A 173,964-nucleotide genomic window follows, 5' to 3' on the forward strand; every position below is an offset into this window, starting at 1 on the left:
TCTTCGTGCAACGGATCAAGGGCCTGCTGGAACACCCGGCGACGCTGTGGATGGGCGTGTGATGGACGCCATCTTAGTCGTATTTCTAGGCTGCCTGCTCGACCCGGTCCGTCTCATTCCCAGCTTTTTTGCGGGCGCGATGGTCCAATCTTGGAAGGGCGTCTGGATCGCCACGACCATCATCGCGGCTTTGATGATCGGGCTTGCATTCGGCCTCGGCGCTAATCCGAACCTCATTCTCGGGCCGCTCGCAACACTCGCCACTATCGCCGGCATTTTTGCAGTCAAGACGCGCGTCAAGAGGTCGAAGAACCCCCAACGTGATGTAGCCCAATGACCACCCAATCTCTCACCACCAAAGTCCTCATCATCGGCGCCGGGACCGGCGGCTATGTCGCGGGCATCCGTTGCGGCCAGCTGGGGCTGGAGACCGTGCTGGTCGATGCGTCCGAGGGGCTGGGCGGGACCTGCCTGAACGTCGGCTGCATTCCGTCCAAGGCGGTGATCCACGCGGCCAACAAGTTCGAGACCGTGGCCAAGGCGGCGAACGGCGGGACGCTGGGCATCACGGCGTCCAAGCCGTCGGTTGATCTGAAACAGACGGTCGAGTGGAAGAACGGGATCGTCAAAAAGCTGAACGCCGGGGTCGCGGGCCTGCTGAAGAAGGCCAAGGTCAAGGTCATCAAGGGCTGGGCGACCTTCTCGGACGCCAAGACCTGCACCGTCAAAACCGATGACGGCGAGATCACGATAAGCGCCGAACACGTCATCCTGGCCACGGGGTCGGAGCCGGTCGAACTGCCCTTCCTGCCGTTCGGCGGCGACGTCATCTCCTCGACCGAGGCCCTGTCGCTCGACAAGGTTCCTGGGAAACTCGTGGTCGTCGGCGGCGGCTATATCGGGCTGGAGCTGGGCATCGCCTACCGCAAGCTGGGCGCCGAGGTCACGGTGGTCGAAATGGCCGAGCGCATCCTGCCGCTCTACGACAAGGCCCTGACCGATCCCGTCGCCAAATGGATGGAGAAGCATGGCGTCACCCTGATGCTGGGCGCCAAGGCCGGCGGCTTCGAAAAGGGCCAACTGAACGTCACCGACAAGGACGGCCAGGCCGTCAAGCTCAAGGCCGACAAGGTTCTGGTCACCGTCGGCCGCCGTCCGCGCACCAAGGGCTGGGGACTGGAGAACATGGGCGTGGCCATGGCCGGGCCGTTCGTGAAGATCGACGACCTCTGCGCCACCAGCATGAAGAACGTCTGGGCCATCGGCGACCTGACCGGCGAACCCATGCTGGCCCACAAGGGTTCGGCCCAGGGCGAGGTGGTGGCCGAAATCATCGCCGGCCATGACCGCCGGTTCGATCCGGTGACCATCGCGGCCGTCTGTTTCACCGAGCCGGAGATCGTCTCGTCCGGCCTGGGTCCGAACGATGTCGAGGGCCGCGACGACGTGATCCAGGCGGTCTTTCCCCTGATGGCCATCGGCCGCGCCCTGGCCATCGAGGCGGGCGACGACGGCGGCTTCGTGCGGGTGATCGCGTCCAAGACCGACCACCGCCTGCTGGGCGTCCAGGCCGTGGGCCAGCACGTGTCGGAACTGTCCAACAGCTTCGCCCAGATGCTGGAGATGGGGGCGGTGCTGGAGGATGTGGCCGGCGTCATCCACGTCCACCCGACCCTGGGCGAGGCCTTCCACGAGGCGTCCCTGCGCGCCCTGGGCCACGCCATCCACATCTGACCAAACGGCAATTGCCGTCGGGTATCTTAAGGCGATTTAAGATGATCCCGGCGCGGAAAGCCGCTTCCCTTACGGCAATGTCGAGGGGGAGAAACGGGCATGACGAAGCGCGCATGGGGCTTGGCGGCTCTTATGCTGGGATTGAGCCTGGGCCAGGCCCAGGCCCAGGTTCAGGATCCTGACCGACCGTTCGACCCGCGCGAGTACCAGTCGCGGCTGCATGGCGAGAAGACGCAGATCCTGGTCCTGGGGTCGCCACACCTGTCAAACGCCGCCGAAGGGTTCGATCCGGCGGTGCTGGAGCCGGTGCTTGAACGGCTGGCGGCCTATGCGCCCGACGTCATCGTGATCGAGAATCTGTCGGGGGAATCGGTTCACGCCTTGCGGGCGTGGCGCGCCCTTTATCCCGGCGCGGCTGACATGTTCGGGCGGCATCTGCTGGTGGCCGCGGCCCTGGGCCAGTCCGGCACTGGGCTGGAGGTACCCGAGGCCGAGGCCGAGGCCCGGCGCCTTCTGCGCGAAGACTGGCCGCAAGCGCCGACCCCGGCCCAGCGCCGACGCCTGGCGGCCGTGCTGGCCTCGGCCGGCGACCTGTATTCGGCCTTGATCCAATGGTGGCGTCTGGACGCCAGCGAGCGCAAGCCGGGCGACGGCCTGGGGCGCGGCCTGGCCGACTATCTGGATCGCGTGGGGTCGGGGCGGAACGAATCGCACCTGATCGGCGCCCGGCTGGCGGCCCGATTGGGGCATGACCGCGTGCACGCCAGCGACGACCAGGCCTATGGCGATGTGGTCCAGCCCCGCGTCCAACTGCTGATGGACTTCATCGAACAGCCCGAGTTGCAGGCCGTGTTCAACGCCCCGGCCTTCCGCGATCCGGCGTCCTCGGCCCAGCGGATGACCACGGCCCAGGCGACGCTGGACATCTATCGCATGGTCAACAGCCCGCGCATCGGCCGGCTGGACGCCGACACCCAATGGCTGACGATGATGGATCGTCCGTCACCGGAGAATATCGGCCGGTCCCAGGTCGCCGCCTGGGAGGCGCGCAATCTGCGCCAGGCGGGCAATATCCGCGAAGTCACGGCCCACCATCCCGGCGCGCGGGTTCTGGTCATCGTCGGCTATTCGCACAAGCCGTGGTTCGACGCCTATCTGTCCATGATGTCGGACGTGCAGATGGTGGACGCCGAAACCGTACTGCGTTGACCGATCAGGCGGGGCGCAGGTCCGGCGGGGTGGCCTCCAGCGTCAGGACGGCGATGGCCTCTTCGACGGTCAGCAGTTCCTGCGCCTGGCTGCCCAGACGGCGGATGGCGACCTTGCCTTCGGCGGCCTCGTTGCGGCCGACCACGGCGATGACCGGAACCTTGGCCACCGAGTGTTCGCGCACCTTGTAGCCGACCTTCTCGTTGCGCAGGTCGGTCTCGACCCGCAGGCCGGCGGCGCGGAACCTGGCGGCCACGTCCTCCGCATACGGATCGGCGTCCGAAGTGATGGTCGCCACCACGGCCTGCACCGGAGACAGCCACAGCGGGAAGGCCCCGGCGTAGTTCTCGATCATGATGCCGATGAACCGCTCGAAGCTGCCCAGGATGGCCCGGTGCAGCATGACCGGCCGGTGCTTCTGGCCGTCTTCGGCGATGTATTCGGCGCCCAGGCGGTCGGGCAGCACATAGTCCAGCTGGATGGTGCCGCAGGTCCATTCGCGGCCGATGGCGTCCTTGACCACAAAGTCCAGCTTGGGCGCATAGAAGGCGCCGTCGCCCTCGGCGATCACCGGTTCGACGCCCGCCGCGCGGGCCGCTTCGGCCATCTGGGCCTCGGCCTTGTCCCAGAATTCGTCTGAACCGGCGCGGGTCTCGGGCCGGGTGGCCAGGTTGATGTAGGCCGTCTCCATGCCCAGGTCGGCGTGGACCGACCGGGCCAGTTCGATGAACCGCGCCGTCTCCTCGACGATCTGGTCCTCGCGGCAGAAGATGTGGGCGTCGTCCTGGGTGAAGCCGCGCACCCGCATCAGGCCGTGCAGGGCGCCCGACGGCTCATAGCGGTGGCAGGCGCCGAACTCGGCCATGCGCAACGGCAGTTCGCGATACGACCGCTGGCCCTGATCGAAGATCTGGACGTGGCCGGGGCAGTTCATGGGCTTCAGGCTGAGGGTTTCGCCCTCGACCGTCTCGCACACGAACATATTGGGCCGGTATTTGTCCCAGTGGCCCGAGGCCTCCCAGAACTTCCGGTCCAGCACCTGGGGCGTCTTGACCTCGACATAGCCGGCGGCCGTCAGGCGGCGGCGCATATAGGCCTCGATCACCTGCCACAGCACCCAGCCCTTGGGGTGCCAGAAGACCATGCCGCGGCCTTCCTCCTGCATGTGGAACAGCTCCATGGCGCGGCCCAGCTTGCGGTGGTCGCGCTTCTCGGCCTCTTCCAGGCGGTGCAGATAGGCGTCCAGGTCCGCCTGATTGGCCCAGGCGGTCGCATAGATGCGCTGAAGCTGGGGATTGCGGGCGTCGCCGCGCCAATAGGCCCCGGCCAGCTTGGTCAGCTTGAAGGCCTTGCCGACGAATTTCGTCGTCGGGAAATGCGGCCCGCGGCACAGGTCCAGCCAGTTCCCGGTGCGATAGACGGTGATGGTCTCGCTCTCGGGCAGGTCGCGGATCAGCTCGGCCTTGAAGCTTTCGCCGATGGTTTCGAAATGGGCGATCGCCTCGTTCCGCTCCCAGACCTCGCGGACCAGCTTCTCGTCGCGGTCGACGATCTCGGCCATCCGCTTTTCGATGGCGGTGAAGTCGTCGGTCGAAAACGGCTCGTCGCGGGCGAAGTCGTAATAGAAGCCGTCTTCGATGGCCGGGCCGATGGTGACCTGGGTTCCGGGGAACAGCTCCTGCACCGCCTGGGCCAGGATGTGGGCCGCGTCGTGGCGGATGGTCTCCAGCGCGTCAGGGTCTTCGCGGGTCAGCAGGCGGAAGTCGCCGCCGGTCTCCAGCGGCCGGTCCAGGTCGCGCTGCTGGCCGTTCAGTTCGACCAGGGCCACACGCTTGGCCAGGCTGGGCGAGATGGAGGCCGCCACGTCGCGGCCCGTGGCCGTGGCCGGGAACTGGCGCACGGCGCCGTCGGGAAACTTCAGGTCGATCATCAGTCTGTCTTCACGGAGGGCGGCGGAACGGGATCATAGCCCGACCCGCCCCAGGGGTGGCATTTACAGAGGCGCCGCACCGTCAGCCATCCCCCCCGCGCCGCGCCGTGCTGGATCAGCGCATCACGCGCATAGTCCGAACAGGTCGGCAGGAATCGGCACGACTGGCCGATCAGGGGCGACAGCGTCAGCTTATAGGCCCGGTGGGCCGTGCGGACGCCGCGTTCATAGAGAGAGCCGGTGCGGGCCATGTCGCCGGGCTTATCCCCCGCCGGGCCGGCCGGGGCAACCATCCGGGATCACGCCGCGCCGGCGAGACTAGTTCGCGTGTCCGGCGCGCGGCGCGCCATCGCCTGCTCCACGGCTTCAAGTGTCGCCTCCACCGCCACCAGGGTGGAGGCGTGGCGGGCGGGATAGTCGGCGACCTGTTTCAGGGCGCGCAGGCCCTCGAACCGGCCGCTGGGGCCGTCGCCGCCGGATTTCAGCATGTCGATCATGGCGTCGCGGGCGGCGCGGATTTCCGCGACATCGGCGCCGATCACCGCCTGGCCCAGCACCCCCGCCGCTGCCTGGCCCAGGGCGCAGGCCTTGACCTCCTGGGCGAAGGTTTCGATCTGCCCGGCGCCGTCCAGGGTCACATCGACTACGGCGCGCGATCCGCACAGCTTGGCCACGCGCTCGCCCGTGCCGTGCGGGGCGGCAAGGCGGCCCGCATGCGGCATGTTGGCCGCCAGCGCCAGGATGCGCGCGCTGTACAGGTCGTCGATCATGGCCGGAACATAGGCGATGGCGCCCCGAAACGGGAGGCCCCTATTGCAGGGAAGCCCCCTACTGCAGAGAGGCCCAGGTGCGGGCCGTGTCGGCGACGGGCGCCGCGCGCGCTTCCTGCAGCCGCGCGTTCAGCCATTGCAGGTTGCGGTCGGCCGCCTCGGGCGGCAGGTCGCGGCGCAGCATCTGTTCCGCCTCGGCCGTCTTGCCCTGCAGGCCCAGCACCATGGCCAGGTTCAGCCGGGTCTTCAGCGTCGCCTCGGGGCGGGCGACGGCCCGGCGCAGCAGGGTCTCGGCCGACGCCGCCTCGCCCGAGGCGGCCAGAGCCATGGCGGCGTTGGTCAGGATGGAGGGATTGTCGGGCGACAGGCGCAGGCCCTCGTTCCAGGCGGCGCGGGCGTCGTCGGTGCGACGCACCTGCTGATAGGCCACGCCCAGCAGCGACAGGGGCCGCCAGTCGTCTGGCGCCAGGCCACGCGCCTTCTCCAGCGCGGCGATGCCATAGAAGGCCTGGCCCCGCGCGATATGGGCGCGCCCGGCCAGCATCAGGGCGTCGACATTGTCGGGCTGCAGCACCAGCATCCGCTGGGCCGCATCGACCGCCTGGTCGTTGGCCCCCATCTCCAGCAGAGCCTGGGTCAGCTTGACCCCCGCCTCGGCGTCGGCGGGATTGATCTCATGCTGCGCGGCCCAGAAGACCGAGCGCGACAGCGGGTCCATGCGGTCATAGGCGGCCCGCTCCTGGGCGCCGGCCGGCGCGCGCGGCGCGGGCGCGGGCTGGGCGGCAGGCTGGGCGGCCGCAGGCGGCTGCTGGGCCAGGGCCGGGGCGGCGATCATCATCAGCCCGGCGACGGTTGCGAGATGAAGGGCGGTGCGCGACATGGGGGGATGATCCTGACGATCCGGCGGTCGCGTTAAGAATCGCCCGCCCGCGTCAATCACTGGTTAACGACCGACCGGTCCGAAAGGCTGTCTGCATGAGCGCCCACGCCCCCGTCCTGATCCCCGCCGATGCCGCCGAAGCGGCCGACGCCACACCCGTCCGTTTCCTGGGCGCCCAGGCGCCGATCCCGGCCGATGTCGCCGCCTGGGCCGGGCTGAACGCCTTTGCCGGCAAGGCCGGGCAGATGCTGCTGGTCCCCGGCGCGGGCGGCGGGTTGGATCAGGTGCTGGTCGGAACGGGCAAGGCGTTCGACCCCCAGGCCGTGCGCGCCCTGGCCGGAAAACTGCCGACCGGCCTTTATCGGCTGGAACTGGCGGGCGATGAGGCCGCGCCCGCCGCCCTGGCCTTCGCCCTGGGGGCCTATGTGTTCGATCGCTACAAGGACCGGTCCGAGCGTCCGCGTCCGCGTCTGGTCGCGCCGCCGGAACTGGATGTGGCCGAGGCCCTGCGCATCGTCGCCGCCTGCGATCTGGCGCGCGAGATGATCGACACCCCGGCCGCCGACATGGGGCCGCTGCAGATCGAGACCATCGCCCGCGAGATCGCCGAGGCGCACGGGGCGGCCTTCACCGTCGTCACCGGCGACGACCTGCTGGAGCAGAACTATCCGGCCGTCCACGCCGTGGGCCGCGCCGCCGCCCCGCACCGGGCGCCGCGCCTGATCGAGATCGGCTGGAACCTGGATCGGACCGACGCCCCCCTGGTGGCCCTGGTGGGCAAGGGGGTGGTGTTCGACACCGGCGGTCTAGACCTGAAGGCCGCCGCGGGCATGCGGTTCATGAAGAAGGACATGGGCGGGTCGGCGCACGTCCTGGCCCTGGCGCGGCTGGTGATGCAGGCGGACCTGCCGGTGCGGCTGGTGGTGCTGGTCGCTGCGGTCGAGAATGCGGTGTCGGGCGACGCCTTCCGCCCCGGCGACATCCTGTCGAGCCGCAAGGGCCTGACGATCGAGGTCGGCAACACCGACGCCGAGGGGCGTCTGATCCTGGCCGACGCCCTGACGCGGGCGGCCGAGCATGGGCCGGACCTGACGCTGGACTACGCCACCCTGACCGGGGCGGCGCGCATCGCCCTGGGGCCGGAGCTGCCGCCCCTGTTCACCGACGACGAAGCCCTGGCGCGCGACTTGCTGGCGGCGGCGGGGCGGGTGGGCGATCCCCTGTGGCGCATGCCGCTGTGGCCCGGCTATCGCGCCGCCCTGGACAGCGAGATCGCCGACACCAAGAACGATTCCGCCGCCTGGGCCCAGGCGGGCTGCGTCACCGCCGCCCTGTTCCTGCAGAAATTCGCGCCGACGACCGGCGCCTGGGCGCACCTGGACGTGTTCGGCTGGAACCCCAAGGCCGGGCCGGGCCGCCCCGAGGGGGCCGAGGTCTATGGCGTGCGCGCCGCCTACGCCATGCTGAAGGCGAGGTACGCGAAGGCGTGACGCTTTTCTTCTCCCTCCCCACAAGGGGGAGGGAGAATCGGCGCCCGTTCTCGTTTTGCTGTTAACGGGACTCTAGGGCCTGGCATGTCACGGTGCCGTCTCAACCGGACGAGCCTTTCGTTTGACCGACGTTTCCGCCCTGATCCCTGCGCGCCCTCTGGCGCGGCCCGACCTGGCCGAACAGGCGGTCGAAGGGCTGGTGCGCGCCACCGCCTATCGGCCCACGACCGGCTTCCAGATCGTCACGCCCCAGGCCGAGGTGCGCGACGGGTCGGATCCCGACGCCGCCCGGATCAGCGAAATCGTGTTCGGCGAAGCCTTCGACGTGCTGGAAAGCCGCGGGCCGCGCGCCTGGGGCCGCGCCCGCCGCGACGGGGCCGTGGGCTGGATCGACCGCGCGGCCCTGGGGCCGGTGGCGGCGCCCGACGCCCGCATCAACGCCCCGCGCACCCCGGTGCGCCGCACCGCATCGCCCGAAGCCGAGGTGGTGCTGACCCTGCCGTGGAACGCCCTGGTGCAGACGCGCGCCCGGCGTGACGGCTTCATCGAAATCGTCGGCGCGGGCTGGGTCGAAGAGGCGGTCGTGGCGTCATTCGGCGTGTTCGACGCCGATCCCGCCACGGCGGCCGAGCGCCTGCTGGGAACGCCGCATGTTCTGGGCGGGCGCACGGATCGCGCAACCGACTGTTCCGGCCTGGTTCAGCAGGCCCTGACCGCCTGCGGCCTGCCGGGCGCCCGCTATACGCCCGATCAGGCCCTGTTGGGCCGCGCGGTGGATGCGGACCAGGCACGGCGCGGCGATCTGGTGCTGTGGCTCAAGCCGGGCCTGGCGACCTGGGGCGGCCATTCGGCCCTTCTGTACGACGCCGACCATGTGATCCACGCCACGGGCCATGCCGGCGCGGTGGTTGTCGAACCGCTGGTCCAGGCCAGGGCTCGTTACGCCGACGACGGCTTCTCTTCACCGATGTGCCGCCGGGTCTGACCCGGCATCACGTTGTTTTGCATCGTTTTCACTGGCGTTCGACGGGGCGTCGCGCTAGGGTTGAGGCATCGCAAGCACGAGACTCTCCGGGCGCCTGCGGCTGGAAGAGATCGGTAGCGCACGCCGCACACTCCCGCCTTTTGAGGTTCTGGGAGAGGCCTGTGACCTATTTCTGCTTTATCGAATCCGACATTCTGAGCGTCCCGCATATGGAGCCTCTGGTGGCCCAGACGGCGGACGAGGCGCGCCTGGAGGCCGAGGCTTTGTTGCGCCAGCACGCCAGCGGCGTCGCCGCCCATGTCTTTGCGGGCGAGGAGCGGATTCACAGCATCCGCGCCGACGAACAGGCCGCCTGACGAAAAAAGGGCGGCCCGAAGACCGCCCTTCAAATCCTCAGTCGTGACCGGGCGTCAGGCGGCGGGGGCCGCCGGCGTGGCCTGGGTCGTGGCCGGGGCGGCCGCAGCGGGGGCCGCGCCGCCGTCCGCTTCCGTCGCGGCGGCGCCCTCGGCGGCCGGGGCCTCGCCTTCGGCCGGGGCGGCGGCGCCCGGCTGGCGGGCCGGATCGGGCGCGGGCACGCCCAGCGACGAACCCTGGCTGCGCAGATAAGCGATCAGATTGATGCGGGTCTGCTCGTCCCGGATGCCGGCGAACGACATCTTGGTGCCCGGCACATAGCGGCCCGGCGCCGTCAGGAAATGATCCATCTCGTCATAGCCCCAGCTCGGGGCTTCGGCCTTGTGCTTGGCCATGGCGTCCGAATAGGCGAAACCGGCGGCGTGCATCACCGGCCCGCCCAGAACGGCCCACAGATTCGGGCCGATGCCGTTGGGGCCGCCGGTGTTGACCGTGTGACAGGCCTTGCAGCGCGCAAAGGCCGCCTCGCCCGCCGCCACGTCGGCGGTCGGCAGGACGGTGCCCCAGTCGATCGGCAGGGCCGCCGCCTCGGCGCCGGCGGACTCTTCCGGCGCATCGACGAAATAGCCCATCTTTTCAGGCTTCTTGGTGTGATACACCGCGCCCGTGACCTGTTGCAGGCCGACGATGGCGAAGGCGGTCGCCAGACCGGCGCCGAAAATCTTGTTCCACTTCAGATCGCCGCTCATCGCGTCGTCGCATCCCTGATCAGTGCCCGGCCGCACGTTCGGCGCGGGCGTATCCTTGCGTGGGCGTCTCTGACACGCTAGCGCCGCCTTCGCAACCGGGCCGAAGGCAGCAACCGCCCGCGCGACGCCTAAAGGAGCGATCCCCCCATGGCCGCAACGCCCAATCCGCTGGTCCTGATCCCCGCCCGCATGGCCGCGACGCGCCTGCCGGGCAAGCCGCTGGCCGACATCGGCGGCAAGCCGATGATCGTGCGCGCCTATGAAGCCGCCGCCGCCTCGGGCCTGCCGGTCGCGGTGGCGGCGGGCGACGCTGAGATCGTCGATGCGGTCCAGGCGGCGGGCGGTCGCGCCGTCCTGACCGATCCGGCCCTGCCCAGCGGTTCGGACCGCATCATGGCGGCGCTGGAGGCGATCGACCCGGACGGGCGGCACGACGCCGTCATCAATCTGCAGGGCGACATGCCGTTCGCCCCGCCGTCCATCGCGGCCACCTGCGCCCGGCTGCTGGCCGATCAGCCGTCGTGCGACATCGCCACCCTGGTGGCGGCCGAGGCGGACGCTTCGGATCGGTCAAACCCCGACGTCGTCAAGGCGGTGCTGGCCCTGGCGCCGGGCGCGGTGACCGGCCGGGCGCTGTATTTCACGCGCTCGACCCTGTACGGCGACGGCCCCGTCTGGCGGCACATAGGCGTCTATGGCTATCGCCGCGAGGCGCTGAAACGGTTCTGCGCCGCCCCGCCATCGCCGCTGGAGACGCGCGAGAAGCTGGAGCAGCTGCGGGCGCTGGAGATGGGCCTGTCGATCTGGGGCGCGGTGATCGATGCGGCGCCCCTGTCGGTCGACAATCCGGCCGATCTGGAGGCGGCGCGGGCGCTGGTTTGAGGGACTGGGGATTAGGGACTAGGGATTAGGGGGCGTGATGGGGGTGCAGTCCTACAGGGATCTGACGGTCTGGAAGAAAAGCGTCGATCTGGCCTGTGATATCTACGCGCTGACACGCCTGATGCCCAAGGAGGAGACTTATCGTCTTTCGGGCCAGATCATTCGCGCGTCCACATCGATCGCTGCCAATATCGCCGAGGGCAACGGGCGCGCGACACGTCGCGACTATGCCCATTTCATCAGCATCGCCCGGGGATCGGCGGCGGAGCTGGAAACCTTCCTGATCGTCATCGGCCGACTGAATCTGGCGCCGACCGATCACCTGGATGCTCTGCTGAGCCGAACGGAAGAGATCGCACGCATGTTGAACGCCCTACGATCCAAACTCTCCGATCCCACCTAGCCCCTAGTCCCTAATCCCTAGTCCCCACTTCGAACCCCTCCACCCAGGCCCGGATCAGGGTGCGAGCGATGGCTACGGGCGGGGGCGGCTTGATGGGATGGGCGCCCGCCAGACAGGCGGCGGCCTCGTCGCGGGTCAGCCAGGCGACGGATTCCAGCTCGGTCTGGTCCGGCCGCGCCTGGTCCGAATCGACCGTGCAGATCAGGCCGATCATCAGTTGCGACGGAAATGGCCACGGCTGGCTGGAGTGATAGCGCACGGCGGTGACGGTCAGGCCCGCCTCTTCGGCGATCTCGCGGGCGCAGGCCTCTTCGATGCTTTCGCCCGGCTCCAGAAAGCCGGCCAGGGCCGACATCCGCCCGGCGGGCCAGGCGGCCTGACGGCCCAGCAGGCAGCGCGGCCCTTCGGGGCCGTCATGGATGGCCAGCATGATGACCACCGGATCGACGCGCGGGAAATGTTCGGTCCCGCAGGCCTCGCAGGCGCGTTTCCAGCCTCCGGCGGCGTCGCGGGTAGCCCGGCCGCAGGCGGCGCAGAAGCCATGACGCCGGCGCCAGTCGAACAGGCTCTTGGCCCCGCCCGCCATGGCCGCATCCGGTCCCGACAACATCGCCGCCGCCGCGCGCATCTCGTGAAAATCGCCCAGGCCCTGAACCGGTCCCTGCGCGGGATCGACCGAACCTTCGATCTCGACCGCGAACACCGGCGCGTCCTTCCACAGGCCCAGGAAGATCTCCCGGTCCGGGACCAGGTCGCGCGCATGGTCCAGCGGCAGCCACGCCAGGCGCGGGCCTTCGGCGTGATCCTCGATCAGCGGCCGGCCTTCCCACAGCACCAGGGCCAGGGCCTCGGGATTGGCCTCCTGCTGGGCCAGCCAGTCGGGGTCGCTACGGCGATCGCCGGCGCGGTCCAGCGGGTTTCCGGCGAAGGTGTTGGTGGCGGTCAGGGTCATGAGGAGATTGTAGCTAGAGGATTCCGACGCCGTGCGACATGGCCTCAGCCCTTATGGAAGAAATCGTGGATGCGCTGGGCCAGGGCCTGGCTGACGCCGTCCACCTTGACCAGATCGGCGATACTGGCGCGCGACACCCCCTTGGCCGAGCCGAAGGCGTGCAGCAGGGCCTTCTTGCGCCCCGGCCCCACGCCCTCGATCTCGTCCAGCGGATTGCGCGTGATGTCCATCGACCGGCGCTTGGCGTGGGCGCCGTTGGCGAAGCGGTGCGCCTCGTCCCGCAGCCGTTGCAGGTAATAAAGGGCCGGCGACTTCAGCGGCAGCATGAAGGGCGGCTTGCCGGGCATGAAGAATTTCTCCATCCCCGCGTCCCGATCCGGCCCCTTGGCCACCCCGACCACGGCGATGTCATCGACGCCCAGATCGGCCATGACCTTCAGCACCTCGGCCAGCTGTCCCGCCCCGCCGTCGATCAGCAGCAGGTCCGGCCGCTCGACCGCCTCGCCCTCGTCCTCGTCCTTGACCAGTCGGCTGAACCGGCGGCGCATCACCTCGCGCATCATGCCGTAGTCGTCGCCCGGGGTCAGGTCGGCGCCCTTGATGTTGAACTTGCGGTACTGGCTTTTCCTGAAACCCTCTGGCCCCGCCACCACCATGCCGCCGACCGCATTGGTCCCCTGGATGTGGGCGTTGTCGTAGATCTCGATCCGCTCGGGCCGGGCGTCCAGGCCGAAGGCCTCGCACACCTCGTCCAGAATCTTGCCCTGGGCCGAACTCTCGGCCAGGCGCCGCCCCAGGGCCTCTTTGGCGTTGGTCAGGGCGTGGTCCACCAGGGCCTTGCGGTCGCCGCGCCGGGGCTGTTCGATCGAGACCACGCGTCGGCCGTCGTCCTGCTTGGCCTTCAGCGAGAACGCCTCTTCCAGCAGCGCCTGCTCCAGCGGCAGGACATTGGCCAGGATCAGGCGCGGGACCGGCTTGTCCTCATAGAACTGGCCCAGGAAGGCCGACAGGATGGCGGCGTCGGCGTCGCTCTTGTCCACGCGCGGGAAATAGGCCCGGCCGCCCCAGTTCTGGCCCCCGCGATAGAAGAAGACCTGGACGCAGGCCTGTCCCCCCTCGGCGTGCAGGGCGAAGACGTCGGCCTCGGCCAGGCCCTCGGCGCTGACGGAATTCTCCATGCTGATGGCCGAAAGCGCCCGGATACGGTCGCGCACCCGGGCGGCGCGTTCGAAATCCATATCGTCGGACGCCGCCTGCATCTCGGCCGACAGTCGGCCGATCACCGCCCGCGACTTGCCGCGCAGAAAGGCCTCGGCCTCGTCCACCAGCGCCCCGTATTCGTCCAGCCCGATCAGGCCGGTGCAGGGCGCCGAGCATCGCTTGATCTGATGCAGCATGCAGGGGCGGGTGCGGGTCTCGTAGACGCTGTCCGAACACGAGCGCAGCAGAAAGGCCTTCTGCAGGGTGTTCAGCGTCCGGTTCACCGCCCAGGTCGAGGCGAAGGGGCCGAAATAGTCGCCCTTGATCGTGTGGGCGCCGCGATGTTTGCGCACCTGGGGCGCGCGATGGTCCTTGCGGATCATCAGCTCGGCGAACGACTTGTCGTCGCGCAGCACCACATTGAAGCGCGGCTTCAGCTGTTTGATGAAGTTGGATTCCAGCAGCAGGGCCTCGGTCTCGGTCGCCGTGACCACCAGTTGCATCGACCGGGTCTGCGACACCATCAGGCCGATGCGCTGGGTGTGGAACCGCCCCTGGGCGTATTGCAGGATGCGCTTCTTCAGGCTGCGCGCCTTGCCGACGTACAGGCACGACCCGTCCTCGCCATACATGCGATAGACGCCCGGCTTGTCCGGCGCGCGGCGCGCCTCGTCGCGGATCAGATCGGCCGCCTTCAGGGTAGATTCGGTTTCGGGCGTCGCCTCGGTCATCGCCGCCAATATAGGCCCAGCCGCGCCGCCGTGCAGCGGGTCAGAACCGGCGCACCATCACCACCCCGGCGATGACCAGGGCGACGCCGGCGATCCGGCCCAGGTTCAGCGGCTGCACCGGCTGGCCGAAGGCGCCGAAATGGTCCAGCACCAGTCCGACCAGCAACTGCCCAGCCACCATCAGGGTGATGGTCAGGGCCACGCCCAGGCGCGGCACGCCCCAGGTCGCCGCCACCACGAAGATCGCCCCATACAGCCCCCCGATCCAGGCATACCAGGGCAGGGCGCGCGCCGCCGTCATGTCCGGCCGCGCCTGCATCATCAGCGCCAGCACGCCCAGCGCCACAGTCCCCACGGCGAAGGAGACGAAGGCGGCGTTCACCGGCGATCCGACGGCCGTCATCAGCTTGGCGTTGGTCGGCGCCTGCAGGGCCGTGGCGCCGCCCGCCAGCACGACAGCGATCAGGGAGAAGATCATGGGATTCATGGGGGCAGGATTAGCCCAATGCGGCGCGTGAGAGTAGCGCCCATACCCTCTCCATCGTCATCCTCGGGCTTGACCCGAGGATCAGACCATCCGCGCGCTGGGCGGCGCCCGTTTGCCCCGCCGGCGCCACTCCTCCTTCACTGCGTTGGCAGCCGCCTCTGATCCTCGGGGCAAGCCCGAGGATGACGGAGCCGGGAGCATCCCTCTGCTTGAACCCCCGCGTCCGCCGCTTTATTGCGGGCGAAAGACAGGAGTGCTTCCCATGCTGGCCATCGCCGTCATCCTCGGCTTCGTCGCCGTTCTGGCCCTGATCAACTTCGTCGAGTTCGGCCGGGTTGACTGAGGCCGCCGTCCGTCGCGGCTCTGCGCTCGTCACGGGCGGGGCGCGGCGCATCGGCCGTTCGATCGTCCTGACCCTGGCGCGCGCCGGGTGGGACGTCGCCGTTCATCATCACCAGTCGCAAGCCGAGGCCGAACAGACGGCCGACGACGCCCGCGCTCTGGGCGTGCGCGCCGCCGTGCTGCGCGCCGACCTGGCGGACGAGACGCAGGCGCGCGATCTGGTTCCCCAGGCGGTCCAGGCGCTGGGGCCGCTGTCGGCCCTGGTCAACAACGCCTCGGTGTTCCGCGACGACCGCGTCGGCGCCCTGGATCGCGCCACCTGGGATGCGCATCTTCAGACCAATCTGCGCGCGCCGGTGGTCCTAGCCGAGGCCTTTGCAGCCCAGGCCCCGGACGGATCGGCCATCGTCAATCTGCTGGACCAGCGCGTTCTCAAGCCGGATCCGCGCTTCTTCTCCTACGCCCTGTCGCGCAATGGCCTGTGGTGGGTGACGCGAACCCTGGCCCAGGCCCTGGCGCCGCGCATCCGCGTCAATGGCGTCGGCCCCGGCCCGACACTGCCGTCCGTGTATCAGACGCCCGAAGAGTTCGCCGCCGAGGCCGCCGGCGCCCTGTTGCAGCGCCCGGTCGATCCCGAGGCGGTGGCGCGGGCGGTGTCGTGGCTGATTGACGCCGAACACGTCACCGGCCAGATGATCGCCGTCGATGGGGGCCAGCACCTGGCCTGGCGCACCCCCGACATCCTGGACCCGGAGTGACCCGCGCGTGAGCCAGCCCGTCGCCGCCTTTCCCGCCCCGGACAGCCCGCGCGCCGAAGCCTTGACCGTGCATGTGCGCGGCCTGCGGATCGAGGCGGGCATCGGCGTCTATGACCACGAACAGGGGCGGCTTCAGACCCTGGTGGTGTCGGCCGTCCTGACCCTGGCGCCGGGGCGGGTCGAACGCCTGTCCGACACCGTCAACTATGAGGCCGTGGCCGCCGCCGCCCGCGCCATCGCCGCCGAAGGCCATGTCGGCCTGGTCGAGACCTTCGCCCAAAGGCTGGCCCTGGCCTGCCTGGACGATCCGCGCGTCCAGCGGGTCGAGGTGGTCATCGACAAGCCCGGCGCCCTGGACGGCGCCGAGGCGGCGGGCTGTACGGTCGCCTTCGCCCGCTGAACGGTTGCGCCCGGCGCGCGCGGCCGCCATTGTCGGCTGTGTCGCGTGGCGATGTGTTTGAGGACCATGATGGCCGAACCCGGCGATCCGAACCGACCCGCCTCCACGGCGGCCCCCGACTGGGACGACGACCAGATCGGTTTCTGCACGCCCGCCAGTCTGAAGGCGGCGGCCGTTCCCGAGCCGGAACCCGAACCCGAGCCTGACGCCGCGCCTGAAGCCGAGCCTGAGCCTGAGCCCGCGGCGCCCGTCATCGCGGCCGAGCCGGAGCCTGATCTGTTCGACCCGGCGCCCCGGCCCGCCATCGACCCGGCCCCCGCCGCCATGGCCGCCGCGACGCCGGCATGGGCGGTCGAAACGCCCGCGCCCGATCGCCGGCCGGTCCAGCCGCAGGGCGTGCTGGGCCTGTACAGCATCTATGTGCTGATCCTGTTCGCGGTGCCGACCCTGGGCGTGTCGGCGGCTATCGGCCTGCTGGCGGTGACGGGGCGCGAGCCGCCAGCCGATCCGGTGGCCCGCAGCCATTTCATCTATCAGCAGCGCACCCTGTGGGCGGCGGCGCTGGCGGCCCTGCTGGGCGCCATACTGATCGTGGTCAATATCGGCGTCTTCGTGCTGTTCGTGCTGGCGCTGTGGATGATGGCGCGCGGCGCGGTCGGCGTGATGCGCCTGAAGGCCGGACAGGCCATCGCCGATCCCCGCCACTGGCTGTTCTGAACGCGAAAGGCCCCGCCATGACCGACCAACCCCGGTTCCAGTCCGGCCACGACAGCGAAGGCAAGGCCGCCGCCCTGGTGGCCTGGGCGCTGTACATCCTATCGATTCCCAGCGCCAACATCCTGGTGCTGGTGGGCCTGGTGGTCGCCTATGCGGCGCGCGGCCAGGCGGTCGGCGTCGCCCGCGCCCACATGGACGCCCAGATCCAGCTGTTCTGGTCGGTCTTCTGGTGGACCGTGGCCCTGTGGATCCTGATCCTGATCAGCGGCGTGCTGTCGCTGGTGCTGATCGGCATTCCCTTCCTGCTGCTCTTCATCGCGCTGTGGTTCCTGGTCAGCGTCTGGTTCACGGTGAAGAGCGTGCTGGGCCTGCTGGCGCTGTTGAACGACCGGGCGCCCTGATCGGACGGACGCCCGGCCTCGGTCGTCGTCAGGTCGCCGGCTTGGGCGGGGCCATCTTGGCCGCCATGTCGGCCATTTCCAGCATGTTGAACTTCATGCCGCCGGGAATGACTATGTCGCCCGGCTTCATGTCGGCCGGACAGGCGCCTTCATAGGTTCCTTCGCCCACCACGGTGATCGTGCCGTTCATGTGCGCCACCGAAGCGCCGGTGGTGGTGACGGTCGAGCGGCTGGTGTAGCGGGTTTTCATGTCGCCGGTCATGACGCCTTCGCTGACGCTGACGCCGCCGCCGCTGGCCGAATAGTCGCAGGTGGTGCGATAGCGCCAGCCGCCGCCGGGGTTCGGAATCAGGGTGGTCTTGTCGCACGATCCGCCGGCGGCTTGGGCGCCGAAGACGCTCATCCGTTCCTGCACATCGTCGTTCAGGCACATGCGGGTGGCGCCGGTCTGGCCCTCGCCGGTGACCGAGACGCTCCACACCCCGGCGCGCAGCTTGGGCGTCTGGGCCGTGGCGGGGGCCTGATCGCCGCGGGCGGCGGCGTCGCCGGCCTTGTCCGCCTCGTCCTTCTTGCTGCAGCTAATCACGGCCAGGGCGGCCGTCATGGCCACGGCTCCGGCGATCATCTTGCGTTTCGGCATTCTTCCCTCCAGTTCGCGGTTTCGTCAGACGCCGTCATGGAACGCCCGCGCGGCCACTCTGTTCGATAGTGCAGACTAACCCAGGACCCTGCCATGACCACACAGTTCCGCGATGTGCCCGCCGCCCAGAGGTTCGAGCAGGGTTTCACCGACGCCCAGGGCCAGACCCGCGCCGTCTTCGCCGACTATGCCGTCCAGGGACAGACGCGGCTGATCCTGCATGTCGAGGCCGATCCGGCCCTGCGCGGCGGCGGCGCCTCGGGCCGGTTCATGCAGGCCCTGGCCGAGCATGCGCGCGCCGAGGGGCTGAAGCTGCACCCTGTCTGCGGTTATGCCGTCGCCTGGTTGAAGCGCCACCCCGAGTACGGCGACGTCATGGCCTGAGGCGGTTTCGACCTAGCCGCCGCCATAGCCGCCGATGATCGGCAGCACCTCGCCGGTGATGTAGCTGGAGCATTGCGGGGAGGCCAGGAAGACGAAGGCCGGGGCGATCTCTTCGGGCTGGGCGGGGCGCTTCATCACCGTCTGCGATCCGAAGTGAGCCGTCTTCTCCGCATCCTTGTCGGCGGGGTTCAGTGGCGTCCAGACCGGGCCGGGCGCGACCACGTTCACGCGGATTCCACGCGGCGCCAGATGGGTTCCCAGTGAACGGGCGAAGGCGTGGATGCCGCCCTTGGTCAGGGAATAGTCCAGCAGATCCTTGTTGCCGTCGATGCCGGTGATCGAGCCGGTCATGACGATGGCCGCCCCCGTCTTCAGGTGCGGGACCGCCGCCTTCACCAGGTTGAAATAGCCATAGAGATTGGTCTTCAGCGTCCGGTCGAAATGCTCGTAGGTCAGGTCTTCCAGCGCGGGCACATGCTCCTGGAAGGCGGCGTTGGGAACCACGACGTCAAGCCGGCCGAACGCTTGCACCGTCGCCTCCACCGCAGTCTGGCAGAAGGCGGGATCGGACACGTCGCCCTTCAGAACGATCGCCGTGCGTCCCTCGGCCTCGACCGCCGCCCGGGTCGTTTCGGCGTCGCGGTCTTCGTCCAGATGACAGATGGCGACGTCACAGCCTTCGCGCGCGAACAGCACAGCCACCGCCCGGCCGATGCCGCTGTCTGCGCCGGTGATGAGGGCGGCCATCCCCTCCAGCTTGCCCGACCCCTTCCAGAAGGGGGCGTCGTACATCGGAGCGGGGTCCAGCTGCCATTCCTGGCCCGGTTTTTTCTGGTGCTGTTTGGGGAAGGGCGGTTCGGGATATCTGCGCGCGCCGGCCTGAACGGCGCCGTCGTTCTTTTCTTCCTCTTCGGACTTCGCGTCCTTGGCGTCGATGGGCGCTTGAATGGCGCGCTGGCGTTCAGCGATGTCTTCGGCGCGGTCGGCGTGGCGGTCGTCCATAGTCGGGTCTCCTGAAGGGCTTGCCGGAACAAGCGGCTGGAGCCGAACCGGGTTCCGGCGCATTGTGCGGGCATGGATGCGATCCCGACGGCGTTTCTGACCACCTGGGTTCTGCCCGTTCTGCTGGGGCTGGGCCTGGCCTCGGCGACGGGGCTGCGCACCTTTCTGCCGCTCTTGATGCTGGCGCTGGCGGCCAAGTTCGAGTTCGCGGGCGTCCGTCTGAACGACCAGATGGCCTGGCTGGCGGGATGGCCGACCATCGCCGCCCTGGCCATCGCCGCCACGGTCGAGTTCGCGGGCGACAAGATTCCGGCCGTCGATCATGCGCTGAACGCCCTGGGCTTCGTCACCCGGCCGGTCGCGGGCGCGGTGGCGGCCGGCAGCGTGCTGTGGAGCATGGACCCCACGGTCGCCGCCGTCGCCGGGGTGATCGTGGGCGCCCCGGCCGCCCTGGCCTTCAATGCGGCCCAGGGCGGAATGCGCGCGGCCTCGACCGCCACGACCGGCGGCCTGGGCAATCCGGTGGTCAGTCTGGTCGAGGACGTGCTGGCCTTCTTCACCGCCATCCTGGCCCTGCTGGCGCCGATCCTGGTGCCGGTGCTTCTGGTGCTGCTGATGATCGTGGTGTTCCGCATCGGCCGGCGTCTCAGGATGGCCAGCGGCGGGGCCGCGCCCGTTTCGGACGGCTGAAGACGGTGTCGCACTTGCATTGCGCGAAGGCGCGCCAATCTGTAACGGTGTCGATTACGTTATCGCCTTTTCCCCTCAACACCCAGAAAGCCACACCATGCATTCCATGATCCGTTCCACCGCCCTGGCGCTGGCCCTGACCGTCTCGGGCGGCGTGCTGCTGACGGCCGGCGGCGTCGTCGCCCGCGCTGAACTGACCCGCACTCCGGCCGAGGTGCGCGCCGGCGCCTACAAGCTGGATTCCGACCACGGCAAGATCACCTGGGGCGTCAGCCACCTGGGCTTCTCGACCTATTTCGGCCAGTTCGTGAACGTGCAGGCCGAACTGGTGCTGGACCCGGCCAATCCGTCGGCCAGCCGCCTGACCGCCACCATCCCGCTGACCGATGTGGACTCCAACTCGGACGGTCTGGACGGCCACCTGCAGACGGCGGACTTCTTCGACACCGCCAACCATCCGACCGCCACCTTCGTCTCGCGCTCGATCACCGTGGACGCCGATGATCCGACCGAGGCGACCGTGGTCGGCGACCTGACCCTGCGCGGGGTCACCAGGCCGGTGACCATGGAGGTCCAGTTCAACCAGGCCGGCCCGTCGATGGGCGGGGTCTACAAGGCCGGCTTCGACGGCGAGGCGGTGATCAAGCGGTCGGACTTCGGCATCTCCTACGCCCTGCCGGTGCTGGGCGACGAGGTGAAGCTGCATATCGAAGGCGAGTTCGTGCTTCAGCCTTCGGCCTGATCCACGGGCAGATAAAGGGCGCGCGCCTCGCTGGCGGGGCCGCGCCTTTCGCCCAGGGCTAGAACCCGCACCTGGGTCAAACGTCCGCCCAGGACGATCAGCACCTGGTCGCCGATGTGGACGCTGCGGCTGGGCTTGTCGACGCGGCCCTGGCGGCCCTGGTGGGTCAGGCGCACGGCCCCGCCCTCGACCAGGGCGGCGGCCAGGCTGCGGCTCTTGGCGAAGCGGGCGCGCCACAGCCAGACGTCGATGCGGCAGGACGCGGCCTCGGTCATGAAGGCTTAGCGTAGGCGGCCGACAGCCTGCGATACTGGGGCGAGTTGAAGGCGATCACGGTGGCGATCAGACCCACCAGGCCCGCCACGGTGAAGACCAGGGCCATGCCGCGCGCCGGCCCCGTCCCGAACCAGCCGCCGATAGCCTGGGCGCCCCAGCCGTCGGTCATGAAGGGGATGACGATGAACTGGGTCAGCGGCCCGATCAGAAACGCCGTCAGGGGCGAGGCCGCCTGCTCGACCGACTGAGCAAAGCCGAACACCCGGCCCTGACGCTCATAGGGCACGACCTTCTGCAAGGTCGTCTGTTCCGCCGCCTCGGCGAATGGCCCCAGGAACATCCAGACCACTAGGCCGGCGGTCATCAGCAGGATCGACGGCTGGATCGTGAAGACGCAGGCCACCGACCAGGCGATCAGATTGGCCACCATCAGGGTGCGCAGGGGCCGTGACCCCAGGCCGGTGCGCGCGATCACGACGCCGCTGACGATGAAGGACATCGAGACGAAGCCCCACAGCATGCCCCAGTGCTGAACCTTCATCAGTGACAGGCCATAGGGGTCCATCAGCGCCATGAAGACCCCGCCCAGCAGATTGTTGAAGGTGGCGAAGAAGATTAAGGCGAACAGGCCCGGCACCCCGGCGATGACGGCGATGGTGCCGCGCAGATCGACCTTGCGTTTCGGCGCCCGCTGGTCGTCCGACGTCGGATGCGGCTCCGGCTCGTCCAGCGGCGTGAACCGCAGATGCAGGAAGACCAGGACCGTCAGAGCCATCGACACCGACAGGGCCGCCGTCATCCCGCCCCAGGCGACCAGGAATCCCGAAATGACCGAGGTGGTCAGAAAGCCGATGCCGGTGACCATGCCCACCAGGCCGTTAGCCTTGTCGCGCGCATCCTCAGGCACCAGCAGGGTGACCAGGGTCGGCAGGGCGATGGCGCGGACATTGCCGGCGATGACCCCCAGCATGACCAGTCCGATCAGCAGCCACAGCCATGGGCTGGCGACGCCGCTCAGACCGTCGGGCGGCGCGGCCCTCAGCACGGCGAAGGACAGGACATAGAAGGTCAGGGACACCAGGCTGGAGCCCAGCATCACCCGCTTCTTCCTGTGGTGATCGACCAGGCTGCCGAACCAGAAGGCCAGGCCCGCCGTCAGCACCAGATAGAGGCCCGCGATCACCCCGGTGGCGAAGACCGAGCGCGTCTCCAGATAGACCCAGAAGGTCAGGGCGAACCACACCGTGAAATTGGTGATGTTGGCGACCAGATTATTGGCCAGCAGGTGATGAAAGACGCGCATGTCCGCATCAATGCAGGCGCGTCGCGTTTGGCAAGGGTATCGTCGACCGGATGGCCTTTAGCGGACGGGATTGAACGTCCAGGCCTCGTTCGGTTCGTCGCTGCATCGCCAGGCGATCACGCGGGTTCCGCGCGTCTGGCGTTGTCCCTCGATGTTGATGCAGAACCCATAGGCGCCGCGAATGGCAAAGGGTTCGCGACCCGTGAACCGCCAGGTCTGGGCGGGCGAGCCGGACTGACAGCGCGCCAGACGCAACTGCTGACCCTGCTGCCACGGCGTATCGACGCAGAACAGGCCGTCGCGGCCGGCGATGGTCAGCCGCATGTCGCCGTCGGGTCCGACCCGTTCGGCGCGAAACCGCTCATTGTCGGTGCCGACGCAGTCCCAGGTGATCAGGACCGCGCCTTCATGTATGCGACCGCCCGAGACGTTCAGGCACAGGTCGTTCATCCGGCTGATGATCTGATAGTCGCCGCCATAGAAGCCCCGCTCATGCGACCCCATTTCCTGGGCCGAAGACGGCGTGGCGAGTGCGGCCAGCAGCAGGCTGGGCAGGATGGCGCGGATCATGTGGAAGCCCCCTGTGGTCGCGGGGCAGGTTAAGCCTGATTGCGGAACAGCGATAGGCGTAACGTCGCCGACGCCGGTCGTCATCCGCCTGGGGCGCGGGCGGCCGGCTTGCGTTTCGGGCGTCGGCGTCGCGGCGGCGCCGGCGCGGCCGTCAGTTCGGCCAGCCTGGCGAATGGAGAGTCCCTGACCACGGCCGGCCGCCCCTCGCGGTCGGGCATCTGGGCGCGGACGGTCTTCAGCGCCGCCCAGATCGCCTTGGCCTCACTGGCGGTCCAGCCCAGGGACGTCAGGGCCGCGTCCGACAGCGTTCCCTTGCCTTCGCGACGCAGGTCGGCGGCGCGCTCCAGATCCTCGACGGGCACGGCCCACCGCCCGGCGGCCCGCATCCCGAAGGCCGACAGCGCCCCCATCGACGGCGCGGGGTCCGGCAGCGGCGTCAGCCCGACCGATGTCGCCCGGAACGGCTCGGCGGCGCGGAAGGCCTGGGCCATCATGCGGGCGCGGGGCTTCAGCACCCCCGGCAGCCAGACCGAATGGGTTCCGACGCGCACGGCGAAGGCCTTCAGGGTGCGCCGCTCGACCTGGCTCAGGGCATGCAGGTCGCGCTCGACCTCGCGTCGGTCGATGACGCCGCCGGCTTCCAGCAGTCGGAAGGCGATACCCCGCGGCAGGCCCTTCAGCGTGCCGCTCTCGACCGCCTGTTTCAGCCGCCGCAGATCACGCAGGGCGCGCCCGGCCTCGGCCGCCAGCCAGGCCTCGATGCGCCGCCGCGCCCGCTCGCGCGCCGGTTCCGGCCCCAGGTCGCCTAGCAGGCGTATGCGCGGTGAAAACGGATCGCCGCCCGTGATCTGGGCCGCCAGGGCGCCGCGCCACATCACCGCGCCGTCGGGCGCCACCGAAAAGGCCGCGTCCTCATCCCCCGCCAGCCGGCCCAGACGCCGCGCGATCTCTGGCCCCACGGCGTGGCGGGCGGCGGCGCGCAGGGCCCTGTCGGCCAAGACCGATCCCCCCGTGGCCGGGGCGAACCGCACCCCGTCCAGCCGCCCCACCGACTGGCCCTCGACCAGAACCTCGCCGTCGTCGGCGATCTCGGTCCCCATGTCGGCCCGGTCGTTCAGGGCGCGCATCAGGGCGGTGGTCTTGCGATCCACGAAGCGGGCGGTCAGCCGCTCGTGCAGCACGTCCGACAGACGGTCCTCCAGCGCGCGGGCCGCCTCGCGCCATTCCTGCGGTCGATCCAGCCAGTCGGGGCGGGCGGCGATATAGGCCAGGGTCCGAACGCCGGACAGCCGGGCCGACAGCTGGTCGATCTGACCGTCGTCGCGGTCCAGATCCTTGAACCGGGCGCCGAACCAGTCGTGGGTCAGGCGGCCGCGCTTGCCCGTCAGGGCCTGGAAGATGTCGCGCGCCAGCCGGGCGTGTTCGTCGGGCGTGGTCTTCTGGAAGTCCGGCAGCTGGCAGGTCTCCCACAGACGCATGACGGCCCCGCGCGAACGGGCGATCTTCTGGATATCCGGGTCGGCGGCGGCGCGGCGCAGCAGGGTCTCGTCCAGCGCCTGGGCCGTCAGGGTCAGGCCGGGCACGCCGGACAGGACCGTCAGCGACCGCAACAGGTCCGGCAGGGTGTCGAAATCCAGCCGGGCGTTGCGCCATTGCGCGGCCTCCAGCGGATCGAACCGGTGCTCGACCACCTGTTCGACCAGATCGGGGTCCAGATCCTCCGCCTCGCCCGTCACGCCGAAGGTGCCGTCACGCAGATGCCGCCCGGCCCGCCCGGCGATCTGGCCGATCTCATGCGCGTGCAGCCAGCGGGTGCGGCGGCCGTCGAACTTCCTCAGGCCCGCGAAGGCGACATGGTCCACGTCCATGTTCAGCCCCATGCCGATGGCGTCGGTGGCGACCAGGAAGTCCACCTCGCCCGACTGGAACAGGGCCACCTGGGCGTTGCGGGTGCGGGGGCTGAGCGACCCCATGACCACGGCGGCCCCGCCCCTCTGGCGCCGGATCAGTTCGGCGATGGCGTAGACCTGCTCGGCGCTGAAGGCGACGATGGCGCTGCGGCGGGGCAGGCGGGTGATCTTCTTGGACCCGGCATAGCTCAGGTTCGACAGCCGCTCGCGCGACACCACCTCCACATCCGGGACCAGACGCCGGATCAGCGGCGCGGCCGTCCCGGCGCCCAGGAACATGGTCTCGAACCGACCGCGCGCATGCAGCAATCTCTGCGTGAAGACATGGCCGCGCTCGGGGTCGGCGATCAGCTGGATCTCGTCGATGGCCAGGAAGTCGACCGACCGCTCCATCGGCATGGCCTCGACGGTCGAGACGACATAGGCCGGGCGCGGCGGAACGATTTTCTCCTCGCCGGTGATCAGGGCGACGGCGGCCGCGCCGCGCCGCGCCACGATCCGTTCATAGACCTCGCGCGCCAGCAGACGCAGCGGCAGGCCGATCATGCCCGAGGCGTGACCCAGCATCCGCTCGACCGCCAGATGGGTCTTGCCGGTGTTGGTGGGCCCCAGGACGGCGGTGACGCGCGACGGGGCCATGCCTGCGGAACGGTCGCTCATGACCCCTGGAAGGTGGCGATTCCCGGCGGCTTCCTCAAGCGTCGCCGCGCCCGGTTAATGCGGCCGTTCATGGCGGCGGAACAGGCGCGAAACGAATCAGGACCGAATCGCTGACACGGCCCGATTCGGGATTTGTTCCCTACAAGGTATTGTATCTTAAAGCGCATTAACCACAACTGAGGACGTGCGTCGCGATGTTGGGGCTAGGCGGCGGCGGCAACAGCCGCTACGTCGGCGCCCGTGGCCCCGTAGCTCAGCTGCATAGAGCAAGGCTTTCCTAAAGCCGAGGTCGCAGGTTGGAGTCCTGCCGGGGTCGCCACCCCTCCTTTATGCAAGGCTGACCCGCAGCGCAGCGCTCTTGCGCCGGTCAGCCCGGCTGCAGCGGCCCCAGGCCCGTGTCCGTGCGCGGCACGGTGTAGCGGGCGACGGTGCTCACCTCGAACGGCTTGGCGCGGATGGTCGAGACGGCGCGCAGTTCGGCGGTGGCGTGGTCGGGGGTGAGCGTCAGCAGGATGAAGCCCTTGGACGCCTGGTCGCAGAAGCGGACCTCTTCCGGGTTGGCCATCATCAGGGCCGGGCCCAGCGGCAGGCCGCCGACCTGATCGCCGGGCGAGGGGCTGGAGATGGCGCTGGTCCCGAACTCGACGGCGGCGCGGCGGCCGCTGTCGTCGTGCAGTTCATTGACCCAGAAGGCGTGGCTGTCGCCGGCCAGCATGATGGGTTCGACCCCCGCCTCCTGGAAGGTCTGGTACAGGCGCTCGCGCCCGGCCGGATAGCCGTCCCAGCTGTCCAGGTTGAACGGCAGGCCCAGGCGGAACAGGCCGATGGCGGCCTCCACCTGGCCGCGCACATCGTCGGGCAGGGTGGTCAGCAGGGCCGAGATCTGTTCGGCCGGCAGCATCTTGGTGACGTCGGGGCCGCGCACGCGGGCGGTGACGACCTGATTGCCCAGCACCTGCCACGGGCGGCCCGCCTGACGCGAGGCGGCCAGTTCGGCGCCCAGCCAGCGGCGCTGATCCTCGCCCAGCAGGTCGCGCGACGGTTCGGCGCGGCGGGCCAGGAAGGCGGCCACATCGGGCGCGCCGTCGGGCTGGAGCGTCAGTTGCCCATAGCTGAGGGCCTCGGTGCGGCCCAGAAGCCGCGTCTCGACCATGATCAGCGACACCAGGTCGCCGAAGTGGAAGGACCGGTTGATCGCCTCCTTCAGCCGGCCGGGCGCGGCCTCGCGGATCGGCATCCATTCGTAATAGGCGCGCAGGGCCGCCGCCTTGCGTTGGGCGAAGTCGCCTTCGGTCTCGGGCTGGTGGTTCTGGGCGCCGCCCATCCAGGTGTCATTGGCGACCTCATGGTCGTCCCAGACGCAGATGAAGGCCGCGCGCGCGTGGGCGGCCTGAAGGTCCGGGTCCGATTTGTAGAGGGCGTGGCGCGTCCGATAGTCGGCCAGGGTGACGATCTCGTGCGGCGGCTGGGGAATGCGGCCCAGGGCGGCGCCGGTGGTCATGCCGTAGTCGTCGGCCTCGGCCCCGTATTCGTAGATGTAGTCGCCCAGGTGGACCACGGCGTCCAGCCGCTCCAGCCCGGCCATGGCCTCATAGGCGTTGAACAGGCCGCCGGGATAAAGCTGGCACGAGGCGACGGCCAGAACGACATCGGCCGTCGCGCCCTCCGGCAGGGTCCGCACCTGCCCGACCGGCGAGGTCACGCCCGCGGCCGTGAAGCGATAGTGATAGGTCAGGCCCGGCTGCAGGCCGCGCCCGTCCAGGTCGGTCTTGACCGTGAAATCCCGTTCCGCCGAGGCGATCAGGTCGTCGCGGCGCACGACGATGTCGGCAAAGCCGGGATCGCGCGCCACCTCCAGCCCCACGACGATGTCGCCGGCGTCGGGGGCCGAGGGCGTGACGCGCGTCCAGAAGACGGCCGAGGTCTGGTCCGGATCGCCGCTGGCCACCCCGTGAGAAAAGGCGACGGTGGCGTCGGCGGCCTGGGTCGGCGTCGTGGCGCAGGCGCCGCCGGCGCTGGCGCCCAGAAGACCCAGAAGACTGCGGCGATCCAGTTTCATATCAGGCCTCAGTACCGGACCGTGAAGCCGACGCCCCAGGTGGCGCCCCGGCCGGCGATGAAGGTCGGCATGGCCAGGTTGTCGCCCGTATTGCCGGCGTCCTTGATGTATTCCTCGTCCAGGATGTTGTCGCCGAAGGCTTCCACGGCCCAGGCGCCCGACTGGGGCCGATAGCGGACCCGCAGGTTCAGCAGGCCATAGCTGTCCTGATATTCGTCGACGATCAAGTCGGCGACCAGGTTGCCGGCCTGCAGGTCGATGCGGTCGTTGTCGTCGTCGAAGAAGACCTTGGACTGCCAGGTGTAGGTCGGCTGGATCTCGATCTGGCCGCCCGGCGCCGTGACGCGCCACATCGCGCCGACCGAGGCCATGTGATCCGGCGACAGGCGGAAGCTGTTGCCGTCACGCGCGCCGGTGGTGAAGCGCGAGTGGTTGTAGCCATAGGCGCCGAACAGTTCGAAGTCCGGGGTCACGTCGAAGGCGAACTGCGCTTCCAGACCATAGGCCTGGGCCTCGCCGGCGTTGATCGTGTCCAGCTTGGCGCCGTTCCATTGGGTGGTCTGGAAATTGTCGTAGGCGTAATAGAAGACCGCGCCGTCCAGCCGCAGACGGCCGTCCATGCGCACCGACTTGCCGCCGATCTCGAAGCTGTCGACGGTTTCGGCTTCGACCACCTTGAACTCGGGGGCGCCGAACGGCGTGCGGGGGCTGCTGGCGTTCAGGACCTCGGGACGGCGACCGCGCGCATAGTTGGCGTACAGATTGGTGTCGTCCGACAGGGCGTAGCGCGCCGTCAGACGCCAGGTCAGGCCGTCATCCTCGTGGTCGGCATAGACGAAGTCGCCATTGTTGATCGTCGGCTGGGCGCTGGGGTTCAGGCCGAACAGCGGCAGGCCGGCGCGGGTGGCGTAGCCGGGCTGGACCAGCACGCCCGGAACGCCCAGGGGGCTGAGGATGAAGTCGGTCGGAACCAGGCCTTCCTGCAACGCCAGCAGGGTGCCCAGGGCCGAACGGCCGTTGACGACGCGGCCCGAATAGCCGGTGGTCTTGTCGTCGCGGGTCCAGCGCAGGCCGGCGGCGAACTCCCACTGATCGTTCGGGCGGAAGTTCACGTCGCCGAACAGGTCGTAGGACGTCAGCTCGCTGCTGTTGGTGTATTCCTCGATGTGGGCCGACTTCAGGTTGCCGGCCATGCCGGCCGCCAGCGTGGGGGCCATCGGCCGGGCCGGGGCCGGCAGCAGGCTTTGCAGAATGCCCGTCAGCACGGTGGTGGCGACGCCCGGATAGGCGGCCAGCGGCAGGGTGTTGCGACCGACCACGCCCGGTTGACCGTCCAGCAGGCTGCCGACGGCCGGATTGATCCGCGCCATCAGGTGGGCCAGGGCGATGCGCTCGTCATACTGGCTGATGAAGCGTTGCGAGCCTTCTTCGCGGAACCAACCCGCGCCGACGAAGGCCGAGATGGCGCCGCCGTTGTCGTAGTTCAGGCGGAACTCCTGGCTCCACTGTTCGCCGCGGGCGTCTTCGCCACCCATCATGATCGGCAGGGAGACGCCGTCCGGGTCGAAGGTCTCGAAGGACGAGAACTCGCGGTAGGCGGTGGTCGAGTTCAGCGTCAGCGCGTCCGACAGATCGATGCGGGCCAGGCCGGTCACGCCCCAGACTTCGCGGTCCAGGCCCAGGCTCTTGCCGCCGTCGAATTCGGCGCTCGGCGTCAGGGCCGCGCCGTCCCAGGGCGCGCGACCGCCCAGAACGGCCCCGGTGGCGGGATCGGCGGGATCAAAGGCGATGGACTTGAACGAAGTGCCCGAAGCGTCGTCCTGCTGATAGTTGGCGATCAGGTCGAACCGCATGGCGTCCGACGGCGCCCAGGCCCCCGACAGGCGCAAGGCGTTGGTCTCGATGGCGTTGTAGTCCTCGCCGCCCAGCAGGTTCTCGACCGAGCCGTCACGGGTCTTCAGGCGACCGGCCAGACGCAGGCCCGCCGTGTCGCCCAGCGACAGGTTCAGCGATCCGTCGGCCATGACATAGCCCAGGCTGCCGGCCTCGATGCGGGCTTCGGCCGAGGTCTGGCCCGGACGCGCGCGGTTCTGCACCAGATTGACCGCGCCGATCAGGGCTCCTCGACCGTAAAGCGTCGATTGCGGCCCCTTGGCCACCTCGATGCGCTCCATGTCGAACAGCTCGACATAGGAGCCGCGCGACTTGGAGATCGACACGCCGTCCTGGAACACCGAAACGCGCGGCTCGGTCGTGGCCTCGCCGGAATCCGAAGTGATGCCGCGCATCACGAAGCCCGGATTGTTCGGCGACTGGTTCTGAACCAGGAAGCCGGGCGTGAAGGCCGACAGCTGGTCGAACTCCTGAATGCCCAGGGCGTCCAGCTGCTCGCCCGAGAAGGCGCTCAGGGCGAACGGCACTTCGATGGCGCGCTGTTCGCGCAGCTGGGCGGTGACGATGATTTCGTCGACCTGGATCGGCTGCTGGGGGTCCTGCGCCTGGGCAGGGCCGGCCGTCAGGCCCAGGGCGGCGGCCGTGGCGGCGCCAGCGAGAAGGTGCAGTCGGAAGTCGGCCATGATCGTATCCCCAGTCAGGCGTTTTGAAGTCCTGCCTAGGCGGTGACGAAGACGCTGCTGCGAAGCTTGAAAGGCGCGCAAACGACGGAATCGGCGCAGTCCCGTGACGTTTCGTCCGAACACGACGCGCCGATCTTTGATCCTTGTCTTGAGGCGGCCGGCCATGCAGAAACTGGCCCTGCATCATGTGCGTGGGGGGACGCCGTTGAAGAAGTTTCTGGCCAATCCGGGCGTCCGGTATCTGCTGACGTTCGCGATCGTGGCGCTGGCCCTGTTCAGCGTGCTGTCGACCCCCTGGGCCGACAAGGGATTCACCCAGCCCTTCACCCGCATGTTGGTCGATCTGTGCGCGGCGCTGATCGGTCCGTTCGATAGCCGGGTGCTGGCCGAGGGCGACATCCTGCGGTTCAGCGACGGTCGCGGCGCGGTGCAGGTTCTGGCCGGCTGCAATGCGGTGGAGGTGTGCGCCCTGCTGGTCGCCGCCATTCTGGCCTTCCCGGGTCGGCTGCAGGACGGGCTGATCGGGGCGGCGGCCGGGGTGGTGGCGCTTCAGGTCGTCAATCTGGGCCGGATCATCAGCCTGCTTTATCTGTCGCGCGGCTCGGAACACTTGTTCGAGTTCTTCCACGCCTATGTCTGGGACGCGATGATCGGGCTGGAGGGCCTGCTGATCTTCTTCTTCTGGACCCGCTGGCAGGAGCGTCAGGGGCGCAAGGCGGCCGCGGCCAAGGCCGCCGCCGAAGGCGGTGCGGCATGAACCGGCTGGCCCAGGCGCTGAAAGCCCGGACGCCCGAGGAACAGGCGCGCCGGCGGTTCGGTCTGTGGGCGCTGGTCGCCCTGGTGGTTCTGTTGCCGGCCTGGTGGTGGATCGGGGCCGATCTGGCGGCGGCGGTTCTGAAGCCTGTGGCGGCCCTGTTCCTGCGGCTGTTCGGCCTGAACGGTCAGATCGGCGCGCTGGAAGACGGGGGCTGGGCCATCGGCACCGATCTGACCCATGCCGACGGGCGGCCCTATGTCTTCGGCATGCCGCACGAGATGGTGAAGCGGCTGCTGTTCGGCGTGCCCCTGTTCGCCGCCTTCATGATCGCGCCGCCGCGCACCGACCGTCCCGTGCGGGCCGTTCTGATCGGCGCCGGTGTGATCCTTGTGGTCTTCCTGCTGTCGGTGGCGGGCGTCGTGTGGGGTGAAACCGCCCCGATGCTGAACCCCGCCCTGGCGGGTCAGGCGGGCGCCGGCGGGCGTCTGAGCGGCGAGCCGCTGCATCCGCTGGCGGCGCAGGTCGCCATCCTGGGCCGGTATCTGGCGCTGTCAGTGGCGCCGCTGATCCTGGCGGTGGTGACCTGGGCGGCGGTCAATCCGGCGGGGCGCGAAACCCTGCTGGGCGGCCTGGGTGATGACCAGGGTGAGGATCCGGCGGACGCCGAAACCTAACGCGGGTCGCGGCTCTTCCAAGGCGAGCCTTCGCCGTGGGCGCCGACGCTGGTGAACTCCGGCTCGGCGGCCTTGTGCACATATTGCTCGGACACCAACCAGCCCTTCAAGGGGCGCAACACGGCCAGACACGCCACCGCCAGCAGCGGCAGGGTGACGACCATATGCACCCAGATCGGCGGGTGGACCGTGAACTCGAACCACATGAACAGGGCCATGCCCACCACGCCGACCAGGCTCATGCCGAAGAAGGCCGGGCCGTCGGCCGGATCGGCGAAACCATAATCCAGCCCGCACTCGGTGCAGGCCTCGCGGATGGTCAAAAAGCCCTTCAGCAGCGGCCCCTGGCCACAGCGGGGGCAGCGACAGGCCAGGCCCGTCTTCAGGGTGTTCAGCGGCGGCCAGGCGGGATCGGACATGATCCGCATGTCGGCCCCTGGCGACGTTTGCGCAAGCGTCGCCTTTTGTCGCAGCCGTTTGGCCGCTCGCCGGCAAAACAATGAATCGGCGTTAACCGCGATGAAAGGCCCACGCGCGAGCATGCGCGCGCATGTCCGGGGCCAGACCGACCCAGCGAATCCTGAAGTCGACCGTGGCCGTGGCCGCGGCGAGCGCTGTCGTGCTGTCGCCGATGACCCCGCTGGCCCAGGAGCCGGGCGGCTCGGGCGATCCGATCGAGATCCGCGTCGGGGCTAATGACGCCTTCACCCGCGTGGAGTTCGCCGGGGTGATCGGCGCCCGCTCGCGCATCCGCCGCGAAGGCCAGGCGGTGATCGTGCGCCTGGGATCGACCGCCGCGCCGGACGTGTCGCGCCTGCGGGTCGATCCGCCCAAGGGGGTGGCCTCGGTCGAGACGCGCGCCGTCCAGGGGGCGACCGAACTGGTCCTGACTCTGGCCGAAGGGTCCGACATCCGCACCGGTACGGCAGACGGCGCGGTGTGGCTGAACCTCTATTCCGCCGAACAGGCGCCGGCCGCGCCCGCTCCCGCCGCCGAGGTGGCGCGCGTGGCGCCGGTCAAGGCCGTGGCGGCCGACGACCGGGTGACGCTGAGTTTCGACTGGACCACGCCGGTGGGCGCGGCCGTGTTCCGGCGCGGCGAGGCGGTGTGGATCGTCTTCGACGCCGCCGCCCGCATGGACCTGAGCGGGGCCAAGGCCCTGGGGCCTGCGCGCGAGGCGCGCTGGGCGGCCGGGCCGGACTATACGGTCGTGCGGGTCGCGGCGCCCGAGAATCTGTCGGTCTCGGCCGTGGCCGAAGGCTCGACCTGGAAGGTGCAGATCGGCGGCGTGGCCCAGACGGCGGGCGGCGTTCAGGTGGTGCGCGACGACACCGGTTCGGACGCCCTTGTGGCGCGGATGGCGGGCGCGACGCGGGCCATCTGGCTGACCGATCCCATGGTCGGCGACCGGTTCGCCGTCGTCACCGCCCGAGCGCCGGGCAAGGGATTCGCCGGGCGGCGCGAGACGGTGGACCTGACCCTTCTGCCCACGGCCCAGGGCCTGGCTATCGAAAGCCGGGTCGGCGACCTGACCCTGACGGCCGAGACGGATCGGGTGACCATGGCGCGGCCCAAGGGCCTGACGCTGTCGGCGCCCTCGGCGGCGTTGGAGATCGCGCCGGCCGACCAGACGGCGCCGCAGAAGGCTGCTCATCCGGCGCTGATCCTGACCCAATGGGCGGATGTGGGGGCGGACGGCTTTTCGGCCCGTTATCACGCCCTGCAGACCGCGGCGTCCGAGGAAACCATACACGCGGGCGACGATCCGCGCGCGCCGGTCGAGGCGCGGCTGGCGCTGGCGCGGTTTCTGGTCGGATCGGGCCTGGCCTATGAAGCCATCGGCGTCCTGAACGCCTTGACGACCAAGACCCCCAACATGCTGGGCGAACCGGAGGTTCGCGGCCTGCGCGGCGCCGCCCGCGCCCAGATCGGACGACTGGAGGAAGCCCAGGCCGACTTCTCGGCCGCCGCCGTGGCGGGCGATCCGGCGACCAAGGTCTGGCTGGGCTATATCGCCGCCGAACAGGGCGACTGGGCCGGCGCGCGCCAGGCGTTCGCCGCCGGCGCCAGCGTCATCGACAGCTTCCCGGCCGAATGGCGCGCCCGGTTCGGCGCCGCCCACGCCCTGGCGGCGCTGGAGACCGGGGACATGGCGGCGGCGGCCTCGCTGCTGGAGTACGGCTTCAGCCAGAACGCCCCGGCCGCCGACCAGCTGGCGGCGCGGTTGGTCCAGGCGCGGATGTTCGAGGTGCAGGGCCAGACCGAAAGGGCCGCGCGCATCTATCAGGCCGTGGGCCGGGCGCCGCTGGACGCCGTGGCCACGCCGGCGAAACTGGGCCTGGTGCGTCTGGGCCTGGCCAATGGCACGATGAAGCCGGACGTGGCGGCGGCCGAGCTGGAATCGCTGAAATGGCGCTGGCGCGGCGATGCGACCGAACTGGCGGTGATCCGCACCCTGGGCGAGCTTTATCTGTCGCAGGGCCGCTATCGCGAGGCGCTGGACGCCCTGCGCGGCGCGGGCAAGCGCATGGGCCAGATGCCGGGCGCCGCCCAGATCCAGACCGATCTGAACGAGGCGTTCAAGAGCCTGTTCCTGGACGGGGCGGCCGATGGGCTGCAGCCGATCCAGGCCCTGGCGCTGTTCTATGATTTCCGCGACCTGACGCCGGTGGGGGCCGATGGCGACGAAATGGTGCGGCGCCTGGCGCGGCGCCTGATCGATGTGGACCTGCTGAAACAGGCGGCGGAACTGCTGAAATACCAGGCCGACAACCGGCTGGAAGGCGTGGCCAAGGCCCAGGTCTCGACCGATCTGGCCACCGTCTATCTGATGGATCGCCAGCCCGAGGCGGCATTGCAGGCCCTGTGGAACTCGCGCACCACCCTGTTGCCCGCCGCCATGACGGCCGAGCGCCGGGCGCTGGAAGCGCGGGCCCTGATGACGCTGGGCCGTTACGATCACGCGCTGGATCTGCTGGAGCGCGACAATGGTCCGGCCGCGCGCGAAGTGCGGGCCGACGTCTTCTGGAAGCAGGAGAAATGGGCCCAGGCCGCGGCCCTGTACGAAGCGCGGCTGGGCGAACGCTATCGCGATGCGGCCACGCCGCTGACGCCGGATGAAGAGGCGCGGCTGCTGCGGGCGGGGGTCGGCTATTCGCTGGGCCGCGACGCGGGCGCCCTGGCGCGGCTGTCGCGGAACTATCGCCCGTTCGTCGCCGGGGCGCGCAACGCCGATGGCCTGCGCATCGCCCTGGACGGGCTGGACGGCATGGGCGGCACGGCCGACGCCGGCGACTTCGCGGCCCTGGCGGCCGGGGTGGACACCTTCAACGGCTGGGTCGCCGGCATGAAGGCCCAGATCAGACAGAAAACGGGCGGGAACCGACCTGCGGCCCCCGCCCGTCCTGCATCGTCGGCGCCGGCCCCTGCGAGGCCGGCGGCCTGATCCGTCTTACTTGTTGACGGCGTCCTTCAGCGGCTTGGAGACGCGGAAGCGGACGGCCTTCGAAGCCGGGATCTTGATGGTGGCGCCGGTGGCCGGGTTGCGGCCTTCGCGCGCGGCGCGGGCCGCGGTGTCGAACACGCCCAGGTTCGAGATGCGGACGTCGCCGCCCGACTTCAGCGAGGCGTGGATGTTCTCGACGATGGCGGTCAGAACCTTGCCGGCGTCGGCTTGGCTGACGCCCGCGTCCTTGGCGACGGCGGCGATGAGTTCAGCTTGAGTGGTCATGTTGGCGTTTCCAGTTGGTCGCCCGATTCAGGGCGAAGACCGGAGGATCAACACGCTTTTCGGGCGACTTGGCAAGCGCCCTTGCGACGGAAAGCCTTTGAGGCTGGGGATTCAGCCCCCGCCGGCCGCCCTCTGGAAGCTCTCGACCAGGCTGCCGGCGACCAGTCTCCAGCCGTCCACCAGCACGAAGAAGATCAGCTTGAACGGCAGGGAAACCACCACCGGCGGCAGCATCATCATGCCCATGGACATCAGCACGCTGGCGACCACCAGATCGATCACAAGGAACGGAAGAAAAAGCATAAATCCGATCGAGAAGGCGGTCTTCAGCTCACTGATCATGAAGGCCGGGGTGATGACCCGCAGCGGCAGTTCGGCCAGGGGGGTGTCGGCCTCGACCCGCGACAGCCGGGTGAACAGCGCCAGGTCCGATCGGTCCACCTGGGACAGCATGAAGGTCTTGACCGGTTCGGAGGCCGCATCGAACGCCTGGGGCAGCTCCATCTGCTGGTCCATCAGGGGTCTGATCCCCGAATCATAGGCGTCCTGCCAGGTCGGGGCCATGACGATGGCCGACAGGAACAGGGCCAGGGACACCAGAACGGCGTTGGGCGGCGACTGCTGCATGCCCAGGGCGGTGCGCAGCAGCGACAGCACCACCACGATGCGCACGAAGCTGGTGGTCATGATCACGATCGACGGCGCCAGCGACAGCACGGTCATCAGGCCGACCAGCTGCACCACCCGTTCCGACAGGCCGGCGCCCGAGCCCAGGTCGATGTTGATCGCGCTGCCGGTCGCCGCCGTCTCCTGGGCCAGGGCCGCCAGCGGGAAGACCAGGCAGGCCAGGGTGGCGACCAGCGACAGCAAGGCCGCGCGCTTCAGCTCCGCGCGCGTGGGGATGGCGAACAGGGCCTTCATTTCAGCGGTCCCGGCTGGCGCGGCTCGATCAGTTCGCGGCCTTCGCCCAGCAGGATCAGCCGCTCCTCGTCGTCGACGCGGACCAGGACCAGCCGTCGGGCGGGGTCCAGCACCAGGGTCTCGACCACCTGAAGCCGCCGCTCGCCCCGTTCGGCGCCCATGCGGGCCATCAGTTGCGGCGCATAGCGGCGCGCGGCCCAGGCGCACAGGCCGATGATCCCCACGGTGAAGGCCAGGCCGAAGACGGCGCGGGCGAGGTCGAGGAAATTCATGCGCGGCCCCGATTTGGCGCGCAGGTGACGGCGCCGGTCGCGGGCGACTGTTAACCGCCAGGGTTAACGGCCGGTTTAGGGAAACCACTCCTTAACCATGAAGGCGGCATTTTTCGCCGGGTGTTGGATGGGCGCACGGCTGCGCCCGCACGGGAAACGGGCCATGGGCGTCGCCGACCTGCCGCTGCTGAACCAGATCAAGGGCCGCCTGGGCTGGCTGGACGAACGCCAGCGGGTGATCGCCCAGAACGTGGCCAATTCGGACACGCCCGGTTACGCCGCGCGCGACCTGGCCCAACCGCGCGACTTCGCCGCCGCCCTGCGTGGCCAGGGCGGGCCGCTGCAGATGACGCGCACGGCGCCGAATCACATCGCCCCGGCCGGGCCGGTGGCGCGGTATGCCTCGAACGACGCGCCGGATTCGGAAACCACGCTGGACGGCAATTCGGTCGTGGTCGAAGAGCAGATGCTGAAGATGGCCGAGAGCCGCATGGCCTATGACGCCGCCATCGGCTTCTACCAGAAATCCATGCAGATGATCCGGCTGGCGGCCAAGCCGCCGGGCCGCTGAAGGGGGCTGAGCCATGCCTGATCCCATCCCGCCCCGGAACCCGGCCATGGCCGCGGCCGCCTCGGCCCTGAAGGCCCAGCAGTCGCGCATGCGGGTGATCGCGGAAAACATCGCCAACGCCGAATCGACCGCGACCACGGCGGGCGGCCAGCCCTATCGCCGCCAGCTGCCGGTGTTTCAGGCGCGCGAGATCGACGGCGCCACCGGGGTCGCCCTGGCCCAGGTGCGGCCCGACATGAGCGACTTCCGCACCGAATACGACCCCAGCCACCCGGCCGCCAACGCCGAGGGCTATGTCACCCGGCCCAATGTCGACACCCTGATCGAGGCCATGGACATGCGCGAGGCGCAGCGGGCCTATGAGGCGAACCTAAACGTGATCGAGACGGCGCGCGCCATGGAGACGCGCACTCTCGACCTGCTGAAGAAATAGGGGCTGAGCGATGAATCCCTTGATGGCGGCGCGGGCCTATCAGGCGGTGCAGGGCGGCGGCGCTGCGGCGCCCGGCGCGGCGGGCGAAGCCGGGGCGGCCACCGGCCCGGGCTTCGGCGAACTGTTGCAGAACGTCATGGACGGGGCGGTCGGCCAGACCCGCGCAGCCGAGACTCAGATGGCCCAGGTGGTCCAGGGCCAGGGCAGTCTGATCGACGTGGTCACGGCCGTCAGCTCGGCCGAGGCGTCGCTGGAAACCGTCATGGCCGTGCGGGATCAGGTGATCCAGGCGTACCAGGAAATCATGCGCATGCCCATCTGACGGCGGCGCCGGCGGATCAGCCTTCCAGCGACACCACCGGCTGGGTCGGCGCCGCGACGGGGCGGCGGGCGCGGCCCTTCATCCAGCGACGCAGGCGCGCCTGGATCGGCTCGTCGATCCACTGGTGGAAGGCGAAGGCGAAGCCGATGGCCGCCGCCATGCCCAGGGTCCACAGGCCCCATTGCGCGGTCTCCGACAGGTTCAGGCGCGGCGCGGCGACATTGACGGCGCCGAACCAGGCGATGCGCACGACTTCGTTGGAAATGAAGATGGCGAACGAGACGACGGCCGCCTTTTCCACCAGGCGCGACGGGCGGATCACCGGCACGGCCCCGGCCGCCACGATGATGACGGCGATCAGCGCCACCGAGGCCAGGCCGAACTTGCCCGCCAGCTGAAGCCCGAAGAAACCGACGGACGACGCCAGCAGGCTCCATCCCGCCAGGCGCGGATCGATCCGCACGCCTTCCGCAAACCGGGCCAGGCACATCCCCAGGAAGAACAGCGGCAGGGCGCGGAAGAAGCCGTACTTCATCGGCATCTGCCACACCGGCAGATCCAGCAGCAGCCAGGCGGCCTGATTGGCCAGCAGATAGACGCCGACGCCCCAGGCCAGGGCCGTCACCGGATGGGCGCGGCTGAGCCGGCGCACGATCCACGGGAAGGCCAGGTAACAGCCGATCAGGGCCGAGATCGACCAGGTGGGCGCATTCCAGCCCAGGCCGCCATGCAGGCCGAACGACTGGACCAGCAGGGCCTGGGCCGGCAGCTGGTCCCAGGCGAACCATTCGGGATTGCGCGGCGCGGCGCCCAGGCTGCTGGCCACCAGCACCAGTGCGACCAGGCCGGTCAGCATGATCAGATGCGCCGGCACGACGCGCAGCACGCGCTTCAGCACGAAATCGCCGGCCGACATCGACCCCTTGCGCACCTGCTCGCCATAGACCCGCATCAGCACATAGCCGGAGTCCATCAGGAAGAAGTTGGTCAGCAGGAAGCCCGACACCTCGAACATCGGGTGCACGGTCTCGGCCAGGGCGTGCGGACCGGCGGCCTGGAAATGATGCACCACGATCAGGCAGGCCACGATGAAACGCAGCGCGTCCAGCCAACCGCCACGGGCGATGGGCGTTGTGCCGTTCTGGGTCGAAATCGCGGTCCAAGCCATGTCACAGCCCCTTTCAGGGCCGCAGGCCGCAAGGATCAGGCCGTGTGGGCGCTCAATCTCAGCCGCGAACCAGGCGCAGGAATTCTTCCCGCGTGCGGGCGTCGTCGCGCACCACGCCGATCAGGTGGCTGGTGGTCAGACTGGCGCCCGGGGCATTGACGCCGCGCAGGGTCATGCAGCTGTGTTCCGCCTCGATGACCACGCCGACGCCCTGAGGCTTCAGCACCTCGTTGATGGCGGTGGCGATCTCGGACGTCATCTTTTCCTGGATCTGCAGCCGGCGGGCGTAACCGCGCACCACCCGCGCCAGCTTCGAGATGCCCACCACCCGGTCGGTCGGCAGATAGGCGACGTGCGCCTTGCCCACGACCGGCAGCATGTGATGCTCGCAGAAGCTGACGAAGCGGATGTCCTTCAGCACCACCAGCTGGTTGTAGCCGCCGACCTCTTCGAAGGTCTTTTCCAGATAGGCGCGCGGATCGCTCTCATAGCCTTCGAACAGCTCGCGATAGCTGCGGGCGACGCGGGCGGGGGTTTCCAGCAGGCCCTCGCGATCGGGGTTGTCGCCGGCCCAGCGGATCAGGGTGCGGACGGCGGCTTCGGCCTCGGACTGGGAAACGGGGGTGTCGGTCATGCAGGGGCATATAGACCCGACCTTCGTCAAAGGGGAGGGCGGCCGCGTTCGTTATCGCGGCGTTAACCATGCACCCGGCAAATTCGGCCCAGTACCCGGGAGCGAGTCTTAATGAACGGCGCCGAAGTTCTGGACGTGGGGCGTGACGCCCTGTGGCTGACCATCCAGCTGTGTCTGCCGGCGCTGGTGGTGGCGCTGGTGGTCGGCGTGGTGATCGGCCTGTTCCAGGCCCTGACCCAGATCCAGGAACAGACCCTGGTCTATGCGCCCAAGATCATCGCCATCTTCATGTCCCTGCTGTTGTTCCTGCCGCTGATGGGCGCCCTGCTGGGCGGCTTCATGCAGCAGATCGCCGCCCGCATCGCGGGCATGTAGGGGCGCCGCCGGGTGGAGCCCTGGGCCACAGCCGATCAGGTCTGGTCCGCCGGCCTGATCTTCGCGCGGATCGGCGCGATCATCCTGATGCTGCCCGGCATCGGCGAAAGCTATGTGCCGCCGCGCGTGCGCCTGTCGCTGGCGCTGGTCGTAACCCTGGCGTTGTGGCCGATGCTGGCGGGCGTTCTGCCGGCCCTGCCGGCGACCCTGGGCGGGGTGGTCGGCTGGGTGCTGCGCGAGGTGATCGTGGGCCTGGCCATCGGCGCGGTGCTGCGGTCCTTCATGACCGCCCTGGGAACGGCGGGCGAGATCGTGTCGCTGCAGACCACCCTGGGCTTCTCGCAGACCGCCAACCCCTTGCAGGCCCAGCCGGGCACGACCCTGTCGGCCTTTCTGGCCCTGCTGGGCGTGACGCTGGTGTTCGCCACCAACACCCATCATCTGTTCGTGGCCGGCATGGTGGGGTCGTATGAGCTGATCGCCCCGGCGCGGCCGCTGGTCACCGGCGATTTCGTGACCCTGGCGGTGCGCACCCTGGGCGATTCCTTCATGCTGGGGGTGCAGCTGGCCGGACCGGTCCTGGTCTTCGCCCTGGTGTTCAACATCGCCACGGGCCTGATCGGCCGGGTGATGCCGCAGTTTCAGGTCTTCTTCGCCGCCGCCCCGCTCAGCGTGATCCTGGGGCTGTCGGTGTTCGCGCTCAGCCTCGGGGTGGCCGGGACGGTCTTCATCGACCGCTATCGCCGCCTGGCCGAGGTGTTCGCGTCGGGTTCGGGAGGCGTCCTTGGCTGAAGGCGCCGATCCCGAATCCAAAACAGAAGAGGCGACCCCGCGAAAACTTGAGGACGCCCGCAAGAAGGGCGATGTCGCCAAGTCGCCCGATGTCGGCTCGGCCCTGGCTCTGATGGGGGCCTCGGGGGTGATCCTGATGGGCGGCAGCTGGTTCGCCAGCAGCCTGGCGGAACAGCTGGTCCCCTTCATCGCCGCGCCGCACGCCATGCTGGGCGCGTTGGAAGGCGACGGCGGCATGGCCCTGGGCGCCCAGGTCCTGTGGGCGGCGGCGCCCCTGTTCGCGGCGGTGATGTTCGCGGTGATCCTGGGCGGGGCGGGCGGCAATCTGGCCCAGTCGGGCCTGGTGTTCAGCGCCGAGAAGATGAAGCCCAAATGGGACAAGGTCAGCCCCATGGCCGGCTTCAAGCGCATCTTCGGCCCCGACGGCCTGATGCAGTTCGTCAAGACCTTCGCCAAGCTGATCGCCATCGCCGCCGTCTGCTGGTGGGTGCTGAAGCCGCATGCGGGCGAGATCCAGATGCTGGCGGCGCTCAGTCCCGTCAGCCTGCTGCCGCTGGCGCGCGATCTGGTGGCGGCGCTGCTGGCGGCGGCGCTGGTGTTCCTGGGGCTGACGGCGGGCGCCGACTATCTGTGGCAGCGGATGCGCTTCGCCAAGCGGATGCGCATGACCAAGGAAGAGCTGAAGGAAGACTACAAGCAGTCCGAGGGCGATCCCCACGTCAAGGCGCGGCTGAAGCAGATCCGCATGCAGCGCAGCCGCAAGCGGATGATGCAGGCGGTGCCCACCGCCACCGTCATCGTCACCAACCCGACCCACTATTCGGTCGCCCTGCGCTATGAGCCGGACAAGGGCGACGCCGCGCCCGTGTGCGTGGCCAAGGGGGTCGACGCCCTGGCCATGAAGATCCGCGAGGTGGCGCGCGAACATTCGGTGCCGATCGTCGAGAACGTGCCCCTGGCCCGCGCCCTGTACGCCGCGGTCGAGGTGGACGAGATCATCCCGCGCGAACATTTCGAGGCTGCGGCCAAGGTGATCGGCTTCGTCATGCAGAAGCGGAAACGCCGCTGAAACAGGGTATCATCGCCCGAATCATTCGCGCGCGAGGCGAAATGGAAGCGCACAGCCCCCGACGCTCATTCGACCTGCTGGCGGGGCTGATGGTGGTCGGCTTCATCGTGGCGGTGGCGGCCCTGGCCTATCCGGCCTTCCGGTCCGATCCCTGGTCGGCGCCGGGACTGATGCTGATCGGCACGGCGGGGGCGGTGGCGCTGATCGGCCTGTTCGCCTTTGGTCGCGGCCTGACGCCGCGCCGGCCCAGCGGCGATGCGGCGGTCGAGATGCTGGACGCCCTCAGCGAACCGGCGGCCCTGGTCTGGGCCTCGGGCCAGGTGCTGGCCTTCAACGCGGCCTGGGTCGAGGCGAACGGCGCCACCACCGCCCTGCCGCGCGGCCGTCTGGGCCAGGCGCTGTACATGGCCTTCGCCCAGGCGAAACAGGGGCACGAGGGCCGCGCCATCGTCACCATCGGCGCGCGCGAGGTCGAGGTGGCCATCGGCCGCGCCGGACCCGATCGCTTCCTGGTGCGCCAGGCGCCCGATCTGCATCCCGCCGCGCCCGCGCCGGCCGCCGCCCCGGTCGCACAGACCGGCGACGCGCGCGCCATGGCCGCCGGGGCGCCGTTCGGTTCGGCCGTGATCGAGGGCGAGGATCTGTTCGCCGGCCGCGCCCAGGAGGCCAATGCCGCGCTGGCGGTTCTGACCGGTCCGGCGGCGGCGCGCGATGCGGCCTTCGGCCATCTGTTCGAACCGACGGGCGTGGCCGAGGCGCGGGCGCGTCTGGCGGCCGGATCGTCGGGCCCGATCGAACTGGTGGCCCGCGCCTATCCCGACCGGATGCTGCATCTGTACGTCGCGCCCGAAGGGCAGGCGCGTCGCGTCTGGCTGTTCGACGTCTCGGCCCAGAAGTCGATGGAGCTGCAGCTGTCGCAGGCCCAGAAAATGCAGGCCGTGGGCCAGCTGGCCGGCGGGGTGGCGCACGACTTCAACAATCTGCTGACGGCGATCCAGCTGCAGCTGTCGGGCCTGCTGGAACGGCACCCGGTCGGCGACCCGTCGTACGAGGGGCTGAACGAGATCCGCCAGACGGCCATTCGCGCCGCCGACCTGGTGCGCAAGCTGCTGGCCTTCTCGCGCAAGTCCACGGTGCGGCGCGAGCGGCTGGACCTGGGCGAACTGGTGGGCGAATTCGCCGTCCTGCTGCGCCGCCTGCTGCGCGAGGATGTGCGGCTGGAGACCGACTATGGCCGCGATCTGCCGGTGGTGGTGGCCGACAAGAGCCAGCTGGAGACGGCGGTGATGAACCTGGCCGTCAACGCCCGCGACGCCATGCGCGGCGTGACGCCCCCCGGCGACGCCGTGGTCACCATCCGCACCGCCCGCCTGACCCGCGACCAGGCGCGCGAGATGGGCTGGCTGGAGGCGCCGACCGAGGATGTGGCCCTGATCGAGGTGTCGGACACCGGGCCTGGGGTTCCGGCCGAACTGGTCGACAAGATCTTCGAACCCTTCTTCACCACCAAGGCGGTGAACGAGGGCACGGGCATGGGTCTGGCCACCGTCTATGGCATCGTCCAGCAGGCGGGCGGGCATATCGCCGTGGCCAACATCGACGGCGCGGGCGCGGCCTTCCGCATCTTCCTGCCGGCCGCCGGCGAGGCCGAACTGGCCGAGGCCGCCCCGGTCGAGGTCAAGACGGTGCGCCAGCCGCGCGACCTGTCGGGCGCCGGCCGCATCCTGTTCGTCGAGGACGAGGCCGCCGTGCGCGGCATCGCCGCCCGTCTGCTGCGCCAGCGCGGCTATGAGGTGATCGAGGCGGCCGACGGCGAGGAAGCCCTGGTCTTGGCCGAGGAATGGGCGGGTCAGATCGACATGCTGATCTCGGACGTCATCATGCCGGGGCTGGACGGGCCGTCGCTGCTGAAGAAGGCGCGCAAATATCTGGGCGATGCGCCGGTGATGTTCATCTCGGGCTATGCCGAGAGCGACTTCTCGGACCTGCTGGCCGACGAGGTGGGGGTGTCCTTCCTGCCCAAGCCGCTGGACATCAAGACCCTGGCCGAACGGGTGAAACAGGAACTGCACGCGGCCTGACGCGGCCTCTCAGCCTTGCAATCGTCGGCCTCGCGGGCGACGGTCCGGCTCCTCGGAGTTCAGGGTGCAAGGGTGATGATGATGCGACGGATGCGTGCGGCGGCGATGGCGGCGTTTCTGGTGCTGGCGGCCGGTCCGGCCCTGTCGCAGAGCCGAGGCGCGACGGCGGCCCCCGTGGCGCCCGCACCCGTCGAATACGATCTGCGCTTCGACAACGCCGTGCACCATGAAGCGCGGATCGCCGTCACCTATCGCGGGCTGGAGCCGGGGCCGGTGCGGTTTCAGATGTCGCGGTCGTCACCGGGCCGCTATGCGATCCACGAGTTCGCCAAGAACGTCTATTCCGTCGCCGCCGCCGATGGGGCCGGTCGGCCGCTGACCGTCCGGCGCGACGACCCCTATGGCTGGACGGTCGAGGGGCACGACGGGGCGATCACCGTCACCTACACCCTGTTCGCCGACCGGGGCGACGGCACATACGCCCAGATCGACGCCACCCACGCCCATCTGAACATGCCCGCGACCCTGATGTGGGCCAGCGGTTATGACGACCGGCCGGTGCGCCTGAGATTCAACCGCCTGACCCCCGACTGGCGCATCGCCACCCAGTTGGCGCCGACGTCGGACGCCGATGTCTTCACCGCGCCGAACCTGCAGTATCTGATGGACAGCCCGGTGGAGATCAGCGCCCACGTCGTGCGCGAATGGCAGGTGGACGATGCGGGCACGCCGCGCACCATCCGCATCGCCCTGCATCACGCCGGAACCGACGCCGAGGCCGACGAATTCGCCGCGCGCGCCCGTCGTGTGGTGGACGCCCAGATCGCCGTCTTCGGCGACGTGCCGGATTTCGAGAACGGCGCCTACACCTTCCTGGCCGACTATCTGCCGCACGTCAGCGGCGACGGCATGGAGCATCGCAACTCGACCATCATCACCTCGACACGGGGTCTGGCCGAGGCGAACTATGGCCAGATCGGCACCCTGAGCCACGAATTCTTCCACGCCTGGAACGTCGAGCGGTTGCGCCCGGCCGAGTTGGAGCCGTTCGACTACACCCGCGCCAATCCCACGCCGTCGCTGTGGCTGGCCGAGGGGTTCACCAGCTATTACGGGCCGCTGACCATCCGTCGGGCGGGGGTGTCGACCACGGATGCCTTCCTGCGCGAAATGGGCGCCCAGGTGAATTTCGTGCTGAACAGCCCGGCCCGCGCCTATGGCTCGCCGCAAGAAATGAGCCTGCGGGCGCCCTTCGTCGATGCGGCGGCGGCGATCGACCCGACCAATCCGAACATCTTCGTCTCCTACTACACCCATGGCGCCGTGCTGGGACTGGCGCTGGACCTGACGCTGCGCCAGCGGTTCCCCGGCGTGACGCTGGACGACTACATGCGGCGGTTGTGGCGCGATCATGGGGTGACGGAACGCCCCTATACGCCCGACGACCTGCGGGCGGCCCTGGCGGCGGTGACGGGAGACGAGGCGTTCGCGGCCGATTTCTTTGCTCGCAGCGTTCAGGACAGCCAGCTGCCGGACTTCGCCCCCCTGTTCGCCCAGGCCGGCCTGGTGCTGAAACGCAGCGCGCCGCAACGCGCCTGGGCCGGGCCGGTGCGGCTGGAGTTCGCCGGAACCACCGCGCGCCTGGCCGGGGCCACGGCGCCGGGCACGGCCCTTTATGACGCGGGCATGGACCGGGGCGACGAGATCGTGGCCGTCGGCGACATCCAGATCGACGCCCAGGCCGACTGGGACCGGGTGATCGAGCGGGCCCGCCCCGGCGACGAGGTGGTGGTGCGCTTTCTTCAGCGCGGCCGCGAAGGCCGGGCGCGCATCCGCTTCGCCGGCGATCCCTCGGTCGAACTGGTCCGCATCGAGACCGACGGCGGCGAGGTGACGGCCGAGCAGATGGCCTTCCGCGCCGCCTGGCTGGGCGCCGAACCCGCCGCCGACTGATCTTGCGAAAGGCGCCGACGCAGGCCTAGCGTGGCGGCCTGAAAATCGGAGCGCCCCCATGATCGACCGTCGCCGCCTGCTGATGACCGCCGCCGCCGCCGGGGCGGCCGCCACCGGCGCCTGCGCCGCCATGCCCAGGGGCGCGCAAGGGGCCGCGCCGGTCGCCGGGCCGGCGGCTTCGGACCCGGCGACCAAGGCCTTGCTGGACGCCTATATGGATCGGGTGTTCGAGCGCACCCTGGATGAATCGCCCGAAACGGTCACCGCCTTCGGCCTGGACACCGGCGCCCGCGCCGCCGCCAAGTCGCAACTGGTCGCCCCCACCCGCGAAGAGGAGGAGAAGGGCCGCGCCCTGATCCGCGGCTTCCGCGCCGAACTGGCCGCCATCGACCGGTCGAAACTGAGCGGCGTGGACGCCATCCGCTATGATTCCATCGCCGCCAACTATGATGCGGTGATCGCCACCTTCGACATCCCCTATGGCCAGGGCGGCTGGCCTCAGATCTATCGCGTCAGCCAGCAGTCGGGCGCCTGGCAGACCACGCCCGACTTCCTGAACACCCAGCACACCATCGAGACGGCCGCCGACGCCGAGGCCTATGTGGCGCGCATCGACGCCTTCGCCGACGTGCTGAACGCCGAGACCGACCGGATGCTGGAAGACTACGCCCTGGGCGTGGTTCCGCCGGACTTCATCCTGTCGAACGTGATCGGGTCGCAGCGCGGCATGTTGCGCACCGCCCCGGCGGACTCGTCGATGGTCGCCTCGGTCGTCAATCGGGCCCAGGCCAAGGGGCTGAGCGGCGACTGGGGCGCCCGCGTCGCGCGCCTGATCGAGACGCGCATCTATCCGGCCCTGACCCGTCAGGTCGAGGCGATGGAGGCCCGGCTGCCCACCGCCGGGCACGCGGCCGGCGTCTCGCGCCTGCCCCAGGGCGAGGCCTATTACGCCAACAGCCTGCACTACATCACCACCACGCGGCTGAGCGCCGACGAGATCCACCGCATCGGCCGCCAGCAGGTGGCCGAACTGACGGCCCAGGCGGATGGCCTGTTGAAGGCCCAGGGTCTGACCCAGGGCACGGTGGCCCAGCGCATCTCGGCCCTGGGCGACGACGCCCGCTATCTGTACGCCAACACTGACGAGGGCCGGACCCAGCTGCTGGCCGATCTGAACCGCCAGATGCAGGACATGCAGGCCCGCCTGCCCCAGTATTTCGGCCACCTGCCGCGCTCGCCGGTCGAAATCCGCCGCGTGCCGGTCGAGATCGAGGCGGGCGCCGCCCTGGGCTACTACAACAGCCCCAGCCTGGATGGGACGCGGCCGGGCATCTACTACATCAACCTGCGCGACACCTCCGAATGGCCGCGCTGGACCCTGCCGACCCTGACCTATCACGAGGCGGCGCCGGGCCATCACCTGCAGATCGCCCTGCAGCAGGAAAGCGCGGCGGCGCCCAAGCTGATGAACCTGCTGTTCTTCTCCAGCTATGTCGAAGGCTGGGGCCTGTACGCCGAACAGCTGGCGGACGAGATGGGCGTCTATGCCGACGATGCCGCCGGGCGCATCGGCTATCTGCAGTCGATGATGTTCCGCGCCGCCCGCCTGGTGGTGGACACCGGCCTGCATTCCAAGGGCTGGAGCCGCGAACAGGCCATCCGCTACATGGTCGAGACCCTGGGCGATCAGGAAAGCGCCTCGACGTCCGAGGTGGACCGCTACTGCGGCTGGCCGGGCCAGGCCTGCGCCTACATGGTGGGTAAGCTGGAGTGGGTGCGCCTGCGCGAAAAGGCGCGTGCGGCCCTGGGCGACCGGTTCGACATCAAGGGCTTCCACGATGCCGGTCTGGCGGGCGGGGGCGTGCCTCTGACCGTGCTGGAACGGGTGATCGACGACTGGACCGCCGGGGTGCGCCGGGGCTGAGGCCGCGGGTCAGTCCGTCCGGCTGCGCCAGCGGGTCGGCCACAGTTCGCTGGGCACGCCCCAGCATTCGCCCATCGCCGCCTCGTGGCTGAGGACAAAGCCGTGCGCCGTCCAGGTCCAGGTCTGGAAGACGCCGCAGTCGCCGATGCCGCGCCCCTTGGCGAACTGGCTCAGGGTACGGGCGACGGGATCGTAGGCGGCGTTGGTCAGCTCGGCCTGGGCTTCGCCGTCCAGCCCCCGGAAGGCCGCCGCGCGGGGATTGGCGCCGTTGGGTCCGGTGATCCAGTACAGCATGGTCAGATTATAGGCGCCCGCATCGCACGGCACGCCCCACAGCTCGGACCTCGCATCCAGCCGGTAGCGGGTGACGGCGCCGGACAGGCCGGGGTTCCAACTCAGATTGGCCGCGCACTGTTTGACCTCGGCCAGGCCGGCCAGAGCGGCGGGCAGGGCGGGCGCGGCGCCATCCGGTCCGGGCATGCCGGTCTGATCGACCGCAACGGCGGGCCGGATACGCGGCAGGACGGGCGCGGCGGGAACGCCATCTGTCGCGCGTTCGCCACGTCGGATCAGGGCGGTCGGCGTGTCCAGGCGCCCCTGGCGTTCGTCGATCCACAACAGGGCGGCCGAGGCGCCGTTGGGCGACAGATCGACGCTGTCCGACCCCTTGACCAGTTTCAGCGACCGCGCCGCCGCCAGGGCGGCCAGGGCCGCGCGCGCCTGATCGGCCGCCAGGACGCCGACACCCGCCTCGCCCAGTTCGCCATGCGGCGTCAGCCCGAAGCTCCGGCCGTCGATCTGGATCGTCAGGGGCGCGGCGGCGTTCTCGGGGCCATTGGACCACAGGCCGGCCATGATCGCGGGGCGGGCGTCCGGCCCGGCGCCCAGGGCCACCCGCAGCCAGCCGGCGCTGCCGTCCACCGGGCCGGCGATGGCCACGCAGTCGTCGCCGTTGTCGCAACCGACCATCCAGTCGCGGAAGCTGCGCGAGGCGGGCTGAACCGTGCGTTCAGTCCCTGCGCGGTCGCCAGCCGCCGCTTCGCCGCCGTTCGCCGGCGCCTGAGACCCGCAGGCCGCCAGCAGGGCCGTGCCGGCCAGGATCATCTTGCGCATCGTGCCGTCTCCGTCTGTCCGTGCGGCCATAGTCTCCATTCGGGGGCGTCGGGCAAGGGCGCGGTCGGCGGCGCCCTTTGCGTGGCGGGCGTCGGCTCGCTATACCCGCCGCCGAACCCGAACCTCCCCTCGCTGACAGAGAGACACCATGGCCAAGATCAAGGTCGACAACCCCATCGTCGACATCGACGGCGACGAGATGACCCGCATCATCTGGCAGATGATCAAGGACAAGCTGGTCTTCCCGTTCCTGGACCTGGAGCTGGACTATTACGACCTGGGCATGGAACACCGCGACGCCACCGACGATCAGGTGACGATCGACGCCGCCCACGCGATCCAGAAGCACGGCGTCGGCGTGAAATGCGCCACCATCACCCCCGACGAAGCCCGCGTGGCCGAGTTCGGCCTGAAGAAGATGTGGAAGTCGCCCAACGGCACCATCCGCAACATCCTGGGCGGCGTGGTTTTCCGCGAGCCGATCATCTGCTCGAACGTGCCGCGCCTGGTGCCGGGCTGGACCCAGCCCATCGTCGTCGGCCGCCACGCCTTCGGCGACCAGTACAAGGCCACCGACTTCCTGATGCCGGGCGCCGGAACCCTGTCGATCAAATTCGTCGGTGAAGACGGCGCCGTGATCGAGCACGAGGTGTTCAAGTCGCCGGGCGCCGGCGTGGCCATGGGCATGTACAACCTGGACGACTCGATCCGCGACTTCGCCCACGCCTCGTTCAGCTATGGCCTGAACCGCGGCTATCCGGTCTATCTGTCGACCAAGAACACCATCCTGAAAGCCTATGACGGCCGCTTCAAGGACATCTTCCAGGAGGTGTTCGACGCCGAATACGCCGACAAGTTCAAGGCGGCGGGCCTGACCTATGAGCACCGCCTGATCGACGACATGGTGGCGGCCGCCATCAAATGGTCCGGCGGCTTCGTCTGGGCGTGCAAGAACTACGACGGCGACGTTCAGTCGGACGTGGTGGCGCAAGGCTTCGGCTCGCTGGGCCTGATGACCTCGGTGCTGATGACGCCCGACGGCAAGGTGATGGAGACCGAGGCCGCCCACGGCACCGTGACCCGCCACTATCGCCAGCATCAGAAGGGCGAGGCCACCTCGACCAACTCCATCGCCTCGATCTTCGCCTGGACCCGCGGCTTCAAGCACCGCGCCAAGCTGGATGGCAACGCCGCCCTGGGGACGTTCGCGGACACCCTGGAAAAGGTGGTGGTCGACACCGTCGAGGCCGGCTTCATGACCAAGGATCTGGCCCTGCTGGTCGGCGATCAGCAGTCGTGGCTGACCACCGAAGGCTTCATCGACAAGGTGGCCGAGAATCTGAAGGCGGCGATGGCCTGATTAAATCCTCCCCCATCGGGGGAGGTGGATCGGCGGCGCGGCCGTCGAGACGGAGGGGGCCAGTGCGCGCCAGCCCCCTCCACCGCTGCGCGGTCCCCCTCCCCCGATGGGGGAGGATCGCTTTCGTCCGGCCTTGGTTCGTGCATTGATGGCGGCCTGACGCGGAGGGACGCATGGGCAAGCTGCTGTTCAATCTGGTGCTGACGGCCATCGTGGTGGCGGTGGTCTGCTTCTTCGCGGCGCCGGGCGTGGCCTTCTTCGCCATCCGTTCGGCGGGGGACGCCAATGACGCGGCAGCCCTGTCGCGGCTGGTCGATTTCGGGGCGGTGCGCCAGTCGTTGAGGCCCCAGATGGGCGGCGATCCGCGCGCGCTGCAACCCGCCCCGTCCTTTCTGGAAGACCCCATCGGCGCCGTGCGGCATCAACTGGAACAGGCGCCGACCGTGCGCGCGCCCGACGTGGACGCTTATTTGACCCCGCGCGCCCTGTCGGCCCTGACGCGCGGCGAGGGGCGGCTGGCCTCGCAACGCAGCGCCCAGGGGGCCGCGCCCTCGACCGGCGATCCCATTCCCAGTCCCGTCTATTGGGGGATCAACAGCGCCCGCATGGCCGTGGCTGACCAGGGCGGATCGCGCACCGTCTTCACCTTCGCCCGCAAGGGGGTGTTCGAGTGGAAACTGGTCCATGTCGGCCTGCCCGACGGGGTGGCCCCGGCCACAGCTTCCATGCCGTCGGCGCCCGCCAAGGCCGACTGACGACCGAATCCCTCTGGCGGGACGCCGCGAGTCACCGCTACCGTCGTCACGGGTAGGGTTGAGTAGGCGGGAGTCGCGTATATGAGGCGCAAGCTGTGGGTCGGTGCGGCCGTGGCGGCCGTCGCCGTCTTCGTCGGGGCCTATGCCCTGTCGCCGGTGTTCGCGGCCCAGGCCCTGATCCGGGCCGGCAAGGCGGGGGATGCGGCGGCGCTGGAGCGGCTGGTCGATTTTCCCGCCTTTCGCGCCAGTCTGAAGGACGAACTGAACCAGGCCCTGGCCGACGAAATGCGTGACCAGGCGGGCGAGGCCGGCGATGTGCTGGCGGGACTGGGCATGTTGCTGGCGCCCGCGCTGGTGTCCGGCGCCGTGGACGCCCTGATCACGCCCGAGGCCGTCGGTGAAATGGTCCGCACCGGCCAGGCGCCGAACCCTGCGGACCCGGAGACGGCGCCTGCGTCAGCCGATGACGGCGGCGACGACATCCATCAGGCATGGGGCTATCGCAACCTGGACACCTTCGCCGTCACCCTGACGCGGAAGGATAAGCCGGACCGTCGCCTGGCCCTGGTCATGAGCCGGCGCGGCCTGTTCGACTGGAAACTGACCGGCGTGGATTTCCAGCGGGACCGGCGCTGAACCGGCCCCGCCGAAGGTCCTAGTTCAGAGCCGCGCGGATCGCCGCCAGTCCGGCCTCGGCCTTCGACCCGTCCGGCGCTCCGCCCTGGGCGAAGTCGGGCTTGCCGCCCGCGCCCTGGCCGCCCATGGCGAGGACCGCCGCGCGCGCCAGATCGGCGGCGTTGACACGGCCCGCCATGTCCGACGTCACAGCCACGGTGACCGCCGCCTTGCCGTCCGTCACGCCGATCAGGGCCACGACGCCCGAGCCGACCTGTTTGCGGAAGTCCTCGGCCACGCCGCGCAGGCCCTTGCCGTCCACTCCGTCCAGGACGCGGGCGATCAGCTTGACGCCGTTGATCTCTTCCGGGGCCGCATCGGCGCCCGAGCCGCCGCCCAGCGCCAGTTGCTTCTTCAGCTCGGCGACCTGTTTCTCCAGCGCCTTGACCGAGGTCTGCAGGCCCTCGACGCGCGCGGGCACGTCGGCGGGCTGGACCTTGAAATCGCGGGCCAGGTTGCGGGCGACGCGGGCCTGGCCTTCGACATACAGGCGCGCGGCCTCGCCGGTCAGGGCCTCGATGCGGCGCACCCCAGCGGCGACGCCGCCCTCGGACACGATCTTGAACAGGCCGATGTCGCCGGTGCGCGACACATGGGTGCCGCCGCACAGTTCGACCGAATAGGGCTTGTTGTCGGTGGTCAGAGACCGACCGAGCGTCAGCACCCGCACCTCGTCGCCGTATTTCTCGCCGAACAGGGCGATGGCGCCGGCCTCGATGGCGGCCTGGGGCGCCATCAGCCGGGTCTCGGCCGGGACGTTCTGGCGGATCACGGCGTTGACCTCGGCCTCCATGGCCGCCAGTTCGTCCTCGGTCACGGGGGCGTTGTGGCTGAAGTCGAAACGGGCGCGTTCGGCGTCGACCAGCTGGCCCTTCTGGGCCACGTGATCGCCCAGCACATTCTTCAGCGCCGTGTGCAGCAGGTGGGCGGCCGAATGGTTGGCGCGCGTGGTCTGGCGCTTGGCCGGATCGACCGACTGGGCCGCGCGGTCGCCGATCTTCAGGGCGCCGGCGGTGATCTCGGCCGACAGGACGTGCAGGTCGCCCGCCTGTTTGCGCACATCGATGACCTCGGCCGCGCCGCCGGGCCATTCCAGCGTGCCGTGATCGCCCGCCTGGCCGCCGCTTTCGGCATAGAAGGGGGTGGTGTCGAACAGCACTTCGACGATGGCGCCGGTCTCAGCCGCATCGACCGCCTGGCCGTCCTTCATGATGGCCAGGACTTCGCCCGAGCCGTCGACGGCGTCATAGCCGCTGAACACCGTCGGCCCCAGCCGGTCGCGCACGGCCAGCCATTCGCCGGCGTTGGCGGTCTGGCCCGAGCCCTTCCAGTGTTCGCGCGACCGGGCGCGTTGCTGGGCCATGGCGTCCTGGAAACCCTCGACATTGACGCCGAAGCCGCGCCGGCGCGCCTCGTCCTGGGTCAGGTCCAGCGGGAAGCCGTAGGTGTCGTAAAGGGTGAAGGCCGTCTGGCCGTCCAGCATCTCGCCGGGGCGGAAGCCCTGAACCGCCGTGTCGAACAGGCTCATCCCCTTGGACAGGGTGGTGCGGAAACGGATTTCTTCCTGCTTCAGCGTGTCCTCGACAAAGGCCTGGGCGCGTTTCAACTCGGGGAAGGCGTCGCCCATTTCCGAGATCAGGGTCGGGACCAGACGGTGCATCAGGGGTTCGGAGGCGCCCAGCAGGTGGGCGTGGCGCATGGCCCGACGCATGATGCGGCGCAGCACATAGCCGCGTCCCTCGTTCGACGGGGTGACGCCGTCGGCGATCAGGAAGGCGGACGAGCGCAGGTGGTCGGCGATGACGCGGTGACTGGGCGCGCGATCACCCTCGGCCTTGGTGTTCGTGGCGTCTTCGGACGCGGCGATCAGGGTCTGGAACAGGTCGGTGTCGAAGACCGAGTTCTTGCCCTGCAGCACCGAGGCGATCCGCTCCAGCCCCATGCCGGTGTCGACGCTGGGTTTGGGCAGGGAACGGACGATCTCGTCGTTCTCCTTCTCGAACTGCATGAAGACGTTGTTCCAGATCTCCACGAACCGGTCGCCGTCCTCGTCGGGCGAACCCGGGGGGCCGCCGGGGACGTGGTCGCCGTAATCCCAGAAGATCTCGGTGCAGGGACCGCACGGACCGCTGTCGCCCATGGCCCAGAAATTGTCGCTGCCGGCGATGCGGATGATCTTGTCGTCGCCGAAACCGGTGACCTTCTTCCAGATCGCGGCGGCCTCATCGTCGTCGATATAGACGGTGACCAGCAGGCGTTTGGGGTCCAGGCCGAAATCCTGGGTGACCAGCTGCCAGGCCCGTTCGATGGCGTGGTCCTTGAAATAGTCGCCGAAGCTGAAATTCCCCAGCATTTCGAAGAAGGTCAGGTGGCGGGCGGTGTAGCCGACATTGTCCAGGTCGTTGTGCTTGCCGCCGGCGCGGACGCATTTCTGACTGCTGGTCGCACGCGGATAGGGGGGCGTGGCGGCGCCGGTGAAATAGTCCTTGAACGGCACCATGCCGGCGTTGACGAACATCAGCGTCGGATCGTTCTGCGGCACCAGGGGGGCCGAATGCACCCGCTCGTGGCCATCGGCCGCGAAGAAGTCGAGGAAGGTGGAGCGGATCTGCTTCAGGCTGGTCATGGGCGCCGGTCGGTCGGGGGAGAAACGGGGAAGGGGCGTCATATAGGGTTTTCGCGCCCGGCGCATCACCCGGTCGTGATCGGCGCGGAAGGGCCGATCCACGAAAAAGGCCGCCCGACGCGAACGTCAGGCGGCCGCTCGGCCCAGGCCGATCCCGGCGGGGTCGGATGGCGGGTCGCAGGGACCAGCCGGGCGGAGTTTCGGGGAGGGTGTGGGGGGGCGGATCAGCCCTCCAGGTCCTGACCCTCGTCGGGTTCGGGCGTGCCCAGCAGTTCGTCGGCGATCTTGTTGGTCGAGGCGCGCACGGCCTTTTCGATGCCGTCGGCGATGTCGGGATTGGCCTTGAGGAAGGCGCGCACATTCTCGCGCCCCTGGCCGATGCGCTGGCTGTCATAGGAGAACCAGCTGCCGGACTTCTCGATGATCCCGGCCTTGACGCCCAGGTCGATGACCTCGCCCAGCTTGGAGATGCCTTCGCCGTACATAATGTCGAAGATGACCTCGCGGAACGGCGGGGCGACCTTGTTCTTGACCACCTTCACCCGCGTGGTGTTGCCCACCACTTCGTCGCGGTCCTTGATCGCGCCGGTGCGGCGGATGTCCAGGCGGACCGAGGCGTAGAATTTCAGCGCATTGCCGCCCGTGGTCGTCTCGGGCGAACCGTACATCACCCCGATCTTGTGGCGGATCTGGTTGATGAACAGCACGATGCATTTGGACTTGTTGATCGAGGCGGTCAGCTTGCGCAGCGCCTGGCTCATCAACCGCGCCTGAAGGCCCGGCAGGCTGTCGCCCATCTCGCCCTCGATCTCGGCGCGCGGCGTCAGGGCGGCGACGGAATCGACCACCACAATGTCCACGGCGCCCGAACGCACCAGGGTGTCGACGATCTCCAGCGCCTGCTCGCCATGGTCGGGCTGCGACACCAGAAGGTCGTCCAGATTGACCCCCAGCTTGCCGGCGTAGACCGGGTCCAGCGCGTGTTCGGCGTCGACGAAGGCGGCGACCCCGCCCTTCTTCTGCACCTCGGCCACGGTGTGCAGGGCCAGGGTGGTCTTGCCCGAGCTTTCCGGGCCGAACACCTCGATCACCCGCCCGACCGGCAGACCGCCGATGCCCAGGGCCATGTCCAGGCCCAGCGAGCCGGTCGAGACGCTCTCGATCTCGGCCACGACGCCGGCCTTGCCCAGCTTCATCACCGAGCCCTTGCCGAAGGCGCGGTCGATCTGGGCGATCGCCGCCTCCAGCGCGCGCTGCTTGTCGCCGTCTTCCTTGCCCACCAGTTTCAATGCCGCCTGTGCCACTGCCTTCGTCTCCCTTGCCATGATTCCCATCTGGTTTCGGGAGAGACCCGCCATGGACCCGCTCCCTGTGTGAGACGGACTATGTGCACGGTTTGTTCCGGTTGCCAATATGTTCTTTTCGTCGCGACCGATACCGTGGTGGCGGCCACGTCCGTTTCTGACGTTCGGTTCTCGGGGCGCAGAAGGCCGATCAGACGACGAACACCCTGACTTCGGCGGTGCGGGTGTCGGAACAGGTGCGTTGGCTGACGCGAATGCGGTTCGCCGACAGTCCCATGTTCGTCAGGCTGCGGACCACAGATTCCGCATTTCGGCGGACATTGGTCGCCGCCAGGGCTTGCGCGCCCGGGGTGCTGGCCTCGGGGCTACAGGCCACGACGTCGAACGAGGCGTTCGGCTGTCTATCCAGGGCACCTTTCGCGGCGGCGTAGAGCGCGCCTTCATAGTTCACATTCGCTCTGTCGAAACGGATCGTGACCAGGGGCATGGCCAGGGCCGGCGTCGTCACGCACAGGGCCGCAACAGCGCCGGCCAGGAACAGGGATGCGTTTTTCATCGTCATTGCCTTTCTGAAATCGAAACCGGGCGCCGTCCGTCTTTCAGTGGCGGGATCAGGGAACCGTGGGGTTGCGAACCGCGATAACCGACTTGGTCAGCGGCCCCACCTTCTCGTCGTGGTGGGTCGCGTCGGGATACAGGAAGCGGAACTGGGTCTTGTCCAGCAGGCGCGCGTGCTGGACGTCGCGCATGGCCGCGCCGACGTCGGGCGCCTTTTGCGAAAAACCGTGGGCGCGGCGCATCAGGGCGCGGGCGCGGCTCTGTTCGCTGCGCCAATGGAAGAAGGGGGCCGAGAAGTGCGGCTCGATCGGGAACCAGAAATAGGGCGTCTGGACATAGTAGCGCGGGGCCAGGCGGCGGCATTCGGCGGCGAAGGCCTCCATCCGCACCCAGTCGCCGACGTGCTCGATGACCGAGTTGGAATGCACCAGGTCGAAGCTGTTGTCGGCGTATTGCGGCAGGGAACAGGCGTCGGCGTCGATCTCGTCGAACAGGTCCGTATCCCAGACGTCGCCGGTTCCGCCGGGATTTATCAGGGTGATGTGCACCCGGTGCGACGTCAGCAGGTCCAGATCGAACAGACGCCAGTAATTGGCCTCACCCCCCAGGTCGATGATCCGCACCGCGCCCTTTTCGGCGTGGATCGCCTGGATCAGTTCGACGACGCGGCGGCTGCGGGCGCGGCGGAAGCGCGACACCAGCGAGTTGGGATTGTCGTTGTCCTGAAGGGCGTGGATCAGTTTCATGCGGCCTGACCTAACGGACGGGACTTCCGATCCGGTTAAGCCGGCGCGACCGGGGCGGGCGGGGCCGGTTCGGCCATGCGCGCCCAGCCGGATACGGCGCAGCCCAGCACCAGACAGGCCGCCGCCGCGATCAGCAGCGGCCGCGACAGGCTGAGCCGCGGAGCCAGCGGCCGCATCAGCATCAGGATCAGCAGCGCCATCAGCGCCAGGGCGCCGGGCATGTCCATGCCGACGCCCAGCCAGATCTGGTGCGACAGGGCCATCAGCCAGCCGCCGCCGAAGACCGCCGCCACGCCGACGGGAACCAGCGCCCGCGCATGGAACAGGCCGGACCCCAGTCCCGCCGCCAGCGCCGCCGCCAGCGCCGCCAGCAACACCGGCCAGACCAGGATCAGCGCCGCCTGGGGCGCCGCCGCCTGGACGGCGCAGCCCATCACGAACACCAGGGCGATGAGGCCCAGCCAGCCGCCCCAGACCGAGGCAGGCTCGCGCCGGATCATCCAACTCAGCGCAATGGCCGCCGCCGCGGCGCCCAGCACCACCGGATTGAAACCGCCCAGGATCAGGCTGACCGCCAGGGCCGCGCCCAGCACGCCGGTGACGATGCGCCGCCCGGCCCGATCCCGCCCGGCCATCAGCGTCAGACAGGCGCCCAGCAGCGCCAGCGCCACCCCGGCCTCCATCCACGGCAGGCGCTTCAGCAGGGTGTAATAGACGTCGGGCGAGTCCACTCGCGCCGTCATCGGCCCGCCTAGAACGCGCACGGCCGACGCCAGCACCAGACCCGAGGCGACCAGCCACAGACCGTCCAGCATACCGCGCCCGACGTCGGGCAGGGTCAGGTCGGCGCGCCGTCGCACCGTCCAGGCCGCATAGCCGCCCAGCAGGCCCGCCAGCCCTAGCAGCACCCAGCCCATGAAGGGCGGATGCCGGATCGTCAGCCGCCCGAACACGTCGGAATAGACGGCGTTGACCGTGGCGCGCGGCAGGTCGGGCGCGCGCAGCCAGGCGTCGGCCGATTCCAGCGCCTGTCCGCCCAGATGCTGCAGGCTGCCGATCTCCAGCGCTTCGGGGGTGGAGCCATGGGCGTGATACTGGTCCGGGCGGCCGATGAAGGCGAAGTTCAGACCGCCGATCCCGCGCCGCTTGGGAATGGTGAAGTCGGTGCCGTTGGGCATCATCTCATAGACGAAGACGGCCAGGGAGCTGGACGCCGCCCCGCCCGGCGCGCGGGACGCCGCATCGGCGAAACGGGCCACGGTTTCGGCGTTGCCGGGTCCGGTCTCGAACATGAAGGCCCGGCCGCCGCCGCCGCGCGCCTCCAGATTGATGACCGCGCCGACCCGGTCGCGCAGCGGATGGTCGCCGAAGAAGGCGCGCGCGCCGTCCAGGTTCAGTTCTTCGGCGTCTGTGATCAGCACCACCAGATCCCGCTCGGCCAGGCCGCGGGCGCGGATGGCGCGCACCGATTCCAGAATGGCGGCCACCCCCGCTGCATCGTCGGCGGCGCCGGGCGAACCGGGCACGGAATCATAGTGGGCCATCATCACGATGGGTTGCAGCGAGCGGTCGCGGCCGGGCAGGACGCCGACAAGATTGCGCACCTGATGGCCGGCGGCGGCCGGGTCGATGTCCCAGCGTTCCAGCCGACGCACTGCTTCGGGCGACAGGGGGCCGGTCTGGACCTGGGGCGACAGACCCAGCTGCGCCATGCGGGCGTTCAGATAGGCGCGGACGCGGTCATGTTCGGCTGAACCCAGCGGATGGGGCGCGCGGGCGATCTGGCGCAAGTCAGCCATGGCGCGCTGGGCCGAAAATTCGGTCGCCGGGGCGTCTGCCGGAAGCGGCGCGGGCGTGCGCAGCGACACGGCCGCCAGGGCCAGGGCGACCAGAAGCACGCCGAACAGCAGTCCAAGCCGCATGAGCATCCCCTCCCGAACCTTGGCGATTATAGGCCGCCGGGGGTGGGGCGGGGCAAGGGCGGATCGGCGACGATGGCGCCCAATCAGGCCGCGCGCCGCACGAAGGCGGGCGATTTCACATAAAGACCGGGCCGCCCGGCCACGGCGCGGAAGGCGACGCTGTCGTCTTCCAGGCGTTCGTCCTGGCCCAGGAACAGGCAACCGTCATCGACCAGGCGCTGTTCCAGAAGCTCCAGCGCCTGCTGACGCTGGGCCGGAACCATGTCGTCCATCACATGGCGGCAGAAGATGATGTCGAAACGCCCCTCGTCGGCGGGCGGGTCCAGCAGGTTGACGGCGTCGAAGCGGACACGCTGGCGCAACTCGGCGCGCGCGCGCCACTGGTCCTCGACCTGATCGAACCAGCGCAGCATGGCCGCCGCCGACAGTCCGCGCTGAATCTCGAAGCTGGTGTAGAGGCCGCTGCGGGCCTTCTCGATGGCGCGGGGGTTCAGGTCGATGGCCGACAGCTCGAACTCGGCGCCCGCCTCCAGCGCGGCCATGGCCACGGAATAGGCTTCCTGCCCGGTCGAGCAGCCCGCCGACAGGATGCGCACCCGGCGGCCGTCGCGGGCCTTGGACAGGGCCGGCAGAAGATCGCGCGTCAGGGTCTGGAACGGCGCCCGGTCGCGGTTGAACCAGGTTTCGGGGTTCAGCAGGCTTTCGATCACCGACCACCCCAGGGAAGCGACCGGCCGCGCCCACAGGGACTGCAGCATGGCCGCCACCGTCTCGAAGCCTTCGCGGCGCGCCACCGGGCCCAGCCGATGCTCGGCCAGGGACAGGCGTTCGCGCGACAGACGATAACCCGCGCGCGAGGCCATCAGGGCCTGAAGTCTGTCGAAATCCTCGTCGGTCATGGCGGTCACAGCACCCCCGCCCCGGACAGTTTGGATTCCAGGATCTGGCCGTCGAACGGCTTCATCACATAGTCGTCGGCCCCGGCGGTCAGGGCCTCGGCGATACGGTCCGCGCGGGTTTCGATGGTGCAGAACAGCACCTTGGGCGCATCGCCGCCGGGCAGGGCCCGCAGCCGCCGCAGAAAGGTCAGGCCGTCCATGACCGGCATGTTCCAGTCGACCAGAACCAGTTCCGGCAGGGTGGCGGCGCAATAGGCCAGGGCCTCGGACCCGTCGGCGGCCTCGTCGACCTCGAACCCCAGACCCTCGACGATGCGACGGGCCACCTTGCGGATGATCCGGCTGTCATCGACGATGAGGCAGGTTCTGACGGTCAAGTCCGGGTTCCGGCGCCTGGCGAAATCATGGCGAATCGAGCGGCATGGCTCTGCGCGTCAGTGTGACCGGGGCGGGTTAACGAGCCGTTGGTGAACCGCCTTAAAGCGGCATGCGCGCCGTCAGGACCACACGGCCTCCCTCGGCCACGACCGTCAGGTCGCCGCCCGCCTCCTTGACCGTCAGCCACAGCCAGTAGGGCTGGATCCACTGGCCTTGCAGGCCCTCGCTCAGCGGGCGACCGGCCAGACCCTCGGCGGCTTCGGGTTTCAGGCGCGCGCGGGCGCCCTCGGCCACGCCTTCCAGCACCAGGGCGCCGTCGTCTTCGCGCCCCGTGACCACGGCGATCCCGCCGGCGGGCAGGGCGGCGGCGGTCAGATAGGCCAGATTGACCAGGGCGCGGGCCTGGGGTTTGGAGAACGACCGATCATCGACCTGCCAGTCCACGGTCGAGCGGCCGCCCTCGGTCATGCCGGCGACCAGGCCCTGAAGCTCGCGCCCGTCGAACCGTTCGCTGGTGGTGGCGGCGCCGAAGGCCACGCGGGCGAAATGCACCAGGGCCACCATCTTGCGCGCGCTCTGGTCGATCAGGCCGATGGCGTCGTCGCGCATGTCCTGGGCCGACGGGTCGTTCAGCAGGTCCAGCCCGGAAACGATGGCGCCCGCGGGGCTGATGAAATCGTGGCACAGCTTGGCGGCGACCAGGGTGGCCAGGTCGGTGGAGGATGCGGTCTCGGTCATGGGGCGGCAAGCTGACGTGATTTGCCGGTTCTTGAAACCGGGGGAACGGTTTAAGGCAGCGTCGATGACGACCGAATTGATCCGCGACCTGGACAGCAGCGCCCTGGGCCCGGCCATCGCCGACATCGCCGAGGCGGCCGCACGGGTGATCCTGCCCTATTGGCGCACCGGCGTGGCGGCCGAAACCAAGGCCGACGCCAGCCCCGTGACCTGCGCCGACCGCGAGGCCGAGGCCCTGATCCTGACCGCCCTGGCCGACCGCTGGCCCGGCGTGCAGGCGGTGGGCGAAGAACAGGTCGAGGCCGGCGGCAAGCCCGGATCGCTGGCGTCCCTGTTCTGGCTGATCGATCCGCTGGACGGCACGCGCGGCTTCGTCCAGGGGCGCGAGGCCTATACGGTCAACATCGCCCTGATCCGCGACGGCGCGCCGGTGGCCGGGGTGGTGTCGGCGCCGGCCCTGGGCCTGACCTGGGCCACCACGCGGCCGGGCGAAGGCGCGGTCATGCGCGGCTATGGAGAGGACTGGCGGCCGATCAGCGTACGTGCCCGGCCCGAGCGCGCGGTCGCCCTGGTCAGTCACAGCATGGACGATGCGGCGGCCGAGCGACTGGCGACCCAGCATGGCTGTGTCGGCTGGCAGGGGATGGATAGTTCGCTGAAATTCTGCCTGGTCGCCGAAGGCCGCTTCGACGCCTATCCGCGCACCGGACCCACGTCGGAATGGGACACGGCGGCTGGCCAGGCGGTGCTGGAGGCGGCGGGCGGGCGCGTGCTGGCGCCGGACGGCCAACCCCTGCGCTATGGCAAGCCGGCCCTGCTGAACGGGCCGTTCACCGCCCTGGGCGGCTGATCCCGACAGGCGTCATCAGGGCCTCCGCCCGGCGGGCCAGGGTCGGGGCGCCCAGTTCGCCGGCGATGGCGGCGGCCTCGGCCAGGGCCAGTGCGACGCCCGGCGGGGCGTGGCCGCTGAGCCGCTCCACCGCGCGGCCGACGCGAGCCAGGGCGATCTGGTCGGCGGCCCAGTCCAGCGGCGCCTTGGCCGCATCCTCGGTCTGAAGCCGCAGACGAACGCGCGCGGCGATGGCCGCCAGGGCCGCCAGGTCGCCCTGATCCTCGGCCTCGCGCACCCGCTGTTCGGCGCAGGCGTCGCGCGCCAGGGCGCCCAGGATCAGGCCGCCGCCGGCCGTCAGGGTCTCGGCCTGGGCCAGCGCCTTTTGCGGGGTGCGCGGATCGCCAGCTTGCAGGATCTGGATGGCGACCCAGTCCAGCGGGCTGTGGTCGGGGGTGAACTGGTCCACCGCGGCGTCGAACAGGGCCTGGCCCTGAAGGCGCGCGGCCTCGTCTTCGGCGATGGTCGCCAGGGCGCACAGGCCCGCCCCGCACAGGGCCAGGGCGCGGGCGCGGGTCAGGGGGCGATAGTCGGGCGAGGCGCCCTCCACCAGGGCGGTCAGGTCGCGGCCGGCCTGATCCAGCAGACGCGGATCGCGGCGCACGACCCCGGCCTCCAGCGCCAGGGCGGCGCGGTCCAGCCGCACATCCTCGACATGATCCGCCGGGGCGGATTGCAGGCCGTGCAGGGCGGCGTCCAACAGGGCGGCGGCGTCCAGCAGGGCCGCCGGATCGCCGCTCAGCCGCGCCTGGCGCGCGCTCAGCCGGGCATGCAGGGCGGCGGCGGCCGAGGCGTCCTGTTCCCGACGCGGACGACCCAGGTCGGCGATGACGCCCAGGGCGCGCTCCAGCAGATCGGGGCCGCCGCACAGGTCGAACCGCAGCATGTCGATGCGCACGGCTTCCATATGCGCCTCGATCCCCTGATGACCATTGGCGCGGGCGCGGGCCTCATCGACGGCGGCGGCGGCGCGATCCAGGCTGGCCGTTGCGCCCCGGCGCCGCGCATGTTCGCGCCACAGGGCCGAGGCCCGCAGCGACGCCTCGAACGGGTGGCGGCAAGAGACGCGGCCGGCGTCGATCGCCTGTTGCCGGGCCTCGACCTCGACCAGATCGACGCCGATCAGCTCCAGCCAGCTCAGGTCGTCGCTTTCGCGCGCCTGGGCGAAAATCTTTCGCAGATCCTTGCCGAACTCGAACATCGAACGCAGGCCCTTACGTCCCGTAACGGGACCGTTTGCACGCACTGAGCCTCCCTGTTGCAAGGGCAACGCCGTGCGGGGCCGGAAGTTCGATCAGCCCAGGTCGGGCACGCGCTGACGGCAGGTCTGAAGGGCGGCGCGGGCCTCGGGCGCGCCGCTGCTGAGCAGGCGCACCGACTGGATGCGGGCGCGGGTCTGGTCGGCTTCGGCGACGGTGGGCGATTTGCCGGCGGCGGTCGCGGCTTGAAGCGCCGTCAGCGACCAGTAAAGCGCCGCATCCATCAGGGCTTTGGCCTCGGCCCCTTCGCCGCCCGCCAGTTCGGACGCCGCCTGGGTCAGGCCGGCGCAGCGCACCATCTCCTCGTAAGAGGTCAGGGCCGGCGCCTGTTGCGCCGCCAGAACCAGGGCCAGGCCGAGGCCGAGCATCATCGCCATTCTCCACGACGCCCCAGAAAACGCCCCCGAAGACGTTCCCAGCGTCGATCACGCCATCAGATCATGACGCGGTGACGGAGGGAAGACGGCGAAAGCGGGGTTATCCCCGTTCCTTGGTCTTGGTGAAGGCCACCTTGGGGAAGCGTTCCATGACATAGCCGGTCTCCCAGCTGGACTTGGCCAGGAAGACCGGGGCCTGGTCGATGTCGACGGCCATCTGGGGGCGGTATTTGCCCGCGAAATCCTCCAGGTCGGCCCGATCGCCGCCGATCCAGCGCGCCTCGGCGTAGGGGGATGGCTCGAAGATGACGTCCAGGCCGTATTCCTCGCCCAGACGGTCGGCCATGACCTCGAACTGCAGCTGGCCCACGGCGCCGACGATGAAGTCGGAGCCCAGTTCGGGGCGGAACAGCTGGGTCACGCCTTCCTCGGCCAGGCCTTCCAGCGCCTTCTTCAGATGCTTGGCCTTCAGCGGATCCTTGACCCGGACGCGTTGCAGGATCTCCGGCGCGAAATTGGGCAGGCCGGCGAAGCGGATCATGCCGCTTTCCGACAGGCTGTCGCCGACGCGCAGGACGCCGTGGTTGGGAATGCCGATGACGTCGCCGGCATAGGCGTCTTCGGCCAGCTCGCGGTCGCTGGCGAAGAACATGATGGGCGCGTTCACCGACAGCTGTTTGCCCGTGTTCTGGACCTTCAGCTTCATGCCGCGCTGGAACCGGCCCGAGGCCATGCGGAACATGGCGATGCGGTCGCGGTGGTTGGGGTCCATATTGGCCTGGACCTTGAAGACGAAGCCGGTGACTTCGCTGGCGCCCGGATCGACGGTCATTTCGACCGAGGCGGGGGCGTTGCGGGTCTCGGGCGGGGCTTCCTTCTTCGCCGGCATGACCCTGGGCGGCGGGGCCCATTCGCCGATGGCGGCCAGAAGCTCGTCGATGCCGAAATGGCGCAGCGCCGACCCCCACAGCACTGGCGTCATATGGCCTTCCAGGAAGGACTGGCGGTCGAAGGTCGGATAGCCCGCCGCGACCAATTCCTGAGCCTCGATCAGCGCCTCATGCTCGCCCGCCTCGAAATACTGGCCGGCCTCGGCCAGCGACAGGGCCTCGGGGTGGCCGGGGTCCTCGGCGGCGCCCGAGGGTTTCTTGGCATAGGGCTGGAAGCGGCCGGTCGTGACCTCGACCATGCCGCGCAGACGATTGCCGCTTTCGGCCGGCCACCAGATCGGGGCGGGGTCCAGTTGCAGGCGGCTGGCGATCTCGTCCAGCAGCGCCATGGGGTCCTGGGCCTCGCGGTCCAGCTTGTTGATGAAGGTGATGATCGGGATGTCGCGCAGGCGGCAGACCTCGAACAGCTTCAGCGTCTGCGGCTCGATACCCTTGGCGGCGTCCAGCACCATGATGGCGCAGTCGGCGGCTGTCAGGGTGCGATAGGTGTCTTCCGAAAAGTCCTCGTGGCCCGGCGTGTCCAAGAGGTTGAACATCTTGCCGTCGTGCTCGAACGTCATGACGGAGGCGCTGACGGAAATGCCGCGCTCCTTCTCGATCTTCATCCAGTCGGACTGGGTGCGCCGGTTCTCGCCGCGCGCCCGCACGGCCCCGGCCGCGCGGATGGCGCCGCCCGCCAGCAGGATATGCTCGGTCAGGGTGGTCTTGCCCGCGTCGGGGTGGGCGATGATGGCGAAGGTCCGGCGACGGCCGGCTTCTTCGTTCAGGGTCAGTTTCGACATGCAGGATCCTTGGCGCGCGCGGACCTAGCGCGCCAAGGCCTGAAAGTCACGACCGCCCCCGATCCGGGACGTCAGGAGTCCTCGTCCTCTTCGCCATCTTCCTCGGCCGGGGGTTCGGGCTCCCCGCGGGCGCGCGCGATCAGAACCCGCGCCGCATGGGCGTTTTTGCGATCATGCGGATTGTTGGCCAGGGGTTGCAGCAGGTCCACCGCCTGGTCCTTCTGATCGACGGCGATCAGGGCGCTGGCATAACCCAGACGCGCGCTGGGCAGCTGGGGCGCCAACTGCTGGGCCAATTCCCAGGTCGCCAGGTCGTTCTCGTTCGGATAGCCCTCGGCGCCTTCGCGCGACCGGGCCAGCATCAGGAAGGTGGTGTAGTTGGCGTCGTCCAGCCGATAAGCACGGCCCAGATACGCGCGGGCCTGACCCATCAAGGCGGGCTTGTCGGCGCCCTCTTCGGCGGCCTTGGCCATGCGTATGGACGCCAGCAGCTGAAGCGCCCGCACATTGCCCGGTTCGATCTCCAGCAGTCGGTTCAAGGCGGTTTCGGCGGCCGCCTTGTCACCATAGTCCGCTTCGACGTGACCCAGGGTCAGCAGCGCCAGACCGTCATCGGGATATTTGGCCGCCAGACGGCGCACCTGAGCCAGGGTGTCGGCGGCCTGGGCCTCGGGCAGCTTGTCCCGCGCCAGGCGCTGGCCCAGCAGCAACAGGTCGTCGGCCGATTCCGGCATGCGAGTGATGCTGATCTGCGCCTCGGGCCAGCGGATCGGCAGGCCCGTATAGTTCAAGGCGCCGCGCGAATAGCTGCGCAGCTGGGCCTGAAGCTGTTGCGGGGTCAGGCCCGTGGCCTGTTGCATGGCCTCGACCGAACCCATGCCGTCGCCATAGAGACGCAGATATTCGGCCAGCTGGGCCGTGCGAGCGGTGTCGCTCATGAACCAGTGGGTCAGAAGCCAGGCGATCGGATAGTAGGTGCCGGCGCGATAGCGGTTCACCTTCCACATCGGGTTCGCCAGGAATTCCTCCATGTCGATCCACGACCCTTCGCGCAACCAGGCCATGCGGTTGTTCGAGTGGCGCCCGATGTAGGTGATCTCGGCCTCGATGTCGGTGTTGCCGTAGAAGTCGGCGAAGCCTTCGATGAACCAGGCCGGATAAAGACGTCCGAAATTGCCCAGCATGAAATGGTGGGCGTATTCGTGCAGCAGTATGGTTTCACCGCTCAACGCCTGGGGCGAACGGCCCCGCGCCGTCGTCGTCTCGTTCACCGCGATGGCGTAGATGTCTTCGTCGCTGGGGGTGTAGAAGCCGCCCACGCCGTCGCCGATGCCCGGCGCCACGCGGCTGAGCCCGCGCCGATCGCGCACCAGATAGATGGGCAGCTTGCGGTCCGGCGCCGCCTCTGGATCCAGCCCCGAGCGGAAGCGCAGCAGGCGGTCATAGCTTTCCAGCTTCTGCACGAAGTCGCGCAGCGGACGTTCGGAACCGTCGGAATAGACGATGAACCGCTGGCTTTCGGCGCGCAGCCATCCGGCGTCGGCCGGTCCGGCCATGGCCAGAAGCCCCCCCGCCATAGCCAGCGTCGCAGCCATGCCGCGCAGGGTTTTACCGATTGTCATCCTGGTCGTCCCGAAATCCCGTCAGCCCCAGCCCAAAGCTAAGCGCAGGATCGGTGTGGCTTCAAGCGTCGCCTGCCGGCCTCAGGCCGCCATGCGGTTCCACACGGCCTTGTCGCAGGTCGTGGCGTCCAGGCGGCCGCGGCGGGCCTTGGTCGACAGCTGTTCGATCACGGCGGTCGGCAGGGCGCAGAAGCGCGGCTCGACCAGTTCAGGCGCACAGCCGGCGGCGTCGGCGGCGAACAGGGCGGCGTTGATCTCGGGCGCGCGGTCGGCGATCAGCCAGGCCAGGCGGCGCGCCCGGCCCGGATCGTTGACGTGCAGCATGGGGTCTTCGGCGAACAGTTCGCAGCCCAGCTCCAGCACATAGTCGAAGCCCAGCCGTTCGAACCGGCGCGCGTCGGCGGGCGTGACCGGGCAGGCCTCGTCCAGATCGAACACGACGTCGTTCAGAAGAAACAGCATGAAGCAAACCTGGCTGGCGCGGACGTTTCTTCGTCCGTGATCAGACCCTAGGCCCGGTCCGCTTGCGGTCCCGTTCACGAACGCGGTTAAGCCTTTACGACCGGCCGCCGGGGGCGTTCACACGGTGGAAGCCATGCTCTGGCGCGGGCCGGCGATGCGGTCCAGTCTGGCGGTTCGGAGGATGCGATGGCGGGCGACGACTGGCGCGGCTGGGTTCTGTACCAGATCTATCCGCGCAGCTTTCAGGACACGGACGGCGACGGCGTCGGCGATCTGAAGGGGATCACGGCCCGGCTGGATCATGTCGCATCCCTGGGCGTGGACGGGGTGTGGCTGTCGCCCTTCTATCCGTCGCCGATGGCCGACTTCGGCTATGACGTGGCCGATTATTGCGGCGTCGATCCGATGTTCGGGACGCTGGACGATTTCGACGCCCTGGTGGCCCGCGCCCACGCCCTGGGGCTGAAGGTCGTGATCGATCAGGTCTGGTGCCACACCTCGGACCGGCATCCGTGGTTCCAGGCCAGTCGTGAAGACCGCACGGGCGACCGCGCCGGCTGGTACGTCTGGGCCGACGCCAAGGCCGATGGATCGCCGCCCAGCAACTGGCAGTCCGTGTTCGGCGGCCCGGCCTGGACCTGGGACGCGCGGCGCGGCCAGTATTACATGCATAACTTCCTGTCGGCCCAGCCGCAGCTGAACCTGCACCACCGGCCGGTGCGGGACGCCCTGCTGGATGTGGCGCGCTTCTGGCTGGATCGGGGGGTGGACGGGTTCCGGCTGGACGCCCTGAATTTCGCCATGCACGATCCGGCCCTGACCGACAATCCGGCCCAGCCGCCGGGCACGGGGGTGTGGCCGCGCACCCGGCCGTTCGATTTCCAGCAACATCTGCATAATCAGTCCCAGCCCCAGATGCTGGATTTCCTGGCGCGGGTGCGCGCCCTGACCGATGCCTATGGAGGCCGGTTCACCGTGGCCGAGATTCCCGGCGCAGACTCGGGGGCCGAGCGGCGGGCCTATGTGACGCCGGGGCGGCTTAGCACCGCCTATGGCTTCGACTTCCTGTATGCGCCGGACCTGAGCGCCGCGCGGGTGCATGCGGCGATGGCTGAGTGGCCGGAAGACGCGGGTTGGCCGGCCTGGGCCTTCTCCAACCACGACGCGCCGCGCGCGGTGTCGCGCTGGGCGCCCGGCGCGGATCGGGAGGCGGCCGCTTGCATGGCCCTGTTGCTTCTGCTGTGCCTGCGCGGGGTGGTGTTCCTGTATCAGGGCGAGGAACTGGGTCTGCCCCAGGCGGATGTGCCCTTTGATCGGCTGATGGACCCCGAGGCCATCGCCAACTGGCCCCGCACCCTGGGGCGCGACGGCGCCCGCACCCCCATGCCCTGGACGATGCAGCCGCCCTGGGCCGGGTTTTCGACGGCCGAGCCATGGCTGCCGGTCGATGCGCGCCATCCGTCGCTGTCGGTCGCCACGCAGGATGCGGATGCGGGGTCGATGCTGAGCCTGACCCGCCGTCTGGTGGCCCTGCGCAAGGCCCATGAGGCGCTGCGGACCGGCGCCTATCGGCCGGTGGAGGCGCCCGAGCCCCTGATCGTCTTCCAGCGGGGGCAGGGGGCGGGGGCCCTGCTGTGTGCGTTCAACCCGACGGGGGAGGCCGTGGACTGGCGCCTGCCGGACGGCTGGCGCGCAATCCAGGCGGTGAACGGCGGCGAAAAGGGTTTCGGCCCCTACGCCGCCGTCGTGGCCGAACGCCTTATTTGAACACCGACGGCAGCCACAGCGACATCGCCGGCACGAAGGTCACCAGCATCAGCACCGCCAGACAGGTCAGCCAGAAGGGCCAGATGGTGCGCAGCGACGCCGTCATCGGAATCTTGGCGATGGCCGAGCCGACGAACAGCACGCTGCCGACCGGCGGCGTGATCAGCCCCATGCCGCAGTTCAGCAGCAGGATGACCCCGAACTGCACCGGATCGACCCCGAACGCCTTGGCCACCGGCAGGAAGATGGGCGTGCAGATGATGATCAGCGGCGCCATGTCCATGAAGGTGCCCAGCAGCAGCAGCACGATGTTGATCAACAGCAGCACCAGGATCGGATTGTCGGTGATGGCGCGCAGCAGATCGACCATGGCGGCCGGGATCTGCAGATAGGCCATCAGCCAGCCGAAGGCGCCGGCGCAGCCGATGATGAACAGCACCATGCCCGAGGTGCGGGCCGCGCCCATGCAGGCGTCCTTGAAGGCGCTCCATTTCAAGTGGCGATAGACCACGCCCGTCACGATCAGGGCGTAGATGACCGCGACAGCGGCGCTTTCCACGGCGGTGAAGATGCCCGCCCGGATGCCGCCGAAGATGATGACGACCAGCAGCAGGCCGGGAATGGCGGCGACCAGGCGGCTGGCCACGGCCGGGAAGCCGGGGAAGGCCTCGGCCGCATAGCCGCGACGACGCGCCACGATATAGGCGGTGATCATCAGGCCGACCGCCAGGGTCAGGGCCGGGATCATGCCGGCGGCGAACAGGTCCGAGATCGACACCCCGCCCCCGGCCGAGGCCGAATACAGGATCATGTTGTGCGACGGCGGAACCAGCAGGGCCACCAGGGCGGCCGAGATGGTGACATTGACGGCGTAGTCGCTGTCATAGCCGCGCTTCTGCATCTGGGGGATCATGGTGCCGCCGATGGCCGAGACGTCGGCGATGGCCGAGCCGGACACGCCGCCGAACAGGGTCGATCCGGTCACCGTCACCTGGCCCAGGCCGCCGCGCACATGGCCGACCATGGAGGACGCCAGGGCGATCATCCGGTCCGACAGCCCGCCCTTCATCATCAGTTCGCCGGTGAAGATGAACAGTGGAATGGCCAGAAGGGCGACCGAGGTGATGTCGGACCCCATCTGCTGGAACACCACGATGGGCGGCAGGGCCAGATACAGAACCGTCGCCAGGGTGGCCGACAGCAGGCAGAAGGCCACGGGAACGCCGATGGCCAGCAGGACCAAAAGGGTGCCGAAAAGGATGATGTATTCCATGGTCAGCCTTCCCCCTCGGCCTTGAAGTCGCCGAACGCCAGCCGTTCCAGCGAGAAGATCAGGATCAGCGCGCCCCCGACGCACAGGGCCGCGAACTTCAGCCCCGACGGCAGCGGCGCCCCGGCCATGGCCACGCTCCAGTCATCGATCATCAGCCGCCCGCCCAGCACCATCAGGCCGAAGCCCGAGGCGGCGGCGATCAGCCGGCTGACGGTCTTCAGCACCGTCTGGCGCATCGGCGACAGGGCGTGCAGCAGGGTCTGGAAGGCGAAGTGGGCCTCGCGCCGCACGGCCACCGAAGCGCCCAGCATGACGGTGAAGCTCATCAGCAACAGGGCCACCGGCTCGGTCCAGCCGGGGCTGTCGTTCAGCACATAGCGCGCGAACACCTGCCAGGCCTGGATCAGGCTCATGAAGAACAGCGCCGCCGCCGCCAAGATCATGGCGCTGGCGGACACCCTGTCCAGCGTGCGCCGCACGCCGAGTTGCAAGGATGACATCGGACCCCTCCTCTGAAGGTCGGTCGAAGGTTGGTCGGCCGCGCCGGTCAGGCGGCCGCGATGCGATCGTGCAGGCCGCGCAGACGCGGCTCGGACAGGTGACGGTCCAGCATGGGCTTCACGCTGGCGGCGAAGGCGGCCTTGTCGACGGCGTTGACCTGGACCCCCGCGGCAGTGACGGCGGCGCGCGCCTCGGCCGAGCGCTGGTCCCAGCCCTGGCGCATCACCTGAACCGAACGGCGGGCCACGTCGCGCACCAGGTCGCGGTCGGCGGGCGTCAGCCGGTCCAGGCTGGCCTTGGAGATCAGCAGGGCGTCGGGCGAGAAGGAGTGGTCGGTCTCGGACCAGTAGCGGGCCACCTCGAACTGGCGGCTGGACTGATAGGCGGGCCAGTTGTTCTCGGCCCCATCGATCAGATGGGTCTGCAACGACGAGAACACGGCCCCGAACGTCAGCGGCGTGGGGTTGGCGCCCATGGCGCGCAGGGTCTCGATGAAGATGTCCGACTGGGGCGCGCGGATCTTCAGCCCGTGCATCTGGCCCGGCTCGGACACCGGATGGCGCACATTGTACAGGCAGCGCGGCGCGGCGTCGTAATAGGCCAGTCCGACCAGGCCGTGATGCTCGAACACGTTCAGCAGTTCGCTGCCGACCGGGCCGTCGACCACCGCGCGCATGTGCGCCACGTCGCGGAAAACATAGGGCAGCGACAGGATGCGCGTCTCGGGAAAGGCGTTGTTCAGGGCGGCGGTGGCCACCCGGCAGATGTCGATGGCGCCATAGCGGGCCAGGCCGATGGAATCGTCCTCATTGCCCAGCTGGCCCGACGGAAACTGGCGCATGCCCAGCCGCCCGCCGGTCAGGCGACCCAGCTCCTCGCCCATCCACTGCACGGCCATGACGGTGGGGAAGTCGCCGGGGTGCACGTCCACCGCCTTGAAGGTGACAGAGCCGTCCGACGCGGCCGGGCGTGTGCAGCCCGCCAACGTCAGGCCGGTCAGCGTCAGGCCGGCCAGGGCCAGGCTTCGACGGGTGGTCATCAGTGTTTCCCTTCCTCCCGGCGGCGGACGCTCTGACGGCGACCTGACCGCGCGCCCTTGCGGGCGATGTTTCAGTCCAGCGGCCGCGCCTCCACGGCCATACAGTCTATGGCGCCGTCCGGGCCGAAGTCGGCGCGGGCCGACTGTCCGGCGCGAATGGCGTGGACGCCGGTGGCGGCGCCCGTCGAAATCAGCTGTCCCGCCTCCAGCCGACGACCGCGCCGCGTCAGCAGGTTCAGCAGGAAGACCAGGGAGTCCAGCGGCCCGTTGGGAATGGACGCCGCCCCGCCGCGCCCGATCTCGGCCCCGTCGATCTGCATGGCGCAGGTCAGGCCGTCCAGCCGCGCACGCCAGTCATCGATCGGCTGGCCCAGGATCAGGCCGGCGTTGTTGCCGAAGTCCGAGGCCGTCACCGCCGGCCCATGGTCGTTGATGCCGGCGAAGGGGCTGCCCGCGATCTCGACCCCGATCCAGCAGCGGGCCACCAGATCGGCGGCGGCCTGGGCGGTCCAGTCGTCGCGGACGGGCGCGTCCTGGCCCAGCTCCAGCACATACTCCGCCTCGACCGCCGCGAAGCCGCCGTCGATGACGCCGAAGCGGGTGGGGGCGGCGCCGGCCTGCCAGATGTTGCGCGCGAAGATCGGCCCGGCCAGGCGCCCCGCGCCATAGGTCGTGTCGTGCGGCGGGTTGATGCGGCCCAGCTTCCAGCCCGCGACCCGGTCGGGCCAGGCGGCGATGGCCGCGTCCTGAATGGCGTACGCGGCGGCCATGTCGGCCGGCGTCGGGCCGGGATAGGCCGTCACCGCGCGGGCGCCGCGCCGGGCGGTCACAAAGACGTCCGCGACCGCGACGGCCGTGGGTGCGCCGGTGTCCGGTGCGGGCACGCTCATGCCGATGCGCTCCGTTGCGACGCCGTGCGCCCGGCCGTGGCTGGACCCTGAATTCTGACGATTGCGTGTTTCACGCTTCCTCCCGTTGCGGGAGACATTGCGCAGGAAGGAAACCGGTGTCAATTTCATTTGCGTCGAACCCTCGCGTTCGGCTTCACGCAGAACGTCGCGGCCTTAAGGCGACGGTGCGATAGGAAGGACGCCATGACCCGATTCCGTTTTCCCGCCCTTGCTGCGGGCCTCGCGGCCGTGATCGGCCTGATGCTGACGCCCCAGGGACCGGCCCTGGCCCGGCAGGCGACGCCGGCGACGGCCGAGGCGGCGCTGCCGGCCTTCCCCGGCGCCCTGGGCTGGGCGGCCCAGACGCCCGGCGGGCGGGGCGGGCGCATCATTCGCGTGACCAATCTGGACAGCGAGGGGCCGGGCTCCCTGCGCGCGGCGATCGAGGCCGAGGGGCCGCGCATTGTGGTGTTCGAGGTCGGGGGTGTGATCGACCTGGGCAAGAAGACGCTGGTGCTGCGCAACCCCTTCATCACCATCGCAGGCCAGACGGCGCCTTCGCCGGGGATCACCCTGATCCGGGGCGGCATGGACATCCGCGGCCACGACGTGATCGTGCAGCATATCCGCATCCGCCCCGGCTCGGCCGGCGGCGGCTGGATGAGCGGCTGGGACGAAGACGGCATCGCCACGGTCGGCGCCTATAATGTCATCATCGACCATTGCAGCCTGACCTGGGCCACCGACGAGAACCTGTCGGCGTCCGGCCCGCGCTTCACCGGCTCGACGCCCGAGGAATGGCGTCGCGGCACCAGCCACAACATCACCTTTTCGAACAATCTGATCGGCGAAAGCCTGGCCCACTCGACCCATTCCAAGGGCGAGCATTCCAAGGGGTCGCTGATCCACGACAATGTCGCCGGCCTGCTGATCGTCGGCAATCTGTACGCCCACAACTATGAGCGCAGCCCCCTGTTCAAGGGCGGGGTGCACGGGGTGATCGTCAACAACCTGATCTACAATCCCGGCCCGCGCGCCATCCATTACAACCTGGCGCCCGAGGAATGGGGCGACGTCCCGTTCGAGGTCGGCAAGATGAGCGTGGTCGGCAACGTGCTGCGCGCCGGGCCGTCGACCCCGACCGACCGTCTGGCCTTCATGATGATCGGCGGGGCGGGCGACGTGGAATACTATGGCCGCGACAACATCGCCGTGGACCAGGTGGGCGAGCCGATCCGCATGTTCGGCCGCTACACCACCGCCCCGGCCCGCATCATCGAGACCCGCCGCCCGCCGGTGTGGTGGGACGGCCTGACGCCCATGCCGGCCGAACAGGTGCAGGTGGCGGTGCTGCGCAACGTCGGCGCCCGGCCGTGGGACCGCGACATGCGCGACGTGCTGCTGATCGCCGAGGTGGCCGAGGGGCGCGGCGAGATCATCGATCACGAAGACCGGGTCGGCGGTTATCCGGCCGTGACCGAGGCGACGCGCAAGGCCTTCAACCCCGACGACTGGGATCTGCGCTTCATGACGCCTATGCGCGACGAGGTGCTGGATCGGCCGGCCCAGCGCCGCGGAACCTGATGGGGGCCTGACAGCCGCCGCAACCGAGGCTAGATTCATCGTTCGATGAAAAGGACGACCGCTTGAACGACCCCCGCCGCCCCGGCAAGCCCGCGACCATCAATGATGTGGCGCGCCTGGCGGGCGTCTCGAAAAAGACCGTCAGCCGGGTCATCAACAACTCGCCCTTCGTGCGCGAGGAGACCCGCGCCAAGGTCGAGGCGGTGATCGCGGAATCCGGCTTCAGTCCCGACCCTCAGGCGCGGGGCCTGGCCTTCCGGCGGTCGTTCCTGGTGGGGATGATCTACGACAATCCCAGCCCCAACTATGTGGTGAACATGCAGCAGGGGGTGCTGGACGCCGTGCGCGGCTCGGGCCTGGAGCTGGTGGTCCACCCCTGCAACCGCGCCGCCGACAGCTTCCTGGCCGATGTCGAAGGCTTTGTGGTGCGGCAAAAGCTGTTCGGCGTGGTCATGCCGCCGTCGGTGTCGGAGGACGAACGGGTCGTGGCCCTGCTGCGTCAGGCGGACTGTCCCTATGTGCGGATCGCCTCGGTGTCGCTGGACGAACCGGCGCGCATGGTGGTGACGAACGACAGTCGCGGCGCCGCCGAGGCCGCGCGCCACCTGGCCCAGCTGGGTCACACGCGGGTAGCCTTCATCTCGGGCCCCGACAGCTTCCGCTCGTCACACGAACGGGGCAGGGGGTTTTCCGAAGGTCTGGCGGAATACGGCCTGACGCTTGACCCGGCCTATGTGCGGCGCGGGGCCTATACGTTCGAATCCGGCGCCGAGGCGGCGGCCGATCTGCTGGCCCTGCCGGACCCGCCCACCGCCATCTTCGCCGGCAATGACGAAATGGCCATCGGGGTGATGAAGGCGGCGCGCGACCGGGGCCTGGACGTGCCGTTCGACCTGTCCATCGTCGGCTTCGACGACCTGCCGATGGCGTCGCGCGTTTGGCCAAACCTGACGACCGTGCGCCTGCCGGTGCGCGACATGGGGCGGATGGCGGCCGAAAAGCTGACGGCCCGCAGCCGGGGCCTGGACCCCGCCGCCCTGGACCAGCCGGAGATCATTCCGTCGCTGGTGGTCCGGGATTCCGCGGCCCCGCCTCGATCTTGAGTTTCGCCTGATCACGTAACGGCGATCTGTGGCGCATCGGGGTCTTGCATGATAACCCCGTCCGTGCGCGGAAGGTCGCCGGCCCACGGCTTGGGCATGGCTTTTCGCCTTCGGACAACGCCCTCAACCCTCTTGATCGAACGGTCCGCGCCATGGCGTCCGTCCCGCCACCCCGATCGGCGCTTGAAGCCGACACGACCGCAGCCTTTCCCTATTCTATCCCGCCCGGTTTCGACGCCGCCGTGCGCCACTCGATCCGGGGGGCGCTGGCGATTCTGGACGCGGATCCGGGCTTCTATCGCTGCATGGACGACATACCGACCTATGCGCTGGGGGTGCTGGCGCTTTATCTGCATGCGACGGACCGGCTGTATCACCGGGGTCTTCAGGAGGCGGCCCGCGACCTGTTCAGCGCCGGGCGCGCCACGGCCGTTCTGGCGCGGATGCAGTCGGCCGGCCTGATCGTTCCGCGCGATGATTTCCGCAGCGGCCGCCAGCGCCGATATGCGCCCGAACCGGCCATGATCGAGGCCTATCGCACCTGCTATCGGATCGAGTTGGAAAGCCTGAGCCTGATCGATCCCAGGGTGGGTCGGCTGGTTCAGACCTATGACGACCCGGCGGTGTTCGAGGACATCGTCGGCTTCCTGGCGCGACGGCATCTGGCGGCGGCGACGCTGGATCAGGAGCTGATCGACCCCCTGGGCGGGATCGGAGCGCACTCGATGGGGCTGATGCTGGCCTATGCCCTGGCAGAGGCGGCGTTTCAGGCGGGTTTCGACCGTCCCGAGGGCGAGGTGTCGGTCAACATCACCCATCTGGCCCGGCGTCTGGGCGTATCGCGAACCCACGCGCGTCGGCTGTTGAAGAGGCTGCACGACGCCGGCCTGACGACCGTGGGCGACAAGACGGGCGTGTTGGTTCTGAACCCGGCCTTCGCGGACGGGTTTGCGCTTTATTTTCTGGGCATGTTCACCACGCTGATGGCGGCGGTCGAACATCGGATTTCCTGAGGCGACACCCGTTCCGCTTCGCAGATCGGTGATCGCGAGCGTCTCAAAAATGTCCACTATCGAAGGGTTTGCGACGCGATTAAGCTTGATGCGCCGACAAGGTCGGGGGGAAAAATGATCTCGAAATTCTGGTGCAACAGCATGGCCGCCGGCCTGTTGTCGCTTGTGGCCCTGTGCGGTTCTGCCGGGGTCGCCTCGGCGCAGACCGCGTCGCCCTATTCATCCGTCGTCGGCCAGCCGACCGACCTTATCGTGCTGGCGCCCGGCGGGGCGGCCTATGTGGCCTCCAACACGGGCCTCTATTATCTGCCCACGCCGGCTGGTGCGCCGGTGCTGATCAGTGGCGCGCGTCAATATCGGGAACTGGCGATGCTGCCGGACGGCAGTCTTCTGGGCGGCTCCACTAACGGCGGCGTCTATCGGTACAACGCCGGCTGCACGACCCTGGCCGGCTGCGGCGAAACCCTGTTCGTGGCGCTGGGAACCGGTGGCGGCGTTTATGGCGTCGCGGTCGATCCGGTCAATTCGTATGTCTTCATCAGCGGCTACGATGGCGACATCGTGCGCCGGACGGACCTGACCGGCGCGGGCATCACGACGTTCGCGACCGCGGCGGCGGCGGTGAATCTGAACGGACCTTCGGGTCTGGAGGTCGGGACGGACGGCTTTCTGTATGTTGGCGATTCCGACAATCTGCGGATCGTGCGCTATCCCACCAACTGCGTTGCGCCCTGCGCCAGCGGGACGGTGTTCGCCAGCGGCGGCGGCATGACCTCGACGCGGGGGCTGGCGCGTTCGCCGACCAGCAACATCATGTTCATTTCCGACGGCGGCGCCCTGGGGTCGGGCAAGGTTTATACGGTCGGTCCGGCCGGCGGCACGCCGGTCCAGTATTCGGCCCTGGCGGTCAACGGCATCGAGAGCATCTATCTGGATGACGCCACCACCACCCTTTACGTCTCGGGCGGCGTCGGCAGCGGGTCGCCCAACACCTATGAAATCTCGGTGGCGGCCGCGCCGTCCTTCCTGGTTCCGACGGTGCCGACCCTGACGGAATGGGCGATGATCCTGCTGGCGTTGCTGCTGGCGGGCGGCGGCGGCTTGATGCTGTGGCGCCGTCAGGGCGAACCGGCCTGAGCCAAGCCGCCCAGGCTGCGGCGGGCCTCATCATCCGCCGCAGCCGAGGGGTCTCAGCGGCGGGTCAGCCGACCAGGCCCTTCACATAGTCGCGGATAGCGTCGTCGGTGGCGTTGGCGAAGAAATATTCGCCGAACCGTTCGCCGGCCACGGCGGCCTTCAGCAGGTCCTGATCGACGGACTTCAGCACCGTCAGCATGTCATGGCAGGTGACGGACTTCAGCGCTTTCAGGATGCCGCGATTGCGCGCCATGATCTCGGCCCGCTCCTTGGGATAGCCCAGGCCGCGCTCGCCGTCGAACAGCTTGCGATAGACGTCCTGCAGGTTCAGCTCGGCCGCCCAGCCGAAGCCCTTGGCGTAGGGCATGGAGATGGCGTTGCCATCGTTGATCTGGGCGAACAGGAAGGCGTCGGTCGGGTCGATCACCAGGCCGCAGAACACGCCCGGCATGCTGTTGCAGGCCAGCATGGACCCCATGCCGGTGCCGCAGCCGGTGACCACGAAATCCGCCGCGCCCGAGTTCAGCAGGACGCCGGTCAGCAGGCCGTTCATGACATAGGTCAGCGACGCCTTATCCTCGGCCGTGTACATGCCGTAGTTGAACACCTGATGGCCCAGCGGCTCGGCCACCGAGGTCAGGGCCTCGTGGATGATCCCGTTCTTGGCGGCCTGGCTGTTTTCGGTGATGAGGGCGATCTTCATGGGGTGTCTCCAGGCGAAGTCTGCGGGCGAGCGAACGTCCAGGGGTTTGCATAGGCTTATGACACCGGTTACCTATCGAAGCAATTCGCAGCCCGCCTGGACGGTCCCGACATGAGCGTTTCCTTTGATCTGACCGGCCGCAGCGCCTTGGTGACCGGCGCCAACACCGGCCTGGGCCAGGCTATCGCCGTGGGTCTGGCCCAGGCGGGGGCCGACATCGTGGCCGTGGGCCGTTCGGCGCCGACCGAGACCGAGGCCGCCGTCCGCGCCCTGGGTCGGGGCTTCAAGGCCATCGCGGCCGACCTGTCGTCGACGGCGCCCATCGCGGATGTGGCGGCCCAGGCCGGGCCGGTGGACATTCTGGTCAACAACGCCGGCATTATCCGCCGCGCCGACAGCCTGGACTTCACCGAGGAAGACTGGGACGCGGTGATCGACACCAATCTGAAGACCGCCTTCTTCCTGTCCCAGGCCGTGGCCCGCACCTGGGTCGCGGGCGGGTGCGGCGGCAAGATCATCAACATCTGCTCGATGCTGTCGTTCCAGGGCGGCATCCGCGTGCCGTCCTATACGGCGTCCAAGAGCGGCCTGGCGGGGATCACGCGCCTTCTGGCCTGCGAATGGGCGGGGCGAGGGATCAACGTCAACGGCATCGCGCCGGGCTATTTCGCCACCAACAACACCGAGGCCCTGCGCGCCGACGAGACACGCAACCGCGACATCCTGGGCCGCATTCCGGCCGGGCGCTGGGGCGATCCGGCGGATCTGGCGGGTGCGGCGGTCTTCCTGGCCAGCGACGCGGCCGCCTATGTGCACGGGACCATACTGCCGGTCGATGGCGGCTGGCTGGCGCGCTAGTCCGCCAGACTGTTCAGCCAGTCTTCCAGATTGGTGAAGCCGTCGCCGTTGCGATCGGCCGGGCCGTCGGTCGGATCGGCGGGGTTCAGGCCGTTGGCCATTTCCCAGGCGTCGGGCATGCCGTCGCCGTCGCCATCGATCCAGGGTTCCCCCGGCGCCAGATCGGGCCAGCCGCCGACCTGGGCCTGGCTGTCGATGATGCGGCCGGTGCGGTCGCGCACGCCGGCGATGATGCGGGCGTCCGCCGCGTCGCGCACTGGGCCGGCGCCGGCGCGGGCCATTACGGCGTCGGCGGCCTCTTGCGCCGTGTGGGTCGCCGCATCGGCCCAGTCGGGGCGGGCGGGCAGGCGATAGCCGGGGCGGTCGCCGTCGCGCACCAGGCGCCACGGATCGTCGGGAACGGCGCCGTCCATGCTGTTGGCCTCGAACCAGGCGCGGGCCAGGGGATTGCTCTCATGGAACGCCCAGCGCCCGCGCGAATCCGGCCCCGGCACATAGGCGTTGGCGATGAAGGCGTAGGCGGCGTGGCTGTCGGTGTCGGCGTTATAGCCTGCATGCGACCCGCCCCAGTTGTAGAAGACGTTGTTGCGGAACTCGAAGCGCGGCCCTTCGGCATCGACGGCGGGCGGATTATAGTTGCCCGGACGCGGCATGCGCGCCTGATGGTTGGCCCACAGATTGTGATGGAAGGTCATGCGCGCGCCGTGGCCGCCGCGCAGCAGCGAGCCATAGCCGTGGGCCCCCTTGTCGTGGCCCGAGGCGTTCAGGGATTCGGCGATCAGGCTCCATTGAACGGTGACGTCATAGATGCCGCGTTCGGGCGCATCATAGCGGCTGCCGGCGGACAGGGTCTCGTCCACCGACCACGAGGCGGAGATGTGGTCCAGGATGATGCGGCGCCCGCGCGTTATGGATACGGCGTCCTCCTGACTGCCGCCTTCGTCGCCCAGGCGGACACGGAGGTGACGCACCACCACATCGTCGGCGGCGATGATCAGGGGCTGGCCACGCAGCGCGATCCCCCCGCCCGGCGCCGTCTGTCCCGCCAGGGTGAGGCGCCCCTGCCGGATGGTCAGCGGCGACTGCAGAACGATGGTCCCGCCGATGTCGAAGACGATGGTCCGCGCGCCGCGCGTCTCGATCGCGGCGCGCAGACTGCCGGGGCCGGAATCGTTCAGATTCGTGACCCGCGCGACCACGCCCCCGCGTCCGCCCAGGGAGAATCGGCCCGCCCCTTCGGCGCCGGGAAAGGCCAGGGCGCCGTCCTGGGCCAGGACGGAATCCGCCAGCCCCGCACACAGGGCCAGTCCGATGCAGACGGCGCGGCCCGTCACTCGACTGTGCAGACGCAGGGTTGCCAGATCGACGATCATCGGGTTAGGGTCCGTTTTGATACCGGTGTCAGGAGCCATAGCGCCCCATCATGACACCGGTGTCAACAAGGGGCGCCGCCAAAGGGGGACGCTTCCACTAAAAGACAGACCGGGGCAAATCCCGGCGTCCGTGCCCTATGGGAGGAGGCATATGTCGCAAGTTCATACGCGGGGCCGCGCCCTGCGCCGCTCGCTGATCGCCGGGACTTCGGGTCTCGCCATCGCCATGACGCTGGGGGCCGTCTCGGCCTCGGCGCAATCCACGCCGCAACAGGCCACGGAAGTCGAAGAGGTGATCGTCACCGGCTTCCGCGCCAGCCTGAACAATGCGCTGAACATCAAGCGCAATGAAACCGACATGGTCGACGCCATCTCGGCCGAGGACATCGCCGACTTCCCGGACCTGAACCTGGCCGAGTCGATCCAGCGCATCCCCGGCGTGTCGATCGACCGCGACGCCGGTGAAGGCCGCAGCCTGACGGTGCGCGGCCTGTCGGCCGACTTCACCCGCACCCGCATCAACGGCATGGAGGCCCAGGCCACCACCGGCGGCACCGATTCCTCGGGCGGCGCCAACCGCGGCCGGGGTTTCGACTTCAACATCTTCGCCTCGGAGCTGTTCAACAACATCCGGGTGCGCAAGACCCAGGCGGCCATGATCGAGGAAGGTTCGCTGGGCGCGACCATCGATCTGCAGACGACGCGGCCGTTCGACTACAACGGCTTCCGCGCCGCCGCCTCGGTCCAGTACGGCTACAACGACCTGTCCGAAAGCTGGAACCCGCGCTTCGCCGGCCTGATCAGCAACACCTTCGCCGACGGCATGATCGGTGTGCTGGTCTCGGTCGCCTACAGCGAGCGCAGCCTGTTCGAAGAGGGTTTCAGCACGGTCCGCTGGGATCGCGCCACGGCCCAGAACGGCGGCTTCTGCAGCCCCGTGGGCGTCACGCCGGTCACCCCGGGCAACAGCTCGGGCATCGGCTCGAACGCCGCCAACTGCGTGACCGGCATTCCGCGCCCGGCCAACAACCCGGCCAATGTGTCGGCCTATCAGACGGCGAACAACGCCAATGTCTTCATCCCCCGCCTGCCGCGCTACGGCCGGCTGGTGCACGAGCAGGAGCGCACCGGTTTCACCGGCGCCATCCAGTTCCGCCCGCGCGAAGGCACGACGATCAGCTATGATCTCCTGTACTCGAACCTCGATTCGACCCGGCAGGAGAATTTCCTGCAGGCCCTGTCGTTCAGCCGCAACCGCGACAACGGCGGCCAGCCGCAGATCCACGTTCTGGAAGCGGTGGTCGAAAACGGCGCCCTGGTCTATGGCCGTTTCAACAACGTCGATGTGCGCGCCGAACAGCGGTTCGACACCCTGAGCACCGAATACGTCCAGCACAGCCTGACGCTGGACCATCAGTTCAGCGACAATTTCAGCATGCGCGCCTACCTGGGCCGCGCCACGTCGGACTTCAAGAACGACCAGCAGACCACCGTCACCCTGGACCGCCAGAACGCCCAGGGCTTCAGCTGGGACTTCCGCGGCAATCCGAACAGCCCGCTGATCAACTGGGGCTTCGACGTCGCCGACCCGAACGCCTGGCAATGGCGCGACGTGTCCCTGGGCACTGCGGCCAACTCGATGTCGGCGCCGCGTTCGGAAATCCGCATCCGTCCGCAAGGGGTGGAGAACACCTTCGACGCGGCCCAGCTGGACTTCACCTACGACGTCAACGACCAGTGGACGCTGCGCTTCGGCGGCAACTGGAAGACCTATGAATCCGACGCCTATGAGTATCGGCGCGGGACGGGCAGCGACGGCGAGCTTCTGGTGCCGCGCCTGCCGACGGGCACCACGGTGGCCGACATCTCGACCCTGCTGACCGGCTTCGGCAGCGGCCTGACCCCGTCGGGTTCGGCGACGTCCTGGGTCATTCCGAACCTGGGCGCCATCGCCAGCCTGTTCAACATCTACTGCAACTGCGACACCGGCGTGCCGGGCGGCGACTTCCGCCTGTACACCATCGAGAACGGCAGCTCGCGCGGCGGCAACCGCCTGGTCCGCGAAGAGGACACGGCCTATTACATCCAGGCCGACTTCGACCTGGACGTGCTGGGCTTCCGCACCCGCGGCAACATCGGCGTGCGTCAGGTGAAGACCGAACTCTATGCCGAGGGCTACAGCTCGGTAGGCGGCGGCACCCTGGTTTCCGGGACCAATGAGTACGATGACACCCTGCCGTCGCTGAACCTGGCGGTGGACCTGACCGACCAGCTGATCTTCCGCCTGGGCGCCGCCAAGGTGATGGCGCGTCCGTCGATCAACAGCTCGCTGTCGGGGGCCAACTTCCTGGTGCCGACGACGTCGCTGGCCTTCGCCGCCTCGGGCCACACCGCCTCGATCGGCAATGTCGAGCTGGAGCCGTACCGCGCCAACACCCTGGACCTGAGCCTAGAGTGGTATTTCGCGCCGGAATCCCTGCTGTCGTTCGCCTGGTTCACCAAGGACATCAACACCTACGTCCAGCTGCGCCGGCAGTATTATGACTACGCCGCCCTGACGGCGATGAACCCCATCGCCTTCGCGCCGGAGCTGTGCACCAACAACGCCCTGTGTTCCGGCCCGACCGATCAGGTCCAACTGACCCAGGCGGTGAACACCCCCGGCGGCGACCTGACCGGGTTCGAGATCAGCTATCAGCAGCCCTTCAGCTTCCTGCCGGGCTTCTGGAGCGACTTCGGCATCCAGCTGAACTACACCCGCGTGTCGTCGGACATCTCCTACTGCCTCAGCGTCGATTGCGACCCGACCAATCCGGCGGGCTTCATCGTCAACGAGATGGTCGGCCTGTCGCCCGAGGCCTACAACGCCACCCTGTATTACGAGAACGACCGTTTCTCGGCGCGGATCTCGGCGGCCTATCGCGACGCCTATCTGCAGCAGGTGCCGGGGCGCAACAACAACGCCCTGGAAGGCAAGGTCGAGACCATGACCGTCGACGCCGCCGCCAGCTACAACCTCAGCGACAGCATCGTGCTGACGTTCGAGGCGCTGAACCTGACCGACGAGGAAAACCACCAGTGGGTCGGCGACGACGACCGCCAGTCCACCTCGGTCTATCACCACACCGGCCGCCAGATCTTCGTCGGCGCCCGGTACCGCTTCTGAGGATCGTTCTCTCCTGAACGCCGACTGGGCCGGGGCGGCTTGCTGCTCCGGCCCCTTTTCTTTGCAGGGATCTGGCCTCAGGCTCGGCTCATGACGCGACCGTTGAACATCCCCTCCGCCGTTGACCGCCGCTGGGACATCGCCGCCCTGGGCGAGGTGATGCTGAGGTTCGATCCCGGCGAACGGCGCGTGCGCAACGCCCGGTCGTTCGACGTCTGGGAAGGCGGGGGCGAATACAATGTCGCCCGCGCCCTTGCCAAGGGGTTCGGCCTGCGCGCCACGGCGATCACGGCCCTGCCGGGTAACGATCTGGGCCTGTTGGCCGACGATCTGATCGCGCAAGGGGGCGTGGATCGGTCGCACATCCTGTGGCGCGATCACGACGGCGTGGGCCGCAACACCCGGCTGGGCCTGAACTTCACCGAGCGGGGCTTCGGCCTGCGCCCGGCGCTGGGGGTTTCGGACCGCGCCAACTCCGCCGCCGCCCAGATGCGGCCGGGCGAGATCGACTGGGACCGGCTGTTCGGCGACGAAGGCGTGCGCTGGCTGCACACCGGCGGCATCTTCGCGGCCCTGTCGTCTTCGACGGCCGAAACGGCGGTCGAGGCGGTGGAGGCGGCTAAACGCCACGGCGTGATCGTGTCCTATGACCTGAACTATCGCGCCAGCCTGTGGAACGCCCATCCCGACCCGGACGCCGCCCGCCGCGTGAACCGCCGCATCGCCCAGAGCGTCGATGTGATGATCGGCGACGAGCACGGCTTCTCCACCTGCCTGGGCCTGGATTTCGACGCGGGGGCGCGGTCCTCGGGCCTGGATGCGGGGCCGTTCCGCGCCGCTGCCCCGGCCTTCGCCGCCGCCTATCCCAATGTGAAGATCGTCGCCGCCACCCTGCGTGAACCGACCACCGCCGGGCGCAACGACTGGGGCGCCGTCGCCTGGGCCGAGGGGCAGGTGGTCGAGGCGCAGGTCCGGCGAGACCTGGACATCTTCGATCGTGTCGGCGGCGGCGACGGCTTCGTCTCGGGCCTGGCCTGGGCCCTGATGGACGGGCGCGATCTTCAGGCGGCGGTCGACTGGGGCGCGGCCCACGGCGCCCTGGCCATGACCACCCCGGGCGACAGCGCCATGGTGTCGCGCGCGGAAGTCGAAGCCCTGCTGAACGGCGCGGGCGCGCGGACGGTGCGCTAGGTTCCGGGCTGGACGTAAGGCACGCGGGCGAACAGCCGTCTTTCGGCCCCGCGCGGGTCGTCCTGCATCCGGCAGGCGTTGTCCAGCAGCATCGTCTGGCGCCGGGGCAGGGTATAGGGCGCCCAGGCGGGCAGACCGTCATGGTTCGGGTCGCCCGTGGCGGCGAAGGCGGCGAAGGCCCCGCTGATCCGGTCGGCCATGGCCTGGGCCGTCGGCCCCACGGCCCGCGATCCGGCGGCGGCGACAGTGTCGAAGGCCAGGGGAATGTCCGATCCGTGCGGCGCGCCCCGCCGCCCGTCCGCCAGGGTCGAGGGCCAGTCCAGCTGATAGACGAAGGCGGGCGATCCCTGTTCGGCGCGCAGCTCGGCCTCGATGATCGCGGCGCGCCACGACCTGGCGGCCGTGGTGGCGGCGATGAAGACCTGGCCGGGGCTGTAGTCGGGATAAAGCCGCCGGTATTCGGCGATCACCGGCTCGGGCGCGATGTCCACCCGCATCTGGGCCAGGGTCATGCGGCCGGGCAGGTCGTCCCAGCCCAGGGTCGCCACATCGGCGCCGGTGAAGGCCAGGGTCTCTTCGCGCGTATTGCCGATCATCATCGGCACGCCCGCCGACTGGGCCGGGGCGTCGGGATAGAAGGGGTGGCGGTCCAGCGTCCGCCCGTCCACCACCGGCCCGAAATACAGGCCGCCATAGGGCAGGACCGGATCGCGGATCTCGGCCGCTTTCAACAGACGATCGACCGGCAGGCGCGCCGCTTCGTCGGCCCGTTCCGGCGGGAGGTCCAGCGCGTCCAGCCAGGCGCGGGCGCGGGTCATGGCGTTGATGGGGCCGGAGGCCGTCACCTGTTGTCCGCTCATGGTCGCGGCGCGATGAAACAGACCCGATGCGGCGGGGGTGGCCATCAGCGCAGCGATCTTGGCCCCGCCGCCCGACTGTCCGAACACCATGACGCAGGCCGGGTCGCCGCCGAAGGCCGCGATGCTGTCGCGCACCCATTGCAGGGCCAGGATCAGATCCAGCTGGCCGACATTGCCGCTGTCGGGAAAGACGCCGAACCGGCCCAGCGAAGCATAGCCGAACAGGTTCAGCCGGTGGTTCACCGTCACCACCACCACGTCGCGTCGCCGCGCCAGCCGCGCCCCGTCTGTCAGCGGGCTGGACCCCGATCCGGTCGCATAGGCGCCGCCGTGGACATAGACCATCACCGGCCGCCGCCGGTCGTCCAGGCCCGGCGTCCAGACGTTCAGGAACAGGCAGTCCTCGCTCTGGTTCGGCTCCGACCCCGGCTGGGGGCTGGCGGCGCCATGGGCGAAGGCGTCCAGGGGGCGGGTCCAGGGCGTGGGTCGGACCGGCGGCCGGAACCGGCGCGGACCGGTGTCGGCGCCGTAGCGCACGCCCTTGAAGATCAGCATGCCATCCTGGCGTACGCCCCGAACCGGGCCGTTGACCGTGGCCGCCACCGGATGGGCGTCATTGGCGCGGGCCGAACGTGAAGCGAACAGGATCGCAGGAGCCGCAATCAATAGAGAACGTCGTTGCAGCCCCCTTCCCCCTTGAGGGGGGAAGGGTCGGGGATGGGGGTGTGGGCACGGTGGATCGAAATTGAGCCGTCGAGTCTCACGCGCTTCGTTGGTGACGACGGAGCGAACACCCCCACTCCCAACCTCTCCCCCCTCGAGGGGGAGAGGAGTCGATTTGCGGCTGGTCATGGGAAGAGCCTAACCCCATCTGTCACCGGTGTCATTCATTCGAGGCTTGCCGCACGCGGGCCGGAATGGTCAGATCACGCATTGTTACAGGTGCGCCCTCCCCACGTCGCGCGCCGGGGGAGACGCCATGACCTATTCCGACCGTGCCGGCCTATCGGTCGCCGCCCCGGTGATCGATCTGATCGAGGGCGAGGTGCTGGCCGGCCTGGGTCTGGCGGCCGACGCCTTCTGGGCTGGGGTAGCGGACATTCTGGCCCGGTTCGCGCCCGAGAACCGGCGCCTGCTGGCGATACGCGACGACATTCAGGCGCAGATGGATGCGTGGCATGCGGCGCGGCGGGGCCAGCTGCACGACGCGGCGGAGACCGAGCGGTTCCTGCGCCAGATCGGTTATCTGGTCGATGAGCCGGCGCCCTTCGTCATCGGCACGCAGAATGTGGACGTCGAGGTCGCCCGCATGGCGGGGCCGCAGCTGGTGGTTCCGGCGCTGAACGCCCGGTTCGTTCTGAACGCCGCCAACGCCCGCTGGGGCAGTCTGTATGACGCGTTTTATGGAACGGACGCCTTGGGCGATCCGCCGCCCTCCGGCCCCTATGACGTCGCGCGCGGGGCGCGGGTGGTGGCGCGGGCCAAGGCCTTTCTGGACCAGGCCCTGCCGCTGGACAGCGGCGCGTGGGCCGATGTCGCCGCTGTCGACACCGTCGCCCTGCGCGATCCCGAGGCCCGGATCGGCCGCAGCGACCGCGGCTGGATGTTCCGCCACCACGGCCTGCATATAGAGGTGGTGATCGACCGCGCCCATCCGGTCGGGGCGACCGATCCGGCGGGGATCGCCGATGTGGTGCTGGAAGCGGCGCTCAGCACCATCGTCGATCTGGAGGACTCCATCGCCGCCGTCGATGCCGCCGACAAGGCCGCCGCCTGGCGCAATTGGCTGGGCCTGATGCGCGGCGACCTGACCGAGACCTTCGACAAGGGCGGGCGGGCGATGACCCGGTCGCTGGCGGCCGATCGCCAGATCACGGCGCCGGACGGATCGCCCATCGTTCTGAAAGGGCGCAGCCTGCTGTTCGTGCGCAACGTCGGCCATCTGATGACCACCCCGGCCGTCCTTCTGCCCGACGGGTCAGAGGCGCCCGAGGGGGTGCTGGACGCCATCGTCACCAGCCTGATCGCCCTTTACGACCTGCGCGGCCTGGGCCGGTTCGGCAACAGCGCGACCGGATCGGTCTATATCGTCAAGCCCAAGATGCATGGGCCGGCCGAATGCGCCTTCACCGACCGGCTGTTCGATGCGGTCGAGGATCTGCTGGCTCTGCCGCGCCATACGATCAAGGTGGGCGTGATGGACGAGGAGCGTCGCACCAGCGCCAATCTGGCCGCCTGCATTCACGCGGTGCGTGACCGGATCGTCTTCATCAACACCGGCTTCCTGGACCGCACCGGCGACGAGATTCACACCGCCATGCAGGCCGGGCCGGTGGTGCGAAAGGCCGAGATGAAATCCGCCGAATGGATCGCCGCCTATGAGGCGCGCAATGTCGCCATCGGCCTGACATGCGGCCTTTCGGGCAAGGCCCAGATCGGCAAGGGCATGTGGGCGGCGCCGGACCGCATGGCTGAGATGCTGGACCAGAAGGCGGCCCATCCGATGACCGGCGCCAACACCGCCTGGGTGCCCAGCCCGACGGCGGCGACCCTGCACACCCTGCATTATCACGCGGTCGATGTCTTCGCCCGCCGGGCCGAAGTGGCCCAGGCGCCGACGCCGGGCCTGGAACCCCTGCTGATCCCGCCCCTGGCCCTTGGCCGCAACTGGAGCGAGGCCGAGATCGAGGCCGAGCTGGACAACAACGCCCAGGGGCTGCTGGGCTATGTCGTACGCTGGATCGACCAGGGCGTCGGCTGTTCTAAGGTGCCTGACATCCACGACATCGGCCTGATGGAGGACCGGGCCACCCTGCGCATCAGTTCCCAGCACATGGCCAACTGGCTGCTGCACGGTGTCTGCACCGCCGATCAGGTCGAGGCGGCCCTGCGCCGCATGGCGGCCAAGGTCGACGCCCAGAACGCGGGGGATCCGGCCTATCGTCCCATGGCGCCTGGCTTCGACGGCCTGGCCTTCCAGGCGGCGCGCGCGCTGGTGTTCGAAGGGACGGCGCAACCGAACGGCTATACCGAGCCGCTGCTGCACGCCTTTCGGCGGCGGGTGAAGGGCGAAAATATTCCTCCCCCATCGGGGGAGGGGGACCATGCGCAGCATGGTGGAGGGGGCTGATCTGGGTGCGATGTGTGGGGCTGGCCCCCTCCACCGCTTCGCGGTTCCCCTCCCCCGGTGGGGGAGGATTGACAGCTACTGCTCCCCGCCCGAGCGCCACAGGCTCTGGACCAGGGGTTCGAACAGATAGGACAGGGCGGTGCGGCGGCGCAGCTGCACCTGCACCTCGACCGGCATGCCGGGGCGGATGTCGCCGGCGGCGGCGCCCAGGCGGGCCAGTTCGGCCTCGGGCACCACGATCTCGGCGCGGTAATGGCTCTGGCCCGAGGCTTCGTCGGTGAAGCTGTCGGCCGAGACGCGGGTCACGCGGCCATGCAGCACCGGCGGGGCCTTTTCGCGCAGGCCCGGAAAACGGACCTCCGACTGCATGCCGATGCGGACATTGTCGATGTCGGCAGGATTGATGCGCGCCACCACGACCTGAGAGGCGTCGGCCGGCACGATCTCCATCAGCAGCTGGCCGGCCTGGACCACCCCGCCGGCGGTGAAGACGCTCAGGCCCACGACCTGGCCGGTGGCGGGGGCGGCGATACGGGTGCGGGCCAGCTGGGCGCGAGCCTCGGCCAGGCGCGGGCGCAGCTCGTTCAACTGCACCTCGACCTGACGCAGCTGTTCGGCCACATCCTCGTTCAGCTTGGTGGTGACGCCCGACGACTGCAGCCGCGTCTCGCCGATCTGTTCGTCGGTGCGGGCCGACTGGGCGCGCAGCGACCCCAGCTCTCCGTCCAGCCGCGCCGCCTCGCGTTCCAGCGCCCGCACGCGAGTCAGGGGGGCGTAGCCCTTCTCCGCCAGCGACCGGATGCCGGTCAGCTCCTCCTCGATCAGGCGGCGTTGTTCGATGCTGGCCTCGATCTGGCGGGCCAATCCAGCCTTCTGCTGTTCCAGCTGCTGCACCCGCTGGCCCAGCACGCCCTGTTCGGTGGACCGTCCGGTGCGGCGGGCGCCGAACTGCATCCGCTGAAGCCGCAGCGCCTCGGTCGCCAGCGCCAGATCGGGGCCGGTCAGGGCGGTGAACTCGGGCGGGGTCGGCACGGCGCCCAGGCGGTCGCGCTCGGCGATCATGCGGCTGCGCTGGGCCAGCAGGGCGTAGACCTGGCCGGTCAGGCCGCGCTCCTCGGCTTGAAGCTCGCCGGCCGACAGTTCGATCAGGATCTGGCCGCGCGTGACCCGGTCGCCCTCGGCCACCCTCAGGGCGCTGACCGTGCCGCCGTCGCGGTGCTGGACCGCCTGTCGGTTGCCCGAGACCATCACCTGTCCGGGCGCGAAGGCGGCGGCGTCCAGCCGATAGAAGGCGGCGAAGCCCATGAACAGCACGAAGAACAACCCCGCTACGGCGGCGCCGATCATCAGTTCGCGGTTGGGCGAATCCACGGCCGGGGGCGAAGCGGAGGCGGCGTCGGTCATCGGGCGGCGGCGCCTTCGGCCGCCGGTTCGCGCAATTTGGCCAGAACTTCTTCGCGCGGCCCCTCCATCTGGACCACGCCGTCCTTGAGCATCAGCAGCCGGTCGACCCGCGCCAGCACCCCGGCGCGATGGGCCACGATGACCACGGCCGCGCCGCGCGCCGCCGCCGCCAGCACCGCCGCCATCAGGGCGCTTTCGCCCTCCTGATCCAGGTTGGAGTTCGGCTCGTCCAGCACCAGCAGGGCCGGATCGCCATAAAGGGCGCGGGCCAGGGCGATGCGCTGGGCCTGCCCGGCCGAAACGCCCGAGCCATAGGGGCCCAGCACGGTGTCATAGCCCCGGGGCAGGCGCTGGATCATCTCATGCGCGCCCGCCGCCTGGGCCGCGCGCACGGCGGCCTGATCGACGGCGGCGCGGTCCAGCCCCAGCTCGGCCGAGAAGCGGGCGATATTGTCCCGGACCGACCCGGCGAACAGGCTGGGATGCTGGGGCAGATAGCCCAGGTGCCGCGCCAGGTCGTCGCCGGTGCGCGCGTCATAGTCGGCCCCGTCCAGTCGCACCAGGCCGGTGGTCGGGCGGATGGCCCCGGCCAGCACCTTGGCCAGGGTGGACTTGCCCGAGCCCGAGGCGCCGATGACGCCCAGGGTCTGGCCCGGCTCCAGGACGAAGGCGACGCCGCGCAACTGGGGCGCCTCGGTGTCTGGATAGCGGACGCTGACCGTCTCGACCTTCAGCCGGCCGGCGGGGGGCGGCAACTGGGTGCGCGGGCGCTCCTGACCGCCGGTGGCGGCGAACAGATCGATCAGGGCGCGCCAGCTGCTGCGTCCCTGGACCAGGGCGGGCCACGACCCGACCAGGGCCTCGATCGGGGCCACGGCGCGGCTGAGCAGGACGGACGAGGCGATGATGGCGCCGGGCGAGATCTGGCCCTTGACCGCCAGCCAGGCCGCCAGGCCCAGGGCCGCCGACTGCAGGGTCATGCGCACGAATTTGATCGCCCCGGTGTATTTGCCGCCGGTCAGCTGGGCGTCCGCCTGCTGGGCGGTGGCGGCCTGACGCTGGGCCATCTGCTTGGCCACGCTGGCGCCGCGCATGCCCAGGGCGCGGATGACCTCGGCCTGGCCCGCCACCTGCTCCTGGGCGGCGTAGGCGGCGTTGGAGGCGTCGATGGAGCGTTTCAGCCGCGCTCGGCTGTCGCGCTCGTTCATCAGGGCCAGGACGAACAGGACGGCCCCGCCCAGCAGGGTCAGAACCCCGACCCACGGGTGCAGCAGGAAGCAGAAGGCCAGGTAAAGCGGCGTCCACGGCGCATCGAACAGGGCCATGGCCCCCGGCCCGGAAACGGCGGCGCGCACATTGTCGAACTCGCGCAGGGCCTGGGTGTTGGGCGCCTTGGCCTGGATGTCCATGACCCGGCCCAGCACCCGTCCGGCCAGCAGCCGGTCCAGCCGCAGTCCGGCCCGCAGCAGCAGCCGCGCCCGCATGGCGTCCAGCAGCGCCAGGCTGGCCAGGGCGAAGATGGTCACCGCACTGATGGCGACCAGGGTGGTGATCCCGCCGGTCGGCACGACGCGGTCATAGACCTGCATCATGTAGATTGTGGGGGTCAGATACAGCAGATTGACCAGGGCGCTGAACGCCGCCGCCCAGACGAAATGCGTCCGGCAGGCGCCGAAGGCCTGGGCCAGAGGCTCGGTTCCGGGCTGGGTGGGCGTCAGCGACTTGAACAAGGTCGAACCGGGCGGCGTCGCGGGATTGCGGCCAGGCAGAATACAGCGCCCCGGCGGCGGGTGATAGACGCCGCATCGGCGCCGCTTGCATGCGGCGCGGGGACGGGGCGATAGTCCCGGCAAGGGGCAGGCAGGAGACATTGCATGATCACGGCCGCCATCGCCTTCGCCGCCCTGCTGGCGGGGTCCGCCACCCCCATCGCCGAGGAGGGTGTCATGAGCCCGGATGATCCCGCCGCCGCGAACCCGGCCGCCGGCCTGTGGCGCATCGAAGGCGCGCGCGACCGGTGCCGCATCTCGCTGATGAAGACCCCGGCCGCCGCCGGAACCCTGGGCGTTCTGGTCGAGGGGTGCGACGGCCATCGCCTGGCGGCCGCCGCGCGCTGGCGCATGGCGCGGGGCGGGGTCGAGATTCAGGACTCCCAGGGGCGCGCATTGATGCGTCTGGCGGCCCAGGGACCGGACGCCCTGGCCGGGCCGGACGGCCTGCGTCTGACGCGGGCGCCGGAAGCCTGAGGACGGCGTACCGCCGGGGGCGTGACGATTTCCTGACTGAAGCGTAACTTGATGCGGTCGGGCCGCGTCGCGCAGTGTGCCGCCGAACCGGCCCAGGGGAACCGCGCGATGCTGTCGATCAAGAATCTTGTCCACGTCTATCCGAACGGCGTGCGCGCGCTGGACGATGTCAGCCTGGAGATTCCCACCGGCATGTACGGCCTTCTGGGGCCGAACGGGGCGGGCAAGTCGACGCTGATGCGATCCATCGCCACCCTGCAGACGCCGACGTCCGGCGCGATCCAGTTCGGCGACATCGACGTGGTCAAGGAGCCGGAGCTTCTGCGTCAGACCCTGGGTTATCTGCCCCAGGATTTCGGCGTCTATCCGCGCGTCTCGGCCTACGACATGCTGGATCACATGGCGGTGCTGAAAGGGATCGCCGGCGGCAAGGAACGCAAGGAGACGGTCGAGGGCCTGCTGAACCAGGTCAATCTGTGGACCGTGCGCAAGAAGGCGCTGGCGGGCTTTTCCGGCGGCATGCGCCAAAGGTTCGGCATCGCCCAGGCCCTGATCGGCAACCCCCGCCTGATCATCGTCGATGAGCCGACGGCGGGCCTGGACCCGCAAGAGCGCAACCGCTTCCTGAACCTGCTGGCCGAGATCGGCGAGAATGTGGTGGTCATCCTGTCGACCCACATCGTCGAGGACGTGGCCGACCTGTGCCCGCGCATGGCGGTGCTGGCGGGCGGTCGCATCCAGCTGGAAGGCGCGCCGACGGACCTGATGCAGGCCATGCAGGGCCGCGTCTGGCGCAAGACCATCGCCAAGGAAGATCTGGCCGATCATGAGGCCCGCCATCAGGTCATCTCGACCCGTCTGTTCGCCGGTCGCACCGTGATCCACGTCCTGGCCGACCAGCGCCCCGACGGCTTCGAGCCGGCGCCCGGCGGGCTGGAAGACGTCTATTTCTCGACGCTGGCCGCGTCGCGCAAAGCCGCCTGAGGACCGCACCGATGTTCTGGAACGTCGCGGGCTTCGAGTTCCGCTATCAACTGCGCCAACCCGCCTTCTGGGTGATTTCGCTTCTGTTCGCCCTGATGGGCTATGGCCTGATCGCCGCCAGCGAGAACATCAGCATCGGCGGCGGCGGGGCCGTGCACGCCAATGCGCCGTTCACCATCATCGCGGCGCACATCATCTTCAACGTCTTCTACATGCTGGCCACCGCCTCGATCGTGGCCAATGTGGTGGTGCGCGACGTCCAGTCGGGGTTCGGCCCGATGATCCAGGCCACGCGCCTGGGCAAGTTCGACTATCTGTACGGCCGGTTCCTGGGCGCCTTCGGGGCAGTGGCGCTCAGCTATCTGAGCATCGGCCTGGGCATGGCGTTCGGAACCCTGATGCCGTGGGTGGACGCCGAAACGCTGGGGGCGTTCCAGCCGCTGCATTATCTGTACGCCTATGGGGTGTTCGGCCTGACGGGCCTGCTGCTCAGTTCGGCGCTGTTCTTCGCCCTGGCCACGGTGACGCGGTCGATGATGGCCACCTATGTCGGGGTGGTCGCCGTCTTCATGATCTATCTGGTGGGCACCTCGTCCCTGGCCAGCAAGCCCGAGTTCGAGACCCTGCTGGCCTGGGTCGAGCCGTTTGGTTCGGGCGCCTTCAGCACGGTGACCGAATACTGGACCGCCTCGGAACGCAATACGCGCCTGCCGGAGCTGGCGGGGGTGTTGCTGTACAACCGGTTGCTGTGGGTGGCCGTCAGCCTGTGCGTTCTGGCCCTGGCCTATGCGCTGTACCGGCCCGCCGCGCGCGGGGCCAAGCTGAAGAAGCAGGACCGACTGCGCGCCATCGTCGAGGCCGAGGCGCCCGCCGAACAGCCGCTGGGCGCCCTGCCGGCGGCGCGTCATGGCTGGGCCAGCGGCTGGTCGCAGCTGGTGTCGCGCACCCGTCTTGAGATGGGCATGGTGTTCAAGAGCCCGGCCTATGCTGTGCTGATGCTGCTGGGCTTCGCCTTCTCCATCGCCAACCTGTGGTTCGCGGGCGAGATGTTCGGCACGCCGATCCTGCTGGTGACGCGCGTGGCCATCGAGACGCTGACCGGCGCCTTCGGCCTGATCTCGATCATCATCGCCATCTACTATTCCGGCGAACTGGTCTGGCGCGACCGCGAGCGGCGGATGCACGAGATCATCGACGCCTCGCCGACGCCGGACTGGACCTTCGTGGTTCCCAAGACCCTGGCCCTGCTGCTGGTGCTGGTCTCGACCCTGTTCGTGTCGATCGGCGCGGGCCTGATCGTTCAGGCGATCAAGGGGGTGACGGATTTCGAACTGGGCAAATACCTGGCCTGGTATCTGGCGCCCCAGGCGATCGGGTTCGGCCTGCTGGCGGTGTTGGCCATCTTCGTCCAGGCCCTGTCGCCCAACAAATTCGTCGGCTGGGCGGTGATGGTTCTGTACATCATCGCCGGGATCGTCATGGGCAATCTGGGCCTGGATCACCTGCTTTACCGGTTCGGCGATGCGCCCAGCGTGCCCCTGTCCGACATGAACGGCACGGGCGATTTCGGAACCTTCCAGGGCTGGCTGAACGCCTATTGGACCGCCTGCGGGGTCGTGCTTCTGGTGCTGGCCTATGGGCTGTGGCGGCGCGGGACCGAGACGCGCCTGGCGCCGCGCCTGCGTCGCCTGCCGCGCCGCCTGGCGGGACCGGCGGGGGCCATCGGCTTCGTCGCCCTGGCGGCCTTCGTCGGACTGGGCGCCTATGTCTATGTCAACACCAACGTCTGGAACGAATACACCGGCCGCGATGCGCGCGAGCGCAATCTGGCCGCCTATGAAAAGACGCTGCTGCCTTTCGAGAACACGCCCCAGCCGTCGGCCGTCAGCGTGCGGCTGGTGCTGGACCTGCACCCGACCACGCCGCGCCTGTCGACCCAGGGCGAACTGGTGGTCGAGAACAAGACCGACGCCCCGCTGAACGAAATCCACCTGCGCTGGGAAGAAGACCTGCAGATGCAGACCCTGAGCGTCCAGGGCGCGCGGCTGGCCCGCGAATGGAAGGATTTCGACTATCGCATCTATCGCTTCGACACGCCGATGCAGCCGGGCGAACGTCGCACCGTGCGCTTCACCTCGGTGCTGGAGCAGCGCGGCTTCCGCAACAGCGGCAACACCACCCGCCTGGTCGACAATGGGACCTTCGTGAACAACATGGAGTTCGCGCCCATGATCGGCATGAACCGTGACGGCCTGCTGGGCGACCGGTCCAAGCGCCGCCGTCTGGGCCTGCCGGCCGAGTTGCGCATGGCCAAGCTGGAGGACGAGAGCGCCCGCGTGCGCAACTATGTCGGCGCCGACTGGGTGACGGCCGACATCACCGTGACCACCGATGCGGACCAGACCCCCGTGGCTCCCGGCTATGAGGTGTCGGACGTCATCCGCGACGGGCGCCGCACGGTGCGGTTCGTGACCGAAAGCCCGGTGCTGAACTTCTTCTCGGTGCAGTCGGCCCGCTATGTCGAGGCGCGGCGGATGCACAAGGGGGTCGAGCTGGTGGTCTATCACCACCCCGGCCACGCCCGGAACGTGCCGACCATGCTGGACGCCCTGGCGGCCACCCTGGACTATGCCGGGACCGAGCTGAGCCCCTATCAGTTCCGCCAGGCGCGGATCGTCGAATTCCCGGACTACGCCAGCTACGCCCAGTCCATGCCCAACACCTTCGCCTGGTCCGAAGGCCTGGGCTTCATCGCCGACCTGTCGAACCCGGATAAGATCGACTTCGTCACCTACATCGCCGCGCACGAGTTCGCGCACCAGTGGTGGGCGCACCAGGTGGTCGGTTCGGACCAGCAGGGATCGACCCTGCTGTCGGAATCCCTGGCCCAGTACACGGCCCTGATGGTGATGGAGCGCAAATACGGCCAGGACCAGATCCGGCGCTTCCTGAAGCGGGAGCTGGACGGTTATCTGAGCGCGCGGGGCGGCCAGAGGCTTGAGGAGATGCCGCTGATCCGGGTCGAGAACCAGCCCTACATCCATTACGAAAAGGGCGGGCTGATCCTGTATCTGCTGCGCGACCAGATCGGCGAAGAGGCGGTGAACCGCGCCCTGCGCCGGGTGCTGAACCAGTATGCGTTCAAGGGTGCGCCCTATCCGCGCTCGCTGGACCTGATCGCCGCCATCCGCGCCGAGGCGCCGGCCGACAAGCAGGAGCTGATCACCGACCTGTTCGAGAAGATCGCCCTGTATGACGTCAAGACCACCGGCTCGACCGCGCGTCGTCGCGCCGACGGCCGCTGGGACGTGACCGTCACCGTCAGCGCCCGCAAGCTGTACGCCGACGGCAAGGGGGTCGAGACCGAGGCGCCGCTGGACGAAACCTTCGACATCGGCCTGTTCGCCGCCAGGCCCGGCGACACGGGGTTCGATCAGAAGGACGTGGTGCTGATGGAGCGCCGGGCCCTGCGCAGCGGGGTTCAGACCTTCCGCTTCGTCACGGCCCGCAAGCCCGCCTTCGCCGGGGCCGATCCCTACAATCGCTGGATCGACCGCGATTCCGACGACAACATCACGGCGGTGCAGGGGTAGGCGTTAGCGGCTAAAGCGCCGACAGCGCCGTCTCCAGCGCGGCCATCTCGGCGGGCAGGGCCGTCTCGAACCGCAGCGTCTGGCCGGTGACGGGGTGCACGAAGCCCAGCACGGCGGCGTGCAGCGCCTGGCGCGTCAGGCCCGCCTGGGCCATGGCGGCCCGTACCGGCGCGGTGGGCGCGCCCGAGCCATAGACGGCGTCGCCCAGGATGGGCGCGCCCCTGGACGCCAGGTGCACGCGGATCTGGTGGGTGCGGCCGGTGTGCAAGGTGCAGGCGACGCGCGCCGCCTGGGGCGCGGCGCCGGCCTTCGCCGGGGTTCCGAACGCCTGCTGGACCACATAGTCGGTGGTCGCCTCGCGCCCGCCGGCCTTCAGCACCGCCATCTTCTTGCGGTCGGCGTTCGAGCGGCCGATGCGGGTGACGATGCGGTCGCGGGCGGGCGACGGCGCCCCGCGCGTCAGGGCGATATAGGTGCGCTCGATATCGTGGGCGGCGAACAGGGCCGACAGGCCCGCATGGGCCCGGTCGCTCTTGGCCGCCACCATGACGCCCGAGGTGTCCTTGTCCAGCCGATGCACGATGCCCGGCCGCGCCACCCCGCCGATGCCCGACAGCGACGCGCCGCAGTGATGCAGCAGGGCGTTGACCAGGGTGCCGGTCTCATTGCCCGGCGCCGGATGGGCGGCCATGCCCGCCGGCTTGTCGATCACAATCAGGTCGGCGTCTTCGTAGAGCACGTTCAAGGCGATGGCCTCGGCCTGCGGATCGGCGGGCGCAACCGGCGGCAGGGCGATGATGTAGTCGCCGGGAACCGCCTTGCTCTTGGCCGACACCGCCGCGCCGCCGAACGACACGGCCCCGGCGTCCATCAGCGCCTGGATGCGCGCCCGCGACAGGGTCGGCGCCGCCTCGGCCAGGGCCTTGTCCAGTCGCAGCGCCCGCGCGCCGTCGTCCAGCGAAACCATCAGGGTCTCGCCTTCGGTGTCGATATCGTCGGAATCGTCGGGGGCGGTCACGGCGGACAGACTAGCCCGCCGTCGGTCCCCTGCCCAAGCGGCTTCAGGCGGCCCTGGCGCCCGCGCCAAAGTTCGGGTCCAGTTCGCCGGCCGCATAGCGTTTGGCCATCTGGGCGGTGGACATGGGTTTGATCTTCGACGCCTGACCTTCGCAGCCGAACTGCTGATACCGCTCGATGCACAGCTTGCGCATCGCTTCCTTGGCGGGCTTCAGATAGGCGCGCGGGTCGAACTCGCCCGGCTTTTCGGCCAGCACTTTTCGGATGGCGCCGGTGATGGCCATGCGGTTGTCGGTGTCGATGTTGATCTTGCGCACGCCGTGCTTGATGCCGCGCTGGATCTCTTCGACCGGCACGCCCCAGGTCTGGGGCATCTGACCGCCGTACTGGTTGATGATGTCCTGCAGGTCCTGGGGCACGGACGAGCTGCCATGCATCACCAGATGGGTGTTGGGCAGGCGGCGATGGATTTCCTCGATCACATTCATGGCCAGGACTTCGCCGTCCGGCTGGCGGCTGAACTTATAGGCGCCGTGGCTGGTCCCCATCGCAATGGCCAGGGCGTCCACCCGCGTCTCGCGCACGAAATCGACCGCCTGGTCCGGGTCGGTCAGCAGGGCCGAATGATCCAGCTTGCCTTCGAAGCCATGGCCGTCCTCGGCCTCGCCCATTCCGGTCTCCAGGCTGCCCAGAACGCCCAGTTCGCCCTCGACCGACACGCCGCACGAATGGGCCATCTGGACGACGCGGCGGGTGACGTCGACGTTGTATTCGTAGCTGGCGGGCGTCTTGGCGTCCTCTTCCAGCGAGCCATCCATCATCACGCTGGTGAAGCCGTACTGGATGGCGGTGGCGCATGTGGCCGGGCCGTTGCCGTGGTCCTGGTGCATGCACACCGGGATGTGGGGATACAGTTCCGCCAGCCCGTCGATCAGCTTGGCCAGGATGACGTCGTTGGCGTAGCTGCGGGCGCCGCGGCTGGCCTGGATGATGACCGGGGCGTTCACGGCCTCGGCGGCCTCCATGATGGCCAGGCCCTGCTCCATGTTGTTGATGTTGTAGGCCGGCAGGCCGTAGTCGTTCTCGGCCGCGTGGTCGAGCAACTGTCGCAGGGTGATCCGCGCCATGGGTGTAGCCTCCTGAGCCGCTTCTTTTGCCGGTGATTAGCCCGGCGGGCGCGGGAAGTCACGCTTTGTTACATGGGCGTTTTCAGGGCCGGGCTCAGGCTCTCAGCGCCTCGACGCCGGGCAGGGCCTTGCCCTCCATCCACTCCAGGAAGGCGCCGCCGGCGGTGGAGACGAAGGTCATGTCGGCGGCCGTACCGGCGTGGTTCAGGGCCGCCACCGTGTCGCCGCCACCGGCCACGGCGACCAGAGCGCCCGTCCTGGCCAGGGCCGCGGCATGGCGCGCGGCGGCGACCGTCGCGGCGTCGAAGGGCGGAACCTCGAACACGCCCAGCGGCCCGTTCCAGATCAGGGTCCGCGAGGCGTCCATGGCGGCCGTCAGGCGCGCGACGGTTTCAGGCCCGGCGTCCAGAATCTTGTCCTCGGCCGACAGGGCGTCGCCGGCGCTGACCGCGCGCGACTGGGCGCCCGGCTTGACCTCGGTCGCCACGACGAAATCGACCGGCAGCAGAAGCTCGCAGCCCTTGTCCGCCGCCTCGGCCATGATCGCGCGCGCCGTGTCGGCCATGTCGCGTTCGGCCAGGGAGCCGCCGATGTCGATCCCTTGGGCGTAAAGGAAGGTGTTGGCCATGCCGCCGCCGATGGCCAGCCGGTCCAGCCGCCCGACCAGATTCTTCAGCAGGTCCAGCTTGGTCGAGACCTTGGCCCCGCCGACGATGCCGATCACCGGCCGCTGGGGCTGGCCCAGGGCGGCGTCCAGCGCCTGCAGCTCGCGCCGCATGGATTCGCCGGCATAGGCGGGCAACAGGCGCGCCAGTCCCTCGGTCGAGGCGTGGGCGCGGTGAGCGGCGGAAAAGGCGTCGTTGACATACAGGTCGCCGATGGCGGCCAGTTCGGCGGCGAAGGCCGGATCGTTCGTCTCCTCGCCCGCATGGAAGCGGACGTTCTCCAGCAGGATCACCCCCCCGGCGTCCAGATCGGCGATGGCGGCCCGGGCCACGTCGCCCACGCAGTCGTCGGCGAACCGCACTGGCGCGCCCAGCAGGGTCTCCAGCTCATCGACCACGGGCTGCAGGCTCATGGACGGCACGCGCTGGCCCTTGGGCCGGTCGAAATGGGCCAGCAGCGCCACCTTGGCCCCAGCGTCGCGCAGCCGCTGGATCGTCGGCAGGGCGGCCTTCAGGCGGGTGTCGTCGGTGACCCGCCCCCCGTCCATCGGTACGTTGAAATCCACCCGCACCAGGGCGGTCTTGCCGGCGATGTCGTGCGCGTCGTCGAGGGTGCGGAAGGTCATGATCTCACCTTGCGATAAGGTAGGGTGGCGTTGTTCCTTCTCCCCTCGTGGGAGAAGGTGTCATGCGTGAGCATGACGGATGAGGGGGATGGCGAACCAGTCAAAGCATTTGCGTGGCAAAATGACGCTTGCGGAAGCGGCGATGTGGCGGCTGCTGCGCAGTCGCGGTTTCGAGAACTGGAAGTTTCGTCGTCAAACCCGGATCGGGCCCTGGATTGCAGATTTTTGTTGCTACCCGTTGCGGCTGGTCATCGAACTTGATGGCGGCGTTCACAGACTGCATGAGGCTCGAGACGCCGCGCGCGATGCCGATTTGAACCGCAGGGGCTTTACCGTTCTTCGGTTCAGCAACGAAACCACCATGACCAATCCGAACACTGTGCTGGAAGCCATCCGTCGTCACGCGTCGGGACACCCCCCTCATCCGACCCGCTGACGCGGGCCACCTTCTCCCACGAGGGGAGAAGGCGCGCGGTGGTTTTCAGCCTCAGAGAAACTTCGCCATGGCCAGGGCGGTGTCGCTCATGCGCGTGGCGAAGCCCCATTCGTTGTCGTACCAGCTCAGCACCCGCACCAGCGTTCCGTCGATGACCTGGGTCTGGGGCAGGGCGGCGGTGCTGGACGCGGCGATGTGGTTCATGTCGCTGGAGACGACCGGGTCGGTGGTGGTGAACAGCACCCCCTTCATCGGGCCGTCTGCGGCGGCCTTCAGCGCGGCGTTGACCTCTTCCACCGTGGTGGCGCGGCCGGCGACGATCTTCAGGTCCACGACCGAGACGTTTGGGGTCGGCACGCGGATGGACGATCCGTCCAGCTTGCCCTTCAGCTCCGGCAGGACCAGGCCCACGGCCTTGGCCGCGCCGGTCGAGGTCGGGATCATCGACAGGCCGGCGCCGCGCGCGCGATACAGATCCTTGTGCATCGTATCCAGCGTCGGCTGGTCGCCGGTGTAGGCGTGGATGGTGGTCATATAGCCGCGCTCGACCCCGACCAGGTCGTGCAGCACCTTGGCCACCGGGGCCAGGCAGTTGGTGGTGCAGCTGGCGTTCGACACCACGATGTCATCGGCCGTCAGCACGTCGTGGTTGACGCCATAGACGATGGTCTTGTCGGCGTTGTCGGCCGGGGCCGAGACCAGCACCCGCTTGGCGCCGGCGGTCAGGTGGGCGGACGCCTTGTCCTTGGACGCGAAGATGCCGGTGCATTCCAGGGCGATGTCCACGCCCAGATCCTTGTGCGGCAGGTTGGCGGGGTCGCGCTCGGCCGTGACGCGGATCTTGCCCAGGCCCACGTCGATCCAGTCGTCACCATGCTCGACCGTGCCGGGGAAACGGCCGTGCACGGAATCATACTTCAGCAGGTGGGCGTTGGTGGCCACCGGCCCCAGGTCGTTGATCGCCACCACCTCGATGTCGCGGCGGCCATGCTCGACGATCGAGCGCAGGACCAGGCGGCCGATGCGGCCGAACCCATTGATGGCGACACGAACGGTCATGATGGCGATCTCCCATGTGTGTGTTTGTTCGGCGCCTCAATGGAACCGCACGGCCGGGGATTCAACCCCGGCGATGTAACAAGCCGTGATCGACTGTAACGCGCCCAGGCGTCTATTTCGCGCCGGACGCCAGCGGCAGATGCAGGCGCGCGGTCAGCCCGCCGCCGTCGCGCCGCAGCAGAACCACGTCCCCATCGGCTGCCCGCGCGGCCGTGCGTGCGACGGTCAGTCCCAGGCCCGCGCCGCCGGTTTCGCGGTTGCGGCTGCGTTCGCCGCGCTGGAACGGCTCGAACATCAGCTCCAGCTCGTCGTTCGCCAGGCCGGGGCCGTCGTCCTCGACGGTGATCACGGCCGCGCCGTCGTGAGCCAGGGCGGTGACCCGCGCGCCGCCGCCGAACTTGACCGCATTGCCGATCAGATTGGTCAGCGCCCGGCGCAAGGCGCCGGCGTCGGCCATGACGGGCAGCGCGCCCTGACCTTGGAAGACCACATCGGCCCCCGTCTCGGCGAAACCCTGAACGCAGTCGGCCGCCAGCTCGGCCAGGTCGAAGGCTTCACGCAGGTCAGGCGCCGTCTCGCCGCGCACAAAGGCCATGGCCTGGGCGATCAGGTGATCCATCTCCTCGATATCGGCGGCCATGCGGTCGCGCACCGCCTCGGGCGCCTGTTCGGCGCGGAAGCGCAGGCGGGTCAGCGGCGTGCGCAGGTCGTGGGCGATGGCGGCGATGGTCTGGGTGCGCTGGCGCATATGCACGCGGATCGACGCCTGCATGTCGTTGAAGGCAGTCACCGCCGTGCGCACCTCGGCCGGTCCGCCCAGGTCCAGCGGCGGCGCCTCGGGGTTGTCGCCCAGGCGTTCGGCGGCCTGGGCGAAGGCGCGGATGGGCCGGGTCAGGCGCCGCGCCATCCACCAGACCAGCGGCGCCAGGATCAGCACGCTGAGCCCCAGGGTCAGCAGCAACCTCTGTTGCCAGGGCGACAGCAGACCGCGCGGCGGTTCGACCACCGCCCACCGCCCGTCGTCCAGCCGATAGGCGGCCGTGAACGGCCCGAACGCCAAATCGCGCGTGTGCAGGGTCAGCGACTGCTGCGGGCGTATCCGCAGCGGCGGGCGGCCCGTCGTCACCACGCCGCCGGGGGTGACCGTGACGACGGGCGCGTCGGCGTCGGTGGCGGCGCTCTGTTCGTCTGAGCCTTGTCCCGGTCCGATCAACACCTGAGGCAGGGTCTCGCCCGCGCGGCGGGTGATGATCACCGGCGGGCGTTCCCGACCGTCGCCTTCGACGCGTCGCAGGATCATGCGGTCCGGCGCGGCCTCGCCGCGGGTGTCGGAGGGCCGTCGTCTGGGGCCGGACGACACCACCCGCACCCGCTCGGGCGTCGCGCCCAGTTCGCGCGCCAGCAGGGCCGAGATGACGCGGCTCATCGGATTGTCGTCGCGCGCGTTGGGCGGACGATCAACCAGCCGGCGGGTCAGAGGGCGGCCATCCTGGGTCTGGGCCGGTTCGCCCTTCAGGGCCGCCGCCGCCGCGCCGACGCTGAAGCCGTCAGGCCGGGGGTCGGGCCCCAGCACCACGACGGCGAAGGTCACCGCCTGGGTGGCGATCACCGCCGCCGCGACCAGGGCGCCGACCTGAACCAGCACGGGCAGGGAGGACGGGCGTTTCACCGCTTTTCGACCTTGGCGTCGAACATGTAGCCTTCGCCGCGCAGGGTGACGATCAGCTCCAGACCTGAGCCGTCGTCCAGCTTCTTCCTCAGCCGGCTGATCTGGACGTCCATGGCGCGGTCGAAGACGTCGGCGTCGGCGCCACGCGCGCGCTCCAGCAACTGGTCGCGGGTCAGCACCCGTCCGGGCCGCTCGACAAAGGCGCGCAGCAGGGCGAACTCGCCCGCCGACAGGATCACCGCCAGACCGTCGGGCCGGGTCAGTTCGCGTCGCACCAGATCCAGCCGCCAGCCGGCGAAACTGAGCGCCGGCGTCGAGGCCGTGGCCGTCTCGCGCGGGCGACGCAGCACGGCGCGGATGCGCGCCAGCAGTTCACGCGGATTGCACGGCTTGGCCAGATAATCGTCGGCGCCCAGCTCCAGCCCGACGATGCGGTCGGTATCCTCGCCCATGGCGCTGAGCATGATGACCGGCGGCCCCTTGCCCGCCAGCCGCCGCACGACCGACAGACCGTCCTCGCCCGGCATCATGACGTCCAGCACCATCACATCGGGCGTTCCGGCGGCCAGGGCCTGGTCCATCTCGGCGGCGGAGGCGACGCCCGTGGCGACATAGCCGTGCTGGGCCAGATAGTCGCACAGCACCTCGCGGATGCCGGGGTCGTCATCGACGACCAGGATGCGGGCGGACGGTTCGGCGCTCATCCTCCCATGATGCGCCATCTTCGCTGCGCCGTCATTTCAACGGTGAAACACGAAAAGGCGGCGGGGTGGCGTTCTCAGACCCAGCTGTAGGCCGTCTTGGTCTGGGTGTAGAAGTCGATGGCCGCGAAGCCCTGCTCGCGCGGGCCGAAGCTGGACTTCTTCGAACCCCCGAACGGCACGTGATAGTCCACCCCGGCGGTCGGCAGATTGACCATCACCATCCCCGCCCGCACCCGACGCTGGAAATCGCGGGCGTGTTTCAGCGAGGTGGTGACGATGCCCGATGACAGGCCGAACTCGGTGCCGTTGGCGACGGACAAGGCCTCTTCATAGTCACGCACCCGCACGGTGGAGACGACGGGGCCGAACACCTCCTCCCGGTTGATCCGCATGGCCGAGTCGGTGTCGGCGATCAGGGTCGGCTGGACGTACCAGCCGGGCGTGGCGGCGGTGATGCGCTCGCCACCGGCGGCGATGCGGCCGCCCGCCTCGCGCGCGATGTCGATGTAGGCGTAGTCGTTCTCCTGCTGGCCCTGGCTGACGGCGGGACCGACCTGGGTGTCGGGCGCCAGGGCGTGACCGACCTTCAGCGCGGCGACCCTTTCCGCCAAGGCGGCGACGAAGCGGTCGTGGATGCCATCGGTCACGATCAGGCGGCTGGACGCGGTGCAGCGCTGGCCGGTCGAGAAGAAGCCGCCGTCCAGGGCCACCATCACCGCTCGCTCCAGATCGGCATCGTCCAGCACCACCAGCGGGTTCTTGCCGCCCATCTCCAGCTGCACCCGCGCCTGACGTTTGGCGGCGCCCAGGGCCACGCCCGCGCCCACGCCCTGAGACCCCGTGAAGGACAGGCCGTCCACCTCGGGATGGTCGACGATGGCCTGGCCAACATCACCGCGGCCGATGACCAGGTTGAACACCCCCTCAGGCAGGCCCGCCTCCATCAGGACGTCGGCCAGGGCGCTGGCGGTCGCCGGCGTCGGGCCGGCGGGCTTCATCACCACCGTATTGCCGAAGGCAAGGGCCGGGGCCGCCTTCCACGCCGGAATGGCGATGGGGAAGTTCCAGGGGGTGATCAGGCCAAAGACCCCCACCGCCTCGCGCCGGGTCTGCACCTCCACGCCCGGCCGCACGCTGTCCAGGTTCAGCCCATGACGACGCAGGGCCTCGCCCGCGAAATATTTGAAGATGCGCCCGGCGCGCATGGTCTCGCCGATCCCTTCGGCCAGGGTCTTGCCCTCTTCGCGCGACAGCAGCCGCCCGATCGCCTCGCGTCGTTCCATCAGCAGGGTTCCGGCGCGGTCCAGCACGTCGCTGCGCGCCTCGGGCGTGGCTTCGGACCAGGCGGGGAAGGCGGCGCGCGCGGCGGTGACGGCGGCGTCCACCTCGGCCGGGCCGCCCTGGGGCGTCAGGGCCACCACCTCGTCGGTGTCGGACGGGTTGCGGATTTCGGCGCCGCGCGGGCCGCCGACGCGGCGTCCGCCGATCAGATGGTCAAGGTGCAGGGTGTCGTCCATGGCGCGCGTCCTCTATCGCAGAGGCCGCTTTACGACGCCCGACGCCGCTTGTCAGGCGAAGGCGAACAGCAGCCGGCCCTCGCCCATCCGCTCGCGCAGCATCGGCAGGTCGGCATGGGCGGTCGAGAAACAGCCGTAGCTGCGGCCCAGCTTGCCTTCGCGAGCCAGGAAGTCCGGGTCGGCGTAGTCGGCGCCATGCACGATGATGGCCCGCTCGCGCGCTCGGTCGTTGGAGTACTCCAGCCCGTCCAGCAGCACGTTCGGCCCCTGCTGCGGGCCCCAGTTGGCCCCGGCGGTCACGAAGCTGCCGACCGAGGACATGTGGCTGTCCGGGCGGTTCGAGAAGTCGCGGGCGAACCCCGAATGCGCCGGGTCCGAGCCGCGGCCGTGACTGGTGCGGAAGGCCGCGACATGGCCGGTGACCAGATCGACCTCATACAGACGCTCTTCGCCCGAGAAGCGCTGGAAATCGACCAGATACATCCGGTCGCGCAGGGGGATGCGGCGGTGGTGCACGTCCAGGGCGGCCAGGGCGCGGTCCATCAGATCCTTGCGCACGCGGTTGGCGGGATCCAGGGGCGGGGGCGTGACGGGCTGCTGGGCCGCCATGACCACGCGCGGCGCAGGATCGACCGCCGGGGCCGACGGCGCCAGGCTGGCGGCCGATGGCGCAAGCTGGGTCGACGCCGCCGAGGAACACCCGGCCAGAAGGGCGGAGCCGCCCAGGATCAGTCCACGTCTCGAAAGCCGCATGCGACGCCCCTCGCATGTTCACAGGAAGTGACGGGTTGTTTCAAAACCGGGCGGTGGTTTCAACCTGAGCCTTGGCGGATGCGACCCTGTGTCTATGGTGCAGGACCGTTCCTTAAGGGGGAGCCCATGAAATCCGTCATCCTGGCCCTGACCGCCGCCATCGCTGTTTCCGCGCCCGCACAGGCGCGCCAAGGCCCGGAATCGCAGGGCATTCCCGCAGGGGGCGAAACCGTGTTCGTCCAGGCTGGACGCCTGCTGGCCGACCCGGCGGAAGGTTCCGTCCAGCGGGATAAAACTCTCGTGATCCGGGACGGCCGGGTGGTCGAAATCCGCGACGGCTTCGTGGGCGAAGGCCGGGTGGTCGATCTGCGCGACGCCTTCGTCCTGCCGGGCCTGATCGACAGCCATGTGCATCTGACCGGCGAAACCAGCGCCAGTTCGCGCCTGGACGGGGTGACCCAGTCGGAATCGGACCAGGCCCTGATCGGCGCCCGGCACGCGCGTTCGACCCTGATGGCAGGCTTCACCACCGTGGCCGACCTGGGCGCGTCCAATGAATCCATCTTCGCCCTGCGCGACGCCATCCGGCGCGGCGACGTGCCGGGGCCGCGCATCCTGGCCTCGGGCGCGGCGGTGTCGGTCCATGGCGGCCATGGCGACATCAACGGCTATCGCGAAGACATCATGCATATGTTCACCGGCGAGAACATCTGTTCGGGACCGGAGGACTGCATGCGCGCGGTGCGGCTTCAGGTGCGGGCCGGGGCCGACATCATCAAGATCACGGCCACGGGCGGGGTGCTGTCCAACACCGCCGCGGGCCTGGCCCAGCAGTTTTCGGACGCCGAGCTGGCCGGCATCATCGAGGCCGGACACCGGATGGGCCGCCGCGTCACCGCCCACGCCCACGGCGCCGACGGGGTCAACGCCTTCCTGCGCGCCGGCGGGGATTCGATCGAACACGGCACCTATGTCGACGCCGACTCCATCCGCCTGTTCCGCCAGAACGGCGCCTGGCTGGTGCCCACTCTGATGGCCGGGGATTTCGTCACCCGCATCGCCTCAGGTCCGGACAATTTCTTCACCCCGGCCCAGACGGCTAAGGCGCTTCAGGCCGGGCCGCTGATGCTGAACATGGTGCGCCGCGCCCATGCGGGCGGGGTGCGGATCGCCTTCGGCACCGATTCCGGCGTCTCGGCCCACGGCGACAACGCCGGCGAGTTCGCCCTGCTGGTCCGGGCGGGCCTGACGCCGATCGAGGCCATCCGCACCGCCACGGTCAACGCGGCCGAACATCTGGGTCTGGCGGCCGAGGCGGGCCGGATCGCGCCGGGCATGCCGGCCGACCTGGTGGCCGTGGCGGGCGATCCGCTGAGCGATGTCACCGAGCTGGAGCGGATGCGTTTCGTGATGAAGGGCGGCGTCGTCTATCGCGACGACGAATAGGCGGCGATCCGTTCGGCCAGGAAGGCGGTGAAGCCCGCCTGATCCTCGAACCGGGCCGCCACGGGCCAGGCGTGCACGCGCTCGCGCCATTCGGGCGGCAGACGCACCCAGTCCTTTTCCGTGGTCACCAGGCCCGCGCCCATCACCGCGGCCCGCTCGGCCAGGAAGGCCAGGTCTTTGGGGCCGAAGGCGGCGTGGTCGGGGAAGGGGACGAAGTCCACCAGGTCGCATCCGGCGGCGATCAGCGACCGCTCGACCTTCCACGGCTTGGCCACCCCCGCGAACCCGACCTGAGGCCCGCCAGGTGGCGGCTCGGCGGGGACCAGTCGCGCGGCGAACACCGGCAGGGGCCGGAACAGGGCGACCAGTTCGCCGTCAATGGTGTCGGCGTCGCCGGGCGCCAGGATGACCACGGCGTCGGCCCGCGCCAGCCCGGCCTTCAGCGGCTCGCGCATCGGGCCGGACGGAAACACCGATCCGTCGCCGAACGGCCATTCGCCGTCGCGTGTCTCGCCGTCCACCACGATCAGGCTGACGGTCTTGTTCAGCGCCGGGTTCTGGTGCCCGTCGTCCAGCACCAGGGCCTGTGCGCGCCCCGCGACTGCGGCCTGCGCCCCCGACACGCGATCCCGCGCGGCCCAGGCCGGGGCGTCGCGCGCCAGCATCAGCGGCTCATCCCCCACATCGGCGGCCGTATGGGTGGCCGGATCGACCCGCGTCGGCCCCGCCAGCCGCCCGCCATAGCCGCGCGACAGGGCCTGGGCCTCGATCCCCTGGGCCCGCAGCAGCCTTAGGATCTCGCGAGACACCGGCGTCTTGCCCGATCCCCCCACCGTCAGGTTTCCGACCGAGATCACCGCCGCGCCGGGATCGACCGGAACCGCCCGCGCGATGCGCCGCGCCGTCACCCCCGCCCAGACCCACGACAGAGGCTTCAGCAGGAAACGGGTCACCGGCGCATGGCTGCGGTCGCGGCGATACCACCAGCGGGGGGTCGACAGGCTCATCGACGCCTCCGGCCCGGCGCGGGCGGCAGGATCGGCTCCAGCGCGGTCCACAGGCGGTCCAGGTCCGATGACGCCTCGGCCGCCGCGCGTCGCGCCCGCTCGCCCATGGCGCGGGCGTCGTCCGGCTGGGCCAGCAATGGGCCGACCACGCCCGGCAGGTCCGAAGGCATGGCCACGACCGTCAGGCCCCCTGCGTCCGCCAGCCCCTGCGTCACCGCGGCCCAGTTGGCGGCGTCCGGCCCGGCGACCACCGGCTTGCTCAGCCGCGCCGGTTCCAAAGGATTGTGCCCGCCAACCGGCGCCAGCCCCAGGGCCGGTGCGAACGAGCCGCCCATGACCACCACATCCGCCAACCGCAGCACCAGCCCCATCTCGTTCAGCGTATCGACCACATAGATGTCGGTCTCGCCCGTCACCGGCTGGCCCTGGGATCGCAGGGCGAAGCGATAGCCGTCGCGCGCCAGGGCCTGGGCGACCTCTGGCCCTCGCTCGGGGTGGCGGGGCGTCACGATCAGGAACAGCCGTTCGGCCAGGCGATCCAGGGCGCGGACGATGGCGATCTCCTCGCCCTCATGGGTGCTGACGGCGGCGACCACGGGCCGGTCGCCGATGGCGGCCGACAGGCGGCTGAAGATGCTGGCGTCATGGGGCAGGGGGCCGCCCGCCAGCTTCAGATTGGCGTGGCCGTCGATGCGCGCGCCCAGGGACGCCAGCCGCTCGGCCGAGGCCGTGTCCTGGGGCATGACCAGGTCGAACCCGCCCAGCAGCTCGCGCGCCGTCCCTGCGAACCGGCGCCAGCCCGCCACCGTCTTTTCCGTCACCCGCGCGCTGACCAGGGCGGTCCGCACGCCGCGCGCCCGCGCCTGGGTCAGAAGATTGGGCCACAACTCGCTTTCCACAAACACCGCCAGCGACGGGCGCCAGTGATCCAGAAACCGGCCGACCACGCCCGGCGCATCGACCGGCGCATACTGGTGGATCACGCCGTCGGGCAGGCGCTCGGCCATCACGCCCGCCGCCGTCACCGTGCCGGTGGTGACCAGTATGGCCAGATCCGGGCGCGCCTTTCGGAACCGTTCGACCAGCGGCAGCAGGGACACCGCCTCGCCCACGCTGACGCCATGCAGCCAGACCAGGGCGCCGTCCGGCCGTGCGGCCCCGGCATAGCCCAGCCGTTCGTCAACGCGATCATCGTCTTCCTTGCCGCGCCGTACGCGGGCGTCCAGCAGGCGCGGGGCCAGCGGCTCGACCAGGCCGGTCAGCCAGCGGTAAAGGGCCAGCGCCAGGCTCATCTCAGTCGCGCCCCGCCCCGACTAGGGCGTCGGCCCGCGCCTCGGCGGCGTTCAGCCGTTCGGTCCAGTCGGCCAGGACGGCGGCCGTTTCGCCGCCCTCGGGCCAGGCGACCACATCCCAGACGATGGCGGCGCGGCCGAACGGCAGGGGCAGTATGGCCCGGTCCCACGAGTTCAGCCGGATGGCCGGGCTGCACGACAGGCCCATCAGCACCACCGGCGCCCCCGACATCCGCGCCAGGGCGCCCAATCCCTCGGCCATGACGCCGGCCGGGCCGCGCGGGCCGTCGGGGGTGATGGCCAGGCCGCCGACCTTCAGCTGGCGCAGGCCGTCGCGCAGGGCCTGCGAGCCGCCCTTGGCCTGGGCCGCCTTGTCCTTGTTGGCCGACGATCCGCGCACGGCGGGAAAGCCGACCCGCGCCATGGCCTTGGCCAGGAATTCGCCGTCCGCCGACAGGGAGATCAGACCCTTGACCGGCTGGGCGCGGTCCAGCGGCCAGGCGCCGGGCGCCAGCGACAGACGCGAATGCCAGAAGACGCACAGCACCCCGCCGCCCTGGGCCCAGACCGCCTGGGCCGCCGCCTCGTTCTCGCGCGACCAGCGCATGGTGACGAAACACAGCTGCATCCATGACGCCAGAACCCAGGCCAGGCTGGCCTGGACCCAGGGAATCCGCAGCGGCCTCACGCCACGTCTCCCACCATCGGGCCGCCGTCCAGCGACTGCTGCCGCGCCAGCCGGGCGTAGAGACCGCCCAAGGCCAGCAGATCGGCGTGCGATCCTTCTTCGACCACCCGCCCGGCCTCGATCACATAGATGCGGTCGGCGCCCCGCACGGTCGACAGGCGGTGGGCGATCATCAGGGTGGCCCGCCCCTGCATCAGCCGCTCCAGCGCCGCCTGGACCAGGGCCTCGCTCTCGGTGTCCAGGGCGCTGGTCGCCTCGTCCAGCAGCAGGATGGGCGCATCCTTCAGAAAGGCGCGGGCGATGGCGATCCGTTGCCTCTGGCCGCCCGACAGCCGCAGGCCGCCTTCGCCGCCACGCGTCTGATAGCCGTCGGGCAGGGCGGTGATGAAGTCGTGCGCCGCCGCCGCCCGGGCCGCTTCCTCGATCTGACCTTGCGTCGCGCCGGGGCGGCCATAGGCGATGTTGGCGGCGATGGTGTCGTCGAACAGAAAGGGCTCCTGCGTCACCAGGGCGATATGGTCGCGCAGGTCGTGCAGCTTTAGCCCCCGCACGTCCCGGCCGTTGATCGTCACCGCGCCCCCGGTCACGTCATAGAAGCGCGGCAGCAGGCTCAGGATCGTCGACTTGCCCCCGCCCGACGGGCCGACCAGGGCCACGGTCTCGCCCGGCCGTACGGTGATCGACACGTCGCGCAGGGTCGGGGCGCCGGTTCCATAGGCGAAGGACACGCCGTCCAGCCGCACCTCGGCCGGGCCGCGCGGCAGGGAGGCGGCGTCGGCCGCCTCGCGGATCTCGGGCTGGATGTCCAGGGCGTCGAACAGGCGCCGCGCGGCCGTCAGCCCCTCGGTCATCACCGTCTGAAGATTGGTCACCTGGCGCAGCGACTGGCCCGCCGCCATCAGCAGGCCGATGAAGGCGGCGAAGGCGCCCACCGTCATGGCGCCCTGCTGCGCCCGCCATCCGGCATAGGCCATCACGGCCGCGACCACGATCATGGCCACCAGATTGCTGGTCGGGCCGGCGAAGGCGCGGGCGTCGGCGGACTTGATGACATGGCGCTGGCGCCGGCCCACCACCTCGCCCACGCGGGCCTCTTCGGCCGCTTCGCGGTTCTCGATCTTGATCAGCCGCACCCCGTCCAGATTCTCCATCAGGGCGGTGGACAGAACCTCGGTCTCCTTCATCGCCCCGGTCGTGGCCTTGCGCGTCCGGCGCGAGAAGCGGCGCAGCACCAGGCTGATCATCGGCGCGCCCAAGAGCACGATCAGCGTCAGCCGCCAGTCGATGAAGGCCATGGCCCCCATCACGGCGACCAGGGTCAGGCCGTGCTGGGTGTAGTTGACCACGCCGTTGGTGAAGGCCTCGCGCACCAGATTGGCGTCGAACAGCACGCTGGAGACGAAGGCGCCCGAATGCTGGCTGCGCAGGCGGGCCAGATCGGCGCGGATCATGGCCCCGAACAGTCGGATCTGGATGTCGCCGACGATGCCGTGACCCAGCCGGTTGACCAGGGCCGCCTGGCCCAGGGCCGCCGCCGTCCACACCAGGGCCACGCCGATGATCAGGGCGGGGATGTAATGCAGCGCCCGCCCGGCCGGAACCTGGACCAGGCCCCACACCTTGACCGGCGCGCCCTGGAACAGGCCGTCGATGGCCGGCTCCAGCAGTTGCAGCACGGTGGCCGACATGATGCCGGCCACGCCGGCGCAGGCCATGGCCGCGGCCAGGGCGCCGACATGATGCGAAAGATAGTCGCGCCAGATGCGCGCCATCAGCGGGCGCAGGGGCTGGGGTTCGGACGGGACGGTCGTCTCGGTCATCGGCCCTCGGTCGGACGGCTGGGCGGTCAAGTCAAGCCGGGCGGATGACGCCCGGCGCGCAAGGCCCTAAAGAGCAGGCCATGACCGGCGCGGACCTGAGCACGCGATGGGGCCGATTCAAGGCCCATTGGCGCTATTTCTGGGGGGATCACGCCTTCCTGCGCACGGCGTTTTCCAACGCCCACTGGCTGGGGCCGGACCTGGTGCGCACCAACCAGCCGTCGCCGGGACAGCTGGCCTATTGGAAACGGCGTGGCGTGCGCACCGTGGTCAATCTGCGCGGGGCGCGGAACGAACCCTATTACTGGCTGGAGGCCGACGCCTGTCGCCGCCTGGGCCTGACGCTGATCGACGCGCCGCTGGATTCGCGTGACGCGCCTGGCGCTGACAGGGTGCGCCGGGCGCGCGACCTGTTCCGCACGATCGACTATCCCGCCCTGATCCACTGCAAGTCCGGGGCGGACCGGGCCGGACTGATGGCGGTGATGTACCGGCATTTCCATCTGGGCCAGCCGGTGTCGGTCGCCATGGCCGAACTGGGCAAGCGCACCCTGCATCATCGCGAAGGCCAGACCGGGGTGCTGGATTATGTGCTGGAACGCTATGTCGCCGAGGGCGAACCTGAGGGCCTGGACCTGCTGCAATGGGTCGAGCGGCCGGACTATGACCCCAAGGCCATCCGCGCCGACTTCAAGGCGTCGTGGTGGGGAACCCTGCTGACCGAACGGCTGCTGCGGCGCGAATAGGCGGCGGTTTCAGCCCCAGGGGCCGCGACGATCCCGGGGGGCGGCCTGATCGGCCTCACGCGCCAGTTCGGCGTCGCGGCGGGCCTTGCGGTCGGCCTCCCACTGTTTGAACCAACGGGCGTAGCCGCGCTCGCCCCGCAGGACGAAGAGCCACAGCACCAGCAGGCTCAGCAGGCTGACCAGGCCGAAGATCTGCTGGGCGTCGAAGGTCTGGCCGAACAGGGTCATGGGCGCGGCTCCTGACCGTGGGAATCCGGGCGCGACGGGGCGCCGGCGAAGGGGTCCGGCGCGACGGCATTGTCGATGTCAGCCGGCGCGGCGTCGACGGGGGTGATCGGGTCGTTCCAGGCCGTGTCCTGCTCCAGCCGCTGTTGATAGGGGCGGGCGGGCCTGCGGCGCGTGGCCCAGACCACAATGCCCACCGCCAGCGCCAGAAGGGCCAGGACGATCAGAAAGCTGGTCATGGTCGATCTCCGTCTTCAAGCCTGGCGCTTCAGCGCGCAGGCGGTGGCCGGGGTTCCGCCTCAGTCGTCGGCGCGCGGGTCGATCAGCTTGTGCGCATGCAGGATGAAATAGCGCATGTGGGCGTTGTCCACCGTGGCCTGGGCGCGGGCCTTCCAGGCCTTCTTGGCCTCGTCATAGCTGCCGAAGGCGCCGACGAATTCGACCTGGGACAGGTCGCGGAACACCGGGGCGTCCAGGTGACGCAACTCGCCGCCGATGACGAGGTGCAGCAGTTGCGGGGTGTCGGCTTGGGTCGAAGGCATGACGGCTCCTGGGGAGGAAGGATAACGGGCAGGTTATGGCGCCAGCGGGATAGTCGCACATCGCGCCACGATCAACGGGTGCAAAGCCGGCGCGGCGCAGACCAGGCTGGCCTGGCGCGGATCGGGGCGGTTGAAACGCCAGGCCTCGCCATGGTGATCGGTCACCCGTGCGCCCGCTTCGGCGGCGATCAGGGCCCCAGCGGCCACGTCCCAGTCCCATTTTGGCGTCAGCGCCACGGCGGCGTCGAACGCCCCGGCGGCGACCAGCGCCATGCGATAGGCGATGGCGTTTCGCTTTTCGAACCGCATCGGAGGCCACGGCTCGGGCCACAGGGGGCCTTCCATCAGCCGCGCGTCGGCCAGCATGGCCGCGTCATCCAGCGTCTCGACGTCCGAGGCGTGCAGGGTCCGGCCGTTCATTCGCGCGCCATCGCCCAGCACGGCCTCATAGGTCTCGTTCAACGCCGGGGCGTGGATGACGGCGGCGACGGGGCGGCCATCCTCGATCACGGCGATGGGCACACACCACCAGGGCCGGTTCTTCATATAGGCCACGGTGCCGTCGATCGGATCGACCACGAAGATGCGGCGCCGATCCAGCCGCTCGGGCGAATCCGCCGTCTCTTCCGACAGCCAGCCATAGTCGGGCCGGACGGACAGCAGGGTGTCGCGCAACAGGCGGTCCACGGCCATGTCGGCGCTGGTGACCGGCGACCCGCCCGATTTGGACCAGACCTTCAGCCCCGCCTCGCGTTCGCTTAAGGCCAGGTCGCCCGCCGCCTGGGCCGCCTGACGGATCAGGGCCAGATCCTCGCGCCAATCGGGGTCTGCGCCGGTCATTTGCCCGCGATCGCCACCGCGTCGAACAGCAGCGACGGACTGTTGAAGGCGCCGCGGAACTGCAGGTCCGATCCGCGTTGCAGGCGCGCGTAAAGGTCGGTCAGCTTGCCCGCCACGGTGACCTCGCTGACCGGATAGGCGATGGCGCCGTTCTCGAACCAGAAGCCCGACACCCCCGCCGACCAGTCGCCGGTGTTGGGGTTCAGCGACGGCCCGAACATGGATGCGACCAGCAGGCCCGTCCCCGCCTGGGCGATCAGGCCGTCCAGGTCCGCATCGCCGGGCGCCAGGTGCAGATTGTGCGTCGAAACCCCGGGCGGCCCCGCCAGCCCGCGCGAGGCGTGGCCGGTCGATTCCAGGCCCAACTGCGCCGCCGCCGAACTGTTCAGCAGCCAGGTGGTCAGGACGCCGTCCTGAACCAGCGCCCGGCGTGTGACCGCCACGCCCTCGTCATCGAAGGGGGTCGAGCCCAGGCCGCGCGGGCGGAACGGATCATCGATCAGATCGATGCCTTGGGGCAGCAGCCGCTGGTCCAGACTGTCCTTCAGGAAGGACACGCCGCGCGCCACCGCCGGCCCGGCGATGGCCTGGATCAGGGGCGACAGCACCTGGGTCGCGATGCGGTTTTCGAAGATCACCGGCGCGGTGGTCGAGGCGATCTTGCGCGGGCCGGTGCGGGCCACCGCGCGCTTGCCCGCCTCGGCGCCAATGCTTTCGGCGTCGGGCAGATCCGACAGATGGCGGGTCGTGCGGCTTTCGCCGCCGCGTTCCATGGCGCCGTCCTTTTCGGCGATGACGCCGACGCCCAGGGAATGACCGCTGCCGCGATAGGCGCCTTCGAATCCATGGCTGGTGACCAGGCGCCATTCGCTTTCGGACCAGCCGGCGTGGCCGCCCTCGGATTTTGAAACGCCCGGCACGGCCAGAGCCGCAGCCTCGGCCTGGGCCGCCGCCTGTTCCAGCGCCTGGGCCGTGCGGGGCGTGGCGTCGTACAGGTCCAGGTCGGCCAGGGGGCCTTGCGCCAGCCGGTCCTGGGGCGCCAGGCCGGCATAGGGGTCTTCGGGCGCCAGCCGGGCCATGGCCACGGCCCGTTCGACCAGGCGTCCCTGCGTCTGGGGCGACAGGTCAGAGGCCGACACGGTCGCCTGGCGCCGCCCGATGAAGACCCGCAGGCCCAGGTCGCGGCTTTCCTCGCGCTCGACATCCTCCAGGGCGCCGTTGCGCACCCCGACGGACAGGGCGCTGCGATGGGCGCTGACGGCCTCGGCCGCGTCGGCCCCGCCCTTCATGGCGGCGGCGACCAGATCATGCAGGATTTCGGCTGAGCTATCGGGGGAGCTTTGGGGGGAGGCGGCCATGCCCCGATATGGCGGACCGTCCGCCCCGCCGCAACGGCCTTACAGGAAGGCCAGCACGATCAGGCCGCCCGCCGAGACGATCAGCGCCAGATAGGTCAGAACCATCCCCAGCACCCGGCCCAGCGACGGGCCGCGCTGGAACAGCAGGCCCAGGGCGTGCACCACCCGGCCGACGAACAGGGTGGCGCCGATGGCGTGAACGGCGATCTCGGGCGCGCCCAGCAGGGCCAGCAGGATCAGGGCGGCGATGCCGACGGGGGCATATTCGCTGGCGTTGCCGAAGGCGCGGCTGGCGGCGGCCAGATCGTCATGCCCGCCGTCGCCGAACGACACCAGCCGCCGCCGCCGTCGCGACACCACCATGGTCGACAGCACCACCATCAGAAGGATCAGCAGCCCGGCCCACAGGCCCGCCGCATGCAAGGCGTCGGTCATCAGCGCACCTCCCGCGCGATCGGATACAGACGGAAGCGGTCGTCATAGAAGGGCGTCCGCTCATAGAACCATGCCAGGCGCGCATCGCCATCGGCGGCGAAGGCGGCGTCGGCGGCCAGTTTCGCCTCGAACGCGGCCTTCAGCGCCGGATCGGCCGCCAGCATCCGCTCGGCCAGGGGCGCGATGGCGTAGGCCTCGATATACTCCACCCGGCCCAGAACCTCGGGGAACAGGCCCCAGGCGAACAGGCTTTCGGCCGATTGCGGCTCCAGCAACAGCACCGCGATGTCGCCCAGATCCTGATCGGTCGGCACGCGCACCGAGCCGGGCGGGAAGGTCCAGTCGCGGTCTTCGGGCGTCACCTGGGTGACGCGGATCGGCACATGGCCTTCGCTGGCGCGGGGCGACACCTGGGGATCGACCAGCCGCAGCATCTGCACCGTGACGGTGCGCGGCTGGTCCAGCACCTCCATCTCGATCCCATGGGCGCGCAGGCGCTCGATCACGTCGGGGCGGTGGGCGGGCACCCAATAAGCCTCGGGCCGCGCCAGGGTCAGCGTCGGGCGCGAGCCGTAGAAGGGCAGGCTCCAGACCTCGGGGTCCGCCTGGCCCAGCCAGCGGATCTCCTCGCGGCCCGAGGCCGGGCTGAAATAGGTCTCGTAGCGGATGCCCTTGAAGGCGCGGGTATAGGCGGGCGTCGGGTCCGCTTCGAAATTGGTCGGGATCTCGGCCGGGCGCAGGGCGCGGTCGGCGTCGACAGCCGCGCGCAGGTCGCCGCCCCGATCCGCCAGCAGACGCATCGCCGCTTCCAGGAAGACATAGGTTCCCAGCACCCGCTGTTCGTGCGGCTTCAGACTGTGGTTTTCGATCAGGATCGTCGGCACATGGGCGGCCGAGCCCCAGCCGTTCGAGAACCGTTCCCCCAGGCCGCCGTCCGACAGCCCCTTCTTCGGATCGGCGTCATCGACGCCGAACACCAGTTCGCCGGGGATATGGCCTTGCGCCTCCAGCGCCGCATAGACGCCGGGCTTGAAGGCGTCGTCCAGCCAGCGGGCGGTGGCGGGGCTGCGGCTCCAGACGCCGTTCTCGCCATTGTAGCCGAAGGTGACGTCATACTGATAATCCATGCCGTCGGTGACGTGGATGTCCACATACAGGTCGGGCCGGTATTTCAGGATCAGGCCACGCACGGCGCGCATCTCGGCCTGGTCCATCTTCATATAGTCGCGGTTCAGGTTCTGGTTGGTGGCGGTGTTGCGCCAGCCCTGGGTGCGCGGCCCGCGCTGGTTCGGGCGCGAATAGGGGCCGGACCGCTCATGCCCGTCCACCGACAGGATGGGGATCAGGATCAGGTTGACCCGGTCCAGCAACTCGGACTTTCCATAGAAGGCGATGTCGCGCAGCAGCATCATGCCCGCGTCCTTGCCGTCGATCTCGCCAGGATGGATGCCCGCCTGGGCCAGCAGAATCGGCTTGGCCGGATCGAAGGCCGCGCCGTCCTTGGATGCGATGACGGCATAGATGGGCCGGCCCTCGGGCGAGACGCCGAACTGTTCTATGCGGATCAGGTCCGACGCCGCGTCCAGCCGGTCGAACCAGGCGCGGGTGTCGGCATAGTCGGGCGAGAAGTCATGCTCGGGGTCACGCTCGAAATCCGTGGCCCAGCGGTCGCCCGCATCTCGCAGCAGGACGCGGCTGGCGCCGTCCCATTCCGGCGGCGGCGGCAGGAAGGGCTGGTCCCAGGCGGGGGTGTTGGGGACGGACTGGCTCATGGCGGCGCTCGGTACAATCAGCAACAGGGCGGCCAGGGCGGCGAGACGCTTCATGACGATCGGGCCTCGGACTGGCGACGAAAACGCGACCTTAGCCCGCTTCGCCGTCATTTCCAGATCGGCGCGGCGTCTCCGGGCAGGCCCAGGCGATCCCAGATGTCGGTCACCCGCTGGATCACCGCCTCGTCCATGCGGATTTCCCCGCCCCATTCGCGCTTGGTCTCGGGCGGCCATTTGTCGGTGGCGTCCAGGCCGATCTTGGAGCCCAGGCCGCTCTCGGGCGATGCGAAGTCCAGATAGTCGATCGGCGTGTTCTCGATCAGGGTGATGTCGCGCGCCGGGTCCATCTTGGTCGAGACGGCCCACATGACGTCTTTCCAGTCGCGGGCGTCGATGTCGTCGTCCACGACGATGACCCATTTCGTGTACATGAACTGGCGAAGGTAACTCCAGACGCCCAGCATCACCCGCTTGGCGTGGCCCGGATAGGCCTTCTTCATCGACACCACGGCGATGCGATAGCTGCACCCCTCGGGCGGCAGCCAGAAGTCGGTGATCTCGGGGAACTGGGCGCGCAACAGGGGGATGAACACCTCGTTCAGCGCCTCGCCCAGCACGCTGGGTTCGTCCGGCGGACGGCCGGTGAAGGTGGTCAGATATATGGGGTCGCGCCGCATGGTGATGGCCGTGACCTGGAACACCGGGAAGGTCTCGACCGAGTTGTAATAGCCGGTGTGGTCGCCATAGGGGCCTTCGTCCGCATGCTCGTCCAGCAGCACGTGGCCCTCCAGCACGATCTCGGCCTGGGCCGGGACCATCAGCGGCACGGTCTTGCAGGGGACCAGCTCGGCCTTGGCGCCGCGCAGCAGGCCCGCGAACTGATATTCCGACAAGGTGTCCGGCACCGGCGTCACGGCGGCCAGAATGGTGCCCGGATCGGCCCCCAGCACCACGGCGGCGGGCAGGGGCTCGCGCTTTCCGGCCTGTTTGTGCCGGGCGTAATGCTGGGCGCCGCCCCGGTGGGCCAGCCAGCGCATGATGGCCTTGTCCTTGCCCAGCACCTGCATCCGATAGATGCCCAGGTTGAAATCGTCCTCGGCCGCGTCCGACGGCCCCTTGGTCACCACCAGGCCCCAGGTGATCAGCGGCGCCGGCTCGCCGGGCCAGCAGCCCTGGATCGGCAAGGCCGTCAGATCGATCTGGTCGCCCTTCAGCACCACCTGCTGCACCGGGGCGGTCTTCACCGTCTTGGGCCGCATCGACATCACGGTCTGGGCCAGGGGCAGCATCTCCATGGCGTCGCCAAGGCCGCGCGGCGGGGTGGGGTTACGTAGAAAGGCCAGCAGTTCGCCGACTTCGCGCAGTTCTCCCGGCGTGCTGCGGCGCTTCTTGTCCAGCGTCACCCCCATGGCCACCCGCTTCACCGTGCCGAACAGATTGGCCAGGCAGGGGATGGGGCTGATCGAGCCGTCGGGCATCATGGGCTTTTCGAACAGCACCGCCGGGCCGCCGTTGCGCAGCAGGCGGGTCTGGATCTCGGTCATCTCCAGATGGGTCGAAACCGGCTCGGCGACGCGCACCAGCTCGCCCTCGGCTTCCAGAATGTCGATGAAGTCGCGCAGGGACTTGTAGGCCATGCCGCTGGCTTAGGCGGCGCGGCGGCGTCTGTCACCTGTTCCCCAGTTGGCGCGACGCACGAAAAAGGCCGCGTCCCGAAGGGCGCGGCCTGATCCGGTCGAAAGGGCGATCCGCCTATTCGATGTCTTCGTTCAGCAGGCCGACCTTGAAGAAGCCTTTTTCCTGCATCTCGTTCATGACTTCCATGAACTGATTGTAGCGGACTTCCGGCTGGGCGCGGACGAAGACGCGCTCTTCGCGGCAGTCGGTGGTCACTTCCTGGGCGGCGCAGACATCGGCGGCCAGGGTCGCGATGGTGGTCGGCACGGTCGCGATGAACAGTTCACCCGTTTCCTGGATGGTGATGTACACCGGTTCCTTGGGGTTGGGGTCGGTGCTCGGAACCGCCGGGGGCAGGTCCAGGCGGATCGAGACGGTGGCCAGCGGCGCCGCCACCATGAAGATGATCAGCAGAACCAGCATCACGTCGACGAACGGCGTGACGTTGATGTCGCTGTTCTGTTCGATGGTCCTGCCGCCTTGGCCGCCCGGGCCGGAAAGTTTGGCGCCCATGCGCTGTCGTCTCCATCTTGGGCCGGCGCGAGGCGCGCGGGCCGAGCTTGTGCTTTCGGATACGTCTCTTGGCGTCCCGCGCCGCGCTTGTAAAGCGGTCTCGGACGCCTGGCGGTTCCCCGTGCGAAAATACCCGCGTCAGGCGAAACCGGTCAGCCGCGGCCCGCCAGCTTCAGGAACCGGTCCATCAGGGCCGGATCGGTCTTGAACACGCCGGTGAAACGGGTCGTCAGGGTCGAGACGTGGCGGTGGTGCACCCCGCGCGTGGTCATGCACTGGTGCGCCGCATCGATCAGAACGGCGACGCCGGCGGGCGCCAGATGCGATTCGAGGGCGGCGGCGACCTCCTGGGTCAGGGTCTCCTGGGTCTGTAGCCGGCGCGAGAAGATCTCGACCACCCGCGCGATCTTGGAGATGCCCACCACCTTGTCGGTCGGCACATAGGCGACATAGGCCCGGCCCAGGAAGGGGGCCATGTGATGCTCGCAGTGGCTCTCCACCTCGATGTCGCGCAGCATGACCATGTCGTCATAGCCCTGGACGTCCTCGAAGGTGCGGCTCAGTTCCTTGGCCACATCGGCGTCATAACCCTGGAACCAGTCGCCATAGGCGTCGACCACGCGGCGGGGGGTGTCGACCAGGCCCTCGCGTTCGGGATCGTCGCCGGCCCAGGCGATCAGGGTGCGCACCGCCTCCATCGCCGCCTCGCGCGACGGACGCTGTTTGGGGGCGCCGACCAGAACGGGCTTGGCGGAGGGTGCGCTCATTTCGGTGTCTGTCTTTCTGCGCGCGGGGTTTATCCGCGCCTTCGCCCGGCTATATGGACCTTCCCTTGCGTCCTGCAAGAAAACTTGGGCGACCCTGAGACGATGCCGCTGCATATCCACGACACCCTGCGCCGTGAAAAGCGCCTGTTCGAACCGCGCGATCCGAGCCGGGTGACCCTCTATGTCTGCGGCCCCACCGTCTATGATTACGCCCACATCGGCAATGCGCGGCCGCCGGTGGTGTTCGACGTTCTGGTGCGGCTGCTGCGCCGGACCTATGGGGCGGACAAGGTGATCTACGCCCGCAACGTCACTGACGTGGACGACAAGATCAACGCCAAGGCGGCCAAGGAAGGCGCGCCCATCGGCACGATCACGGCGCGGTACGAGGCGGCGTACCTCGATGACATGGCCCGGCTGAACGTCAGCCCGCCGGACATCGCCCCGCACGTCACCGACCATATGGACGCCATCGTCGCCCAGATCGGCGCCATCGTCGACGCCGGCTGCGCCTATGCGGCGCAAGGCCATGTGCTGTTCGACGTCGCCGCCTATCCGGCCTATGGCGCGCTGTCGGGGCGCAATCTGGACGACATGATCGCCGGGGCGCGGGTCGAGGTGGCCCCCTACAAGAGGAACCCGCACGACTTCGTGCTGTGGAAACCGTCCAAGCCGGGCGAGCCGTCCTGGCCGTCGCCGTGGGGCGACGGGCGGCCCGGCTGGCACATCGAATGCTCGGCCATGATCGAGGAAAACCTGGGCCTGCCAATCGACATCCACGGCGGCGGCATCGATCTGGTTTTTCCGCACCATGAGAATGAGATCGCCCAGGGCGTCTGCGCCCACGGTCACGCCCACGGCGCCGCCGCGCACGACGAATACGCCCGCTACTGGATGCACAACGGCTTCCTGACCGTCGATGCGGAAAAGATGTCCAAGTCGATCGGCAATGTCCTGCTGCTGCACGATCTGGTGCAGTCGATGCCGGGCGAGGTGGTGCGCTGGGCCCTGTTGAGCGCCCATTACCGCCAGCCGCTGGACTGGAACCAGGCGCTGCTGGACCAGTCGAAGAAGAACCTGGACCGGCTGTATGGCGCCCTGCACCGCGCGGCGGCGGTCCCGGCCGCGACCGATGAGGCGCCGGCCGACTTCCTGAAGTCGATCGAGGACGACCTGAACACCCCCGGCGCCATGGCGACCCTGTTCGCCCTGTCCAGCGAGATCGAGCGGGCCATGACGGCGGGCGACACGGCCGCCGCCGGCCTGGCCAAGGGACGGCTGATCGCCTGCGCCGACATTCTGGGCGTGCTGCAATCCGATCCGGCCGCCTGGCTGGAAGGCGAGGTGGACGACGCCCTGCGCGCCGAGGTCGAAGCCCTGCTGGACCAGCGCATGGCCGCCCGCGCCGCCAAGGACTGGCCCGCCGCCGACCGCATCCGCGACCGGCTGACCGAACTGAATGTCGTGGTGATGGACGGGCCCCGGGGCGCGACCTGGCGGCTGAAAAACTGACGGCTTGGAGCGGGTAGCGAGAATCGAACTCGCGACATTCAGCTTGGGAAGCTGACGTTCTACCTCTGAACTATACCCGCGCCGGGCCGTGTCGGCAGGGCGCGGACCATAGACGGGCAGGCGCAAAAGAAAAGGCCCGGCGCGACGGCCGGGCCTTTGACGTCGCGGAAAACGCGGGCGTCTATTCGACGCGGGTGGCGGTGATGCCGCGCTGGGCCAGCTGGGCCTGGACGCTGTCGGAACCGACCAGGTGGCCCGCGCCGACGATGACCATGGTCACGCCGGACCCCTTCAGACGCTCTTGGATCTGATTGGCCCAGTCGATGTTGCGCTGGGTCAGCAGGGCGTCATAGACGGCCGGGAAATCCGCCTTCCATTCGGTGTGCATGACGCGGTCCAGGCCATCGGTATCGCCTGTGCGCCAGGCCAGAACCATGCCGTCCACGATCTGGTCGGCGTGTTCGAAACCGTCGAGCGAATACTGCAGCATCGACATCTCGGTGGCTTCGTCCAGGCCGGCGAAGATGCCCAGCTGCTGGTCCATCGTCTCGAAGCCATGGATGTCCTTGCCCTCTTCGCGGGCGCGTTTGAGCATGATCAGGTCCACGCCCGTGCCGGGCTGGAAACCGGCCTGGATCAGTTGCGACATGGTCAGGTTCATGGCGGCGAACCAGGGACGCATCGGGTCCATCTGGGCGGCGCTGGCGCCGATGGCGCGGGCGGCGACATCCAGGCGACCGAAGTCCTCGGCGCTCAGGCGGCTGGACAGGGGACGGTCACGGGACACGCCATGCCGCTGGATGAAGGGAACGGCGGCCGCCGCGTCGTCGGGATTGGTGAGTTCGAACCAGACGTCCTGGGCCGCGGCGAAGGCCTGGTCCACGCGATCGGTGCGCCAGTCGGTGCCGGGCTTCAGCACATGGACCGAGCCGAACAGATACAGGGTGGAATCCGCGTCGCGCACCACCCACAGGGCCGGGGCCGCTTCGGGAGCCGCGTCCGGGGCCGCGTTCTGGGCCGCCGCAGGGGTCGGCGTCAGGGCGGGCAGGGCGACCGTCGCGGTCAGCAGCAGGCCAAGCGCGCCCCCGGCGACGGCGCGACTCAGGCGACCGGCGGTGGAGACGATGGCGGGGATGAAGGTCATGGGTATTGATCCTGTGTACGGAAATGGGGCGGCGGATTCAGGCCGAGAAGATGGATTCGATCGGCTGGTCGAAGACCGCGGCGATCTTGAAAGCCAGGGGCAGCGACGGATCGTAGCGGCCGGTTTCCAGCGCATTGATGGTCTGGCGCGAGACGCCCAGCTGATGCGCCAGGTCGGCCTGGCTCCAGTCGCGCTCGGCGCGAAGGACTTTGAGGCGGTTGTTCATGTCATGATCCTCCATCACCGGCGCCGCAGCCACCACAGGCCCCAGGCGACCAGATAACCGACCAGCATCAGGCCCAGCATGCCCATCGCGCCCGTGGCGGCATAGGCGACCGGATCGCCTTCATGGCCGGGAGCGACCGGCACGGTCCAATGTTGCGAAGCGGGCGTCGTGGCCAGGATCAGCAGCACGCCGCCGATGGCCATGCCGATGCTGCCGCCCCAGTACCAGGACCATTTGTGGGCTTCCTGGGCGGCCTCGTCGACCGATCCCATCCAGGCGGCGCCGATCCAGATGGCGGCGATCATAGCCAGGATGGCGGACGCCCAGCTGGCCCACAGCCCCGATGCGAAGATGGCGACGCCGACGGCGATGGCCAGCAGGCCGAACCCGATGCCCCAGGTCGCCACGAAATTCTTGCGGCCTGTGTTCATGTTGGAAAGCTCCTCTGTCGTTTTGACAAGGGTGCTTTACGCGTGGCGGCGGCGAGTGTCAAGCGTGTTTGTCAAAAGGGAAAGGATGCGCTGCCAAAAGACGCGCTCGCTTTCCCCGGTGATCAGTTTTCGGCGGGCGGCTGCAGCAGTTCGGGGCGGCTGACGGCGCGCGGCCCCTGTTCGACCGGCGGCAGTTCGGGAAGGGTCTTGCCCTCATGGTTGACCTGCAAGTCCTCGAACCGGCGCGCGGCGACCATGACCTGGCTCTCCAGCGAGCCGACGAACTGGTTGTATTTGCCCACGGCGCTGTCCAGCGCCCGGCCCACCGCCGCCGCATGGCCGCCCATGACCGACAGACGCTTGTAAAGATCGCGGCCCAGGGTGGCGACGGCCTCGGCGTTCTTGGCCTGCTCCTCGGCGCGCCAGCCATAGGCGACCGCCTTGCACAGGGCGAACAGGGTGGTGGGCGTCACGATCACCACGCGCGAGGCCATGGCCTGGGTCATCAGCTCCGGCTCGTGATCCAGGGCGGCGGCCAGGAAGGCGTCGCCGGGCACGAACATGACGACGAAGTCGGGACTGGGCTTGAACTGGTCCTGATAGGCCTTGGACGCCAGCTGGCGCATGTGGGTCTTCATGCTGGCGGCGGTGCGCATGGCCGCCGCGCTGGCCTGGGCCTCGGCGTCGCCGTCGGTCTCGTCCAGAAAGGCCAGCGACACCTTGGCGTCGATCACGAACATGCCGCCGCCCGGCAGTCTGACGATGAAATCGGGCCGCGACTGCCGCCCTTCCTCGTTCGCCGCCGAGGTCTGTTCCTCGAAGTCGAAACGCCCGGCCATGCCCGCCGCCTCCAGCACATTGCGGCACGTCTGTTCGCCCCAGCGACCGCGCCGGCCGGTGTTGCCGCGCAGGGCCTCGGTCAGGCGCCGCGCCTCGTCGCGGGTGGCGGTCGAGGCGGTCATCAGCAGGGCCAGCTGTTCCTTCAGCCCGCCGGTCTCTTCGGCCCGCGTCTTCTCCAGCGCATCGACGTGCGCCTGGAATTTGGCCAGGGTCTCGGCCACCGGCTTCAGCTGGGCCTCCATCCGTTCACGCGCCAGACGGTCCTGAGCCTGGAAGGTCTCGGTGGCGCGGGTGACCAGCTGGCCGGCCACGGTCTCGGCCGATTCCCGCGCCTGGGCCTTCAGATAGGCGGCCATGGCCCCCTGGCTGTCCTCGGCCGCTTCCAGCCGGGCATGAGCGGCGCGCAGGTCGCCGCGCGCGCCCTGCCAGCCCATGAAGGCCCACAGGAAACCGCCGCCGGCGACGACGGCGAGGGTCAGCAGGATGATCTCTAGCGTGTTCATGCTCCGTTCCTAGCGGGAGTCGGGCGCCATCGCCAGATCGTTCGCCTTGGGGTAAGAGGCCCGCCCCATGACCGACCTGCCCCGCCGCCTGTCGGTGGCCCCCATGATGGACTGGACCGACCGGCATTGCCGGGCGTTTCACCGCGCCCTGACGGCGCGGACGCTGCTGTACACCGAAATGGTCACGGCGCCGGCGGTGATCCATGGCGACCGCGACCGGCTGCTGGCCTTCGACGCGGTCGAACATCCGGTGGCGCTGCAACTGGGCGGATCGGACCCGCAGCAGCTGGCCCAGGCCGCCCGGATCGGCGCCGACTATGGCTATGACGAGATCAATCTGAACGTCGGCTGCCCGTCCGACCGGGTGCAGTCCGGCCGCTTCGGCGCCTGTCTGATGCGCGAGCCGGAACTGGTCGCCGACTGCATGGCCGCCATCCGCGAGGCCGTGGACGTGCCCGCCACCGTCAAATGCCGCATCGGCGTGGACGATCAAGACCCGCAGGTCAGCCTGTTCGCCACGGTCGACGCCTGCGCCGCCGTGGGGATCACGGTCTTTGTGGTCCATGCGCGCAAGGCCTGGCTGAAGGGCCTGTCGCCCAAGGAGAACCGCGACGTGCCGCCGCTGGATTACGCCCTGGTGCGGCGGCTGAAGCGCGAGCGGCCGCATCTGACCGTCTGCATCAATGGCGGCGTCGGTTCGCTGGATGAGGCCGTGGCCCATCTGGACGATGCGGACGGCGTGGCGCTGGATGGGGTCATGCTGGGCCGGGCAGCCTATCACGAGCCGGCCATTCTGGGGGCGGCGGACTGGCGCCTGTTCGGCATGGAGGGGGCGGATGTCGATGTCTGGACCGCCCTGGACCGTTATCGCCCCTATGTCGCGGCGCGGCTGGAGGAGGGGGCGTCCCTGACGTCGATCACCCGGCACATGCTGGGGCTGATGCACGGCCGGCCCGGGGCCCGCGCCTTCCGGCGCATTCTGACGGTCGAGGCGATCCGCCCCGGCGCGGGGCTGGAGGTTCTGGACCGCGCGGCCGAAGCGGTGCGCGAGGCCGAGGCCCGCCGCGCGGCCTGAAGGGCCTTTCGCCTGACGGGAGAAGGTCTGGGCGCAACCGTCATCTCGTGGTGATATGGACTCTGCCGCCGCGTATCGGGCGGTTGGGGGTTCAAGATGATGCGCGCGACCCTTGCCGGTCTGCTGATGTGGGGCGTCTGTTGCGACGGGGCGTCGGCCCAGGACCGGGATCGCAATACGGCCGGGTCGATCCATGGCGGGACCATGGGCCTGGGCATGGAGATCCAGCAGAGGCTCAGCGACACCCTGGTGGTGCGTGGCGGGGTCGATCGGCTGCGGCACGATTTCGAGCGGCGCTATGGCGGCGTGGATTATGAGGCCGGGCTGGATTTCGACACGGTCGGCGTCTTTCTGGACCTGCATCCGTTCAGCAACGCCCTGTTCGTTTCCGGCGGCGGCTATATGGGCGCGCGCGAACTGCGCCTGACGGCCGAACCGGATGCGCCGGTCGAGATCGGCGGCGCCGTTTTCACCCCGGCCCAGGTCGGGCGTCTGAGCGGCGAGGCGACCCTGACGGCGGTGTCGCCGTTTGTCGGCGTGGGTTTCGACACCACCTTCACCAGCCGCCGCCGTGTGGGCCTGAGGGCGCTGTTCGGCGTGGCGGTGGGCGAAGACCCGGAGGTGGCCCTGACGTCGGCGGGCGGGACGCTGTCGAACCATCCGGCCTTTCGCGCCCGGCTGGATATCGAGGCGCGCCGTATCGAGCAGGAGGCGGAATACAGCCTCTATCCGGTCGCCCAGATCGGCCTGACCTATCGCTTCTGACCTGTCGCGTCTGGCCTGTCGCGTCTGACTGGGCGTTTCGGAGACGAAAAGGCCCCGCCGCGGGTCGCGACGGGGCCGGATTGATTCAGCGTCGGTCAGGCTTACTGAGCCGCCTTCTTCTCGGCCTCGGTCATGCTGGGCGAGGTGTTGGGCGTGTTGGCGGTGGTCATGCCGCCGTCGGCGTTGCCGGCCTGCTGCTCGATGCGGTCGGCCTCGGCGTTCAGGGCGCGTTCCTGGGCCTCGGTCGGGGCCTGGGCGGCCTGGGCCTCCAGGGCGTCAGCCTGTTGCTCGGCGGCCTTGTCGGCGGCGCTTTCACCACAGGCGGCCAGACCGGCGACGGCGAAGGCGGCGAGCGAGGCGATGGCGATCTTCTTCATGGGGGCGTTCCTTCCAAAAGCGTGGGGAGCCGTAACAACGCCCCCGCGCCCGGCCGGTTCACGCGCCCGTGATCTTTTCGCCGAGGGCCACCCGTGCGGCGCCCAGCAGGGCGGCATGGCGGTGGGTGACGACCCAGGTCGGAATCTCGGCCAGATAGGGCTGGAACCGGCCCTTGCGCTGGAACCGTTCGCGGAAGGGGCTGGCCTTCAGGAAGGGCAGGATGCGCGGGGCGATGCCGCCGGCGATATAGACCCCGCCGCGCGCGCCCAGCGTCAGGGCGATATCCCCCGCCACCGACCCCAGAATGGCGCAGAACCGCGCCAGGGTGGCGCCGCACGGGCTGTTGGGTTCGGCCAGGGCCTGTTTCGTGATCTCGGCCGGGTCGTCGATATGGGTGTCGCGCCCGTCGATCTCGGCCAGGGCGCGGTGCAGATTGACCAGGCCGGGTCCGCAGATCAGCCGCTCGATCGACACCCGCTCATAGCGCCGGCGCAGGATGCGCAGCACCTCGTCCTCGACGACGTCATTGGGGGCGAAACAGGCGTGGCCGCCTTCGGAGGGCAGGGCGATCTCGCGCCCGTCCCGGTCACGCGCCAGGGCCGAGACGCCGAAGCCCGTGCCTGGCCCCAGCACCGCCAGCGTGGCGTGCGGATCGCCCGCCTCGGGTCCGCCCAGGTGCGCCAGGTCGGCGCCGGGCACGATGGGCGCCCCCCAGGCCTGGGCCTCGAAATCATTGATCAGGCGGATGGGGTTAAGGCCCAGGGTCGCCAGTTCCCCCTCGGACACCCGCCAGGGCGAGTTGGTCAGGTCGATGGCCCCGTCCGTCACCGGCCCGGCCACGGCGATGACGCCGCCGCTGGGCGTGACCTCGCAGCCGTCGATGAAGGCGCGCACGCCACCGAGAAATGTCGGATGTTCGGACGCCGGGAAGCTCTCATGATGCTCCAGCACCGGGCCGTGTTCGGTCCAGCGGGCCACGGCGAACCGGGCGTTGGTGCCGCCTACGTCGCCGACCAAAAGGGTGCGCGGATCGTGCGGCGCCGTCATGCGTCCACCGCCCGGTCGACGATGTTGGGATCGGGCGGCGTGTCCTTGTGCTGGGCCGCCCCGACCGGCGGCAGGAAGCAGACCGAGGCCCCGGCCTCGGCCACGCCCACGGCCTGGCGGAAGGCGGCGAACAGTTCGCGGCCGAAGCCCCAGCCCGCCCCCTCGGCGTGTTCGGGCGCCCACTGGGCCGCGGGGCGGGACGCCAGTTCGCCCGCGCCGATGGTGGTCAGGACGCCCGCATCGGGGTCCAGCCGGATGATGTCGCCATCGCGGATATGGGCCAGGGGGCCGCCGGCCAGGGCCTCGGGCGAGACGTGGATGGCGGCGGGGGTCTTGCCGCTGGCGCCCGACATGCGGCCGTCGGTGACGAAGGCGACCTTGAACCCCTTGTCCTGAAGCACGCTGAGCGCGGGCGACAGGCTGTGCAGTTCGGGCATGCCGTTGGCGCGCGGCCCCTGGAAGCGCAGCACCACCACCACGTCCCGGTCCAGTTCGCCGGCCTTGAAGGCCTCCAGCGCCGCCTCCTGGGTCTCGAACACGGCGGCGGGCGCCTGGACGATGCGGTTCTCGGGCTTGACCGCGCTGACCTTGATCACCGCCCGACCCAGGTCGCCCTGGACCAGCCGCAGGCCGCCGTCGCTCTGGAACGGGTCCGACGCGGGGCGCAGGATGTCGGTGTTCAGGCTTTCAGTCAGACCCTCGGCCCAGACCAGTTCGCCGTCCTGCATCATCGGTTCGCGGAAATAGGGTTCGATCCCTCGGCCCATGATGGTGGTCACGTCCGAATGGATGTGTCCCGACAGAGCCAGTTCGCGGGTGACGAAGGCGGTGCCGCCCGCGGCCTGGAAGGCGTTCACATCGGCCGTGCCGTTCGGATAGACCCGCGCCAGCAGAGGCGTGACGGAACTGAGCCGGTCCATGTCGGTCCAGTCGATGATGACGCCCGCCGCCCGCGCCATGGCTACCAGATGGATGGCGTGGTTGGTCGATCCGCCGGTGGCCAGCAGGGCCACGATCATGTTGACCACGGCCTTTTCGTCGATGACGTCGGCCATGCGGCCTTCGCCGCCCAGCGCCAGTTCCACCGCCCGTTTCGCCGCCGCCGCCGTCAGGGCGTCGCGCAGGCCCGTCTCGGGATGGACGAAGGCGGTGGACGGCAGGTGCAGGCCGCCGATCTCCATCATCATCTGGTTGGAATTGGCCGTGCCGTAGAAGGTGCAGGTGCCGGGCGAATGATAGCTGGCGACCTCGCTGGCCAGCAGGGTTTGGCGGTCCACCTGGCCTTGCGCATAAAGGGCGCGGACGCGGGCCTTTTCGGCGTTGGGAAGGCCCGACGGCATCGGCCCGGCCGGGGCGAAGACCACCGGCAGATGGCCAAACGCCAGGGTTCCCATCACCAGGCCCGGCACGATCTTGTCGCAGACGCCCAGGGCCATGACGGCGTCGAAGGCGTCGTGGCTCAGCGCCACCCCCGTGGACATGGCGATGACGTCGCGGCTGAACAGCGACAGCTCCATGCCCGGCCGACCTTGGGTGACGCCGTCGCACATGGCCGGGACGCCGCCCGCCACCTGGGCCGTGGCGCCCATGTCGCGCGCGGTCTGGCGGATGATCTCGGGGAAGCGCTCGAACGGCTGATGCGCCGACAGCATGTCGTTATAGGCGGTGACGACGCCGACATTGGGCGCCCGGCCGCCCATCATGGTCAGCTTGTCGCCCGGTGTCTGGCCGGCGAAGGCGTGGGCCCAGTTGGCGCAGGACAGTTTGGCCCGGCCGACGCCGCGGTCGCGGGCGGCGTTCATGCGGCGCAGATAGTCTTCGCGCGTCGGCCCGCTGCGTTCGACGATGCGGTTGGTCACCTCGGCGACCACGGGATGCAGGGTCATGGCGCGGCCTCCGTCCACAGCACCTCCAGCGGGACGTTATGCGCGACCAGGGCGGCGATAGGCGTCACGGCCGGATCGCCCCGCAGCTGATCCTCGAACACCCGGCGCTTGGCGGCCCCGGTCAGGGCCAGAACGACACGGCCCGCGTGGACCAGATAGGGCAGATTGATCGTCAGACGCTCCAGGGACGGCGCCATCCCCTCGCGCCCCATCGGCACGCCCAGGACGGCGGGCGCCAGTTCGGGGGTCAGCAGGGTGCGCAGGGTCGGGCTGTCGGGGAACATCGAACAGATGTGGCCGTCCTCGCCCATGCCCAGCAGCACGGCGTCCAGCCGGCCTTCGGGCGCCAGCGCCCGCGTCGCCAGGGCCGCCGCCCGGTCCACCGTCACGGCGGGGTGATAAAGGGGCACGAAGCGCGCCTGCGCCGCCGCGCCGGTCAGCAGGGTCTGTTTCAGCAGCCGGGCGTTCGACTGATCGTCGCTTTCAGGGACATAGCGTTCGTCGATCAGGGTGACGGCGATGCGCGACCAGTCCAGCGGCGCCTGGGCCATCACGCGATAGATGGGCGTCGGCGTCGATCCGCCCGACCCGGCGAAGACGGCGCGGCCGTTGGCGGCCACGGCGTCCGACAGCGCGTCGGTCAGGCGCAAGGCGCAGGCGGCGGCCCAGTCGGCGCTCGAAAACTCCTGAACCAACATCCTCACACCCTCCCGTCATCCTCGGGCTTGACCCGAGGATCAGGGGCGACCTCGACCTGGCGGCCAGACGGGAGGCGTCCAGCGGGCGCAAAGTCTGATCCTCGGGTCAAGCCCGAGGATGACGGTGTAGGGGGCAGGGTTTCAGCCTTCATCTGTGTTCCACGTCCGGCCGGTGCGGGCCAACAGGGCGCCGGACGCCTCTGGCCCCCAGGTTCCGGCGACATAGGGCAGGGGCCGGATATGGGCGCCGGCCCAGGCTTCGGAAACCTCGTCCACCCATTTCCAGGCCTGCTCGGCCTCGTCGCGGCGCACGAACAGGGTGGAATCTCCGGCCATGGCGTCCAGCAGCAGCCGCTCATAGGCGATGCGGCGGCGCGGCGCCTGCTCACCCTTGCCGTCAACGCCCCACGACAGGCTCATCTTGATCGGCTGCAGCTGCATCCTCTGGTCCAGGCCCGGCCGTTTGTTCATGACCGTCAGGCTGATGTCTTCCTCGGGCTGCAGCTCGATGACCAGCCGGTTGTCGCTCAGTTCGCCGCGATCGCCGCGATCAAAGATGGAATGGGGCACCGGCTTGAACTGGATCACGATCTCGGTGCGTTTTTCCGCCAGTCGCTTGCCCGTGCGCATGAAGAAGGGGACGCCCGCCCAGCGCCAGTTGTCGATGTCGGCGCGGATGGCGACGAAGGTTTCGGTGTCCGACGCCTGGCCGCGTTCGGTCTCATAGCTTTCGACCGTCTGGCCCTCGATCTCGCCGGCCTGATACTGGCCGCGTACGGTGACGCGCTGGACCTCCTCGGGCGTCACGGCGCGCAGCGAACGCAGAACCTTGACCTTCTCATTGCGCACCGAGTCCGGGTCCAGGTCGCTGGGCGGCTCCATGGCCACCAGGCACAGCAGCTGCAGCATGTGGTTCTGCAGCATGTCGCGCAGGGCGCCGTACTCATCATAATAGGGCCAGCGGTCGCCCACCCCCACCGTCTCGCCCACCGTGATCTGGACGTGGTCGATGGTCAGATTGTTCCACAGCGGCTCGAAGATGGTGTTGCCGAACCTGAGGGCGATCAGGTTCTGGACCGTCTCCTTGCCCAGATAGTGGTCGATGCGGAACACCTGCCGCTCATCAAAGGCGTCGGCCACCGCGTCGTCGATGGCGCGAAAACTGTCCAGATCGCGGCCGACCGGCTTTTCCAGAACCACGCGGTCTTTCGGCCCGGCCAGACCCGCCGTCTTCATCGCCGTGACGATGCGGGCGTACAGCGACGGCGACACGGCCAGGAAACTGGTCGCGCCGTCATCGCCGACCTTGGCCTTCAGCGGCTTCAGGCTGTCCGCGTTGGTGGCGTCGACGGCCAGATAGTCCAGCCGCGCCTCCAGCCGGGACCAGGCGTCGGCGTCCCAGGCCTTGTCGGCGGCGGCGCGCGCCTGCACCGCCTCGCGCACCTTGGCGACATAGGCGTCGCGGCTGTCGTCGGACCGGGCCGCGCCGATGATCTTCAGGCCGTCGGGCAGCAGGCGGTCATGTTCGAGGAAATACAGCGACGGCAGAAGCATCCGCATCGCCAGATCGCCGCCGCCGCCGAAGAGCACCAGAGCCGCCATCCGCTCCCTTTCCCGCCGCGCGGCCCCAATGGCGGCGCTTGTTTTCGGTGTTAGGCGTTTCCCGGTCTTTGCGCCAACCGCCCAGGGCCGGATGAAACACCATGTGACGCCGCCCCAGGCAGGAAAACCGCCGTCGGGCCGGTCCGTTCCGGCGGCTATGGCGAAGCGGCCGGCTTCGCTCTATCTGCGACGCATGAGCAGGATCGTCATCATCGGGGCCGGGCACGCGGGCGGAACGGCGGCGGCCCTGCTGCGCCAATATGGGCACGAGGGGCCGATCCTTCTGGCGGGCGAAGAGACGGCGCCGCCGTATCAGCGGCCGCCCCTGTCCAAGGCCTGGCTGAAGGGCGAGGCGGGTCTGGAGGACCTGCTGCTGCGGCCCGAGAGCTTCTATGCGGAAAAGGACATCCAGCTGCGCACCGGCGTGACGGCCACGGCCATCGACCGGGCCGGCCGGACCGTGACCTTCGCCGACGGGACGGTCGAACCCTATGACGCCCTGATCCTGGCGCTGGGATCGACGGCGCGACGGTTGCCGATACCGGGGGCGGACCGGCCCGACCTCTTGGAACTGCGGACCCTGACCGACGCCGAACGGCTGAAGGCCGCGCTGGGGCCGGGCCGGCGGCTGGCGGTGGTCGGCGGCGGCTATGTGGGGCTGGAGGCGGCGGCGTCCGCCCGCGCCCTGGGCGCCGAGGCGGTGGTGATCGAACGGATGGACCGGGTGCTGGCCCGCGTGGCGTCGGCGACCCTGTCGGCCTTCTTCACCGCCTGGCATCGGGCGAACGGGGTCGAGATCCTGACCGACGCCGAGGTGACGGGGTTCGAGGAGGCGGGCGTGAGGCTGGCGGACGGGCGGCTGATTTCCGCCGATGCGATCCTGGTCGGGGTCGGCGCCCTGGCCTGCGACGGCTTGGCGGCGGCGGCGGGCCTGGCCTGCGACAATGGCGTGGTGGTGGACGAACAGGCCCGCACCAGCGACCCGGCCATCTACGCCATCGGCGACATGACCCATCGGCCGGTGCCGGTGCATGACGGCGTCTTCCGCCTGGAAAGCGTGCCCAACGCTCTGGAGCAGGCCAAACAGGCGGCGTCAGCCATCACCGGCCGCCCGGCCCCGGCGCCCGAGGTTCCGTGGTTCTGGTCCGACCAGTTTGAGCTGAAGCTGCAGATCGCGGGCCTGCCCGGCGGCGCGGACCGTCAGATCGTGCGCGGCGATGCGACCGCGCCGGGCTTTGCGGTCTTCCATCTGGCGGGCGATCGCATCGTCTGTGTCGAGGCGGTGAACGCCCCGGCCGAGTTCATGGCCGGCAAGCAGTTCATCGGCCGCCGCACCCCGGTGGATGCGGCGAAACTGGCCGATCCGGCCGTGTCGATGAAGGCGGTGGCGCAGGCTTAGACCGGCGCGTCGTCGCTCTGTTCGTCCAGCATGGCGGCGAAGGCGGCGGTCATCCGCTCGACCGGGCCATCGGGCGTGCGTTCCACGATGTGGGCCGCCAGTCCGATCAGGGCGGCGTAGTCGGCGGCCTCGGCCGCGCCCATGACCGTCAGGGCGGTGGCGTAGGCGTCGGCCTTCATCGCGCTGTCGTGCAGCACGGTGACCGAGGTGACGTGGTTGGCGATGGGCCGCCCGGTCCAGCCGTCGATCGTGTGGGGGTACAGGGTCTCGCCCACCTGCATGGCCCGGCGATAGTCGCCCGAGGTGGCCATGGCGATATCGACCATGGCGGCGACGGTGCGGGGCTGGTCCGGGTGGTCGGGCGAGCGTTCGATCTCGACCCACCAGGGCATGCCGTCGGGCTTGACGCCCCGGCCCTTCACCTCGCCGCCGATCTCGACCAGATGCGAGGTCAGGCCCAGGGCCGTCAGCCGGTCCGAGACGCGGTCCACCGCATGACCCTTGGCGATGCCCGACAGGTCCAGCTTCATGCCGCCCATTTGCATCAGGCCGCGTCCGTCGCGATGCATGCGCAGCTTCTGCCAGCCGCTGACGGCCATGGCGGCGGCGATCTCGTCATCGCTGGGCAGGGGCGGGCCGTCTTCGGGGCGCAGACCGGGCGGGCCGAAACCCCACAGATCGACCAGGGCGCCCAGGGTCGGATCGACCGCGCCATTGGTTTCGTCGGCCAGATCCATCGCCTGATCGACCAGGCTCCAGAAGTCGGGCGACACGGCCCACAGGCCGGCCGGCGCCGTGTTGAAGCGGCTGATCTCGCTGGTCCGCACCCAGGGGCTGAACAGGGCGACCACGGCGTCCAGTTCGGCCTGGATGGCGGCCGTGGTCGCGCCCTGGTCGGCGCCGGGCGGCGGCACGGCCAGGGCCAGCCATTCGGTGCCCATGGTCTGGCCCGTCAGCGTCCAGACGATGTCGCTGGGCGGCCGTTGCGGCGCCGTCGCGGTCGGCGGGATCAGGACGCGGTTCGACGCCCGCGGCTCCGCCTCGCCCAGGGTGACGGTCGGCGGCGCGGCCTTGGAGCCTCTCCAGGTCGGATCGAAACTGCTCAGAGCAAAACCCCTTGGGGCAACACCCCTTAGGGCAACACTTCCACCACGCCGTTATACTGGGCGTTGACGGTGACGCCATCCGTCCCGGCCACATCGCGCACGGCGGCGTTCAGCCAGTACAGACCCGCCTGGGGCCAGGTCACGCTGAACCCGCCGTCGGCCCCGGTGGTCACGGTCGTCTCTTCGGGGTTGTCGCGATAGCGCAGACCCGAGCGCGCGATGGTGATGGTCTGGTTCGCCGCCGGCTTGCCGTCCAGCATCAGGGTGAAGGTCGCCGCCTCGCCCGCCACCAGATCGTTGGGGTGGGTGACGGGAACCAGCTCCAGGCCCTGGCCGGTCGGGGCGAACACCGTCTCGGTCGGCTGGCCCAGAGTGACGAAGGTCTCGACCCGCATCAGGGTGCGCGACCGGGTCACGTCGGTGGCGTCGGCGGGGATGCCGGCGGCCATTTCGGCGGCCGTGCCGCGCCAGCGCTTCTCTTCGCCGCCCTGTTTGTAGACGGCGTTGTAGAAGTCCAGGACATTGGCGACCTTCCAGGTGCCCGGCTTGTCCAGGTGCAGGTCGAAGGTCTGGCGCAGGCGGCCGCGCGACAGGTTCTGGGCCTCGGCGGGCGAACCGTCGGGCGCCAGGATGGTCAGGCTTTCGACCCGCATGGCCGCGTGGTCGGGAATGAAGACGCCGTTGGACATGGCCAGGTCGAACGAGACCCACCCCTCGGCGCCCGACAGCACGGTCGAGCTGGGCTGGATCCAGCCGCGATGGGCCTGGGCGCTCATGGGGGCGGCCAGCAGGGCGGCGACGGCGGCCAGGGCGAAGACGGTCTTCTTCATGATGCGATCCTTCAGCGGGTGACGGCGACGGAGACCGCGCCCAGTTCGGTGGTTCCGGCCGCGCGGCCGGTGTTGGCGGCGCCCCAGCGGAAGGGCACGCGCACGGCCTCGCGTCCGCCCAGTTCGCGGGCGGCCTCGACGACCAGATTATACTGCCCGGCCGGCAGGTTGCGCAGGCGGGCGGCGGGGATGGTCACCGTCTGTCGGCCCGGGGCGCGGGTGGCGCCCGAGACGCCGTCGGCGGGCAGGGTCATGGCCCGCCCGCCCTTGCGCCACCAGGTGCGCAGGTCCTTCAGCCAGTCCTTGCCTTCGCCGTTCGGCAGTTTGGTGTCGTACCAGACCGCCAGGGTCTGAACCGCCGTCTGGTCCGCCTGTTCGATCCACATGGCCACATAGGGGCGGTGATAGCTGGCCGAGGAAATGCGCGGGATTTCGACCGTCACCGTCAGGTCGGCCGCGTGGACGGCGCCGGCGACAAGACCGGCGGCCAGGGTGGTGGAGAAGGCGAGGGTCAGGCGACGCATGCGGGCGTTCTTCTCTAATGGATGAAGACGATGGCGAGGATGATGGGGATCAGCAGTCCCAGCCCGACCAGGGGCCAGGTCCAGCGGCGGCCGGTCGAAAGCAGATACAGCAGAGCCAGGCCGGTGATGGCCGAGACGATGCAGATGACGGCGAAGATGTCGATGAACCAGGCCCAGACCGGCCCGGCGTTCCGGCCCTTGTGCAGGTCGTTCAGATAGGCGACCCAGCCGTTCCTGGTGACCTCGGCCACCGCCTGGCCCGAGGCGCGATCGATGGTCAGGGCGCCGTCGCCGCCGGGGCGGGGCAGGGCGACATAGACTTCATCGGCGGTGGTTTCGGTGGGCCGTCCGGCGATGTCGGCCTTCAGTTCGGCCTTGGCCCAGCGCGCGATCTCGACCGGGACCGGATCGGTCGTTTCTTCCGGCACGGCGGCCAGGGCCGTGCGGGCGGCGTCCGACAGGGTGGCGGTCGCCTCGGTGGTGACCGGCTCGGACCCGATCAGGGCCGCCCGGTTCAGGGTGATGCCGGTGAAAGAGAACAGGATCAGGCCGATCAGGCTGATCGCCGCGCTGATCCAGTGCCATTGCCGCAGCTGGCGCAGCCAGAAGGGCCGCGTCTTCCACTGGGGCGGGCGCGGGGGTTTGGGCGCGGCTTTCGGCGCGGTCGTGGGCTTGGCGGCGGCGTCGGTCACACCGGCGCTCTGCCACTATTGAGAACCGTTTGCAAGTGCGGCGGGCCGCCGCCCCCGGCGCCTCAGAACCGCGCCAGAAGCTCTGCCGCAAAGCTCGACAGGGTGTCGTCTCGCGCGCCCATGACGATGACTCGATCCCCGGCCCGGGCCAGTTCGACGATGCGGTCGCCGCAGGCCGCGCGGTCGGCCAGGGCCTGGGCCTGCCGCCCGGCCGCCCGCACCCCGGCGGCGATGTCTTCGGATCCCACCGACCGATCCGTCGTGCCGCCATAATAGACCGGCTCGGGCATCAACAGGATGTCGTCGGGCCGCATCAGGCCGGCGAAGCCCTCGATGAATTCGGACTGCATCAGTTTCAGCGGGCCGAACCCGTGCGGCTGGAACAGGATCAGCAGACGGCCGTCAAAGGCGTGCAGGGTCTTCAGGCTGGCGGCGATCTTGTCGGGATTGTGGGCGAAGTCGTCGATGACGGTGACGCCGTTGCGCATCCCGACCACCTCCATCCGGCGCTTGATCCCGGCGAATGTCTCCAGCGACGCCGCCGCCTGATCCAGATCGACGCCCAGCGCCCGCACGGCGCCCAGGGCCGCCAGGGCGTTGGCGACATTGTGCGCGCCGGGGACATTCAGGGTCACGGCGCGCCGGTCGCCGGTCGCGCGTTCGACCAGATCGAAGGTCATGCCGGTCGGCGTCGGCTTCAGGTCGTGCGCGGCCAGGTCGGCGTCGCTGTTGCCCAGGGCGAAGGTGATCACGTCCGCCCCCCGCCCCTCGGCGACCAGGGCCTGGGCCAGGGCCGCGGTTTCGGGATTGTCCAGATTCAGCACCGCCTTGGACGCCCGCCGCACGAAGCCGCCGAACAGGTCGCGCAGCTCCTCCATCGACTTGTGGTCCAGGCTGATGTTCGACACCACCGCCACCGTCGGATCATAGCGGGCGATGGACCCGTCGGATTCATCCACCTCTGCCGCGAACAGGTCGGGGCCGCCGATCACCGCGCTGGCGAAGGGATGATCGGCGTCGGCGAAATTCTTCATCACCGCCCCGTTCATGACCGTGGGCGCGCGACCCGCCGAATGCAGCATCCAGGCGACCATGCCGGTGATGGTGGACTTGCCGCTGGTGCCCGCCACGCCGACCGAGGTCGGCGCCGCGTTGAACAGTTCGCTAAGCAGTTGCGGCCGGGTCTTGATGGTCGCGCCCACGCGCCGGGCCGCGCCGATGTCGGGCACCGTATCCTCTACCGCACCGGTGGCCACGATGATCTGGTCCGGCCGGGTGACGCCCGATCCGTCCTGGGGGTGCAGGGTCACGCCGTGCGCGCGCAGCCAGGCGAACTTGTCTGGTGTGCGGCCCTGGTCCAGGGCGCGATCCGACCCCTCGATCCGGGCGCCGGACGCCTGGACGATCATGGCCAGGGGCAGCATGCCCGAGCCGCCGATGCCGCAGAAGAAATAGGAGGCGTCTTGATTCATGTCGGCGAAACCGGGAAGGCTGAGGTTCGCCTGACTAGCACGCGCCGCGCCGGACGCCAGATGACCTTCAAGATCGGAATCGTCGCCGCCTCGTCGCGGTTCAGCCGCGAAAGCGCCGACCGCGTGTCCGCCTTCATGGCCGAACGCTATCCGTCGGGCGAGGTCTCGGCGGTGTTCCACGAGGCCAGCTTCCTGACCCATGGCCATTTCGCGGGCGACGACGAAAGCCGGGCGCGGGCCTTTGTCGACTTCGCCAATGATCCGCGCATCGATGCGGTCTGGTTCGCGCGCGGGGGCTATGGCTCGTGCCGCATCGCCGAGGCGGCGGTGGCGGCCCTGACGCCGGCGGCGGCGAAGAAGCGGTATCTGGGCTATTCCGACGCCGGGTCGATTCTGGCGGCGCTGTACAAGGCCGGGATCGGCCAAGTCGCGCACGGGCCGATGGCGTCCGACGTCAACCGCCGGGGCGGCGATCAGACGGTGCAGCGGTCGATCGACTGGCTGGTCAAGGGCCGGACCGGGGGGCTGGAGCCGTCTCTGGCCGCCGATCCGCGACCCGCCGTCGCCTTCAACCTGACCATCATCGACCAGTTGGTCGGCACGGCCATCGAGCCGGATCTGACGGGCCACGTCCTGATGCTGGAAGAGGTGTCGGAGGCCATGTACCGGATCGACCGGATGATGTTCCACCTGACCGGCCAGGCCTCGATCCGGCGCGTGGCGGGCATCCGCCTGGGCCGGGTGTCGGACGTGACGCCCAACGACCCGGACTTCGGCATGACGGCCGAGGAGATCGCCCGCTACTGGTGCGCGCGGGCGGGCATCGCCTATTTGGGCGCCGCCGACATCGGCCATGACGCGGCCAACACCGTCGTGCCCTTCGGTCCCAGAAGCTAGGCCGCCTGGCGCAGGCTGGCGGCGTCCAGGGCCGACAGCAGATCGGCGATCAGGTCGCCTTCGTGCTCCAGCCCGATCGACAGGCGGATCAGGCCGTCGCCGATCCCCGCCAGGGCGCGCTGATCCGGGGTCATGGCCGCGTGGGTCATGGTGGCCGGATGGGCGACCAGGCTTTCGACCCCGCCCAGCGATTCCGCCAGGGTGAAGACCGACAGGCCTTCGCACAGCACCCGCGCCGCCTCGACGCCGCCGGCCAGATCAAAGCTCAGCATGGCGCCGAAGCCCGCCTGCTGCCGCGCCGCCAGGGCGTGGCCCGGATGGTCGGCCAGGCCCGGATAGTGCACCCGCGCCACGGCCGGATGGGCGGCCAGGGCCTGGGCGACTTGTCCCGCCGTCGCCTGGGCCCGCTGGATGCGCACCGACAGGGTGCGCAGGCCCCGCAGCGTCAGCCAGGCGTCGAACGGCGCCCCGGTCACGCCGGTGGCGTTGGCCCACCAGGCCAGTTCGTCATACAGGGCGCGGGTGGCGGCGATGACCGCCCCGCCGACCACGTCGGAATGGCCGTTGATGTATTTGGTCGTGGAATGCACCACGATGTCGGCGCCCAGGGCGATGGGCCGTTGCAGCACCGGCGACAGGAAGGTGTTGTCCGCCACCACCACGGCGCCGGCCGCCTTGGCCCGCCGCGCCACCTCGGCCACATCGGTGATCCGCAGCAGGGGATTGGACGGGGTCTCGATCAGGATCATGGCCGCGCCTGCGGCCAGGGCGGCGTCCAGGGCGTCGAAATCGGTCTGGTCCACGAAGACCAGGTCGAACCGGCCTTGGCGCGCGCGGGCGTTCAGCAGGCGACAGGTGCCGCCGTAACAGTCATGCGGCGCGATCAGGCGCTGGCCCGGCTTCAGCAGGTTCAGCGGCAGGTCCACCGCCGCCATGCCGGTGGCGGTGACCACGGCGTCCGCGCCGCCTTCCAGCCCGGCCAGAGCCTCGCCCAGCACGTCGCGGGTCGGATTGCCCGAGCGGGTGTAGTCATAGGGCCGCTTCTGGTCGAAGCCGTCGAAGGCGTAGTTGGACGACAGATAAAGCGGCGGCATCACCGCCCGGTGCGTCGGGTCGGCGTCGACCCCGGCGCGGGCCAGAAGGGTGTCAAAACAGGGGATGTCCGAACAGGGGGCGTCGCTCATTGGGTGATCTCCTTCAGCGCTTGGCGCAGCACCTGGCCGATCAGGGCCTCTTCTTTCAGGAAGGCGTCGTGGCCATAGATCGACGGCGCCTCGACGAAGCGCCACAGGGCGGGCAGGCGCGCGGCCAGTTCGCGCAGGTCGTCGATGGGCGTCAGCCGGTCGGTGGTGAAGCCGACCAGGGTCGTGGGCGTGGTGATCGCCTCGGGCGTCACCTGGTGCCGGTCGATGGAGTCCGACAGGCTGATCCAACGTTCCGGCGTCATGCGGTTGCGATAGGCCCGGCCCCGCGCAGTCAGATAATCGCACACCGGATAGGCGCCGCCGGCCTGGTCGGGGGCCTGGGTCGGGAAGCGTTCGGCGAATTCCTCGCCGGTGCGATAGGTGGTCATGGCCAGTTCGCGGGCCAGGGCCACGCCGTCCTGGGGCCGGCCCGCCTCGGCCGCCAGCTTCAGGATGCGACGCTGCACCCCGCGCCAGGCCGTGCCCTGGGGGTGGGCGCGGTGGGCGGCCGAGATGACCACCAGACTGTCGATCCGCTCGGGGAACAGTTCGGCGAAGGCCAGGCCGACCATCCCGCCATAAGAGGCGCCGACGAAGGCGCGGATGCTGTCGATCCCGGCCTGATCCAGTACCAGGGCCAGAAGGCGCGCCTGATCGTGGGTCGAAATGGTCACCGACCGGCCGTCCGCCTGGGGCGCATAGTCGAAGGCCAGGACGCGATGGCGGTTCAGGTCGATCGGGCCGCGCACGCCCACGGCGCCCGACCACCAGCCGCGTCCGCCGGTGGCGGTGCGATGCACGAAGCGGTCGGCCGAGATGCCGCCGGCGACCACGACGACCGGCGCGTTGGCGGGCCCCTGGATGCGGCCGGTGATGGAGCGCTGGCTCAGGCGCTGGCCCGAGGCCAGGCGAAAATCGGCGGGGATGGAGGCGACCACGTCATGGGCGCCGCGCCCGGTCGCATGGGACCGCACGACGTCGGGCGCGCGACGACAGAAGGCGTCTTCGGTTTGGTCGGAAAGGGCCAGCAGGGTCATCGGTCGGTCGCATCCTCGGCCCATCAAGCCCTCTGGATGCGGTGACAGATCGTGGCGCGCCGCCTGACCGGCGCTCCACTCATCTCTCGCGGATCGCCGAAGCGACCCCCGCAGGAGTTGGCACCGTTTCGGGCGGAACCCGATGGTTGCCCCGGCGTCAAAGGGCCTATCCCTCAGCCGGTCTTGATGAGTGCGCTTACGGTGCGATTGCGAAGTTCGCGGGTCAAGAGAAAAAATATTGCGCAACGTTCGCGAAAATCATCCCGCCGTCGCCTGTGTGGCCGATTTGCACAGGGCGTTCGCAAAAAACGTGCGAGCCGCTTGACGCGCCGCCACAGGCTGCGTCAGTCTGGGTTCAAGATTGAACGAGGCCTTTGCGTGACCCATCGCGCCTTCATCTCCGGCCGGACGACCGTCGCCACCGCGACGCGCTTCGGCATGGGCGCGACCATGATGGGCATGACCTCGATGACCACCACCACCACCACCATGCCCTCGCGGGCGGGAACGGACTAGCGCGGTCGAACCAGACCCCACGCAGACCCCGAACCCCGCCCGGCCCCGCCCGGCGGGGTTTTTCCATTCCGCCTTTCTCCCCAAAGATCTTTCAGCCCACGGACCCCGCCATGTCTTCCCAAGCCGCCCTCGCCCTGGTCGCCGACGCCGAAAACCCCGCCGCCTGTCCCGAGGTGGAGGCGCCGGTGGTGGTGCTGAAATTCGGATCGTCCATCCTGCGTTCGCCCGCCGATGCGCCCGCCGTGGCCTCGGCCATCTACGCCCAGGTGCGGGCTGGGCGCCGGGTGGTGGCGGTGGTTTCGGCCTTCGGCGGCGCGACCGACAGGCTGCTGGCCGAGGCGCGGGGCCTGGGCCTTGCGCATGAGAACGACCTGCTGCCCGGCTATGTCGCCCTGGGCGAGGAGAAGGCGGCGGCCCTGGTGGCGATCGCCTGCGACCGCATCGGCCTGGACGCCGCCGCCCTGTCGGTGCGCGAACTGGGCATTGCGGCCGACGGCCCGGCTGAGCATGCGCGACCCTCGGCCCTGCGCGGCGAGGCGTTGAAGAACGCCCTGGCGCGGCATCAGGCGGTGATCGCCCCCGGCTTCGGCGCGGTGCGGGCCGATGGGCGGCTGGCGCTGCTGGGGCGGGGCGGGTCGGACCTGACGGCGGTCTTCCTGGCGGCTGAACTGGGGCTGGATCGGGTGCGGCTGGTCAAAGATGTGGACGGCCTCTACGACCGCGACCCCAACGCCACGGCCTCGGTCCCGCTGCGTTACCGCCGCATCGACTGGGAGGGCGCGCGACGCCTTGGCGGCCAGCTGGTCCAGCGCGACGCCATCGACCTGGGCCAGGACCGGGCGGTCGAGATCGAGGTGGCGGCCATCGACCGGGCCGAGGGCACGGTGATCGGCGACCGTTCGGCGCCCCCCGGCCCGGCCCCGGCGCGGCGGCCGGTGCGGGTGGCCGTGGCCGGTTGCGGCGTGGTGGGCGGCGGCGCCGTCAGCCGCCTGCTGGTCGATCCGAAATTCGAGGTGGTGGGCGTGCTGGTGCGCGACCCGAGCAAGCCGCGCGACATCGATTGTCCGGCCGAACTGTTCACCGCCGATGCGGACGAGCTGCTGGCGCGTGGGCCGGACGTGGTGCTGGAGGCCCTGTCGGACGGGGCGGCGGGCCACGCCCTGATCCGTCGCGCGCTGGAGGCCGGCTGCGATGTGGCCAGCGCCAACAAACAGGCGGTGGCGGCTGATCCTGAGGGGCTGCTGGCCCTGGCGGACCAGAAGGCGCGACAGCTATTCTGGTCGGCCTCGGTCGGGGGCGGATCGCCGATGATCGAGACGGTGCGAGCCGCCCGCGCGGCCGGACCCATCGCCGCCTTCGAGGCGGTTCTGAACGGCACATGCAACTTCATGCTGGAGCGGCTGGGCCAGGGCGCGGCCTTCGACGAGGCCCTGGCCGACGCGCGCGCCGCGGGCTTCGCCGAGGAAGACCCGTCCGCCGATCTGGAAGGCCACGATTCGGCGGCCAAGGTGCGGCTGCTGGCGTTCGAGGCGTTCGGCCGGGCGCCTGAGGCGGTGTCGCTGGAGGTGCTGTCGCCCGCCACCCACGTCGCGCCGGGTCTGCGCCAGATCGGCGCCTGCCGGGCCGATGATGACGGTCTGGCGGCCTCGGTCAGCCTGGACGCCGACAACGACCAGCCGCTGTTCGCGGCCCTGCGCGGCGAACGCAACGCCCTGCGGGTCGTCGGCGCGGACGGCCGGGTCTGGACCTGTCGCGGGCGTGGGGCGGGGCGCTGGGCCACGACGGAAAGCCTGCTGGCGGACCTGGCCGAGATCGCGCGGGCGCGCCACGAGGAGGCGTGACGCCGGGCCGCAACGCAAGCTAGGGGAAGGCCATGGCCGTCTTCACCCCCGTCAGCGACGACGATGCGCGCGGGTTTCTGCGCGCCTATGACCTGGGCGAGCTGACCGCCCTGACGCCCATCGCCGAGGGGGTTGAGAACACCAACTATGCGCTTGAGACCACACATGGCCGCTTCGTCCTGACCCTGTTCGAGGGCCGGACGCAGGCGGCGGCCCTGCCGTTCTGCCTGGGCCTGACCGACCATCTGGCGCAGGCGCGCCTGCCGATGGCGCGGCCGGTGCGGGATCGGTCGGGCGACTTGCTGGGGTCGCTGAACGGGCGTTCGGCGGCGATTGTCGAATGGCTGGACGGCGCCTGGCTGCGGGCGCCCCAGGCGGATCAGCGGGTCCAGGCCGGGGCCATGCTGGCGCGGATGCATGGGGCGGCGGCCGGCTTTGCGATGCGGCGCGACAATCCGGTGGGACCGGCCGCCTGGCGCGCCCTGGCTGACCGCATCGCTGCGCGGGCGCAAGGGGCGGATCGGGCGATGCTGGACCGGATCGAGGCTGAACTGGCGGACCTGGGGCCTGATCCGTTCGGCGGCGATCTGCCGACCGGGGCCATCCACGCGGACTATTTCCCCGACAATGTGCTGTTCGCGGACGGCGTCCTGTCGGGGGTGATCGACTTCTATTTCGCCTGCACCGGGCCGCTGGCCTATGACCTGGCCATCGCCATGACGGCCTGGGGGTTCGATGGCGAAGGGCGGCCTCTGGACGGCGCCATGGCGGCCCTGCGGGACGGCTATGAGACGGTGCGGTCGTTGACGGAGGCCGAGGCGGCGGCCCTGCCGCGACTGGGCCGGGCGGCCTGTCTGCGGTTCAGCCTGACGCGGCTGCATGACCGTGTGTTCCACGACCCGACCCACCTGGTCACGCCCAAGGACCCGGCCGCCTTCCTGGTGCGTCTGGACGGCTGGGTTTAGGCGGAAAAGGCGCGCACGGCGTCCAGGGCGGCAGCCTCGGTGGCGTCGATGACGGTCAGGCGTTCGGGCTTGTCGCCCAAGGCGCGGATCACCGGCGCGGGTTCCGGCTCGACGCCCAGCACATCGGAAACGAAGCCGCCGAATTTCGACGGATGGGCGGTCGACAGGGCCACCACCGGCCCGGCCGAGCGGTCGATCCCGCGCGCGGCGGCCAGGGCCACGGCCGTGTGCGGACAGACGATGCGGCCCCAGTCGGCGTGCGCGCGGGCGATCTGGTCGCGCGTGGTCGCCTCGTTCACCGAGACGGCCGAGACCTGGCGCCGCAGGGCCGCCAGCAGGTCGTCGGGCAGGGTGATGCGCCCCTCGCGGGCGAAGGTTTCGAACACCGCGCGGGTCGTCTCGGCGTCACGGCCGGACGCCTCGAACACCAGCCGCTCGAAGTTGGACGGCGCCTGGACGTCCATGCTGACGCTGGCGGTCTGGACGGCGGCGCGGCGTTCATAGACGCCGTCGTTGATGGCGCGGGCCAGGGCGTCGTTGGCGTTGACGGCCGCGACGAAGCCCAGGGCGGGCAGGCCCATCTTCGCCGCCGCGATTCCGGCGAAGGCGTCGCCGAAATTGCCGGTGGGCACGACCCAGGTCGCGGGGCGGCCCCCCAGTTGCGACGCGGCCGAGACATAATAGGGAATCTGGCCCGCCAGCCGCGCCCAGTTGATCGAATTGACCGAACTGAGCCGCCCCTCCTGACGCAGGGATTCGGTCGCCAGCAGGGCCTTCACCAGACGCTGGCAGTCGTCGAAATCGCCGCGCACGGCCAGGTTCAGCACATTGTCGGCGCCGCAGGTGGTCATCTGGCGCCGCTGCACCGGCGAGACGCGATCCAGCGGATGCAGCACGATCAGGCGGATGCGCTCTGCCCCGGCGAAGGCGGCCACCGCCGCCGCGCCCGTATCGCCGCTGGTCGCCGTCAGCAGGGTCAGCCGCTCGCCCGAGGCGGCCAGGGCCGCGTCCGACAGGCTGGCGGCCAGCTGCATGGCCAGATCCTTGAACGCCGCCGTCGGGCCGTGGAACAGCTCCAGCACGAACAGCCCGTCCTCCACCTCGACCAGGGGCGTCACCGCCGGATGGTCGAAGCCGGCGACCAGGCGCGCAATGGCCGCATCCAGGGCGGCGGGCGGCAGGGCGTCGCCGATGAAGGGCGCCAGCACCTCGCGCGCGATGTCGGCATAGGTGCGACCCGGCCGCGCCGCATCGGGCGCCAGCGTGGGCCAGGCCTGCGGCATGTACAGGCCCCCGTCCGGCGCCATGCCGCGCAGCAGGGCCTGGGCGAAGTCGGCGACGGGCGCGGCGCCGCGGGTCGAGACATAACGGTCGGGGCGAGGGTGCATGGCGTCTTGGTATCGGGCCGGACGCGCCCCGTCATCCGTAAACGCCCGGCTCTGGCGCATCGGCGCGCGACAGGCCATCTGTGACGGCGATGGATCGCCGCCTGTTTCTGAGACTGGGGCTAGGCGCCGCCGCCGTGGGCGGGGTGGTGCTGCTGCGCGACCGGGTGCTGTGGGCGCCGCCCAGCGCCGAATTCATCGGTCAGGTCCAGACGACAGGCTGGCTGACCTGGGCGCAGCCGCGCGTGCTGGCGCCGACGGTCGCGGTGGATGTGGGCGGGCGCACCGTCCACGCCCTGATCGACAGCGGCGCCCAGTTTTCGGTGATCGACCGCGCCCTGGCCGACCAGATCGCCGTGCGTTCGGCCTTCGACCTGCCGGTGATGGCCCATGGGGTCGGCGGCGAGGGCCAGATGGGGCGCGGCGCCCGGATGGATGTGGGGCTGGGTCCGCTGCGGATCGAAGGGCTGCGTGCGGCGGTGCTGAACCTGGGGCCTCTGGCGGGGCCGGACGGGCTGAACACGCCGCTGATCCTGGGCCACGACATGCTGAGTCGGCTGGTGCTGGACCTGGACACGGACCGGCGTCGGCTGTCGCTGACCCTGCCGGGCGCCTATGCGCCGCCTGCGGGCCTGGCGCCGGTCGCGACCCTGCGACGCGGCCGCGCCCTGGTCGCGCCGGTGACCGTCGAAGGTCATGAGATCGAGGCGGTGATCGACACCGGCGCATCCAGCCTGCTGTCGCTGAAACGGTCGGCGGCCGAGGCGGCGAGCCTGCTGGACGGACGGCCGGTTCACGAGGGAAGCAGCCTGGTTCTGGGCGGGGTGGTGGCGGCCCGGATCGTCAGGACACGCAGCGTCGTCTTCGCGGACCAGACCTATCGCGGGCGGCCGGTGTCGATCTTCGCCGACGCCGTGGCGCCCGGCGTGCCCGACGCCCTGGTGGGCATGGCGGCCTTCATCGGGCGCCGCGTCGCGATCGATGCGGGCGAAGGGCGGATGTGGGCGTCACGCCCGCTGGATCTGACCGTGGGTTAGACGGAACCGAAGGTGTCGCACACCGCCGGATCGCCTGAATCATAGCCGCGCCGCAGCCATTCCATCCGCTGGGCCGAGGTGCCGTGGGTGAAGCCTTCCGGCGTCACACGACCGCCCGAGCGGCGTTGCAGGGTGTCGTCGCCGATGGCGTTGGCGGTCTTCATGCCCTCTTCCAGGTCGCCCGGATCCAGCGCCACCTGACCATTGGAGGCGGCCGAGGCGTTGCGGGCCCAGACCCCGGCATAGCAGTCGGCCTGAAGCTCCAGCGCCACGGAATAGCGGTTGGCCTCGGCCTGGCCCGAGGCGCGCTGTTGGGCCTGCTGCACCTGCTGGCTGGTTCCGGTCAGGGTCTGGATGTGGTGGCCGAACTCGTGGGCGATGACATAGGCGCGGGCGAAATCGGCGCCCGAGGCGCCCAGCTGCTGCTCCATCTGGGACCAGAAGCTGAGGTCCAGATAAACCGTCTTGTCGGCCGGGCAGTAGAAGGGCCCCATGGCCGCCTGGCCATAGCCGCACTGGGTGCCGGTACCGCTTTCGTACAGGACCACACGCGGCGGCTGATAGCCGTTCAGCTTGGTCTGCCAGACGTCGTTGATATTGGCGCCGACCACATCGACGAACTGGCCCGCCTGATCCTGGGGCGTGCCCTCGACCCCCTTTTCCGAGGCGCCGACGCCGCCGAACTGGCTGGCGACCTGCTGTGTTGTGGACGGGTCGATGCCGAAGACGAAATAGCCGATGGCCGCCAGGATCAGCACGCCGATCCCGCCGCCCGCCGCCGCTCCGCCGCCCATGCCGCGCCGGTCCTCGATCCCGCCGCCGCGCCGTCCGCCCTGCCACCGCATGACCCGTTCCTCCGTTGGTCGTCGCCCTAAGCTATGCCGCAACGCCAGGCGAAGGGAAGGGATGCACGAAAGCTGTTGATCCGGGCGGGGCCAGACCCCATTTCCCGGTCACGGTCTTTGCGTCCGCCCATCCGGGGGGCGCAGCGGCCGGGTCGCTTGACGAAGGACCGACGACGATGACGACGCGCACCATCCTGTTCGACAGCCCCTTTCTGCTGGGCTTCGACCATACCCGCGCCCTGATCGACCGCGCCGCCAAGGCCGCGGCCGAAAGCTATCCCCCCTATAATGTCGAACAGCGGGGCGACCATGCGGTGCGCATCACCCTGGCGGTCGCGGGCTTTTCGCCCGAAGAACTGGCCATCACCCTGGAAGGGCGCCAGCTGACCATCGCCGGCAAGCGCGAGGACGGGCCCAAGGGCGCCGAACCGGCCTTCCTGCACCGGGGCATCGCCGCGCGCGGCTTCGTGCGCAGCTTTGTTCTGGCCGACGGGCTGGAGGTGCAGGGCGCGCAACTGGAGCATGGCCTGCTGCATGTCGATCTGATGCGGCCCGAGCAGGAACGCACCGTGCGGCGCATCCCCATTACGGCGGGCTGAACGACAGCCGCCGAACGGCCCGGCGATCCGGGCGTTAGTAAAAGTTGAAGGAGGCGGTCTGATGACGCCGATGAGGATGACCAAGGAAGAATTCGCCGGTCTGGGCGCCCCGGACCTGGTCTATGTGCGCGAGATTCCGGCGGCCGAGGTTCTGGCCGATACGCCGGTGCTGGCCAGCGAGGCGTTGGCCATTGATCCGGACCAGATGCTGTATGCGGTGCATGGCGCGGACGGCGAACGGCTGGCCGTTATGATCGACCGCGACACCGCCTTCGCCGCCGCCGTGGCGCACGAGCTGGAGCCGGTGTCGGTTCACTGACGCGCTCAAGCAGCGAGCGACTGCGTCGCGAGCAAATTCAGGCGGCGGTCTTTTCCGTATCTCGCACGAACAGGGCGTGGATGGCGTCGGGCGTGCGGGCCTGGCGCAGGCGTTCGCGCAGTTCGGCCCCGCGCAGGGCGCGCGACACGGCCGCCAGGGCGCGCAGATGTTCGGCGCCGGCGTCGGGTGACGCGAACAGGGCGAACAGCAGATCGACCGGCCGGTCGTCCAGAGCCTCGAACGCCACCGGCTGGTCCAGTCGCACGAAGACGGCGGCGACCCGGTCCAGGCCCGGCAGTCGGGCATGTGGCACGGCGACGCCGCCGCCCAGGCCGGTCGAGCCCAGCGCCTCGCGCTCCATCAGCGCCGAAAAGACCTGTTGAACGTCGCGGCCCAGCATCTGGGCCGCCGCCTCGGCCGCGATATGCAGCGCCTGGCGTTTGGACGACGCGCCGCCGCGCAGGACAATGCCCTCGCGCGTCAGCATCTCACCGATGTCCATGAAAACCCCGACTCGTACCCATCATCCCGATGGGCGGGCGCCCTTTAGACGCTCCGCCCCGTTTGGGGAAGACCTACCACTAAGCCTTTACCGAACCATGTCCGTTGGACGACCCGTTCTTGGCGGTGCGCTCGGGGTCGATCCAGCCGACGTTGCCGTCAGGGCGGCGATAGACCACCGACACCCCGCCGTGGGCGGCGTTGCGGAAGATCACGACCGGATAGCCGGTCATGTCCAGCTCCAGAACCGCACGGCCGACCGTGATGGTGCGCAGCTCGTGTTCCGTCTCGGCGATGACCATGCCGACCGGGGGCGGTTCGTCGGGACGGCCCGCCTCGCCGAAGGTTTCGTCCTCGACCTCGTCCGGGTTGCGCAGAACGATGCTGCGGGCCACGTCGCGGGCCGCGTTCTCAGTCTTTTCGGGCGACAGAGCCTTGGGACCGATGTGGTGATCCTTCAGTCGGCGCTTGTAGCGGCGAACCCGCTTCTCCAGCTTGTCCAGACTGTCGGAAAAGGCCGAATGGGCGTCGCCGCCGAAGCCGGATGTCACCAGGGATTGGCCCGAGGCCAGGCGGACCCAGCAGTCCACCTTGAAGCCATGGCCATCCTTGGACACCACCACCTCGGCGTCCTGACCGCCGCGTTCGAAATATTTTCCGACGCCGTCTTCGAGTTCCTGGGAGATGCGCGAGCCTAACGCTTCGCCGACATCCACATGCTTGCCGCTGACTTGCACTTGCATGCCGATACAACGCGCCCGACCGTGAATGGTGTCAACGCCGATCACCTATTTGTGGTCAAGCTGTCGGGGCGGTGCGGGCGTGCGGCGAAGCGGCGCGCTTGAACGACTTAGGCACCGAAAAAGTCAGGCGAAATTCAGCATCCGCTTGCGCTGGATCGACGACGGAATGCGCAAGGCCTCGCGGTATTTCGCCACGGTGCGGCGGGCGATGTCGATGCCCGCCTCGTTCAGGATTTCAACGATGCGATCGTCGCTCAAGACGTCGCCGTCGGCGGCCTCAGCGTCGATCATGGCCTTGATGCGACTGCGGACCGATTCCGCCGAATGGGCGGCGCCGCCATCGGTGGCCTGGATGGCGGCGGTGAAGAAGAATTTCAGCTCGAACACGCCGCGCGGGGTGGCGACATATTTGTTCGAGGTGACGCGGCTGACGGTGGATTCGTGCATGCCGATGGCCTCGGCCACCGTCTTCAGGTTCAGGGGACGCAGAAACTCGACCCCGAAGGCCAGGAAGGCGTCCTGCTGGCGCACGATCTCCGACGCGACCTTCAGGATCGTCTTGGCCCGCTGGTCCAGCGATTTGACCAGCCAGTTGGCCTGGGCCGCGAAGTCGGCGACGAAGGCCTTGTCCGTCTCGTTGCGCGCGCCGGCCGCCACCACGCCGTGATAGCGTTTGTCGACCAGGAGGCGGGGCAGGGTGTCGCTGTTCAGTTCGACGCGCCAGCCGCCGGCCGGGTCGGGCCGCACATGGACGTCGGGGATGACCGTCTGGGCCGTCTCGCCGCCGAAACCGGCGCCGGGGCGCGGCGTCAGGGCCTTCAGCTCGGCGATCATCTCGGCCATGTCCTCGGCGTCGACGCCGCAGGCCTTGCGAAGGCCCGGCAGGTCGCGCTTGGCCAGAAGGTCGAGGTTGTTCAGCAGGCAATCCATGGCCGGATCGAAGCGGTTGCGCTCGATCAACTGCAGCTTCAGGCATTCCGGCACCGAGCGGGCCATGACGCCGGTCGGCTCAAAGCCGTGACAGACGGCCAAAACCGCCTCGACCCGCTCCAGGCCGCAGCCCAGGCGGTCGGCGATCTCGGCCAGTTCGCCGCGCAGGTAGCCGCCCTCGTCCACCGCGTCGATCAGGGTCAGGGCGATGGCGTGGTCGGACGCCGACAGGCCGGCGGACGACGCCTGGGCCTGCAGATGCTCCCACAGGGTGATCTCGCGCTGCTCGTTGCGTTCGCCCTCGCCTTCGGGCGCCACGCCACCCTGGCGGGTGCGGGACCAGTCGGACAGGCCCGGCTGCTCGATGGCGGCGTCCGTCGCGCGGTCGCCGGTGCGTTCGCCGGGGGCGGCGTCGCCGTACAGATCGTCGTCGCGGGCGTCCATGGCCTGGGCGGCCTCGCCGGCGCGGTCGTCGGAGAAGCTGAGTTCGGATTCGGCGGTGGATTCGGCGGTGGATTCAGGGCGTTCGGCGGGTTCGGGGGCGTCCCCTTCCGCCTCGTCTCGCGACAAGAGGGGATTGCGCTCCAGCTCGGCTTCGACGAAGGCGTCCAGCTCCAGGTTCGACAGTTGCAGCAGCTTGATGGCCTGCTGCAGCTGGGGCGTGATGACCAGCCCCTGACCCTGCCTGACCTCAAGCCTCTGACCCAGCACGTCCTGCCCCCGGCGAACCGGGTCTGGCCCGGAATTTGCTGGGGCCACTTTCGGCCCAAGGGGTTAACGGGGGGCGAACGCCTGATAGGTTGATCGGATGAGCCTCGCCTGTTCCCGTGTTCTCGCCGTGGCCTGTATGGCGGCGATACTCCATGGGTGTGGCCCCGGATCAGATCGGAGCGAAGACGCCAGCAGCCTGACGGACGTCGACCTGACCCCTGTTCAGAAGAAAGCGCTCACGGCCGAAGCCCTGGCCGGAAACGCAGAAGCCGCTTTTCGGCTATCCGAATTCTATACCTTAGCGGGCGGTGACGGTGACCCGAACGTCATCGACGCTCACGACAGGGCCGAGGAACTTCGCTGGCTATCCCTGGCTGCAGCAGGCGGACACAAGGTGGCGGCCTTCAATCTCGCCGTGTCCATGGCGGATGTGGATTGCCCAAGGGCACGACGGATGATGACGCAGATTTCGCTGGATACTCTGGATGGCGAGAGAGCGCGATCCGCACGATACTGGCTTGAAGACTCGCGCTTCGACTGCGCTGCGAAGTCGCCCTAGCCGTACATCTCACCCAGATAGACACGCCGCACTTCGGGGTCGGCGATGACCTCGGCGGCGGTGCCTTCGAACAAGACGGCACCGCCCGAGATGATCGAGGCGCGGTCGATGATGTCCAGCGTCTCGCGGACATTGTGGTCGGTGATCAGCACGCCGATGCCTTCGTCCGCCAGATAGCGGATGACCTGGCGGATGTCGGCAATGGCCAGGGGGTCGATGCCGGCGAAGGGTTCGTCCAGCAGCATGAAGCTGGGCCGGCCAGCCAGGGCGCGGGCGATCTCGCAGCGGCGCCGCTCGCCGCCCGACAGGGCCGAGGCTGGGGCGTGGCGCAGATGCTCGATCCGCAGTTCGTCCAAAAGGCGGGTGGTCTCGGCCTCCACGCGCTCGCGCGGGTGATGCAGTTCGACCACCGCCTTGATGTTCTGTTCCACCGTCATGCCGCGGAAGATGGAGGCTTCCTGGGCCAGATAGCCCAGACCCATGCGGGCGCGCTGGTACATGGGCTGGCTGGTGATGTCCTCGCCGTCCAGCCAGATGGAGCCGCTGTCGGCCGGGATCAGGCCGGTGATCATGTAGAAACAGGTGGTCTTGCCCGCGCCATTGGGGCCCAGCAGGCCCGCCACCTCGCCGCGCTGGACCGTCAGGGAGACGTCGCGCACCACTTGACGCTGGCCGAAGCTGCGGGCGATGTTGTTGACCCGCAGGCCCTTTGCGGCGGGCGCGGTTTCGGGCGCGGCGGCGACTTTGGCCGCCTCGTCCAGGTTCAGGGCTGAGAGTTCCTTGCGCGCCAAGCGTCAGTCCAGGCCCGAAGGCTCAGTTCCCGTTCGGATAGAAGACGCCCTGGACGCGGCCGTTCGAGCCGGCGCCTTCCCAGCGGGCGTCGCCGCTGCGGACGTTGTAGATCAGCCGGCCGCCGGTGGCGACGTTGCGGCCCTGGTTCAGCACCACCTGGCCGGTGACGGTCAGATCGCCGTTGGCCAGGTTGTAATGGGCGCGGTCGCCGCGCACCGTCTGTTGCGGGGTGACGAAGAAGACGCCGCCCACGGCCTCGGCCTCGCGGACGTCGGCCTCCGTGCCCTTGAAGTCGATGCGTTCGGCCCGCAGGCGATTGTCGCCCTGAAGGATCTCGGCCCGGCCGATCAGGGCGAAGCCCTCGGCGCTGTACTGCACCCGGTCGCCGCCCCACATGATCGGGGCGTCGCCACCGCCGATGGGGGCGTTCTGGGCGCCGCCGACCGAGGGCAGGGCCACGGCTAAGGCGGTCGCCGCCGCACAAAGGATCAGTCTGGTCTTGGCCATGGTCATTCGCCCGAACGCGCAGGGTTGAGGGTTCCGCGCACCTTGTTTTCGCCCGAGCCGCGGAATTCCACCGTCTGACCCTGATCGCGGATGACATAGGACGAAGCGGTGACGGTTCCAAGCGGGCCGGTGGCCTGGACGCCGCGATCGCCGGTCACCACGCCGGTCTTGGTGTCGACCACGGCTTCGGGCGTGGTCAGGGTCAGGCCCGAGCCGCCGTCCGAAATGCGGACGTTGGGGCCGATGATGACGCGGTCGTTCGCCTCGTCATAGGCGCCGCCGTCGGCGGTCAGTTCGGTGACCTTGCGCCCGCCCAGGTTCAGCCGCAGCGCCGGGCCGACCAGGCGGAAACGGCCGGTGGCGGCGTCGCGCACCGCGCCTTCGGCCCCGATGATGAAGGTGCGGCCCAAGGCGTCCTGGCCGTGGAAGCGGGGCTTGTCCAGGCGGACCTGACCGGTTTCGCCGGCCTTGCGCTCGACCCCCGACATGACGGTGCGGAACACGGTCCAGGTCAGGGCCCCGCCGGCCAGGGTCAGGATGACGATGGGCAGGACGCGCCGATACAGTTTCACCCGCCGCGACCGGGCGCGCCAGCGCTCGCCGGCGATGGCGACGCGGGCCTCGTCCTGGCGCTTGCGGTCTTCTGACGGATCGGGTGCGGTCATGGGCGGCGTCAGGCGTGGGCGAAGATGTCGATCTCGTCCCAGCCCGCCAGATCCAGGCGGGCGCGGACGGGCAGGAAGTCGAAACAGGCGCGGGCCAGTTCGGTGCGGCCTTCGCGGGCCAGCATGTCGTTCAGCCGCGCCATGACGGTGTGCAGATACAGCACGTCCGAGGCGGCGTATTCCAGCTGGGCCGGGGTCAGTTCGGCGGCGCCCCAGTCGCTGGACTGCTGGGCCTTGGACAGTTCGACGCCGGCGCATTCGCGCACCACGTCCTTCAGCCCGTGCCGGTCGGTATAGGTGCGGGCCAGTTTGGAGGCGATCTTGGTGCAATAGACCGGCCGCGTCTCGACCCCCAGGTGCAGGTCGAACATGCCGATGTCGAACCGGCCGAAGTGGAAGATCTTCAGCACCGCCGGGTCGGCCAGCAGCCGTTTTAGGTTCGGACAGTCATAGGCGGGGCGGTTCAGCCGCACCACATGGGCGTCGCCGTCGCCGGCCGACAGCTGGACCACGCACAGGGGGTCGCGGCGAAAACGCAGACCCATGGTCTCGGAATCCACGGCGACCACGGACCCCAGGTCCAGGCCGTCGGGCAGGTCGCCTTCGTGAAGATGAACGGTCATGACCTTCAACTACCTTTTCAGCGCGCCAGAAGCGATAGGGCCAGACAAACCCCGCCCCTCAAGCCGCGAGCCGAGCGATAGGGGCCAGAAAACCAGCCCCTCAAGCAGCGAGGCTCCGCGCGGCGAGCGGTAGGGGCCAAACACAATCCCGCCCCTCAAGCAGCGAGCCGCCGCGCGGCGAGCGTTAGGGGCCAAAAAAGAGAAAGGCGCCGCATCAGCGATGCAGCGCCTTTCAGAAATTTGGTGCCCAGAAGAGGACTCGAACCTCCACGACCTTTCGATCACTGGCACCTGAAGCCAGCGCGTCTACCAATTCCGCCATCTGGGCCCTGGGGTTTCCCCCGGGAAGGCGCGGACCCTTAAGGGAGGCCGCCGGGCCGGTCAACAGGGATTTGAACGAAATCCCGGCCAGACCTCATTAACCGTCCCGGCTTACGCGATCTTGAGGCGCGCGGGGCTAGACCTCAGGCATGAGCCGCACCGCCGTTCTGTCAGAACCCGCCGTTTCCACCGCCGTCGCGGCAGGGCCGAAATCGCAGCGATTGCGCCTGTTGGGCCAGTGCGTCGATCTGGTCACGCCGATCCAGGTTCTGGATCATATGGCCGAGACGATCAGGGCCGGTCGCCGGGCGGTGGTGGCCAACCACAATCTGAACAGTCTGAAGCTGGTGCGCGACAACGCCTTGATGCGCGCCTTCTATGACCAGGCCGAGCTGGTGCAGATCGATTCGACGCCGCTGATCGCCTTCGGTCGCCTGCTGGGCCTGCCGCTCAGCCGGGCGCACCGCAGCACCTATCTGGACTGGCGCGACGATTTCTGGATGCGGGCCGACCGTCTGGGCTGGCGGGTCTTCTATCTGGGCGGGACGGCCAGCGCGGGCGATCGCGCCGTCGCCCGTCTGGCGGGACGATACCCCGGCGCCGTGATCGAAGCGCGGTCCGGCTATTTCGACGGAACGCCCGGATCGTCCGACAACGCCGCCGTGCTGGACCGCATCGCGGCCTTTGGGCCGGACGTTCTGATGGTCGGCATGGGCATGCCGCGTCAGGAGGCGTGGATCGTGCAGCATCTGACGGCCCTGCCGCCCTGTGTCGTGCTGAACGTCGGGGCGGCCTTCGACTATGAGGCCGGGGTGCAGAAGCCGGCCCCCCGCTGGACCGGGCGGCTGGGGCTGGAGTGGGCCTATCGCCTGATCCACGATCCCCGGCGGCTGTTCCGGCGGTACTGTGTCGAGCCGTGGAGCCTGGCGGGACCGGCCCTGGCCGATGTCGGCGCGGCCCTGAGGCGTCGTCGTCAGGCTTAGAGATCGCCGCGCGCGCGCAGCCAGTCGACGAAGGCGGGCACCCCCACCGAAATCGGCGTCGACGGCCGATAGCCGGTCAGGGCCTCCAGAAGTTGGGGCGACGCGAAGGTCGCGTGCACGTCGCCGTCCTGCATCGGCAGGAAGGTCTTCCTGGCCTCCATGCCCATGGCGTCTTCCAGCGCGGCGACATAGTCCATCAGCGGGACCGGGGCGCCGCCGCCGATATTGACCATGCGATAGGGCGCGACCGGCGACAGGGTGTCGAAATCGCCCACGGGCGCGCCGACGACGGGGATGGCGTCGGTCAGGCGCACGATCGCCTCGACCAGATCGTCGATATAGGTGAAGTCGCGCGACATCTGGCCCTGGCCATAGATGTCGATCGGTTCTCCGCGGGCCATGGCGGCGGCGAATTTGAACAGCGCCATGTCCGGCCGGCCCCAGGGGCCATAGACGGTGAAGAAGCGGAAGAAGGTCGTCGGCGTGCCGAACAGATGGGCGTAGGCGTGGCCCATCAGCTCATTGGCCCCCTTGGTCGCCGCGTACAGCGTCAGGGGATGCACCGCCTGGTCCGTCTCGCGGAACGGCATGTCGGTGTTGGCGCCATAGGCCGAACTGGTCGAGGCAGCCAGCAGGTGCTGCACCGGCCGTCGCCGCGCCGCCTCCAGCACATGGAAGGTTCCGACCAGGTTGGACGCCACATAGGTGTCGGGATGGTCGATGCTGTAGCGGACCCCGGCCTGGGCGGCCAGATGCACCACGATGTCGGGCGCCGCCTCCTCCCACGCGGCATTCAGGGCCGCCGCGTCCGCCAGGTCCAGCCGATGCAGGCGAAAGGCGTCGAAGCCTTCCAGGATCGCATTGCGGTCCTCTTTCAGGCGCGGGTCGTAATAGGCCGAGAAATTGTCCACGCCCGCGACGACATGGCCGGCCTGAAGCAGGCGCCGCGCCAGATGGAAGCCGATGAATCCGGCCGTGCCGGTGATCAGGAAGCGCATGGTCGACGCCGTGGAGGCAAAGCGGAACCCGACCTATAGCCGATAGGGCGCCGCATATGGAAACGGCCGCTCCCTTTAGGGAAGCGGCCGTTGTGGTGGAGCTAAGCGGAGTCGAACCGCTGACCTCTTGAATGCCATTCAAGCGCTCTACCAACTGAGCTATAGCCCCGGATCCGAAGATCTGGTCCGCCGGGTTGTTCTTGCGAATGGCCCCCGGCGAGGCGGCGGAACCTATGTCAGGGTCTTGATGCGATCAAGCCCGGTTCCGGGTTTTTTTTGGCCCCCGCCCCGGCGGACCGAAAAGCCCGCCGGAACAAGAGGTTGGTTTCAATCAGTCGTCGTCGCCGGCCGGTTTGACGATGTCTTCTTCGAAGTTGTCGTCGTCTTCGTCCTCGATGAAGGGGACGGAGTCGTCGTCCTCGTCGTCCAGCACGTCTTCGTCGTCGCCATCGGTGGCGCCCATGCCGGCGTCGTCGGGCGAATCGCCTTCGGCGTCATCGTCGTCGTCGGGCGTCAGGATGGGCTCGTGGCCTTCCTGGTCGATTTCCGGGGTGGCCGGCGTATCATCTTCTTCTTCGTCGTCGCCGGCGGCCTTCTTGTCCTCGACCTGATCCTCGGCTTCGTCATCGGCGGCGTAGCCGGCGCCGCGACCGCGCGTACGGCGCGACTTCAGCATTTCTTCGGGATCGAATTCGGCTTCGCATTTGGGGCAGCGGGCCGGACGGCGATTCAGGTCGTAGAATTTCGCCTGGCAGTTGGGGCACACCTGCTTGGCGCCCAGTTCGGGATTGGCCACGGGGGATAGACCTCTGGCAGGGGGTGGAATCGGGCCGGTCCCTTGCCACCCCCCGGACCCGCTGTCAAAACCCGATTTCGCGCCCCGACCGCGCGTCCTCCCGCCATCCGCACCCGACCGGAGCCTTCAGGCTTGCCTTCGCCGTCCCATCTGACCGCCCGTCCTGCCGCGTCGCTGCATGGCGCAGCGACGGCGCCCGGCGACAAGTCGGTGTCGCATCGCGCCCTGATCCTGGGCGGTCTGGCGCAAGGGGTGACCGAGATCGAGGGGCTGCTGGAAGGCGAAGACATCCTGGCCACCGCCCGCGCCGTCGAAGCTTTTGGCGCCGAGGTTCGGAGATTGGGCGACGGGCGCTGGCGGGTGACGGGGCGCGGCGGTTTCGTCAGCCCGCCGGGCGTGATCGATTGCGGCAACGCCGGCACAGGCGTGCGGCTGCTGATGGGCGCGGCGGCGGGTCAGACCCTGAGCGCCACCTTCGACGGCGACGCCTCGCTGCGCCAGCGGCCGATGAAGCGGGTGACCGGTCCCCTGACGGCCATGGGGGCGCGCTTCGACTGGATCGGGCAGGAGGATCGTCTGCCGCTGACGCTGCACGGCGGGGGCTTGCGGGCCATCGACCATGTGCAGAGCGTCGCCTCGGCCCAGATCAAGTCGGCCATCCTGCTGGCGGGGCTGAACGCCGCCGGCGCCACGGTGGTGGTCGAGCCGGAACGTAGCCGGGACCACACCGAACGGATGCTGCGGGCCTTTGGCGCGCAGGTGGCGGTTCAGGATCAGGGCGCGGGCTGGCGCATCGCCCTGGAGGGCGGCCAGCGGCTGAAGGGAACATCGGTGGCTGTGCCGGGCGACCCGTCGTCGGCGGCCTTTCCCCTGGCGGCCGGGCTGATCGTTCCGGCCAGCGAGGTGACGGTGACCAATGTCATGCTGAACCCGCTGCGCACCGGCCTGTTCGACACCTGGCGCGACATGGGCGCCGATCTGACGGTGGCGAACCTGCGCCAGAGCGGGGGCGAGACGGTGGGCGATGTCACCGCGCGCCATTCCCGGCTGACGGGCGTGGTCGTGCCGACTGAACGCGCGGCGTCGATGATCGACGAATATCCGATCCTGGCCGCGACGGCGGCCTTCGCGGACGGCGCCACGGTCATGCGCGGGATCGGCGAGATGCGGGTCAAGGAAAGCGACCGCATCGCCCTGATGGCCTCCGGCCTTTCGGCCTGCGGGGTCCGGGTGGAAGAAGAGCCGGAAGGCTTCATCGTCACCGGCGGGTCCGTGCGCGGGGGGGGCATGGTAACCACCCACGGCGATCACCGCATCGCCATGAGCCATCTGATCCTGGGTCTGGCGGCCGAGCAGGCCGTGACGGTGGACGAGCCGGGCATGATCGCCACCAGTTTTCCCGGTTTCGTGTCCATGATGCGCGGGCTGGGGGCGGACATTGGTTAAGGCGGGGCTGGCGCGGCACGGCCGGATGTGCTGCTTCGGGATTCCATGAGCCGACCTCTGATCATCGCCGTCGACGGCCCGGCCGCCTCGGGCAAGGGGACGATCGCCGCGCGTCTGGCGGCGCACTATGGCCTGCCGCATCTGGATACGGGACTGCTGTATCGCGCCGTGGGGATCAAGGTGCTGGGCGACGGCCATTCGGTCGATGACGCCGAGGCGGCCGAGGCGGCGGCCCGGTCGATGATCCCAGCCGGGCTGGACCAGGATGCGCGCCTGACCACCGGCGAGGCGGGCGAGGCGGCCAGCCGCGTGGCCGGCCATCCGGGCGTGCGGGCCGCCCTGCTGGAGCTGCAGCAGGATTTCGCGAGCCAGCCGGGCGGGGCGGTGCTGGACGGGCGCGACATCGGCACGGTGATCGCCCCGGACGCCACGGCCAAGCTGTTCATCACCGCCAGCGCAGAGGTGCGGGCGCGGCGCCGCTGGCGGCAACTGACGGCGCGAGGCGACGTCATCGCTTTCGAGGACATGCTGGCCGATATCCTGCGGCGCGACGAACGCGACGCCGGGCGCGGGGCGGCTCCCATGATACCGGCCGCCGACGCGGTCTTGCTGGATACGACCGATCTGGATATAGAGGCCGCCTTCGATGCGGCCCGCCGTATCGTCGAGGCGGCGCGCGCTTCCCGATAGAGAAGCAAATCCAACGCACCTTTCCTCGGCTTCCGCGGGCGATGCTGACGCTTCGGCGCCTCGCGTCCCGACGACCTGACCACTCTTTTTCACCCACCCGCGCGGGGCCATCCGGTCACGCGCCATCAGCCTTTCAGAAACCCCAGAGCTTCATGACCGACACCCTTACCCCCACCCGCGACGACTTCTCGGCGCTTCTCGACGAAACCCTTCAGGGCCGCGACCTCGGCGAAGGCCAGGTCGTCCACGGCCGCGTCGTCGGCATCGAAAAGGACATCGTCATCATCGACGTCGGTCTGAAGACCGAAGGCCGCATCGCCATGCGCGAGTTCGGCCAGGGCGAAGGCGCCGTCCTGCCCAAGGTCGGCGACAATGTCGAAGTCTATCTGGAGCGCGTCGAGAACGCCCTGGGTGAAGCGGTCATCAGCCGCGACAAGGCCCGCCGCGAGGAAGCCTGGACCCGTCTGGAAGCCGTGTTCGCCGAAGGCCACCCGGTCAACGGCGCCATCGTCGGCCGCGTCAAGGGCGGCTTCACCGTCGATCTGGGCGGCGCCTCGGCCTTCCTGCCGGGCTCGCAGGTCGACATCCGTCCGGTGCGCGATGTCGCCCCGCTGATGGGCAAGGAACAGCCCTTCGCCATCCTGAAGATGGACCGCCCGCGCGGCAACATCGTCGTGTCGCGTCGCGCCATCCTGGAAGAAGCCCGCGCCGAGCAGCGCACCGAACTGGTCGGTCAGCTGGCCGAGGGCGAAGTGCGCGAAGGCGTGGTCAAGAACATCACCGACTACGGCGCCTTCGTGGACCTGGGCGGCATCGACGGCCTGCTGCACGTCACCGACATGAGCTGGAAGCGCGTCTCGCACCCGTCGCAAGTCCTGGCCGTGGGCGACACCGTCAAGGTGCAGATCGTCAAGATCAACCCGGACACCCAGCGCATCAGCCTGGGCATGAAGCAACTGCAGTCGGACCCGTGGGACGGCGTGGAAGCGAAATATCCGGTCGGCGCCAAATACACGGGCCGCATCACCAACATCACCGACTACGGCGCCTTCGTGGAGCTGGAAGCCGGGGTCGAGGGCCTGGTGCACGTCTCGGAAATGTCGTGGACCAAGAAGAACGTCCATCCGGGCAAGATCGTCTCCACCTCGCAGGAAGTGGACGTGGTCGTGCTGGACGTCGACAGCTCCAAGCGCCGCATCTCGCTGGGCCTGAAGCAGGCTCAGGACAATCCGTGGGACGCCTTCGTGGCCAACCACCCGGTCGGTTCGACCGTCGAGGGCGAAGTCAAGAACGCCACCGAGTTCGGCCTGTTCATCGGCCTGGACAGCGACATCGACGGCATGGTGCACCTGTCGGACCTGGACTGGAACGTCTCGGGCGAAGAAGCCATCCAGCGCTATCGCAAGGGCGAAATGGTCAAGGCCAAGGTTCTGGATGTCGACATCGAGAAAGAACGCGTCTCGCTGGGCATCAAGCAGCTGGGCGGCGATCCGATGGAAGGCGACACCTATAAGAAGGGCCAGCAGGTCACCGTCACCGTGACGGCGATCGAAACCGGCGGCATCGAAGTCAAATTCGGTGAAGACGACGCCCCGGTCACCGCCTTTGTCCGCAAGTCCGACCTGTCGCGCGACCGCAACGAGCAGCGCACCGAGCGTTTCGCCGTGGGCGACCGCGTCGACGCCATGATCACCGGCGTGGACAAGGCGACCCGCCGCGTCTCGATCTCGATCAAGGCGCTGGAAATGAAGGACGAACAGGAAGCCATCGAACAGTTCGGGTCGTCGGACTCGGGCGCCTCGCTGGGCGACATCCTGGGCGCCGCCCTGCGCGAGAAGGCCGGCAAGGAGTAATCCTTCCGACCCTCAAGCCGCAGAGCGACCGCGTCGCGAGCGGTAGGCTAAGAAAGAGAAGGGCGGCCGGAGCGATCCGGTCGCCCTTTTTCTTGGCGCGGCGGGCGGGGCCGGAAACCGTTTTCAGGCGGCCGCGCCGTCGATTAACGCTGATTATCGTGCGCAATTCCGACGCAGGGGCCTTTTTCGCGCGGCGGGCGACCGCTAGGGTGCCTCCTTCGCGGCCGATACCGGTCGCGGCTGATCTGGCGACACGGTCCCAAGGCGGCGCTGCCGTTCGGGACAAGGCGGGGGCCTTTGAATGATCAAGTCTGAGTTGATCGAGAAGCTGGCGGCCGAGAACACCGATCTGACCCATGCCGAGGTCGAACGGGTGGTCAATGTCGTGCTGGGCCAGATGACCCAGGCCCTGGCCGAGGGCGGCCGGGTCGAACTGCGGGGCTTCGGCGCCTTTTCGGTGCGGTCGCGTCCGGCGCGCACGGGCCGCAACCCGCGCACGGGCGAGGCGGTCGAGGTGCCGGCCAAGGCCGTGCCCTTCTTTAAAAGCGGCAAGGAGCTGCGTGAGCGGCTGAACGCCAGCGGAGACGCCTGAGCATGGGCCTGCTGACCGAGTTTCGGGAATTCGCCGCGCGCGGCAATGTGGTCGATCTGGCGGTCGGGGTCATCATCGGCGCCTCGTTCGGCAAGATCGTCACCAGCCTGGTCGAACAGGTGGTGATGCCGCCGATCGGCCTGGTGCTGGGCCGGGTGGACTTCTCGAACCTGGAATGGGTTCTGGTGCCCGAAGACCCGGCGACGGCGGCCATCGAAAAGGTGGCGATCCAGTACGGCGCCTTTATCAACACCGTGATCCAGTTCCTGATCGTGGCCTGGGTGGTGTTCCTGATGGTCAAGCTGATCAACAAGCTGCGGCGCGAACAGGCGGCCGATCCGGCGACGGACGCGCCGACGCCGACCGAGGCCCTGCTGGCCGAAATCCGCGACGAACTGAAGGCGCGGCCGAAGGGCTGAATGGCGCCGGCGGTGGTCTGAGGCACAGGGCGTAGTCCCCGTCATAGGGCGTGGGCGACCACAGGGTCGGATCGGGCGCATCGGCCGCGAACCGCGCATGGCAATGGCCCCAGCCGCCTTCCCGTCGCGCGCGTCGGACCAGCGGTCCCAGCTGATCCCACAGGCGCGGTGAAACGACCTGAAGCCGCACCTTGGCCGCCCCCATGGCGCGGGCGTTGTCGATCAGGGCCTGCATCAGGGCCGGCGCCGCCTCGGCCTCGTCTTCCAGCGCGACCAGATCCAACACCTCCAGGAACGGCGGGTCGATGGCGCTGGCCTTGGACAGGGCGGCCATGGCCATGCCGGTGATGCGGCCGCCGCGATGCATGGCCAGAACCAGCGGTCGCCGGGGCTGGTCTGGATCGGACAGACGCCAGCGCATCACCGGGGGGCTGCGGTCCGCGACCAGACGCCCCTCGCCGGCCAGGGCGGTCCAGAAATCGGCATAAGGCGAGCGGTCGCCCAGATCGGTCAGGATGGAGATGCCAGCCGGCAGCCGCAGGCGGGGCGAACGGGCCAGGCGACGGTTCAACAGCCGCTCGCCCAGCCAGGGGGCCGTGCGGGGCGCCGCGCGGATCAGCCGCCGCCAGATGCAGCCTTGAATGCAGGCCCATCCATCGACCACCCACGACAGCTTGACCGCGTGGGTCGCCGGCCAGGGCTGCATGTCGTGGCGGCTGTACAGGGGCGCCGAGCGGGGATTGGCGTTGAAGGTCCAGGTCGCGAACACGCCGGGCTGTTGCACGAAGGCGCCGATCAGGTCGCGACTGCCGCCCCGCTGATCCGGCGGAACGATCAGGTTGAAACCGGTGGCGCCGTAAAGCGTGCGGCCGTTCAGCCAGAACCGCTGCACCGCATTGCCGACACAGGCGACAGCCCGGTCTTGAGCGTCGGTCAGCACCCAGCCCAAAGGCGACAGGCTGTCCGCAAGACCCGGATTGGCCGCCAGCCAGCGCCACCCGGCCGAGGATCGCGCCGCCCAGCCCACGGCGGCGTGCAGACGCGACAGTTCGGCCTGATCGGACAGACGCAAGGGACGGATCGGCATCGGAAACCCTCCGGTTCCAAAACGGGACGCTCAGGGGAAGCCGACGCAAAAAACAATCCAAGGTTGTTAATCGGGCGGGGCGATGCGAATCCCGCATTCCGGCGTAAGAAGGCGCAGCAACGGGAGACGTGCGATGACGCTGGCGGGCGCAAAGCTGCATTGGGGACTGGCGGCTCTGGTCGTGGCCGGCAACATGATCGGCTCGGGCGTCTATCTGCTGCCTGCGACCCTGGCGGCGACGGGCAGTTCCAGCCTGATCGGCTGGATCGTGGCCGGGGGCGGGGCCATCACCCTGGCGCTGGTGTTCGCGGCCCTGGGCCGATCACAGCCGGACGCCGACGGCCTGCCCGGTTTCGCCGAGCGGGGGCTGGGGCGGTTCTTCGGCTTTCACACCACCCTGGCCTTCTGGGCGGCGGCGCTGATCGGCAATGTGGCTATCGCCGTGGCGGCGACCGGCTATCTGGCCTTCTTCTTTCCGGCGCTGAAGGAGCCGGTGAACGCCACCCTGTGTAATCTGGCGCTGATCTGGCTGGTAACCGGGGCCTATGTGCTGGGGGTGCGCACGGCGGCGCGGTTCGCGGCGATCACCTTGGTCATCGGTCTGGCGCCCATTGTGGCGGCGGTGATCGCGGGGGCCGTCGCCTTTGATCCCGAGGTGTTCGCCGCGTCCTGGAACCCGACCGGCCAGCCGCTGACAGCCACGGTACCGGCGTCGCTGGTGGTGATCTTCTGGGCCTTTCTGGGCGTCGAGAGCGCGGCGGTGCTGTCGCAGCGGGTGCGTGATCCGTCGCGCGACGTGGGCCGGGCCAGCATCGCGGGGGTCAGCCTGGCCACCGTGATCTATATCGCCGCCTCGGTGGCCGTGTTCGGGGTCATTCCCGCCGCCGTCCTGGCCCAGTCCAGCAGCCCCTACGCCGATCTGATCGCGCGGGTGTTCGGCGCCTCCATCGCCGGGATTGCGGCCGCCTGTGCGGTGATCAAGGCCATGGGCACCCTGGGCGGCTGGGTCATGATGGCGGGGGAGACGGCGCGGGCGGGCGCACGCCAGGGCTATCTGCCGCGCGGCTTCGGCCAGGGCGACCGCACCACCCGGGCCACGCCGCTGCTGGGCGGGGCGATCATGTCGATCGTGGCGGTGATTTCGAACCAGCCGACGCTGGGTGAACAGTTCGGCCTGCTGATCGGTGTGACCTCGGTGCTGACGCTGGCGGTCTATGCGGTGTGCTGCATCAGCCTGTTGCGGCGGGCGCGAGGCGGCGGGGACCGGGCGCTGGCCCTCGTCGGACTGGGGTTCAGCGCGGCGGCGGTTCTGGCCGCGGCGCCCGGCTATATCGCGCCGACCCTGGTCTTCGTGGCGGCGGTCACCCTGGCCTGGATGTTCTGGCTGCGGCGGCCGGCGGTTGACCCGGCCGGCCCCGCCCATTAGTCACCCCGCCGTTTGCCCGCCGGAATCGCACTGTAAGGATTGCGCCATGACCGAACTGATCAAAGGCGCGACCGGGGTGCTGGTCCTGGCCGACGGGACCGTATTCCAGGGCGTGGGCGTGGGCGCGACCGGCGATGCGCTGGGCGAGGTGGTCTTCAACACCGCCATGACCGGTTATCAGGAGATTCTGACCGACCCCAGCTATATGAGTCAGATCCTGGCCTTCACCTTTCCGCACGTCGGCAATGTCGGGGTGAACGTCGAGGATGTGGAGCAGATGGGCGGCGGCGGCGCCCAGACGGCGGCCGTGGGCGCTCTGTTCCGCGACCTGCCGACCGATCCGGCCAACTGGCGCGCCGACGGCGATTTCGACGGCTGGATGAAGCGGCGCGGCGTGGTCGGACTGGCGGGCATCGACACCCGCGCCCTGACCAAGCGCATCCGCGACCACGGCGCCCCGCATGCGGTCATCGCCCATGACCCCGAAGGCCGGTTCGACCTGGAGGCCCTGGCGGCCAAGGCCAAGGCCTGGACCGGTCTGGTCGGGCTGGACCTGGCCAAGCCGGCCTCGACGCTGCAGGCGTTCGACTGGGACGAAGGGCTGTGGGACTGGCCCGAGGGCTATCCGACCGTCCAGGGGCGCAAGTCGGTGGTGGTCGTCGACTATGGCGTCAAACGCAACATCCTGCGGGCCCTGGCCTCGACCGGGGTGAAGATCAGCGTCGTGCCCGCCACCACGTCGGCCGAAGACATCCTGGCCCGCGACCCGGACGGGATCGTGCTGTCCAACGGGCCGGGTGATCCGGCGGCGACGGGCGAATACGCCGTGCCCGAGATCCGTAAGCTGGTCGACAGCGGCAAGCCGGTGATGGGCATCTGCCTGGGCCACCAGATGCTGGCCCTGGCCCTGGGCGCCCGGACCATGAAGATGGATCAGGGGCATCACGGCGCCAACCATCCGGTCAAGGATCTGACCACCGGCAAGGTCGAGATCGTGTCGATGAACCATGGCTTCACCGTGGATCGCGACAGCCTGCCCGAGGCGGTTCAGGAGACGCACGTCAGCCTGTTCGACGGCACCAACTGCGGCATCGCCCTGAAGGACCGGCCGGTGTTCAGCGTGCAGCACCACCCCGAAGCCTCGCCGGGGCCGACCGACAGCCTTTATCTGTTTGACCGATTCCGGGCCTATATGGGCGACTGAACCCGGCCCGGAGGGCTGACCCCATGCTGCGCGCCCGCCTGACTTCCGTCGTCGCCGTTCTGATGGCGGCCTTGACCCTGGGCGCCTGCGCCAGCGGGGCGCGCAGCGATTTCGGCCTGAGCGAGCGCGAGGCGTCGTCGCCGGTGGGCTTTCCCAACGTCCGCTTCGCCATCGAGGACGATCAGGCCGCCCGCCGCATCGCCAGCCAGCTGAGCCAGGGCGTGCCCAAGGGGCCGGACGGCCGGTTCGACCTGGTGGCCCTGTCGGGGGGCGGAGCCAACGGCGCCTTCGCCGCCGGACTGATGGCTGGCTGGACCGAGAGCGGGACACGGCCGGATTTCGAGGTGGTGACGGGGGTGTCGACCGGCGCCCTGGCCGCGCCCTTCGTCTTTCTGGGGCCGGACTGGGACGACGAACTGCGCCGCGCCTATACCGATGGCGAGGCTTCGGGCCTGCTGAAAAGCCGGGGTCTTCGGGCCTTCTTCGGATCTGGCGTGTTCTCGGGCGCGCCCTTGCGGGCCCTGATCGACGCCCATGTGGACCAGCGGCTGCTGAACGCCATCGCGGCCGAGCACGCCAAGGGGCGCACCCTTCTGGTCGCCACCACCGACCTGGACGCCCAGCGCGGCGTGATCTGGAACATGGGCGCCATCGCGGCGAAGGGCGGGCCGGAGGCGCTGGATCTGTTCCGCCAGGTGCTGGCGGCCTCGGCCAGCATTCCCGGCGTCTTTCCGCCGGTGATGATCGCCGCCCAGGGCCAGGGCGCGGTGTTCGAGGAAATGCACGTCGACGGCGGGGTGATGAACCCCTTCGTCGCCCTGCCGCAGATCATGTGGAGCTGGGACGATCCGCAGGGGATTCTGGCCGATGCGCGCATCCATGTGATCGTCAACGGCAAGGACGCGCCGCGCTTCAACGTCACCCGCGACGCCGCGCCGACGGTGCTGGGCCGGGCGCTGGATACGGTGCTGGGCGGACAGCTGCGCCAGAGCCTGGCCGCCAATCGCGCTTTCGCCGAACGGTCGGGCATCCAGTTCCGTGTCGCCGCCATCCCGGAAGACTACGACGGGGCCGACAGTCTGGATTTCAGCCAGACGTCCATGCAGGCGGTCTATGACCTGGGCCGCGAACTGGGCCGGTCGGGCGCGGCGTGGAAATAGGTCGTCGCCGCCTCCCGACGGTCAGGGTTCGCCGAAGTCTTCTCGGAAGCGGTCCATCTGATGCATGCGGACATGCAGCAGGGTGACGATGCCGACGTCCCCGTTCGCCAGCCGCCGCCAATAGACGATGTGACGTTCGTATCGGAAGAAGAAGCCGTCCACGCCGAATTCGGCCGGGATGGGTCGTGACGGGGTCTGATGAGCGTCGATCCCGTCGAAGGCTTCGAACAGCCCTGTCAGATATCGGTCAGCCTGATCGCGTCCCCAATGTCGGCGGGTGTAGTCATAGATGTCATCGAGACGGTGTGACGCCGCCTGCTGGATGCGGACGGCCACGGCCTATCTCTGATTGCGAGCAATGACCTCGGCGGCCGTCAGGGGGCGATAGACGTCATCCGGCGCCGCGAAGGCCTGGGTCAGTTCGGCCTTCAGGCGTTCGAACGCCTCTTGTTCGACGCGGGCCTTGTCGCGCCGGATCAGGTCGCGGACATATTCGCTGATGTTCTCATAGGGGCCGTCCTGCCCGACATTGACGGCCACGAAATCGCTGAGAGGACCGCTGAGGCGCACGGTCAGGGTCGTGGTGGTCGTCATGACAGGCCCTTTCGATGTGTATTCAACATACGCAATAATGCGTACGGGGCAAACCGGATCGTTAATGGCTATAGGAAGACTGTGCGCTTTGACGACCGCTATATCGAAGAACTGAAGGCCCGCCTTCGCCCGTCCGACGTGATCGGGCGGACGGTGAAGCTCAAGCGTCAGGGACGCGAGTATGTGGGCCTGAGCCCCTTCACCAAGGAGAAGTCGCCCAGCTTCTTCGTCAATGACGACAAGGGCTTTTTCCACGACTTCAGCTCGGGCAAGCACGGCGACGTCATCAGCTTCCTGCAGGAGACCGAGCGTCTCAGCTTCGTCGAGGCGGTGACCCGGCTGGCGACCGAAGCGGGCATGGCCCTGCCGGCGGAAGACCCGCTGGCGGCCGAGCGCGAAGAAAAGCGCAAGGGCCTGTCGGACTGGATGGACCTGGCCCAGAAATGGTTCGCCGCCTCCCTGCGCCGCCAGGTCGGCAAGGCGGCGCGCGACTATCTGGAACGGCGCGGTCTGCCGGAGGACCAGTGGGAGCGTTTCGGCCTGGGCTATGCCCCGAACGACCGCGAGGGGCTGAAGGCGGCCCTGGTCCAGCGCGGGGCCAAGCCGGGCGATCTAGTCGAGGCGGGGCTGCTGATCGCGCCGGAAGGCGGCGGGGCGCCCTATGACCGGTTCCGCGACCGGCTGATGTTCCCGATCCTGGATGGGCGCGGGCGGCTGGTCAGTTTCGGCGGGCGGGCGATGAACCCCGACGACCGGGCCAAATATCTGAACGGGCCGGAAAGCCCGCTGTTTCACAAGGGCGCCACCTTGTACGGCCTGCCCGAGGCGCGGCGCATCCTGGGGGCGGAATCCAAGTCCGATCAGGCCATTGTGGTGGTCGAGGGATACATGGACGTCATCGCCTGCCAGCGCGCGGGCGTACCGGCCGTGGCGCCGATGGGCACGGCTTTGACCGAGGAACAGATGGCCCTGCTGTGGCGGGTGTCGTCCGAACCGGTGCTGTGTTTCGATGGCGATGCGGCGGGGCGGCGGGCGGCCTTCCGGGCGGTGGAGCGGGCGCTGCCGCTGCTGAAATCGGGCAAGTCGTTCAGGTTCGTGCTGTTGGACGGGGGAGCGGACCCGGACGACATCCTGCGCGACAAGGGGGCGCCGGCGCTGCGTCAGGCGGTCAGCCAGTCGCGGCCGTTCGCCGAGGTGCTGTTCCAGAAGGAGGCCGAGGTCGAGCCGCTGGACACCCCCGAGCGGCGCGCGGGGCTGAAAGGCCGGCTGCGGCAGGCGGCGGCGGCGGTGCAGGACCGCGACCTGGCGGACCAGTATCGGCGCGAACTGTTCGACCGCTTCGACGCCCTGTTTCCCGCGCGGGCGCCATCAACGGGCGCGCGGACCGGCGGACGCTGGCGGCCCGGCCCGCCGCCGCCCCAGGGCCAGACGACCGAGGGCGCCCAGGCCATGCAGGCCCTGGCCCGCGCCATCGCACCCACGGCCGCCGCCCTGGCCCACGGCGCCCTGGATGACCCGGAGCGGATGGACGATCATCTGGAGGCCATCGCGGGTCATGGCTTTGGCGATCCGGCCCTGAATGGCCTGGCCCAGGAGATGGTTCGCCTGCGTCTGAGCGATCATGACCTTGACAGCGCGGCCCTGCGACGCCATCTGGCGCGATCGGGTCACGATGCCTTGATGCGCGAGGTCGAGAAGGCGGCGGCAAAGTCCGGCGCGCCATTCCTGGCTGCAGACAAGCCCCTCGGCGAGGCGAGGATCCGATGGTCGCAGGCGTTCGACGCTCTGACCCGCATTGCGGCGTTGGAGGACGCCTTGGCTTCGGCGCGCGATACGCCGGGGCAGGATGAGACGTTCCGTCGGCTGAAGGCCGAACGGGATGCGCTTCGCCGTGCGATCAAGTCAGGAACACTCTGGGAAGACCAGGCGGGGCCGTAACCTTCGGCCCCGATAGACGTTGCTAATGAAAGCGGGCCTGCCCGCCGGAGACCACTGAATGAGCGCTCAGACCGAACAGCAGGACGCCGAAACCGCCGCCGACGGTCCCCTGCTGGATCTGACGGACGCCGGCGTCAAGAAATTCATCAAACAGGCCAAGACCCGCGGCTATGTGACGATGGAGGAGCTGAACAAGGTCCTCAACAGCGAGGAAGTCACCGGCGACGCCATCGAAGACACCCTGGCCATGCTGTCGGAAATGGGCGTCAACGTCGTTCAGGACGAAGAAGAGGCCGCCGAGAGCAAGGAGGCCGAGGGCGGCGAGGTGGCCGAGCGCGCCGAGACCGCCGTGGCCGAGGCGCCCGCCAAGGCCGCCTATGACCGCACCGATGACCCGGTGCGCATGTATCTGCGCGAAATGGGCTCGGTCGAACTGCTGTCGCGCGAGGGCGAGATCGCCATCGCCAAACGCATCGAGGCCGGCCGCGACGCCATGATCTCGGGCCTGTGCGAAAGCGCCCTGACGTTCGAGGCCATCATGGTGTGGCGCGACGAACTGGCTAACAACCGCATCCTGCTGCGCGAGGTCATCGACCTGGACGCCACCTATGCGATGCTGAACCCCACCGCCGTGCCGGGCGCCGCTCCCGAAGCGGGCGACGAGGCCGAGGAGGAGGAAGAACCCGCCGAAGCCGCCGACAAGCCCGAAGGCGAAGACGACGACGACGATGATTTCGACGACGGCGGCGGCCTGTCGATCTCGGCGCTGGAAGCCGAACTGCGCGACGGGGTCATGGAGATTCTGGACGCGGTGGCCGGCGATTTCGGCGCCTTCCGCAAGCTGCAGGACAAGCTGGTCGAGGCGCGGCTGAAGGGCGAGGCCCTGAGCGCCAAGGACCAGAAGGCCTATGCCGGCCTGACCACGGCCATTTCGGACCGTCTGAAGACGCTGAAGCTGAACAACGCCCGGATCGAAGCGCTGGTCGAACAGCTGTATGCCATCAACAAGCGGCTGATCGGGCTGGAGGGCCGGTTGCTGCGCCTGGCCGACAGCTATGGCATTTCGCGGCCCGAGTTCCTGAAGGCCTATTTCGGCGCCGAGCTGGACCCGACCTGGGGCGACCGGGTCAAGGACATGGGCGTGCGCTGGACCAAGTTCAGCGAGAATGAATCCGGCCAGATCGGAACCATCCGTGGCGACATCGCCGCCGTGGCCACCGAGGCGGGCCTGCCCATCGACGACTATCGCCGCATCGTCCAGACCGTCCAGAAGGGCGAGCGCGAGGCCCGTCAGGCCAAGAAGGAGATGGTCGAGGCCAACCTGCGCCTGGTGATCTCCATCGCCAAGAAATACACCAACCGCGGCCTGCAGTTCCTGGACCTGATCCAGGAGGGCAACATCGGGCTGATGAAGGCGGTCGACAAGTTCGAGTACCGCCGCGGCTACAAATTCTCGACCTACGCCACCTGGTGGATCCGTCAGGCCATCACCCGCTCCATCGCCGACCAGGCGCGGACCATCCGCATCCCGGTGCACATGATCGAGACGATCAACAAGATCGTCCGCACCAGCCGCCAGATGCTGCACGAGATCGGCCGCGAGCCGACGCCGGAAGAGCTGGCCGAAAAACTGGCCATGCCGCTGGAGAAGGTGCGCAAGGTTCTGAAGATCGCCAAGGAGCCGATCAGCCTGGAAACCCCCATCGGGGACGAGGAAGACAGCCACCTGGGCGACTTCATCGAGGACAAGAACGCCGTCCTGCCGATCGACGCCGCCATCCAGTCGAACCTGCGCGAGACCACCACCCGCGTTCTGGCGTCGCTGACGCCGCGCGAGGAGCGGGTGCTGCGCATGCGTTTCGGCATCGGCATGAACAC

General features: G+C 69.4%; 166 protein-coding genes, 4 tRNA genes and 1 riboswitch. Of the genes, 70 read left to right on the forward strand and 100 right to left on the reverse strand.

Features of this window, described 5'->3' with window-relative positions; all coding sequences use genetic code 11:
* The 3 genes from Q0581_RS04150 to Q0581_RS04160 form a co-directional block, all read left to right on the forward strand.
* The coding region (locus tag Q0581_RS04150; protein WP_298697868.1) for a hypothetical protein at positions 1–337 on the forward strand (337 nt) is incomplete at its 5' end.
* Positions 334–1,734 (forward strand): dihydrolipoyl dehydrogenase, encoded by a 1,401-nt coding sequence (gene lpdA / locus Q0581_RS04155; protein ID WP_298697870.1) that lies wholly within the window; start codon positions 334–336, stop codon positions 1,732–1,734. The genes Q0581_RS04150 and lpdA, both read left to right, overlap by 4 nt.
* 99 nt (positions 1,735–1,833) lie before the next feature.
* Positions 1,834–2,943, forward strand: coding sequence for a DUF5694 domain-containing protein (locus tag Q0581_RS04160; RefSeq protein WP_298697872.1), 1,110 nt, complete (start codon positions 1,834–1,836; stop codon positions 2,941–2,943).
* Between the two features lie 4 nt (positions 2,944–2,947).
* Here the strand turns inward: Q0581_RS04160 and thrS are convergent, their stop codons facing one another.
* From thrS to Q0581_RS04180, 4 genes are read right to left on the reverse strand one after another with little or no spacing between them, the layout of a single operon-like run.
* Complete coding sequence (gene thrS, locus Q0581_RS04165; protein WP_298697874.1) at positions 2,948–4,873, reverse strand: threonine--tRNA ligase; 1,926 nt, start codon at positions 4,871–4,873, stop codon at positions 2,948–2,950.
* A complete protein-coding gene (gene yidD / locus Q0581_RS04170; protein ID WP_298698164.1) occupies positions 4,873–5,124 on the reverse strand; it encodes a membrane protein insertion efficiency factor YidD in 252 nt (83 codons plus the stop codon). Before yidD ends, thrS begins: the two co-directional genes overlap by 1 nt.
* Before the next feature lie 48 nt (positions 5,125–5,172).
* Positions 5,173–5,643 (reverse strand): iron-sulfur cluster assembly scaffold protein, encoded by a 471-nt coding sequence (locus tag Q0581_RS04175; protein ID WP_298697876.1) that lies wholly within the window; start codon positions 5,641–5,643, stop codon positions 5,173–5,175.
* Between the two features lie 58 nt (positions 5,644–5,701).
* On the reverse strand, positions 5,702–6,523 hold the full coding sequence (locus tag Q0581_RS04180) for a tetratricopeptide repeat protein (RefSeq protein ID WP_298697878.1): 822 nt from the start codon (positions 6,521–6,523) through the stop codon (positions 5,702–5,704).
* Positions 6,524–6,618: 95 nt separating this feature from the next.
* On the opposite strand from Q0581_RS04180, the gene Q0581_RS04185 reads away from it, so the two are divergent.
* From Q0581_RS04185 to Q0581_RS04195, 3 genes are all read left to right on the forward strand, one after another.
* A complete protein-coding gene (locus Q0581_RS04185; RefSeq protein WP_298697880.1) occupies positions 6,619–8,013 on the forward strand; it encodes a M17 family metallopeptidase in 1,395 nt (464 codons plus the stop codon).
* 121 nt (positions 8,014–8,134) lie between these two features.
* Positions 8,135–8,998 carry an NlpC/P60 family protein gene (locus Q0581_RS04190; protein WP_298697882.1) on the forward strand — a complete coding sequence of 288 codons (864 nt, stop codon included), beginning with the start codon at positions 8,135–8,137 and terminating at the stop codon, positions 8,996–8,998.
* 161 nt (positions 8,999–9,159) lie between these two features.
* Entirely contained in the window at positions 9,160–9,354 is a 195-nt protein-coding gene (locus Q0581_RS04195) for a hypothetical protein (protein ID WP_298697884.1), read from the forward strand.
* 54 nt (positions 9,355–9,408) lie between these two features.
* Here the strand turns inward: Q0581_RS04195 and Q0581_RS04200 are convergent, their stop codons facing one another.
* On the reverse strand, positions 9,409–10,101 hold the full coding sequence (locus tag Q0581_RS04200; protein ID WP_298697886.1) for a cytochrome c family protein: 693 nt from the start codon (positions 10,099–10,101) through the stop codon (positions 9,409–9,411).
* A gap of 147 nt (positions 10,102–10,248) precedes the next feature.
* Between Q0581_RS04200 and Q0581_RS04205 the strand changes: the two genes are divergently transcribed.
* Positions 10,249–10,983 carry a 3-deoxy-manno-octulosonate cytidylyltransferase gene (locus Q0581_RS04205; protein WP_298697888.1) on the forward strand — a complete coding sequence of 245 codons (735 nt, stop codon included), beginning with the start codon at positions 10,249–10,251 and terminating at the stop codon, positions 10,981–10,983.
* Positions 10,984–11,020: 37 nt separating this feature from the next.
* Positions 11,021–11,386 carry a four helix bundle protein gene (locus Q0581_RS04210; RefSeq protein ID WP_298697890.1) on the forward strand — a complete coding sequence of 122 codons (366 nt, stop codon included), beginning with the start codon at positions 11,021–11,023 and terminating at the stop codon, positions 11,384–11,386.
* Between the two features lie 10 nt (positions 11,387–11,396).
* On the opposite strand, the gene nudC is transcribed toward Q0581_RS04210, so the two are convergent.
* Genes nudC through Q0581_RS04225 form a run of 3 tightly spaced genes read right to left on the reverse strand, consistent with a single transcriptional unit; the run spans position 11,397 to position 14,747 of the window.
* Entirely contained in the window at positions 11,397–12,338 is a 942-nt protein-coding gene (nudC, locus tag Q0581_RS04215) for an NAD(+) diphosphatase (protein WP_298697892.1), read from the reverse strand.
* A gap of 44 nt (positions 12,339–12,382) precedes the next feature.
* Entirely contained in the window at positions 12,383–14,269 is a 1,887-nt protein-coding gene (gene uvrC / locus Q0581_RS04220) for an excinuclease ABC subunit UvrC (RefSeq protein WP_298697894.1), read from the reverse strand.
* A gap of 40 nt (positions 14,270–14,309) precedes the next feature.
* Positions 14,310–14,747, reverse strand: coding sequence for a DMT family transporter (locus tag Q0581_RS04225; RefSeq protein ID WP_298697896.1), 438 nt, complete (start codon positions 14,745–14,747; stop codon positions 14,310–14,312).
* A gap of 344 nt (positions 14,748–15,091) precedes the next feature.
* Between Q0581_RS04225 and Q0581_RS04230 the strand changes: the two genes are divergently transcribed.
* The 4 genes from Q0581_RS04230 (at position 15,092) to Q0581_RS04245 (ending at position 17,374) form a co-directional block, all read left to right on the forward strand.
* Positions 15,092–15,856, forward strand: coding sequence for an SDR family oxidoreductase (locus tag Q0581_RS04230; RefSeq protein WP_298697898.1), 765 nt, complete (start codon positions 15,092–15,094; stop codon positions 15,854–15,856).
* 7 nt (positions 15,857–15,863) lie between these two features.
* The gene (gene folB, locus Q0581_RS04235) at positions 15,864–16,256 is read left to right on the forward strand and encodes a dihydroneopterin aldolase (RefSeq protein ID WP_298697900.1); all 393 of its coding nucleotides are present in this window, start codon (positions 15,864–15,866) and stop codon (positions 16,254–16,256) included.
* A gap of 69 nt (positions 16,257–16,325) precedes the next feature.
* Positions 16,326–16,973, forward strand: a complete 648-nt coding sequence (locus Q0581_RS04240) for a hypothetical protein (RefSeq protein WP_298697902.1) — start codon at positions 16,326–16,328, stop codon at positions 16,971–16,973.
* Positions 16,974–16,990: 17 nt separating this feature from the next.
* Positions 16,991–17,374, forward strand: coding sequence for a hypothetical protein (locus Q0581_RS04245; RefSeq protein WP_298697904.1), 384 nt, complete (start codon positions 16,991–16,993; stop codon positions 17,372–17,374).
* A 28-nt stretch (positions 17,375–17,402) separates the two neighbouring features.
* On the opposite strand, the gene Q0581_RS04250 is transcribed toward Q0581_RS04245, so the two are convergent.
* Positions 17,403–18,014: a DUF3617 family protein gene (locus Q0581_RS04250; RefSeq protein WP_298697906.1), complete on the reverse strand. Its 612-nt coding sequence runs from the start codon at positions 18,012–18,014 to the stop codon at positions 17,403–17,405.
* Positions 18,015–18,107: 93 nt separating this feature from the next.
* On the opposite strand from Q0581_RS04250, the gene Q0581_RS04255 reads away from it, so the two are divergent.
* Positions 18,108–18,398 carry a GNAT family N-acetyltransferase gene (locus tag Q0581_RS04255; RefSeq protein WP_298697908.1) on the forward strand — a complete coding sequence of 97 codons (291 nt, stop codon included), beginning with the start codon at positions 18,108–18,110 and terminating at the stop codon, positions 18,396–18,398.
* A gap of 12 nt (positions 18,399–18,410) precedes the next feature.
* Here the strand turns inward: Q0581_RS04255 and Q0581_RS04260 are convergent, their stop codons facing one another.
* Positions 18,411–19,400 carry an SDR family oxidoreductase gene (locus tag Q0581_RS04260; RefSeq protein WP_298697910.1) on the reverse strand — a complete coding sequence of 330 codons (990 nt, stop codon included), beginning with the start codon at positions 19,398–19,400 and terminating at the stop codon, positions 18,411–18,413.
* A gap of 72 nt (positions 19,401–19,472) precedes the next feature.
* On the opposite strand from Q0581_RS04260, the gene Q0581_RS04265 reads away from it, so the two are divergent.
* Positions 19,473–20,090 carry a DUF4126 domain-containing protein gene (locus Q0581_RS04265; protein ID WP_298697912.1) on the forward strand — a complete coding sequence of 206 codons (618 nt, stop codon included), beginning with the start codon at positions 19,473–19,475 and terminating at the stop codon, positions 20,088–20,090.
* Positions 20,091–20,196: 106 nt separating this feature from the next.
* Positions 20,197–20,832 (forward strand): YceI family protein, encoded by a 636-nt coding sequence (locus tag Q0581_RS04270; protein ID WP_298697914.1) that lies wholly within the window; start codon positions 20,197–20,199, stop codon positions 20,830–20,832.
* On the opposite strand, the gene Q0581_RS04275 is transcribed toward Q0581_RS04270, so the two are convergent.
* From Q0581_RS04275 to Q0581_RS04290, 4 genes are all read right to left on the reverse strand, one after another.
* Entirely contained in the window at positions 20,817–21,107 is a 291-nt protein-coding gene (locus Q0581_RS04275; protein ID WP_298697916.1) for an RNA-binding S4 domain-containing protein, read from the reverse strand. The two genes, Q0581_RS04270 and Q0581_RS04275, sit on opposite strands and share 16 nt — an antisense overlap.
* Complete coding sequence (locus Q0581_RS04280; protein WP_298697918.1) at positions 21,104–22,411, reverse strand: MFS transporter; 1,308 nt, start codon at positions 22,409–22,411, stop codon at positions 21,104–21,106. Before Q0581_RS04280 ends, Q0581_RS04275 begins: the two co-directional genes overlap by 4 nt.
* A 57-nt stretch (positions 22,412–22,468) precedes the next feature.
* Positions 22,469–22,981 (reverse strand): ricin-type beta-trefoil lectin domain protein, encoded by a 513-nt coding sequence (locus Q0581_RS04285; RefSeq protein WP_298697921.1) that lies wholly within the window; start codon positions 22,979–22,981, stop codon positions 22,469–22,471.
* An 80-nt stretch (positions 22,982–23,061) separates the two neighbouring features.
* The gene (locus tag Q0581_RS04290) at positions 23,062–25,551 is read right to left on the reverse strand and encodes a helicase-related protein (protein ID WP_298697923.1); all 2,490 of its coding nucleotides are present in this window, start codon (positions 25,549–25,551) and stop codon (positions 23,062–23,064) included.
* Between the two features lie 242 nt (positions 25,552–25,793).
* Here Q0581_RS04290 and Q0581_RS04295 point away from each other — a divergent pair.
* Positions 25,794–25,870, forward strand: a tRNA-Arg gene (locus Q0581_RS04295).
* 48 nt (positions 25,871–25,918) lie between these two features.
* On the opposite strand, the gene Q0581_RS04300 is transcribed toward Q0581_RS04295, so the two are convergent.
* Positions 25,919–27,610 carry an alkaline phosphatase D family protein gene (locus Q0581_RS04300; protein WP_298697924.1) on the reverse strand — a complete coding sequence of 564 codons (1,692 nt, stop codon included), beginning with the start codon at positions 27,608–27,610 and terminating at the stop codon, positions 25,919–25,921.
* Positions 27,611–27,618: 8 nt separating this feature from the next.
* A complete protein-coding gene (locus Q0581_RS04305; RefSeq protein WP_298697926.1) occupies positions 27,619–30,186 on the reverse strand; it encodes a TonB-dependent receptor in 2,568 nt (855 codons plus the stop codon).
* A gap of 163 nt (positions 30,187–30,349) precedes the next feature.
* On the opposite strand from Q0581_RS04305, the gene xrtH reads away from it, so the two are divergent.
* Positions 30,350–30,943 (forward strand): exosortase H, encoded by a 594-nt coding sequence (gene xrtH, locus Q0581_RS04310; RefSeq protein ID WP_298697927.1) that lies wholly within the window; start codon positions 30,350–30,352, stop codon positions 30,941–30,943.
* Positions 30,940–31,617 (forward strand): exosortase H-associated membrane protein, encoded by a 678-nt coding sequence (locus Q0581_RS04315; RefSeq protein WP_298697928.1) that lies wholly within the window; start codon positions 30,940–30,942, stop codon positions 31,615–31,617. The genes xrtH and Q0581_RS04315 overlap by 4 nt, the downstream gene beginning before the upstream one ends.
* Here Q0581_RS04315 and Q0581_RS04320 read toward each other — a convergent pair.
* Complete coding sequence (locus Q0581_RS04320) at positions 31,614–32,036, reverse strand: DUF983 domain-containing protein (protein WP_298698166.1); 423 nt, start codon at positions 32,034–32,036, stop codon at positions 31,614–31,616. The genes Q0581_RS04315 and Q0581_RS04320 overlap by 4 nt on opposite strands.
* 131 nt (positions 32,037–32,167) lie before the next feature.
* Here Q0581_RS04320 and Q0581_RS04325 point away from each other — a divergent pair, with 131 nt between their 5' ends.
* Positions 32,168–35,062 carry a hypothetical protein gene (locus tag Q0581_RS04325; RefSeq protein ID WP_298697929.1) on the forward strand — a complete coding sequence of 965 codons (2,895 nt, stop codon included), beginning with the start codon at positions 32,168–32,170 and terminating at the stop codon, positions 35,060–35,062.
* Between the two features lie 6 nt (positions 35,063–35,068).
* Here Q0581_RS04325 and Q0581_RS04330 read toward each other — a convergent pair whose 3' ends face one another.
* The 3 genes from Q0581_RS04330 to Q0581_RS04340 all read right to left on the reverse strand — a co-directional run bounded on the left by Q0581_RS04330 (position 35,069) and on the right by Q0581_RS04340 (position 36,540).
* Positions 35,069–35,347 (reverse strand): HU family DNA-binding protein, encoded by a 279-nt coding sequence (locus Q0581_RS04330; protein WP_298697931.1) that lies wholly within the window; start codon positions 35,345–35,347, stop codon positions 35,069–35,071.
* 111 nt (positions 35,348–35,458) lie between these two features.
* Complete coding sequence (fliP, locus tag Q0581_RS04335) at positions 35,459–36,268, reverse strand: flagellar type III secretion system pore protein FliP (protein ID WP_298697933.1); 810 nt, start codon at positions 36,266–36,268, stop codon at positions 35,459–35,461.
* On the reverse strand, positions 36,265–36,540 hold the full coding sequence (locus tag Q0581_RS04340; RefSeq protein ID WP_298697934.1) for a flagellar biosynthetic protein FliO: 276 nt from the start codon (positions 36,538–36,540) through the stop codon (positions 36,265–36,267). The genes fliP and Q0581_RS04340 overlap by 4 nt, the downstream gene beginning before the upstream one ends.
* A 163-nt stretch (positions 36,541–36,703) precedes the next feature.
* On the opposite strand from Q0581_RS04340, the gene Q0581_RS04345 reads away from it, so the two are divergent.
* From Q0581_RS04345 to Q0581_RS04355, 3 genes are read left to right on the forward strand one after another with little or no spacing between them, the layout of a single operon-like run.
* Complete coding sequence (locus tag Q0581_RS04345; protein ID WP_298697935.1) at positions 36,704–37,111, forward strand: flagellar basal body protein; 408 nt, start codon at positions 36,704–36,706, stop codon at positions 37,109–37,111.
* Positions 37,112–37,157: 46 nt separating this feature from the next.
* Positions 37,158–37,544 (forward strand): flagellar basal body rod protein FlgC, encoded by a 387-nt coding sequence (flgC, locus tag Q0581_RS04350; RefSeq protein WP_298698168.1) that lies wholly within the window; start codon positions 37,158–37,160, stop codon positions 37,542–37,544.
* Between the two features lie 10 nt (positions 37,545–37,554).
* Positions 37,555–37,866 (forward strand): flagellar hook-basal body complex protein FliE, encoded by a 312-nt coding sequence (locus Q0581_RS04355; protein WP_298697937.1) that lies wholly within the window; start codon positions 37,555–37,557, stop codon positions 37,864–37,866.
* Between the two features lie 16 nt (positions 37,867–37,882).
* On the opposite strand, the gene Q0581_RS04360 is transcribed toward Q0581_RS04355, so the two are convergent.
* A complete protein-coding gene (locus Q0581_RS04360) occupies positions 37,883–39,034 on the reverse strand; it encodes an acyltransferase (RefSeq protein ID WP_298697938.1) in 1,152 nt (383 codons plus the stop codon).
* Between the two features lie 58 nt (positions 39,035–39,092).
* Entirely contained in the window at positions 39,093–39,668 is a 576-nt protein-coding gene (gene folE / locus Q0581_RS04365) for a GTP cyclohydrolase I FolE (RefSeq protein WP_298697940.1), read from the reverse strand.
* 111 nt (positions 39,669–39,779) lie between these two features.
* Here folE (Q0581_RS04365) and fliQ point away from each other — a divergent pair, with 111 nt between their 5' ends.
* From fliQ to Q0581_RS04395, 6 genes are all read left to right on the forward strand, one after another.
* Positions 39,780–40,043: a flagellar biosynthesis protein FliQ gene (gene fliQ / locus Q0581_RS04370; RefSeq protein ID WP_298697942.1), complete on the forward strand. Its 264-nt coding sequence runs from the start codon at positions 39,780–39,782 to the stop codon at positions 40,041–40,043.
* A 12-nt stretch (positions 40,044–40,055) separates the two neighbouring features.
* Positions 40,056–40,835 carry a flagellar biosynthetic protein FliR gene (fliR, locus tag Q0581_RS04375; RefSeq protein ID WP_298697944.1) on the forward strand — a complete coding sequence of 260 codons (780 nt, stop codon included), beginning with the start codon at positions 40,056–40,058 and terminating at the stop codon, positions 40,833–40,835.
* On the forward strand, positions 40,828–41,904 hold the full coding sequence (gene flhB, locus Q0581_RS04380) for a flagellar biosynthesis protein FlhB (protein ID WP_298697946.1): 1,077 nt from the start codon (positions 40,828–40,830) through the stop codon (positions 41,902–41,904). The genes fliR and flhB overlap by 8 nt, the downstream gene beginning before the upstream one ends.
* Positions 41,905–41,945: 41 nt before the next feature.
* Positions 41,946–43,985 carry a cell cycle histidine kinase CckA gene (cckA, locus tag Q0581_RS04385; RefSeq protein WP_298697948.1) on the forward strand — a complete coding sequence of 680 codons (2,040 nt, stop codon included), beginning with the start codon at positions 41,946–41,948 and terminating at the stop codon, positions 43,983–43,985.
* An 81-nt stretch (positions 43,986–44,066) separates the two neighbouring features.
* Entirely contained in the window at positions 44,067–45,938 is a 1,872-nt protein-coding gene (locus Q0581_RS04390) for a M61 family peptidase (protein WP_298697950.1), read from the forward strand.
* Positions 45,939–45,996: 58 nt separating this feature from the next.
* The gene (locus Q0581_RS04395; protein WP_298697952.1) at positions 45,997–47,862 is read left to right on the forward strand and encodes a DUF885 family protein; all 1,866 of its coding nucleotides are present in this window, start codon (positions 45,997–45,999) and stop codon (positions 47,860–47,862) included.
* Positions 47,863–47,871: 9 nt separating this feature from the next.
* Here the strand turns inward: Q0581_RS04395 and Q0581_RS04400 are convergent, their stop codons facing one another.
* Positions 47,872–48,975, reverse strand: a complete 1,104-nt coding sequence (locus Q0581_RS04400; protein ID WP_298697954.1) for a DUF1176 domain-containing protein — start codon at positions 48,973–48,975, stop codon at positions 47,872–47,874.
* 148 nt (positions 48,976–49,123) lie between these two features.
* Between Q0581_RS04400 and Q0581_RS04405 the strand changes: the two genes are divergently transcribed.
* From Q0581_RS04405 to Q0581_RS04415, 3 genes are all read left to right on the forward strand, one after another.
* On the forward strand, positions 49,124–50,335 hold the full coding sequence (locus Q0581_RS04405; RefSeq protein WP_298697956.1) for an NADP-dependent isocitrate dehydrogenase: 1,212 nt from the start codon (positions 49,124–49,126) through the stop codon (positions 50,333–50,335).
* Between the two features lie 173 nt (positions 50,336–50,508).
* The gene (locus Q0581_RS04410) at positions 50,509–51,090 is read left to right on the forward strand and encodes a DUF2939 domain-containing protein (protein WP_298697958.1); all 582 of its coding nucleotides are present in this window, start codon (positions 50,509–50,511) and stop codon (positions 51,088–51,090) included.
* Positions 51,091–51,171: 81 nt separating this feature from the next.
* Positions 51,172–51,726: a DUF2939 domain-containing protein gene (locus Q0581_RS04415; RefSeq protein ID WP_298697960.1), complete on the forward strand. Its 555-nt coding sequence runs from the start codon at positions 51,172–51,174 to the stop codon at positions 51,724–51,726.
* A 19-nt stretch (positions 51,727–51,745) separates the two neighbouring features.
* On the opposite strand, the gene alaS is transcribed toward Q0581_RS04415, so the two are convergent.
* From alaS to chpT, 8 genes are all read right to left on the reverse strand, one after another.
* On the reverse strand, positions 51,746–54,391 hold the full coding sequence (gene alaS, locus Q0581_RS04420) for an alanine--tRNA ligase (protein WP_298698170.1): 2,646 nt from the start codon (positions 54,389–54,391) through the stop codon (positions 51,746–51,748).
* A gap of 224 nt (positions 54,392–54,615) precedes the next feature.
* Positions 54,616–55,716 (reverse strand): recombinase RecA, encoded by a 1,101-nt coding sequence (recA, locus tag Q0581_RS04425; protein ID WP_298697962.1) that lies wholly within the window; start codon positions 55,714–55,716, stop codon positions 54,616–54,618.
* Between the two features lie 169 nt (positions 55,717–55,885).
* Positions 55,886–56,251 (reverse strand): hypothetical protein, encoded by a 366-nt coding sequence (locus Q0581_RS04430; RefSeq protein ID WP_298697964.1) that lies wholly within the window; start codon positions 56,249–56,251, stop codon positions 55,886–55,888.
* Between the two features lie 55 nt (positions 56,252–56,306).
* The gene (locus Q0581_RS04435) at positions 56,307–56,999 is read right to left on the reverse strand and encodes a methyltransferase domain-containing protein (protein WP_298697966.1); all 693 of its coding nucleotides are present in this window, start codon (positions 56,997–56,999) and stop codon (positions 56,307–56,309) included.
* 35 nt (positions 57,000–57,034) lie between these two features.
* Positions 57,035–58,921, reverse strand: a complete 1,887-nt coding sequence (locus tag Q0581_RS04440; RefSeq protein ID WP_298697968.1) for a M20/M25/M40 family metallo-hydrolase — start codon at positions 58,919–58,921, stop codon at positions 57,035–57,037.
* Between the two features lie 83 nt (positions 58,922–59,004).
* On the reverse strand, positions 59,005–59,820 hold the full coding sequence (locus tag Q0581_RS04445; protein ID WP_298697969.1) for a protein-glutamate O-methyltransferase CheR: 816 nt from the start codon (positions 59,818–59,820) through the stop codon (positions 59,005–59,007).
* Between the two features lie 5 nt (positions 59,821–59,825).
* On the reverse strand, positions 59,826–60,197 hold the full coding sequence (locus Q0581_RS04450; RefSeq protein ID WP_298697971.1) for a response regulator: 372 nt from the start codon (positions 60,195–60,197) through the stop codon (positions 59,826–59,828).
* A gap of 100 nt (positions 60,198–60,297) precedes the next feature.
* Positions 60,298–60,936, reverse strand: coding sequence for a histidine phosphotransferase ChpT (gene chpT / locus Q0581_RS04455; protein ID WP_298697973.1), 639 nt, complete (start codon positions 60,934–60,936; stop codon positions 60,298–60,300).
* A gap of 64 nt (positions 60,937–61,000) precedes the next feature.
* On the opposite strand from chpT, the gene cysQ reads away from it, so the two are divergent.
* Positions 61,001–61,786, forward strand: coding sequence for a 3'(2'),5'-bisphosphate nucleotidase CysQ (gene cysQ, locus Q0581_RS04460; RefSeq protein WP_298697975.1), 786 nt, complete (start codon positions 61,001–61,003; stop codon positions 61,784–61,786).
* Here cysQ and Q0581_RS04465 read toward each other — a convergent pair.
* From Q0581_RS04465 to Q0581_RS04485, 5 genes are all read right to left on the reverse strand, one after another.
* Positions 61,767–63,071: a hypothetical protein gene (locus Q0581_RS04465; RefSeq protein ID WP_298697978.1), complete on the reverse strand. Its 1,305-nt coding sequence runs from the start codon at positions 63,069–63,071 to the stop codon at positions 61,767–61,769. The genes cysQ and Q0581_RS04465 overlap by 20 nt on opposite strands.
* Before the next feature lie 48 nt (positions 63,072–63,119).
* Positions 63,120–63,455, reverse strand: coding sequence for a hypothetical protein (locus Q0581_RS04470; RefSeq protein ID WP_298697980.1), 336 nt, complete (start codon positions 63,453–63,455; stop codon positions 63,120–63,122).
* A gap of 106 nt (positions 63,456–63,561) precedes the next feature.
* Positions 63,562–65,193: a peptide chain release factor 3 gene (locus Q0581_RS04475; protein ID WP_298697982.1), complete on the reverse strand. Its 1,632-nt coding sequence runs from the start codon at positions 65,191–65,193 to the stop codon at positions 63,562–63,564.
* A gap of 71 nt (positions 65,194–65,264) precedes the next feature.
* Positions 65,265–66,815 (reverse strand): hypothetical protein, encoded by a 1,551-nt coding sequence (locus tag Q0581_RS04480; protein WP_298697984.1) that lies wholly within the window; start codon positions 66,813–66,815, stop codon positions 65,265–65,267.
* 81 nt (positions 66,816–66,896) lie between these two features.
* Positions 66,897–67,277 (reverse strand): hypothetical protein, encoded by a 381-nt coding sequence (locus Q0581_RS04485; RefSeq protein ID WP_298697986.1) that lies wholly within the window; start codon positions 67,275–67,277, stop codon positions 66,897–66,899.
* A gap of 186 nt (positions 67,278–67,463) precedes the next feature.
* On the opposite strand from Q0581_RS04485, the gene Q0581_RS04490 reads away from it, so the two are divergent.
* Positions 67,464–69,044, forward strand: a complete 1,581-nt coding sequence (locus Q0581_RS04490) for an alpha-amylase family glycosyl hydrolase (RefSeq protein ID WP_298697988.1) — start codon at positions 67,464–67,466, stop codon at positions 69,042–69,044.
* Here the strand turns inward: Q0581_RS04490 and Q0581_RS04495 are convergent.
* From Q0581_RS04495 to Q0581_RS04510, 4 genes are all read right to left on the reverse strand, one after another.
* Positions 69,037–70,317 (reverse strand): TRAP transporter large permease, encoded by a 1,281-nt coding sequence (locus tag Q0581_RS04495; RefSeq protein WP_298697990.1) that lies wholly within the window; start codon positions 70,315–70,317, stop codon positions 69,037–69,039. The genes Q0581_RS04490 and Q0581_RS04495 overlap by 8 nt on opposite strands.
* A 2-nt stretch (positions 70,318–70,319) precedes the next feature.
* A complete protein-coding gene (locus Q0581_RS04500; protein ID WP_298697993.1) occupies positions 70,320–70,817 on the reverse strand; it encodes a TRAP transporter small permease in 498 nt (165 codons plus the stop codon).
* A gap of 47 nt (positions 70,818–70,864) precedes the next feature.
* The gene (locus Q0581_RS04505) at positions 70,865–71,857 is read right to left on the reverse strand and encodes a TRAP transporter substrate-binding protein (protein ID WP_298697995.1); all 993 of its coding nucleotides are present in this window, start codon (positions 71,855–71,857) and stop codon (positions 70,865–70,867) included.
* 71 nt (positions 71,858–71,928) lie between these two features.
* On the reverse strand, positions 71,929–72,747 hold the full coding sequence (locus Q0581_RS04510; RefSeq protein WP_298697996.1) for a 2-keto-4-pentenoate hydratase: 819 nt from the start codon (positions 72,745–72,747) through the stop codon (positions 71,929–71,931).
* Between the two features lie 204 nt (positions 72,748–72,951).
* Here Q0581_RS04510 and Q0581_RS04515 point away from each other — a divergent pair, with 204 nt between their 5' ends.
* The 4 genes from Q0581_RS04515 (at position 72,952) to Q0581_RS04530 (ending at position 77,584) form a co-directional block, all read left to right on the forward strand.
* Positions 72,952–74,331, forward strand: coding sequence for a pectate lyase (locus tag Q0581_RS04515; protein ID WP_298697998.1), 1,380 nt, complete (start codon positions 72,952–72,954; stop codon positions 74,329–74,331).
* Positions 74,332–74,393: 62 nt separating this feature from the next.
* Complete coding sequence (locus Q0581_RS04520; protein ID WP_298698000.1) at positions 74,394–75,434, forward strand: LacI family DNA-binding transcriptional regulator; 1,041 nt, start codon at positions 74,394–74,396, stop codon at positions 75,432–75,434.
* A 152-nt stretch (positions 75,435–75,586) separates the two neighbouring features.
* Positions 75,587–76,447 (forward strand): hypothetical protein, encoded by an 861-nt coding sequence (locus Q0581_RS04525; RefSeq protein ID WP_298698002.1) that lies wholly within the window; start codon positions 75,587–75,589, stop codon positions 76,445–76,447.
* A 114-nt stretch (positions 76,448–76,561) separates the two neighbouring features.
* Positions 76,562–77,584: an IPTL-CTERM sorting domain-containing protein gene (locus Q0581_RS04530; protein ID WP_298698004.1), complete on the forward strand. Its 1,023-nt coding sequence runs from the start codon at positions 76,562–76,564 to the stop codon at positions 77,582–77,584.
* 64 nt (positions 77,585–77,648) lie between these two features.
* On the opposite strand, the gene Q0581_RS04535 is transcribed toward Q0581_RS04530, so the two are convergent.
* On the reverse strand, positions 77,649–78,287 hold the full coding sequence (locus tag Q0581_RS04535) for an RpiB/LacA/LacB family sugar-phosphate isomerase (RefSeq protein WP_298698006.1): 639 nt from the start codon (positions 78,285–78,287) through the stop codon (positions 77,649–77,651).
* 111 nt (positions 78,288–78,398) lie between these two features.
* On the opposite strand from Q0581_RS04535, the gene kduD reads away from it, so the two are divergent.
* The gene (kduD, locus tag Q0581_RS04540; protein WP_298698008.1) at positions 78,399–79,145 is read left to right on the forward strand and encodes a 2-dehydro-3-deoxy-D-gluconate 5-dehydrogenase KduD; all 747 of its coding nucleotides are present in this window, start codon (positions 78,399–78,401) and stop codon (positions 79,143–79,145) included.
* On the opposite strand, the gene Q0581_RS04545 is transcribed toward kduD, so the two are convergent.
* A complete protein-coding gene (locus Q0581_RS04545; protein WP_298698010.1) occupies positions 79,142–80,518 on the reverse strand; it encodes a pectate lyase in 1,377 nt (458 codons plus the stop codon). The two genes, kduD and Q0581_RS04545, sit on opposite strands and share 4 nt — an antisense overlap.
* A gap of 151 nt (positions 80,519–80,669) precedes the next feature.
* Between Q0581_RS04545 and Q0581_RS04550 the strand changes: the two genes are divergently transcribed.
* Together Q0581_RS04550 and Q0581_RS04555 are read left to right on the forward strand one after the other, a co-directional pair.
* Positions 80,670–83,684: a TonB-dependent receptor gene (locus tag Q0581_RS04550; RefSeq protein ID WP_298698011.1), complete on the forward strand. Its 3,015-nt coding sequence runs from the start codon at positions 80,670–80,672 to the stop codon at positions 83,682–83,684.
* Positions 83,685–83,786: 102 nt separating this feature from the next.
* A complete protein-coding gene (locus Q0581_RS04555) occupies positions 83,787–84,875 on the forward strand; it encodes a sugar kinase (RefSeq protein ID WP_298698012.1) in 1,089 nt (362 codons plus the stop codon).
* On the opposite strand, the gene Q0581_RS04560 is transcribed toward Q0581_RS04555, so the two are convergent.
* Complete coding sequence (locus Q0581_RS04560; protein ID WP_324523749.1) at positions 84,872–86,338, reverse strand: carboxylesterase family protein; 1,467 nt, start codon at positions 86,336–86,338, stop codon at positions 84,872–84,874. The genes Q0581_RS04555 and Q0581_RS04560 overlap by 4 nt on opposite strands.
* A gap of 376 nt (positions 86,339–86,714) precedes the next feature.
* On the opposite strand from Q0581_RS04560, the gene Q0581_RS04565 reads away from it, so the two are divergent.
* On the forward strand, positions 86,715–88,865 hold the full coding sequence (locus Q0581_RS04565) for a malate synthase G (protein ID WP_298698015.1): 2,151 nt from the start codon (positions 86,715–86,717) through the stop codon (positions 88,863–88,865).
* Between the two features lie 75 nt (positions 88,866–88,940).
* Here the strand turns inward: Q0581_RS04565 and Q0581_RS04570 are convergent, their stop codons facing one another.
* Both Q0581_RS04570 and Q0581_RS04575 read right to left on the reverse strand, forming a co-directional pair.
* Positions 88,941–90,269: an HlyD family type I secretion periplasmic adaptor subunit gene (locus tag Q0581_RS04570; RefSeq protein ID WP_298698017.1), complete on the reverse strand. Its 1,329-nt coding sequence runs from the start codon at positions 90,267–90,269 to the stop codon at positions 88,941–88,943.
* Positions 90,266–91,999 carry a type I secretion system permease/ATPase gene (locus tag Q0581_RS04575; protein WP_298698019.1) on the reverse strand — a complete coding sequence of 578 codons (1,734 nt, stop codon included), beginning with the start codon at positions 91,997–91,999 and terminating at the stop codon, positions 90,266–90,268. Before Q0581_RS04575 ends, Q0581_RS04570 begins: the two co-directional genes overlap by 4 nt.
* A 144-nt stretch (positions 92,000–92,143) precedes the next feature.
* Between Q0581_RS04575 and Q0581_RS04580 the strand changes: the two genes are divergently transcribed.
* The 3 genes from Q0581_RS04580 (at position 92,144) to Q0581_RS04590 (ending at position 97,092) form a co-directional block, all read left to right on the forward strand.
* Positions 92,144–92,515, forward strand: coding sequence for an AprI/Inh family metalloprotease inhibitor (locus tag Q0581_RS04580; protein ID WP_298698020.1), 372 nt, complete (start codon positions 92,144–92,146; stop codon positions 92,513–92,515).
* A 108-nt stretch (positions 92,516–92,623) separates the two neighbouring features.
* A complete protein-coding gene (locus Q0581_RS04585) occupies positions 92,624–93,499 on the forward strand; it encodes an ABC transporter ATP-binding protein (RefSeq protein ID WP_298698021.1) in 876 nt (291 codons plus the stop codon).
* 11 nt (positions 93,500–93,510) lie between these two features.
* Positions 93,511–97,092 carry a M1 family aminopeptidase gene (locus Q0581_RS04590; protein WP_298698023.1) on the forward strand — a complete coding sequence of 1,194 codons (3,582 nt, stop codon included), beginning with the start codon at positions 93,511–93,513 and terminating at the stop codon, positions 97,090–97,092.
* 10 nt (positions 97,093–97,102) lie between these two features.
* On the opposite strand, the gene Q0581_RS04595 is transcribed toward Q0581_RS04590, so the two are convergent.
* From Q0581_RS04595 to Q0581_RS04605, 3 genes are all read right to left on the reverse strand, one after another.
* Entirely contained in the window at positions 97,103–98,059 is a 957-nt protein-coding gene (locus Q0581_RS04595) for an RluA family pseudouridine synthase (RefSeq protein ID WP_298698172.1), read from the reverse strand.
* Positions 98,060–98,153: 94 nt separating this feature from the next.
* A complete protein-coding gene (fba, locus tag Q0581_RS04600) occupies positions 98,154–99,236 on the reverse strand; it encodes a class II fructose-bisphosphate aldolase (protein WP_298698025.1) in 1,083 nt (360 codons plus the stop codon).
* A 94-nt stretch (positions 99,237–99,330) separates the two neighbouring features.
* Complete coding sequence (locus Q0581_RS04605) at positions 99,331–100,527, reverse strand: phosphoglycerate kinase (protein WP_298698026.1); 1,197 nt, start codon at positions 100,525–100,527, stop codon at positions 99,331–99,333.
* 88 nt (positions 100,528–100,615) lie between these two features.
* On the opposite strand from Q0581_RS04605, the gene Q0581_RS04610 reads away from it, so the two are divergent.
* Positions 100,616–100,963, forward strand: coding sequence for an endonuclease domain-containing protein (locus Q0581_RS04610; RefSeq protein WP_298698028.1), 348 nt, complete (start codon positions 100,616–100,618; stop codon positions 100,961–100,963).
* Positions 100,964–101,014: 51 nt separating this feature from the next.
* Here Q0581_RS04610 and gap read toward each other — a convergent pair whose 3' ends face one another.
* From gap to Q0581_RS04635, 5 genes are all read right to left on the reverse strand, one after another.
* Positions 101,015–102,022, reverse strand: coding sequence for a type I glyceraldehyde-3-phosphate dehydrogenase (gap, locus tag Q0581_RS04615; protein WP_298698030.1), 1,008 nt, complete (start codon positions 102,020–102,022; stop codon positions 101,015–101,017).
* Between the two features lie 112 nt (positions 102,023–102,134).
* A complete protein-coding gene (locus Q0581_RS04620; RefSeq protein ID WP_298698032.1) occupies positions 102,135–103,691 on the reverse strand; it encodes an ATP-binding protein in 1,557 nt (518 codons plus the stop codon).
* Positions 103,688–104,395: a response regulator transcription factor gene (locus tag Q0581_RS04625; protein WP_298698034.1), complete on the reverse strand. Its 708-nt coding sequence runs from the start codon at positions 104,393–104,395 to the stop codon at positions 103,688–103,690. Before Q0581_RS04625 ends, Q0581_RS04620 begins: the two co-directional genes overlap by 4 nt.
* Before the next feature lie 74 nt (positions 104,396–104,469).
* Positions 104,470–105,912: an aldehyde dehydrogenase family protein gene (locus tag Q0581_RS04630; protein WP_298698036.1), complete on the reverse strand. Its 1,443-nt coding sequence runs from the start codon at positions 105,910–105,912 to the stop codon at positions 104,470–104,472.
* A gap of 51 nt (positions 105,913–105,963) precedes the next feature.
* Positions 105,964–106,665 (reverse strand): murein L,D-transpeptidase catalytic domain-containing protein, encoded by a 702-nt coding sequence (locus Q0581_RS04635; protein ID WP_298698038.1) that lies wholly within the window; start codon positions 106,663–106,665, stop codon positions 105,964–105,966.
* 126 nt (positions 106,666–106,791) lie between these two features.
* Here Q0581_RS04635 and Q0581_RS04640 point away from each other — a divergent pair, with 126 nt between their 5' ends.
* A complete protein-coding gene (locus Q0581_RS04640) occupies positions 106,792–108,111 on the forward strand; it encodes an amidohydrolase family protein (protein ID WP_298698040.1) in 1,320 nt (439 codons plus the stop codon).
* On the opposite strand, the gene lpxK is transcribed toward Q0581_RS04640, so the two are convergent.
* Genes lpxK through Q0581_RS04660 form a run of 4 tightly spaced genes read right to left on the reverse strand, consistent with a single transcriptional unit; the run spans position 108,093 to position 112,918 of the window.
* On the reverse strand, positions 108,093–109,118 hold the full coding sequence (lpxK, locus tag Q0581_RS04645; protein ID WP_298698042.1) for a tetraacyldisaccharide 4'-kinase: 1,026 nt from the start codon (positions 109,116–109,118) through the stop codon (positions 108,093–108,095). The genes Q0581_RS04640 and lpxK overlap by 19 nt on opposite strands.
* Complete coding sequence (locus Q0581_RS04650) at positions 109,115–110,410, reverse strand: 3-deoxy-D-manno-octulosonic acid transferase (RefSeq protein ID WP_298698044.1); 1,296 nt, start codon at positions 110,408–110,410, stop codon at positions 109,115–109,117. Before Q0581_RS04650 ends, lpxK begins: the two co-directional genes overlap by 4 nt.
* Position 110,411: 1 nt before the next feature.
* Positions 110,412–111,098, reverse strand: a complete 687-nt coding sequence (locus Q0581_RS04655) for a lysophospholipid acyltransferase family protein (protein ID WP_298698045.1) — start codon at positions 111,096–111,098, stop codon at positions 110,412–110,414.
* On the reverse strand, positions 111,095–112,918 hold the full coding sequence (locus tag Q0581_RS04660; RefSeq protein WP_298698048.1) for an ABC transporter ATP-binding protein: 1,824 nt from the start codon (positions 112,916–112,918) through the stop codon (positions 111,095–111,097). The genes Q0581_RS04655 and Q0581_RS04660 overlap by 4 nt, the downstream gene beginning before the upstream one ends.
* 80 nt (positions 112,919–112,998) lie before the next feature.
* On the opposite strand from Q0581_RS04660, the gene Q0581_RS04665 reads away from it, so the two are divergent.
* Positions 112,999–113,664, forward strand: coding sequence for a sulfur transferase domain-containing protein (locus tag Q0581_RS04665; protein WP_298698050.1), 666 nt, complete (start codon positions 112,999–113,001; stop codon positions 113,662–113,664).
* 9 nt (positions 113,665–113,673) lie between these two features.
* On the opposite strand, the gene Q0581_RS04670 is transcribed toward Q0581_RS04665, so the two are convergent.
* From Q0581_RS04670 to folE (Q0581_RS04715), 10 genes are all read right to left on the reverse strand, one after another.
* Entirely contained in the window at positions 113,674–113,892 is a 219-nt protein-coding gene (locus tag Q0581_RS04670) for a hypothetical protein (protein ID WP_298698052.1), read from the reverse strand.
* A complete protein-coding gene (locus Q0581_RS04675; RefSeq protein ID WP_298698054.1) occupies positions 113,889–114,128 on the reverse strand; it encodes a hypothetical protein in 240 nt (79 codons plus the stop codon). Before Q0581_RS04675 ends, Q0581_RS04670 begins: the two co-directional genes overlap by 4 nt.
* Positions 114,129–114,188: 60 nt before the next feature.
* The gene (locus Q0581_RS04680; RefSeq protein ID WP_298698055.1) at positions 114,189–114,431 is read right to left on the reverse strand and encodes a DUF4170 domain-containing protein; all 243 of its coding nucleotides are present in this window, start codon (positions 114,429–114,431) and stop codon (positions 114,189–114,191) included.
* Positions 114,432–114,464: 33 nt separating this feature from the next.
* A complete protein-coding gene (locus Q0581_RS04685) occupies positions 114,465–115,271 on the reverse strand; it encodes a 3'(2'),5'-bisphosphate nucleotidase CysQ (protein WP_298698056.1) in 807 nt (268 codons plus the stop codon).
* Positions 115,268–116,629, reverse strand: coding sequence for a TldD/PmbA family protein (locus Q0581_RS04690; protein WP_298698059.1), 1,362 nt, complete (start codon positions 116,627–116,629; stop codon positions 115,268–115,270). Before Q0581_RS04690 ends, Q0581_RS04685 begins: the two co-directional genes overlap by 4 nt.
* A 39-nt stretch (positions 116,630–116,668) precedes the next feature.
* Positions 116,669–117,064, reverse strand: coding sequence for an MAPEG family protein (locus tag Q0581_RS04695; protein ID WP_298698061.1), 396 nt, complete (start codon positions 117,062–117,064; stop codon positions 116,669–116,671).
* A complete protein-coding gene (locus tag Q0581_RS04700; protein ID WP_298698063.1) occupies positions 117,064–118,890 on the reverse strand; it encodes a M14 family metallopeptidase in 1,827 nt (608 codons plus the stop codon). Before Q0581_RS04700 ends, Q0581_RS04695 begins: the two co-directional genes overlap by 1 nt.
* A gap of 53 nt (positions 118,891–118,943) precedes the next feature.
* Positions 118,944–120,473: a UbiD family decarboxylase gene (locus tag Q0581_RS04705; protein ID WP_298698065.1), complete on the reverse strand. Its 1,530-nt coding sequence runs from the start codon at positions 120,471–120,473 to the stop codon at positions 118,944–118,946.
* A 115-nt stretch (positions 120,474–120,588) separates the two neighbouring features.
* Positions 120,589–121,026, reverse strand: a complete 438-nt coding sequence (locus Q0581_RS04710; protein ID WP_298698067.1) for a biopolymer transporter ExbD — start codon at positions 121,024–121,026, stop codon at positions 120,589–120,591.
* 152 nt (positions 121,027–121,178) lie between these two features.
* Positions 121,179–121,793, reverse strand: coding sequence for a GTP cyclohydrolase I FolE (gene folE / locus Q0581_RS04715; RefSeq protein ID WP_298698069.1), 615 nt, complete (start codon positions 121,791–121,793; stop codon positions 121,179–121,181).
* 102 nt (positions 121,794–121,895) lie between these two features.
* On the opposite strand from folE (Q0581_RS04715), the gene cysS reads away from it, so the two are divergent.
* Entirely contained in the window at positions 121,896–123,305 is a 1,410-nt protein-coding gene (cysS, locus tag Q0581_RS04720; RefSeq protein ID WP_298698071.1) for a cysteine--tRNA ligase, read from the forward strand.
* A 5-nt stretch (positions 123,306–123,310) separates the two neighbouring features.
* Here cysS and Q0581_RS04725 read toward each other — a convergent pair.
* From Q0581_RS04725 to Q0581_RS04745, 5 genes are all read right to left on the reverse strand, one after another.
* A tRNA-Gly gene (locus tag Q0581_RS04725) sits at positions 123,311–123,385 on the reverse strand.
* A gap of 101 nt (positions 123,386–123,486) precedes the next feature.
* Positions 123,487–124,449, reverse strand: a complete 963-nt coding sequence (locus Q0581_RS04730) for a TraB/GumN family protein (RefSeq protein ID WP_298698072.1) — start codon at positions 124,447–124,449, stop codon at positions 123,487–123,489.
* A 37-nt stretch (positions 124,450–124,486) separates the two neighbouring features.
* Complete coding sequence (locus tag Q0581_RS04735; protein WP_298698074.1) at positions 124,487–124,675, reverse strand: helix-turn-helix transcriptional regulator; 189 nt, start codon at positions 124,673–124,675, stop codon at positions 124,487–124,489.
* Between the two features lie 14 nt (positions 124,676–124,689).
* Complete coding sequence (locus tag Q0581_RS04740) at positions 124,690–125,106, reverse strand: hypothetical protein (protein ID WP_298698077.1); 417 nt, start codon at positions 125,104–125,106, stop codon at positions 124,690–124,692.
* A gap of 122 nt (positions 125,107–125,228) precedes the next feature.
* Positions 125,229–126,449, reverse strand: a complete 1,221-nt coding sequence (locus tag Q0581_RS04745; protein ID WP_298698078.1) for a DNA recombination protein RmuC — start codon at positions 126,447–126,449, stop codon at positions 125,229–125,231.
* 67 nt (positions 126,450–126,516) lie between these two features.
* Here Q0581_RS04745 and dusA point away from each other — a divergent pair, with 67 nt between their 5' ends.
* Together dusA and Q0581_RS04755 are read left to right on the forward strand one after the other, a co-directional pair.
* Positions 126,517–127,524, forward strand: coding sequence for a tRNA dihydrouridine(20/20a) synthase DusA (gene dusA / locus Q0581_RS04750; protein ID WP_298698079.1), 1,008 nt, complete (start codon positions 126,517–126,519; stop codon positions 127,522–127,524).
* 99 nt (positions 127,525–127,623) lie between these two features.
* Positions 127,624–128,289, forward strand: coding sequence for a hypothetical protein (locus Q0581_RS04755; protein WP_298698080.1), 666 nt, complete (start codon positions 127,624–127,626; stop codon positions 128,287–128,289).
* A 101-nt stretch (positions 128,290–128,390) separates the two neighbouring features.
* On the opposite strand, the gene Q0581_RS04760 is transcribed toward Q0581_RS04755, so the two are convergent.
* The 5 genes from Q0581_RS04760 to zwf all read right to left on the reverse strand — a co-directional run bounded on the left by Q0581_RS04760 (position 128,391) and on the right by zwf (position 133,900).
* Positions 128,391–128,666 (reverse strand): hypothetical protein, encoded by a 276-nt coding sequence (locus Q0581_RS04760; RefSeq protein ID WP_298698082.1) that lies wholly within the window; start codon positions 128,664–128,666, stop codon positions 128,391–128,393.
* A 58-nt stretch (positions 128,667–128,724) separates the two neighbouring features.
* The gene (gene glk, locus Q0581_RS04765) at positions 128,725–129,714 is read right to left on the reverse strand and encodes a glucokinase (RefSeq protein ID WP_298698083.1); all 990 of its coding nucleotides are present in this window, start codon (positions 129,712–129,714) and stop codon (positions 128,725–128,727) included.
* A complete protein-coding gene (edd, locus tag Q0581_RS04770) occupies positions 129,711–131,600 on the reverse strand; it encodes a phosphogluconate dehydratase (RefSeq protein ID WP_298698084.1) in 1,890 nt (629 codons plus the stop codon). Before edd ends, glk begins: the two co-directional genes overlap by 4 nt.
* Positions 131,597–132,298 (reverse strand): 6-phosphogluconolactonase, encoded by a 702-nt coding sequence (gene pgl / locus Q0581_RS04775; RefSeq protein WP_298698086.1) that lies wholly within the window; start codon positions 132,296–132,298, stop codon positions 131,597–131,599. Before pgl ends, edd begins: the two co-directional genes overlap by 4 nt.
* A 141-nt stretch (positions 132,299–132,439) precedes the next feature.
* Positions 132,440–133,900, reverse strand: a complete 1,461-nt coding sequence (gene zwf / locus Q0581_RS04780) for a glucose-6-phosphate dehydrogenase (protein ID WP_298698088.1) — start codon at positions 133,898–133,900, stop codon at positions 132,440–132,442.
* A 193-nt stretch (positions 133,901–134,093) separates the two neighbouring features.
* Between zwf and Q0581_RS04785 the strand changes: the two genes are divergently transcribed.
* Entirely contained in the window at positions 134,094–135,299 is a 1,206-nt protein-coding gene (locus Q0581_RS04785) for an FAD-dependent oxidoreductase (protein ID WP_298698090.1), read from the forward strand.
* On the opposite strand, the gene Q0581_RS04790 is transcribed toward Q0581_RS04785, so the two are convergent.
* The 5 genes from Q0581_RS04790 to Q0581_RS04810 all read right to left on the reverse strand — a co-directional run bounded on the left by Q0581_RS04790 (position 135,296) and on the right by Q0581_RS04810 (position 139,923).
* Positions 135,296–136,240: an FAD:protein FMN transferase gene (locus tag Q0581_RS04790; RefSeq protein ID WP_298698092.1), complete on the reverse strand. Its 945-nt coding sequence runs from the start codon at positions 136,238–136,240 to the stop codon at positions 135,296–135,298. The genes Q0581_RS04785 and Q0581_RS04790 overlap by 4 nt on opposite strands.
* Positions 136,241–136,431: 191 nt before the next feature.
* On the reverse strand, positions 136,432–137,235 hold the full coding sequence (locus tag Q0581_RS04795) for a DUF4198 domain-containing protein (protein ID WP_298698094.1): 804 nt from the start codon (positions 137,233–137,235) through the stop codon (positions 136,432–136,434).
* A gap of 11 nt (positions 137,236–137,246) precedes the next feature.
* Complete coding sequence (locus Q0581_RS04800; protein ID WP_298698095.1) at positions 137,247–137,759, reverse strand: DUF2271 domain-containing protein; 513 nt, start codon at positions 137,757–137,759, stop codon at positions 137,247–137,249.
* A 14-nt stretch (positions 137,760–137,773) separates the two neighbouring features.
* Positions 137,774–138,451 (reverse strand): PepSY-associated TM helix domain-containing protein, encoded by a 678-nt coding sequence (locus Q0581_RS04805; protein WP_298698096.1) that lies wholly within the window; start codon positions 138,449–138,451, stop codon positions 137,774–137,776.
* A gap of 62 nt (positions 138,452–138,513) precedes the next feature.
* Positions 138,514–139,923, reverse strand: coding sequence for a Mur ligase family protein (locus Q0581_RS04810; RefSeq protein WP_298698098.1), 1,410 nt, complete (start codon positions 139,921–139,923; stop codon positions 138,514–138,516).
* Between the two features lie 60 nt (positions 139,924–139,983).
* Here Q0581_RS04810 and Q0581_RS04815 point away from each other — a divergent pair, with 60 nt between their 5' ends.
* Positions 139,984–140,820, forward strand: coding sequence for an LD-carboxypeptidase (locus Q0581_RS04815; protein WP_298698100.1), 837 nt, complete (start codon positions 139,984–139,986; stop codon positions 140,818–140,820).
* Here Q0581_RS04815 and metB read toward each other — a convergent pair.
* Together metB and Q0581_RS04825 are read right to left on the reverse strand one after the other, a co-directional pair.
* On the reverse strand, positions 140,817–142,004 hold the full coding sequence (gene metB, locus Q0581_RS04820) for a cystathionine gamma-synthase (RefSeq protein WP_298698102.1): 1,188 nt from the start codon (positions 142,002–142,004) through the stop codon (positions 140,817–140,819). The genes Q0581_RS04815 and metB overlap by 4 nt on opposite strands.
* Positions 142,001–143,041 (reverse strand): homoserine O-succinyltransferase, encoded by a 1,041-nt coding sequence (locus tag Q0581_RS04825; RefSeq protein WP_298698105.1) that lies wholly within the window; start codon positions 143,039–143,041, stop codon positions 142,001–142,003. Before Q0581_RS04825 ends, metB begins: the two co-directional genes overlap by 4 nt.
* Positions 143,042–143,117: 76 nt before the next feature.
* Positions 143,118–143,234, reverse strand: a riboswitch (SAM riboswitch).
* A gap of 185 nt (positions 143,235–143,419) precedes the next feature.
* Here Q0581_RS04825 and Q0581_RS04830 point away from each other — a divergent pair.
* From Q0581_RS04830 to thrB, 3 genes are all read left to right on the forward strand, one after another.
* Positions 143,420–143,557, forward strand: coding sequence for a hypothetical protein (locus tag Q0581_RS04830; RefSeq protein WP_298698107.1), 138 nt, complete (start codon positions 143,420–143,422; stop codon positions 143,555–143,557).
* A 110-nt stretch (positions 143,558–143,667) separates the two neighbouring features.
* Positions 143,668–145,398 carry a homoserine dehydrogenase gene (locus tag Q0581_RS04835; protein WP_298698109.1) on the forward strand — a complete coding sequence of 577 codons (1,731 nt, stop codon included), beginning with the start codon at positions 143,668–143,670 and terminating at the stop codon, positions 145,396–145,398.
* Positions 145,399–145,430: 32 nt separating this feature from the next.
* Positions 145,431–146,363, forward strand: a complete 933-nt coding sequence (thrB, locus tag Q0581_RS04840) for a homoserine kinase (RefSeq protein ID WP_298698111.1) — start codon at positions 145,431–145,433, stop codon at positions 146,361–146,363.
* Here thrB and thrC read toward each other — a convergent pair.
* On the reverse strand, positions 146,360–147,751 hold the full coding sequence (gene thrC / locus Q0581_RS04845; protein ID WP_298698113.1) for a threonine synthase: 1,392 nt from the start codon (positions 147,749–147,751) through the stop codon (positions 146,360–146,362). The two genes, thrB and thrC, sit on opposite strands and share 4 nt — an antisense overlap.
* Before the next feature lie 89 nt (positions 147,752–147,840).
* Between thrC and Q0581_RS04850 the strand changes: the two genes are divergently transcribed.
* Positions 147,841–148,785: an aspartyl protease family protein gene (locus Q0581_RS04850; RefSeq protein ID WP_298698115.1), complete on the forward strand. Its 945-nt coding sequence runs from the start codon at positions 147,841–147,843 to the stop codon at positions 148,783–148,785.
* Here the strand turns inward: Q0581_RS04850 and Q0581_RS04855 are convergent.
* Positions 148,782–149,630, reverse strand: coding sequence for a neutral zinc metallopeptidase (locus tag Q0581_RS04855; protein ID WP_298698116.1), 849 nt, complete (start codon positions 149,628–149,630; stop codon positions 148,782–148,784). The genes Q0581_RS04850 and Q0581_RS04855 overlap by 4 nt on opposite strands.
* A 176-nt stretch (positions 149,631–149,806) precedes the next feature.
* On the opposite strand from Q0581_RS04855, the gene Q0581_RS04860 reads away from it, so the two are divergent.
* A complete protein-coding gene (locus tag Q0581_RS04860; protein ID WP_298698118.1) occupies positions 149,807–150,229 on the forward strand; it encodes an Hsp20 family protein in 423 nt (140 codons plus the stop codon).
* A 61-nt stretch (positions 150,230–150,290) separates the two neighbouring features.
* Positions 150,291–150,548: a DUF1150 domain-containing protein gene (locus tag Q0581_RS04865; RefSeq protein ID WP_298698120.1), complete on the forward strand. Its 258-nt coding sequence runs from the start codon at positions 150,291–150,293 to the stop codon at positions 150,546–150,548.
* Positions 150,549–150,585: 37 nt separating this feature from the next.
* Here the strand turns inward: Q0581_RS04865 and ptsN are convergent, their stop codons facing one another.
* The 3 genes from ptsN to rpoN all read right to left on the reverse strand — a co-directional run bounded on the left by ptsN (position 150,586) and on the right by rpoN (position 153,433).
* A complete protein-coding gene (gene ptsN, locus Q0581_RS04870; RefSeq protein WP_298698122.1) occupies positions 150,586–151,050 on the reverse strand; it encodes a PTS IIA-like nitrogen regulatory protein PtsN in 465 nt (154 codons plus the stop codon).
* 79 nt (positions 151,051–151,129) lie between these two features.
* Positions 151,130–151,792: a ribosome-associated translation inhibitor RaiA gene (gene raiA, locus Q0581_RS04875; protein ID WP_298698124.1), complete on the reverse strand. Its 663-nt coding sequence runs from the start codon at positions 151,790–151,792 to the stop codon at positions 151,130–151,132.
* Between the two features lie 123 nt (positions 151,793–151,915).
* Positions 151,916–153,433: an RNA polymerase factor sigma-54 gene (gene rpoN, locus Q0581_RS04880; protein ID WP_298698126.1), complete on the reverse strand. Its 1,518-nt coding sequence runs from the start codon at positions 153,431–153,433 to the stop codon at positions 151,916–151,918.
* Positions 153,434–153,530: 97 nt separating this feature from the next.
* Here rpoN and Q0581_RS04885 point away from each other — a divergent pair, with 97 nt between their 5' ends.
* Positions 153,531–153,992 carry a hypothetical protein gene (locus tag Q0581_RS04885; RefSeq protein ID WP_298698128.1) on the forward strand — a complete coding sequence of 154 codons (462 nt, stop codon included), beginning with the start codon at positions 153,531–153,533 and terminating at the stop codon, positions 153,990–153,992.
* Here the strand turns inward: Q0581_RS04885 and lptB are convergent.
* From lptB to Q0581_RS04910, 5 genes are all read right to left on the reverse strand, one after another.
* The gene (lptB, locus tag Q0581_RS04890) at positions 153,989–154,783 is read right to left on the reverse strand and encodes an LPS export ABC transporter ATP-binding protein (protein WP_298698131.1); all 795 of its coding nucleotides are present in this window, start codon (positions 154,781–154,783) and stop codon (positions 153,989–153,991) included. The two genes, Q0581_RS04885 and lptB, sit on opposite strands and share 4 nt — an antisense overlap.
* Before the next feature lie 22 nt (positions 154,784–154,805).
* Positions 154,806–155,291 carry an LptA/OstA family protein gene (locus tag Q0581_RS04895; RefSeq protein WP_298698133.1) on the reverse strand — a complete coding sequence of 162 codons (486 nt, stop codon included), beginning with the start codon at positions 155,289–155,291 and terminating at the stop codon, positions 154,806–154,808.
* A gap of 2 nt (positions 155,292–155,293) precedes the next feature.
* Positions 155,294–155,956 (reverse strand): LPS export ABC transporter periplasmic protein LptC, encoded by a 663-nt coding sequence (gene lptC / locus Q0581_RS04900; protein WP_298698135.1) that lies wholly within the window; start codon positions 155,954–155,956, stop codon positions 155,294–155,296.
* Positions 155,957–155,964: 8 nt separating this feature from the next.
* Positions 155,965–156,579: a ribonuclease D gene (locus tag Q0581_RS04905; protein WP_298698137.1), complete on the reverse strand. Its 615-nt coding sequence runs from the start codon at positions 156,577–156,579 to the stop codon at positions 155,965–155,967.
* Between the two features lie 241 nt (positions 156,580–156,820).
* Positions 156,821–156,907, reverse strand: a tRNA-Leu gene (locus Q0581_RS04910).
* 142 nt (positions 156,908–157,049) lie between these two features.
* Between Q0581_RS04910 and Q0581_RS04915 the strand changes: the two genes are divergently transcribed.
* Positions 157,050–157,883 (forward strand): WecB/TagA/CpsF family glycosyltransferase, encoded by an 834-nt coding sequence (locus Q0581_RS04915; protein ID WP_298698139.1) that lies wholly within the window; start codon positions 157,050–157,052, stop codon positions 157,881–157,883.
* Here the strand turns inward: Q0581_RS04915 and Q0581_RS04920 are convergent.
* The 3 genes from Q0581_RS04920 to Q0581_RS04930 form a co-directional block, all read right to left on the reverse strand.
* A complete protein-coding gene (locus tag Q0581_RS04920; protein ID WP_298698141.1) occupies positions 157,880–158,881 on the reverse strand; it encodes an NAD-dependent epimerase/dehydratase family protein in 1,002 nt (333 codons plus the stop codon). The genes Q0581_RS04915 and Q0581_RS04920 overlap by 4 nt on opposite strands.
* Positions 158,882–158,974: 93 nt before the next feature.
* Positions 158,975–159,050 (reverse strand) — tRNA-Ala (locus Q0581_RS04925).
* A 162-nt stretch (positions 159,051–159,212) separates the two neighbouring features.
* On the reverse strand, positions 159,213–159,677 hold the full coding sequence (locus Q0581_RS04930) for a TIGR02300 family protein (protein ID WP_298698143.1): 465 nt from the start codon (positions 159,675–159,677) through the stop codon (positions 159,213–159,215).
* A gap of 150 nt (positions 159,678–159,827) precedes the next feature.
* Between Q0581_RS04930 and aroA the strand changes: the two genes are divergently transcribed.
* From aroA to mscL, 5 genes are all read left to right on the forward strand, one after another.
* On the forward strand, positions 159,828–161,123 hold the full coding sequence (gene aroA / locus Q0581_RS04935) for a 3-phosphoshikimate 1-carboxyvinyltransferase (RefSeq protein ID WP_298698174.1): 1,296 nt from the start codon (positions 159,828–159,830) through the stop codon (positions 161,121–161,123).
* A gap of 45 nt (positions 161,124–161,168) precedes the next feature.
* Positions 161,169–161,813, forward strand: a complete 645-nt coding sequence (gene cmk / locus Q0581_RS04940) for a (d)CMP kinase (protein ID WP_298698144.1) — start codon at positions 161,169–161,171, stop codon at positions 161,811–161,813.
* A gap of 152 nt (positions 161,814–161,965) precedes the next feature.
* On the forward strand, positions 161,966–163,666 hold the full coding sequence (rpsA, locus tag Q0581_RS04945; RefSeq protein ID WP_298698146.1) for a 30S ribosomal protein S1: 1,701 nt from the start codon (positions 161,966–161,968) through the stop codon (positions 163,664–163,666).
* Between the two features lie 301 nt (positions 163,667–163,967).
* Positions 163,968–164,258, forward strand: a complete 291-nt coding sequence (locus tag Q0581_RS04950) for an integration host factor subunit beta (RefSeq protein ID WP_298698148.1) — start codon at positions 163,968–163,970, stop codon at positions 164,256–164,258.
* Between the two features lie 2 nt (positions 164,259–164,260).
* A complete protein-coding gene (gene mscL, locus Q0581_RS04955) occupies positions 164,261–164,677 on the forward strand; it encodes a large-conductance mechanosensitive channel protein MscL (RefSeq protein ID WP_298698150.1) in 417 nt (138 codons plus the stop codon).
* Here mscL and Q0581_RS04960 read toward each other — a convergent pair.
* Positions 164,565–165,764, reverse strand: a complete 1,200-nt coding sequence (locus tag Q0581_RS04960; protein ID WP_298698152.1) for an N-acetyltransferase — start codon at positions 165,762–165,764, stop codon at positions 164,565–164,567. The genes mscL and Q0581_RS04960 overlap by 113 nt on opposite strands.
* Before the next feature lie 133 nt (positions 165,765–165,897).
* On the opposite strand from Q0581_RS04960, the gene Q0581_RS04965 reads away from it, so the two are divergent.
* The 3 genes from Q0581_RS04965 to Q0581_RS04975 are packed head-to-tail and all read left to right on the forward strand — an operon-like array spanning position 165,898 to position 169,554.
* Positions 165,898–167,190 (forward strand): amino acid permease, encoded by a 1,293-nt coding sequence (locus Q0581_RS04965; protein WP_298698153.1) that lies wholly within the window; start codon positions 165,898–165,900, stop codon positions 167,188–167,190.
* Positions 167,191–167,236: 46 nt separating this feature from the next.
* Positions 167,237–168,394 (forward strand): glutamine-hydrolyzing carbamoyl-phosphate synthase small subunit, encoded by a 1,158-nt coding sequence (gene carA, locus Q0581_RS04970; protein WP_298698155.1) that lies wholly within the window; start codon positions 167,237–167,239, stop codon positions 168,392–168,394.
* Between the two features lie 23 nt (positions 168,395–168,417).
* Positions 168,418–169,554 carry a patatin-like phospholipase family protein gene (locus Q0581_RS04975; protein ID WP_298698157.1) on the forward strand — a complete coding sequence of 379 codons (1,137 nt, stop codon included), beginning with the start codon at positions 168,418–168,420 and terminating at the stop codon, positions 169,552–169,554.
* Between the two features lie 21 nt (positions 169,555–169,575).
* On the opposite strand, the gene Q0581_RS04980 is transcribed toward Q0581_RS04975, so the two are convergent.
* Positions 169,576–169,890, reverse strand: coding sequence for a type II toxin-antitoxin system RelE/ParE family toxin (locus tag Q0581_RS04980; RefSeq protein WP_298698159.1), 315 nt, complete (start codon positions 169,888–169,890; stop codon positions 169,576–169,578).
* A 3-nt stretch (positions 169,891–169,893) separates the two neighbouring features.
* Positions 169,894–170,148, reverse strand: coding sequence for an addiction module antitoxin (locus Q0581_RS04985; RefSeq protein WP_298698160.1), 255 nt, complete (start codon positions 170,146–170,148; stop codon positions 169,894–169,896).
* Between the two features lie 81 nt (positions 170,149–170,229).
* Here Q0581_RS04985 and dnaG point away from each other — a divergent pair, with 81 nt between their 5' ends.
* Both dnaG and rpoD read left to right on the forward strand, forming a co-directional pair.
* On the forward strand, positions 170,230–172,086 hold the full coding sequence (gene dnaG, locus Q0581_RS04990) for a DNA primase (RefSeq protein WP_298698161.1): 1,857 nt from the start codon (positions 170,230–170,232) through the stop codon (positions 172,084–172,086).
* A gap of 58 nt (positions 172,087–172,144) precedes the next feature.
* Positions 172,145–173,964: RNA polymerase sigma factor RpoD (gene rpoD, locus Q0581_RS04995; RefSeq protein ID WP_298698162.1), on the forward strand; the 1,820-nt coding region annotated here is incomplete at its 3' end.

This window comes from uncultured Brevundimonas sp. (assembly GCF_937863155.1).
Lineage (GTDB): Bacteria > Pseudomonadota > Alphaproteobacteria > Caulobacterales > Caulobacteraceae > Brevundimonas.

What these genes read in the sequence shown, in the direction of transcription:
- Q0581_RS04700 (WP_298698063.1), bottom strand. Translation starts at nt 118,890, where the DNA reads ATGAAGCGTCTCGCCGCCCTGGCCGCCCTGTTGCTGATTGTACCGAGC.
- glk (WP_298698083.1), bottom strand. Translation starts at nt 129,714, where the DNA reads ATGACGGCGCCGCACGATCCGCGCACCCTTTTGGTCGGCGACGTAGGC.
- Q0581_RS04435 (WP_298697966.1), bottom strand. Translation starts at nt 56,999, where the DNA reads ATGAAACTGATCCACGCCCTTCAGGACAACGACAATCCCAACTCGCTG.
- Q0581_RS04865 (WP_298698120.1), top strand. Translation starts at nt 150,291, where the DNA reads ATGACGCCGATGAGGATGACCAAGGAAGAATTCGCCGGTCTGGGCGCC.
- Q0581_RS04650 (WP_298698044.1), bottom strand. Translation starts at nt 110,410, where the DNA reads ATGAGCCTGGCGCTGGCCCTTTACCGCTGGCTGACCGGCCTGGTCGAG.
- Q0581_RS04730 (WP_298698072.1), bottom strand. Translation starts at nt 124,449, where the DNA reads ATGACCTTCATCCCCGCCATCGTCTCCACCGCCGGTCGCCTGAGTCGC.
- recA (WP_298697962.1), bottom strand. Translation starts at nt 55,716, where the DNA reads ATGGCAAGGGAGACGAAGGCAGTGGCACAGGCGGCATTGAAACTGGTG.
- Q0581_RS04315 (WP_298697928.1), top strand. Translation starts at nt 30,940, where the DNA reads ATGAACCGGCTGGCCCAGGCGCTGAAAGCCCGGACGCCCGAGGAACAG.
- Q0581_RS04835 (WP_298698109.1), top strand. Translation starts at nt 143,668, where the DNA reads ATGTCTTCCCAAGCCGCCCTCGCCCTGGTCGCCGACGCCGAAAACCCC.
- edd (WP_298698084.1), bottom strand. Translation starts at nt 131,600, where the DNA reads ATGACCCTGCATCCCGTGGTCGCCGAGGTGACCAACCGCATCGTCGAA.
- thrC (WP_298698113.1), bottom strand. Translation starts at nt 147,751, where the DNA reads ATGCACCCTCGCCCCGACCGTTATGTCTCGACCCGCGGCGCCGCGCCC.
- Q0581_RS04710 (WP_298698067.1), bottom strand. Translation starts at nt 121,026, where the DNA reads ATGGGCGCCAAACTTTCCGGCCCGGGCGGCCAAGGCGGCAGGACCATC.
- Q0581_RS04225 (WP_298697896.1), bottom strand. Translation starts at nt 14,747, where the DNA reads ATGATCTTCTCCCTGATCGCTGTCGTGCTGGCGGGCGGCGCCACGGCC.
- flgC (WP_298698168.1), top strand. Translation starts at nt 37,158, where the DNA reads ATGGCCGCGGCCGCCTCGGCCCTGAAGGCCCAGCAGTCGCGCATGCGG.
- lptC (WP_298698135.1), bottom strand. Translation starts at nt 155,956, where the DNA reads ATGACCGCACCCGATCCGTCAGAAGACCGCAAGCGCCAGGACGAGGCC.
- Q0581_RS04660 (WP_298698048.1), bottom strand. Translation starts at nt 112,918, where the DNA reads ATGACCGAGACGACCGTCCCGTCCGAACCCCAGCCCCTGCGCCCGCTG.
- folE (WP_298698069.1), bottom strand. Translation starts at nt 121,793, where the DNA reads ATGAGCGCACCCTCCGCCAAGCCCGTTCTGGTCGGCGCCCCCAAACAG.
- Q0581_RS04550 (WP_298698011.1), top strand. Translation starts at nt 80,670, where the DNA reads ATGTCGCAAGTTCATACGCGGGGCCGCGCCCTGCGCCGCTCGCTGATC.
- Q0581_RS04275 (WP_298697916.1), bottom strand. Translation starts at nt 21,107, where the DNA reads ATGACCGAGGCCGCGTCCTGCCGCATCGACGTCTGGCTGTGGCGCGCC.
- Q0581_RS04440 (WP_298697968.1), bottom strand. Translation starts at nt 58,921, where the DNA reads ATGCGGCTTGGACTGCTGTTCGGCGTGCTTCTGGTCGCCCTGGCCCTG.
- Q0581_RS04285 (WP_298697921.1), bottom strand. Translation starts at nt 22,981, where the DNA reads ATGATCCGCGCCATCCTGCCCAGCCTGCTGCTGGCCGCACTCGCCACG.
- Q0581_RS04975 (WP_298698157.1), top strand. Translation starts at nt 168,418, where the DNA reads ATGCTGCGCGCCCGCCTGACTTCCGTCGTCGCCGTTCTGATGGCGGCC.
- lpxK (WP_298698042.1), bottom strand. Translation starts at nt 109,118, where the DNA reads ATGAGCCTGTCGACCCCCCGCTGGTGGTATCGCCGCGACCGCAGCCAT.
- fba (WP_298698025.1), bottom strand. Translation starts at nt 99,236, where the DNA reads ATGGCGCGGATCACCCTGCGACAGTTGCTCGACCACGCGGCCGAGAAC.
- Q0581_RS04595 (WP_298698172.1), bottom strand. Translation starts at nt 98,059, where the DNA reads ATGGTTTCGCTGGACGACGGCGCGCGGGCGCTGCGACTGGACAAGGCC.
- thrS (WP_298697874.1), bottom strand. Translation starts at nt 4,873, where the DNA reads ATGATCGACCTGAAGTTTCCCGACGGCGCCGTGCGCCAGTTCCCGGCC.
- Q0581_RS04470 (WP_298697980.1), bottom strand. Translation starts at nt 63,455, where the DNA reads ATGATGCTCGGCCTCGGCCTGGCCCTGGTTCTGGCGGCGCAACAGGCG.
- Q0581_RS04515 (WP_298697998.1), top strand. Translation starts at nt 72,952, where the DNA reads ATGACCCGATTCCGTTTTCCCGCCCTTGCTGCGGGCCTCGCGGCCGTG.
- Q0581_RS04445 (WP_298697969.1), bottom strand. Translation starts at nt 59,820, where the DNA reads ATGACCGACGAGGATTTCGACAGACTTCAGGCCCTGATGGCCTCGCGC.
- cmk (WP_298698144.1), top strand. Translation starts at nt 161,169, where the DNA reads ATGAGCCGACCTCTGATCATCGCCGTCGACGGCCCGGCCGCCTCGGGC.
- cysS (WP_298698071.1), top strand. Translation starts at nt 121,896, where the DNA reads ATGCCGCTGCATATCCACGACACCCTGCGCCGTGAAAAGCGCCTGTTC.
- Q0581_RS04795 (WP_298698094.1), bottom strand. Translation starts at nt 137,235, where the DNA reads ATGAAGAAGACCGTCTTCGCCCTGGCCGCCGTCGCCGCCCTGCTGGCC.
- cysQ (WP_298697975.1), top strand. Translation starts at nt 61,001, where the DNA reads ATGACGACCGAATTGATCCGCGACCTGGACAGCAGCGCCCTGGGCCCG.
- Q0581_RS04740 (WP_298698077.1), bottom strand. Translation starts at nt 125,106, where the DNA reads ATGAACACAGGCCGCAAGAATTTCGTGGCGACCTGGGGCATCGGGTTC.
- zwf (WP_298698088.1), bottom strand. Translation starts at nt 133,900, where the DNA reads ATGGCGGCTCTGGTGCTCTTCGGCGGCGGCGGCGATCTGGCGATGCGG.
- Q0581_RS04355 (WP_298697937.1), top strand. Translation starts at nt 37,555, where the DNA reads ATGAATCCCTTGATGGCGGCGCGGGCCTATCAGGCGGTGCAGGGCGGC.
- Q0581_RS04180 (WP_298697878.1), bottom strand. Translation starts at nt 6,523, where the DNA reads ATGTCGCGCACCGCCCTTCATCTCGCAACCGTCGCCGGGCTGATGATG.
- Q0581_RS04685 (WP_298698056.1), bottom strand. Translation starts at nt 115,271, where the DNA reads ATGACCGGCGCAGACCCCGATTGGCGCGAGGATCTGGCCCTGATCCGT.
- fliP (WP_298697933.1), bottom strand. Translation starts at nt 36,268, where the DNA reads ATGAAGGCCCTGTTCGCCATCCCCACGCGCGCGGAGCTGAAGCGCGCG.
- folE (WP_298697940.1), bottom strand. Translation starts at nt 39,668, where the DNA reads ATGACCGACACCCCCGTTTCCCAGTCCGAGGCCGAAGCCGCCGTCCGC.
- Q0581_RS04920 (WP_298698141.1), bottom strand. Translation starts at nt 158,881, where the DNA reads ATGCGCTTCCTGATCACCGGCACGGCCGGATTCATCGGCTTCCATCTG.
- Q0581_RS04755 (WP_298698080.1), top strand. Translation starts at nt 127,624, where the DNA reads ATGCGCGCGACCCTTGCCGGTCTGCTGATGTGGGGCGTCTGTTGCGAC.
- Q0581_RS04495 (WP_298697990.1), bottom strand. Translation starts at nt 70,317, where the DNA reads ATGGAATACATCATCCTTTTCGGCACCCTTTTGGTCCTGCTGGCCATC.
- Q0581_RS04800 (WP_298698095.1), bottom strand. Translation starts at nt 137,759, where the DNA reads ATGCGTCGCCTGACCCTCGCCTTCTCCACCACCCTGGCCGCCGGTCTT.
- Q0581_RS04785 (WP_298698090.1), top strand. Translation starts at nt 134,094, where the DNA reads ATGAGCAGGATCGTCATCATCGGGGCCGGGCACGCGGGCGGAACGGCG.
- Q0581_RS04665 (WP_298698050.1), top strand. Translation starts at nt 112,999, where the DNA reads ATGACCGGCGCGGACCTGAGCACGCGATGGGGCCGATTCAAGGCCCAT.
- Q0581_RS04535 (WP_298698006.1), bottom strand. Translation starts at nt 78,287, where the DNA reads ATGAAGATCGCCCTCATCACCGAAAACAGCCAGGCCGCCAAGAACGGG.
- alaS (WP_298698170.1), bottom strand. Translation starts at nt 54,391, where the DNA reads ATGACCAGCCTGAAGCAGATCCGCTCCACCTTCCTCGACTTCTTCGCG.
- Q0581_RS04640 (WP_298698040.1), top strand. Translation starts at nt 106,792, where the DNA reads ATGAAATCCGTCATCCTGGCCCTGACCGCCGCCATCGCTGTTTCCGCG.
- Q0581_RS04255 (WP_298697908.1), top strand. Translation starts at nt 18,108, where the DNA reads ATGACCACACAGTTCCGCGATGTGCCCGCCGCCCAGAGGTTCGAGCAG.
- Q0581_RS04510 (WP_298697996.1), bottom strand. Translation starts at nt 72,747, where the DNA reads ATGAGCGTGCCCGCACCGGACACCGGCGCACCCACGGCCGTCGCGGTC.
- Q0581_RS04885 (WP_298698128.1), top strand. Translation starts at nt 153,531, where the DNA reads ATGAGCCTCGCCTGTTCCCGTGTTCTCGCCGTGGCCTGTATGGCGGCG.
- Q0581_RS04790 (WP_298698092.1), bottom strand. Translation starts at nt 136,240, where the DNA reads ATGGGCACCGAATGGCTGGCCCTGGCCGTGCCGCCGCCCGGCGCCGAC.
- Q0581_RS04290 (WP_298697923.1), bottom strand. Translation starts at nt 25,551, where the DNA reads ATGAGCGACCGTTCCGCAGGCATGGCCCCGTCGCGCGTCACCGCCGTC.
- Q0581_RS04175 (WP_298697876.1), bottom strand. Translation starts at nt 5,643, where the DNA reads ATGATCGACGACCTGTACAGCGCGCGCATCCTGGCGCTGGCGGCCAAC.
- Q0581_RS04305 (WP_298697926.1), bottom strand. Translation starts at nt 30,186, where the DNA reads ATGGCCGACTTCCGACTGCACCTTCTCGCTGGCGCCGCCACGGCCGCC.
- Q0581_RS04985 (WP_298698160.1), bottom strand. Translation starts at nt 170,148, where the DNA reads ATGACGACCACCACGACCCTGACCGTGCGCCTCAGCGGTCCTCTCAGC.
- Q0581_RS04410 (WP_298697958.1), top strand. Translation starts at nt 50,509, where the DNA reads ATGGGCAAGCTGCTGTTCAATCTGGTGCTGACGGCCATCGTGGTGGCG.
- pgl (WP_298698086.1), bottom strand. Translation starts at nt 132,298, where the DNA reads ATGTTGGTTCAGGAGTTTTCGAGCGCCGACTGGGCCGCCGCCTGCGCC.
- Q0581_RS04200 (WP_298697886.1), bottom strand. Translation starts at nt 10,101, where the DNA reads ATGAGCGGCGATCTGAAGTGGAACAAGATTTTCGGCGCCGGTCTGGCG.
- Q0581_RS04960 (WP_298698152.1), bottom strand. Translation starts at nt 165,764, where the DNA reads ATGCCGATCCGTCCCTTGCGTCTGTCCGATCAGGCCGAACTGTCGCGT.
- Q0581_RS04965 (WP_298698153.1), top strand. Translation starts at nt 165,898, where the DNA reads ATGACGCTGGCGGGCGCAAAGCTGCATTGGGGACTGGCGGCTCTGGTC.
- Q0581_RS04735 (WP_298698074.1), bottom strand. Translation starts at nt 124,675, where the DNA reads ATGAACAACCGCCTCAAAGTCCTTCGCGCCGAGCGCGACTGGAGCCAG.
- Q0581_RS04670 (WP_298698052.1), bottom strand. Translation starts at nt 113,892, where the DNA reads ATGACCCTGTTCGGCCAGACCTTCGACGCCCAGCAGATCTTCGGCCTG.
- chpT (WP_298697973.1), bottom strand. Translation starts at nt 60,936, where the DNA reads ATGACCGAGACCGCATCCTCCACCGACCTGGCCACCCTGGTCGCCGCC.
- Q0581_RS04610 (WP_298698028.1), top strand. Translation starts at nt 100,616, where the DNA reads ATGGCGAACCAGTCAAAGCATTTGCGTGGCAAAATGACGCTTGCGGAA.
- Q0581_RS04635 (WP_298698038.1), bottom strand. Translation starts at nt 106,665, where the DNA reads ATGCGGCTTTCGAGACGTGGACTGATCCTGGGCGGCTCCGCCCTTCTG.
- Q0581_RS04160 (WP_298697872.1), top strand. Translation starts at nt 1,834, where the DNA reads ATGACGAAGCGCGCATGGGGCTTGGCGGCTCTTATGCTGGGATTGAGC.
- Q0581_RS04430 (WP_298697964.1), bottom strand. Translation starts at nt 56,251, where the DNA reads ATGAAAAACGCATCCCTGTTCCTGGCCGGCGCTGTTGCGGCCCTGTGC.
- Q0581_RS04405 (WP_298697956.1), top strand. Translation starts at nt 49,124, where the DNA reads ATGGCCAAGATCAAGGTCGACAACCCCATCGTCGACATCGACGGCGAC.
- Q0581_RS04205 (WP_298697888.1), top strand. Translation starts at nt 10,249, where the DNA reads ATGGCCGCAACGCCCAATCCGCTGGTCCTGATCCCCGCCCGCATGGCC.
- cckA (WP_298697948.1), top strand. Translation starts at nt 41,946, where the DNA reads ATGGAAGCGCACAGCCCCCGACGCTCATTCGACCTGCTGGCGGGGCTG.
- Q0581_RS04585 (WP_298698021.1), top strand. Translation starts at nt 92,624, where the DNA reads ATGCTGTCGATCAAGAATCTTGTCCACGTCTATCCGAACGGCGTGCGC.
- Q0581_RS04855 (WP_298698116.1), bottom strand. Translation starts at nt 149,630, where the DNA reads ATGCGGTGGCAGGGCGGACGGCGCGGCGGCGGGATCGAGGACCGGCGC.
- rpsA (WP_298698146.1), top strand. Translation starts at nt 161,966, where the DNA reads ATGACCGACACCCTTACCCCCACCCGCGACGACTTCTCGGCGCTTCTC.
- dusA (WP_298698079.1), top strand. Translation starts at nt 126,517, where the DNA reads ATGACCGACCTGCCCCGCCGCCTGTCGGTGGCCCCCATGATGGACTGG.
- Q0581_RS04590 (WP_298698023.1), top strand. Translation starts at nt 93,511, where the DNA reads ATGTTCTGGAACGTCGCGGGCTTCGAGTTCCGCTATCAACTGCGCCAA.
- Q0581_RS04320 (WP_298698166.1), bottom strand. Translation starts at nt 32,036, where the DNA reads ATGTCCGATCCCGCCTGGCCGCCGCTGAACACCCTGAAGACGGGCCTG.
- Q0581_RS04825 (WP_298698105.1), bottom strand. Translation starts at nt 143,041, where the DNA reads ATGACCCTGCTGGCCCTTTCCGACCAAACCGAAGACGCCTTCTGTCGT.
- Q0581_RS04530 (WP_298698004.1), top strand. Translation starts at nt 76,562, where the DNA reads ATGATCTCGAAATTCTGGTGCAACAGCATGGCCGCCGGCCTGTTGTCG.
- Q0581_RS04695 (WP_298698061.1), bottom strand. Translation starts at nt 117,064, where the DNA reads ATGACCGACGCCTTGCATGCGGCGGGCCTGTGGGCCGGGCTGCTGATC.
- mscL (WP_298698150.1), top strand. Translation starts at nt 164,261, where the DNA reads ATGGGCCTGCTGACCGAGTTTCGGGAATTCGCCGCGCGCGGCAATGTG.
- Q0581_RS04245 (WP_298697904.1), top strand. Translation starts at nt 16,991, where the DNA reads ATGACCGACCAACCCCGGTTCCAGTCCGGCCACGACAGCGAAGGCAAG.
- nudC (WP_298697892.1), bottom strand. Translation starts at nt 12,338, where the DNA reads ATGACCCTGACCGCCACCAACACCTTCGCCGGAAACCCGCTGGACCGC.
- Q0581_RS04950 (WP_298698148.1), top strand. Translation starts at nt 163,968, where the DNA reads ATGATCAAGTCTGAGTTGATCGAGAAGCTGGCGGCCGAGAACACCGAT.
- Q0581_RS04360 (WP_298697938.1), bottom strand. Translation starts at nt 39,034, where the DNA reads ATGGCTTGGACCGCGATTTCGACCCAGAACGGCACAACGCCCATCGCC.
- raiA (WP_298698124.1), bottom strand. Translation starts at nt 151,792, where the DNA reads ATGCAAGTGCAAGTCAGCGGCAAGCATGTGGATGTCGGCGAAGCGTTA.
- Q0581_RS04850 (WP_298698115.1), top strand. Translation starts at nt 147,841, where the DNA reads ATGGATCGCCGCCTGTTTCTGAGACTGGGGCTAGGCGCCGCCGCCGTG.
- Q0581_RS04265 (WP_298697912.1), top strand. Translation starts at nt 19,473, where the DNA reads ATGGATGCGATCCCGACGGCGTTTCTGACCACCTGGGTTCTGCCCGTT.
- Q0581_RS04580 (WP_298698020.1), top strand. Translation starts at nt 92,144, where the DNA reads ATGATCACGGCCGCCATCGCCTTCGCCGCCCTGCTGGCGGGGTCCGCC.
- gap (WP_298698030.1), bottom strand. Translation starts at nt 102,022, where the DNA reads ATGACCGTTCGTGTCGCCATCAATGGGTTCGGCCGCATCGGCCGCCTG.
- Q0581_RS04345 (WP_298697935.1), top strand. Translation starts at nt 36,704, where the DNA reads ATGGGCGTCGCCGACCTGCCGCTGCTGAACCAGATCAAGGGCCGCCTG.
- Q0581_RS04570 (WP_298698017.1), bottom strand. Translation starts at nt 90,269, where the DNA reads ATGACCGACGCCGCCTCCGCTTCGCCCCCGGCCGTGGATTCGCCCAAC.
- Q0581_RS04860 (WP_298698118.1), top strand. Translation starts at nt 149,807, where the DNA reads ATGACGACGCGCACCATCCTGTTCGACAGCCCCTTTCTGCTGGGCTTC.
- lpdA (WP_298697870.1), top strand. Translation starts at nt 334, where the DNA reads ATGACCACCCAATCTCTCACCACCAAAGTCCTCATCATCGGCGCCGGG.
- Q0581_RS04340 (WP_298697934.1), bottom strand. Translation starts at nt 36,540, where the DNA reads ATGAATTTCCTCGACCTCGCCCGCGCCGTCTTCGGCCTGGCCTTCACC.
- Q0581_RS04390 (WP_298697950.1), top strand. Translation starts at nt 44,067, where the DNA reads ATGCGACGGATGCGTGCGGCGGCGATGGCGGCGTTTCTGGTGCTGGCG.
- Q0581_RS04400 (WP_298697954.1), bottom strand. Translation starts at nt 48,975, where the DNA reads ATGCGCAAGATGATCCTGGCCGGCACGGCCCTGCTGGCGGCCTGCGGG.
- Q0581_RS04395 (WP_298697952.1), top strand. Translation starts at nt 45,997, where the DNA reads ATGATCGACCGTCGCCGCCTGCTGATGACCGCCGCCGCCGCCGGGGCG.
- Q0581_RS04250 (WP_298697906.1), bottom strand. Translation starts at nt 18,014, where the DNA reads ATGCCGAAACGCAAGATGATCGCCGGAGCCGTGGCCATGACGGCCGCC.
- Q0581_RS04270 (WP_298697914.1), top strand. Translation starts at nt 20,197, where the DNA reads ATGATCCGTTCCACCGCCCTGGCGCTGGCCCTGACCGTCTCGGGCGGC.
- Q0581_RS04505 (WP_298697995.1), bottom strand. Translation starts at nt 71,857, where the DNA reads ATGACCACCCGTCGAAGCCTGGCCCTGGCCGGCCTGACGCTGACCGGC.
- Q0581_RS04210 (WP_298697890.1), top strand. Translation starts at nt 11,021, where the DNA reads ATGGGGGTGCAGTCCTACAGGGATCTGACGGTCTGGAAGAAAAGCGTC.
- carA (WP_298698155.1), top strand. Translation starts at nt 167,237, where the DNA reads ATGACCGAACTGATCAAAGGCGCGACCGGGGTGCTGGTCCTGGCCGAC.
- Q0581_RS04240 (WP_298697902.1), top strand. Translation starts at nt 16,326, where the DNA reads ATGGCCGAACCCGGCGATCCGAACCGACCCGCCTCCACGGCGGCCCCC.
- Q0581_RS04475 (WP_298697982.1), bottom strand. Translation starts at nt 65,193, where the DNA reads ATGTCGAAACTGACCCTGAACGAAGAAGCCGGCCGTCGCCGGACCTTC.
- Q0581_RS04745 (WP_298698078.1), bottom strand. Translation starts at nt 126,449, where the DNA reads ATGAACACGCTAGAGATCATCCTGCTGACCCTCGCCGTCGTCGCCGGC.
- Q0581_RS04815 (WP_298698100.1), top strand. Translation starts at nt 139,984, where the DNA reads ATGACCTTCAAGATCGGAATCGTCGCCGCCTCGTCGCGGTTCAGCCGC.
- Q0581_RS04605 (WP_298698026.1), bottom strand. Translation starts at nt 100,527, where the DNA reads ATGACCTTCCGCACCCTCGACGACGCGCACGACATCGCCGGCAAGACC.
- xrtH (WP_298697927.1), top strand. Translation starts at nt 30,350, where the DNA reads ATGCAGAAACTGGCCCTGCATCATGTGCGTGGGGGGACGCCGTTGAAG.
- Q0581_RS04330 (WP_298697931.1), bottom strand. Translation starts at nt 35,347, where the DNA reads ATGACCACTCAAGCTGAACTCATCGCCGCCGTCGCCAAGGACGCGGGC.
- metB (WP_298698102.1), bottom strand. Translation starts at nt 142,004, where the DNA reads ATGAGCGACGCCCCCTGTTCGGACATCCCCTGTTTTGACACCCTTCTG.
- Q0581_RS04280 (WP_298697918.1), bottom strand. Translation starts at nt 22,411, where the DNA reads ATGCGCGTCTTTCATCACCTGCTGGCCAATAATCTGGTCGCCAACATC.
- Q0581_RS04480 (WP_298697984.1), bottom strand. Translation starts at nt 66,815, where the DNA reads ATGACAATCGGTAAAACCCTGCGCGGCATGGCTGCGACGCTGGCTATG.
- Q0581_RS04680 (WP_298698055.1), bottom strand. Translation starts at nt 114,431, where the DNA reads ATGCCTTCGACCCAAGCCGACACCCCGCAACTGCTGCACCTCGTCATC.
- Q0581_RS04565 (WP_298698015.1), top strand. Translation starts at nt 86,715, where the DNA reads ATGACCTATTCCGACCGTGCCGGCCTATCGGTCGCCGCCCCGGTGATC.
- ptsN (WP_298698122.1), bottom strand. Translation starts at nt 151,050, where the DNA reads ATGGACATCGGTGAGATGCTGACGCGCGAGGGCATTGTCCTGCGCGGC.
- fliQ (WP_298697942.1), top strand. Translation starts at nt 39,780, where the DNA reads ATGAACGGCGCCGAAGTTCTGGACGTGGGGCGTGACGCCCTGTGGCTG.
- uvrC (WP_298697894.1), bottom strand. Translation starts at nt 14,269, where the DNA reads ATGACCGAGGCGACGCCCGAAACCGAATCTACCCTGAAGGCGGCCGAT.
- Q0581_RS04895 (WP_298698133.1), bottom strand. Translation starts at nt 155,291, where the DNA reads ATGGCCAAGACCAGACTGATCCTTTGTGCGGCGGCGACCGCCTTAGCC.
- Q0581_RS04705 (WP_298698065.1), bottom strand. Translation starts at nt 120,473, where the DNA reads ATGGCCTACAAGTCCCTGCGCGACTTCATCGACATTCTGGAAGCCGAG.
- Q0581_RS04690 (WP_298698059.1), bottom strand. Translation starts at nt 116,629, where the DNA reads ATGGCCGCCTCCCCCCAAAGCTCCCCCGATAGCTCAGCCGAAATCCTG.
- Q0581_RS04490 (WP_298697988.1), top strand. Translation starts at nt 67,464, where the DNA reads ATGGCGGGCGACGACTGGCGCGGCTGGGTTCTGTACCAGATCTATCCG.
- Q0581_RS04760 (WP_298698082.1), bottom strand. Translation starts at nt 128,666, where the DNA reads ATGAAGAAGATCGCCATCGCCTCGCTCGCCGCCTTCGCCGTCGCCGGT.
- thrB (WP_298698111.1), top strand. Translation starts at nt 145,431, where the DNA reads ATGGCCGTCTTCACCCCCGTCAGCGACGACGATGCGCGCGGGTTTCTG.
- Q0581_RS04300 (WP_298697924.1), bottom strand. Translation starts at nt 27,610, where the DNA reads ATGAAACTGGATCGCCGCAGTCTTCTGGGTCTTCTGGGCGCCAGCGCC.
- Q0581_RS04625 (WP_298698034.1), bottom strand. Translation starts at nt 104,395, where the DNA reads ATGAGCGCCGAACCGTCCGCCCGCATCCTGGTCGTCGATGACGACCCC.
- Q0581_RS04675 (WP_298698054.1), bottom strand. Translation starts at nt 114,128, where the DNA reads ATGACCAGCTTTCTGATCGTCCTGGCCCTTCTGGCGCTGGCGGTGGGC.
- Q0581_RS04415 (WP_298697960.1), top strand. Translation starts at nt 51,172, where the DNA reads ATGAGGCGCAAGCTGTGGGTCGGTGCGGCCGTGGCGGCCGTCGCCGTC.
- kduD (WP_298698008.1), top strand. Translation starts at nt 78,399, where the DNA reads ATGAGCGTTTCCTTTGATCTGACCGGCCGCAGCGCCTTGGTGACCGGC.
- Q0581_RS04915 (WP_298698139.1), top strand. Translation starts at nt 157,050, where the DNA reads ATGAGCCGCACCGCCGTTCTGTCAGAACCCGCCGTTTCCACCGCCGTC.
- Q0581_RS04630 (WP_298698036.1), bottom strand. Translation starts at nt 105,912, where the DNA reads ATGGACGACACCCTGCACCTTGACCATCTGATCGGCGGACGCCGCGTC.
- Q0581_RS04325 (WP_298697929.1), top strand. Translation starts at nt 32,168, where the DNA reads ATGTCCGGGGCCAGACCGACCCAGCGAATCCTGAAGTCGACCGTGGCC.
- yidD (WP_298698164.1), bottom strand. Translation starts at nt 5,124, where the DNA reads ATGGCCCGCACCGGCTCTCTCTATGAACGCGGCGTCCGCACGGCCCAC.
- Q0581_RS04500 (WP_298697993.1), bottom strand. Translation starts at nt 70,817, where the DNA reads ATGTCATCCTTGCAACTCGGCGTGCGGCGCACGCTGGACAGGGTGTCC.
- Q0581_RS04905 (WP_298698137.1), bottom strand. Translation starts at nt 156,579, where the DNA reads ATGACCGTTCATCTTCACGAAGGCGACCTGCCCGACGGCCTGGACCTG.
- Q0581_RS04545 (WP_298698010.1), bottom strand. Translation starts at nt 80,518, where the DNA reads ATGATCGTCGATCTGGCAACCCTGCGTCTGCACAGTCGAGTGACGGGC.
- Q0581_RS04260 (WP_298697910.1), bottom strand. Translation starts at nt 19,400, where the DNA reads ATGGACGACCGCCACGCCGACCGCGCCGAAGACATCGCTGAACGCCAG.
- Q0581_RS04810 (WP_298698098.1), bottom strand. Translation starts at nt 139,923, where the DNA reads ATGAATCAAGACGCCTCCTATTTCTTCTGCGGCATCGGCGGCTCGGGC.
- Q0581_RS04185 (WP_298697880.1), top strand. Translation starts at nt 6,619, where the DNA reads ATGAGCGCCCACGCCCCCGTCCTGATCCCCGCCGATGCCGCCGAAGCG.
- Q0581_RS04525 (WP_298698002.1), top strand. Translation starts at nt 75,587, where the DNA reads ATGGCGTCCGTCCCGCCACCCCGATCGGCGCTTGAAGCCGACACGACC.
- Q0581_RS04485 (WP_298697986.1), bottom strand. Translation starts at nt 67,277, where the DNA reads ATGCTGTTTCTTCTGAACGACGTCGTGTTCGATCTGGACGAGGCCTGC.